Source organism: Streptomyces sp. NPDC005438 (genome assembly GCF_040606315.1).
Lineage (GTDB): Bacteria > Actinomycetota > Actinomycetes > Streptomycetales > Streptomycetaceae > Streptomyces.
Genome location: NZ_JBEXEP010000006.1, coordinates 288,358 through 456,643, shown reverse-complemented (window position 1 = coordinate 456,643; position 168,286 = coordinate 288,358). Strand labels below are relative to the sequence as shown.

Sequence of the window (168,286 nt, the reverse complement as noted above, 5' to 3'; positions counted from 1 at the left end):
CGAGCGGGGTGACCCGCCGCCGGTGGAGGAAGGGGTCCTGGCCGAGGGGCTGGTCCAGCCCTCGGAGCAGGACCCCGAGGTGGTGATCGCGTACCGGGCGGGCGCCCGCCGTAGGGCCCCGTCCCACCCTCAGACCCCAACGGTCCGCGTCGCGGCGGGCGTTGGGGAGGCCGTACCGGGTGCGGCGACGGTCGGGATCAGGGGTGCCCGTCGCGGGCGCGGGCGGTGCGGTGCCGCGCCCACCCGGGCGGATCACGGGCATCGGGCGGGCCCCTGTTGTCCGCGTACGGGCGGCGGATGGGAGACCTCGGCCAAGGGGCGCGTCCCGCCCCGTTCCCAGGTCGTGCCGGTTGAGCTACGTTGCGAATTCACTCGTCCGACCGTCCGTGGCAGAAGCGGGATGTCCAACGATGAGCCATGCCATTTCCCTACGCAGCGTGTCCAAGGTCTACGCCGGGAACATCACCGCTGTGGACCGGTTGTCGCTGGACGTCGACCCCGGAGAGTTCCTGGTGCTGCTCGGCCCCTCGGGCTGCGGCAAGTCCACCGTCCTGCGGATGATCGCCGGGCTGACGGGGCCCACCAGAGGAGACGTCTACCTCGACGGGCGGTGGGCCAACGACCTCTCCCCCAAAGAGCGGAAGTTGGCGATGGTCTTCCAGAACCACGCCCTCTACCCCCACATGACGACCCGGGAGAACATCGGCTTCCCGTTGCGGATGGAGTCGCCGCACCAGGACCCCGGGCCCCGGGTGGAGGAGGTGGCCCGCACCCTGGGCATCGGTGACCTGCTGGACCGGCACCCCTCGGAGCTGTCCGGGGGCGAGCGGCAGCGGGTGGCGATGGGCCGGGCGATGGTACGCCGCCCCTCCGCGTTCCTGCTGGACGAGCCGCTGTCCAGCCTGGACGCCAAGCTGCGCAACCGGTTGCGGGCGGAGATCGCCACCCTCACCCGTCAACTCGGCGTGACCACGGTCTACGTGACCCACGACCAGGCCGAGGCCATGTCGCTGGGGCACCGGGTGGCGGTGATGAGGGACGGCACCCTGATGCAGGTCGGCACCGCCCCGGAGGTCTACCGGCTTCCCCGCCACGTCTTCGTCGCGGCCTTCGTGGGCACCCCGCGCATCAACCTGCTGCGCGCCCGGATCGTGGCCCCGCTGGGCCAGCCGATGAGCGTGGACCTCGGGGGACAGCGGATCGAACTGGTCGAGCCGTTGAGCCCGGACCACCAGATGCTCCGCGTCCAGATGGGCTCGGAGGTCACCGTGGGACTGCGTTCGGAGGCCGTCCGTATCGCCTCCGAGTGGGAGCGCCGGCCCCACGAGGTGACCCTCCACGGGACGGTGGAACACGTGGAGTTCCAGGGGCACGAGTCCCTGGTGCACGTCGACGTCGGCGCCGCCCCGGCCCCGGTGGCGGGACTGGAGTCGGCCCGACGCCCGCCCCGGCGCCGACGCGAACAGGCCCGTCCGGTAATGCGGTTGCTCACCCAGGGGGAGCGACAGCCGGCGGAGCAGCCCCCCGAGCCCGGCTCCGACGACCCCACCATCGGGCCCACCGCACGGGTGGCCGGCCACCTGGTGCTGCGCGCCCCGGTGGAGGTCCAGCCCCGTGCCGGGGACCGGGTGCCGTTGCAGATCGACCTGGGGCAGATGTACGTCTTCGACGCCCAGGGGGAGCGGGTCTGCCCGGCGCCGTTGCGCGCCCCCGTACTGGGACCCAACTGACCGTCCTCGCCCGGCGCCGTCCCGCCGGCCGGTCGGTCCCGTCCGGCCCATGGGTGGCGACCCCGGTCGACGGGCCCACGGGTACGCCCGTGGCGCCCGCTCCGATCCCCGGCTCGCGTACCGCGAGGGCCCGCATCCGCGGGCCGGCGCCTCGGACCGCACCGTTCCACGGGGCCGCTCCCGGGGAGCCGGTACCGGACGGGCCGCCGTAGCGGTTCCTCGCCCCCTGGAAGCCGGCCAGTGGGGGTGCCCCCGGCCGTGGCGGCGGGTACAACTCCGCGCGGACCAGGGGGAGTTGCTCCAGCGGTACGCGGATGAGGGGGTACCCCGGCGAGGGCGCCGCCCCGCGCCCCGCCCCGCGTCCCGTCCGGCGGGCCGAGGCCGAGCGGTGAGCCCTCCTCGAAACGGGAGCTGGGGATGCCCGCGTGGGCCGGCCGCACCATGGCGGGGGAGTGGTCCACCTCGGAGACGTTCACGCCCGCGCGGTGACTCCAGCCGGGCCGCACCCCGCGTCCCGTCCGGCGGGCCGAGGCCGAGCGGTGAGCCCTCCTCGAAACGGGAGCCCGGGATGCCCGCGTGGGCCGGCCGCACCATGGCGGGGGAGTGGTCCACCCCGGAGACGTTCACGCCCGCGCGGTGACTCCAGCCGGGCCGCACCCCAGGTCGGCCAGCGGCGCCCCCGGGCCGGGCAGTCGCTCCGGGAAGGGCCCCCAGGGTCCGGTCCAGGAGCTTCCTCGGGTACCCGCCGAGAGCGGGCGGCCCAGTCCTCTGTCCTCCCCGTCCTCCCGGCCCTCGGAGGGGAGGCGCGGGTGGCGTCCGGGCTGTCCGGTTCGGTCGGGGTGGCACCGCGAGGGAGGGGGTGCCCGGCGAGGGGGCGAGTCGAGCCCCTCGTGGTGGTGGGGCGGGCCGGTGACCGACCGTACGACGGTGGTCTCGGGGCCTCGTCCCGGACCTGGGCGCGAAGCGGCGACATGCGGACCGACGGGCTGGCCGGACCCCTTCGAACCCCCCGAAACGGCACGGTCGGTCCCGAGATCGCCCCAGTGGTACGCCCCTGACACCACCGTCCTACAGTGGCCGGACTCCACCCACATCGGAGACGGTTGCCGTGGGTCAACACGTGACGGAACACCGTACGAGGAGAGCCGTGCACCACAACGACATGACCGACTGGGCGGACAAGGCGCCGGCGTGGGTCCGCCACGAGCGGATCTACGACGCGGCCTTCGCCCCGTTCACCCGCGCCGTTCTGGACCGCGCCGGCTTCGGCCCCGGCCTGAGGGTCCTGGACGTCGGCTGCGGTACCGGCACCCTGCTCCAGGCGTCGGTCACCGCCGGAGCCGAGACGGTGGGCGTCGACCTCTCGTCGGAGATGGCCGGGGCGGCCCGTCGCCGGGTGCCCTCCGCGACGGTACTCACCGCCGACGCCCAGAACGTCGACCTGGTCGCCGAGGCGGGCGGCGCCTTCGACCGGGTGGTCTCACGGTTCGGCGTGATGTTCTTCGCCGATCCGGTCGCCGCGTTCGCCAACATCCGTTCCGCGACGGCGGCCGGGGGCCGGCTGACCTTCGTGTGCTGGCGGGAGGGGGAGACCGAGACGTTCTGGCACGGTCTGCGGTCCCTCGCCGCCCGCCTGGACACCCCGCCCACCCAGCCCGCCGACGGCGAGCCCGGACCGATGGGCCTGGCGCGGGAGGAGCGGGTCCGACAGGTGCTGTCCGACGCCGGCTGGTCGCGGATCGCCGTCGAGCTGATCGAGGGGGTGGCCGACTACTCCGTCGACGGCGGCGACGGGGTGGAGGAGCGGTTGTCCGTGGCGCTGGCGGGCCGGGTCGGCCAGACCGTACGACGCGCACTCGAACCCGAACTCGGCGAGGCCGGCTGGCAGTCCGCCCTCGACGAGGCCCGGGCCGAGTTGCGCGCCCACCTCAGGGACGGCACGGTCGCCTTCCCCTCCCGCGCCTGGTTGGTGACCGCCGTACAGGGTGGGGGCACCACGGCGCCGGAGGAGGCGCGGGCCCGCTGACGGCCCTGGGCCTCGGCCACTGACGGCCCGCGCCCGAGGCGCCCCGGTGACCTCGCTCCGGCCCTTGCCCCGGGCGTACGGGCTGACCCGGCTCGTACGGGCGGTAGGCCCCGCCGGGTGGGTGGGCCTCGTGGGCCGCTGCTTCGGGCCGCCGCTGGGCCCGACTCCACACGCCGATCGCCTTGCCGCACCGCTCCTCGGGGGAACGTACGGGGGACCACGGCCAGCGCGGCCGGCATGACCCTCGCGGCGCTCGTCCCGGTGGCCACCCGCGCGAGGTCGTCAGGGGGTCGTCAGGGGCGCAGCGACGGCCGAACCTCCCGAGGGCGTCCGGGCGTCCGGGCGTCCGGCGGCTGGCCGGGCTCTGGCCCCTGTGTGCCGGCGACGGTACGGCGAAGTTCTTGCGGAACCAGCAAGAAACCGTGCTCAAATCGCATGGGCCTCCTACGGTGGCGTCATGACCCCAGGACACCCGCGCGCCGCGCACCCCGAGCACGACCACCACCACGCCACCGACGACCACGACCTGGCGGAGATCCTCGACCTGGACGCCGAGTTGCTCGCCGACCACACCGCCGACCTCGTCGACTGGCTGCCGCTGAGGACCGCACCGCGCGAGATCCTGGACCTGGGCAGCGGTACCGGGGCGGGCACCTTCGTCCTCCTCGGACGGTTCCCCGACGCCCACGTCACCGCTGTCGACTCCTCGGCCGGACACCTGCGGCTGCTACGCGAGAAGGCCCGCGCCCGGGGAGTGGAGGAGCGGGTGCGCACCGTACGGGCCGACCTGGACGCCGACGACTGGCCCGACCTGGGCGCGCCCGACCTGGTGTGGGCCTCGGCCTCGATGCACCACATGGCCCACCCCGACCGCGCCCTGGCGCGGGTCCGTGAACTGCTCGCCCCGCAGGGCCTGTTCGCCGTCGTCGAGCTGGACGGCTTCCCCCGCTTCCTGCCCGCTCACGCCCCCGAGGGGCGGCCCGGCCTGGAGGAGCGCTGTCACCAGGCGAGCGACGGCTACCACGCCGAGCACGTGCCGCACCGGGGCGCGGACTGGGGGCCGATGCTGTCGGCGGCCGGGTTCACCGTGGAGGACCGTCGTCACGTCACCGTGCGCATCGAGGGTGACCGGAGCGCGGCCGTCGGCCGCTACGCGTACGGCAGTCTGCGGCGTCTGCGGGACACCGCCGCACCGGCGCTGGGCGCGGAGGACCTGGAGGCCCTCGACGAGCTGCTGGACACCGACAGTCCGCGCGGCCTGCTGCGCCGGGACGACCTGGCGGTACGTACCGAGCGCACCGTCTGGGCCGCCCGCCGCCCCTGAGACCGGGGCCGCCGGGTGCCGCCGCCCCGAACCAGCGCTGTTCGGCGCGGAGTCGCGGCCGTGAAGGTGCGTGGGCCCGCTCCGGCCGGAGCCCCCTCATCCGGCCCGGCGTCTCGGCCTCCCGGCGGACCGTCGGGAGGCCGGGGCCCGTACGCGACCACCGTCAAGGGGCCGCCCGGACCGTCGCGTCCGGCACCGGGCGCTCGGGCCCGCGCCCCTACGCCTCCTGGCTTCGGTCCACGTACTCGAAGATGGTGCCGTCGGGGTGGCGGGCGACCAGGTTGCGGCCTATCGGGGTGGTCTTGGGGCCGGCGATGATCTCCGCCCCCACGGTGTGCAGGTCGACCAGGGCCTCCTCCACGTCCCGTACCGCCAGGGTGGCGGTGATCTTCCGCAACACCTCAAGCTGGGCGTCGGGGCCGCTCATCAGGAAGAACGGCCCCACGGCCGCCACCGAGACCGGGCCCTGGGAGAAGCGCACGGCCTCCGCCCCGGTCAGCTTCTCGTACACCGGGACGGCGGCGTCCAGGTCGTTCACGCACACGCGCAGGCTGGTTCCCAAGATCTCCATGCCCACACCGTAGTAGTTCCTCAGCCGTGCAGGGGACGGTAGACCCGCAACGCCTCGTGACTCTTCTCCAACAGCAACTCCCTTGGAGCGGGGGCGACTTCACCGTCGAAGGCGAGGTAGGTGCCCTCCGGAACGTCGTTGATCCGCAGACTGCGCAGCCGTGCCGCGCCGTGGAAGGGCGAGTGGTCGAACGCGGCGGTGAGCGCGGCGGCCACCAGCCGGGTCCGGGACCAGCGCCCCCCTCGGACGTACCGCACGTCCAGCAGGCCGTCCGCCAGGTCGTGCCGGCGTACCGGTGCCAGGCCCACGCCCCGGTAGGCGCCGTTGCCGGCGAACAGCATCCACAGCGGCCGGCGTTGGCCGCCCAGGCCGGCCTCCACCGGGCCGGCGGTACGCAGGACCTGTACGGCCGCCAGCACTCCGGCCGGCCAGGCCCCGATGCGGGGCGCCCAGTGTTCACGCAGCCGTACCAGCTCCGGGTACGAGCCCAGGCTGAAGGTGTTCACGAAGTGGCCCGGCTGGCCGTCGGGCCCGGGCAGGAAGCGCCCCAGGTCGACGGCGACCGCGTGCCCGGAAGCCACCGCGCGCCCGGTGTCCAGGGCCGACAGCAGCCCCAGGTCCTGGGCGAAGTGGTTGTAGGTGCCGCCGGGGAAGACCGCCAGGGGCAGTCCGTGCCGCATGGCGACCGTGGCCGCGCTGTTGACCGTGCCGTCACCGCCGTAGATGCCCAGCGCGCCCCGTTGCGCGGCGGCGCGGGTGGCGGCCTCCTCCAACTCCTTGGGCAGCTCGCCGGAACGGGGGTCGCAGACCACCACCTCGGCCTTCGGCAGCAGTTGCCGCAGCGCCTCCAACTGCCCGTCCAGCGGGGCCGGTTCACCCGTGGAGGTGCGCTGGCGGTGCCCGGAGTCGGTGTTGGCGACCAGCACCAGCCCCTCGCCCTCCGGCAGGGCCGGGGCGTCCACCACCGGGCGGGCCGGTGGCGGCAGCAGGTCCCGGGTGGGGGCGAGCCCCCGTACGGTGAAGGCCGCGCCGGCCCCGATGGCGGCGCCGGCCAGTACGTCGCCGGGGTAGTGCACCCCGGTGTAGACGCGGGAGAACGCCACCGAGGCGGCCACCGGCGCCAGGACGGCACCCCAGAACCGGGACTCCAGGGCCACCCCGGTCACGAAGGCCGCCGCCGAGGCGGAGTGGCCGGAGGGGAACGAGGTGGTGAGCGGCTGCCGGTGCAGGTGCCGTCGGGCCGGTACCCCGTCCAGCAGCGGACGCGCCCTGCGGGTGGACCGCTTGCCGAGGGTGTTCACCGTCGCCGAGGCCACCGCCAGGGAGGCCAGCCCCCGCGCGGCTCCGCGTCGGGCCGGGGGACCACCGGCCGCCGCCATGGCCGCCGCGACCACCAGCCACAGCCGCCCGTGGTCGGCGCTGCGGCTGAGCCGGGGCAACACCCGTTCCGCGCCCGGCCAGTGGTGGTGGGCGACCATGTCGAACATCCGCCGGTCCCAGCGGGCCCACCAGGAGGGGGAGCCCCGGCGGGGCTTGCCCTGGGCGAGCGTGCGTGCCGCGTTGGCCAGGGCGGTGGTGTCCACCAGCTGGGGGGCCTTGGCCCCGCGCCGCTTCCGGGCCCTCACCGCGCGACCCGCCACTGTCCTCGATCCGCTGTGAGCTGCTGTCGCCGCACGGCTGTTCCCCTCCCGACGTCGTCGAACGCGCCGCGTGCAGCCTACGCCCCCGTCGGTGAACGCCCCCTGGGACGTGGGCGTTCGAGGTGCCGGCCGGGCGGCGGCGGGGGTTAATGGTCAGCAGGGACGAAGGGAGCCGGGCCATGGAGGAACCGCGAACCCGGGGGGTGGACCCCCGGCGGCTGTCGGACGCCCAGCTGCTGCGGGAGCTGGAGACCATCCACCGCACGCGTCACGACACCCTGCTGTACGGCTCCAACGGGGCCCTGGCCGCCCACAACGGGCGGATGGCGCAGCTGGAGGGGGAGTACCTGCGCCGGCACCCCCGCCGTACGGTGTCCCCCGGCCGTACCCGGGCGGGCGCGCGGGCCCGTACGGGTTGAGGGTTTGACCCCCACGGCCAGGGGCACTCGGGCTGCGGCCGGACGAGCGGCCGGCCTCGTGGGGGAACCGGAGGGCTCCGGGCACGGTCCGTGGGACCACGTGCCCGGGGCCCTCTCCCCCGCGCGGGCTCAGCTGTCGGTGGCGATCCCGGGGGTGTCCGGTCGTGGGGAGGCCCGCGCCTGGTGCCGCCACGGCACACCGCCCCTCGCCTCGTCCCGCCGTACTGTGGTTGCCGCTCCCGCCGTGACCGATGCGCCGTGACCGATGCCGCGCTCGGACGCCGCGCTCGGCCGCCGTGTGGGATGCCGCGCGCACTCCACCCCGCCCGCCCCCGGGGCGGGCGCCGTGTGGGACGCGCTCACCGACCTCCAGACCCCCCACGGCACGCTCTAGGATCGGCAGCTCGCGCCCGCCGAACGGGGGCGGGGGGACGGGGACGAGGGGGGCCGATGCGGGACGCCGGTACGACGAGGGCGGTCAACGCGCTGACCCGACGCTGGCTGGACAGTCCCGTCGGGCCGGACCGGGGCGAGGGACTCTTCCTGGCCGTCGGGGTGTGGCCCCTGCTGGCGCTGCTCGCGGCCGGCGCCGAGGGGTCGGCGCGTACGGAGCTGGCGGGCGCCCTGGGGCTGGCCGAGCTGGGGGTGAGCCCCGAGCGGGCCGCCGCCCGAGCCGCCGAACTGGTGGAGGACTGGAGGCAACTGCCGGGCTGCGAGGCCGCGTTGGGGGTGTGGCTGGCACCCGGGGTGGAGGTCGAGCCCTCCTGGCGCGCCCGGCTGTCCCCCGGCGACTGCCAGTGGCTGACCGGAGACCGGGAACGCGACCGGAAGGCCCTGGACCGGTGGGCCTCGACCGGTACCGGGGGTGCCGTCGAACGGATGCCGGTCACCCCCGGACGGGACACCGCGCTGGTGCTGGCCAGCGCCCTGAGCGTACGGACCCGCTGGAGGGAGCCGTTCGCCCCGGGGTGGGAGCCCTGGACCCCGACCACCGGACCGTGGGCCGGACGTACGCTGGCCAGCCTGCACCGGATCAGCTCCGACCCGGACCAGGTGTCCCTGGCCCACACCGGGGAGGGGCCGCTGACCCTGGTCCGGGTGGAGGGCGACACCGGGGTGGACGTGCACCTGCTGCTGGGGCCCCGGGAGTGGAGCGCCCGTTCGGTGCTGTCCCACGGACTGGAGGCCCTCGCCGGGGACGGGCCGACCACCCCGGGTGGCGAACTCCCGGAGGGCGAGCCCGGGCCCGGGTTGTGGGTGGGGGAGGTCCCCGGCTGGGACGACGCTCCGCGCTCGGAGCTGACCACGGTGCCGTTCACCGTGACCGCCGACCTGGACCTGCTGGCGTCCCCGGACACCTTCGGCCTGGAGTCGGCGCGCGACCACACCAGCCGTCCGCTGCCGGGCATCAGCCGCTCGGTGCCCCTGGAGGTCGGTGCCGCCCGGCAGGCGGCCACCGCCTCCTTCTCCGCCGAGGGCTTCCACACCGCCGCCGTCACCGCGCTGGACGCGGTGGCGGCCGGGCTGCCCCCGGCGACCCACCGGCTGGTGTCGGCCCGTTGCGACCGGCCCTTCGGCTTCGCCGCCGTACACCGGGGCAGCGGACTGGTGCTGGCGGCCGGTTGGGTCGCGGAACCGGAGGAGTTCCAGGAGCCGCCCGAGCCGGACTGAGCCGGAAACCCGGTGCGCCTCGGAGCGCGCTTCGGCAGGCTGAGGCCATGGAGAACGAGACGCTGACCCCCGGTGACACGGTCACCGTACGGCTGGACAAGTCGCCCCGCCCGGACGTGTGTTACCCGGCCACGGTGCTGGCGGACGACGGGGACCGGGTCGTGGCGCGCGCCGACTGGGCCGGCCCCCCGGTGCGGGACATGGGCTTCGTACGGTTCGAGCGGGGTGACGTGTTCACCGAGCACTTCTGGCGCCGCAGGTGGTACGCGGTCAAGGAGGTGCGGGACTCTGGCGGTGCCCTGAAGGGCTGGTACTGCGACATGACCCGGCCCCTGCGGGTGGCCGGGGGCGAACTACGGGTCAGCGACCTGGAGTTGGACCTGTGGGTGTACCCGGACGACCGGCCGGCCCTCCGCCTGGACGAGGACGAGTTCCTGGACAGCGGGCTGCCCGAGGCCGACCCCGAGGCCGCCGCCCGGGCACGCGCCGCGCAGGACGAGCTGGCCGCCCTGGCCGCCGAGGGCCGGCTGACCACCCTGCTGCTCACCGGCGACTGACCCGGCCACCCGCCACGGTGTGCGCGCCCTCACCACGGGTGGAGGGGACCGGGACCGTACGTGTCCGCCCCCGGCGACCCCGGCCGGGCCTGTGACCTGGACGGACGGCGCTCGACTCGCGTCCGCACCCCGGTGGGTGGATGGTCGGAGGGGTGAGGGAAGTCGGCCCCCTCGGGGGCCGGGTCCTCGTCGCCAGGGGCGGCTCCCGAGAGGGGCCGACTCCGGCCCCGACCGCGCTGGTCGTGGTGACGGTGGGAACACAGCACCGGATGGGAGAGGGCGCACATGACCGTAAGCTCCCGTGCCCAGGGCGCACGGCACCCCCATGACGACGCCCCCGACACCGCCGACAGCTTCCGGCGGCTGGCCGCCATGCCGGAGGGCCCGGAACGGGACGCCCTCCGGCAGCAACTGGTGCGGGCCTGGATGCCGATGGCCCGGCGGCTGGCCCGACACTTCCGCAACCGGGGCGAGGCCCTGGAGGACCTGGAACAGGTCGCCGCCCTCGGACTGGTCAAGGCGGTGGCCCGCTACGACCCGGGACGGGGCTGCGCCTTCGAGAGCTTCGCCGTACCCACCATCGTCGGCGAGGTCAAACGCCACTTCCGGGACCACCTGTGGGGCCTGCACGTGCCTCGCCGCGTACAGGAACTGCGCAACCGGGTGCGCACCAGCATCCGACAGTTGGCGCTCGCCCCCGGGCAGCGCAGCCCCTCCGTCGCCCGGATCGCCGAGCACAGCGGGCTCAGCGAGGAGGACGTACTGGTCGGGATGGAGGCGCTGGAGAGCTTCAGCCCGCTGTCCCTGGACGCCGAACTGGCCGGAGCCGAGGACGGTTACAGCCTGGGCGACACTCTCGGCTCGGTCGAACCGGGCTTCGACCGGGTCGTCCACCGGGAGGCGGTCAAGCCCTGGCTGCGGCAACTGCCCGAACGGGAACAGCGCATCCTGTACCTGAGGTTCTTCTGCGACATGACCCAGAGCGGCATCGCCGAACAGCTGGGCATCTCCCAGATGCACGTCTCCCGGCTGATCAGCCGGGTGTGCGACCGCATCCAGCGGGAGGTGGAGGCCGAGCCGGCCCGAGGACGCGGAACCGTGGCCGCCTGAGTCCGCCCGAACCCTCCGCCGGCGGGCCCCCGCCCCCGCCACGCTCCGGGCCCGCGCGGCACCCTCGAAGCCGTCACCACCGGAGGCGCCCGTGCCGGAACCGAAACCCGGGTACGTACACGACCGAGTCGCCACCGCCGCCTGCGGCTACTGGCGCCGACGGGGGCTGACCACCGCACCCCACCAGGTGGTCTGCGCGGCCGGCGCCCCCGGGCTGCTGCTGGCCCTGCTCGCGGCGCCCGGCACCGGAGGCCGGGGCGACGGGCCCACCGGGTCGGTGCTGCTGCCCTGCCCCAGCGCGGCCTGGTACCACCCGCCGATCCGGCTGCTGGGGCGCCGCCCCGAACTGTGCCCGATCCCCGCCGACTTCGGAGGGGTACCGGACCCGGTGGCGCTGCGGCAGACCGTACGCCGCCAGCGACGGGCCGGGGACACCCCCACGGTGCTGCTGCTGTCGGTCGCCGACGACCCCACGGGCACCGCCGTACCCCCCGAGGCGCTGCGCGAGGTGTGCGAGGTCGCCGCCGACGAGGGGCTGCTGGTGGTCTCCGACGAGACCTGGCGCGACACCCGCCACGATCCGCGCGGCACGGTGATCGTCAGCCCCGCCGAGATCCTGCACGGCCACTCCGAGGCGGTGGTGCTCGTCGACCTGGGAGCCGCCCTGCTCTCCCCGCCCCGGCACGCGGCCGTGGCCCGCTTCCCCGACCACCCCCGGGGCCGGGAACTGGCCCGGCGGGTACGGGAGTTGCTGGAGCGGATGCAGTCGCTCCCCACCCCGGAGACCGGTGCCGCCTGCGCGGTGGCCCTGATCGAGACCACCCCGATGCTGGCCGAGCGGGAGCGGGGGGCCCGGCTGCACGGCGCCCTGGCCCGGGCGCTGCGGCAGACCCTGGTCGACGCCGGGGCGCTGTGCCGTCCGGCGCAGCTGGGCCGCCACCTGTACCCCGACTTCGAGCCGCTGCGGCACCGGCTGCGGGCCCGGCACGTCGAGGACGGCGACCAGCTGGCCGGGGCGCTGGCCCAACGGCTGCCGGCCGGAGACCGGTACGTCGCCGCCGGCGAACTGTTCGGGGAGGACCCGGCCCGACTGAGGGTGAGGCTGTCAACCTCCCTGCTGTGTTCCGGCGTCTTCCCCGGGGTGGCCGTCGACGGCGCGCCGGGGGCGGGGACGACCAGTTCGGCTCACTCCGGGGTGCGGGAGGACACGTCCGCCGATCCCATGGAATGGCCCGAGGTCGCCCAGGCGCTACACCTGGTGCGTTCGACCCTGACCGCACTCACGGGAGGGAACCCCAGCAGATGAGCGAACGGACCGAGCGGCGCCCCGAGCCCCCCGTACGTCCCGACGTGCCCGAGGCCGTCGGACTGCCGGCACCGCTGCCCCTGTACGAGCGGCGCCGCTGGCCCCGCGACTTCGCCGGCCGACTGACCGCCCCCCTGCCGGGCTTCCGCACCCTGGCCAAGGCCGCCCGGCCCGGGGTGATGCGCCCCGACGCCCCGGCCATGCGCGAGGTCGCCGACCTGCCGTTCTCCCCGGAGCCCCTGCCCGAGGTGGACGCGTCCACGGTGTCGGTCACCTGGGCGGGGCACGCGAGTTGGGTGCTGCGTATCGCGGGGCTGACCGTACTGGCCGACCCGGTGTGGTCCCGGAAGATCCTCGGCACCCCGGCCCGGCTCACACCGGTGGGCGTGGCCTGGGAGGACCTGCCCCCGATCGACGCGGTGATCATCTCCCACAACCACTACGACCACCTGGACGCCCCCACCCTGGCCCGACTGCCGCGGTCCACGCCCCTGCTGGTACCGGCCGGGCTCGGCCGCTGGTGCCGGCGCCGCCGCTTCACTCACGTCACCGAACTCGACTGGTGGGAGGCGGTGGAGCTGCCCGGCCCGGACGGGGCGCGGCTACGGCTGGACTTCGTGCCCTCGCACCACTGGTCCCGGCGCTCGCTCACCGACACCTGCCGCTCCCTGTGGGGCGGTTGGGTGCTCACCGACCAGCGGGGGCAGCGGATCTACTTCGCCGGGGACACCGGCTACGGCCACTGGTTCCGGCGCATCGGGGAGCGCTACCCGGGCATCGACCTGGCGCTGATGCCGATCGGCGCCTACGAACCCCAGTGGATGCTGCGCCCGGTGCACACCAACCCCGAGGAGGCCGTGCGCGCCTGCGACGACCTGGGCGCCCGGGCGATGGCCCCGATGCACTGGGCCACCTTCGTGCTGTCCGGTGAACCTCCGATGGAGCCGCTCCGTCGGGTACGTACCGCCTGGGCCGAGGCGGGCCGGGAGGCCGAGGACCTGTGGGACCTGCCGGTGGGGGGTTCACGGGTACTGGAGTGAGCCGAGGTGCCGTCTCCCCGCCGCCGGGGTGACCCGGCCGTGGGGGTGGCGCCCCCGTGCGCGCGGGGGCGCGGCCTCTCGTGGCGGGTGGGGCCGGTACGGCTCAGTGGCCGCCCCGCGCCCGGCGCCACAGCGTGGGCCCGGCACTGATCAGCAGGGTCAGCCCCACCGCCGCGGCCACCCCCTGCCATGGTTCGGGGAACAGCGATCCGCCCAGTACCCCGATGAGTTGGTAGGTCACCGTCCACGCCAGACAGGCCGGTACGGCACCCCGTAGGAAGCGGCCCATGGGCATCCGGGCCAGCAGGCAGGCCAGCATCACCGGGATACGGCCGGCCGGCAGCAGCCGGGACACCACCAGCACCGCCACCCCGTGCTCGTCCAGCCGCTGTCGGGCCGCCGACAGCCGGTCCGGGCTGGCCCGCTCGCGCAGCCGCTCCAGCCAGCGGGACCCGTTGCGCGAGCCCACCCCGCGCAGCCCCAGCCAGTAGAGGGTGACGTCACCCAGGAAGGCGGCCAGGGCGGCCACCCCGAACACCGCGAACAGCGACACCGTGGGCACGCTCTGGTGGAAGGCCACCGCCGCCGCCCCGCTGACCACCGCCCCGGTGGGCACCACCGGCAGCAGGGAGCCGAACACCACCAGCAGGAACAGCGAGGGGTAGCCGACCGCGTGCTGCGCGGACTCCGAGGGGAGCGTCAACCCGGCCGTTCCCAGGGCGGCCAGCGGTACCGGCCCGCTCATCCGACGCCGTCCAGCCGCGCGCTCTCCCCGTGCTCCAGCCGGCGTATCCCCACCGTGGGCGCGGCCTTGCCGGCCAGCCGCGCGAACTCGTCACCGGGCGCGTGGAACTCGTGGGGGCGCACCGCGTCCATCCCGATCGGCCAGAAGGTGCCGTAGTGCACCGGTACCGCCCACCGGGGCGCGAGCAGCGCCAGGGCCTTGGCGGCGCTACGCGGGTTGAGGTGCCCCGGCCCCAGGTACGGGCCCCAGCCGCCGACCGGCAGCAGCGCCACGTCCACCGGGCCGACCTCCTGGCCGATGGTGGGGTACAGGCCGGTGTCCCCGGCGAAGTAGGTGCGGGCGGCCCCGGTCACCACGTAGCCCAGGGCCGGGGACTGGGCCGGACCATAGGGCAGCCGCCGCCCGTCGTGGGCCGCCGGCACCGCCCGCACGTGCACCGGCCCCACCCGGAACTCGTCACCGGGCACCACCTCCCGTACCCGCAGCACCGTCGCCAGCCGGCGCAGCCCCGGCACCGCCGCCAGGGCGCCCCGGGGCACCGCCACCTCGGTACCCTCCGGCAGCATGGCCAGCGAGCCCAGGTGCAGGTGGTCGGCGTGCAGGTGGGAGACGAGCACCAGGTCCACCAGGGTGGCCGAGACCGGGGGCACCGGTCCGCGCCGCCGCCGCAGATGGGCCATCCTCCGCACCAGCAGGGGGTCGGTCAGCACGGTGACGCCCGAGTCGCGCACCGTGGCGGTCGCGTGTCCCCACCACGTGACCTCCACCGGCACCTGGCCGCTCCCTTCCTCGGCGTCCTGGACTCGTCGCCGTCCTCGCACCAGCTCGTACGGGGTCTCCCCGGTGACTTCCCGGCGTTCCCTCGGCGCCGCTCGGCGCCCTGAGCGAACCGTACGACGTCGGGGGACGAAAAGCAGTGGAGCCCCGGGCGTCCGATGCGGTGGGCTGCCGCCATGACACCCTTCCCCGAACAGTCCGCCGAACCCCACCGCGAGGGCGGCGCCCTGACCCCGACCGAGGTCGAACGCTTCGTCCAGGACGGCTACCTGCCGCTGCGCGGGGTGTTCTCCCCACAGGTCGCCGCCCGCTGCCGGGAGATCCTCTACGCCGAGGCCGGCTGCTCGCCCCAGGACCCGACCAGCTGGCAGGGCCCGGTCGTCCGACTCGGCGGCCACCACGAGCCACCGTTCCGGGAGGCCGCCTCGGCGCCCCGGCTGGAGGCGGCGTTCGACGACCTGGTCGGGCCGGGCCGCTGGCACCCCCTGGGCGGACTGGGTACCTTCCCCATCCGCTTCCCCCACCCCGAGGCCCCCGAGGACGACGGCTGGCACATCGACGCCGGCTTCGCCTCCGAGGACCCCTCGGGGCCGCCCCGGGTCAACCTGTGGTCCCGGGGGCGGGCCCTGTTGCTGCTGGTGCTGCTGACCGAGGTGGGGGAGCGGGACGCCCCGACCCGTGTCCGGGTGAGCAGCCATCTGCGGGTACCGCCCCGGCTGCGGCCGGCGGGCGCCGAGGGGCTGAGCTTCCTGGAGGTGATGGAGGGGCTCGGCCCGGAGGTCGAGGAGCTGCCGGAGGTGACGGCGACCGGGGCGCCCGGGGACGTCTTCCTCTGCCACCCGTTCCTGGTACACCGGGCGCAGCGTCACCGGGGGACGGCGCCCCGGGTGATCGCCCAGCCCCCGTTGGTGCCGCGTGAGGAGGGGCTGACGCTGGAGCGGGAGGACGGGGCGTACTCGCCGGTGGAGCGGGCGGTCCGGGCCGGGCTGGCCGGCTGACCAGGGGGCCGCGCGTGCCGGGTCACCGCACCTGGCCGTGTCGGTGCCGCCCGCCCCGGCCCTCACCGATGCCCCGGGCACGCCAAGCCCGGCCCCTCCGCTGCCCGGGGTTCCCACGGGACCGCACGGCGCGCCCGGGTCCACCCGGCTGTGCCACGCTGGAGGACATCCGGGGTGCTGGACCGAATCGGAGGCCGAGGAGTGCCGGTGAGAGGGCTCAGTTCGATGCCGTCGTGGCGGCGGATGGGCAGCGGGGTCTTCCGGGTACTGGTCGTCTGGTCCGTGGCGACCGCCACCATGCTGGTCCTGGCCGGGGCCCTGCCGGACTTCCAGCTCCAGTCCGACGACGGCGACAGCGTGACCCGTACCGCCGTGACCGCCGCCATCGGCGCCGGCGCCTTCGGTCTGCTGTCCGCGCTGGTGTGGCCCCTGCTGGTACGGGCGCTGCTGCTGGTCCCCGCCCTGGTGCTGGGGCTGCTGGTGTTCTTCCTCAACGGCACCCTGCTGTGGCTGGCCCTCGGACTGATCCCGGACAACCGGGGTGACGTCAACCCGGAGACCGCCGTGGTGGTCGCCGCCGTGATGTCCGCCGCCTCCTCCGCCACCAGCACCGCCCTGGCCGTACGGGACGACGACGCCTACCGCCGCCGGATGTCCCGGCTGGCCTACCGCCGACGGCGCCGCCAACCGGCCGCCCAGGCCGCCGGCCCGCTCACCCCGGGCACCGTCTTCCTCCAACTCGACGGCCTGGGCCACCCGGTGCTGCGGGAGGCGGTCTCCGGTGACGACCCGCTGATGCCCACGGTCGCCGCCATGCTGCGCCGCACCCACCTCCTCACCCACTGGACCACCGACTGGTCCAGCCAGACCGGGGCCAGCCAGCTGGGCATCCTGCACGGCGGCAACCACGACGTGCCGGCCTTCCGCTGGTACGAGAAGGAGCGGGGCGAGGTGATGGTCAGCAACCGCCCCACCAGCGCGGCCGAACTGGAACGCCGGGCGGTGCGCGCCGCCGGACACCCGGGCCTGCTCAGCGAGGACGGCGCCAGCCGGGGCAACCTGTTCAGCGGGGGAGCGGCCCAGTCCGCGCTGGTGCTGTCGGTGTCCGCCCGGCGCGGCCGACACAACCGGTCCCGCGCCGGGTACTTCGCCTACTTCTCCGACCCCGCCAACGCCACCCGTACCGCCGTCTCCTTCGTGGCCGAACTCCTACGGGAGGTGACGCAGTCGATCCGCTCCCGCGTCCGCCGGCAGTCCCCCCGGGTACCGCGCGGCGGGCTGTACCCCTTCATCCGGGCCTTCGCCACCGTGGTGGAACGTGACGTGGTGGTGGCCGCCGTACTGGGGGACATGCTCAGCGGACGGCGCGCGGTCTACGCCGACCTGGTCGCCTACGACGAGGTGGCCCACCACTCCGGCCCCCGCTCCCCGGACCTGGCGCAGGTGCTGCGCCGGCTGGACCGCTCGGTGGCCCTGATCGCCAAGGTGGCCCGGAGCGCCCCTCGCCCCTACCGGCTGGTGCTGCTGTCCGACCACGGGCAGAGCCAGGGCCACACCTTCGCGGACGCCTACGGGCTGCGCCTGGAGGACCTGGTACGGGCCGGCTGCGGACTGCCGGTGCCCCGCCGCGCTCGGCGTAGCCCCAGCGGGGCCGAGGCCCGGGAGGCGGCGCGGGCCGCGCTGCGCCGACCCGAGGGCCCGGTCGACGGGGACGAGGTCCATGTGCCGGACTCCCCGGCCGAGCCGGTGGTCCTCGCCTCCGGCAACCTGGGCCTGGTGTCCTTCCCCGACGTACCCGGCCGGATGTCGCGGGAGGAGATCGACCGCCGCCACCCCGCGCTGCTGCGCACCCTGGCCGACCACGGCGGGATCGGCTTCGTCCTGGTGTGGAGCGAGCGGCACGGCCACCTGGTGCTGGGCCGTGGGGGAGAACGACGCCTGGAGACCGGCGAGGTGGTGGGCGAGCGCGACCCGCTGGAGCCCTTCGGCCCGGGAGCCGCCGAGGCGGTGTACCGGGTCTCCCGCTTCCCCCACGTCGCCGACGTCATGGTCAACTCGGCCGTGGACGACCGGGGTGGGGTGCACGCCTTCGAGGAGCAGATCGGCTCCCACGGCGGGTTGGGCGGCGAGCAGAACCAGGCTTTCCTGCTCGCGCCCCGGTCCCTGTCCCCGGCGGTGGCCGAGGGGGAGCGACTGGTGGGAGCCGCCGCGGTGCACCGGGTGCTGAGCCGCTGGCTCAGCGAGGCGGACGCCGCCGACCCGGTCCCCCCGGGCCGGACGCCCACCACCCGTCAACGGGTCGGCTGAGCCTCAGCGTTCGTCCCGCAGCGGAGCGCCCACCTGGTGCAGGTGGGTCAGCGCCTCACGCCAGGAGGCGACCAGCCCGGTCTCGTGGTACGGGATGCCCAACCGCTCGCAGTGGGCCCGCACCAGGGGCTTGGCCCGACGCAGGTGCGGGCTGGGCATGTTGGGGAACAGGTGGTGCTCGATCTGGTGGTTCAGCCCGCCCAGGGCCAGGTCGGTGAACCAACCTCCGCTGACGTTGCGGGAGGTGAGCACCTGACGGCGCAGGAAGTCCGGGCGGTCGTCACCGGTCAGGGTGGGCATCCCCTTGTGGTTGGGGGCGAAGGCGCAGCCCAGGTAGACGCCGAACACCGCCTGGTGGATCGCCAGGAAGCCCAGCGCCAGCCCCCAGTCCAGCACCCAGAACAGGGCGACGAGGTAGCCCACGATGTGCGCGCCCAGCAGCAGCCCCTCCCACAGACGACGCTTGGTGGTGGGGGCCCAGAGCGCCCGCACGCTGGAGACGTGCAGGTTGAACCCCTCCAGGGTCAGCAGCGGGAAGAACAGCCACGCCTGGTGACGGCCGATGAACCGGGGCACCCCCTGGCTGGCCTTCGCCTGCCGCTGGGACCACACCAGGATCTCCGGGGACACGTCCGGGTCCAGTTCCTCGTGGTTGGGGTTGGCGTGGTGGCGGGTGTGCTTGTTCATCCACCAGCCGTAGGACATCCCGATGCCCAGGTTGCCGATCAGCCGGCCGGCCAGCTCGCTGACGCCGCGACCACGGAAGACCTGACGGTGCGCCACGTCGTGTGCGGCGAGGGCCAACTGCCCGAAGGCCAGGCCCATTCCGACCGCGAGCAGCAACTGCCAGGGGCTGTCACCCAGTACGAGGAAACCGGCCCAACCGGTGAGGAGGGTGCCTATCACCAGGGTGAGCCGCACCGCGTAGTAGCCCGGCCTGCGGCGCATCAGGCCCGCCTCCGCGACGGCGCGGGAGAGTGGGGCGAAGTCGCTGCCCGGACGGCGGGCGGGTGACGGTTCGGTGAGCGTTGTCGTCATGTGCAGAGTCTGACGATCTTCGTCGGCCCGGTACAGCCGCTCAACCCCTCCATGCAAGGGGGACTTGAATGCCCTGGTGGGGGTGTACCTAGCACCACCCCGGGCGTCTCGGTGGCGGGTTCGCCCCGGGGCGATGTCGGATATACGGGTACCGGCACGGACGTTCGACCACCCCGTAACACGGCTGGCGGGACCGCGCCGCCCGGTTCACCCTCGGAGTATGAGCGAGACGACCGACGCCGATCCCGGCCCCGGTGCCAGGGCCGAACCGGAGACCAGACCGCCCACCCCCAGCTCCCGTACCGGGGACGACTCCCGTGAGGGAGAGGAGGAAAGACCCGGGGACCACCGGATGACCCTGCGGATCTCCCGGGACGGGGGCCGCACCTGGAGCGGACCCCGGTACGTGGTCTCCACCGACCCGCCTCTGGAGTTCAGCCCGGGCAGCTTCCCGCCCTGTCGCTGCCCCCGTTGTACGACCCAGCGGACGCCCGACACCCCACCGACCGAGCCCTCGGCGGGGTGAGCGACCAGACCGAACAGGGCCGGGGGACCGGACGGCGTGAGAGGCCCACGCGCCCGGGTGCGGCAGCCGCACCGGGCGTGCCGCCGAGGCATGTCGGAAACCCGCTCTCGAACAGCTCGCGGGGGAGGGAGGGTGGGCCCGGTCCATCCAGCCGGGCCCACCCGAACCCCGGTCACCGACGGGCTGGAGTCCCGAGCCGCCCGTGGTGACCGGGGCGTTCAGTCGGGCGGCGTCCCCGCGTCGCCCAGCAGCCGCAGTCCGCCGCCCTCACGTACCGCGATCCTTCCGGTGGCCCGCATGACGGAGCCCTCGGGGCCCCAGGGGTCGGGCACCGCCGGTCCGGCACCGCCCCCGGGGTCGGTGGGCGCCGGTTCGACCAGTCCCTCACCGCCCACGTACAGCAGCCCCGCCACCCCCGGCGCGCAGGGGCGCAGCGCCCGGTCCAGCACCAGGGCGCGGGTGTTCCACAGCGGACGGCAGGGGGCCGGCCGGGCGCCGGTGGCCCGGTGCAGCACCGAGGGGGCGCCGGGCAGGTCCAGCAACCGGTGGACGGTCACCCCCGGGAACCGCCGGACGGCGCCCCGTTCGGCCTCCGGGCTCAACTCGCCCGCCACGCACAGCAGATGGGCCGGGGCCGGGCCGGTCCAGGGGCGGTTCAGCAGCCCGGTCAGCTCCCGTCCGTGCGCGCACCACACGGTGGGCGCCGGGTCCGGGAGCGGACGTTCGGTCAGCAGTACCCGCGCCGAGTGGCGCAGCGGCCAGGCGGCCCAGTGCTCCCACGCCAGGGGGGAGACCCAGACCCGGGAGCCGGTGTCCAGGCCCAGCAGCGCCCCCAGCCACCGGGCCCGCAGGTCCAGCAGCCGGTGGGAGTGGGCCACCACCCGCCCCCGTACCCGGTCCACCAGGGCGGGGTGACGGCAGGTCAGCGCCCGGGCCGGCGGGGTGTCCAGCAGGTCACCGCGTTCCACCTCGCCCCGGTCCAGGCGCTTGCCGTCGAGTTCGTCGTGGGGCACCCGCAGGGCCCGCTCGTACCACTCGCCCTCGGACACCCGCCCGGACAGCAGGGCGCCACCGGCCTTCCACACCGCGAGCTGGGTCAGCAGCCGGCCCGGACCGTGCGGCAGGTCCACCGCGACCGGCACCCCGGGCCGCACGCCCTCGGCGACCAGACGTCGGGCCAGCCGGTTGGCGGCCGAGTGCAGCGAGCGGTGGTCCAGGTCGCCGGGTTCGTCGCTCACCGCCGGGGTCGAGGGGCGCCTGCGCGCGGTCGCCTCCAGGGGGCCGATGGCGGTGGTGGCCGGTACCGGACGCCGTGCCTGTGCCAACTCCCGCCGCCACTCGGCGTGTTCGTCCGCCGCCAGGACGGCCAGCGTGCCCAGCCGCCGCTGCGCGGACCCCTCGGTGAGGGCGCCCAGCACCCCCACCAGCCGGTGCCACTGGGTACGCAGCGCCCGCTGGTCGTACCGGTCGGGGTCGCCGTCCAGCTCCAGCCGCGTCGGCCCCCGCGGCGTCTCGTACAGGGCGAGGGCCCGGTCGCCGACCGGACCTCGGCGCAGGTTGCGGGTGTGGGCCCGGGCGGGGCCGAACCGTACCGGCCGGGGCGGGGCCAGCGGGTGGGTCACCCAGGGCAGGGCGGCGGGCGGGGGCGCGCCCGGGTCCGGGCGCCGTGACCCGGCTCCCCGGACCGCCCGTGCCAGCCGCCGCACCAGGTCGGCGAGGGTGTGGTGCTCCCCGGCGTCCACCGTCACGGTCACGGTGTGGCTGGTGCGTACCGGGGTGGGTGGGCGAGGCACGCGGGAGGTCCCCTCCGGGCGCACGGTGACGCCGAGGGTGACCCGGTCGCGCTGCCGCTCTCGGGCGGTCATCAACGCCTGGGCGGCCAGCACCAGTTCGAGGGTGCCGACGCCCAACTCTCCGGCCCGGGCGCGGAGTCGGGCGGTCAGCGCGGCGGGCAGGGTGCCGGTCGTCCGCGACGGCGCCCGGGTGGGGGCCTGGGCCACCGGTGCGTCAGACCGGGTGCGCGTCCCCTCCTCGGCGGAGGCGTCCGCGACCAGGGGCGCGAAGGGGTTGGGTCCGGCCGGCCGCCCTCCGAGCAGGGCCGTGTAGTGCTCGGCGGTACGGTCGACCACCAGCTGCCGGCCGGGGGCGTCCACCAGTACGTGGTGGGCCCGCTGGAACCAGCACCAGCGCCGCTCGGCGAGCCGCAGCAGCGCGTGCTCGTACAGGTGCCCCTCTTCGGGGGCGAGTGGCCCCTCCAGGGCGGCGGCCATCCACTCCTCGGCCACCCGCTCCGGCCGCCGCTCCCCGCGCAGGTCCACCACCGGGAGCCGCGAGGAGGGGCTGGGCAGGGGGAGTTGGCGCACCCGGCCGTGCTCCTCCCACAGCCGTACCCGCAGGGCCTCGGCCTCCTGGAGGGTGCGTCGCAGCGCCCGACGGAACAGGGGTACCCGCAGGGGCCCGTCGATCACCGTACGGTCGGCCACCGCCCGCAGGGGACTGTCGACCGGCAGCCCGGGCCAGTGCCACAGGCCCCGTTGTGAGGCGCTGAGCGGCAGCCCCGGACGGGGCGCGGTCAGTGGCCCGGGCGAGGCGATCATGCATCCGCCCCCAGGACTCTCACCCACTTCTCCAGAGCGGGTTCCTCGGCCAGGTCGGCGAAGGACACCGGCTTCTCGTGCTGTCCGCGCCAGCGTTCCACCAGGGTCATCAGACGGATGGAGTCCAGGCCGTAGTCGACCAGGTTCTCGTCGTCGGGGATGTCGACGGGGTCCTCGCCCAGCACGTCGGCGACGTCCTCGCGGATCTGTTCTGCGGTGAGTGCCATGGTTCAGCTCCTCGGGAAGACACGGTCGGTGGTGGTGAGCGCGGCACAGCGGCCGGCCGCGTAGCGCAGGGCCATCCGGTGGTCCTCGGCCGAGAAGTCCGCGACTGCGTCGGCCACCAGGAACGCCCGGATGTCCCGCATCCAGGCGTCAGCGGCGGTCATCAGCACCCCGATGTGGGCGTACACCCCGCACAGCACCAGCTGGTCCCGGCCTTCCTCGGCCATCTGCTCGGCCAACGGGCTGCGGACGAAGGCGCTGTACTTCCACTTGGTGAGCACCCGGTCCCGCTCCTGTGGGGCGATCACCTCGGGGATGGCCCGGGCGGCGGGGTCGTCCGGCAGGCCCGGTCCCCAGAAGTCCATCTGGAGCCCGCGCTCCTCGGGGGTCTGCCCGCCGGGCTGGGCGGTGTAGTACACCGGGACGTCCAGCTCGTGGGCCCGTCGCCGCAACCGCCCCACGTGGTCGAGCAGTTGGGGAACGGGCTCGGCCTCGGTGTCGTAGGCCGACAGGAAGTAGTTCTGCAGGTCGTGGATCAGCAGCACCGCCCGAGCGGGGTCGACGGTCCACTCCACCTTTCCCGGGGGCAGGTCCTCCGGTCCGGGCAGGGGGTAGGGGCTGATCTTGGGCAGTGCCATGGGGGGTCTTTCTCCAGGGGTCAGTCGCGGGGTGCCCGCTCGTCCTCTCGGGTACGGGCGCGCAGGTCCTTCTTGGACACCTTGCCGATGCCGGTCTGGGGGAAGGCTTCCACGAACTCCACCCGGTCGGGCACCTTGTAGGCGGCCAGACCCCGTTGTCGTACGTGGCGTTTGATGTCCACCGGCCGGGGTGGGGTGACGCCCTGACGGGGGATCACATAGGCGCAGCTGCGTTCGCCCAGGTAGTCGTCGGGGACGGCCACCACGGACACGTCGAACACGGCGGGGTGGGTGAGGATGAGGTTCTCCACCTCCTCGGCGGCGATCTTCTCCCCGCCCCGGTTGATCTGGTCCTTGGCCCGGCCCTCCACCACCAGGTGGCCGGTCCCGGTGCGTCGCACGATGTCGCCGGTGCGGTAGAAGCCGTCCTCGGTGAAGGCCCGGGCGTTGTGCTCGGGCGCCCGCCAGTACCCCCGGATGGTGTACGGGCCCCGGGTGAGCAGGTGGCCGGGCGTACCGTCCGGCAGGTCGCGGTCCTGGTCGTCGACCACCCGGACCTCGTCGTCGGGGGAGATGGGGCGGCCCTGGGTGGTGTGGACGACCTCCTCCGGGTCGTCCAGCCGCGTGTAGTTGACCAGTCCCTCGGCCATCCCGAACACCTGCTGGAGCGCGCAGCCCAGGCTGGGCCGGACCCGGCGGGCCGCCGACTCGCTGAACTTGGCGCCGCCCACCAGCAGCAGCCGCAGGCTGCTCAGGTCGTGGCCGAGCTTCTCGGCGGCGTCCATCCACACCAGGGCCAGCGGGGGCACCAGCCCGGTGAGGGTGACCCGCTCGCTCTCGATCAGGGGGAAGGCCACGTCGGGGTTGGGCGCGGGGCACATCACCACCCGGGCCCCGGCGTACAGGGCCCCGAGGGTGCCGGGGGAGGACATCGGGAAGTTGTGGGGCGCGGGCAGCACGCACAGGTAGACGCTGTCGGCGTCCACCCCGCACAGTTCGTTGGACGCCCAGATCGAGTACAGGTAGTCGTCGTGGGTACGGGGGATCAGCTTGGGCACCCCGGTGCTTCCGCCGGACAGCTGGAGCAGCGCCAGGTCGCTCGGTTTCGGCTCGGGCAGGGGCCGGGGCCGGGTGGGCACCCGGGACAGGGGCTCGCAGCCCTCGGGCAGGTCACCCTCGTCCGCGTCGACCACCCACACGTTCCGCAGTGAGGGGGCCTGGTCGCGGATCTTGGTGGCCAGCCCCGGGTGGTCGAAGCCCTCGTGTTCGGCGGGGATGACGTAGCCGACGGCCTCGGCGAAGGAGCAGAAGTAGGAGATCTCGGTCTCCCGGTGCGCCGGCAGCGCGAGGACGGGTACCGCGCCCAGCCGGAACAGGGCGAACAGCACCTCGAAGAACTCGGCCTGGTTGGGGAGTTGGACCACCAGCCGGTCACCGGGGCGCACGCCGCGGGCCCACAGTCCGGCGGCCAGCCGGTCGGCCCTGCCGTCCAGTTCGGCGTAGGTCCAGCGCACCCCCCGGGTGGGGTCGACCACGGCCGGCCGGTCGGGGTGGGCGCGGGCACGCTCCCTCAGCACCTGGCCGAAGGTCTCCCCGCGCCACCAGCCGGCCTCCCGGTACCGCCGGGCGAAGTCCTCCGGCCAGGTCGGCGCGTCCGGTGTGGTCGGCCGGCTCATCGCTCGACCCCCACCGCGTGCAGGAAGGTACGGAACTTCGCCTCCGTCTCCTCCACCTCCGCCCTCGGCTGGGAGGCGTCCACGATGCCCGCCCCGGCGTACAGCCGCAGCGAGCGTTCGGCCACCTCCGCGCAGCGCAGGGTCACCACCCACTCGCCGTCGCCCTGGGCGTCGCCCCAGCCGACCATGCCGGTGAAGTACCCCCGGTCGAAGCCCTCGGTGTCGGTGATCACCTCACGAGCCAGGTCGGTGGGGGTGCCGCAGACGGCCGGGGTGGGGTGCAGCGCGGAGGCCAACTCCAGGGCGGACACCGAGGGTTGGTCCAGGGTGGCGGTGACGGTGGTGGACAGGTGCCACATGGTGGCGGTCCGGGTCAGGGTGGGCCGGCCCGGTACGTCGAGGGTGGAGCAGAAGCGGCCCAACGCCTCGCGTACCGCCTCCACCACCACCGCGTGTTCGTGCAGGTCCTTGTCCGAGTCCAGCAGGGCGGCGGCCCGGCGCACGTCCTCGGCCAGGTCACCGCTCCGTGGGGTGGAGCCGGCCAGGGGGTTGGCCACCACCCGGTTCCCCTCGCGGGAGACCAGCAGTTCGGGGCTGGCGCCCAGCAGGGTGCGCCGCTGGTCCACCGGCAGGGCGAAGGTGTAGCCGGTCGGGTCGCGCCGGGCCAGCCGTTGCAGCATCGCCGGGAGGTTCACCCGCTCCTCCGACTCCAGCTCCAGGGTGCGGGAGAGGACGACCTTGTCGAACTCCCGGGACCGCATCCGGGTCACCAGTTCGGCGACGTTCTTGGCGTACACCTCCTCCGAGGGGTGCGCGGTGATGTTCCACCGGTGTCGGGGCGCCGCCGAGGGCGGGAGGGATATCAGGGGGTCGGCCCGCAGCGGGGAGGCGGCGGAGACCACCTCGGGGACCACCAGGGCGTTGGGCGCGTTCTGGTCGAAGGGCACGGCCCCAATGACCAGGGGCGTGAGCGAACTGTCGGTGTGGACCGAGCGCAGTGTGTGGGCCACCCGCTCGGCCAACGGCGCGGGCCCGTGGGGCACATGGGTGCGCACCCCCCGGGTGAGGAGGGTGTGGCGGGGGGTGGCCAGGAACCGGGAGCCGGGGGTGTAGGCGTCCAGCAGAGCGGTGGCCGTTCCGACCGCGGGATGTGTCTGGTGCCCCTTGGTGGGGGGCGAGGCGACTTCGGGTGCCGTCGACGACACGATCGCTCCAATTCTCCGGTGGGTGAGGGCGTGGGGGCGGCTGCGCTCAGTTGAGGGTGGCGCCGCCGTCGACGTACAGCTCGTGCAGGGTGATGTGGCGCGCCCGGTCCGAGGCGAGGAACACGACCGCCTCGGCGATGTCCTGGGGTTGGGCGAGCCGGCCCAGCGGTATGCCGGTGCGCCAGTTCTCCGGGTCGCCCTCGACGACCCGTCGTTCGGCGTCGGAGTCGGTCCACAGCTGACGCTGCATCGGGGTGTCGGTGGAGCCGGGGGCGACAATGTTGCAGCGCACCCCGCTGCGGGCCAGTTCCAGGCCCAGACACTTGGTGAACATGGTGCTGGCCGCCTTGGAGGCGGCGTAGGCGGCCATGCCGGTACGGGGGACGCCGACGGCGTTGGAGCCGACGGTGATGACGCAGCCCCGGTTCCGTTCGGCCATCCGCGAGCCGAGCACCTGGCCGGTGTGGAAGACCCCGGTGGCGTTGACCGCGAAGGTCTCCTCCCAGTCCCGGGCGCTGAGCTTGGTGGCCGGGGCGGTACGGAGTATCCCGGCGACGTTGACCAGGATGTCGATCGGGCCGACCTCGCGTTCCACCCGGTCCACCACCGACTCCACCGCCGTGCGGTCGGTCACGTCGAGGGGGAAGGGGCGGATGTCCCCGTCCCGGTGCTCCTCGGCGACCTGGTGGAGCGGTTCGACCTGGCGGTCGGTGGCCGCCACGGTGGTGCCGACGTCGGCCAACGCCCGGGCGACGGAGGCGCCGATGCCCTGGGCCGCGCCGGTGACCAGCGCGGTGCGGCCGGCGAACTCGGCGCCGGGGCGCGGAGCGTGTGGGGACATCAGCAACCCTCCCGAATACTTAGGTAAGCCTAACTTAACAGCTTCCGTGGCTGGCCGCGACGGTGAGCCCCCTCGGGCGCCGGGCCCTGGACGGTCGTCAACTCGTGTACGGCGGTGGGGTGTTCAGCCCGGAGCGGAGAGGCCGTACACCGACTCACCCGCCACGAAGGTGCCCAACACCTCGATCTGGCCGATGCGCTCCGGGTCGACCCGACAGGGGTCCTCGGACAGCACCACCCAGTCCGCCCACTTGCCGGGCGTCAGGCTGCCGACCTCGTCCTCCCAGTGGCAGGCGTAGGCCGAGCCCAGGGTGTAGGCGCGCAGCGCGTCCTCCACCGACATCGCCTCGTCGGGGCCGATGGGCAGGCCGCTGGAACTGGCCCGACGCACCATCACCTCCACCGCCCGCAGCGGGGCGCCGACGGTGACCGGCCGGTCGGAGCTGCCGGCCAGGGGGACGCCGTGGTCCAGGAACGACTGGCCCCGGTAGAGCCACGGGGCGCGGCGGGGGCCCATCAGCGGGGCGTAGTCGTCGCCCAGGTACCACAGGAAACCGGGCTGGACGACCGCCCCCAGCCCCAGTTCCGCGAACCGGGGCAACTGGTCGGGCCGCACCAGGCCGGCGTGCTCCACCCGGTGCCGGGCTCCCGGCCGGGGGTGCCGGCGCTGGGCCTCGGCCACCGCGTCCAGGGCCAGGTCCACCGCGCGGTCCCCGATGGCGTGGATGGCCAGCTGCCAGCCCGCCAGGTGGCCGCGCACGATGGTGTCCGTCAACTCCTCGGGGTCCGCGTACAGTTCGCCGGCGTGCTCCAGGCCCTCGTACGGCTCGGTGAGGGCGGCGGTACGGGGCATCATCCCGCCGTCGGTGAAGATCTTCAGCGCCCCCAGCCGCAGCCGGTCGTCCCCGAAGCCGGTGCGCAGCCCCAGGTCCAGGCCCTCTCCGGGGCCGTCCTGCGGGTGGGCGCCGACCGGGTGCAGGGCGGCGGCGGCCACCATCAGCTGCACGCGCAGCGGGAGTTGGCCCGCCTCGCGCAGCGACTGGTAGGCCGCCAGCTCCACCGGGGAGTGGGTGACCAGCCCGCCCCCGATACCGGCCTCGGCGCAGGCCGTCACGCCCTCCGAGACGCACACCCCGGTGGAGCGTCGCAGGGCGCGGCCCAACTCGGCCTCGGAGTAGGGCATCCGCAGCTGGCGTACCGCCGCCATCCCGCCCTCCACCAGCACGCCGTCCTGGTGGACGGTGTCCTCCGGCAGCATCCGCAACACCGGGGTGCTCACCACGCAGGAGTGACCGGAGTCGTGGGTGAGGATCACCCGGCGACCCGGGGCGGCGGCGTCCAGCTCACCGGCCGTCAGGTGACGGCCCAGCGGACGTTGGTCGTAACCGGCCACGTCCACCCAGTCGTCCGGGCCGACCCGGTCGGCCGCCTCCCGCACCCCGTCCAGGATGGCCGGGACGGAGTCGCTGGGGGCGACCGAGGGCGTGCCGGACTTGAGCCCGGCCCACGCCAGGTGTACGTGGGCGTCCACGAACCCGGGGATCACCACCCGGCCGTCCAGGTCCCAGACCCGGCGAGCGGGCAGCTCGGCCACCCGCTCGTCCAGACCGAACACCCGGCCCCGCCACACTCCCAGCTGGGTGGCCCGTGGGTGCTCCCGGTCGAGGGTGAGCACACGGGCGTTGACCAGCTTGAGGTCGAGCATGGGGGGCCTTTCGACGTGGGGGAGCGGGGTCCGTCAGCCGATGGTGCCTGAGGGCTGGACCTCGTGGGTGTGGGCCAGCAGCGAGTCCAGGATCTCCCCGGACCGCATGGCCGTGTGGGACAGCAGGGTGGAGGTGATCCCGTGGGTGTGTTCGGTGCTGCCCTGTACGTAGATACCCGCGCTCACCTGGTCGAAGACGCGTACCCGGTGGTCCCGGCCGACCTGGAGGCTGTCCTCGTCGTCCCGCAGGCACAGCTTGTCGGCCTTGCCCAACAGCTCGCCCGGGTCCGGGAGTTGGTACCCGGTGGCGTACACCAGCAGGTCGACGTCCAGCGACTGGCGCTCACCGGTGGGCAGGTGCTCGACGGTCACCCGGAGCCCGTCCTCGGTGGGCGCCGTCTCCCGGAGGCGGGAGACGTTCATGAACCGCAGCCGCCGGGTGCCCTGCACCTGTTCCTGGTACTGGGCCCGGTACAGCGCGTCGATCAGTTCCAGGTCGACCGCCGAGTAGTTGGTCGACCGGTGGTAGTCCATCAGCGAGCGCTTGACCTCGGGGGGCGACTGGTAGAACACGTCCACCCCCTCCGGGTCGAACACCCGGTTGGCGAACGGCGAGTCGTCGGCAGGGGTGTAGCCGTACTTGGCGAACACCGCGCAGACCTCGGCGCTGGGGAACTTCCGGTGCAGGTACGCCACCGCCTCGGCCGCGCTCTGCCCCGCGCCCAGCACCATCACCCGTTCCGGGGCGCGGTCGGCCCACTCCTCGACCCGGGGCACCAGGTCGCGGTTGTGCCAGACCCGGTCCGAGACCTGCGCGCCGTTGGGTATGCGCGGGGTCATGCCGGTGGCCACGCAGAGGTTGCGGGTGCGGCGCACCAGCGAACCCCCGTCGGGGGTGGTGCTGGTGACGTCGAAGTACTCCACCCGGTCGCCCTCGAAGACCGGCTCCACGCCCACCACCTGGTGGCCGTAGTCCACCAGGTGCTCCAGTCGCGCGGCGGCCCACTCGAAGTAGTCGTGGAACTCGATGCGCAGCGGGAAGAGGGTCTTCTGGTTGAGGAAGTCGACCAGCCGGTCGCGCTCCTTCAGGTAACACAGGAAGCTGAACCCGCTGGTGGGGTCGCGCATGGTGACCAGGTCCTTGAGAAAGGAGACCTGCATGGTCGCGTCGTCGATCAGCATCCCGCGGTGCCAGCCGAAGCGTGGCTGCTTCTCCCAGAAGGCGGCCTTGAGCCGCCGGTCAGCGGTAGTGCGGCTGTTGTGCTCCTCGATCGCGATGGCGAGTGCCAGGTTGGAGGGTCCGAACCCGATCCCCAGCACGTCGTAGATGGTTTCCGTTTCGCGGCGGACTTGATTCACCGCAGCATCGCCTCCCTAGCCGGCGCAATCGTAGGTAAGGTTAGCCTTACTTTGCAATGCGGGGTGGCGCTCCTCACGGGACATCACCCCTGTGGCGAGGTCGAGTTGGGCAACCGACACCATGTCGGACAGTCGCCCGACCGACCTGGTGACACCGGCGAAGACGAGACGAGAGAGTGGAGAGCACACGATGCGGGTTGCCATGTTCGGCTACCAGACCTGGGGCCACCGCACGCTCAAGGCGCTGTTGGACTCCCGGCACGAGGTCGTTCTGGTGGTGACCCACCCCAAGAGCGAGCACGTCTACGAGAGGATCTGGGGCGACTCGGTGGCCGACCTCGCCGAGGAGCACGGGGTGCCGGTGCTGCTGCGCAACAGGCCCGACGACGAGGAACTGCTGGCCACGCTCAAGGAGGCCGCGCCGGACCTGATCGTCGCCAACAACTGGCGCACCTGGCTGCCCCCGGAGGTCTACGACCTGCCCCCGCACGGCACCCTCAACGTGCACGACTCCCTGCTGCCGGCGTACGCGGGCTTCTCCCCGATCATCTGGGCGCTGCTCAACGGCGAGTCCGAGGTGGGCGTCACCGCCCACAAGATGAACCCCGAACTGGACGCCGGTGACGTGCTGTTGCGCAGCGCGGTGACCGTCGGGCCCCGGGACACCGCCACCGACCTGTTCCACCGCACCGTGGACCTGATCGAGCCCCTGGTGACCGAGTCCCTGGAGCTGATCGACTCCGGCGAGGCGCGGTGGACCCCCCAGGACCGGTCCCGGGCCAGCTTCTTCCACAAGCGGTCCCTGGAGGACAGCCGGATCGACTTCACCTGGCCCGCCGAGGACCTGGACCGCCTGGTGCGCGCCCAGTCCGACCCGTACCCCAACGCCTACTGCTACCACGGCGACAAGCGGCTGCGGATCGTCCAGGCCCAGGTCTCCGAGGCCCACTACGGCGGCACCCCCGGGCGGATCTTCATCCCCGAGGGCGACGGCGTGGTGATCGTCGCCGGCCCCGAGGCCCGGCGCGGCCGGAGCCGGGGCCTGGTCATCCAGCGACTGCGCACCGAGGACGACCGGGAGCTGTCGGCCAAGGAGTACTTCCGCACCATGGGCGGCTACCTCACCAGCCACCCCGTCACGGGTCGGTGAGCGGCGGCACGTGAGTCTCTCGACGAGACCCCGACCCGACACCGAGGCCACCCGACGGCCGCGCGGCGCCCAGGCGTTGCTGCGCGGCGGAGGGCTCGCGGTGTTGGGCGGGGTCGTACTGCTGCTGGTGGTGCTGAGCACCTGGATCGGCACCAAGGACACCTCGCTGGCACAGGTGTGGTCCGCCCTGTGGGGCGACGACGGCTCCTACAGCACCGAGGTGATCCGGGAACTGAGGTTGCCGCGCACCATGGTCGGACTGATGGTCGGCGCCGGACTCGGCGCCGCCGGGGCGGTGATGCAGTCCCTGACCCGCAACCCCCTGGCCGACCCCGGCCTGCTGGGCGTCAACGCCGGCGCTTCGGCCGCCGTGGTCTTCGGCATGGGCGTGATCGGACTGAGCGGGTTCACCTCCGTGGTCTGGTTCTCCTTCCTCGGAGCGGCGGCCACCACGGTGCTGGTGTACCTGCTGGGCGCCTCCGGCCGGGGCGGGCCCACCCCGGTACGCCTCGCCCTGGCCGGGGCGGCGGTCAGCGCCAGCCTCACCGGGGTGATCGCCGGGCTCACCGTCTTCGACCTGGGCACCTACGACTACCTCCGGTTCTGGATGATCGGCTCACTGGCCGGCGGCAAGCCCGACCTGGTGCTGGACCTGCTGCCGTTCGTGGTCGTCGGCCTGTTCGTCGCCCTGCTGCTGGCCCGCCCGCTGAACTCCCTCGCCCTGGGCGACGACCTGGGGCGGGCCCTGGGAGCCAAGCTGGCCCGCACCCGGATCTGGGGCGTGGTCGCGGTGACCCTGCTGTGCGGCTCGGCGACCGCGGCGGCCGGCCCGATCGGCTTCGTCGGCCTGGTGGTGCCCCTGGTGGCCCGCTGGCTGACCGGCCCCGACATGCGCTGGGTGCTCCCGTACTCGATGCTGCTCGCCCCGGTGCTGCTGCTCAGCTCGGACATCCTGGGCCGAGTCGCCCTGTCCGAGGGGGAGTTGGAGGTGGGCGCGGTGACCGCGCTGCTGGGCGCCCCGGTGTTCATCGCCATGGTGCGGCGCCGTAAGGAGATCTCGCTGTGACCCCGACCGCCACCCCGGACACCTCAGCCGATCCGGGCACCGACGCGCGCCCTGGGCCCACGGTGGGCGCGGTACGCCCCGTCTCCCTCGGCTCGGGCCGGATCACCTTCCGGCTGCACGGCCGCACCCTGGTCGTCAGCCTGCTGGCCGTCCTGCTGTCCGTCCTGTTGCTGGGCGTCGGGCTGTGCATGGGCGCGTACACCGTCGCCCCGGGCGAGGTGGCCCGCGCCCTGTTCTTCGGCACCGGGGAACGGCTCGCGGTGCACTTCGTCAACCAGGAACGCCTGCCCCAGGCGCTGTTGGCGATCCTGGTGGGCTGCGCCCTGGGCATCAGCGGGGCCATCTTCCAGAGCATCTCCCGCAACCCGCTGGCCAGCCCGGACGTGATCGGCTTCAACTCCGGCGCGGCCACCGGGGCGATCATGGTGATCGTCACCGTCGGGGGCGGGGCCACCCAGGTCGCCCTGGGGGCCATCGGTGGGGGACTGGTGACCGCCCTGGTGGTGTTCCTGCTGGCCTCCAAGGGCGGACTGCACGGGGTACGTCTGGTGCTGATCGGGCTGGGCGTGACCGCGATGCTGGGCTCGGCCAACTCGTACCTGCTCACCCGCTCCGCCCTCAACGACGCCCAGAACGCCCACGTGTGGATGATCGGCACCCTCAACGGCCGCACCTGGGGCTCGGTCCAGGCCATGGCCGTCGCCCTGGTGGTGCTGCTGCCGCTGGCCGTCCTGCTGGGGCGTCAGCTGCGGATGCTGGAGCTGGGCGACGAACTCGCCAGCGGTCTGGGCGTCCCGGTCAACCGGTCCCGGATCGCGCTGACCCTGCTGGGCGTCGGCCTGTGCGGGGTGGCGGTGGCCAGCGCGGGCCCGGTGCCCTTCATCGCCCTGGCGGCCCCTCAGATCGCGGCGATGCTGACCCGCGCCCCCGGGGTGAGCGTGCTGTCCGCCGGCGCGGTCGGCGCCGCCCTGCTGTCCGCCGCCCACCTGATGTCGGGGCAGTTCTTCCTGGTCCTGGCCTGGGTGGGGGAACGGGTCGGGTGGCTGGCCCTGGTGGACGACACCCAGCGCAACAGCCAGCTGCCGGTGGGGGTCACCACGGCGGTGCTGGGCGGCGCCTACCTGGCCTGGGTGCTGTTCCGGCGGCGCAGCGGCCGGGCCTGAACCCCCTTCCGCCCGGCCGCCCTTGGGGTGGTGAGGGGGTGTCGGATGCGCCACGTTCGACGCCCCCGAGCTGGGCTTGTCCCCGACCGGTAGCTAAAGTTAGGCTTGCCTAACTACAAGGAGGACGTTGTGACCACCAACCCATTCGAGGACGACGAGGCCAGCTACCTGGTGCTCGCCAACGACGAGGGCCAGCACTCCCTTTGGCCCGCCTTCGCCGAGGTGCCGGCCGGCTGGACCGTGGTGCACCCCGAGGACTCCCGCCAGGCGTGCCTGGAGTACGTCGAGCGGAACTGGACCGACCTTCGCCCCAAGAGCCTCATAGAGAGCATGGCCTCCGACCCGTCATGAACCCATTCGCGTTCTCTCGTACCAAGCTGGCCCGACGCAGGTTCCTCGCCGGAGCGGGCGCGGTCGGCGGGGCGGCCCTCGTCGGCTCCTCGGTGCCCACCGGCAACAACCCCGTCTTCGCCCCTCCGCGCCCGGACATGATGACCGTGGCCCTGGGCACCCCGCTGGACCAGGTGCCCGGCGCCCGGGGCGTCACCCAGGCCGGCCACCACCACGCCACCGGCGCCTCGCGGACCACCCAGGCGGCCCAGGCCGCCCGCGCGGCGAAGGCCGCCAAGGACCTCAAGCCCTTCGTGGACCGGCTTCCCGTACCACCCGTACTCCGGGGCCGGGGCGGGGAGTTGACGGTCACCATGCGCCAGGCCCGGGTCCGGCTGCACCGCGACCTGCCGCACACCCGGCTGTGGACCTACGAGGGCGGCCACCTGGGCCCCACCATCGAGGCCCGGCGCGGCCGGAAGCTGCGTATCGCCTGGGAGAACGAACTGCGCGGTGACTTCCCGGTGGTCGCGGTACGGGTGCCCTTCGTCGCCCCCGAGGACCCCGACGACCCGCTGATGTGGGACCGGCCCGGCCGGGAGGGCGGCAGCCCCCGCAAGGACGTGGCCGCGCTGCCGCCCTGGGCGGTGGTGCACCTGCACGGCGCGGTCACCGGCGGGGGCAACGACGGCTGGGCGGAGAACGCGGTGCTGCCCGGGGCCGCCCAACTGGCGGAGTACCCCAACCAGCAGCGCGCCTGCGGCCTCTGGTACCACGACCACGCCATGCACATCACCCACCTCAACGTGGTGTCCGGGCTGGTCGCCGGCTCGTACTGGATACGCGACGAGGAGGAGGCCGCCCTCGGCCTGCCGTCCGGCGACCACGAGATCCCGCTGGTCTTCTTCGACCGCAACCTCGACCTGGACGGCGAGGGCGAGTTCAACGGCGACCTGCTCTACAAGGGCATCGTGGTCGCCGACGACCCCTACGAACTCACCCGCCCCTACACCGGGCCCTTCAACCTGGTGAACGGGGTGATCTGGCCGCACCTGGACGTGGACGCCCGCTGGTACCGCTTCCGCGCCCTGAACGCCTCCAACAACCGCCCGTACCTGCTGAAGATCCTCGACGAGGACGGCAAGTCCCTCCCGCCCGAGGCCTTCCTCCAGGTCGGCACGGACGCCGGACTGCTGCCCAAGCCGGCTCGGATCACCGACGGCATCTCCCTCACCCCCGGCGAACGGGCCGACCTGCTGGTCGACTTCTCCCGGGTGCGGGGACAGCGGCTGCGGCTGGTCAACGCCATGCCCGAGCCCGGGGCCCGACCGGACCTGATGCAGTTCCGGGTGGCCTCCCGCGCCGTGGGCGACGGCTTCACCCCGCCCAAGGTCGCCGCCCGTTCCTTCCGCCCCCTGACCGAGGAGAAGGTCAAGGGCACCAAGGAGCGGCTGGTGGTCGTCACCCCCATCTACCCCAAGGACGCCGAACTGTGGGAGATGGAGGAGGTCGAGGCACCCAAGGGCAAGCTGCCCATCGACGGCATCGTGCAGGTCGAGGACGCCAAGGGGAAGGTGCGCACCTTCAAGCGGGTCGCGGTCAACTTCCAGGACCCGGTGCGGTTCCAGGTGGCGGCCGGTGACACCGAGCGGTGGACCTTCCTCAGCCTGGAGAAGTCCGAGGGCGCCTACCCGCACCCGATGCACCTGCACTCGGTCGCCTTCCAGGGGCTCAGCCGCGACGTGTACGACACCAGCGGCTTCGAGGCCTTCGAACTCGACGGCGGCGGCTGGGGCATGGGCACCAAGAAGCCCATCAAGTTCAAGAAGAAGGGCAGCCTCACCCCCGCCGAGAAGGGCCCCAAGGACGTCATCAGCCTCTCGCCCAACGAGATGGTCACCGTGGCGGCCGAGTTCGACGGGCCGGCCGGTCGCTTCATGCACCACTGCCACATCTACGAGCACGAGGACATGATGATGATGCGTCCCTTCCTGGTGCAGCCCAAGGCCGTGCTGGACATCGCCGCCCAGCACGCCGGAGAGCACGGCGGCCACCACTGACCCGCCCGGCGTAGGCATCCGCCCGGGTGAACCCGCCCGGGCGGTGCCAGCCATGCGCCGAAACCGACGAGCCCCCATTCCGACCGGACCCCCGGGTCCGCCTCGCCAGGAGAGTTCCGCATGAGCATCCGCAGTCTGCCGCTCACCGAGGCGCAGCGTGGACTCTGGTCCGCACAGCGGGTCGACCCCGCCAACCCGGTCTACCTCACCGCGGAATACGTGGAGTTGACCGGCCCGCTGGACCCGGACGCCTTCTGTCGGGCACTGCGGCGGACCGTGGCGGAGACCGACGGGCTGTCGGCGCGGCTGGTGGCCGAGGGGGACTGGGCCCGGCAGGAGCTGGGCGCCGTACCCCCGGCCGAGCCGACCCGGCTGGACCTGCGCGGACGGCCCGAGCCCCGGCGGGCGGCCGAGGAGTGGATGCGTCAGGAACGGTCCCGCGCCGTGGAGTTGGAGGGCGGCCAGCTCTACCACCACGCCCTGCTGCGGGTGGGGGAGCGGGAGTGGCTGTGGTACCACCGCTGCCACCACATCCTGCTGGACGGCTACGGCTTCCTGCGCTTCGCCGAACGACTGGCGGAGAACTACCGCGCCCTGGAGGCGGGGGAGGAACCCGCCGCGCCGCGACTGGGTTCGGTGGGTGACGTGCTGGAGGCCGACCGGGAGTACGCCGACTCCGACCAGGAACGCGCCGACCTGGAGCACTGGCGCGCCCTGATGGCCGACCGGCCCCGGCCGGTGACCCTCAGCACCCGCCACGCCACCGGCACCGCCGACCACTTCCTGCGGCACCGTCAGCGGCTGGAAGGCGAAGTCGCCGCCCAACTCGGGGAGTTGGGGGCCGAGGTGAAAGCCACCTGGCCCGAGGTGGTGGCCGCGGCCTGGGCGGTCTACCTCACCCGGCTGACCGGCGCCCCCGAGGCGGTCATCGGACTGCCGTTGATGAACCGCCCCGGAAGTCTGGCCAGGGTGCCGGCCACCACCGTCAACGTACTGCCGCTGCGGGTGGCGGTGGACCACACCGAACCCCTGGGCACCCTGGTCCGCCAGGTGGTGCGGTCCCTGCGGTCCCAGCGCCGGCACCAGCGGTACCGGGGCGAGCGGCTGCGGCGGGAGCTGGGCCTGTTCGGCGAGGGCCGCCGGCTGTACGGGCCGCAGCTGAACATCAAGCCCTTCCCCACCGAACTGTCCTTCGGCTCCTGCCAGGGCCGCGCCCACTACCTGGCCGCCGGGGCGGTCGAGGACCTCACCGTCACCGTCAGCGGACTGGGCGGCGCGGAGGGCCTGGAGGTCCTCTTCGACGGCAACCCCGAACTGTACGAGCGAACGGAACTAGCCGACCACGCGGGGCGGTTCGCCGCCCTGTTGCGCCGACTGGGCCGACTCGGCGCCGCCGGCGCCGGCCTGCTGACCGGGCGCCTGGAGGTGGTCGACCCCACCGAGCGCGACCGCCTGCTGGACGGCTTCGGTCGTGCCGACGACGACCGCTGGGGCCCGACCCTGGACCTCACCGAGGGCTTCGCCACCCAGGTGCGCGCCACCCCCGAGGCGGTCGCGGTACGCCGACCGGGGCGCACCCTCAGCTACGCCGAACTCGACCGGAGGGTCGAGGAGTTGAACCGGGTGCTGGCCGCCCGGGGAGTGGGCCGGGGTGACCTGGTGGCGGTGGCCCTGCCCCGTACCGAGGCGCTGTTGGTGGCCCTGCTGGCCATCGCCCGCAGGGGCGCCGGCAGCGTGCCGCTGGACCCCGAGCACCCCGCCTCCCGCATCCGGGTGGTGCTGGAGGACAGCCGGCCCCGACTGCTGCTGACCGACGACCCCGAACGGTGGGAGACCGCCGCCCCCACCCTGGTGCTGGACCCCGAGGGCCGTACCGGCCGGTCGGCGCCGGAGGTCGGACCGGTCACGGTCACCGAGGCGGACGTCGCCTACCTGATCTTCACCTCCGGCTCCACCGGCCGCCCCAAGGGCGTCGTGGTGACCCGGGGCGCGCTGGCCAACCTGCTGGCCGCCACCCGGGACACCGTGCCCCTGACGCCGGAGGACCGCATGGTGGCGGTGACGACGGTGTCCTTCGACATCTCGGTCACCGAACTGTTCCTGCCCCTGCTGACCGGTGGCTCGGTGACCCTGGCCACCGCCGAGGAGGTACGCGACCCCTTCGCGCTCGGCCAGCTGATCGAGGCCACCGCGCCCACCGTGATGCAGGCGACCCCCTCGCTGTGGCGGCTGCTGGCCGACGCGCTGCCCGAGCGGCTGCGGGGGCTGCGGATGCTCAGCTGTGGCGAGGCGGTCACCCCCGACCTGGCGCGCCGGCTGGGCGAGTTGGGCGAGGGCTTCTACAACATGTACGGGCCCAGCGAGACCACCGTCTACTCCACCGGCGCCCGACTGGACGAGGGCGACTGGCCGGCCCCCCACGTGGGCGGGCCCCTGCGCCGTACCACCGCGCTGGTGCTGGACGCGGCCCTCACCCCCGCGCCCACCGGGGTGGTCGGAGAGCTGTACCTCGCCGGGGACGGGCTCGCCCACGGCTACCGGGGCCGCCCGGAGCTGACCGCCGAACGGTTCGTGGCCGACCCGTACGGTCCGGCCGGTTCGCGGATGTACCGCACCGGTGACCTGGCCCGCTGGCGCCCCGACGGCACCCTGGACATCCTCGGCCGCGCCGACTCCCAGGTGAAGATCCGGGGCCACCGGGTGGAGCCCGGCGAGGTGGAGAGCGCCCTGCTGCTCCACCCCCGGGTGAGGGAGGCGGCCGTGGTCGCCCAACCCCTGGCCGACGGCCAACTGACCCTGGTCGCCTACCACGTGAGCGACCTCGACCGGGACGCACTGCGCGACCACCTGGCCGACCACCTGGCGCCGCCACTGGTACCCGGCCACTACGTCGCCCTGGACCGGCTGCCCCGCACCCCCAACGACAAGGTCGACCGGGGGGCCCTGCCCGCCTGGACCCCCCGGCGGGAGGACGAGCAGGGCGACCCTGCCCCGGCCACCGAGACCGAGGCCCTGCTGTGCCGGCTGTTCGCCGACGCCCTCGGGGTGGACCGGGCGGAGGTGTCCCCGGGCGCGGACTTCTTCGCCCTGGGCGGCCACTCCCTGAGCGCCGCCCGGATGGTGACCGCGCTGCGTTCGGCCGCCCGGGTCGAGGTGCCGGTACGGGCCCTGTTCGACCACCCGACCGCCCGTCGGCTGGCGCCCCTGGTGGACGCCGCCCGCACCGCCCGGGAGCCGCTGACCGTCCAACCCCGCCCGGAACGGCCGCCGTTGTCCTTCGGGCAGCGCCGGCTGTGGTTCCTGTACCAGGCCGAGGGCCCCAGCGCCTCCTACAACGTGCCGCTGGCGGTGGAGCTGCGCGGACCGGTGGACCTCGACGCCCTCCAGGCGGCCGTCGAGGACCTGGTGGAGCGCCACGAGGTGCTGCGCACCGTCTTCCCCGCCGTGGAGGGCGAGCCCCACCAGCGGGTGCTGTCCACCGCCGAGGCCGGGGTGGAACTGCTCCGGGGCGAGGTGACCGGGGAGCAGCTGGACGCCACCGTACGGAGCGTGGCCGCCCGGCCCCTGGCCATCGACCGTGAGGTGCCCCTGCGGCCGGCCCTCCTCAGCGGCCCGGACCAGCGGCATGTCCTGCTGCTGGTGCTGCACCACATCGCCGGTGACGAGTGGTCCCTGCCCCATCTGCTGCGGGACCTGTCCACCGCCTACACCGCCCGGCGGGCCGGCCACGCCCCCGACTGGGCGCCGCTGCCGGCGCAGAACGTGGACTTCGCCCTCTGGCAGCGGCGGGTGGTCGCCGTCCACGAGGAGGAGCAGCTGGCGTACTGGCGTCAGCGGCTCGCCGGCGTACCCGAGCAGCTCCAGCTGCCCTGGGCCGCGCCCCGGCCCCGGCACCTGGGCGGTCCGGCCGCCGAACTGGACTTCGCGCTGCCAGCCGAACTCTACGAGGGCGTACGGCGGTTGGCCCTGGCCTCCCGCACCTCCACCTTCATGGTGCTGCACGCCGCCTTCGCCGCGACCCTGTCCCAGCTGGGCTGCGGCGAGGACATCGTGCTGGGCGCACCGGTCGCCGGCCGCGACGACGCCGCCCTCGGCGAGGCGGTGGGCTTCTTCATCAACACCCTGGTGCTGCGCGCCGACCTCAGCGGCGCCCCCGACTTCCACCAGCTGCTGGAGCGGGTACGGGAGGACGACCTGGCCGCGCTGGCCCACCAGGAGCTGCCCTTCGAGCGGATCGTGGAGGAACTCGCCCCTGCCCGGCTGCCCGGGGTGAGCCCGCTGTTCCAGGTGCTGTTCGCGGTACGGGAGGAGCTGCCCGAGGAGCCCCTGCTGCCCGGACAGCAGGGCCGGCCCCGGCTGGTGAACACCGGCCAGGCCAAGTTCGACCTGCAACTGACCGTCAGCGAGGACCCGGCCGCCGGCCGCGCCAGCGGTCAGCTGGAGTACCGCACCGAACTGTGGGACCCGGCCGACGTACGACGGCTCGCCGACACCTTCACCCGGGTCCTCGCCCAGGTGGTCCGCGACCCCGGCCGACCGGTACCCACCCTGGACACCGTGCCCACCCGGGAGCTGAGCCCCGGTGAGGGGATCGTCGAGGGCGAGGCCGAGCCGGTACCGGCCCGGGGGCTGGCCCACCTGTGCGCGGCGACCGCCCGCGCCCACCCCGAGCGCACCGCCCTGATCAGTGGCGAACACCGGCTCAGCTACCGCGAGTTGGACCAGCGCGCGGCCCGACTGGCCCGGCTGCTGTCCCAGCGGGGCGCCGGCCCCGACACCCTGGTCGGCGTCAGCCTGTCGCGCGGTCCCCTACTGCTGGTGGCCCTGCTGGCGGTGGCCCGTACCGGAGCCGCCTACCTGCCGGTCGACCCCGGCTTCCCCGCCGAGCGGGTCAGCCAACTGCTCACCGACGCCCGCCCCTCCCTGCTGCTGACCGAGGGCGAGGGCCCCGAGGGCTACCCGGACGAGCTGACCCTGCGGCTGGACGGGGACGCGGGCCAGCGGTGGGAGGAACTGGAGCCCCTGCCGCTGCCGGCCGAACGGCACGGCGACCACCTGGCGTACGTCATCTACACCTCCGGCTCCACCGGCCGCCCCAAGGGCGTGGCCGTGACCGAGGGCGCGGTCACCAACTTCCTGCTGTGCCTGGCCGGACGGCTGGACCAGCCCGTCGTCGGCCCCGACGACGGGCAGTGTGCTGTCGCGGTCGGCGACGGGCAGTGTGCTGTCGCGGTCGGCGACGGGCGGAGTGCTGTCGACTCCGGCGACGGGCGGGGTGCTGTCGCGGTCGGCGACGGGCGGAGTGCTGTCGACTCCGGCGACGGGCGGGGTGCTGTCGCGGTCGGCGACACACGGGGTGCCGCTGACCACGGCGACGGGGCGGACTCCGGGGAGCGGCTGCTGGCGGTCACCACCGTCGGCTTCGACATCGCCGTACTGGAACTGTTCCTGCCGCTGGTCACCGGCGGCACCGTGCTGCTGGCCGACCGCGAGCAGGTACGCGACCCGCTGGCCCTCGCCCGGCTGATCCGTACGGGCGAGCCCACCATGATGCAGGCCACCCCCTCGCTGTGGCGTGCCCTGGTGGAGGCGGACCCCGAGGTGGTCGCCGGGCTGCGGGTGCTCGCCGGTGGCGAGGCCCTGCCACCCGACCTGGGCGCCGAACTGGCCGCCCGGGCCGGCGAGGTGGTCAACCTCTACGGCCCGACCGAGACCACCATCTGGTCCACCCTCGGGGTGCTGGACGAGGAGGCGGCCGGCCACCCGCACGTGGGCCGGCCCCTGTGGAACACCCGCGCCCAGGTGCTGGGCCGGGGCCTGCGCCCGCTGCCCACCGGGGTGGTGGGGGAGCTGTACCTGTCCGGGGACGGGCTGGCGCGCGGCTACCGGGGCCGCCCGGAGTTGACCGCCGAACGGTTCGTGGCCGACCCGCACGGTCCGGCCGGTTCGCGGATGTACCGCACCGGTGACCTGGCCCGCTGGCGTGCCGACGGCACCCTGGAGATCGTCGGCCGCTCCGACCAGCAGCTGAAGATCCGCGGCCACCGGGTGGAGCCCGGCGAGGTGGAGGCCGTCCTGCGCACCGACCCGGAGGTACGGGACGCGGCCGTGGTGCCGTACACCAGCGCCGACCATCCCGCCCCCCGACTGGTGGCCTACCTGGTCGGCCCCACCACCGAGGACGAGGCCCGACGGGTACGCGACTCGGTCGCCCGCCGCCTGCCGGACTACCTGGTGCCCACCGGCTGGCTCCCGGTGGAGCGGCTGCCGCGCACCCCCAACGGCAAGCTGGACCGCAACGCCCTGCCGGCACCCGACTTCGCGCTGGACGGGGGCGGCGGCCGGCCGCCCCGGGGTGAACGCGAGATCCTGCTGGCCGCGCTGTTCGCCGAGGTCCTCGGGGTGGACCGGGTGGACGCCGACGCCGACTTCTTCGCCCTGGGCGGCCACTCCCTGCTGGCCGCCCGGCTGGTGGGCCGCGCCCACCGGGCGCTGGGCCCGGGGCTCACCGTACGGCGCCTGTTCGAGCATCCGACGGTGGCGGGACTCGCCGCCCTGACCGTCCCCCCGGAGCGGGCGCTCCCGCCCCTGACCGCCGGGGAACTGCCCGAGCGGCCACCGCTGTCCCCCGCGCAGGCCCGGCTGTGGTTCCTGGACCAGGCCGAGGACGGCGACTCCCTCGCCTACCACCTGCCGTTCACGCTCCGCCTCGACGGGCCGGTCGACCTGGACGCCCTGCGCCGGGCGGTGGCCGACCTGGTGGAGCGCCACCAGGTGCTGCGCACCGTCTTCCCCCAGGCCGACGGCCAGCCCTACCAGCGGGTGCTGCCCGCCGGCGGCCCGGTCGAGGTACGGGAGGTGGCCGACGGCGAGCCGGCACTCACCGAGGAACTGGACCGGCTGTGCGCCCAGCCCTTCGCCCTGGACCGGGAACCCCCCTTCCGGGTCACCGTGTGCGTCCAGGGCCGGCGGCACACCGTGCTGTTGCTGCTGCACCACATCGCCGGCGACGAGTGGTCGGTCGACCCGATGCTGACCGACCTGCACACCGCGTACGCCGCCCGACTGGCCGGGCGGGCACCTCACTTCGAGCCCCTGCCGGTCTCCTACGCCCACTACGCGACGTGGCAGCGCCGGCTGGTCGAACACCCCGCGCTCCAGGGGCAGTTGGACCACTGGCGGCAGGCGCTCGCCGGGGTGCCGTCCGAACTGCGGCTGCCCACCGACCGCCCCCGGCCGGCCCGGCCCAGCGGACGCGGCGCCCTGGTGCCGTTCGCCCTGGAGCCGCGGACCGCCGAGCGGCTGCGCGAGGTGGCCCGCGCCCACCGGGTGACCCCGTTCATGATCGCCCAGGCCGGGGTGGCCGCGCTGCTGCGCGCGGTCGGCGCCGGTGACGACATCCCGCTGGGGGTGCCCACCGCCGGCCGGGGCGACCGGGCCACCGAGGCGCTGGTCGGCTTCTTCGTCAACACCCTGGTGCTGCGCGCCGACCTGTCCGGCGACCCGGACTTCGTCCAGCTCCTGGAGCGGGTACGCGCCACCACCCTGGAGGGCTTCGACCACGCCGACGTGCCCTTCGAGCGGGTGGTGGAGGAGCTGAACCCGGAGCGTTCGGCCGCCAACCCGCTGTTCCAGGTGATGCTCACCTACCAGAGCCGTACCGAGGTGCCCTTCCACACCCCCGGGGTGGACGTCGACTTCGGGCTGCACCCGCAGCGGGTCGCCAAGTTCGACCTCATCTTCGGGTTCACCGACCACCAGGAGGACGGCCGGCTGACCGGCGCGGTCAACTACGACGCCGACCTGTTCGACCGCGCCACCGTGGAGACCCTCACCACCCGGCTGACCCGGCTGTTGGACGCCGCCCTGGCCGACCCCGGGCGCCGGCTGAGCCAGCTGCCGGTGCTGGACGAGGCCGAGCGGCACACCCTGCTCGCCGAGTGGAACCCCGACGGTGCCCACCCCGGCACCCCGGACGTGTGGGAACGGTTCGCCGCCCGGGTCGCCGACCGCCCTGACGCGGTCGCGGTCACCCACGAGGGCGTGACCACCAGCTACGCCGAACTGGCCGCCACCGCCGAACGGTTGGCCGCCGAACTGGTACGGCGTGGGGTGGGCCCCGAGGACCGGGTCGCCCTGCTGCTGGACCGCACCCCCCGGATGGTCGCCGCCATCCTGGCCGTGATCCGGGCCGGGGCCGCCTACGTCCCGGTGGACCCGGCCTACCCGGCCGAGCGCATCGCCCACACCCTGCGCGACTCCGCGCCCCGGCTGGTGCTCACCGAGTCCGGCGTCAGCCTTCCCGGTGGTGCCGGTGGCCCCGAGGCCACCGACGTGCTGCTGGTGGACGGCCCGCTGGCCGCCCCGGACGGGCCGGTGCGGCCTCGCGCGCCGATCCACCCCGACCACGCCGCCTACGTCATCTACACCTCCGGCTCCACCGGCCGCCCCAAGGGCGTGACCGTCAGCCGGCGCAACCTCGCCCGCCTCTTCGACGCCACCGCCGCGCGCTTCGCCTTCGGGCCCGAGGACACCTGGACCCTCTTCCACTCGTACGCCTTCGACTTCTCCGTCTGGGAGCTGTGGGGCGCCCTGCTGCACGGTGGCCGGCTGGTGCTGGTGCCCCGCGAGGTCACCCAGGACGCCCCCGCCTTCCTGGAGCTGCTGCGCCGGGAACGGGTCACGGTGCTCAACCAGACCCCCGCCGCCTGCTACCAGTTGACCGAGGCGCTGGGCGAGGAACCGGTACCCGACAGCGTGCGCTGGCTGGTCTTCGGGGGCGAGGCACTGGACCCGGCCCGGGTGGCCCGCTGGCTCACCGGCCCCACCCCGCCGCGCCTGCTCAACATGTACGGCATCACCGAGACCACCGTGCACGTCACCGAGTACGAGCTGACCCCCGCACGGGTCGAGCGGGCCCGCGCCCTGGCCGTCAGCCCCGTCGGGCGGGCCCTCGACGACCTGCGGCTGTACGTGCTGGACGACGCCCTGCGCCCGGTCCCGGCCGGGGTGGCCGGCGAACTGTACGTGGCCGGCGGCGGACTGGCCCGGGGCTACCTCGGCCAGCCCTCCCTCACCGCCACCCGGTTCGTCGCCAACCCCTTCGGCGCCCCCGGGGAGCGGATGTACCGCAGCGGCGACCTGGCGCGCTGGTCCACCGACGGCCAGCTCAGCTACCTCGGCCGGGCCGACACCCAGGTGTCCCTGCGCGGCTTCCGTATCGAGACCGCCGAGATCGAGGCGGTACTGCGCGAGCGGGCCGGCGTGCCGGACGTGGCCGTGCTGCTGCGGGACACCCCCGCCGGACCGGCCCTGGTCGCCCACACCGTCGGCGACCACCCGGCCGAGTCCCTCCGCCGGGCCTGCGCGGAGGTGCTGCCGGAACACATGGTGCCGCTCGTCTACGTCCCGGTGGAGCGGCTGCCCCTGACCGGCAACGGCAAGCTGGACCGCGCCGCCCTCCGGGCCCTGCCCCTGCCGACCGAGCAGACCGGGCCGCAGCGGGCACCGGCCACCGCACGCGAACGGCGACTGTGCCAGCTGTACGCCGAGGTGCTGGGGCGCCAGGAGGTCGGCGTCGACGAGGACTTCTTCGCCCTCGGCGGCCACTCCCTGCTGGTGACCCGCCTCGCCGGCCGGATACGCGCCGACCTCGGGGTCCGGGTGTCGGTCCGTACCCTCTTCGAGACCCGTACCGTCGCCCGGCTCGCCGCCCACCCGGACCTGGGCGCGCCGGAGTCCGGCACCACCGACGGTACGGAGCCGCCCGCGCTGACGGCCGCCACCGAGCGCCCCGACCCCCTGCCGGCCTCGCCCGCCCAGGCCCGCCTGTGGTTCCTGCACCGGCTCGCCGGCTCCGCCACCACCTACACCGTCCCGCTGCTGCTCCACCTCGGCCCGGCCACCCGGGTGGACACCGACGCCCTGCGCGGCGCGGTGCGCGCCCTGGTGGAGCGGCACGAGGTCCTGCGCACCGTCTACCCCGAGGACGGGGGTCGCCCGGTACAGCGGGTGCTGCCCGAGGTCACCCTGGACTGGGAGTGCCACACCGTTCGCGACCAGGCCGAACGGGACGCCACCGTACGGGAGTTGGCGGCCCGGGAGTTCGACCTGGAGCACCGGCCGCCGCTGCGCCCGTACCTGCTGACCACCACCGACGACGGTGAGCTGAGCCTGCTGCTGGTGCTGCACCACATCGCCCACGACGAGGGGGCCACCGGCCCGCTCACCCGGGAGCTGGCCGCCCTGTACCGGGCCCGCCGCGAGGGTGGCGCTGACCCGGCGCCGCCCACCCTCCAGTACGCCGACCACACCCTGTGGCAGCGGCGGATGCTGGCCGACCGCGAACCGGCCCTGCTGGAGCACTGGCGCGAGCGGCTCGCCGGCGCCCCCGCCGAGATCCCCCTGCCCCTGGACCGGCCCCGCCCGGCCGAGGTGGACAGCCGGGGCGACTCGGTGGAGTTCCCCCTGTCGGCCGCGCTGCACCGCCGCGCGACCCGGCTCGCCCAGGAGCGGGGCGGCACCCTGTTCATGGCGCTGCACGCCACCCTGGCCGCCTGGCTCACCACCCACGGAGCCGGCACCGACCTGCCGCTGGGCACCGTGCTGGCCGACCGCGAGGACCCGGCGCTCGCCCAGCTGCCCGGACTGGTCGCCGCCACCGTGGTGCTGCGTACCGACACCTCCGGCGACCCCAGCTTCCGCGAACTGCTGGACCGGGTGCGCCAGGTGGACCTGGACGCCCTGGACCACGGCCAACTGCCCTTCGAACGACTGGTGGAGGAGCTGAGCCCGGAGCGGTCACTGTCCCGGCACCCGCTGTTCCAGGTCGCCCTGGTGCACCAGAACGCCCCCGAGGAGACCCTCGACCTGGGCGACGTCCACGCCCGGGTGGAACTGCTGGAGACCCGGGGCGCCAAGTTCGACCTGACCTGGGCCGTGGTGGAGCGGCCGGACGGGCTGACCGGCGCGCTCAACTACCGCACCGCCCTGTTCGACCGGGCCACCGTGGAGGGCTTCGCCCACCGGCTCACCGCCCTGATGGAGTGGCTGTGCCAGCACCCGGACCGGCCGCTGAGCCAGGCCCCGGTCCTGGACGGGGCCGAACGGCGACGGGTGCTGGAGTGGAGCACCGGCGAGGCCCACCCGGTGGAGCCGACCACGCTGACCGAACTGGTACGCCGGCAGGCCGCCCACACCCCCGAGGCGGTGGCCCTGGTCGACGGCGAACACACCCACAGCTACGCCGAGTTCGACCAGCGGGCGGACCGTATCGCCCGGCAACTGGTCGCCCAGGGCGTCGGCCGGGGCCAGGTGGTGGCCGTCGGACTGCCCCGGAGCGCCGAACTGGTGCTGGCCGTCCACGCCGTGCAGCGGGCCGGTGCCGCCTACCTCCCGCTCGACCCCGAACTGCCCACCGCCCGGATACGGGCCCTGCTGGAGGACTCCGCCGCCGTGGCGGTGGTGACCACCGGCGACCTGGTCGAGCGGGTCAACCCCGACCACGACCGGCCCACCCTCGCGCTGGACCGGGAGCCGGCCGGCGAGGCGTCCCCCTGCGCCACCGCGCTGCCCGACCCCAGGCCCGAGGACCCCGCGTACCTGATCTTCACCTCCGGCTCCACCGGCCGGCCCAAGGGCGTACTGGTGGACCACGCGGCCGGGGTCGACCGGATGGGCTGGGCCCAGCGGACCTACCCCCTGGACCAGCGGGACCGGGTGCTGTTGAAGACCCCGTTCAGCTTCGACGTGTCCGTGTGGGAACTGTTCTGGCCCCTCCAGGTCGGCGCCACCCTCGTGGTGGCCGGCCCCGAGGACCACCGCGACCCGGAACGAGTGGCCGACCTGGTGCGCCGACACCAGGTCACCACCGCCTACTTCGTCCCCTCGATGCTGGCCGCCTTCGCCTCGGTCGCCGCCCCGGCCGACTGCCGTAGCCTGCGCCGGATCTTCTCCAGCGGCGAGCCCCTGCCGCCCGCCGTGGTGGCCGACACGCACCGGCTGGCCCCCGGTGCCGCGCTGCACAACCTGTACGGGCCGACCGAGGCGGCCGTCCACGTCACCCACTGGCACACCCGCCCCGAGGACGCCACCGCGCCCCGGGTGCCGATCGGCCACCCGGTCGGCAACAGCCAGACCCTGGTGCTGGACCCGTGGCTGCGGCCCACCCCGCCCGGAGTGGCCGGCGAACTCTACCTGGCCGGACCCCAGTTGGCCCTGGGCTACCTGGGCCGCAGCGCGCTGACCGCCGAACGGTTCGTCGCCCACCCCTTCGGCCCGCCCGGCAGCCGGCTGTACCGCACCGGTGACCTGGCCCGCTGGCGCCCCGACGGCGCCCTGGAACACCTCGGCCGGGCCGACGACCAGGTGAAGCTGCGCGGCCAGCGGGTCGAACCCGGCGAGGTACGGGCCGTACTCGACGCCCACCCCCAGGTCGCGCACAGCGCCGTGGTCGCCCGCACCGACGAGACCACCGGGGCCACCCAGCTGGTCGGCTACCTGGTGCCCTCGGTACCCGAACCCGACCTGACGGCCATCGAGGAGAGCCTGGGCGAGCAACTCCCCGCCCACCTGGTGCCCTCCGCCCTGGTGCCGCTGAGCGAACTGCCGATCACCGCCAACGGCAAGCTCGACCGGGCCGCCCTGCCCCGGCCCCCGGCCCGGGTCGACGACAGCGAGCCGGCCGCCCCGGTCACCGAGGACGAACAGCGCCTGGCCGAGGTCTTCGCCGGACTGCTCGGCCTGGAGACGGTCGGGGTGCGCGACAGCTTCTTCGCCCTGGGCGGGGACAGCATCCTGTCCATCCAACTGGTGTCCGCCGCACGGCGGTTGGGGCTGCGGTTCACCCCCCAGGACGTGTTCCGCCAGCGGACCGTGGCCGGGCTGCTCACGGTCGCCGAACGGGAGCCGGAGGCCGCCCCGGCCACCGCGTCCTCCGCCGCCCCCGCCGAGGGGGAGGCCTGGCCGGTCACCCCGCTCCAGCAGGGGCTGCTGTTCCTGTCCCAGTACGACGAGACCGCCCTGGACCTCTACCACGTACAGGTGGTCCTCCGGGTCGGCGGCACGCTCGACGTGGAGCGGCTGCGCGCGGCCCTCGCCGTCGTCCTGGAACGGCACGCCCCGCTGCGTACCGCCTTCACCGCCGACGAGGAGGGCCACTGGACCCAGCGCGCCCACCGGCCGGTGACCGTGGAGGTCGACGAGGTGGACCTGCGCCGCCGCCCCGCCCGTGAACGCCCCCGCCGGGCCCGCCGACGGATCGAGGACGAGCGCACCCGCCGCTTCGACCTGGCCACCCCGCCCCTGCTGCGCTGCGCGGTGATCCGGCTGGAGGAGGACAGCGCCGAACTGGTGCTCACCGGCCACCACCTGGTGCTGGACGGCTGGTCGATGCCGCTGCTGGTGCGCGAGCTGACCCACGCCTACGGCGAACGGGAGCTGCCCGCCGCGCCCCGCTACCCGGACTACCTCGGCTGGCTCGCCGCCCAGGACCGGCAGGCCGCCGAGGACGCCTGGAAGCGGGCCCTGGACGGGGTCGAGGAACCGACCCGACTGGTGCCCCGGGAGAGTCAGGGCGGCGAGGTGCCCGAGGAGCACAGCCTCACCCTGGACGCCGAACTCACCGCCGAACTGGCCGAGTTCGCCCGCCGCCACGAGCTGACCCTCAGCGCCCTGTTGCAGACCGCCTGGGGACTGGTGCTGTCCGTCCACACCGGCCGGCGGGACGTGGTGTTCGGCACCGTGGTCTCCGGCCGTCCGGCCGAGGTGCCGGACGTGCAGCGGATGGTCGGCCTGCTGGTGAACACCGTGCCGGTACGGGTGACCCTGCGGCCCGAGCGGACCCTGCTGGAACTGTCCCGGGAGGTCAGCGACCGGTTCACCGGACTGCTGCCCCACCAGCACCTGTCGCTGGCCGACATCCAGCGCGCGGCCGGCCAGGGCCCGCTGTTCGACACCCTGACCGCCCTGGAGAACTACCCCGCCGACGCGCCCGCCGAGCTGGGCCGGGTCGCCGGGCTGGAACTCGACCAGGTACGCGGCTGGGACGCCACCCACTACCCGCTGACCTTCGTGGCCCTGCCCGGTGAACGCCTCACCCTGCGGCTGAAGTACCAGCCGACCGCCCTGGAGGAGGACCAGGTACGCCGGCTCGCCGAGCGGGCCCGGCTCGCCCTGACCGCCCTGGTCCGGGAACCCGACACCCGGCTGTCCCGGTTCGACGCCCTGCTGGAGACCGAACGCACCGCCCTGGAGGGCTGGACCGCCGGGCCCCCGGCCGTCAGCCCCCGCACCTGGGCGGGGATGGTCGCCGACCGGCTCGCCGAGACCCCCGACGCGGTCGCCGTCAGCGCCCCCGAGGGGGACCTGAGCTACACCCGACTCGACCAGCTGGCCGGCGAGTTGGCCGGCCGGCTGCACGCCCAGGGCATCCGCCCCGGCTCCCTGGTCGCCGTCGTACTGCCCCGCTCGGTCGACATGGTCGTGGCCCAACTCGCCGTACAGCAGGCCGGGGCCGCCCATCTGCCCATCGACCCCGACTACCCCGAGCGGCGGATCGCCGACATGCTGGAGGACTCCGCGCCCACCCTGGTGCTCACCCACCAGCCGCTGGCCGAGCGCTTCCCCGGGGCGATGCTGGTCGACCAGCCGGACCCGACCCGGCCGGCGCCCCCGCGCCCCGACCCCAGGGTCAGCCCCGAGCACCCCGCGTACGTCATCTACACCTCCGGCTCCACCGGCCGGCCCAAGGGCGTGGTGATCCCACAACGCGGACTGGCCTCCCTGGCCCGCGCCCAGGCCGAACGGCTGGGCATCGACCGGGACGCCCGGGTGCTGCAACTGGCCTCGCCCTCCTTCGACGCCTCGGTGATGGAGACCCTGATGGCCCTGGCCACCGGGGCCACCCTGGTGGTGCCCGAACCGGGGCCGCTGGCCGGCGAGTTGCTGGGCGAGACCCTGCGCACCCGACGGGTCAGCCACTCCCTGATCCCCCCGACCGCGCTCACCGGCCTGGAGCCGGAGGGACTGGAGGACTTCGGCACCCTGATCGTCGGCGGCGAGGCCTGCACCGCGACCCTGGCCGGTACCTGGGGGCCGGGCCGGCGGATGGTCAACGCCTACGGCCCCACCGAGGCCACCGCCTGCGTCACCATGAGCGGCCCGCTCACCCGGGCGGTCACCCCGCCGATCGGCGACCCGCTGCACGGGGTGCGGCTGTACGTACTGGACGACCTGCTGCGCCCGGTGCCGCCCGGAGTGGTGGGAGAGCTGTACGTGGCCGGGATCGGGGTCGCCCAGGGGTACCTGCGACGGCCCACGCTGACCGCCGAACGGTTCCCGGCCGACCCCTTCGGCCCCGCCGGCTCGCGGATGTACCGCACCGGCGACCTGGTCTCCCACGGCCCCGACGGCCAGCTCCACTACCTCGGCCGTAGCGACGGCCAGGTCAAGATCCGGGGCTTCCGGGTCGAACTGGGCGAGGTGCGCGCCGCCCTCCAGAAGCAGCCGGCAGTACGGTCGGCCGCCGTGGTGGTCCGCACCGAACCGGGCGGCGGGCCCCGCCGACTGGTGGGCTACCTGGTGCCTGAACGGGACGCCACCGTGGACCGGGAGGCCACCCGCGCCGCCCTGGGCCGCGTCCTGCCCGACCACATGGTGCCCTCGGCCCTGGTCACCGTGGACGCGCTGCCGGTCACCCCCAACGGCAAGCTGGACGAGAAGGCGCTGCCGGCGCCGGACTTCACCGCCGCGATCGGACAGGACGCCTGCGAGGGCCCCGAGGAGAAGGCGCTCGCCGAGGCCTTCGCCGCCGTACTGGGCCTGCCCTCCGTCGGCGCCCAGGACAACTTCTTCGCCCTGGGCGGGGACAGCATCCTGTCCATCCAACTGGTCAGCCGCGCCCGGGCGTCGGGCCTGCGGATCAGCCCCCGCGAGGTGTTCGAGGAGGGCACCGTCCGTCGGCTGGCCGCCCTGGTCGCCGGCCGCGAGGACTCCGACCAGCGGGGCGAGGGCGACCGGCAGGCGTGGGGCACCGCACCGCTCACCCCGATCATGCGCTGGTTCGCCGGGCGGGGTGGCCCCCTCGGCAGGTTCAGCCAGTCCATGCTGCTGACCACCCCGGCCGAACTGACCGAGGAGGGACTGCGCCGACTGCTGGCCGCCCTGCTGGAACGGCACCCGGTGCTGGCCGCCCGCTTCGACCTGGCCGACGGCACCTTCGAGGTGCCCCACCAGACCCCGGACGCCCACCTGGAACGCGGCGACACCCCACCGACCGAGGAGCGACTCCCGGCACTCGTCGAGGAGTTGGCCGGCGTCCTGGACCCGGCCGAGGGCCGGCTGCTGGCCGCCCGCTGGTACCCGGGAGCCGGGGACCAGGGCCGACTGCTGCTGGTGGTGCACCACCTGGCGGTGGACGGCGTGTCCTGGCGCATCCTGGTCGAGGACCTCGCCGAGGGCTGGGAGCAGCTGTCCCAGGGCCGCCCGGTACGGCTGGCTCCGGTACCCACCTCCTTCCGCCACTGGGCGGCCGAACTGCCCGCCAGCGCCGCTACCCGGGAGGACGAACTCCCCCTGTGGCAGCGGGTGTTGGACGCGCCCGGCGGCCTGCCCCGGGCCCGTACCGGCGACCTGGGCACGGTCAGCCAGGCCCGCCACCGCACGGTGGTGCTGCCCGCCGAACAGACCGCGCGGCTGCTGACCGAGGCCGTCAGCCGGCACGACACCCCCATCCACCAGTTGCTGCTGGCCGCCCTCGGCGGAGCGGTGGGGGAGTGGGCCGGCCGGGAGGGCACCCCCTTCCTGGTGCACGTCGAAGGGCACGGCCGCGAGCAGCAGATCCAGCCCGGAGCCGACCTGTCCCGCACCGTCGGCTGGTTCACCAGCCTCTACCCGGTACGCCTGGAACCGCTCACCGACCCCGACCACGCCGTGGCCCACACCCGGCGGGCCCTGGAGGAGATCCCCGACAGCGGGGTGGGCTACGGGCTGCTGAGGGAACTCCACCCCAAGGCCCGCGACACCCTGGCCGAACTGCCGGCGCCGGGGCTGGCCTTCAACTACCTGGGCCGGTTCACCACCGCCAGCGGGCCCGACCGGCCCTGGAGCGCCGCCCCCGAGGCCGGCGTACTCGGTGGGGCCATCGACCCCGAACTGCCCATGGCCCACGCGGTGGAGATCAACGCCATCACCCGGGACACCCCCGAGGGCCCGGCCCTGCACACCCGGCTCACCTGGGCGCCGGCCGCCCTGGACGAGGCCGAGGTGGACCAGCTGGGCGAGTGCTGGCTGGCCGCCCTCACCCGGATCGCCGAGGGCGCCCCGGAGTCCGGCACGGACACGGACACGGACACGGTCACCGGCACGGAAACGGGCCGGACCGCCGAACCCGAGTCGGACCAGCGAGAACAGCGGCCACCGGCCGCGTCAGAACCCCAACCCCCGGCGGCGCGGTCCCTGTCACCGCTCAGCCCCGAACAGACGGCACTGCTCAAGGCGCGATGGAGGAACCGGTGAGTGTGGACGACGGCCTGGAAGACATCCTTCCGCTGGCGCCGCTGCAAGAGGGCCTGCTGTTCCACTCCGACTTCGACAGCGGCGCCCGGGACGTCTACACCATGCGGCTGGTCTTCCGGCTGCGCGGAGCCCTGGACGACACCGCCCTGCGCGGAGCCCTGGACGAGGTACTGCGCCGGCACCCCAACCTGCGCGCCGCCTTCCTCACCGAGGGACTGGACCAGGCGGTCCAGGTCATCCCCAGCACCTGGGAGGTGCCCTGGCGGATCGAGGACCTACGGGAACTGGAGCCCGGGGAGCGGGAGGAGGCCCGGGAACGGGCGCTCACCCGGGAGCGGGAACACCGCTTCGACCTGGCCGACCCCCCGCTGCTGCGCGGCACCCTGCTGCGGCTCGGTGACGAGGACCACCAACTGGTGCTGTCCGCCCACCACATCCTGCTGGACGGCTGGTCGATGCCGCTGCTCGGCAAGGAGCTGTTCACCCACTACGCCCGGCTGACCGGCTCCACCGAGGCCGCCGAACTCCCGCCGGTACGCCCCTACCGGGACTTCCTGGCCCACCTGGCCGCCCAGGACCGGGGCTCGGCCGAGGCCGCCTGGCGGGACGCCCTCGACGGGCTCACCGAACCGACCCTGCTCACCCCCGGCGGCAACACCTCGGTACCGGAGGCCCCCAGACAACTGGACCTGCGGCTGCCGCCCGCCGTCGCCGCCGGCCTGGCCACCCTGCCGGCCAGCCACCGGCTGACCACCGGCACCCTGTTCCAGACCGCCTGGGGGGTGACCCTGGCCCGGCTGACCGGTCGGCACGACGTGGTGTTCGGTACCACGGTCTCCGGCCGGCCCGCCGACCTGGACGGTGCCGAGGGCATGATCGGCCTGCTGATCAACACCCTGCCGGTGGCCGTCCACGCCCCGCCCGGACGGACCCTGTCCGAGACGGCGCGCGGGGTGCAGGCCGCACAGGCCGGGCTGCTGGACCACCAGCACCTGGGGCTGAACCGCGTCCAACAGCTGGTCGGGCTGGGGGAGTTGTTCGACACCCTGCTGGTGGTGGAGAACTTCGGCGTGGACAGCGAGGGGCTGGCCCAGGCGCAGTCCGCCGGCGGACTGACGGTGGAGTCGGTACGCGGGGAGGACGCCACCCACTACCCGGTGACCGTGGTGGTCCACCCCGGTCCCGAGCCCGCCATCGCCCTGCGGTACCGCCCCGACCTGGTGGACCGGGCCCGGGCGGAGTTCCTGGGCGCCGCCTTCACCCGCGTACTGGCCGCCCTCGCCGAGGAACCCGAAGGCCCGGTGGGCCGGGTGGAGTTGGTGTCCGCCCAGGACCGACGGAGGGTGCTGGAGGACGGCGCCCCCCTCCAGGAGGCCACCGAGCCCCGAGGGAGCATCGTCGCCCGCTTCGAGGAGACCGTACGCCGCGCCCCCGAGGCCCCGGCGGTCACCGACGGTACGGACACCCTCGACTACCGCGCGCTGGACGAGGAGGCCAACCGGCTGGCCCGGCTGCTGCGGGAGCACGGGGCCGGCCCGGGCACCCTGGTGGCCCTCGCCCTGCCGCCGTCGGTGGAGCAGGTGACCGCCGTGCTGGCGGTCCTCAAGACCGGCGCCGGCTACCTGCCGCTGCTCGCCGACGCCCCGCCCGAGCGCACCGGGCGTCAACTCGCCTCCGCCCGGCCGGTGGTGGGTCTGACCGTGGAGGCGGTACGCCCCGGTCTGCCCGAGGGCACCGACTGGCTCACCCTGGACTCCCCGGAGGTGACCGAGCGGCGGTCGACGCGGTCGGCGGAGCCCCTCGGGGTGGAGGTGGCGCCGCTGGAGACCGCGTACGTCATCTACACCTCCGGCTCCACCGGTGACCCCAAGGGCGTGGTGGTCAGCCACCACAACGTGCTGCGGCTGCTGGACGCCACCGACGAGGTGTTCGGCTTCGGCCCCGAGGACACCTGGACCCTCTTCCACTCGTACGCCTTCGACTTCTCCGTGTGGGAGGTCTTCGGCTCCCTGCTGTACGGCGGCCGGCTGGTGGTGGTCCCCCGGGAGACCGCCCGCTCCCCGGAGGAGTTCGCCGCGCTGCTGGACCGCGAGCGGGTCACCGTGCTCAACCAGACCCCCTCGGCCTTCTACCAGCTCGCCGACGCCCACCTGAACCGCCCCGAGCCGCCCCGACTCGCCCTGCGCACCGTGGTGTTCGGCGGCGAGGCGCTGGACCCGGCGCGGCTGGCCGACTGGCAGCGGCACCACGGGGCGGACGGCCCCGAGCTGGTGAACATGTACGGGATCACCGAGACCACCGTGCACGTCACCCAGCACGTGCTGGAGCCCGGACGGGAGGACCTCGGCCCCGAGGGCGCCGCCAGTCCGGTCGGCCGCCCCCTCGACGACCTGGCCGTCTACCTGCTGGACGGCGCCCTGCGCCCGGTGGCCCCGGGCGCGGTGGGGGAGCTGTACGTCGCCGGGCCCGGGCTGGCCCGGGGCTACCTGGGCCAGCCCGGCCTGACCGCCGGTCGCTTCGTCGCCAACCCCTTCGGCGAGCCCGGGGAGCGGATGTACCGCAGCGGTGACCTGGCCCGGTGGACCGAGGACGGCGACCTGGACTACCTCGGCCGGGCCGACCACCAGGTCCAGATCCGTGGCTACCGGGTCGAACCGGGCGAGGCCCGCGCCGCCCTGGCCGCCCTGGACCAGGTCCACGAGGCTGTCGTACTGGCCCGCCCCGCCCCGGACGGGGACACCCGGCTCGTCGGCTACTACACCGCCGCCTCCGCCACCGACCCGGACCGGCTGCGCGCCCAGCTGGAACGGCGCCTGCCGCACTACCTGCTGCCCGCCGCGCTGCTCCAGGTCGACCACTGGCCGCTGACCGGCAACGGCAAGCTCGACCAGCGGGCCCTGCCCGAGCCGGAGGAGCACACCGCCACCGGCGGACGCGCCCCCGAGGGCTGGCGCGAGGAGATCGTCGCCCAGCTGTACGCCGAGGTCCTCGGCCGGGACGAGGTCACCGCCGACAGCGACTTCTTCGCCCTGGGCGGGCACTCCCTGCTGGCCACCAAGCTGGCCTCCCGGGTACGTACCGCCCTGCGGGTGGGCCTGTCGGTACGGGACGTGTTCGAGGCGCCCACGGTGGCCGCCCTCGCCGAGCGGGCCCGTACCGCCGCCGTCGCCGAGACCCCGCTGACCGCGCGGGAGCGGCCCGAGCGGGTGCCGTTGTCCCCCGCGCAGCGCCGCCTGTGGTTCCTGCACCAGCTGCACGGGCCCAACGCGACCTACACCATCCCCTTCCTGGCCCGGCTCACCGGACCACTGGACGTCGCCGCCCTGCGGGCCGCCCTGGTGGACGTGCTGGACCGGCACGAGAGCCTGCGCACCGTCTTCCCCTCCGTCGACGGCACCCCGTACCAACGGGTGCTCCCCACCGCCGAGTTGGCCGACCCGCTGACCGTGCGGGAGCTGGGCGACGGCGCGGTGGACCGCGAGGTGGAGGCCCTGCTCGCCGAGACCTTCGACCTGGAGCGGGAGATCCCCCTGCGGGCCACCCTGCTGCGGCTGGAGGACCGCCAGCACGTGATCGCCCTGCTGGTGCACCACATCGCCGCCGACCAGTGGTCGGCCGGTCCGCTGCTGGGCGACCTGGCCACCGCCTACGACGCCCGCCGCCACGGCCGGGCGCCCGGCTGGGAGCCGTTGCCGGTGGGGTACGCGGACTACACCCTGTGGCAGCGCGACCTCCTCGGCCTCGATGTCGAGGCCGAGAAGGGCAGTCTCGATGTCGAGGCCGACGGGAGCAGCCTCGGTAACGAGGCCGCTGCCGACCGGGGCGGCCCGGGGACCACCGGTACCCCTCAGGACACCGTTCTGGCACGGCAGTTGGCGTACTGGCGCCAGCGGCTGGACCAGCTGCCCGAGGAGATCCGGCTCCCGGTGGACCGGCCCCGGCCGGCCCAGCCCAGCCACCGGGGCGGGTTCGTACGGTTCACCGTGCCCGACCGCACCCACCGCCGGCTGCGGGTCCTCGCCCGGGACGGCGCCAGCTCGATGTTCATGGTCGCCCACGCGGCCCTGGCCGCCCTGCTGTCCAAGGTGGGCGCCGGGCACGACGTGGTGATCGGCACCCCGGTCGCCGGCCGCCAGGACAGCGCCCTGGACGAGCTGGTCGGCTTCTTCGTCAACAACCTGGTGCTGCGCGCCGACACCTCCGGCGACCCCACGTTCCGGGAGCTGGTGGAACGCTGCCGGGAGACCGACCTGGACGCCTACGCCCACGCCGACGTGCCCTTCGAGGAGCTGGTGGAGGAGCTGAGCCCGCACCGTTCGCTGGCCCGGCACCCGCTGTTCCAGGTGATGCTGGCCTGGGAGACCCGGGACGCCGAACTGGTCGGCCTGCCGGGGCTGACCACCTCGCCGCTGCCGGCGACCGGGGAGGCGGCCAAGTTCGACCTGACCGTCACCCTCGCCGAGCGCCGGGACGAGGAGGGCGTCCAGGGGCAACTGGAGTACGCCCGCGACCTGTTCGACGCCGACACCGCCGAGGCCCTGGCCCGGCGGCTGGTCCGGCTGCTGGACGCCGTGGCCGAGGACCCGGACCTGCCGCTGGGCCGGCTGGAGCTGCTGGACGCCGAGGAGCGCCGGGCGCTGCTGGGCGACCCCGAGGACACCCGGGCCCTGCTGGCCGAGGGCGCGCGCACCTCGCTGCCCGGACTCTTCGCCCAGTGGGTCGCCGCCCGCCCCGAGGCACCGGCCCTGGCCGGTCCCCGCTGTGGCGGTGACCCGGAGGGCCGCGAACTGGTCGAGTTGAGCTACCGCGAACTGGACGGTGCCGCCAACGCGTTGGCCCACCGGCTGCGGGAGGCCGGCGTCGGCGCCGAGGACCGGGTGGCGGTGGTGCTGCCACGTACCGTCGAGGCGGTGGTGGCGCTGGTGGCCGTGCAGAAGCTGGGCGCGGTGTACCTGCCGGTCGACCCCGACTACCCGGCCGAACGGGTCGCCTACATGCTGGCCGACGCCGAACCCGCCCTGGCGCTCACCGCCCCGGGCGCCCCGGCCCCGGGCGAGGTGCCCCACCTGGCGCTCCCCGGCGACACCCTGGAGGCCCGCGCGGAGGACCCGGGCGGCTGGCTGGAACTGCGCCCCGCCTCGGCCGCGTACGTCATCTACACCTCCGGCTCCACCGGCCGCCCCAAGGGCGTGGTGGTCTCCCACGCCGGCGTGCCCGCCCTGGCCCGTACCGTGATCGACGGGTTCACCGCCGGCCCCGGCTCCCGGGTGCTCCAGTTCGCCTCGCTCAGCTTCGACACCTCGATCTGGGAGATCGTGATGGCGCTGCTGTCCGGCGCCGCGCTGGAGATGGTGCCCACCGAACGGCGGCTGGGCCCGCCCCTGGGCGAGTTCCTGGCCGAACGCAAGGTCACCCACCTCACCGTGCCCCCGGCGGTGCTGGCGGCGCTGCCGGTGGAGGCGGTCAGCGCCGACGCCACCCTGATCGTGGCCGGCGAGGCGGTGGCCCCCGAGCAGGTGCGGCACTGGGCCTCGCGGGCCCGGATGTTCAACTCCTACGGCCCGACCGAGACCACCGTGGACGCCACCCTGTGGCGCTGCGACCCGGAGGCCCTGCGCGGGCCGGTACCGGTCGGCCGTGCGGTCGCGGAGACCGTGGTGTACGTGCTGGACGACGCCCTGCGCCCGGTGCCGCCGGGAACCGTGGGAGAGCTGTACGTCGCCGGCTCCGGGCTGGCGCGCGGCTACCACCGCCGCCCCGGCCTGACCTCCGAACGCTTCCTCGCCAACCCCTACGGCCCGCCCGGTACGCGGATGTACCGCACCGGTGACCTGGCCCGCTGGCGGTCCGACGGGGAACTGGAGTACCTGGGCCGGGCTGACCACCAGGTCAAGCTGCGGGGCTTCCGTATCGAACTCGGCGAGGTCGAGACCGAGTTGAGCGCCCTGTCCGGGGTGCGCCAGGCCGCCGCCCTGCTCCGCGAGGACCGCCCCGGCCAGCAGCGGTTGGTCGGCTACCTGGTCGCCCGCGACGGCCAGCCGCTGGACCGTGCCGCGCTACGGGAGGAACTGGCCCGACGGCTCCCGGACTACCTGGTGCCCTCCGCCCTGGTCGTACTGGAGCGGATGCCGCTGACCCCCCACGGCAAGGTGGACCGTGCCGCCCTGCCCGAACCGGTCGTCGAGGCCGGGGAGCGGGCGCCGGCCGAGGGGCCGGCGGCCGAACTGGCCGCGCTGTTCGCCCAGGTGCTGGGCGTGCCCTCGCACGCCGTGGGAGGCGGGGACGACTTCTTCGCCCTGGGCGGGGACAGCATCTCCTCCATCCAACTGGTCTCCCGGGCCCGCGCGGCCGGGCTCCAGCTGACCGCCCGGCAGGTGTTCGAGCGCCGTACGCCGGAGGCGCTGGCCCAGGTCGCGGTACCGGCCGATGGTGAGCGGCCGGCGGCCACCCAGGTCGACGGGCCGGCCCCGCTGACCCCGATCATGCGCTGGCTGCGACGGCACCCCGCCCACTGGCGCCACTTCCACCAGTCCGTGCTGGTGACCACTCCGGCCGGGCTCACCGAGGAGGGGCTGCGTGGGGCGCTGGCCCAACTGCTGGACGCCCACCGGCTGTTGACGGCCCGGGTGGACCAGGACGGTACGCGTCTGACACCCGGCGAGGGCGGCGGACAGCCGCCACTGACCGTGGTGGACGCCTCCCACACCTCCCACGCCTCCGACGCCTCTGGTGGCTCGGACCGGGGTGAGGGGCTGGAGGACCTGGTGGCCCGGCACTCCCGGGCCGCCGTGGAGGAGCTGGACCCCGAGGCCGGCGCGGTGTTCCGGGCGGTGTGGCTGCACCGGGGCGAGGCCGCCGAGGGGCGGCTGCTGCTGGTGGCCCACCACCTGGTGGTGGACGGAGTGTCCTGGCGCGTCCTGCTGGGCGACCTGTCGCTGGCCAGCCGGGGCACCCCCCTGGAACCCGCCGGTACCCCCTTCTCCCACTGGGCGCGCGGACTGCTGGAGGGGGCCGAGCGCCGCGAGCCGGAGCGGGCCCACTGGGAGGCGGTACTGGCCGAGGGCGGTTCGCCGTTCGACGGGGCGGAGGCCGCCGCCGGCACCCCCACCGACCCGGCGGCCCCGGCGACCCTGCGTACCGAGCTGCCGCCCGAGCTGACCGAACCCCTGCTGACGCGGGTGGCGGCGGCCTTCCACACCGGGCCGGCCGAACTGCTGCTGGCCGCGCTGTCCCGGGCGCTCGCCCCCGAGGGGACCGGGCGGTCCGGGCTGCTGGTCGACCTGGAGTCGCACGGCCGGCACGAGGAGCAGGTGCCCGGCGCCGACCTGAGCCGTACCGTCGGTTGGTTCACCACCCAGTACCCGGTGCTGCTGCCCACCTTCGACGACCTCGGCCAGGGCGTACGGGACACCAAGGACGCCCTGCGCGCGGTGCCCGACCACGGCACCGGCTACGGCCTGCTGTACGACCAGGCCCCCAGCGGCGCCCGGCTGGGCTTCAACTACCTGGGCCGCTTCGGCACGGCCGAGGCCGACTCGGCCGCCTGGAACCCGGCGCCGGAGTCCTCCGCGCTGACCACCTGGGGCGTACCGGAACTGCTGGACGGCCACCTGCTGGAGGTCGGCGCCACCACCGTGGACGGCCCCGACGGGCCCCGGCTGACACTGCGGTGGACCCACGCCCCCGGGGCGCTGAGCCCCGAGCGGACGCGCCAGGTCGCCGAGCGGTTCACCGCCGCGGTGACCGAACTGGTCGAGCGCCACCGGGAACCGGGGTTCGCCGGGCACAGCCCGGGCGACTTCCCCCTGGTCCGGCTGACCGTGCCGGAGGTCGCCGCCCTGGAGCGGGACCGCCCGGCACTGGCGGACGTGTGGCCCCTCTCGCCGCTCCAGGAGGGGCTGGCCTTCCACGCCCTGAGCGGCCCCGACCAGCGGGACGTGTACGTGGTCCAGCTGGAGCTGGAACTCACCGGCGAGGTCGACCCGGCCCGGTTGCGGGCCGCCGCCCAGTCGGTGGTGGACCGCCACCCCAACCTGCGGGCCGGCTTCCGGCAGTTGGCCGGCGGCACGCTGGCCCAGTACGTCGTCGACCACGCCCCGGTGGAGTGGCACGAGCGGGACGCCTCGGACCCGGACGGTCCGGTCGACCTGGCCGAACTGGCCCGCGCGGACCGGGAACGCCGCTTCGACCTGGACCGCCCGCCCCTGCTGAGGTTCACCCTGGTCCGCACCGGACCGGAGGTCCACCGCCTGCTGTTCACCAGCCACCACCTGCTGTTGGACGGCTGGTCCGCCCCGCTGCTGCTGACCGACCTGTTCGCCGCGTACGCCGGCCGGCCGCTGCCCGAGCGGCGGCCGTTCGCCGACTACCTGCGCTGGCTGTCGGAGCGGGACCGGGACGCCGCGCTGGACTCCTGGCGACAGGCCCTGGACGGGGTGGGCGAGCCCACCCTGGTCGCCCCGCACGCCACGGACGTACCGCCCCAGGTGCCCGGCGAGGTGGACCTGACCCTGGACGACACCCTCACCGGGGCCCTGCGGGAGCGGGCCCGGGAGTGGGGGATCACCCTCAACTCCCTGGCCCAGACCGGCTGGGGACTGGTCCTGGGCCAGCTGACCGGACGGGACGAGGTGCTGTTCGGCTCCGCCGTCTCCGGCCGCCCGGCCGACCTGGACGGGGTGGAGTCCATGATCGGGCTGCTGGTCAACACCCTGCCGGTACGGGTCTCCGCCCGGCCGGGCCACACCCTGGCCGAGGTGGCCACCGCCACCCACCGCCGGCAGGTGGGTCTGCTGGACCACCAGTACCTCGGGCTGGCCGACATCCAGCAGGTCCTGGGGCTGCCCCAACTGCTGGACACCATGACGGTGTTCGAGAACTACCCCTTCGACGAGGAGGCCCTCGACGACAGCGAGCGGGCGGCCGGTTTCGGGGTACGCGGGGTCGGCGGACGCGACGCCACCCACTACCCGCTGACCCTGGCCCTCACCCTCCAGGGCGACCGGCTGCGGCTGAACCTCAAGCACCGCCATGACGTGTACGACGCCGAGGCGGCCCGGGCGGTACTGGACCGACTGGTCACCGCCCTGACCGCGCTGGCCCACCGCCCCGACACCCCCGCCGGACGGCTGGACACCGGCCCCGAGCGGCGTCCGTTGACCGGCGCCCCGACCCGCCCGTTGGGCGACGCCGGGGTGGCCGAGGCCTTCACCCGGGTCGCCCGCAGCCAGCCGGAGGCCGTCGCCGTCCGTGACCTGGCCACCGGCGCCACCCTGGACTACCGCCGACTCGCCGAGCGGGCCGCCCGGTTGGCCGACCGACTGCGGGAACGGGGCGTCGGCCCCGAGTCCGTGGTCGCGGTGGCCCTGCCCCGGTCCACCGACCTGGTGGTGGCCGAACTGGCCGTGGCCCACAGTGGCGCCGCCTACCTGCCGCTGCACCCCGACTGGCCGACGGCCCGGTGCCGCCAGGTGCTGCGGGACGCCGGCGCGGTCGCGCTCCTCGGCGACCCGGGGGACCGGGACCTCGCCGAGGACCTGCCGGTGCTCCCGGTCGAGACGGACGGGGAGGGCCCCGGAGGCGACCCCACCCCGGTGACCGGTGCCCACCTGGCCTACGTGATGTACACCTCCGGCTCCACCGGAGCCCCCAAGGGCGTCGCCGTCACCCAGGCCGACGTGGTCGCCCTCGCCTCCGACTCCCGTTTCGAGGGGCCGGCGCACCGGCGGGTGCTGCTGCACTCCCCGCACTCCTTCGACGCCACCACCTACGAGCTGTGGGTGCCCCTGCTGCGCGGGGGCGAGGTGCTGGTGGCCCCCGACACCGAACCGGACCCCGACCAGTGGCGGAAGCTGCTGGAGGAGGCCCGGCCCACCGCCGCCTGGTTCACCGCCGGGCTGTTCGCCCTGCTGGCGCAGGAACGGCCGGAGGCCTTCCGCCCGTTGAGCGAGGTGTGGACCGGCGGTGACGTGGTCTCCCCGGCCGCCGTGGCCCAGGTGCTGCGGGCCGCCCCCGGACTGCGGGTGGTCAACGGCTACGGCCCCACCGAGACCACCACCTTCGCCACCGCCGGGCCGGTGGACCCCGACCGCCCGGACCCGGACGGTCCGCTGCCCGTCGGCCGGCCCCTGGACGGGATGACCGCCCATGTGCTGGACGCGGCGCTGCGTCCGGTGGCCCCCGGGGTACCGGGAGAGCTGTACCTGTCCGGCCCCGGACTGGCCCGGGGCTACCTCGGCGACGGCCCCCTCACCGCGCGGCGCTTCGTGGCCGTACCCCAGGGTCCGGCCGGCGCCAGGATGTACCGCACCGGTGACCTGGTGCGGCAACTGCCCGACGGACGGCTGGAGTTCGTGGGCCGGGCCGACGAGCAGGTCAAGCTGCGCGGCTACCGGATCGAACCCGGCGAGGTGGAGGCCGCGCTGCTGGCCGAACCGGAGGTCGGCGCGGCCACCGTACTGGCCCGCCGCGACCTGCCCGGCGGACCCGCCCTGGTCGCCTACCTGGTGCCCGAACAGCCCCTGGACACCGAGGAGTTGGCCCGCCGCCTGGCCGACCGGCTGCCGGACTACCTGGTGCCCTCGGCCTGGGTGGAGCTGGACCGGCTGCCCCTGACCGCCAACGGCAAGGTGGACCGCGCCGCCCTGCCGGCACCCGAGTGGGTGACCGGACAGGAGCCCGCCGCCCTGGGCCAGCGCGAGGAACTGCTGTGCCGACTGTTCGGCGACGCGCTGGGCCTGGACCGGATCGGACCGGGCGACGACTTCTTCGCCCTGGGCGGCCACTCGCTGTCCGCGATGCGTCTGGTCGGCACCGTACGGGCCGCCCTGGAGGCGGAGTTGTCGGTGCGGCAGCTGTTCCAGACCCGTACCCCGGCCGCCACCGCCGCGCTGCTGCGCCCCGGCGACCGGCTGGCCGTACCGCTGCGCCCCTACCCCCGGCCGGAGCGGCTGCCGCTCTCCCCGGCCCAGCAGCGGCTGTGGTTCCTGGACCGGCTCCAGGAACGCCCCTCGGCGGCCTACAACGTGCCCATCGCCCTGTGGCTGGACGGCCGGGTGGACCGGGAGGCGCTCAGCGCCGCCCTGCGTGACCTGACCGAACGGCACGAGACGCTGCGCACCGTCTTCCCCGAGGAGGACGGCCAGGCCGTACAGCGGGTACGCGCCCCGCACGAGGTCGAGGTCCCGCTGTCGGTGACCACCCTGCCGCCCGAGGCGGTGGCGGACGCCCTGCGTCGGGAGGCCGGCCGGCCCTTCGACCTCGCCCGCGAGACACCGCTGCGCGCCGTCCTGGCCCGCTCCGAGGACGGACGGGACGCGCTGCTGCTGGTGCTGCACCACATCAGCGGCGACGAGTGGTCGGTACGTCCGCTGCTGGACGACCTGTCCACCGCCTACCGGGCCCGACTGGCCGGCGACCAGCCCGACTGGCGCCCCCTGCCGGTCGGTTACGTCGACTACACCCTCTGGCAGCGCGAGGTACTGGGCGCCGAGGAGCAGCCGGACAGCGAGGTCAGCCGGCAGATCGCCTACTGGCGCGACCGCCTCGCCGACACCCCCGACGAACTGCCCCTGCCGGTGGACCGGCCCCGGAGCCCGCAGGCCGGCCAGGACGGCGACGTGGTGGAGTTCCAGGTGCCCGAACGCGTCCGGGAGGGCCTGGACCGGCTCGCCCGGGAGACCGGGGCCACCCCCTTCATGGTCTCCCACGCCGCCCTGGCCACCCTGCTGCACCGTTGGGGCGGCGGCACCGACCTGCCGGTCGGCACCCTGATCGCCGGACGGGAGGAGGCCGCCCTCCACGACCTGGTGGGCTTCTTCGTCAACACTCTGGTGCTGCGCACCGACCTGTCCGGCGACCCCAGCCCCCGGGAGCTGGTGGACCGTGTCAAGACCGCCGACCTGGCCGACTTCGACCGCTCCCAGGTGCCCTTCGAACGGCTGGTGGACCTGCTGGGCGTGGAACGCTCGCTGTCCCGGCACCCCCTGTTCCAGGTGATGCTCAACCACCAGACGCTCAGCACCAGCGGGCCGCGCCTGGGGGAGCGGCGGACCGAACCGCTGGCGGTCCACACCCGTACCGCCAAGTTCGACCTGACCTTCACCCTGGTCAAGGCCCCCGGCCCGGACGGGGAGTTGACCGGCGGCATCACCTACCGCACCGACCTGTTCGACCCCGGGACGGTACGGGAGGTGGCCGACCAGTTCCTCCGGGTGCTGGAGGCCTTCGCCGACCGCCCCGGCCGCCCGGTGGGGGACCTGCCCCTGTACGGCCCCGAGGAGGAACGGCGGCTGCTGGAGGAGTGGGCCAGCCCCGAACCCCCGGTGGAGGCCCCCAGCCTGCCGGCTGCCTTCGCCGAGCAGGCCGCCCGTACCCCCGACGCCCCGGCGGTGCTCCACCCCGAGGGCACCCTCACCTACGCCAAACTGCTGGACGAGTCCGCCCGGCTGGCCACCGTACTGAGGCAACACGGCCTGCGCCCCGGTGAGTTGGTGGCCGTGGCCCTGCCCCGGTCGGCCGCCCTGGTGGTGGCCGCCCACGCGGTGCACCGGGCCGGCGGCGTCTACATGCCGCTCGACCTGGCGCACCCCACGGTCCGGCTGGCCGGAATGCTGGCCGACAACCCGCCCCGGCTGACGCTCACCGACCGGGCCTCCGCCGACCGGCTGCCGTCTGGCCCGGACGCCCCGACCGCCCTGGTGCTGGACGACCCGGCCATACGGGCGCGGACCGATCAGGCCGAGCCCTGCCCGCTGACCGACCCGCACCCGGCGTCGCCCGCCTACGTCCTGCACACCTCCGGTTCCACCGGCCGGCCCAAGGCGGTCGCGGTACCGCACGGGGCGCTGGGCAACCGACTGGCCTGGACCCAACGGCACTTCCCCCTCGGCCCGGGCGACCGGATGCTGTGCAAGGCGGCACCCGGCTTCGACGTGTCGGTGTGGGAGGTCTACGGCCCCCTGCTGCGCGGGGCGGCCGTGGTGGTGGCCCGCCCCGACGGGCACCGCGACCCGGCGTACCTGGCCGAACTCATCGCCCGGGAACGGGTGACGGCCGTCCACTTCGTCCCCTCCATGCTGGCGCTGTTCGCCGCCGAGCCGGCGGCGGCCCACTGCGAGGGCCTGCGCTGGGTGTTCGCCGGGGGCGAGGCCCTCAGCGACGCCCTGGTGCGGGACTGCGCGGAACGGATACCCGCCCCGGTCGTCAACCAGTACGGGCCCACCGAGGCCGCCGTCGACGTCACCGCCCGCACCGCCGTACCCGGCGAGGGCGACATGGTGTCGCTGGGCACCCCCGGGGCCGGCACCCGCGCCTACGTGCTGGACGAGCGACTGCGCCCGGTACCCCCCGGGCTGACCGGCGAGCTGTACCTGGCCGGTGCCCAACTGGCCCTCGGCTACCTCGGCGAGACCGGCCGCACCGCCGAACGCTTCCTGGCCGACCCGTACGGGCCGGCCGGCTCCCGGATGTACCGCACCGGCGACCTGGCCCGCTGGAACCGCCGGGGCGAGCTGGAGTTCGCCGGCCGCGCCGACGACCAGCTGAAGCTGCGCGGCGTACGGATCGAACCCGACGAGATCCGCGCCGCCCTGCTCACCCACCCCGGGGTACGGGACGCGGCCGTCGTCGCGCGCCAGCCGGAGGACGGCCCCGCCCTGCTGGTCGGCTACGTGACCGGCGACCGGGACCAGCCCGGACAGCCGGAGGAGAAGGAGCTGCTGCGGCACCTGACCGGACAGCTGCCCCCCGCGATGGTCCCGGCCGCCGTGGTGGTGATGGACCGGTTCCCGCTGACCGCTAACGGCAAGCTGGACCGCGCCGCACTGCCCGAGCCGCCGCGTGCCGAGGCCGGGGAGCAGCGCCCCGAGGGCGAGGCCCAGCAGGTGCTGGCCGACCTCTTCGCCGAACTGCTGGGCCTGCCCTCGGTCGGCGCCCATGACAGCTTCTTCACCCTCGGCGGGGACAGCATCACCTCCATCCAACTGGTCAGCGCCGCCCGGCGACAGGGCTGGGTGATCACCCCGCGCGAGGTGTTCGAGCAGCGCACCGTGGCCGCCCTCGCCGAGGTCGCCCGCCGCGCGGACGAGGCCGGCGGGGCCCACGACCCCGGCCACGGCGAGGTGCCGCTCACCCCGGTGATGCACGCCATGCGCGAGCGCGGCGGCGACCACCGCACCTACGGCCAGTCGATCCTGGTCACCACCCCGGCCGGCCTGGACGCGGCACGGCTGGAGCGGGCCCTGACCCGACTGGTCGCCCATCACCCCGTGTTGGCCGCCCGGGTCGACTGGGACGCCGAGGTGCTGCGGGTGCCCGAGGAGCCGCACCCCGGTGCGGGCTGGTTCCGCGCGGTGACCGTGGACGGCTCCCTGGAGGAAGAGATACGGACCCACTCGCGGCGGGCGGCCACCGAACTGGCCCCCGAACAGGGGCTGATGCTGCGGGCCGTCTGGTTCGACCAGGGCGGGGGCCGTACCGGCCGGCTGCTGTTGGTCGCCCACCACCTGGTGGTGGACGCCGTGTCCTGGCGGGTGCTGCTGCCGGACCTGGAGCAGCTGTGCCAGGACGACGACTCGGTGCCCCCGCCGCCGGTGGAGGTGTCCTTCCGCACCTGGGCGAAGGCCCTGCGGGAGGGCGCCGCCGACCGGCGTGAGGAACTGCCGTACTGGAGCGGCCAGGTCGGACAGCTCGAACTGCCCCTGGGCGTACGGGCCCTGGACCCCCGGGCGGACACCCCGGACACCGTCGCCGAACTGTCCACCTCGGTCACCGGCGACCTGGCCGAGGCGGTGCTCCAGGAGGTGCCGACGGCCTTCCACTGCGGCGAGCAGGAGGTGCTACTGACCGCCCTCACCCTGGCCCTCGCCCGGGCCCGGCACGGCCGGGCGGACTCCACGCTGGTGCTGCTGGAGGGCCACGGTCGGGACACCGGGCTGCTGGACCGGGAACCGTCCCGGACGGTGGGCTGGTTCACCAACCTCTACCCGGTGCGCCTCGGCCTGGACGGCGCCGACCCGCAGGCCGCCCTGACCGACCCCGAACTGGCCGGCCGGGTCCTGAAGAGGCTCAAGGAGGAACTGCGGGCGGTACCCGACCACGGTGTCGGCTACGGCCAACTCCGCTACCTCGACCCCGAGTCGGCGCCCACCCTGGCCGCCGGCGCCCGCCCCCAGATCGGCTTCAACTACCTGGGCCGCTTCGAGGTGGGGGAGCGCGCGGAGGACCAGACCGCCGAGCCGCGCCCCTGGACCCCCAGCCCCGAGTCCGCGCAGGTGTGGCGCGAGCCCAGCGCCCTGGAGGTGCACGTGGCGGTGGACCTCAACATCACCGCGCTACGCCGGCCCTCGGGCACCGAACTGGCCGTCACCTGGCACCACGCCACCGGCCCGGTCCCGGCCGAGTGGATCACCGAGCTGGACCAGTGGTGGCGTACCGCGCTGCGGACGCTGGTGGACAGCGCCCGGGGCGACGCCGCCGGCCACACCCCGTCCGATCTTGGCCTGCTGTCTTTGAGCCAGGACGAAATCGACGAGTTCGAAGATGAGTGGAGAATCTAAGTGACCAGCGCCCAACGCTCAGGACTGCAGGACATCCTCCCGCTGTCCCCCCTGCAGAAGGGGCTGTACTTCCTGTCGTCGTACGACGACAGCGCGTGGGACGTCTACAACGTGCAGCTCAGCTTCGAACTCGAAGGACCCCTGGACCAGGCCCGGCTGCACCGGGCCGGCGAGGCGCTGCTGCGCCGCCACCCCAACCTGATGGCGGCGTTCCGGCAGCGGAAGAACGGTGAACCGGTCACCCTGATTCCCCATCAGGTGCCCCTGCCGTGGACCGACATCGACCTGTCGGGACTGGAACCCGACGAGCGGGAACGCCGGTTGGAGCGGCTGACGGAGGCGGACCGTCGGGCCCGGTTCGACCTGGCCACCCCGCCCCTGGTCCGGTTCACCGCCCTGCGGCTCCAACCGGAGCGGTACCGGCTGCTGTTCACCCACCACCACCTGCTGCTGGACGGCTGGTCCACCGCCCGGGTGGTGCAGGAGCTGTTCGCCCTGTACCGGGCCGACGGCGGCGGCGACGGCGACGCGGAACTGCCCACCCCCCGCCCGTACCGCGACTACCTCGCCTGGACCGCCGAACGGGACCCCAAGGCCGACCAGCGGGTCTGGCAGGAGGCGCTGGCCGGACTGGACGGGCCCACCCTGGTCGCCCCCGAACTGGCCCAGTCCGCCCCGGCCGAACCGGGCACCCAGGACGTGGAGTTGGGCCCGGAGCTGGGCCGCGCCCTGCTGGACCGGGCCCGGGACCTGGACCTGACCGCCCCGGTGGTCGTACAGACCCTGTGGGCACTGGTGGTGGGCGCGCTGACCGGACGCGCCGACGTGGTGGTCGGCACCACCGTCAGCGGCCGGCCGCCCGAACTGGCCGGGGTGGAGTCCATGGTGGGCCTGTTCATCAACACCCTGCCGGTACGGGTGCGGAGCCGCCCCGAGCGGACCCTCACCGCCCTGCTGCGGGAGGTCGGCGCCGAACAGACGGCCCTGCTGGCCCACCACCACACCCCGCTGACCGAGGTGCAGAAGGCCGCCGGCCTCGGCGGGCCGCTGTTCGACACCCTGTGCGTGTTCGAGAACTACCTGGTCGAGGGCGCTGACAGCGCCGCCGGCGCCGACGAGCAACAGGCCGGTGAGCCCCAGGAGTTCGCCGGACTGCGGGTCGCCGCCATCAGCGGTCAGGACGCCACCCACTACCCCCTCACCCTGGTGGCCGCCCCCGCCGCCGACGGCGGGCTCAGCCTGCGGCTGCGCTACCGCGAGGACGCCTTCAGCCCTGAGCGGGCCCGGGTGCTCGCCCAGCGCACCCGCCGGGTGGTCGAGCAGTTCGTCGCCGACCCCGGGCGCCGGCTGGCCCGGCTGGACCCGCTCACCGAGGGCGAGCGCCGGCTGGTACGGCACACCTTCAACGCCGACCAGCGTCCCCTGGAACCGGACACCCTGCCCGGACTGTTCCAGCGGCGGGCTGCCCAGCACCCCGACCAACCGGCCGTGGTGGACGGACACCAGAGCCTCACCTACGCCGAACTCAACGCCCACGCCAACCGGTTGGCCCACCAGCTGATCGCCGCCGGGGTGGGCCCCGAGGACGTGGTGGGCGTCGCCCTGCACCGGGGCGCCCCGGTGTACGTGGCCCAACTGGCGGTGGCCAAGGCGGGGGGCGTCTTCGCCCCCCTCAACCCCGACTACCCGACCGACCGGCTGGCCGACCTGGTGGGTGACAGCCGGCCCCGGGTCCTGATCGGCCAGCGGGGCGTGGACCCCTCGCCCTGGGCACCCCACGTCCCGGTGCTGCCCGTCGAGGGGGCCTGGGCGCCGGGCGGGCCCGACCACGACCCCACCGACGCCGACCGCCGCGCACCCCTGCGCCTGCGGCACGGCGCGTACCTGATCTACACCTCCGGCTCCACCGGCCGGCCCAAGGGCGTCCTGGTGGAGCACCGGCCCCTGGTCGACCTGGTCGCCTGGGCCCACGACTGCTTCGGTACCGGCCCCGGTGACCGGGTCACCCAGTTCGCCTCACCCAGCTTCGACGTGACCTTCTGCGAGCTGGCCAACTCCCTGTTCGCCGGCGCCACCCTGGTGGTCGTCCCCGAGGAGCGCCGAGCCGGCCGGCCCCTGGCCGACTTCCTGGTCGAGGCCCGGATCACCCTGGGCGTGATCCCACCGACCGTGGTCGCCTCGCTGCCCCCGGACGCCCAACTGCCCCCCGAGCTGAGCCTGATCGTCGGGACCGAGGCACTGCCGGCCGAGGTCATCCGCTCCTGGGCCAGCCGCCACCGGCTGTTCAACGCCTACGGTCCGACCGAGGCGGTGGTGAACTCCGCCACCTGGCGGGTCCCCGCCGACTGGACGGGGGGACCGGTGCCCATCGGCCCCCCCGACGTCAACAAGCGCGCCTACGTACTGGACGACGCCCTGCGCCCGGTCGCCCCCGGCGTACTGGGGGAGCTGTACCTCGCCGGCGTGGGCCTGGCCCGGGGCTACCTGGGCCGCCCCGACCTGACCGCCGACCGCTTCGTCGCCAACCCCTTCGACGGGCCCGGCGAGCGGATGTACCGCACCGGTGACCTGTGCCGCTGGAACGAGCACGGTGAGCTGGAGTACGCCGGACGTACCGACCACCAGCTGAAGATCCGGGGGTTCCGGGTCGAGCCCGGAGAGGTCGAGGCCCAGCTCACCGCCCACCCGGCCATCCGCCAGGCCGTGGTCAGCGACCACGCCGACGCCCAGGGCACCCGCCGGCTGGTCGCCCACGTGGTGGCCGAGGGCGGCCCGGACCAGGCGCCCGACGCCGCCGAACTCGCCGCCCACCTGGCCGGGTCGCTGCCCGAACACATGGTGCCCGCCGCCTTCGTCACCCTGGACGCGCTGCCCCTGACCCGGGCCAACAAGATCGACCGCGCCGCCCTGCCCGCCCCCGACTTCCAGGCCGCCACCGGCTCCGGCCCCGCCCCGCGCACCGACGCCGAGGAGGAGGTGGCCGCGCTCTTCCGCGAGGTACTGCGGCTGCCGGAGGTCGGCGCCCACGACAGCTTCTTCGCCCTGGGCGGGGACAGCATCTCCTCCATCCAACTGGTCGGCGCGGCCCGGCGCCGGGGACTGCGGCTCACCCCGCGCGAGGTGTTCGAGCAGCGCACCGTGGAGCGGCTGGCCGCCGTCGCCCGGCCCGTGGAGGCCGCCCCGGCCGTCCAACGGGGCGAGGGCAGCGGCACCGTACCGCTGACCCCCATCCTGCGCTGGCTGGTGGAACGCGGCGGACCCCTGTCCGACTACCACCAGTCCACCGTGCTGCACACCCCGCCCGGCACCACCGAACAGACCCTGCTCGACGGGCTGGCGGCGGTACGTGACCACCACGACCTGCTGCGGGCCACCCTCACCGACCAGGCCCTGGAGGTTCCCCCGCCCGGCACCACCGGCCCGGCCACCCCGCTGACCCGGATCGAGGCGGTCACCACCCCCGAGGCCGACCTGGTACCCACCCTGCGCCGGCACGCCCGCGAGGCCGCCGACCGACTGGACCCCCGGGCCGGGGTGATGCTGCGCGCGGTGTGGCTGGACGCCGGCCCCGACCGGGGCGGACTGCTGGCCCTGCTGATCCACCACGCGGTGGTGGACGGCGTCTCCTGGCGGGTGCTGGGCGAGGACCTGGCCACCGCCTTCGAGGCCGCCCGCACCGGGCGCCGCCCCGAACTGCCGCCCGTGGGCACTCCGTTCCGCCTCTGGGCCGAGGGACTGCGGAAGGCCGCCGAGCGGCGCGCCGACGAGGCCGACCACTGGCTGTCCCTCGCCGACGCCACCCCGATCGCGCCCCCGCTGGACCCCGAGCGCGACACCCTGGGCAGCGCCCGTACGGTCTCGGTGCGGCTGGACCCCGAGGTGGCCGGCCCCCTGCTGACCGAACTGCCCGACCGCTACCACGCCGGGCCGGACGAGGTGCTGCTGACCGCACTGGCCATGGCCCTGGTCGCCTGGCGGGGCGCGGCTGACCCCGTACTGGTGGACCTGGAGGGCCACGGGCGGGTCGAGGACGCCGTACCCGGGGCCGAACTGTCCCGTACCGTCGGCTGGTTCACCAGCGTCCACCCGGTACGCCTGGATGTCGGCGACACCGCCCCCGACGTGGGGGACAGCCAGCGGGTCGGCACCGTACTCAAGCGGGTCAAGGAACAGCTACGGGCCGCGCCCGACCAGGGGATCGGCCACGGACTGCTGCGCCACCTGCACCCCGAGCTGGGGCCCCGCCTGGCCGAGGTGCCCCCGGCGGCCATCGGCTACAACTACCTGGGCCGCTTCGCCGGCACCGGCTCCGACCAGCACACCCCCGCCCCCTGGACCCCGGCGGTCGCCGGCTCCCTGGGCGGAGGCGCCGACGACCGGCTGCCGCTCTCCCACGCCCTGCAACTGAACGCCTCCGCCGTGGACGGCCCCGAAGGCCCGGTGCTCCAGGCCGCGTTCACCTTCCCCGAGCGGCTGTGGGACCGCCCCGAGGTCGAGCGGCTGGCCGAACTGTGGCTGGCCGCGCTGCGTACCCTCCACCGGCACCTGGACCAGTCGGCGGCCGGCGGGCACAGCCCCTCGGACTTCCCCCTGGTCACCGTCGACCAGCCGGTGATCGACGAGCTGGAGTCCGCCCACGGACCGCTGTCGGACCTGCTGCCGCTGTCCCCCCTCCAGCAGGGGTTGTACTTCCTGGCCAGCCTGGGCGCGGAATCCACCGGCGAACTCGACGTCTACACCACCCAGTTGACGCTGGAGATCAGCGGCCCGCTGGACGCCGAACGGATGCGGCGCGCCGCGGGCACCCTGCTGGAACGCCACCCCAACCTGCGGGCCGCCTTCCACGACCGGGGCGAGGACGAACCGCTCCAGGCCGTACCGGAGAGGGCGACCGTGCCCTGGCGGGTCGAGCACCTCGGTGACAGCCCCGAAGCGCGGGCCGAGGCGGAGGAACTGCTGCGCCGGGAACGCTCCCGACGCTTCGACCTGACCGCCCCGCCCCTGGTGCGCTTCACCCTGGTACGCCTCGGGGAGGAACGCCAACTGCTGGCGGTCACCTCCCACCACATCCTGCTCGACGGCTGGTCCGGCCCACTGCTGATCCAGGACCTGCTGGCCCTCTACCAGGGCACCCCCCAGCCGGCCCCCCGCCCCTACCGCGACTACCTGGTGTGGCTCGCCGACCGGGACCGGGCCGAGACCGAGGAACTGTGGCGGGCGGCCCTGGCCGACATCGAGGGGCCCACCCGACTGGTACCCGGGGCGGCCGACCTGCCCGCCGGGGTACCCGAACGGGTCCAGGTGCCGCTGGACGCGCGACTGGTCGAGCGGCTCTTCGACTTCGCCCGCGCCCGGCAGGTCACCGTCGGCTCCGTGCTCCAGACCGCCTGGGGCCTGCTGCTGGGATGGCTCACCGGACGGCAGGACGCCGTCTTCGGGATGACCGTCTCCGGCCGGCCCGCCGACCTGGAGGGCTCTGAGGGCATCATCGGCCTGTTCATCAACACCGTGCCCACCCGGGTCACCGCCCGCCCCGACCAGACCGGGGCCGAACTGGTGGCCCAGGTCTCCGCCCAGCAGGCCCGGCTGATGGACCACCAGTACGCCTCGCTGGCCGAACTCCAGCGGCTCGCCGGACACCGCGAACTCTTCGACACCCTGCTGCTGTTCGAGAACTTCCCGGTGGACGCCGAGACCCTGCGCCGCGCCGAGCGCGGAGCCGGACTGGACGTCACCGGGGCGGAGGGCCACGACGCCACCCACTACCCGCTGGTGCTGGTCGCCCTGCCCGGAGACCGCCAACTCGCCCTCGCCCTGGACCACCGTCCCGAACTGCTGGACGCCGATCGCGCCCGGACCATCGGCGCCCAACTCGTCACGGCGCTCGAAGAGTTGGTGGGCCGGCCCGAACGCGCCGTGGCCGAACTCGCCCCCACCACCGCCGAGCATCCGAGGCTGGACGGCCCCACCGCCGAGGTCACCCCGCTGACCCTCGCCGAACGGTTCGAGTGGCAGGCCAAGGCCACCCCCGAGGCGGTCGCCCTGGTCGTCACGGACACCACCGGGGAACCCGCCGAGTGGACCTACGACCGGCTGCTGCGCCGGGTGAGCACCCTCGCCGCCCGCCTCACCGAACGGGGAGCGGCCCCCGGCACCCTGGTGGGCGTCTGCCTGCCCCGTACCGCCGACCTGGTGGCCACCCTGCTGGCGGTCTCCGCCACCGGCGCCGGCTACGTACCGATCGACCCGGACTTCCCCGCCGAACGGATCGCCTACCTGCGCGAGGACGCCCGGCCGCTGCTGGTGGTCGAGGGCGACTCGCCCCTGCTGGCTCCCGGCGAGGAGACCGTCCCGGACCTGCCCGGCAGGGCACCGAACCCGCACGAGACCGCCTACGTCATCCACACCTCCGGCTCCACCGGCAACCCCAAGGGCGTGGTCGTCAGCCACCGCAACCTGGCCAACCTGCTGGACGACATGGCCGACCGGCTCACCTTCGGCCCCGGCCACCGGCTGCTGGCGGTCACCACGGTCAGCTTCGACATCGCCGCCCTGGAACTGTTCGTCCCCCTGGTCACCGGCGGCACCGTGCTGCTGGCCGACCGGGAACGGGTACGTGACCCGCGCCTGCTGAGCCGCTTCGCCCAGGACACCGGGGCCACCCACCTCCAGGCCACCCCCTCGCTCTGGCAGGGGCTGGTGGAGGCCACCCCCGAACTGCTGGACGGGCTGACCGTCCTCAGTGGCGGCGAGCCCCTGCCCGCCGACCTGGCCGCCCGACTGGCCGGGCGCGGGCGGGCGTTGCTCAACCTCTACGGGCCCACCGAGACCACCGTGTGGTCCACCGCCGCCCCCCTGGACGGCACCGGCGCCCCCCACGTCGGCCACGCCCTGCGCAACACCACCGTGCGGGTGCTGGACGCCTGGCTGCGGCCGGTACCGGTGGGCACCCCGGGAGAGCTGTACCTCGGCGGGACCGGAGTCGCCCGGGGCTACCTGGGCCGCCCCGGCCTCACCGCCGCCCGCTTCGTCGCCGACCCCCGAGGCACGGCGGGGGAGCGGATCTACCGCACCGGCGACCTCGCCCGGGTCGAGGCCGACGGCACCCTCACCGTGCTCGGCCGGGTGGACCACCAGCTCAAGGTACGCGGCTACCGGGTGGAGCCCGGCGAGATCGAGGCCCGGCTGCGCAGCCACCCCGAGGTGGGCGAGGCGGTGGTGGTCGGACTGCCCGACGCCACCGGGGCGACCCGACTGGTCGCCTACGTCACCGGACAGGCCGAGGACCCCCGCGGCTACCTGCGCGAGCGGCTCCCGGAACACCTGGTGCCCTCGGTGGTGGTGAACCTGCCGGCGATGCCGCTCACCCCCAACGGCAAGATCGACCGCTCCGCCCTGCCGGCCCCCGACAGCCAGCCGGACACCGGGTCCACCCGCGCCGCCCGGGACCCCCGGGAGGCGGTGCTGACCGAACAGTTCGCCCGGGTACTGGAGTTGCCCGCCGTCGGACCCGACCAGGACTTCTTCGCCCTGGGCGGACACTCCCTGCTGGCCATGCGACTGGCCAACCGACTGCGCTCCGCCCTGGGCTGCGAGGTGGCGCTGCGCGACGTGTTCGACCACCCCACCCCGGCGGCCCTGGCCCAGGCCGTACTGCCGCGCGAGGACGTACGGGCCCCCCTGGTGCCCCGGGAGCGGACCGAGGACGAGCGGCTGCCGCTGTCCTTCGCGCAGCGCCGGCTGTGGTTCCTGCACCGGCTGGAGGGGCCCAGCGCCACCTACAACCTGTTCTTCGCCCTGCGACTGACCGGCGAGCTGGACCTGCCCGCCCTCCGGGCCGCCCTCGGCGACCTGCTGGAGCGGCACGAGAGCCTGCGCACCGTCTTCCCGGACGTGGACGGGCTGCCCTACCAGCGGATCCTGGACACCGCCCGGGCCCGCGAGGAGGTGGACCTCGACCCCGAGGAGGTGCCCGAGGACCGGCTGGAGGCCGAACTCCACCGCCAGGCCACCACCGCCCTCGACATCGTGGACCGGATACCGCTGCGCGTCCGGCTGCTGCGGCTCCCCCAGGAGGGCCCCGGTGACGCGCCCCGACACGTACTGACCGTCACCCTGCACCACATCGCGGGCGACGAGTGGTCGATGCGGCCCCTGACCGAGGACCTGCGCACCGCCTACGCGGCCCGACGCCGGGGCGCGGCCCCCGACTGGACCCCGCCGCCGGTGAGTTACGCCGACTACTCGGTGTGGCAGCGCCAGGTGCTCGGCGAGGAGGACGACCCCGACAGCCTCCTCGCCCGGCAGGCCGACTACTGGCGCCGCACCCTGGCCGAGGCCCCCGAGGAACTGGCCCTCCCACTGGACCGGCCCCGGCCGGCCACCGAGGACCACCGGGGCGCCACCGTCACCTTCGCCCTGGACCCCGACACCCACGCCCGGCTGCGGGAGCTGACCGCCGAGACCGGCACCAGCGGCTTCATGGCCGCCCAGGCCGCCCTGGCGGTACTGCTGGCCGGCCACGGCGCCGGTACCGACCTGCCGATCGGCACCCCGGTCGCCGGCCGCTCCGACGCCGCCCTGGACGACCTGGTGGGCTTCTTCGTCAACACCCTGGTGCTGCGCACCGACCTGTCCGGCGACCCCACCTTCCGCCAACTCCTGGACCGCGTACGGCAGGTGGACCTGGCCGCCTTCGACCAGGCCGACCTGCCCTTCGAACGGCTGGTGGAACTGCTCGCCCCGGACCGTTCGCTGTCCCGGCACCCGCTGTTCCAGGTGATGCTGGTGTTCCAGAACGTCACCGACCGGGCGCTGACCCTGCCCGGCCTGGAGGTCACCCCGCTGGGCGCCGACCCCGGAGTGGCCAAGTTCGACCTGTCCTTCACCCTGGCCGAACTCCCCTCCGGGGGCGGCGTCAACGGGATGCTCACCTACCAGACCAGCCTGTTCGACCGGGACACCGCCCAGGCGCTGGCCGACCGCTACGTCCACCTGATCGGGGCCCTGGTCGCCTCCCCGGACGTGCCCTTCCACCGGGTGCCGGTGCTGCCCGAGGGCGAACCGGCCGACCGCGAACGCCAGGACGAGGGCCCGGCACGGGACCTGCCCCCCGAGCCGCTGCCGGTCCTGCTGGCCCGCGCCCACGCCCGTACCCCCGAGGCGCCGGCCGTGCTGGACGACCAACACCGCCTCAGCCACCGGGAGTTCGACCAGCGGGTGGGCCGGCTCGCCGGCTGGCTGCGCGCCCAGGGCGTCGGCCCGGAGAGCCGGGTCGCGGTGGCCCTTCCCCGTTCGGTGGACCTGGTGGTCGCCCTGCACGCGGTGCTGCGCTCCGGCGGCGCCTACGTACCGGTCGACCCCGGCTACCCGGCCGAGCGGATCGCCCACATGCTCACCGACAGCGCCCCCGAAGTGGTGCTCACCCACGGCGGGTTGGCGCGGGAGCTGCCCACCGGGGCGCCGGTGGTGGACCTGGACGCCCTCGGCGCCACCCTGGCCGGAACCGAACCGGTCGGGCCGCCCGAGGGGCTGCGCGGCGACCACACCGCGTACGTGCTGTACACCTCCGGCTCCACCGGCCGGCCCAAGGGCGTGGCGGTCACCCACCGGGCCCTGGTCAACCGGCTGCTGTGGATGGCCGACCGGTACCCGACCGACGCCGAGGACCGGGTGCTGCAGAAGACCCCGGCCAGCTTCGACGTGTCGGTGTGGGAGTTCTTCCTGCCCGCGCTGTGCGGCGCCCCCCTGGTGGTGCTGCCCGACGGCCAGCACCGCGACCCGGCGCAGGTGGCCGAGACCGTACGACGGCACCAGGTCACCACGCTGCACTTCGTCCCCTCCATGCTGGCCGCCTTCGCCGAGGAACCGGCCGCCCGGGAGTGCGTCAGCCTGCGCCGGATCTTCGCCAGCGGCGAGGCCCTGACCCCGGCCACCGCCCGCGCGGTCCACCGGGCGCTGCCCGGGGTGGAGCTGCACAACCTGTACGGGCCCACCGAGGCCACCGTGGACGTGACCGCCTGGGCGGTCACCGACCCGGACCGGGACGGCAGGGGCGTACCCATCGGCCAGCCCGTGTGGAACACCGGCGCCCGGGTGCTGGACCCCTGGTTGCGCCCCGTGCCGCACGGGGTGACCGGCGAGCTGTACCTGACCGGGGTCCAGCTGGCCCGGGGCTATCTGGGCCGCCCCGGGCTGACCGCCGAACGCTTCCTGGCCGACCCGTACGGACCGGCCGGCACCCGGATGTACCGCACCGGCGACCTGGTGCGCCGCCGCCCGGACGGGGCGCTGGTGTTCGTCGGCCGCGCCGACGGACAGGTCAAACTCCGGGGCCTGCGGGTGGAGTTGGGCGAGATCGAGGCCGAACTCGCCGCGCTGCCCCACATCGCCTCGGCCGCCGTGGTGCTCCGCGAGGACCAGCCCGGGCAGCGGCTGCTGACCGGCTACCTGGTGCCCTCGGCGGGGGAGACCCCCGACCTGGAGGAAGCCCGCGAACGGCTGGCGGGAGTGCTGCCCGAACACATGGTGCCCGGGGCACTGCTGACCGTGGACACCCTGCCGCTGACCCCCAGCGGCAAGCTGGACCGCTCCGCCCTGCCGGCGCCCGACCTGACCGCCCGCTCCACCCGGGTCGCCCCCCGGGGCGTACGCGAGGCGCTGCTGACCGAGCTGTACGCCGGGCTGCTGGGCCTGCCCGAAGTCGGCGCCGAGGACAGCTTCTTCGCCCTGGGCGGCGACAGCATCCTGTCCATCCAGCTGGTCGCCCGCGCCCGTCGGGCCGGGCTGGGGCTCACCGCCCGGGACGTGTTCGAACACCGCACCCCGGCCGCCCTCGCCCGGGTGGCCACCACCGAGACCGCCACGGCGGTCGACGTACCGGCCACCGGGCTGACCCCGCCGACGCCCATGATGCGCTGGGCCCTGGAGCGGGGCGCCGAACACGGCGCGCACCAGTACCAGCACCTGACCACCCCGGCGGACGCCACGGCCGAGACCCTGCGCGCGGCCGTGGCCGAACTGCTGGGCTGGCACCCCGCCCTGCGCGCGGTGCTGACCGGCGAGGGCGAGGACATCGCCCTGGAAGTGCCGGAGGAGGCCCACCAGCCGGTGGAGGAACTGCTGCGGGTGGTGGACCTGCGCCGGCTCGACGGCCCGGACCTGGCCGAGACGCTGGCCCGGCACGCCTCCGAGGCGGTGGCCGCCCTCGACCCCCGCGCCGGACGGATGGTGTCCGCCGTGTGGGGCGACCGGGGAGAGGGCCACACCGGCCGCCTGGTGCTGGTCGTGCACCACCTGGCGGTCGACGGGGTGTCCTGGCGGGTGCTGCTGGGCGACCTGGTCGCCGCGTACCAGGCCGCCGCCTCCGGCCGGCCGGCCGAGCGGCTCAGCGAACCCACCAGCCCGTTCCGCCAGTGGGCCCTGGGCCTGGAGGACGCCGCCGAGGCACCCGAGCGGCGTGCCGAGGTGGCGCACTGGCGTGACCGCGCGGCCCGGGTGCGCCCGCTGCTGGAGGAGCGGCCCGAACCGGACCCGACCTCGGACGAACCCTGGAGCGTGGACGTCCGGTTGAGCCCCCGGGTCACGGCCGACCTGCTCACCCCCGTACCCGCCTCGGTGCACGGTGCGATCCAGGACGTGCTGCTGGCGGCACTCACCCTGGCCGTCGCCCGATGGCGCGCGGGTCGGGGAGAGGACCCCACGGGTGGCGAGGTCGTGGCCGTCGAGGGCCACGGCCGGGAGGAGTCCCTGGTGCCGGGCGCGGACCTGTCCGACACCGTGGGCTGGTTCACCACCTGGTACCCGGTCCTGCTGGCCACCGGCCAGGCCGCCACCGACCGGGCCCTGGACGCCACCTCGGCCCGTGACCTGCTGCGGGCCGCCAAGGAGGAGAACCGCGCCTTCACCGACAGCGGTGTGGGCCACGGACTGCTGACCCGGCTGACCGGCGAGGTCCCCGAGCGCACCCCCGACCTGGTCTTCAACTACCTGGGCCGGCAGGCTGGTTCGGCCGCCGCACCGGCCGGCGACGGCAACACCGGGGACCAGAGCGCGACCTGGGCACCCGCACCGGAGGACCTGCCGCCGCTGCGCCCCGACGGACGGGCGGTGCCGTCACTGTTCCCGGTGGAGGTCAACGCCTCCACCGTGGACGGCCCGGAGGGCCCCACCCTGGTCGCCCGCTGGAGCGGCACCCCCGGGGCGCTGCCCGAGCCGGAGGCCCGCACCCTCAGCCGGCTGTGGACCCGGGCGCTGGAGGAACTGGCCGAACGGGCCGGCGGGGCCGGCCGGGATCTCGCACCGACCCACACCCCCTCGGACTTCCCGCTGGTGGAACTGGGGCAGCGGGAGGTCGACGAACTCCAGGAGCGCCTGCCCCAACTGGTCGACGTCTGGCCGCTGACCCCGCTCCAGGAGGGCCTGCACTTCCTCGCCGGCTTCGCCGACGACGGCCCCGACGTCTACGCCATGCAACTGGCCCTGCGGCTGTCGGGCGACCTGGACCCGACCGCCATGCGCGAGGCGGTCGCCGAACTGCTGGAACGCAACGCCAACCTGCGGACCGCCTTCGTCACCACCTCCACCAGCCCCTCGGCCGTGCAGGTCGTCCTGGGGGAGGTCGAGCCGGACTGGTCCGAGGTGGACCTGTCCACCGTTCCCGCCGGGGAACGGGAGGACCGGCTGCGGGAGCTGACCGAGCGGGAACGCTTCCGCCCCTTCGACCTCACCCGCCCGCCCCTGGTGCGGATGAGCCTGGTGCGCGTGGACGCGCGGCGGCAGATCCTGCTGGTGACCAACCACCACCTGGTGCTGGACGGTTGGTCCGTCCCGCTGCTGATGCAGGAGTTGTTCCAGCTGTACGCGGCCCGGGCCGACGCCTCGGCCCGGCCCGCCCCCCGGCGCCCCTTCCGGGACTACCTGAAGTGGCTGGACGCCCAGGACGAGCGGGCCGCCCAGGACGCCTGGGAGCGCGCCCTGTCCGGGGTCACCGAACCGACCCTGCTGGCACCGACCGACCCGGCCCGGGTGCCGGTGCTGTCCCGGAGGCGTACCGCCGCCCTGGACGCGCGACTCCTGGAGCGGTTGCGGGAGGTGGCCCGGCGTGCGGAGGTGACCCTCAACACGGTCACCCAGTTCGCCTGGGGACTGCTGCTGGCCCGCCACACCGGGCGCGACGACGTGGTGTTCGGGGTGACGGTCTCCGGCCGTCCGCCGGAGTTCGAGCAGGTCGAGAGCATGGTCGGACTGTTCATCAACACCCTGCCGGTACGGGTGCGGCCCGACGAACGGCTGAACGTGGTGGAGGCCCTGGCACGCCTCCAGCGGGAACAGGCCGAGCTGCTGCCGTACACCCACCTGGGGCTGTCGCGGATCCAGCGGATCGCCGGAGTCGGTGAACTCTTCGACACCCTCGTGGTGTTCGAGAACTACCCGGTGGACGCCGACGGACTGCGGGACGCCGAGCGTTCCGGGGCGCTGGAGGTCACCGGCGGGGACAGCGCCGACGCCACCCACTACCCGCTCACCCTCGCGGTGGAGCCGGCGGCCGGCCGGCTGACCCTGGAGTACCGCCCGGACCTGTTCACCGAGGAGCAGGCCGCCGACCTGCTGGGCCGACTGGAGTGGCTGCTGGGCCGGCTGGCCGAGGAGCCGGCGGCCCCGGTACGCGCACTGGAGGCCCTGCGGCCCGAGGAGCGGCACCGGGTGCTGGTGGACTGGAACGCCACCCACCAGCCGGACCCGCCCGGCACCCTGCCGGCACTGCTGGCCGAGCGGATCGCCGAGGACCCCACCGCGCCGGCCGTGGTCAGCGGTACGACCAGCCTCGACTTCGGGGAGCTGGGCCGGCGTTCGGCCCGGTTGGCCCACACCCTGATCGGGCGGGGCGTCGGCCCGGAGGACGTGGTGGCGCTGATGCTGCCGCGCACCGAGGAGTTCCTGGTCGCCCTGCTCGCCGTCCACCAGGCCGGTGCCGCCTACCTGCCCCTGGACCCGGACTACCCACCCGAGCGGGTCGCCTTCATGGTGGACGACGCCCGCCCCCGACTGCTGGTCACCACCGGTGCCCTACGGGAGCGGGTACCCACCGCCCAGGCGCTGGTGCTGGACGACCCCTCGGTGGGCGCCGAAATCGCCGGACAGCCGTCGGCCGCGCCCACCGACCGCGACCGGACGCGGCCCCTGCGGCCCGAACACCCGGCGTACGTCATCTACACCTCCGGCTCCACCGGCACCCCCAAGGGCGTGGTGATCCCCCAGCGCGGGGTGGTCAACCTCTTCCACAGCCACCGCAGGGCGCTGTACGAGCCGGTGGTCCAGCGCACCGGACGGCACCGGCTGAAGGTGGGCCACGCCTGGTCGTTCTCCTTCGACGCCTCCTGGCAGCCCCAGCTGTGGCTGTTCCACGGCCACTGCGTGCACGTGCTGTCCGAGGAGATCCAGCGGGACCCCCAGGCCCTGGAGGCGTACCTCAGGACCGAGGGCGTGGACTTCATCGAGGTCGCCCCCTCGGTGCTGGCCCAGCTGGAGCAGGTGGGCCTGACCCGGGACGGCGACTGCCCGTTGCCGCTGCTCGGGGTGGGCGGCGAGGCGGTGCCGGACGCCCAGTGGGAGCGGCTGCGGAAGCTGCCGCACACCGAGACCGTTAACCTCTACGGCCCGACCGAGGCCACCGTCGACTCCCTGCTGGCCCGGGTGCGTGACTCCGAACGCCAGGTGATCGGGCACCCGGTCGACAACGCCCGGGTCTACCTGCTGGACGACGGGCTGCGGCCGGTGCCGCCCGGGGTGGCGGGGGAGATGTACCTCGCCGGGGCCGGACTGGCCCGGGGCTACCTGGGCCGACCCGGGCTGACCGCCGAACGGTTCGTCGCCGACCCCTTCGCCGCCGACGGCGGACGGCTCTACCGCACCGGCGACCTGGCCCGCTGGACCCCCGACGGCGCGGTGGAGTTCCTCGGCCGGGTCGACGACCAGGTCAAGATCCGGGGCTTCCGGGTGGAGCTGGGCGAGATCGAGAAGGCGGTGTCCGAGCTGCCCGAGGTCGCCCGGGCGGCCGTGGTGGCCCGGGAGGACGGGGGCGTACGCCGGCTGGTGGCCTACGTCGTCCCCGGTCCGGGCGGCGCCCCGGAACCGGGCGAACTGCGGGCCCGGGTCGCCGAACGGCTGCCGGACCACCTGGTTCCGGCCGCCTTCGTCCTGTTGGACGAGTTGCCGATGACCGCCAACGCCAAGCTGGACAAGGGCCGGTTGCCCGCCCCGGACTTCCGGTCGGCGGTCGGCGGCCGGGAACCGGTCGGCCCCCGGGAGACCGCGCTGTGCCGGGCCATGGCGGAGGTGCTGGGCCTGCCCCGGTTCGGTGCGGACGACGACTTCTTCGCCCTGGGCGGGGACAGCATCGTCTCCATCCAGCTGGTCAGCCGTGTCCGGGCGGACGGCTGGGACCTCTCGCCACGGCAGGTGTTCCAACTGCGCACGCCGGCCGCCCTGGCGCCCCGTCTGGAGGGCGCCGAGCACCTGGTGGCGGAGGAGGAGTCCGAGGGCTGGGGCGAGGTGCCGGCCACCCCGATCCTGGAGTGGGTGCGCGAGGTCGGCGGCCCCCTCAACGAGTACTCCCAGTCCACCCTGCTCCAGGTGCCGGCCGCGCTGCGCTGGGAGCAACTGCTGCCGTCCGTACAGGCGTTGCTGGACCGCCACCAGTTGCTGCGTTCCCGGCTGGACCGGGGCGAGGGCGGCCCGTGGAACCTGGTGGTGCCCGAGCCGGGCACCGTACGGGCCGAGGAGCTGACCCGACGGGTGGAGGTGACCGACACCCCGGCGGGCCGACCGCTGGCCGAGGTGATGGGGCGCCACCTGATGGAGTCGGTGCGGGAACTGGACCCGGACGCCGGGCGGATGCTGCGGGTGGTGTGGTTCGACGCCGGACCCGACCGGCCCGGCCGGTTGCTGCTGCTGGCCCACCACCTGGTGGTGGACGGTGTCACCTGGCGGGTCCTGCACCCCGACCTGCGCCAGGCGTGGCAGGCCGTCGCCGAGGGCCGTGCCCCCGAGCTGCCGCCGGTACCGACCTCCTTCCGGGGCTGGGCCCGGGGACTGGTCGAGGCCGCCGGACAGCCCGAGCGGGAGGCGGAGTTGGACCACTGGCGCCGTACGCTCCAGCTGGCCGGCGCGCCACTGGCGGGCCAGCGCCTCGATCCGGCAAGGGACACCGTGGGCTCGCTGGACCACCTGCGGGTGGAGTTGCCGGCCGAGTACACCGAACCCCTGCTGACCACCGTGGTCGCCCGTACCGGCGCCACCGTGGACGCGCTGCTGCTGGGCGCCCTGTCCCGGGCCCTGGCCGACTGGCGGGCGGAACGGGGCGACGCCGAGGGCGCGCACACCGTGGTCGCCATGGAGGGGCACGGCCGCGAGCAGCAGGTGGTGCCCGGCGCCGACCTGTCCCGCACGGCGGGCTGGTTCACCTCGGTACGCCCGGTGGGCCTGGACGCCTCCGGGGTGCCCGAGGGGGCCGAGGGGCTGCCCGAACTGGTGCGCCGGGCCGAGCGGGAGCTGTCGGCGGTACCGGACGGGGGCATCGGCTACGGGATGCTGCGCTACCTCAACCCCCGTACCCGACCGGTCCTGGAGCGGGCCGGGGTGATGGAGACCCAGTTCAACTACCTGGGCCGGTACGCCGGTTCGGGGGTCACCGAACCGGGCGAGCACGCCGCCGAGGGTGCCGAGGGTGCCGAGGGTGCCGAGGGTGCCTCCGCCACCCCGGACGGCACCGACTGGGCCACCGCCCCGGAGGGCGCGGTCCTCGGCGGTGGCCGCGACCTGGACATGCCGGTCGGCTATCTGCTGGACGTCACCGCCTCGGCGGTGGACGGCCCGGACGGCCGACCCCGGCTGAACGCCGGCTGGGCGTGGCCCGGGCGCCTGCTGTCCCAGGAGGAGGTGCGGCAACTCGCCGAGGGCTGGGTGGAGGCCCTGGCGGCGCTGGTACGCCAGGTCACCCAGGAGGGCTGAGCCCGGTGGGGGCGCCGCCCGTCGGGGCGGTACCCCCACCCGTCGTGGCCCACCCGGGGGAGCGGCCTCCGATCAGGTGGCGGTCCGGCGAACCCGGCGTGACGCCCGCCCGTCGACCCGACGGGCGGACAGACTGCCGGAGGTCCGGTGACCTCACCCCCTCTGGAGGCTCCCATGCCCGACGCCGACAACGGCGCGTTCCCCGCGTTCTGCGCCCACACCCACCTGTTCCCCGGGTGCCGCTGCCGGGTCCGGGACCTGCCCGACCCCCAGGACTTCGCCTCCGACCCCAGCCCCGTGGGCCTGGGGCTGCGCTTCTCCGACGGTGTGGTCGCGGAGGCGGAGATCCTGGTGGCCGAGGCCGGGGACACCGTCCTGGCCGTACCGGAGTACACCACCGGCGCGGGCACCCAGCTGGGTGAACGCACCTGGTTCGTACGGGAGTTGCGGCCGGTCGGGGAGGAGGTGGAGCTGGTCCTGGGAGGCCGCTCGGACCCGTCCGGCGCCCGCTGAGGCGAGGTCGCTGCCCGGCCTGAGCCCCCGTCGGGCCCACGGCTCCACAGGGGGCGAGGCGCCGGCACGCGGAAGGCGGCGACCCGGTAGCCGGGCCGCCGCCTCCTTCCCGCGTACGGGTCTCCCCGCGTACGGGGAGTGGTGTGCGCCGGGCCCCACGACCGGCGCACACCACGTGTGTCACACCTTCTTGAGCATTCCCTCGATCTCGTCCAGGGCGCCGAGGGCGAAACGGTAGGTGCACATCGTGTAGTGCTTGATCGGGAAGGCCTTGTCCGCCTTCACCGCCGGGACGCCCTTCCACAGCTTGCTGTCCAGCAGGTCCTGGGTGGGCGGCGGGGGCTTCTCGTCGAACTGCACCGGGTAGATCAGGGCCGTGCAGTCGTCCAGCACCTCCAGCTGCTCGTAGCTCTTCTGCTGGAAGTCGGCGCTGCCGGCCTTGATGCCGGCGCCGATCTTCAGACCCAGGTCACGCATCACCGTCAGCAGCGGCCCGCCCAGCTGGAAGGTGCTCTTCTGCCCACCGCTGAGAATGGCCCACTTGCTGGTGGCGATCTGCTTGCGGTAGGTGGTCTTCAGCTCCTTGAGCCGGTCCTCGTACTTCTTCTTCTCCGCCTGGAGCCGGTCCTCACGGTTGACGGCCTTGGCCACCTTGGCGAGCTGCTCGTGCCACGCGGCGCCGCTGCGGCTCCAGTCGTAGTAGGCGACCGGGGCGATCTTGCGCAGGGCCTTGGTCTTCTCCCAGCTGAACTGATCGATGATCAGGTCGGGCTTGGCCGCGCCGACCGCCTGGGCGTTGGGCGTTCCGGGGGCACCGGTGGTCTTGACGCCCTTGAGCTTGTCGAAGATGTCCTCGGGCATCAGCAGCTTGTTGGCCGTGCCGTCGGGCATCCCGACCGGAACGAGGCCCAACTCCAGCAGCATGAAGGCGTCGTAGTTCCACGAGGCGATGACCCGCTCGGGGTTCTCGGGCACCTTGATGGTGCCCTTGTCCGTCTTGAGGCTGCGCTCCTTGTCGGAGTCCTTCGCCTCCCCCTTGTCATCGGACTCGCTCACGCCACAGGCGGACAGCGCCAACAGGGCCGCCGTTCCGGTGAGTCCTCCCAGGAATCGTCTCCGTCCCAAGGGGTCGGACATGCCACGTGAACGGGTCATGTTCACTCTCCTCCATCGTGCAGTTGTCTCGGTGCCCTGACGGACTCAGCCGCGGGCGAACAGGTAAGGCTTGCCTAACTTACAGGTTCCAAGCAAGATCTAGGGAGTCGACCGACACGAACAGCAGCGAGGAGTCCATCACGATGAGCGGGGCGTCGACCCACGAAGAGCGTTACCAAAGCCGCCGACCTGGGCAGCTACACGTGACGCGGGTACGGCGTGTGGACCGCGTCACACCCCGGATGGCCCGAATCACCTTCGGCAGCGAGGAGTTGACCGAGTTCCTCAGCAACGGAACCGACCAACACGTCGCCCTGTACTTCTACGAACCGGGAGTGGAGCTGCCCCGGCCCTTCACCACCGAGGCCGCCAAGCAGATCTACCCCCACGCCAAACCCAAACTGCGCCGCTACACCATCCGCTCCCACCGACCCGAACTCGGCGAGGTGGACATGGACTTCGTGCTGCACGGGGGCGACCAGCTCGCCTCCGGCTGGGCCGAGAAGGCGAAGGTGGGCGACGAGTCCATCTGGTTCGGCCCCTCACCGGCGTACCCGTTGGCCCACGACAGCGCCTGGACCGTCCTCGTCGGGGACGAGACCGCCCTCCCGGCCATCGCCGTGATGCTGGAACAGCTCCCCGAGGGCCACCCGGTACGGGTCCTCGTCGAGGTGGCCGACGCCGAGGAGGAACTGCCCCTGGCCACCCGCGCCGACGCCCAGGTGACCTGGCTGCACCGTCACCACCGCCCACACGGCGCCCTGTTGCTGGAACACGCCCCACGGCTCACCCTGCCGCCGGGGCGCGGCCGGGTGTGGGGGGCCGCCGAGCGTTCCGTGGTGCGCGAGCTGCGCCGGCACTTCGTACGGGACAAGGGGCTGGAGCGCTCCGACACCCACCTGACGGCCTACTGGACCCAGGGCGTGGCCCAGGACAGCGAGGACTGAACCGATGCCGACCGCCGCCCTCGACGGCATCGAGCTGCCCTACCAGGACACCGGCACCGGACCGCCGGTGGTCCTGGTCATGGGCACCGGCTCCACCGGCCGCGCCTGGCACCTGCACCAGGTGCCCGCCCTGGTGGACGCCGGCTACCGCGCCGTCACCTTCGACAACCGGGGCCTGCCGCCCAACGAGACGCCACCGGGCGGGGTGACCTTCGCCACCATGGCCGAGGACACCGCCCGGCTGATCGAACACCTCGACCTGGGCCCCTGCCGGATCGTCGGCCACTCCATGGGCGTCAACATCGTCGCCCAACTCCTGCTGACCAGGCCGGAGTTGGCCACCCAGGCGGTGCTGGTCGCCGGCCGGGCCAGGGTGGACCCGTTCGGCGCCGCCCTCAACCGCGCCGAGCGTGACCTGTACGACCAGCGCGTCCAACTCCCCGACAGCTACCGGGCGATGGTCACCGCCCTGCGCAACCTCGCGCCCGCCACCCTGCGGGACCCCGAGGCCGTGCGAAACTGGCTGGAGGTGTTCATGTACTCCCCACAGCCGACCGGTCCGGGCCCACGTGCCCAACTCGACCTGGACGACCACGAGGACCTCCGCCCCGCGTACGCCGCCATCACCACACCGGCGCTGTGCGTCGGGTTCGCGGACGACCTGGTCGTCCCACCCGGTGCCACCCGAGAACTCGCCGACACCCTGCCCGCCGCCCGCTACACCGAGATCAACGACTGCGGGCACTTCGGATACCTGGAACGCCCCACGGAGGTCAACGCGGCCATGCTCGACTTCTTCGACGGATGTGAGGCATGACGCGTCATCACACCACCGACTCCCCACCCGAGAAGAACCAGCCCGACCCCGCACCCTCCGAAGCGCCCACCACGCGTGACGGACTGCGGCTGCTGGCCTCCTGCCTGCGCGGGAACGCCGGCCGGATCGGCCTCGCCGTACTGGGCGGACTCTTCTACCAGGTCGCCCTGATCTCCCTGCCCAAGTGCATCGAGTGGGCCGTCGACCAGGGCATCGCCGACGAGGACTCCGGCAAGGTACTCAAGTGGGCCCTGGTGATCCTGTCGTTGAGCGTGGTCGCCATGGCCGGGGAGATGGTCCTCGGCTGGTTCTCCACCACCTCCGCCACCCTCCAGGGCAACCGCCTCTACATCGCCCTGGCCGACCGGGTCGCCGCCCTGGACTTCCGCTCCGTGAACCGCTTCGGCGAGGGCGACCTCGGAATGCGCGGCACCCGCGACGTGGACCTGGTGCGCTCCTGGCTGATGGGCTTCGGCTCCTTCGTCACCGGCGTGTTCGGCTTCGTGGTGATGATCGTGGCCATCGTGCTGCTCGACCCGCTGCTGGCCGTCGTCGGCCTGCTGTGCGTGCCCCCGCTGGTGTGGATCAACACCTACTGGTTCCCCAAGCGGTTCGGCAAGGTCAACACCGCGCTGTCCGCCGCCCACGGCAGCCGCGCCGACGCGGTCGAGGAACTGCTCTCTGCCAGCGCGGCGGTACGCGGACTGGGCGGCGAACCCGCCCTGGTGCGCCGTCACCACCGGCGCAGCGCCGACGTCACCGAACACACCCTCACCACCGCCCGGGTGTCGGCCAGTTGGGCCGCCCTGTCGCCCTTCGTCCCCGCCCTGGCCATCGGCATCGGCCTGTGCTTCGGCGGACTGGCCGTACTGCGCGGCACCATGCAGGTCGGCGGCATCGTCGCCTTCACCAGCTGGATGAGCATGTTGGTGCTGTGGGTCGGCGTGCTCACCCTGCGGCTGAGCCAGCTCAGCCAGGCCACCACCGCCGCCCGCCGGCTCCAGGAGGTGCTGCTGCCCACCCCCGACGAGCAGCCGCCGGGAGACCAACCACTGCCCGAGAACGGCGAGTTGGTCGCCGACGCGGTGACCGTACGTGCCGGGGACCGCACCGTGCTGGCCCCCACCAGCCTGGCCACCCGGCCCGGCCACATACTGGCCGTCACCGGCACCATGGCCAGCGGCAAGACCACCCTGCTCCGGGTGCTGGCAGGCCTCACCCCGCCCGACGGCGGCACCGTACGCTTCGCCGGCGTGCCCCTGGACCGGGCGGTGCCCGAGCAACTGCACCAGCGGGTGGCCTTCGTACCCCAGCGCCCGGTCACCCTCAGCGGCACCCTCGCCGACAACCTCCGCCTCGGCGCCGACTACGACGACGACCAACTGCGGGAGGCCTGCCGGCTGGCCGCCCTGGACGACTTCGTCGACTCGCTGCCCGACGGACTGGAGACCGAGGTCGGGGAGAAGGGCAACAGCCTCTCCGGCGGACAGCTCCAACGACTCGCGCTGGCCCGGGCGTTGCTGCGGCGACCGGCGGTGCTGCTGCTGGACGACGTGACCTCGGCCGTGGACGGCCAGACCGAGAGGACCATCGTGGAACGCCTCCGGCAGTGGTGCCAGGACAGCGCCATCGTCTGCGTCACCCACCGCCGACCCCTGCTGGAGGCCGCCGACCAGGTGCTCACCCTGGAGGGCGACCAGAGCCGGGACCGTACCGAGGAGAGGGTGAGCGCTCATGGCTGAACAGCCCGGACTGAGTGCCTCCCCGGACCAGAAGAGGGTGCTGCGGCGGGCCTGGCCCCACATGCGCCCCCACCGCCGGGGCATCATCGGCGCCCTGCTGCTCAGCGCGCTGGCCACCGCCACCACCGTGGCCGTACCGGCGCTGATCGGCGCGGCGGTGGACCAGCTGCTGGCCGAGAACCGCGCCGGACTGATGTGGGCGGTGGCCGGGGTCTGCGCGTTGGCGGTGCTGCGCCTGGTGGTCTTCCGCCAGTCGGAGATCCTGCTGACCACCGTCGGCGAGCGGGTGGTGCGGCACCTGCGTGACCTGGCGGTCCACCGCCTGTCCCGGGCGCCGCTGCGGTTCCTGGAGGCCCACCCCTCCGGCGACCTGTTGCGCCGTACCACGACCGAGATCGCCGACCTGGCCAACTTCGTACGCAGCCAGCTGCCGGAGGTCCTCACCGTCGGCGGGTACCTGCTGTTCACCACGGTGCTGCTGCTGGGGTACTCCCCGCTGCTGACCCTGGCGTTGCTGGTGGTGTTCGTACCGGCCGTGCTGTGGGTGCTGCGCACCTTCAAGCGGGCCGCCAACCCCGCGTTCGCCGCCGAGGCGGCCCGGGCCGGCGCGGTCGCCTCCACCTACCGCGAGCTGGTCACCTCCCGGGAGATGCTGCGCACCAGCGGCGGGCTGTCCTTCTGGCGTCAGCGGTTCCTGGCCGACAACGAACGGCGGTACCTGGCCGCCCGCCGTACCCAGAAGGCCCTGTTCCTGATCAGCCTCTCCCGGCTGGTGCAGGGCGCCACCACCGGCGTACTGCTGGTGTTCGGCGGCTGGTTGGCCTCGCGCGGCCACATCAGCGTGGGCACCGTGGTGGTGTTCGTGCTGGCCACCCGTCAACTCTTCGAGTCCGCCGCGCAGGCCTCCAACCTGGTCGGCCAGGCCCAGGTCTCCCTGGTCGGCCTGGCCCGACTGCTGGACCTGCTCCGGGTCACCGCCGAGGTGGGCGCCGACCCCGACGAGGTCCCCGCCCAGGACGGCGAGCGCCCGGAGCCCGAGGGCGAGCCGCGTACTTCCGAGCGCGGCACCCTGGAAGTGGTGGAGGTGGACTACTCCTACGTGGTGGGCAACGAGGTGCTGCACCATCTGTCGGTGACCGTCGAGCCGGGGGAGCGGATCGGCCTGGTCGGCCCCACCGGCGCCGGCAAGACCACCCTGGCGAAGCTGGTGTGCGGACTGTACGAGCCGGACGCCGGCTCCGTGCGGTACGACGGGGTGGACCTGCGGGAGCTGTCCCCGGCCGAACTGCGGCGCCGGATCGTCCTGGTGCCCCAGCGGGTCCACATGATCCACGGCACCCTGCTGGACAACCTGGCCCTGGTGCCCGGCGAGCCGGACCACGAGCGGGTGAGCGGGGCGGTGGAACGGCTGGGCCTCGGCGACTGGGTGGAGAGCCTGCCCGACGGCCTGCACACCCGGCTGGGCCGGGAGGAGGGGCAACTGTCGGCCGGGGAACTGCAGTTGATCGGTCTGGTACGGGCGGCCCTGGTGGACCCGGCGGTGCTGGTGCTGGACGAGGCCACCGCCGACATCGACCCGGAGACCGCCTGGCGACTGGAGACGGCCATCGACACCCTGCGCACCGACCGCACCCTGATCGTGATCGCCCACCGGGAGGCCACCATCGAGCGGCTGCCCAGGGTGGTGCGGCTGGACCACGGCTCGGTGCTGGCCACCAGCTGACCCGGGGCCGGCCCGCGTCGCCGACCGGGCCGGCCCGCTTCCCCGTGGCAGGGTGGCGGGGTAACCCCAGGTGCGGGTCGGACACCGGTGGCGGGACGCGTCCGGTGCCCCGGCGCGCGGAGAGGCAGGAGATCCCATGGCACCACAGCCGCTGTCGGAGTCGGAGCTGAACCAGGCCCTGGAGGGACTGCCGGGGTGGAGCGTCCAGGACGACCGGCTGACGCGGACCTACCACTTCCCCGGCCACCCACCGGCCGCCGCCATGGTGGCCCATGTGAGCGCCATCCAGGAGGAGTTGGGGCACCACGCCGACCAGACGCTCAGCTACAACACCCTGACCGTCTCGGTGAACACCCACAGCGTGGGCGGCCGGATCACCGCCCTGGACACCGGGCTGGCCGGACGGATCGAGGAGATCGCCCCGGGACACCGCGCCGAGTAGCCGGGGAGCGCGCACCAGGCACCACTGTGGCTCCACCGTTCGAAACCCTTCGAACGGTGGAGCCACAGCCATGGAAGGGGGTACGACGGAGGCCCGCCCGCCATCCCGCCGTACCCCCGGCCGAGGGGGTGGGCGCCGGTCGAGCCGACCCCCACCCGGCCCGGCGCGCCCGCCGGTCACGGCGGACGCCCGGACCTCCTCCACACCCGTGGGCCGCACCGGCGCGGAGGGGGACCTTCCTCACCACCGACCGCCCGGGGAACCGGGCGCCGGTGCCGAGGCGAGGGGAGGGCGCCCCGGGGGAGAGGGCCCCCGACAGCGGCAGCCGATCCGCTCCGGGGACGGGTCCGGGGCGCCCCGATCCGGGGCGTCAGCTCTTGGGCATCAGCACGGTGTCCACCAGGTACACGGTGGCGTTGGAGGTCTTCACGTCACCGCAGACGACCGAGGAGTTCCCGTTGACCTGGTAGCTGGTGCCCGAACCGGCCGTGGTGAGGCTGCTCTTGGCGAGCGTCGGGTACGAGCCCTTCTCCAGCTTCTTCGGGGTGAGCGGCTCGCCCACCACGTGGTAGGTGAGGACCTTCTTCAGGGCGGCCTTGTCCTTCATCAGCGCGTCCAGGTCCTTCTTCGGCACCTTGTCGAAGGCGTCGTTGGTCGGCGCGAACACGGTGATGTTCTCCGCGCTGTTGAGGGTGTCCACCAGGCCGGCCTTCTTCACCGCCCCGACCAGGGTGGACAGGGCCGGGTTGTTGCTGGCGGCGGTGGCCACCGGGTCCTCGGCCATCCCGTCGAAGCTGCCCTTGCCGTTCTTCGGTACGGAGGCGCAGCCGGGCCCGAAGGGCTTGTCGGCGGCCTTGTTCTGCTTCTGCCGGTCGGCCGAGGGCGAGCTGTCGCCCTTGCTCCCCGAGTCGTCGCCGTCGTCGGAGCAGGCGGTCAGCCCCAGGGGGAGCAGGACCACGGCGGCCAGGGCGGCGGCGCCGCGCAGTGCACGGTGGGTGTTCATGTCGTCTCCAGTGAAAGAGGGTGTGAACTCGCCGGAGGAACCGAGGAGTTCGGAGGGTTGGTGGACTCGGAACGCGAAAGCGGGGACGGCTAGGTCACGTCGACCACCACCGAATGCCTGCCGGTGGCACCGTCGGGCACGGTGCCCACCCGTCGGGCGGTCTGGGTGTCTCCCGACCGGTCGGTGGCCCGCACCTCCAGCCGGTGCGAGCCCCTGGTCGCCGGCCACTCCCACACCCACTGGCGCCAGGTGTCGACGCTGTCCTCCTCGGCGAGGTCCGCGCGGTGCCAGCGCCCCCCGTCGACCCGTACCTCGACCCGTTCCACGCCCCGGTGCTGCGCCCAGGCGACACCGGCCACCCGGACCGTGCCGGGACTCAACTCGGCCAGCGGCTTGGGGGTGTCGATACGGGACTGGGTCTTGACCGGTGCCCGACGACCCCAGCCCCGGCGTACCCAGTACACGTCGTAGGCGTCGAAGGTGGTCAGCTCCAGTTCCCGCAGCCACTTGCAGGCCGAGACGTAGCCGTACAGACCGGGGACCACCATCCGTACCGGGAAGCCGTGGGTGAACGGCAGCGGCCGGCCGTTCATCCCGACCGCGAGCATCGCGTCCCGGCCGTCCATGACCGTCTCCACCGGGGTGCCCAGGGTCATCCCGTCCTCGGAGCGGGCCACCAACTGGTCGGCCTCCCCGCCCCGGGACGGCGGTCGCACCCCCACCTGACGCAACAGGTCGGCCAGGGGCACCCCCAGCCAGCGGGCGTTGCCCACATAGGGGCCGCCGACCTGGTTGGAGACGCAGGTGAGGGTGATGTCCCGCTCGATCAGGTCCCGTCGCAGCAGGTCCTGGTAGGTGAGGGTGACCGGTTCGCGCACCCCGGTGCCGTGCAGGCGCAGCCGCCAGCCGTCGGGCTCGATCCGGGGCACCACCAGCGCGGTGTCCACCCGGTAGAAGTCCCGGCTCCGGGTGAGGAACCGGCTCACTCCCTCGACGCCCAGGTCCGCGCCCCGGGGGACGGGTGCCGCCCGGGAGGCCGGAGCGGGAAGCCGGATCGCCTCCCGGGCCCGTGCCGCCTCGGCCCCGCCGAGGCCCAGCAGCCGCCGGCCGGCCCAGAACCCGCCCACCGCCGCCGCTCCGGTGCCCCCGACGATCCACAGGAACCGCCGGCGGTCGGCCCGTTCGGCCCCGAGGCCGGGAGCGGTACGGCCCAGCCCGGGGGCCAGCCACCACAGGGTCAGGGCCCCGGCCACCGCGCCCGCCAGCGAGGGCAGCACGTCCGTGGCCTGGGCGGCGGGTCGTTCCCCGGCGGCCAGCGCGCCCACGGCGCCCAAAGCCAGCACCCCGAGGGAGGCGGCCGTACGGCGTCGCCGCGCCCACCAGCCCAGGGCCATAGCGAGGGCGGCGAGCACCACCACGATGCCCAGCTGGAGCACCAGCTTGTCCTGGGAGCCGAAGGTACGGACGGCGAAGTCCTTCACCGGGGCCGGCGTGCGGTCGATGACCGCCGCGCCCACCGCGTTCACCGGGCTGGCCTCGGCCCGGAACGCGGCACTCACCAACTCGGCGACCGCGAGGGCCACCGCCCCGGCGACCAGGCCCACGCTCGCCCGCAGCAGACCGTGCGCCAGACGTGCGCCCCGCCCGGCGGGGCTGTCGGTGTTCCTTCGCTGTGTCACGTACCGCATTCGGGCCGGGGGCCGGTGCGGATGGGTCTCTCAACCGAACGAGTGGAAATCCGTCGGTGAGCGCGGATCGGGTGCGTGGGTGACCCATCCACGGGCCCCACGGCTCCGAATGTTGCTCACAGGAGCCGCTGACCGACGACAGGAAGGGCCCGGATGAGCACCCCGAACCGTCAGCTCGCCGTGGTGGGGAGCGGGGTCGCCGGCCTGACGGCCGCCCACGTCCTCAGCAGGGCCGGCGAACGCCCGGACGTCACCCTCTTCGAGGCGGACGACCGGCTGGGCGGGCACGCGCACACCCACGAGGTCACCTCGACCGACGGCCGGACCCACCCGGTGGACTCCGGGTTCCTGGTGCACAACCGCCGCACCTACCCGTCACTGCTGCGGCTGTTCGACGAACTCGGCGTCACCACCCAGGAGTCGGAGATGAGCATGTCCGTCAGCTGTCAGGGCTGCGGACTGGAGTACGCCGGCGCCCGGGGCCTTCGGGGCCTGTTCCCCCGCCCCGACAACCTGCTGCGGGGCCGCTACCTGCGGATGCTCGCCGAGGTGCCACGCTTCCACCGCCGGGCCGCCCGTCTGCTGGCCGAACCCGGCCCCGCGACCCCCACCCTGGGGGAGTTCCTGCGCCGGGGACGGTTCTCCCCCTACTTCGTGGAGCACTTCGTCACCCCGCTGGTCTCGGCCGTGTGGTCCTGCGCTCCACGGGACGCCCCCCGCTACCCGGCCCGCTACCTCTTCCGGTTCCTGGACCACCACGGGATGCTCGGGGTCACCGGCTCGCCCCGCTGGCGGACCGTGACCGGGGGCTCGCGGGAGTACGTACGGCGGGTGGCCAAACAGCTGACATCGGTACGCACCGGCACGCCGGTGCGTACGGTGCGGCTGCTGGACGGGGCACCCCGGCACGGGGTGGAGCTGACCACCGACCAGGGCGCCGAACGGTTCGACGCGGTGGTCATCGCCACCCACCCCGACCAGGCACTGGCCCTGCGGCACGTGCCCACCGACGCCGAACGCGAGGTGCTGGGCGCCTTCCGCTACTCGCCCAACCCCACCGTGCTGCACACCGACCCCTCGCCCCTGCCCCGTTCGGCCGGCGCCCGCGCCTCCTGGAACGTGACCCTGCCCTCCTGTCGCGTCCCCACCGACCGGGTCCGGGTCAGCTACCACCTCAACCGGCTGCAACGCCTGGACACCCCCGAGCAGTGGGTGGTCTCTCTGAACGAGGGCGAACACCTCGACCCGGCGCGGGTGGTGGCCCGGATGACCTACCACCACCCCCTCTACACCCCCGAGTCGGTGGCCGCCCAGGAGCGGCTGCCGGAACTCAACGGCCCCCGCCTCGCCTACGCCGGCGCCTACCACGGATGGGGCTTCCACGAGGACGGCTGCCGCTCCGGTGTGGAGGCCGCCCGCGCCCTGGGGGTGCGGTGGTGAGCGTCCACACCCGGCGGAGACCGGGCCGGGCCCGGGCGGAGCGGCGGCAAACCACCCCCGCGCTGTACCCCTGCGTGGTCGCCCACACCCGCACCACGCCGGTGGCCCACTCCTTCCGCCAGCGCGGCTACCTGTGGCTGGTCGACCTCGACCAACTCCCCGCCCTCCCACGGTGGTTGGCGCCCCTGGCCCGCTTCGACCCGCGTGACCACCTCGGCGGTGACGCCCCCACCCTCCGCGCCGGACTGGACCGGCTGCTGGCCGAGCGGGGCGAGCCGGTGCCGGACGGGCCGGTGTGGATGCTGGCGCAGGCCCGGGTGTTCGGCCACGTCTTCAACCCCCTGACCGTCTACTGGTGCCACCGCGCCGACGGCGCACTGGCCTGTGTGGTGGCCGAGGTGCACAACACCTACGGGCAGCGACACAGCTACCTGCTCCACCCCGACGAACGGGGGCGGGCCGAGGCCGACAAGGAGTTCTACGTCTCGCCCTTCTACCCGGTCGCCGGTCGCTACCGGATGAGCCTGCCGCCCCCTGGGCGGCGGCTGTCGCTCACCGTGACCCTGCACCCGCCCGAGGGGGCACCGTTCGTCGCGACCGTACGCGGCCACCGGCGGGACGCCACGCTGGCCCACCTCCTCGCCCTCGCCGCGACCCGGCCGCTGTCCACCCTCGCGGTCTCCCTCGGCATCCGCCTGCACGGAATCCGGCTGTACCTGCGCGGGCTGCCGGTGGTGCCCCGGCCGCCCCACCGCCCCGAGGCACCCGACCACTCCGGCCCCGTCGACCCCCCGAACCCGACCGCGACCGTCCCCAGGAAAGGTGTGGAGTGAGCGAGTCAGCGACGATGCCCACGGTGGACGCGGAACGCTGGCCCGAGGTGGCCGCCGTCCCCCGCTGCTCCGCCCTGCGGGCCGAGGTCACCGCCCGGGTCGTACGCCGGACCCTGGACCGGCTGCCGATGTGGGTGCTGCTCCCCGACGGCTCCCGGCTGGGACGCGGCGGACCGGTGTGGGAGCTGCGGGACCCGGACGCCTTCCACCGCCGCCTCGGTCGGGACGGGCTGATCGGCTTCGGCGAGTCCTACATGGCCGGTGAGTGGGAGGCCGAGGACCTGGTGGGCGTGCTGGAGGTGTTCGCCGACCAGGTCACCGAACTGGTACCGCCCGCCCTGCGCCGACTGCGCCGGCTGTGGGCCCGCCGACCCCCGGCCACCCAGCGCAACAGCCGGGCCGGGTCGCGGCGGAACATCCACCGCCACTACGACCTGTCCAACGAACTGTTCGCCCTGTTCCTGGACGAGACCCTCAGCTACTCGGCTGCCCTCTTCCGGTCCCTGCCCGCCCGGCCGGAACTCCTGGCCGACGCCCAGCGACGCAAGGTCGACGCCCTGCTGGACCTGGCCGAAGTCGGCCCCGGCACCCGCCTGTTGGAGATCGGCACCGGCTGGGGGCAGCTCGCCCTCCAGGCCGCCCGACGCGGCGCCCGGGTCACCACGGTCACCCTGTCCGAGGAGCAGCGCGCCCTCGCCCGGCGCCGGCTGGCCGAGGCCGGGGTGGCCGACCGGGTCAGCGTGGAACTACGCGACTACCGCGACACCACCGGACGGTACGACGCCGTGGTCAGCGTCGAGATGATCGAGGCCGTCGGCGAGGACTACTGGCCCACCTACTTCCGCACCCTGGACCAGCGGCTGGAACCCGGAGGCCGGGTCGCCCTCCAGGCCATCACCATGCCGCACGACCGGCTGCGGGAGACCCGGGGCACCTTCACCTGGATCCAGAAGTACGTCTTCCCCGGCGGCCTGCTGCCCTCGACGACCGCGATCGAGGAGAACCTCGCCCGCCACACCGGCCTGCGGCTGACCGCGCAGACCGGCTACGGACCGCACTACGCCGAGACCCTCCGGCTGTGGCGCGAGCGGTTCGCCGCCCACGCCGACGAGGTGGCCGCCCTCGGCTTCGACCACACCTTCCGCAGGATGTGGAACCTCTACCTCGCCTACTCCGAGGCCGGGTTCCGCTCCCGGTACCTCGACGTACGCCAACTCCAGCTCACCAAGGAGGAGTTCACCCGGTGAAGCCGATCGCCCCCCGACTGGAACCCCTGTTGCGGCAACTCTTCGACGGGCCGCCGCCCTTCCGGCTCCGCGCCTGGGACGGCAGCCACACCGGCCCCCCGGACGGGGTCACCGTGGTGCTCCGTACCCCCCGGGCGCTGCGGCGACTGCTGTGGCAGCCCGGCGAGGTCGGCCTCGCCCAGGCCTACGCCAGCGGCGACCTCGACGTGGAGGGCGACGCGGGCACAGGCCTGCGCGAGGGACTGCGCACCCTGTGGCGGTCGGCCCGGGAGAGAGCGCTCACCCCACCGCGTATGGGCGTCACCGACCGGGCCCGGGCCGCCACCCTGCTGGTCCGCCTCGGCGCGGCCGGTCCCCGTCCCGCCGACCCCGGGGCGCCCCGGGCCAGGCAGCGCGGCCCGCTGCACAGCACCGACCGCGACCGGGCCGCCATCAGCCACCACTACGACCTGTCCAACGACTTCTACACACTGCTGCTGGACCCGACCATGGCGTACTCCTGCGCCTACTGGACCCGCCCACCCTCCGCCGACTACCAACTGGCCGACGCCCAGCGCGACAAACTCCGGCTGATCTGCCGCAAGTTGAGGCTGCGGGAGGGCGACCGGCTGCTGGACCTGGGGTGCGGCTGGGGCTCGCTCACCCTGTACGCCGCCGCCGAGTACGGGGCGCGGGTCACCGCCGTCACCCTCTCCGCCGAACAGGCCGCCCACGTCCGTGCCCGGGTGCGGGAGGAACGGCTTGAGGACCGGGTCGAGGTACGGCTGTGCCACTACCGCGAACTGGCCGACGGCGGCTTCGACGCGGTGGCCACCGTGGAGATGGGCGAGCACGTCGGCGAGGAGTACCCGCACTTCGCCCGTACCCTGCACGCCATGCTGCGCCCCCGGGGACGACTGCTGGTGCAGCAGATGTCCCGGGGCCCACACGCCGCGCCCGGAGGCGGCCCCTTCATCGAGACCTTCATCGCCCCCGACATGAGGATGCGACCCCTGGGCGCCACGGTGGCGCTGCTGGAGGACGCCGGCCTGGAGGTACGGGCCACCGAGTCCCTGCGCGAGGACTACGTCCACACCGTCCACGCCTGGCACCGCACCCTGGAGGAACGCTGGGACAAGGTGGTGTCCCTGGTCGGAGAGGAGACCGCCCGGGTGTGGCGGCTGTACCTGGTCGGCGGCGCCCTCGCCTTCGAACAGCGCAGGATGGGCGTCGACCAGATCCTCGCCCGGCGCCCCACCCCCGACGGCGACGACGGCCCGCCCCCACGCCCCGCCGACTGGTACGGAGACCACCGTGACTGACCTTCCCTGGGGCGCCCTCGCCCTCAGCCTGGGCGCCACCGCGCTGGCCGTGGCCGCCCTGATGCTCACCACCTTCGCCCTCGGCCAGCGCCGGGGCACCCACCGACTGGTCGACGTCGCCTGGGGCCTGGGCTTCACCACCACGGCCGTGGTCGCCTGCGCGGCCACCGTCGGCCACGGCGACCCGCTGCGCCGGACCCTGGTGGTGGTCCTCACCGCCGCCTGGGGGCTGCGGCTGGCCGCCCACATCGCCCGACGGGGCCGGGGCAAGGGCGAGGACCCCCGCTACGAGCGGATGCTGTCCAAGGCCCCCGGCGACCCCCGCTGGTACGCCCTGCGGATGGTGTACGGACTCCAGGGGCTGCTGGTGATGGTGGTGTCCCTGCCGCTCCAGCTCGCCGTCGTCCTGCCCCAACCCGTGGGCGTGCTCGACTGGTTGGGCGTGGCGCTGTGGGCCGTGGGGCTGGGCTTCGAGGCGGTCGGCGACCGCCAGCTGAGCGCCTTCAAGGCCGACCCCGCCCACAAGGGCCGCATCATGGATCAGGGCCTGTGGCGCTACACCCGCCACCCCAACTACTTCGGCGACTTCACCGTCTGGTGGGGCCTGTACCTGCTGGCCTGCGCCCAGCTCGGCTCCGCCGCCCTGGCCCTGGTCTCCCCGCTGGTGATGAGCGGGCTGCTGGTGTTCGGCAGCGGCAAGCGGCTGCTGGAGCGGCAGATGAGCCAGCGCCCCGGATACGCCGAGTACGCGGCCCGCACCAGCGGCTTCTTCCCGCTGCCGCCCAGGAAGACCGACACCAACAGCCCCTCGGGCGGGGTCAGTTGAGGCCCCGGGCCCGCTCGAAGCGGGCCCGCCCGGAGTCCAGGTCCACCAGTGGCTCGGGGTAGTCCAGGGCGGCCCGTTCCTTGCCGGGCAGCCGCCAGGGCCGGTGCACCGCCGACCCCTCCACCCCGGCCAGCTCCGGCACCCAGGCGCGGACGTAGGCGCCGTCGGGGTCGAACCTCCGCGCCTGGGTCAGCGGGTTGAGCACCCGGTTGGGGCGGGTGTCGGTACCGGTGCCGGCCACCCACTGCCAGTTCATCTGGTTGTTGGCCACGTCCCCGTCCACCAGCCAGTCCAGGAAGTGCCGGGCACCCACCCGCCAGTCCACGTACAGCGTCTTGGTCAGGAAGCTCGCCACCAGCATCCGCGCCCGGTTGTGTATCCACCCCTCGTGCAGCAACTGCCGCATCGCCGCGTCCACCAGGGGGAAACCGGTACGCCCCTGCCGCCAGGCCTCCACCTCCCCGGAGTCCAGCCGCCAACGGTCGCCCCGGGAGCGGTAGTCGGACCAGGAGCACTCCGGCCGCGCGGCCAGCACCTGGTGGTGGAAGTCCCGCCAGGCCAGCTGCCGTACGAACGCCTCCGGGCCGGCCCCCTCCCGCTGGCCGGCCGCCGTCGCCAGCTCCACCGGGGACAGCGCCCCGAAGTGCAGGTAGGGCGACAGCCGGGAGGTGCCGTCCCGGGCCAGGTCGTCCTGGAGCCGGTCGTAGTCGTCGACTCCCCCCTTCCGCCAGGCGTCCCACAGCTTCCGCCCGGCCCGTTCGCCCCCCTCGGCCAGCCCGGCCGAGACGCCGGACCGCTCGCGGGCGGGCGGCTTCGTACCCCGGACGGTGGGCACCGTCACGGACTTCGGCGCCGGCAGCGGGTCCCGGACGCGCACCGACCGCCACTTGCGCCAGTAGGGGGTGAAGACCGCGTAGTGGTCGCGCCCCTGCGGGGTGACCTCTCCGGGCGGTACCACGGTCTGCACCGACTCGTGCACCCGCAGGGCGCACCCCAGGGGCTCCAGCCGCTCGCGTAGCCGGCGCTCGCGCGCCAGCGCGTAGCCGCTGCCGCCGGCCGCGAGGTGCACCGAACCGGCGTCCACCGCCCGGACCACGTCCACCACCTCGTCCACCACCGGGCCCCGGCGCACCACCAGGCGGCCACCCCGTTCGCGCAGACCACGGTCCAGGTCGTGGAGGCAGTCGGCCAGGAACGCCCTGCGGTTGGCACAGGCGAACCCGGTCGACTCCAGATCCGTGTCCCGCACGAACAGCGGCACCACCTCCTCCGCCGCGTCCAGCGCCGCGACAAGCGGCGGATGGTCGGTCAACCTCAGGTCACTGGTGAACAGCACCACGGAGGTGGAAGTCACCCGCTCACGCTCCTCGCTCGTGTCTCGCTCATGCCTTCGGCAACTCCATCCGGGCCACCGGGTCGGAGGTGGGCCGCTGCGAACCCCCGGTGGGCTCGACCGTGATGCCCATCCCGGAAGCACCGCCCACCGGCCCCTCCATCAGTACCGCGCCGGAGTCGGTGTCACCCGGCATCAACCCGGCCGGGCGCATCGCGCCGCCGTCCTCGAACCACAGCTGGTAGACCTTGCCCCGGGGCGGTGCGCCCATCCCGGACGCCAGGAAGACCGCGCGGTCCTGCTTCCGGGAGACCACCACGGTGGCCCTGGCCCCGCCCGGCAGCCGGTGGCTGGGGGAGACCCTGGCGTCGTCCGCCGACAGCACCCGCGCCATCCGTTCCGAACGTTGCTCGGCCCGCTGACTCCGCTGCTCGGCCTCCCGCGCCCGGTCGTACTGCCACACCGCCACACCGCCCAGCCCGACGGCGCCGGCCACACAGGCGGCCAGCACCAGCCGGCTCACCCTCCAGGCCCGGGTCGACCGTGGGGGCACCGTACGGCTGGTCCGCTCCCGGGTGGTGTGCGGCGGCTCCTGGCGCACCGCACTGATCCCGCGCAGCACCCGCTCGCGCATCCCCTCCGGCGGGGTCACCGCCACCGCCAGGCCCAACCGCTCGGCGGTGGCGGTGAGTTCGGCCACCTCGCGGGCACAGGCGGCGCAGTCGGCCAGGTGCCGTTCGAACTCCTCACGCTCCGGCTCGGGCAACGCGTGGACGGCGTAGGCCCCGGTGAGGGTGTGCAGTTCGGCGTCGCCTCTCACACGCTCACCCCCAGGCAGTCCCGCAGCCTGATCAGACCGTCCCGCAACCGGGTCTTGACCGTGCCCAGGGGCAGCGCCAGCAGTTTGGCGACCTCCCGGTAGGTCAGCCCCTGGTAGTAGGCGAGGGTCACCGACTCGCGCTGCACCTCGGTGAGGGTACGCAGACAGCGCCGTACCTGCTCCCGCTCCAACCGGGCCTCGACCTGCTCGGTGACCTCGTCGAAGGCGGGGGTGCGCTCCAGCAGCGCCGCGCGGTTCTCCCGGTCGGTGGCCGCCTGTGCCGAGCGCACCCGGTCCACGGCCCGACGGTGCGCCATCGTCAGCACCCAGCCCATGGCACTGCCCCGCTCCGGCCGGAAGTGCGGCGCCCGGCGCCACACCTCCATCAGCACCTCCTGGGCGACCTCCTCGGACTGGGCCGGGTCGCGCAGCACGCTCCGCACCAGCCCCAGCACCGGGCCGGCCACCAGGTCGTACACCGGGCCGAAGGCCTCCTGGTCGCCCCGGGCCACCCGGAGCAGGAGTTCCGGCAGGTCGGGCCCGGAGCCGGGCGCCGACGTGAGGGGGACGGCCTCTCTCACGCGCCCTCACCCCCCAGGTCGTACGGGGGTGAGGGCGGCGGCTTGCTGGACATCGGTTCCTCCCGAAGCAGGGTTCACCTCTGCTTCGTAGCCGGGACCCTCCTGGATGGGTGTGGATCGCGGAGGGTGGTCAGGCTTCGCACCGTAGAGGGGGAAGCCCGCCGGGAGGGCCAACTGCCCGTGTGTCGCGGCGGGTTCAGCCGCGCCAGTTCATCTCGTCCGGGTCGGCGCCCAGCCGGCTGTCGGTGTTCAGGGCGTTGACCTCGGCGATCTCCTCGGCGGTGAGCTGGAAGTCGAACACGTCGATGTTCTCCCGGATGCGGGAGGGGGTGACCGACTTGGGGATCACCACGTTGCCGAGTTGCAGGTGCCAGCGCAGTACGACCTGGGCGGGGCTCTTGCCGTACTTCTCGCCCAGCTCCGCGAGCCCGGGCTCACGCAGCAGGTCCTTGCCCTGGCCCAGCGGGGACCAGGCCTCGGTGGCGATCTCGTGTTCCGCGTGGAAGGCCCGCAGTTCGGCCTGGGACAGGTGCGGGTGCAGCTCGACCTGGTTGAGCACCGGGGTGCGCCCGGTCTCCTCGATCAGCCGGGACAGGTGGTGGGGCTTGAAGTTGGACACCCCCACGGACTTCGCCCGGCCCGACTCCAGGATCTTCTGGAAGGCCCGCCAGGTCTCCACGTAGGAGTCCACCCCGGGCATCGGCCAGTGGATGAGGTACAGGTCGACGTAGTCCAGGCCCAGCCGCTCCAGGGAGGCGTCGAAAGCCCGCAGGGTGGAGTCGTACCCCTGGTCGGCGTTCCACAGCTTGGTGGTGACGAACAGTTCCTCGCGGGGGATGCCGGAGGAGGCCAGGGCGATGCCGGTGCCCTTCTCGTTCTCGTAGACGGCGGCGGTGTCGATGCTGCGGTATCCCGCCTCCAGCGCCTCGGCCACCGCCGGGGTCGCCTCGTCGTCCGGCACCTGCCAGACACCGAAGCCCAGTTGGGGGATCGTGCGGCCGTCGCGGAGGGTGAGGTGGGGAACGTCGCTCACGGTGGTCCTTTGCTCGGTCTGCGTGCGTGGTCACAAGGCGGCTGCTGCCGCTCCGTCGCACAACGGAGGCGTCCCCTCCGAAATTCCTGCCGCCGGCCGGGGACCGCTGGGGTGTGTCGTTCGGATCCTGGGAGATCAGGGAGCGCGTCCTGGTGTGGTGGGCCGTGGACACCGCAAGGCGGAGGAGGAGTCGATGCGGCGCATCGGCGGCAGCGGCCCACGGCGGCCCACGGCGACTCACCGCGACCCACCACGACAACGCGGCGAGGTGCGGCACGCTCGGTGACACCGCACGCGAGCCTCGCAGTGATCCGAACGGCACACCCTAACGGTGGTAGAGCGCCTCGATCTCCTGCGCGTACGCCTCCTCGATGGCCTTGCGCTTCAGCTTCAACGAGGGCGTGACCAGGCCGTCCTCCTCGGTGAAGCGGGCGGCCAGGATGCGGAAGGTACGGATCGACTCCGCCTGGGAGACGGTGGTGTTCGCGGCCACCACCGCGCGCCGGACCTCCAGCTCCAGGTCCGTGTCCCGCACCAGCTCGGTCGGGTCCAGTTCCGGCTTGCCGTGCACCGTCAGCCAGTGCGCCACCGCGTCCTCGTCCAGGGTCACCAGCGCCGAGACGTACGGGCGGTCGTTGCCGATCACCAGGCACTGGGCGACCAGCGGGTGGGTGCGTACCCGGTGTTCCAGGGGCGCGGGGGAGACGGTCTTGCCCCCGGAGGTGACCAGGACCTCCTTCTTCCGGCCGGTGAGAGTGAGGTAGCCGTCCTCGTCCAGGGCGCCCAGGTCACCGGTGGCCAGCCAGCCGTCCTGGAGGGCCTCCTTGGTGGCCCGGGAACTGTTGAGGTAGCCCTGGAAGACGATGGCGCCGCGTAGCCACACCTCCCCGTCCTCGGCGATCCGCACGCTCACCCCGGGGATGGGCTGACCCACGGTGCCGTAGCGGGGGCGCTCGGGCGGGTTGACGGTGGCCGCGGCGGTGGTCTCGGTCAGCCCGTACCCCTCGAAGACCCGTACGCCCACCCCGGCGAAGAACAGGCCCAGCCGCCGTTCCATGGCGGAGCCGCCGGAGACCGCGTAGCGGCAGCGTCCGCCGAGGGCGGCCCGCAGCTTGCCGTAGACCAGCTTGTCGCACACCTGGTGCCGCATCCGCAGGGCGGCGCTGGGGCCGTGGCCCTGCCCGAAGGACCTGGCCTCCAGCGCCTCGGCGTACTGCACGGCGACCTCGGCCGCCCGGTCGAACGCCGCCGCCCGGCCCTCGGTCTCGGCCCGGCGCCGGGCGGTGTCGTAGACCCGCTCGAAGATGTACGGCACGCCCAGGATGAACGTCGGGCGGAACGAGGCCAGGTCCGGCAGCAGCGCGGCGGCCGTGACGTTGGGCTGGTGCCCCATCCGTACCCGGCCCCGCACGCACACCACCTGGAGCATCCGCCCCAGCACGTGGGCCAGCGGCAGGAACAGCAGGGTGGAGGAGGGGTCCTCCTTGTAGGGGCGGAACAGCTGGTCACGGTAGCGGGCGATGATGTTGTCCACCTCGGCCGCGAAGTTACCGTGGGTGAGTACACAGCCCTTGGGCCGGCCGGTGGTGCCGGAGGTGTAGATCAGGGTGGCGGTGGAGTCCGGGGTCACGGCCATCCGGTGGCGGCGCACCACGTCGTCGTCGATCCGGGTCCCCGCGTCGGTCAGCTCCTTCTCCGCCCCGGCGTCCAGCTGCCACAGCCGGCGCAGTCGGGGCACCTGGTCGACCACCGAGCCGATCGTCATCGCGTGGTCCTCGTGCTCCACCAGGGCGGCGGTGACGTCGGCGTCCCGCAGGATCCAGGCGACCTGCTCGGCCGAGGCGGTCGGGTAGATCGGCACCGACTGCGCCCCGACGCTCCAGATCGCGAAGTCCAGCAGGGTCCACTCGTACCGGGTACGGGACATCAGCGCGATCCGGTCACCGAACCGCACACCCTGGGCGATGAGCCCCTTGGCGACGGCGAGCACCTCGTCGCGGAACTGGCCGGCGGTCACCTCCCGCCACTCACCCGAGGAGTCCTTGCGGTTCAACAGAACGTGGTCGGGGTCGGCGGTGGCGTTGTCGTACACGCAGTCCGCCAGCCCGCCCACCGGGGGCGCGGTGACCAGAGCGGGAACGGTGAACTCGCCCAATGCCTTAGCTCCTCACCTCGCCCTGTGCGGCGTCGTGACCGTATCGGATCCGGGGCCCGTGCGGGAGGTGGCGGACACCGGTTCACCTGGGCAAATACGGCCACTTCGGGTTTCGGTAAAGGACTCGTCGCAGTACGCCTTCGAATTCCGCACCCGATCTCCCTCTCCGCGACCGTGAGGTGAACGCTCCGTGGTCATCTCCCGTCTCCGCCGACCCGTCCGCCCCTACGGCCCCCGTGGCGTCGACGGGGTGCCGCACGGTCGCGATCCGGTCACGCCGGAGGGAGTACCGGAGGGCCGAACCCCTCTTCGCTTGTGGGGCCGTCCCTTCCGCGCCGTTCCCGGCGCTCCCGGTCGGATCAGCCGTCCAGGGCCACCCGTTCCGCGCCGGCGTAGACGTTCATGGAGGTGCCACGGAGGAAGGCCACCAGGGTCAGCCCGGCCTCCTCGGCCAGGTCCACCGCCAGGGAGGAGGGCGCCGACACCGCCGCGAGGGTGGGCACCGAGGCCATCACGGCCTTCTGCGCCAGCTCGAAGGAGGCCCGCCCGGACACCAGCAACACCGAGTCCCGCAAGGGGAGTTGGCCGTCCAACAGCGCCTGCCCCAGCAGCTTGTCCACCGCGTTGTGCCGCCCCACGTCCTCCCGGAGGTCCACCAACCGCCCCTCGGGCGTGAACAGCGCCGCCGCGTGCAGCCCCCCGGTCCGCTCGAACACCCGCTGCCGCTCCCGCAACCGGTCCGGCAGGGAGGACAACAGCGCGGGGCTGAGCCGGTAGGAGTCGGCCGGCGGGGGCAGCTCCCAGTGGGCGGTGGTGTGCACCGCCTCCAGGCTGGCCTTGCCGCACAGCCCGCAGGAGGAGCTGGTGTACACGTGGCGCCGCAGTTCCGGGCCCGGGACCGGCACGCCCTCGGCCAGCCGTACGTCCAGCACGTTGTAGGTGTTGGACCCGTCCTCCACGGCACCCGCGCAGTAGGCGATGCTCTGGATCTGCTTGGCCGAGGTCACCACCCCCTCGCTCAGCAGGAACCCGGCCGCCAACGGGAAGTCGTCCCCCGGGGTACGCATGGTCACCGCCAGCGGCTCGCCCATCACCCGGATCTCCAGCGGCTCCTCCACCACCAGGGTGTCCGGCCGGTGCCCGGCCACCCCGTCCCGTACCCGCAGCACCTGACGCCGTGCGGTGACCCTTCCCATGGCTGCCGTCCCCTCGCCTCGTCGTCTCGTGTGCGGGACCACCAGCCCCTGCACCGATTGTCCCTCGGCCCGGCCTCGCCGAACCCCTGGTGACGGCGGTGATCAGGGGCGGGGCGGGCGCCGGCCGCGTAGGGTGACCGCCTCGGAGGAACGGGCCACGGCCGAAGGAGGGGCGATGGAGGGGAACGAGCGGGACGCGCTGGCCGTCTTCGACCTGGACGGCACCCTCTGCGACACCCGGCACCGGCTCCACCTGATCGAGTCCACCCCCCGCGACTGGAACGCCTTCTTCCGTGCCGCGCCCCAGGACCCGCCGCTCGACGAGGGGGTACGGCTGGCGCGGCAGTGGGCCGAACGCTGCGAGCTGGGCTACGTCACCGGCAGGCCGGAGCGCTGCCGCGCGGACACCGAACGCTGGCTGGACCAACACGGCCTGCCCCAGGGCGAGTTGTGGATGCGGGGCGAACGGGACCGCCGCCCGGCCAAGGTCGCCAAGCTGGAACTGCTCACCCGCCTCGCCGCCCGACGCCGGGTCGCGGTGGTGGTCGACGACGACGCCCAGGTGTGCGCCGCCTACCGCCGCCGGGGCTTCGAGGTGGTACGGGCCGACTGGATGCCCTCCGCGCCGACGCTCCGCGAGGCCCAGCACCGGCGCGGTCGTACCTGAGGCCGACCGGTACGCCCGCCGAAACGATCACCCGAACCGGGCCCGGTGGTCCGTGGATTGCCCCGGTCACGGGCGCCCGGACCCCGGTCTGGGCGGGGCATAACCGTGGTGAGAGGCACCCCCAAACCTTGGTATGGTGGCGCGAGCGCAGGTGGCCCGGCCGCCTGGCACACCGGTCCGGGTGGCGGAATGGCAGACGCGCTAGCTTGAGGTGCTAGTGCCCTTTACAGGGCGTGGGGGTTCAAGTCCCCCCTCGGACACCAGCTGAGACCTCACTTCGTGTGGGGTCTTCCGCGTTTCGGGGCAGTGGCGCGAGCGATCACGTGGCCAGCGGCCCAGGATCCCCCGGGGCGGACCAGGGACGACGGGCCGTGCCCGTCGGCGGCGGGCCGCCGGGTCACCTCCTCCCCGGTATCCGTACGTGGGGGCGTCGTTCGCGGAGGTCACGGCGCCGCCGGCGGTCACCGTCATCAGGGTGATCAGAGCCGAGGTCCGGTCGTACGAGGGGACGCCCACCGTTGGGCACCCGCCCACGCCGCGACGTCCGCCCCGAACCGATGCGCCCGGAGCCGCTCGCGGCCAACCGAACGGTCCTGCCGCAACGGGCAGGGGCGTTCCTCTGTTGGTCGGCGCCGCTGGCGGTCACCCGTCCTCGGGCGGGATCACGAACCCCCGTGTCGGCCCTGAACCCGGTTTCTCCTTCGGGAACTTGGCGGCCAGAGAGGCCAGCGCGTCAGCGGTCACGTCACGGCGTGTGGCCGGGTCGGCAGTGTCGTACACGCGCCATGGCCCCGCCGTGTTCGCCGGGTCCTCCGGTGCGACCACGCCGGGGATACCCAACCGCTTGAGTACGGCCTCCACCTGTCGTGCGTCCTCGCCGTTCACTGTTCTCCCTTCCACTGGTCGCCATCGGGGTGGCTACCGCCACCGCCCGAGCAGTGCGAAGCGCACTTGCCCGGATTGATCGGACCGCAGCCCGCCGGGCTTCGGTGTGTGGGAGCAGTTCGCCGTCACCGACACCAGGGCCTTGGTCGGGCCCGTCCACAGTTCGCTGTCCACGGTGTGACCGGCCTGCTCGATGATGGCCACCGTACGCGTGAGCGCGTGTACGTCGTGCCGCTCGGCATCGGGGCGCTCGGGCCAGTGATGCACGAACCGGCCCAGGCGTGCGCACAGCTTCTCGTACAGGTTCGTATGCAAGATCAACGCGTGCCACCCCTCGTCCACCACGTTCGAGGGCGTGATCCTGACGGTCGGGAACCGCGCGGCGGCGTCCATGAACTTGAGCGCTTCCACCACGATCCGCTCGGCCGTAGCCTCGTCCATGCCGGGGTTGTTGTCGATGACGGTTGCGACGACACCCCCGAACGCGACGGGGCTGAGTAATGCGCGTACATCCTGCATGTGCGTTCCTCCTTGTGGTGACACTTCACAGCCCGCCCCGGTAGCTCGACTCGCCAGAGTTTCCGCTGCCGGGGTGGGACAGCCGGTGGTCCGTCACGGGGACAACGTACGCACCGGAGCCTTCTCGATCCGTTGCACGGAATCTGGAGAGACCAACCACTCAGCGCCTCCGGATTCGGGCCACAGAAACGCCGTCGGGCGCTTATGGCGGTGCTGCGGCAGGTCGGCGGGGTCATCCGTGACAAGGGCCCCGATGTCTCGGACCGTGACCATCAGTGGCCCTCCGGATGTCGCCGCAGGAAGACGTTGCAGTCCGACACCGTCGTCATGTCACCAACGACCCGCGCACGGTCTCGCGCGTTGGCCAACTCTGCGCACCCAGCGCAGCCCGGCACGGCTGTGGGTTCCAGGTTCACAGTCAGCGGAGGCTCCACCGGCCCACTCGGATACGTTCTCGGCTCGCTCATGCCGACACCCCTCCGAGCATGGACGCCGCGAACTCCCCAGCCCCTTCTGCCGATTTCGTCCTTCTCGCCATTCCGACTACCTCCCCGCGATCCGTGAGATTTGATGTTCCCCCGGATCTGGGTGGCTTCCTCACATTATTTGCGTTGTCGGGTAGACGATCACGCGCGGCAGTCTGCGGCCCACTGCCCGAGCAAGGATCTTACGTCCTCTCCGAACAACGCGTGATGCTCGTACATGCGGAAGACGTCGAGGTGTTCCGAGATGTCCCGAGCATCCTGGAAAACGATACGTCCAGTAAATGTCTCGACAGTTGCTAGCCGTTGGTCATAGACGGTGAAGGTGTTCAGAGGCCCACGGCCGACAACTGTGCCCGTAGGGATGACCCCGATACGCACGTTGGGCAGGTGAGAGACTGAGGCGAGCCGATCCATCTGGACGGCCATCGCCGCAGGCGGGACCACGGCCCACCTGACGGCTTGTTCTGTCAGCAGGAAGGTGAAGTGCTTCGTGCTGTCGTAGAGGACCGCTTGCCGTTCCAGCTTCCTTGCGACCGTCTTGGTTGTGTCCACTGGGGAGTTGCTGAGGCTGGCCCTGATGTATTCGGGTGTAGCCAGGAGTCCCGTCACCATGGCAGGCAGGAAGTAGCGGAGCGCCGATGCTTCGCCTTCGAGGCCGGCCAGCTCGGCTTGTCGCTTCTCCAACCCTCTTCGCCAAGATGCCCGCTTGCCCTGCCACTCCGTATTGGCGAGCCGCGCCAGGGCGGTAACTTCGGCCAGGATTTCCGGGGGCGCGTCGAGGGCTCCAAGAATCAACTCAACATCGACCAGGCCGGGGGTGACTCGTCCGGTCTCAATGTTGCTCAGCTTGGTCTGAGATATATTGCAGCGCTGAGCGAGCCAGACCTGTGTACGCCTGGCTCGCTTTCGCATACTGCGGAGTGTTTCTGCTAGGTCGGCCTTCGACTGGCCTAGCTGGTCAGGGTCAAGCGTCAAGGCCCTTCACGTACTCCTCGAAAGGTACTGCGTACTCCAGGGCGACCCGCTTCCACTCCCGATAAGGCCTTGGATCACCTTCGTACGCTTCGCGATTGATCTGGGTTCCGTCCGGACGGAAGTTCAGGTGAGCGATGCGGGAATCGTCGAACATCCACCAGTCTTGGCCTGAGAGCGGCAATCCGAAGTTGTCTCGCGTCACATCCAAGATGCGAATGTCTTCCCCGGCGGCAATGTTTCCGGGGATGCCCCAGGCGAATTGATACCGCTGGTAGTCGGTGAGCGGCTGACGCACGATCCGGACACGGCCGATGCGCTTGCCGGATTCGACGTATCCGCGCACTCGTTCGTGCCAGCGGGCATTGTGGCCGCTGGGCTTGTCATCACCGCGCAGGAAAAGGGCTACGTTCTCCTGCTCCTTGGGCATGGTGTACGTGGGCTGCGCCTCGAACCGCCATGCTTCGCGCTCGAAGGCGTCGAAGAACCGGCGCCAGTCGTCACCATCCAAGAGCACGGACAGCCTCCCTCAGAATGTGCTCGGGGATCTCCACCAGTCCCTCGCCCGAGGGCGGGGTGAACACGCCGGACACCTCGCCCTGGACGACGATCGAACCACTCTTGGTCCGGTAGACGTTGGGGCAATCGTCGTCGTCACAGTTGGGTCCGCCGACTTTGCCGGTAAGGCGGGTCAGTTCCTCACGCGCCATGGTTCCTCTCCTCGGGCGCAGGGGCCTTCCCTGCCTCCATGAGGACGGTAGGCCGGGCTCGCGCGCCAGGTCTATGACACTTTGCCGATATTCGCGTTGTCGGGTAGACGATCTTGGGAACCCCCGACCGGTCAGGTGCGAGCGAGGGTTGGCTACGTGACCAACCCATAACCAACAGCGGTCCGAAACAGCCTGAGACAGGGGGCACGCATGACCAGCCGAGTCCGTCAAGATGAGGCACTCTGAGGCATGTTTCCCCCGGGGCCTCTCGCGTTGCGGGCCCGGTGTGCCCGGCGTTCCCCCGTACCCCGTCCCACGGCGGTACGCGATGGCCGCCCATGGGACACGCAGCCCCCCGGCCTGGCCGCCCAACTCCACCGGCTGTGGCGGGGGTTGGGCCCCACCGGGCTTTTCGTGGAGCCGTCGGGGGAGCGGGGGGGTGGCCCGGTGTGGGGTTCTGTGCCCGAGCTGCCCGGTGGTGGGTGAAAGGGGGCGAAGGGGGGAGTGGGTGCCGTATGTGTCCTTCGCGCCCCCGGGGGGTACGTCGTTCCCTCTGGGGTACCCCGATTCGCGCGAGGAGCGTTCCACGTGACCACCACCGTGCCCGCCCTGTCCGCCAGGAGGGCCCACGCGCCCTTCGAGACCGTCGACCTCCAGCGGCGCGCGTTGCGCCCGGACGACGTGCGCGTGGACATCCGGTACGCCGGCATCTGCCACTCCGACATCCACCAGGTCCGCGACGAGTGGGGAGAGGGCCTCTTCCCGATGACGCCGGGGCACGAGATCGTCGGCACCGTGGTGGAGGTCGGCGGCAACGTCCGCGACCACGCGGTGGGTGACACCGTCGGCGTCGGCTGCTTCGTGGACTCCTGCCTGGAGTGCCAGGCCTGCCGGGAGGGCGAGGAGCAGTTCTGCGAGAAGGGCGTGGTGCAGACGTACGCCCAGGAGGACTACCACGGCGAGGTCACCTACGGGGGCTACAGCCGTCAGATCGTCGTCCGGGACCACTTCGCGGTGCCCATCCCCGAGGGTGTCGACCTCGCCGGGGTGACGCCCCTGCTGTGTGCGGGCATCACCACCTACGCCCCGTTGAAGCGGTACGACGTGGGCCCGGGGACCCGGGTCGGCGTCATCGGGATGGGCGGCCTGGGGCATGTCGCGGTCAAGATCGCGGCGGCCCTGGGTGCCGAGGTCAGTGTGCTCAGCCGTACCGACGCCAAGCGGAAGGACGGCCTGGCCTTCGGTGCCCGGCACTACCTCGCGACCGAGGACGAGTCGGTGTTCGACGACCTGAGGTGCTCCTTCGACCTGCTCCTCAACACCGTGGGGGACGGCATCCCGATGGACGACTTCCTGAGCACCCTGGGGCGGGGCGGGGTCATGGTCAACCTCGGCGCCCCCAGCGACCGGTTGGAGATCGCCGCGTTCTCGGTGCTGACCATGCGCCGTTCGGTGGCCGGGTCCATGGTGGGCGGGCTGGCGCAGACGCGGGAGATGCTGCGGTTCTGCGCCGAGCACGACATCACCGCGACCGTGGAGGTCATCGGGGCCGACCAGGTCGACGAGTACTACGACAGGGTGGTCGACGGATCGGTGCGCTACCGCGCGGTGATCGACGCCCACACCCTCGGCGAGCCCGCTTCCGGCGGCTGAGGCCCAGCCCCCGCCGCCGCATCGCCCGGACCTCCGACGGTGTGCGGCAACGGTCCAGCCCCGGGCGCCGGTTGAGGCGTCCGGGGGTGCCGTACCGGCCGCTGTACGGGGTGCCGTACCGGGCGCCCGTATCCGGAGGCGTGCCGTCGGGTGGCCCGGGGGCGGGGGCCCCGGGTGGCGTGCCCCGACGTGCGGGGGGTGGGTATCGGTGCTGCCATGGTCGGGGCCCGTGGTGTGCGCGTGGCCCACCGACCGGCGCCCCTCAAGGAGGCAGACATGGCCGCCCTGACCGTGTGGAAGTTCCCCAGCTCCGAGCAGGCCTCCCAGGTGGAGGACACCCTGCTCTCCCTACAGAAGCAGGGGTTGTTGCAGGTGCATGACGCGGCGGTGGTGAGCTGGCCCTCGGACCGCAAGCAGCCCAAGACCCGGCAGCTGCACAACCTGGCCGGCGCCGGCGCCCTGGCGGGCACCTTCTGGGGGATGCTGTTCGGGCTGATCTTCTTCGTACCGTTGCTCGGCGCGGCGATCGGAGCGGCGGCCGGAGCGCTGGGAGGCGCCCTGACGGACGTGGGCATCGACGACGACTTCATCCGGCAGGTGCGCTCCGAGGTTACCCCGGGCAGCTCGGCGCTGTTCCTGCTGACCTCGGAGGAGGTGGTGGACCGCATCCACCAGGAGCTGCCCGGTGGGAGCGCGAAGCTGATCCACAGCAACCTCTCCGAGGACGACGAGACCAGGCTGCGTGAGGTGTTCCAGGGCTGAGTCACGCGTTCCCTGGGAGTCCGCCCTGACCGGGCGGCACTCCGGCCGCGCCGTCACCCGCTGCCCCCGGGCCGGCGTCCTGGGCCCAACGGCCCTGGGACGCCGGCCCGTTGGCGTGGCCGGGGGTCATCGTGTGACGCGGTCGAGGAAGACGGCGAGGTTGCCGTGCATCCGGCCCACCTTCTCCTCCAGGGTCAGCGACTCCTCCACCCCGCCGCCGAGTTCGGCGCCCTTCCGGCCGCGCAGGTACAGCGAACAGTCAAGGTCCTCGCACACGTAGAGGCCGACCGAGTCGCCGCGCTGGCCGGCCTTGCCCGCCCTGGGGGCGACCATCAGGGACACGCCTCCGGTGTGCGAGGTCAGGCACAGCGAGCACATGCTGCGCCGTTTCCGCCAGGGGCCGGGGCCCGGGCGCCGTAGGGCCAGGCCCCTGGTACGGCCGTCGAGTACGGCGACCAGATAGGCGCGGTCGGGGGACTGGGGGTCGCGCCAGCCGAGGTAGTCCAGGTCCTCCCAGGGGCGGTCGGCCAGGTCGCGCGGGACCGTCAGCCGGCTGGCCTGTCCCTTGGTGAGGTTCACGAAGTTGCCGCGGATCTGCCGCTCGGTCAGTGGCTCCATGAAACCCCACGCTAATTTGCCTAATAGCTTTAGGCAAAACCATAATGGCCTCAGGCAGCGGATCGGAGAGGTCATGGCGTACGCGGGACTGACCACGGAGCGGCTCACCCGGGCCGGAGCCGAACTGGCCGACGAGGTCGGCTTCGACCAGGTGACCCTCTCGGCGTTGGCGAGACGGTTCGACGTCAAGGTGGCGAGCCTCTACGCCCACCTGCGGAACTCCCAGGACCTCAGGACCCGCATCGCGCTGCTGGCGCTGGAGGAGATGGCCGACCGGGCCGCCGACGCGGTGGCCGGACGAGCGGGCAAGGACGCGCTGACCGCCTTCGCCAACGTCTACCGCGACTACGCCCGTGAACACCCCGGCCGCTACGCCGCCGCCCAACTCCGGCTCGACACCGAGACGGCGGCGGCCAGCGCCGGAGTCCGTCACTCCCGTATGACCCGGGCCATCCTGCGCGGCTACGACCTCGCCGAACCGGACCAGACCCACGCCGTACGCCTGCTGGGCGGCGTCTTCCACGGCTACGTGAGCCTGGAGCTGGGCGGCGGGTTCGACCACAGCGAGCCCGACAGCCAGGAGAGCTGGAACCGGTCCCTGGACGCCCTCGACGCGCTGCTGCGCAACTGGCCCGGAGCGTGACCCCCCTCCATCGGGGCCGCCCCGACCTCGACCGCCCATCCACCTCCCCACCCGACAGGCTGAACCCCATGCGCCCCACCGGCCACCCGCTGATCACCACCCCCCTGACCGAGGAACTCCTGCGCGGCGCCCTGGAGTGGGAGCGCACCGGGCGGGGCCTGCGACCGCACCGGCTCCCCGCCTGGGTGCGGGCCCAGTGCGAGGACCCGCAGCTGGCCATGGCGGAGGCCCAACCCTCCGGCGTACGGCTGGTGTTCCGCAGCCGGGCCACCGTCGTCGAACTGGAGACCCTCCCGACCAAACGCGTCTACCCGGGGGTGCCCGCCCGCCCGGACGGGGTGTACGAACTGCTGGTGGACGGCGAGCCGGCCGGCCGGGGCAGTGTGCACGCCGGCGACACCCTCACCATCGACCTGGGCGCCGACCCCGCCGCACCTGAGTACCGCGCCGGCACTCCCGGGACCGTCCGCTTCACCGGTCTCCCCGACCGGCCGAAGGGCATCGAGGTCTGGCTGCCGCACAACGAGACCACCGAACTCGTCGCGCTGCGCACCGACGCCCCGGTGGAGCCGGCGCCCGAGTCGGGCCGCCCGGTGTGGCTGCACCACGGCAGCTCGATCAGCCACGGCTCCAACGCGGAGACCCCCACCACCACCTGGCCCGCGCTCGCCGCCCGCCAGGGCGGGGTGGAACTGGTCAACCTCGGGATGAGCGGCAGCGCCCTGCTGGACCCGTTCACCGCCCGTACGCTGCGGGACACCCCGGCCGACGTGATCAGCGTCAAGTTCGGCATCAACCTGGTCAACGCCGACCTGATGCGGCTGCGCGCCTTCACCCCGGCCGTACACGGGTTCCTGGACACCGTCCGCGAGGGCCACCCCGACGCCCCGCTGCTGGTGGTCTCGGCCCTGTGGTGCCCGATCCACGAGAGCACCCCCGGGCCGGCCGCCTGGGACGTGAGCGAACTCGACCAGGGGCGGGTGCGGTTCGTGGCCATGGGGGACCCGGCGGACGTGCCCGGCGGCCGGCTGACCCTGGAGGTCGTCCGGGAGGAGCTGGCCCGGATCGTCAGGCAACGCGCGGCCCGGGACCCGAACCTCCACTACCTCGACGGGCGTGACCTCTACGGCGAGGCCGACGCCGAGGAACTGCCGTTGCCCGACAACCTGCACCCGGACGCCGCCACCCACCGACGGGTCGGCGAGCGCTTCGCCCGGTGGATGTTCGCCGACGGTGGCCCCCTCGCCGTACGAGGCTGACCCGGGCCGAAGTACCCACCGGTGCGGGGCCATGGCCGGCGCCGGGCCTCAACCGAACGGGCGGACGCCGGTGCTGCCCTCGCTGGTGTAGAGGGCCATCGCCCCCAGCGCCGTACCGAGGCCGTCGCTGAGCACCAGCAGCCTCCCGGCGTAGGGGCGCACCTCGCCGTCGGCGCACAGGACCGGCAGGTCGGCGGCGAGGTCCTTGATCTCCGGGTGTTCCATCGCCCGTCGGAAACCGCGCCAGTGCGCCTCGCGGAGATGCTCGGGAACGACGAGGTCCAGGCTCTGCCCCAGGGCCGTCGCGGAGCCGTGGCCGAACAGCCGCTCCGCACCGGGACACCAGTGGACGATCGTCCCGTCACGGTCGGCGCCGATCACCGCGTGGAAGGCCATGGCCCCAGTGCACCACGCGCCGTCCCGCCCCGCGCCTCGACGTGGAGCCGCGACGCCCTGCCCGGGGTCAACGGGCGGCCGGTCGCCCCCTCCAACTCCCGCACCGGGAAGCGGGGTTGGCTACGTACAGTCGCTCATTGCCGCCATCTTCGCGACACACGGTCACTCTTTGTCCTGTCCCAGGAGAAAGTCGGCGCGATTTCCGCTCTACTTCTTCCGCGCTCCGTCGCCCACTGCTACGTTCCCCGCGAGATGCCCCACGGGACCGCGTCAGGGGCACTCGACGGGTCCACGGGATCCGCGGCCACGGAGGAGGGCGGCGTGCGACGTATGACGGCTCGGCCCTCCAACGCGCACCAGGCGCGTCTGCTGCGACTGCTGCGCGACGGCGGCCCCCACTCCCGGGCCCAACTGGGCGACCGGGTACGGCTGTCGCGCTCCAAACTCGGGGTGGAGGTCGACCGCCTGCTGGAGACCGGTCTGGTGGTGATGGACGGACTGGCCGCCTCCCGAGGAGGCCGCCGCTCGCACACCGTCCGGCTCTCGCCCCAACTCCGTTTCCTGGGCGTCGACATCGGAGCCACCTCGGTCGACGTGGCCGTCACCAACGCCGAGTTGGAGGTGCTGGGCCACCTCAACGAGCCGGTGGACGTACGCCAGGGGCCGGTCGCGGTCTTCGAACGGGTACTGGCCATGGTGGACGCCCTGCGGGACGGCGGCACCGCCCAGGGCTTCGACGGCGCCGGCATCGGCGTTCCCGGACCGGTGCGCTTCCCCGAGGGCGTACCGGTGGCCCCGCCGATCATGCCCGGCTGGGACGGCTTCCCGGTACGCGAGGCCCTCGGCCAGGAGCTGGGATGCCCGGTCCTGGTCGACAACGACGTGAACCTCATGGCCCTGGGCGAACAGCAGGCCGGCGTCGCCCGCTCCGCCCGCGACTTCCTGTGCGTGAAGATCGGTACCGGCATCGGCTGCGGGGTGGTCGTCGGGGGAGAGGTGCACCGGGGAGCCACCGGCAGCGCCGGCGACATCGGCCACATCCAGGTCGACCCACAGGGCCGGCGCTGCGCCTGCGGCAACCGTGGCTGCCTGGAGGCGCACTTCAGCGGTGCCGCACTGGCCCGGGACGCCTCGGCCGCCGCCCGGGAGGGACGGTCACCGGAACTGGCGGGGCGACTGGCCGCCTCGGGTGAACTGACCGCCGTCGACGTGGCCGCCGCCGCGGCGGCCGGTGACGAGTTCGCCCTCGACCTGATCCGCGAGGGCGGTGCCCGTACCGGACAGGTCATCGCCACGTTGGTCAGCTTCTTCAACCCCGGGCTGGTCGTCATCGGGGGCGGGGTCACCGGCCTCGGCCACACCCTGCTGGCCAGCCTCCGCACCCAGGTCTACCGCCGTTCGCTGCCCCTGGCGACCGGCAACCTCCCCATCGTGCTCGGCGAGTTGGGCCAGGTGGCCGGCGTCACCGGCGCGGCACGACTCATCAGCGACCACCTGTTCTCGGTGGACTGAGACGGCCGACCGGCCCCCGGTCCCCGCGCACCACGGCGCCGCCCATCCGGGCGGGCCGGCACCACCGCACGGCCGCACCACCGCCCGGACCCGGGCGCCCCTGTCCGTCGAGCCCGTACGGAGGGCCGTATGGCACCGCTGCTGACCATGTCCGGCATCGTCAAGTCCTTCCCCGGGGTACGGGCCCTGGACGGAGTGGACCTGGAGGTCCAACCCTGCGAGGTGCACTGCCTGTTGGGGCAGAACGGCGCCGGCAAGTCGACCCTGATCAAGGTCCTCTCCGGCGCCCACCAGCCCGACGCCGGCCGGATCGTCTGGGACGGCGAGGAGGTACGGCTGGACGGTCCGGCCGCCGCCACCCGGCTGGGCGTCGCCACCCTCTACCAGGAACTGGACCTGGTCGAGCACCTGTCGGTCCAGGAGAACGTCCACCTCGGCCACGAGGTCGCCCGCTACGGGTTCCTCCGCCCCCGGCGGGCGCACGACCAGACCGCCGAGCTGCTGCGGAGACTGGGCCACCCCGAGATCGACCCCCGTATGCCGGTGGGCCGACTGCCCGCCGCCGCACGGCAGATCGTGTCCATGGCACGCGCCCTGTCCCACCGCGTGCGGCTGCTGGTGATGGACGAGCCCTCGGCCGCGTTGGACCCCGACGAGGTGGACAACCTCTTCCGGGTGGTCGCCGATCTCACCGCCGAGGGCGTCGCCGTGGTCTACATCAGCCACCGGCTGGAGGAGATCCGCCGCATCGGTGACCGGGTCTCGGTGCTCAAGGACGGCCGGGTGGTGGCCGGCGGGTTGCCGGCCCAAACCACCGACACCGACCGGGTGGTGGCCCTGATGACCGGGCGGGCCGCCCGCGAGGTCTACCCCGAGCGCCCGCCCGGCCCGAGCGGGCGGGAGCCGGCCGAACCCGTACTGCGGGCCGAGGGGCTCAGCCGCAGGGGGGAGTTCGCGCCCCTGGACCTCCAGCTGTTCCCCGGGGAGATCGTGGGCCTGGCCGGACTGGTGGGCTCCGGCCGCTCGGAGATCCTGGAGACCCTCTACGGCGCCCGCCGCTCCACCACCGGCCGGGTACTGGTGAACGGACGGCCCCTGCGCCCCGGTTCGGTGGTCGCCGCCGTACGTGCCGGGATCGGGCTGGCCCCCGAGGAGCGCAAGGCCCAGGGCCTGCTGTCGCTGAAGTCGGTCACCCGCAACGTCACCGTCTCCGCACTGCCCCGGTTCTCCACCGGCGGCTGGCTGGACCGGGGAGCCGAACGCGCGGCGGCCCGGGAACGTACCCGCGAGCTGTCCCTGAGCCCCGACGACCCGGACCGCCCGGTGCGCACCCTGTCCGGGGGCAACCAGCAGAAGGTGGTGCTGGCCCGCTGGTTGCTGCGCGGCTGCCGGGTCCTGCTGCTGGACGAACCCACCCGGGGCGTCGACGTCGGCGCCCGCGCGGAGCTGTACGCCACGATCCGCGCGCTGGCGAACGAGGGGCTGGCCGTCCTGCTGGTCTCCAGCGAGCTGCCCGAGGTCCTCGGCCTGGCCGACCGGGTGCTGGTGCTGCGCGAGGGCCGGGTCGTCCACACCGCCCCGGCCCGGGAACTGGACGAACACCGGGTCCTGGACCTCGTCATGGAAGGAACCCCGACGTGCTGAGCCTCCCGACCAGCCCGGACGGCACCGGGAGGAAACTCCCCGTCCGTCCACCGCGACCCGCCGCCCTGGGCCGGGTCGACCTGCGCCACCTGTCCCTGCTGGCCGTACTGGCCGCGCTCACCGTGGTCGGAGCCCTCACCCGGCCCGACGAGTTCCTGTCCGTGGACAACCTCCAACTGGTCCTCACCCAGGCCTCGGTGATCGGTGTGGTCACCGTCGGGGTCACCTTCGTGATCATCGGCGGGGGCATCGACCTGTCGGTGGGCGCCATCGTGGCGCTCGCCTCGGTCTGGGCGACCACCCTGGCCACCCAGGACTTCGGGCTGACCGGCGTACTGTTCTGCGCGGTCGCGGTCGGCCTCGGCTGCGGGCTGGTCAACGGCGCGCTGATCGCCTACGGCCCGATGGTGCCCTTCATCGCCACCCTCGCCATGTTCGCCTCCGCCCGGGGGCTGGCCCTCCAGATCAGCGACGGCAAGACCCAGGTGGTCACCGTGCCCGAGGTGCTGGACCTGGGGGTGCCGGACTCCTACGTCCTGGGCGTACCCCCGCTGGTGTGGGTGTTCGCCACGGTCAGCGTGCTGGGCTGGCTGCTGCTGAACCGCACCACCTTCGGTCGCCGCACCGTGGCGGTCGGGGGCAGCCCCGAGGCGTCCCGGCTCGCCGGCATCGCGGTACGGCGGCAACGGCTGCTGCTGTACCTGCTGTCCGGGCTGTGCTGTGGCATCGCCGCGTTCATGCTGGTCGTCCTCACCGGCTCCGGCCAGAACACCAACGGCAACCTCTACGAGCTGGACGCCATCGCCGCCGCGATCATCGGCGGCACCCTGCTCAGCGGGGGACGCGGCACCATCACCGGCTCCGTGCTCGGGGTGCTGATCTTCACCACCATCACCAACCTGTTCGCCCTCAACAACCTCCAGAGCGACGTACAGCAGATCGCCAAGGGCGCGATCATCGTCGCCGCCGTACTGGTCCAGAAGGGTCGTACCACGTCATGACCGATGAAGCCCGCGCACTCGCCTCCCGCAGAAACCTCCTGTTCGGCACCGCCGCCGTCGGCGCCCTGCTGGCCACCGGATGCACCAGCAACGAGAACAACGACAAGGCCGACCAGGACCGACGGCCCGCCAACGCCGCCGACGACAAGACAGGCAAGAAGGTCACCATCGGCTTCGCCGGCCCGCAGGCCGACCACGGCTGGCTCAACGCCATCAACGAACAGGGCAGGAAACGGGCCGGGGAGTACGAGGACGTCACCCTGGTCAGCACCGAGGGCTCCAACGACACCGCCCAGCAGATCGGCCAGATCGAGACGCTGATCAACAAGAAGGTCGACGTACTGGTCATCCTCCCCGCCGACGGCAAGGCCCTCACCCGCGTGGGGCTGAAGGCCATGCGGGCCGGCATACCGGTGGTCAACCTGGACCGGGTGTTCAACTCCCCGCAGGCGTACCGCTGTTGGATCGGCGGCGACAACTACGGCATGGGCCTCAACGCCGGGATGTTCATCGGCGAACGTCTCAAGGACAAGAAGGACGCCAAGGTCGTCGAACTGGCCGGTCTGGACAACCTGGAACTGACCCGCGAACGCACCCGGGGCTTCGACGACGCGCTGAAGAACTACCCCCACGTCAAGAAGGTCGCCCGCCAGGCCGCCGAGTTCACCGTGGAGTCCGGGCAGAAGAAGATGTCCTCCCTGCTCCAGGCCGTACCCCGCTTCGACGCCCTGTGGAACCACGACGACGACCAGGGAGTCGGCGCCGAACGGGCCATCCGCCAGGCCGACCGGGACGAGTTCCTGATGGTCGGGGGCGCCGGCTCCCGGCACGCCATGGACACCATCAAGGCGGACAAGGGCGTCCTCAAGGCCACCGTGCTCTACCCGCCCACCATGGCGGCCTCCGCCATCGACCTGGCCCGCGCCCTCGGCCAGGGACGGGGCGTCAGCGGACTCGCCGAACTGGAGATCCCCGGCTCGCTCACCCTCTACTCGGCCGTGGTCACCAAGGAGAACGTCGGCGACTACCTCCCCCTCGGTTTCGACTGACCCCGCCTCCGCCAGGACGCGTCGTTCGGATCCGAGGAGGGGCGGTGCGCGCGTTCCGGTGCCGTGAGCCGTCGGCCGTCGGCCAGAGCGAGGTACGGCACCGGAGCACGCACCCCCCAGCGAACCGAAGGACACGCCCTGGAGCGCCCCCGCCCCGGCACACCACGGGAAAGGAACCCGATGCCGCAGGACACCAACCCGCCCACCCTCCGTGTGGGCATGGTGGGTTACGCCTTCATGGGCGCCGCCCACTCCCTGGCCTGGCGCACCGTCGGCCGGGTCTTCGACCCGCCACTGCGCCCGGAGCTGACCGCCCTGTGCGGACGCGACGCCGGAGCCGTACGCGCCGCCGCCGACCGGCTGGGCTGGGCGCACACCGAGACCGACTGGCGCGCCCTGGTCGAACGGGACGACATCGACCTGGTCGACGTGTGCACCCCCGGCGACAGTCACGCCCGGATCGCCGTGGCCGCCCTGGACGCCGGCAAACACGTACTGTGCGAGAAACCGCTGGCCAACTCGGTGGAGGAGGCCGAGGCGATGGTGGCCGCCGCCGAACGGGCCCGCCACCGGGGCCAACAGGCGATGGTCGGCTTCAACTACCGCCGCACCCCCGCCCTCGCCCTCGCCCGACGCCTGGTCGCCCAGGGCCGGCTGGGCACCCTCAGACAGCTGCGGATCGGCTACCTCCAGGACTGGCTGACCGACCCCGACCACCCCCTGACCTGGCGGCTGCGCCGGGAGGCGGCCGGCTCCGGCGCCCTGGGTGACCTCGGGGCGCACGCGGTGGACCTGGCCCAACACCTCAGCGGGCAACGGGTGGTGGGGGTCTCGGGCCGGACGCACACCTTCGTCACCGAACGCCCGCTGCCCGACGGTTCGGGAGCCACCGGGGCGGTCACCGTGGACGACGCGGCACAGTTCACCGCCCGACTGGAGGGCGGGGCACTGGCCTCGGTGGAGGTCAGCCGGGTCGCCGCCGGCCGCAAGAACGCGCTGACCGTCGAACTCTACGGCGACCGGGGGGCGTTGACCTTCGACCTGGAACGCCTCAACGAGCTGCGCTACCACGACCACACCCTCGACCCGGCCGAGGCCGGCTTCCGTCGCATCCAGGTCACCGAGCCCACCCACCCCTACCTGGAGGGCTGGTGGCCGCCCGGCCACGGGCTCGGCTACGAGCACACCTTCACCCACCAGGCCCGCGACCTGCTGGACCACCTCGCGAAGGGCAACCGGCCGAGCCCCTCCTTCGAGGACGGGCTCCAGGTGCAGCGGGTGCTGGCCGCCGTGGAGGAGAGCGCCGCGAGCAACAGCGTCCACACCCCCGTATAGGAGCCCGGAATGCCACGACCCTTCACCCTCTTCACCGGCCAGTGGGCCGACCTGCCGCTGGAGGAGGTCTGCCGGCTGGCCCGCGACTTCGGCTACGACGGACTCGAACTCGCCTGCTGGGGCGACCACTTCGAGGTCGACCGGGCGCTGTCCGAGCCGGACTACCTGGCGGGCCGGCACCGCCTGCTGGAACGCTACGGACTGCGCTGCTGGGCCCTGTCCAACCACCTGGTCGGCCAGGCGGTGTGCGACCACCCCATCGACGAGCGGCACCAGGCCATCGTCCCCGCGCGGATCTGGGGCGACGGCGAACCGGAGGGGGTACGCCGCCGGGCCGCCGCCGAGATGGCCGACACCGCCCGGGCCGCCGCCGCCTTCGGGGTGGACACCGTGGTGGGCTTCACCGGCTCCTCCATCTGGCACCTGGTCGCCATGTTCCCGCCGGTACCCCCGCACATGATCGAGCGCGGGTACGCCGACTTCGCGGAGCGCTGGAACCCCGTGCTGGACGTCTTCGACACCGAGGGGGTGCGCTTCGCCCACGAGGTGCACCCCGGAGAGATCGCCTACGACTACTGGACCACCCACCGCGCCCTGGAGGCCGTCGACCACCGGCCGGCCTTCGGGCTCAACTTCGACCCCAGCCACTTCGTCTGGCAGGACCTGGACCCGGTGGGCTTCCTCTACGACTTCCGGGACCGGATCTACCACGTGGACTGCAAGGAGGCCCGTCGCCGCCTGGACGGCCGCAACGGACGTCTGGGGTCCCACCTGCCCTGGGGCGACCCCCGTCGCGGCTGGGACTTCGTCTCCGCCGGCCACGGCGAGGTGGCCTGGGAGGACGTGTTCCGTATGCTCCGCTCCATCGACTACCGGGGGCCGATCTCCGTGGAGTGGGAGGACGCCGGCATGGACCGGCTCCAGGGCGCGCCGGAGGCGCTGCGCACCCTCAAGGCCTACGACTTCGCCCCGCCCACGGCCGCCTTCGACGCCGCTTTCGACGGTGCCTCCCGGGGCGCCTCCCGGGGTGCCTCCGCCCCCTCGACCACCGACCCGGCCTCGTAGGTCGGTGGGGGTTCCCCGTACCCGGGCGAGTACGGGGGACCGACCCCGGGGGCGGTGCCCCGCACCGTGACGTCCGGGCCGGAGACGAGCCGGCGGCGCCCGGGCCTCAGCCCCGGGCCGGCACCACGGTGGGGAGGCGCTCCTCGGGGTCGGGGAACACGTGGGCCCGCAACCCGAAGACCTCCCACAGCATGGCCGAGGTCATCACGGTCTCCGGGGCTCCCTCGGTGACCAGGCGGCCGTCCCGGAGCACCACCAGGTGGTCGCTGTACCGGGCCGCGAGCGACAGGTCGTGCAACACCATCACGATGGTGCGGTCGGTCTCCCGGCACATCCGCACCACCAGGTCCAGCACCTCCACCGCGTGGGCCATGTCCAGGTGGGTGGTCGGCTCGTCCAACAGCAGCACCTCGGTCTGCTGTGCCAACGCCATGGCCAGCCAGGCCCGTTGGCGTTGCCCGCCGGACAGCTCGTCCAGCGGTGTCTCGGCCAGTTCGGCCACCCCGGTGGCCTCCATCGCCTCGGAGGCGATCCGCTCGTCCTCCTCGCTCCAGCGGCGGTACCACGGCTGGTGCGGCTGCCTGCCGCGCGCCGCCAGGTCCGCTACCGTCATCCCCTCCGGGGCGACCGGGTTCTGCGGCAGCAGCGCCAGCCGGGTGGCCAACTCCCGGGGGCGCAGCGCCGCGAGGTCGCGCCCCTCCAGGGTGACCGTGCCCGAACCGGGGGTCAGCAGCCGGGACAGCACCCGCAACAGGGTGGACTTGCCGCACCCGTTGGCGCCGATGACGGTGGTGACCCGGGAGCGGGGCACCTCCAGGGTCAGGTCGGTGAGTACGGTGCGCCGTCCGTAGCCGGCGCTGATCTGGCGTGCCGCCAGGGGGCTGGTCTCAGACACTGGTTCTCCGCCGGTGTTGGATCAACAGGTACAACAGGAACGGCGCCCCGATCACGGCGGTGGGCACCCCCACCGGCAGCTCGGCCGGCAGCCGGGAGCCGACCAGGTCGGCCCCCAACACCAGCAGCGCGCCGATGAGTCCGCCGGCCACCGGGGGCGGGCCGGCGGTGCCGAAGGCCCGCATCGCCGCCTGGGGTGCGATGAAGGCGACGAACGACACCGGGCCGGCCACCGCGGTCGCCACGGACACCAGCACCACCGCGACCAGCAGCGCCAGTCCCTCGGTACGGGCCGGGGCGGTGCCCAACGCCGGGGCCAGGTCGCGCCCCATCCGCAGGGCGGCCAGGTCCCGAGCCAGCATCAGGCACAGCAGCAGCCCGCCCGCCATCACCGGGGCCATCATCAGCACCTCCGGCATCCGGGCGCCGTTGAGCGAGCCGCTGAGCCAGCGGGTGGCCGCCTGGGCCTCGGCCATCTCGGCCCGGGTGAGCAGCCAGGCCACCCCGGCCAGGGTGAGCGAGTTGACGCTCAGCCCCACCAGGATCAGCCGGAGTCCGTCGAAGCCGCCGCGCCAGGACAGGGCGAGGATGCAGGCCGTGGTCAGCAGCCCGCCCAACAGGGCGGCGGGCGCGACCAGTTCGGCGGGGGCGCGGTCGGCGACCGAGGAGGTGATCTCGGGCCGGGTGACCAGGACCACCGCGAAGAAGCTGGCCCCGGAGGTCACGCCCAGGATGTCCGGGCTGGCGATGGGGTTGCGGGTGATGGACTGGGTGAGCGCCCCCGCGCAGCCCAGCGCGAAGCCGATCAGCAGGGCGGCGAGGGTACGGGCCAGCCGCCGGTCGACGACCACCAGTCGCTCCACGGTGGTCCCGTCACCGCCGAGGGTGGCCCACACCCGGGATGTGGACAGGTCGAGGTCGCCGGTGAACAGGGCGATCCAGCAGCCCAGGAGGAGCAGCGCCAGTACCGCCACGGTGGCGTACAGGGCGCGGTGGGTGAGGCGCAGTCCGACCGGGCCCAGGCGTACGCCCCGGCGGGCGGTCACAGCGCCACCAGTCGACGGCGGCGGGTCAGGGCGAGGAGTACCGGGGCGCCCAGGGCCGCCATCACGATGCCGGCCTGGAGTTCGCCGGGCCGGGCGCTGACCCGGCCGAGGGTGTCGGCGAGCAGCAGCACCAGGGCGCCCACCAGCCCGGACATCGGCACCAGCCAGCGCTGGTCGTGCCGGGCCAACGCCCGCGCGGTGTGTGGGGCGACGAGGCCGAGGAAGGTGATGGGCCCGCACAGCGCGGTGGCGGGTCCGGCGAGCAGGGTGATGGCGGTGATCCCGACGATGCGGCTGCTGCGTACCCGGGTGCCCAGCGACTGGGCGACCTCGTCGCCCAGACCGAGGGAGTTGAGGGAGGAGGCGTTGAACAGGGCCAGTACGCAGCCCAGGGCGATCAGCGGGGTGACGTGGAGGGCCATCTGGTAGTCGCGGTCGGAGAGCGCGCCGACCTGCCAGAACCGCATCACGTCCAGGGTGCGCTGGTCCAGCAGGATCAGCGCGGTGGTAAGCGCGGTCAACAGCGCGCTGAGGGTGGCCCCGGTGATGGCCAGCATCACCAGTGCCCCGCTGCCCCGACTGCGCAGCCCCACCACCAGGATGGCCAGCGAGGTGGCGCCGGCGCCGAGCAGGGCGGCCAGCACCGTGGCGGCCGAGGAGGTCACCCCGAACCCGTAGCTGAGGGCGGCGACGGCGAAGGCGGCTCCGGCGTTGACGCCGAACAGGCCCGGGTCGGCGAGGGGGTTGCGAGTGTGACCCTGCATCAGGGCGCCGGCCATGCCCAGGGCGAGTCCGACCATCAGGCCCAGCAGGGTGCGGGGGAGTCGCTGGGAGGTGATGACGGTGGCCTGGTCGCTGTCCACGTGGGTGGTGAGGGCGGAGAGCACCTCGCCGAAGGGGATGGAGTTGCTGCCGAACGAGAGGCTGAGGAGGGCCGCGAGCCCGGTGCCGATCGCCAACAGCCCGGTGGCGGCGGACAGTCGAACCGCCCTCGAACTCAACTTGACGTGCATGTAGGTTAGCCTAACCTAAGCGTCGTCGCGGGTCCGTCGTACCTGCTGAGGGAGAGAACGAGATGAACAGACGCACCATACGAGCCGGGGTCGCCCTGGTGGCCACCGGGGCACTGCTGACCCTGGCCGCCTGTGGCGGGTCCGACGACGACGGGAGCGCCGGATCGGGTGGCGAGACCCACACCGTGACCGGCACCATGCGCGGCGACGTGAAGGACGTGCCCGTCAAGCCCAAGCGGGTGGTGGCCCTGTGGCGCACCGGAGCCGAACTCGTCGACCTCGGGGTGAAGCCGGTCGCCGCCCTGGAGGGCGAGTTCCTCAACACCGAACTGGCCGCCGCCAAGTTCGCGAAGGTGAAGAAGGTGCCCACGGTGGGTAACTTCGAGGGCGTCGACGTGGAGAAGGTCATCGACGCCAAGCCCGACCTGATCGTGGGCATGGACAACGGCGGACTCAGCATCGACTACAAGGAACTGTCCAAGGTCGCGCCCACGGTGATCTTCAAGATCGCCGAACCGCCGGACGTGTGGAAGAACTACCCCAAGCTCGCCAAGGTCGTCGGCCGCTCCACCGACTACCAGGACCGCAACGCCGACCTGGAGAAGTCCCTGCGCGCGGTCGCCAAGCGGCACGGGAACACCATCGGCAAGGCCCAGGCGGTGTCCGTCTCCACCTCCTCCGGGCCCACCTACGTGGACACCAGCAAGTCCCTGACCTGGCAGCGGATCGACGCGGCCGGCTTCGGCTACCTGGAGCGGTACGCCACCAAGCCCAAGCGGTACGCCGAGGAACTCTCCAGCGAGAACATCCCCAAGCTGTCCGGGGCCGACGCGATCTTCTACAACGTCGACATCCAGGGCAAGCCCGCCCCCGGCACCGACAAGCTGCTGAAGTCGGCCTCCTTCAAGCGGCTGCCGGCGGTCAAGGCGGGCAACCTGTTCCCGCTCACCTCGGGCACCATCTACACCTTCCAGGGCGCCCACAAGCAGGTCGACGACCTACGGGCGGCGGCCAAGAAGTACCAGCCGGTCAAGCGCGACTCCTGACCCAGGGGCACCGAGAGAGCGGGGAAGAGGACACATGGCGGGACGGCAGCACAGCGCCTGGCCCATCTACGTAAGGGAGTTGGAGGTACGCGAAGCCTTCGACGTCACCCCCCTGATGCGCAGGGTGGTGCTCACCGGCGACCAGCTCGGCGCCTTCGAGGCGAACGGCCACCAGGTCGAACCGTTCCGCACCGAGAACGCCGACGACCACGTCAAGCTGGTGATCCTCGACCCCGCCGACCCCGACATCGCGCCACCCGCCCAGGACGACGGCCACCTGGACTGGACGCCCGAGTCCCTGGGTCGGGCCCGGGACTACACCCCACGGCGGTACGACCCCGAGGCCCGGCGCCTGGAGCTGGACTTCGTACGGCACGACGGCGGCCTGGCCGCCGAGTGGGCCCAACGGGTGCGCCCCGGGGAACGGATCCACGTGGCCGGCCCCCGGGGAACGACCGTACTGCCGCCGGGAATCGACTGGTACTTCCTGGTCGGCGACGAGACGGCCCTGCCGGCCATCGCCCGCAGGATCGAGGAGCTGCCCGCCGGCACCCCGGTCACCGCGGTGGTGTCCGTCCCCACCGCCAGCGAGGAGCAGCGGTTCGACCACCAGACCGACCTGCACCTGACCTGGGTGCACCGGGACACCGCCGGCCCCGACGCCCTGATGGACGCGGTGACCTCGGCGCCCTGGCACCAGGGACAGGTGTACGCCTGGGCGGCCGGTGAGGCCGGGATGCTGCGCCCCCTGCGGCGCTGGTTCAAACAGGAGCGCCAGGTGGCCGCCGGCTACACCGACATCGCCGGCTACTGGCGCGCCGGCCAGTCCCAGAAGGAGATGGCCCAGGCCCTGCACCGGCTACGGCACTCCGCCTCCCTGGCGGTGCCCTACGCCCTGCGCGCCGCCTTCACCCTGGACCTGCCCGAACTGCTGGCCGAGGGGCACGACCGGGTCGACCGGCTCGCCGAGGGGGCCGGGGCCCAGCCCCGGGGAGTGGCCAAGGTGCTGCGGGTGCTGGCCCACGAGGGGTACGTCACCCTGGGCGCCGACGGCGCGGTGGCCCTCACCCCCCAGGGGTCGGTGCTGCTGGAGGAGCGGCCCCGGGCGATGCTGGACCACCGCAACGGTCACGCCCGGCTGGACGACGCCTGGCCGGGACTGGTCCACGCGGTGCGTACCGGGGAGTCCGGGTTCACCGCGGCGCGGGGGCACAGCTTCTGGGAGGAGCTGGCCGGGGACGACAGGTTGGGCCGCACCTTCGACCAGGGGCTGGCGAACTGGTCCGGCGACTGGGCGGCCGAGGTGGTCGCGGCACTGGACCTGGCCGACCGTCACCTGGTGGACGTCGGCGGGGGCACCGGCACCCTGCTGGCCGCCGCGCTGTCCGCCCACCCCACCGCACGCGGCACCCTGGTGGAGTTGCCGACCACCGCCGCGCGGGCCCGAGCGGCCCTGGACGAGGCCGGGTTGCTGGACCGGGCGACCCTCGCCGAACAGAGCTTCTTCGCGCCCCTGCCCAAGGACGGCGACCTGTACCTGCTGGCGCAGGTCCTGCACGACTGGCCGGACGCTGAGGTGGTGGCGATCCTGCGCGGGGTGGCCGAGGCGGCCGGGGACCGTCCGGTGTACCTGGTGGAGCGCCTGGCCAGCGCGTCGGACGACCACCACGACGTGGACTTCGACCTCCAGATGTACGCCGTCTTCGGCAGCGGGGAACGCGACCGGGACGAGTTCGCCGCGCTGGCCGCCCGGGCCGGCCTGGAACTGGTCGAGGCCCGGCCCCTGCGGGACACCCTGCACCTGGTCGAACTGCGGGCGGCCCGCTGACAGACCCCGGGTTGCCGGGTCTCCCGCGCCACGGACCCGGCAACCCGGCCCTCAGGTACGGCCGTTCGGCGCCCAGCCGGGGTCACGGCCGCTGAGGCCCACCGCCCGGTCCAGCAGCGAAGCGGTGTCCGGCACCGGCACCACCGGACCGAACATCCCCGACCGCCCCTCGGGGTCGGTGCTGGCGCCCAGCAGACCGTACGAGACCTGGAGCGCGGACTCGTCCGGCTCCCACCGCTGCCCGGTGGCCCGGGCCAGGTCCCAGCCGTGCACCAGCAGTTCGTTGACCGCCACCTGGCCGGCCACCTCGCCGGGCAGGGTGATCGCACCGGCCTGGGTCTCGCCCCGCCACGCCTCCGGGTCCCGCCAGGCGTCGGCCACCTCCCGCAGGGCGCGGGGGAGTTCGTCCCGCCACCGGGGGTCCAGGACGGGGGTGGCCCGCCCGGGATCGGTGGCGGTCCACTCGGTGTTCTCCTTGCGCGCCGCGTCCCGGAACGCCCGGGACAGGCCCAGCAGGTGGGCCAGCAGCGCGGCCACCGGGTAGTCCTCGCAGGGCGTGGGCGCGTCCAGCTGGTCGTCGCTCACCCCGGGCAGCAGCTGGGCCACCTGCCGGGCGAGGGGGTGCGGGTCCACCTGTGGGTTCATGACGTCTCGGCTCCTCGTCTCGCTCTCCGCGTCGGCGCACCCGCGCGGGTGCGTGTCAGTGGAGACGGGGCGGGAGGCCGGAAGTCATCGCGGTCACTTCAGCAGCCGCGACATCCGACGGTCCGCGAGGAGCCTGCCGCCGGTCTGGCAGGTCGGGCAGTACTGCATCGAGGAGTCGTGGAAGGACACCTCGCGGACGGTGTCCCCGCAGACCGGGCAGGGCTCCCCGGTACGCCCGTGCACCCGCATCCCGCCGCGCTTCTCCGACTTCAGCCGCCCGGCGCTCACCCCACGGGACCGTTCGACCGCCTCGCCGAGGGTGTCCCGCGTCGCCTGGTACAGCCGGTCCACCTGCTCCTCGTCCAGGTCGCCGGCCAGCTTGTACGGGGACATCCGGGCACGGTGCAGGATCTCGTCCGAGTAGGCGTTGCCGACGCCGGCCAGTGTCGACTGGTCGCGTAGCAGCCCCTTGATCCGGCGCCGTTCTCCCGTCACCAGTCGGGCCAGCGTCTCCCGGGTGAACTCCTCGTCGAGGGGATCGGGCCCCAACCGGGCGATCCCCGGCACCTGTTGGGGATCGGACACCACGTACACCGCCAGCCGCTTCTGGGTACCGGCCTCGGTCAGGTCGAAGCCCGCGCCCTCCGGTTCGGCCAGCCGCAGGCGCAGGGCCAGCGGGCCCCTGCCGGGCCGCTTGGGGTCGGCCGGCAGGCTGTCGTACCAGCGCAGCCAGCCGGCCCGGGCGAGATGTGTCACCAGGGACAGTTCGCCGCAGCGCACCTGGAGGAACTTGCCCCAGCGCCCGACCCCGTCCACCTCGCGCCCCTCCAGGGCGTCCACCGGCGGGTCGTAGGTCTTGAGCACGCTGATCGCCCAGGGCTGTACGCGCAGTACGCGCCGCCCCACCAGCCGGTCGGCCAGCAGCTGGCGCAGGGCCTCCACCTCGGGCAGCTCGGGCATGACCCCAGTGTGGCCCAGCGACCCGGGTCCCGCCGCTCGGCCGGCCTGGGCAGCACCGGGCAGCGCCGGGCAGTACCGCCTCCCTCAGCCCGCGCTGGCCGCCGGGGCGAGGTGCTGGTGGGCCCAGCGGGCGAAGGTGGTCACCGGAACCCCGAGCGCCTCGGCGAACTCGGGGCGGGCCGGCTGGACGACGGCGTTGGTCCAGCGGTGTCCGGCTCCCCAGCCGGGCATCCCCGCCGCGAGGGCCTCCTCCAGCGTCATCGAGGGCACCGGTACGGGCACGCCCCACACCTCGGACAGCACCTCGGTGATCTGCCGGGTGGTGAGCAGGTCGCCGGCCAGTTCGAGTTCCACCTGGTGGAAGCGGTCGGGGTCCGCCACCGCGTGGGCGACGGCGGCGCCGATGTCCTGGCAGGCCACCAGTGCCACGGTGGTGTCCGGCTGGAGCACCGTCAGCAGGCCGCCCTCCGGGCCGTGGGGCGCGAGTTGCGGCAGGTTCTCCATGAAGAACGCGGGCTTGACCACGGTCCAGCGGGCGAAGCCCGCCGCGCGTACCCGTTCCAGGATGGCCTGCTTGGTGTCGAAGTACGCGCTCATGTCCGCCCAGTGGCCCTCCGCCCAGCCCGGGGTCTCGGTGTGGCGGCCGACTCCGCTGGTGGAGGACTGGACGAACTGGCCCACTCCCGAGGCGCGTGCCGCCTCGATCAGATGGAAGGCCTGGGCGCGTTCGGCGGCGAAGTCGACGCTGGTCTCGGTCATCGGCGGCATCTGGACCGAGAACACCGCGCGGACGCCCGCGCACGCCGGGTCCAGCGAGGACCGGTCGGACAGGTCGCCGGTCACCAGCTCGGCGCCGAGCGCCTCGACCGCCCGCGCCCGGGGGGAGTGCGGGTCGCGCACCAGTGCCCGTACGGGGGTGGCCCGGGCCAGCAGCGCCCGGGCGACGGCTCCGCCCTGGCGTCCGGTGGCGCCGGTGACCAGTACGGGGGCGGTGTCTGGGGTCATGGTGAGGTCTCCTCGGGGCACGGACAGCAAAACGGCGGGGTCCGCCGTTTCTCGTTCGCTACGATATGGCGGGGCCCGCCGTTTAGCAACGAGGAGAGCATGTGACCGGTCAACGCTCCGACGCGCGCCGCAACCGTCAGCGCATCCTCGCCGTGGCGGAGGAGGAGGTCGCCCGACACGGCGCCGCCGCCTCCCTGGAACAGGTCGCCCGCACCGCCGGCGTCGGCTCCGCGACCGTGCGCCGGCACTTCCCCACCCGGCAGGCCCTCCTGGAAGCCGTCTTCCGGGAACGCGTCCAGTCCCTGTGCGGGCGGGCGCGGGAACTGGTCGACGCGGACGACGGTCGCGGCGCGCTGCTGGACTGGCTGGGGGACTTCCTGGAGTACGCGGTCTCCGCCCGGGGGCTCGCCGACGCCCTCACCTACGAGCCCCCCACCGAGACCCCGGCCGACCACTCCTGTGGCGCGACGCTGGAGGAGGCGGCGGCCCCCCTGCTCCGGCACGCCCAGCGCGACGGTGCCGTGAAGCCGGACGTGACCTTCCACGACCTGGTCACCCTGGTCGCCGGTATCGCCCTGGCCACCGAGCACCACGCCCGCCCCGCCGTCCAGGCCGACCGCCTCCTGGCTCTCGCCGTCGAGGGGCTCAGCCCGACGGGCCCAGAACCCCACCGGAGGTCCCGCTGAGGCGCGGGCGCCCGTGATCCCGTACGTACCCGACTGATCTACGGTGACCGGATGGTGCGCGTACGGGAGATGACGGAAGCGGACATCGAGGGGGTCTCCACGGTGCGGGTCCGGGGCTGGCGGGCGGCCTACGCCGGCATGGTGCCCGCGTCGTACCTGGAGGGCATGACCGTCGAGGAGGACGCCCGGTCCCGCCGCTCGTGGTTCCGGCGCTCGTCTGGCCGGGTGCTCAACCTGGTCGCGGTCAACGACCGCGCCGAGGTGGTCGGTTGGGGCTGCCTGGGGCCTGAGCGGGACGAGGCGTCCCCGGGGGTGGGCGAGGTCTACGCCCTCTACGTCCACCCCGACCTCACCGGACACGGCATCGGTACACAGCTGGTGCGGGCTCTGCACTCCCGGGCCGTCGAGCGGGGGTTCGACACCCTGACGCTGTGGGTGTTCGAGGACAACCTCCGGGCCCGACGCTTCTACGCCTCCCACGGCTACGTCGCGGACGGCGGCACCCGGCGCGACACCTTCGGCGCCTTCGTCAACGGGGTGGTCACCGAACTGCGGTACCGGCGTACCGGGGAGTGAGGGGTTCCCCTCCCCGGTGCGGACCTCGCGGTACGGGCGTCGGGGCCCCGGTGGGCTCAACGCGGCGACCGGGCGCGGGAGTCGGGGAGGTGGACGGGGCGGGATCCGGTGGCCGGAGTCGGGGTCCCGGGAGGGCACTCCGGCCGGGGGCGGTGGCTCCTCGGGGTGGCGGTAAGGCCTTCGGTCAGGCCTTCGGTCAGGCCTCGCCGACCGGGGAGGCGGTGGCTTCCGGGGGAGTGCCACCCGGTACCGGACCGCCGCCTTCGACGCCGCTTACGGCGCCACCCTCCAGGACCTCCTCCACGAGCCGGCTGACGGTCGCCAGCCCCTCGGGGGACAACTCCAGGGCGCGCAGGGCGAGTTTGCGCACCTCCAGGTTGTGGGCGACCCGGGCCAGTTCGATCTCGGCGTCGGCGCTGGCGGGCACGGTCTTGTCCAGCAGGTAGGAGGAGGGCACGCCGAAGAACCGGGCGAGCGCGGTGAGGAGTTCGGTGGAGGGGTTCTTCTTGGTGCCCTTGCGCAGGGCGGAGAGGTAGGCGCCGCCGACGCGTATGGAGGGGTCGGCCTGCTTGACGGCGGTGGCGACCTCCTCGTTGGTGTACGGCGGCCCCAACGGGCCCATGGGCCGGACGCTGTCGAAGAGTCTGTCCAGGTTCTCGGCCAGGGTCGGTCTCTCCTCGGGGTCTGGCACCGCTCCCACCTCCACCGTTCGGTTTTTCACGGGCGGCATCTTAACGACCCTTAAGGGGAGGAGCTGTTGACAGTGCACAGCTCTGCAAACCTAGACTTGCAATTCGCAGGTGCTCAACTGCCAGTTGACGCCAGGACGATCGGAACGAACGACGGGGTCCCCATGAACGCACCTTTCGCGGCCGATGTCGGGGCCTGTCAGTCGCCCGGCCCCGCCGTGCTGGCCTCCTACGGCTCCGAGGTGCAACTGGACGTGATCGAGATGGTGACCCAGGTGGTCGAGCCGGAGGACCTGTGCTCCATGCTCCACCAGGTGTTCGGCTCCCAGCCCTTCCGTGACGGCGAGTGTGACCCGTACTGATGGCGTCGACCCTGATCGTGGACCCGCTCGACCTGCCCGGCGCCCCACCGCTCCCCGCCCCCGAGACGGGTGCCCGGTGGCTGCCCCCGGGTCCGGTGCACACCGCCGTACGGGCCGGCCGGTGGTGGGACGCGATACGGATGGGACAGGGGCGCGCCCAGCAGGTGCTGGACTGGTTCCGTGAGCAGGCTCCCCGGGGGAGCGCCCTGCCCGGCCCGGTGATCGCCGAGGTGGCCGGCCCCCGCTCCCGCGTCTACTTCCTGGTCCCGCCCACCACCGCGCGGCGCTGGCGGGAACCGGAGACCAGGGCCCTGGGGCAGGGCTCGTACGTGGTGGTGCCCCCGCTGGACAGCCGCTCCCACTCGCTGCACTGGCTGGTGCCCCCGGTCCCCGAACGCCGGTTGACCCCGCCGGACCTGTTGCGGCAGGCGCTGCGGACCTGACCTGGACGGTGCCGGGCGGACAAGCCCCGGGCGCGCGGGGCGGGTTGGGAGCCTGGGCGGACCACGACTGATGACCACGAGGGCTGTTGACTCTCCGTGCGGGCGGGTATCGATCAGGTAACTCGCAGCAACGAAGGGGTTCAGATGGCGATCAAGGGCGTGGACGTCTCCTCGTACCAACCCGTCGACTACAGCACCAAGGGTCTGGACTTCGTGTTCATCAAGATCACCGAGGGCCGTTCCTACACCAACCCCAAGTGGGTCGACCAGCGACAGACGGCGCGGGACGCCGGACTGGTCACCGGCTTCTACCACTTCGCGCGTTCGGGAAGCGTCAGTGGTCAGGCCGACTACTTCCTCTCCAAGATCAACCTGGTGGCCGGGGACATCCTGGTGCTGGACTGGGAGGACACCGGCGTCAGCAACGCGGACAAGGACGCCTGGATCAAGTACGTCCAGGACAAGCGGCCCGACCACCGGGTGCTGCTCTACTGCAACCGGGAGTACTGGCTCAACCGCGACACCACCTCCTTCGCGGGGGACGGGCTGTGGATCGCCGACTACGCGGCCGACGCCGGCAAGCCCCGTATCAAGGCCAAGTGGCGGTTCCACCAGTACACCGACAGCCCCATCGACACCAACGTCGGGGACTTCGACTCCCGGGACGCCCTCAAGGAGTGGGCCAAGGGGTAGCCGACAGCCGGCACCGCGGGGCCCCGGGACACCGGTGGTCCCACGGTGCCGGGCCGGCACCCGAACGTTCCCGCTCGGCCTACTTAGGGCCCCTTTGCGCCTCCCATCAGGGGTGATGGCGGACAGTCATCGAGAGCAACCTCACAGACGCCCCCGCTCATGCGGATCAAGGCGAGCCGGCTAGCCTCAGCACTATGACGGTCCTGCCAGATGACCTCCCCCTCGCCGCCGACTTCCCCGACGCCACCCGAGAGCAGTGGCAGCGCCTCGTGGAAGGCGTCCTGCGGAAGACCGGCGCCAGTGAGGCCACCGGAGAAGAGGCGGAGGAAGCCCTCGCCACCGACCTGGGCGACGGCGTGCGGACCCGTCCCCTGTACACCGCGCAGGACGCCCCCCAGGAGCCCCTGGGCCACCCCGGCTTCGCCCCGTACACCCGGGGCGCCCGCGCCGAAGGGGCGGTCGCCTACGGCTGGGACGTACGCGGCCACCACCAGAACCCCGACCCCCGCCGCGCCAACGAGGCGATCCTCGCCGACCTGGAGAACGGCGTCACCTCGCTGTGGCTCACCCTCGGCGGTTCCGCCCTCCCCGTCGACGCCCTGCCCCAGGCCCTGGACGGCGTCTACCTCGACCTGGCCCCCGTGGTCCTGGACGCCGGCCCCGAGTTCGCCACCGCCGGGCCGGCCCTGCTGGAGCTGTACGCCCAGCGCGAGGTGCCCGCCGCGTCGGCCCAGGGCAACCTGGGCGCCGACCCCCTCGGCCTGGCCGCCCGTACCGGCGACCACCGGGCGCTGGACGAGCACTGGGAGGCGGCAGCCGGACTGGCCCGGCGCTGTACCGCCGACCACCCCAAGGTCCGGGCCCTGACCGTGGACGCCCTGCCCTACCACGAGGCCGGCGCCACCGCCGTCGAGGAACTGGGCTGCTCGACCGCCGCCGGTGTCGCCGCCCTGCGCGCCCTCACCGCACGGGACCTGAGCCCCCAACAGGCCGCCGGACAACTGGAGTTCCGCTACGCGGCCACCGCCGACCAGTTCCTCACCCTCGCCAAGCTCCGGGCCGCCCGCCGCCTGTGGGCCCGGGTGGCGGAGGTCTGCCAGGTCACCGGCGACTCCGCCGCCCAGCGGCAGCACGCGGTGACCTCCCCGGTGATGATGACCCGCCGCGACCCCTGGGTGAACATGCTGCGCACCACCGTGGCCACACTGGGCGCCGGAGTGGGCGGGGCCCAGGCCGTCACCGTGCTGCCCTTCGACTCCGCCCTCGGACTGCCGGACGCCTTCGCCCGCCGTATCGCCCGTAACACCTCCACCATCCTGATCGAGGAGTCCCACCTGGCCCGGGTGATCGACCCGGCCGGCGGCTCGTGGTACGTGGAGCGGCTCACCGACGAACTGGCACGGGCCGGTTGGGAACGCTTCCGGGAACTGGAGCGCGACGGCGGACTGGCCCGGGCCCTGGCCTCCGGGGAACTGGAGCGCCGACTGGCGGACAGCTGGCAGCGACGGCGGAAGGCCCTGGCCACCCGACGCGAACCCATCACCGGAGTCAGCGAGTTTCCCCTGCTCGACGAACGGGAACCGGACCGCGACCCGGCGCCCGCCCCACCGACCGGCGGCCTGCCCCGGGTACGCCGGGACGAGGAGTACGAAGCCCTCCGGGCCCGCTCGGACGCCCACCGGGCCGCCACCGGCCAGCGCCCCCGGGTCTTCCTCGCCGCCCTCGGCTCGCCGGCCCAGCACACCGCCCGGGTGGCCTTCGCCAGCAACCTCTTCCAGACCGGGGGAGTGGAGGCCGTGCACCAGCCCACCACCGTGGACGCCTCCGAGGTGGCCGAGGCCTTCGCCGCCTCCGGCGCCGCGCTGGCCTGCCTGTGCTCCAGCGACGAGGTCTACCAGGAGCAGGCCACCGAGGTGGCAGGGGAGTTGAAGCGCGCCGGGGCCGCCCGGGTCTACCTCGCCGGCCGGCCTGGGGAGCACCGGCAGGAGTGGCGGGAGGCCGGCGTGGACGAGTTCGTGCACCTGGGACGGGACGTGGTCGAGATCCTCGGTACCGCCCTGGACACCCTGCAGGTAGCGTGATGACGACCCCAGCACACCAGTCGGAGCCGCTCATGAGCATCCCGGACTTCACCGACGTCGAGCTGGGAGCCCCCACCCCTCCCGGACCCGAGGACGCCCCCCGGTGGGAGGCCGCGCTCCAGGGCGAGGTGGGCAAGAGCGCCGACGACCTGGTGTGGGAGACCCCCGAGGGCATCGGGGTGCGACCGCTGTACACCGGGAAGGACCTCGACGGCCTGGACTTCCTGGGCACCTACCCGGGCATCGCCCCCTACCTGCGCGGCCCGTACCCGACGATGTACGTCAACCAGCCCTGGACGGTGCGGCAGTACGCCGGCTTCTCCACCGCCGAGGAGTCCAACGCCTTCTACCGCCGCAACCTCGCGGCCGGCCAGAAGGGGCTGTCCGTCGCCTTCGACCTGCCCACCCACCGGGGATACGACAGCGACCACCCCCGGGTGACCGGCGACGTGGGCATGGCCGGGGTGGCCATCGACTCGATCTACGACATGCGGCAACTCTTCGACGGCATCCCGCTGGACCGGATGAGCGTGTCGATGACCATGAACGGCGCGGTGCTCCCCGTCCTCGCGCTGTACATCGTCGCCGCCGAGGAACAGGGCGTACCGCCCGAGAAGCTGGCCGGGACCATCCAGAACGACATCCTCAAGGAGTTCATGGTCCGCAACACCTACATCTACCCGCCCCAGCCCTCGATGCGGATCATCTCCGACATCTTCGCCTTCGCCTCCCAGAAGATGCCGCGCTACAACTCCATCTCCATCTCCGGCTACCACATCCAGGAGGCCGGAGCCACCGCCGACCTGGAGCTGGCCTACACCCTGGCCGACGGAGTGGAGTACCTGCGCGCCGGACTCAGCGCCGGCATGGACGTGGACGCCTTCGCCCCCCGGCTGTCGTTCTTCTGGGCGATCGGCATGAACTTCTTCATGGAGGTCGCCAAGCTGCGCGCGGCCCGGCTGCTGTGGGCCAAGCTGGTCCGGCAGTTCGACCCGAATAACCCCAAGTCCCTGTCGCTGCGCACCCATTCGCAGACCTCCGGCTGGTCGTTGACCGCGCAGGACGTGTTCAACAACGTCACCCGCACCTGCGTCGAGGCGATGGCCGCCACCCAGGGCCACACCCAGTCGCTGCACACCAACGCCCTGGACGAGGCGCTGGCCCTGCCCACCGACTTCTCCGCCCGCATCGCCCGCAACACCCAACTGCTGCTCCAACAGGAGTCCGGCACCTGCCGGGTGATCGACCCCTGGGGCGGCAGCGCCTACGTGGAACGCCTCACCCACGACCTGGCCCGCCGTACCTGGCAGCACATCGAGGAGGTGGAGGCCGCCGGGGGCATGGCCAAGGCCATCGACGCCGGCATCCCCAAGCTGCGGGTGGAGGAGGCCGCCGCCCGTACCCAGGCCCGCATCGACTCCGGGCGGCAGCCGGTGATCGGGGTCAACAAGTACCGGGTGGACTCCGACGAGCAGATCGACGTCCTCAAGGTCGACAACTCCTCGGTCCGCGCCCAGCAGGTCGAGAAGCTGCGCCGACTGCGCGAGGAACGGGACGAGGACACCTGCCGCCGCAGTCTGGAGGCGCTCACCAGGGCCGCCGAGAACGGCCCCGGCCCCGGGCTGGAGGGCAACCTGCTGGCCCTGGCGGTGGACGCGGCGCGGGCCAAGGCCACCGTGGGCGAGATCTCCGACGCCCTGGAGAAGGTCTACGGACGCCACTCCGGGCAGATCCGTACGATCTCCGGTGTGTACCGAGAAGAAGCCGGACCCTCCTCAGGAGTGGAACGTACCCGCGCGCTGGTGGAACGCTTCGAGGAGGCCGAGGGCCGCCGCCCCCGCATCCTGGTCGCCAAGATGGGCCAGGACGGCCACGACCGGGGCCAGAAGGTGATCGCCACCGCCTTCGCTGACCTGGGCTTCGACGTGGACGTGGGCCCGCTGTTCCAGACCCCCCGCGAGGTCGCCCTCCAGGCGGTCGAGGCCGACGCGCACATCGTGGGCGTCTCCTCCCTGGCCGCCGGCCACCTGACCCTGGTGCCCGCGCTGCGGGAGCAACTGGCCGAGGCCGGGCGGGAGGACATCACCATCGTGGTCGGCGGGGTCATCCCGCCGCAGGACGTGGAGGCGCTGCACAAGGCCGGGGCGTCGGCGGTGTTCCCCCCGGGCACGGTGATCCCGGACGCCGCCCACGAGTTGGTGCGCACCCTGGCCGCCGAGCTGGGCCACGAGCTGTAGGCCATGGCGCGCGAGATCGACATCGACAGCTACGCCAAGGGCGTACTGGAAGGATCCCGGGCCTCGGTGGCCCGCGCCATCACCCTGGTCGAGTCCCGCCGCGCGGACCACCGGGAGCTGGCGCAGCGGCTGCTGGTCGAACTGCTGCCGCACACCGGGCGGGCCCGGAGGATCGGCGTGAGCGGTGTCCCCGGGGTGGGCAAGTCCACCTTCATCGACGCCCTGGGCACCCTGCTGACCGAGCGGGGACACCGGGTCGCGGTGCTGGCCGTGGACCCCTCCTCCACCCGTACCGGCGGGTCGATCATGGGTGACAAGACCCGGATGTCCCGACTGGCCGTCGACCCCTCGGCGTTCGTCCGCCCCTCACCCAGCGCCGGAACCCTCGGCGGGGTGGCCCGGGCCACCCGGGAGTCGATGGTGGTGATGGAGGCCGCGGGTTACGACGTGGTGCTGGTGGAGACCGTCGGGGTGGGCCAGTCCGAGACGGCCGTCGCCGGCATGGTGGACTCCTTCCTGCTGCTGTCCCTGGCCCGCACCGGCGACCAGTTGCAGGGCATCAAGAAGGGCGTGCTGGAGCTGGCCGACCTGGTGGCCATCAACAAGGCCGACGGCCCACACGAACGGGACGCCCGGGCGGCGGCACGCGAACTGGCCGGCGCCCTGCGGCTGTTGAGGTCGCCGGACGAGGTGTGGAACCCCCCGGTGCTCACCTGTAGCGCGCGGGAGGGCACCGGACTGGACACCCTCTGGGAACGGTTGGAGCGGCACCGCGAGGTGCTGGACGGTGCCGGGCTGCTGGCGGCCAAACGGCGCCAGCAGCAGGTGGAGTGGACCTGGTCCATGGTCCGCGACCAGTTGCTGCACCAGTTGCACGCGCACCCCGAAGTCCGCCGCCTCACCCCCGAGTTGGAGCGCCGGGTACGGGACGGGGAGCTGACCGCCACCCTGGCCGCCGACCGCCTGCTGGCCGCCTTCCGCGAACCCCCGGCCGACTCCGCGCCGTGACCGACGGCGACCGAGCCCTGGACCGGGTCGCCAAGGTCGGCCCTTTCTTCGCCGTCCGCCACGACCCGGGGGACCCCGGGGCCGAGGGCTACACCCCGCTGGCCGAGGTCCACGCCCACCCCGAACACGCGCTGGCCCGACGGGTCGCGGCGGTGTCCGCCACCGTGGGGGCGCCCGAACCCCGGGTGGCCGCCTCGTTGGTGTTCCAGGGGTTGGCCGCCCGACTGTGGTCGGTGTCCCTGGGGGCGGCCGTACTGACCGGGCTACGGCTGGAGCTGGACCCCGGGCTGCTGTACTGGAACCCCGACCAGATGGCGCCCGACGACCTGTGGCTGCCCCGTCCCCGGGGTGGCCAACTGGGCCGGCCCGCCGAGGCGTTGGGACACCAGGTGGTGGACGGCCACCTGGAACCCCTGGTCAGGGCGACCCGTTCCACCTGCCGGATCGCCGAGGGACTGCTGTGGGGCAACGCCGCCTCCGCGCTGGCCGGCACCCTGCGGGTGCTCGACCCCTGGTGCGCCCGCCACGACGCCGGGGACGTCCGTCGACGGGCCGTCGGGCTCGTGGCGGAGCTGCTGGACCGGCCACCCCTGCGGGGCCTGGGGGAGTGGTCCGACCCGGGGCGGGACTTCCGACGGCACAGCTGCTGCCTGTACTACCGGGTACCGGGCGGTGGCCTGTGCGGGGACTGCGCGCTGGCCCCCCGCCGGTGAGGGCGGCGCCCCCTCCTCCCGGCCACCCCTCGAGCTGCGGGCGCCACCCGGGGTTACGTCCGGGCCCGTGCTACGTAAGCTGTCCCACATGACCAATGAGCCGGAGATGCGCGCCTCCGACACCGAGCGGGAACACGTCGCCGAGAGGCTGCGGGAAGCCGCGGCGGACGGCCGCCTGGACATGGACGAGTTCCAGGAACGGCTGGACCTCGCCTTCCAGGCCCGTACCCGGGGCGAGTTGGAGCCCCTGGTACGCGACCTTCCGGCCACCACCGGCTCGGCCGCCCCGGAGGCCCGCCCCGACGACCGCTGGGGTGCCCGGATCGGCGGCCGGCCCCACAACCGGTACCTGGTCGGCGTCCTCGGGGGCTTCTCCCGGCGCGGGATGTGGACCGTGGCGCGGAAGCTGACCGCGCTGACGGTGATGGGCGGCGGCGAAGTCGACCTGCGCCAGGCCGACTTCGAGGACCGCGAGGTGGTGATCCGCTGTGTCGCCGTGATGGGCGGGATCGGCGTGGTGGTACCGCCGGGGGTGGGGGTGGACGTACGCGGCATCGGCATCATGGGCGGCTTCGACCAGACCACCACCAAGCCCGCCGACCCCGGGGCGCCCACCGTGATCGTCACCGGCTTCGCCTTCTGGGGAGGGGTCGGGGTACGCCGGGCCAAGGCCAAGGAGATGGCCAAGCTGGAGGTGGAGCGCCCCCGCCTGGAGAAGGGTGGAAAGCACCTGGGCGAGGGCGGGAAACACCTGGGCGGCCACGGCGGTGGCTCCCACTGACCGGCGGCCGGGGCGTTGTCGGCGCCCTGTGGTGGGATGGGCGCCATGAACGTTCTGGCCTCCTCGGTACGTGACTCCTGGCACCGGATCGACGCGTGGACGCGTACCCACGCCCCCGCCTCCTTCGAGGCGCTCGCCCCACCGGCCGATCCCCGGCAGGTGGCGGAGGCACAGACCACCATGGGGGTGCGCTTCCCGCCCGAGCTGGTGGCCTCGCTGGAGTGCCACGACGGACTGCGCTGGTGGGTCAACATGTTCCCCGGCCAGCCCCCGTCCCGGGTGGCGGCGATGGTGGAGCACTGGCGGATGTGCGTGGAGATCAACGAGGACCTGGAAGGGGAGGAGCACCCCTTTGCCGGTGAGGAGCCCTGGTGGCATCCGCTGTGGATCCCCTGGGCGCAGGTCGACGGCGACGCCCAGATCATCGACATGCGCCCGGGACCGGAACAGGGCCGTCTGGGCATGGCGTACCACGACGAGGGCGGCGTCTTCCGCGACGCCTGGCCCCACCTGGCCGCCTATCTGGAGGACGTGGCCGACGTGCTGGAGCGCGGGGGCACCGTGGGCTGGATGAGCCCCTATCTGACGGCTGAGGGCGAGCTGTGGTGGGACAGCCGCCCCGAACCCAGACTGCGCGGCGTACCGCTCACCCCCGCCCCCACCTCCTACTGAGGCCCCGGTCCGAGAGCCCGAACCGGCGCCTGCGCCAGCTCGCCCCCGCCACGGCCGGTGGGGGACGCGAACCACAGGGGCAACCCCGGGTGAGCGGGATCGGTCAACGGCCCACCCGCGTACGGGCGTTACCGCGCCCCGGACGACTTCGGGCGACCTCGTACGCCCTCCGGGCGGAGCCTGTCGCCGAAGGTTCAGCTCCGAGGGCGCCGACCGAGCCGCGAGGGCGGGTCGGGCTCGATCCGCAGGGTGGTGATCACCGTGGCGAGCATGGAGTAGTGGCCGACCACCATGCAGAACTCGATGGCCGCCCGCTCGGTGATGTGCCGGCGCAGCGCCGCCCAGTGGGCGTCGTCCAGGTCGCCGTCCGCCACCAACTGGTCGGTGGCCCGCAGCAGGGCCCGTTCCCGCTCCGACCAGCCCTCGGCCTCCGGGCCCGCCACGATCCGGTCCACCTCCTCGGGGGTGATCCCGGCCCGCCGACCCAGCTTGCGGTGGTGCTCGAACTCGTAGGCGCAGCCCTTCTGATGGGCGACCCGCAGGATCAGCAGCTCGGTGATCCGGCGCGGGAGGATGCCCCCGGGCATCAGCTTGCCCGCGAAGTGCAGCCAGCCCCGGAACAGCGACCGGTGCCGCCCCAGGGTGAGGAACAGCGCGGGTGGGGCGGTACGCAGGGTGAGCCCGGCCCCCCGGGCGAACAGCCAGGTGGCCAGGCCCACTTCACGGCGGTCGCCGGGACGGATCCGGGCGCTCACGGCCGTGACCCGGGCTGCTCGGTGGTGAACGGGACCTGTTCCTCCCGGGCGGTACGCAGCGCCTCCTCGACCTGGAGGCGTCGGGCGAAGCGGTCCACCACCCGTTGGGCCACCGGCCTGGTGGTGGCGACCGGGCCGGCCCACCAGGGGGCGACGATCCGTCGGGAGCGCCAGGCGATGCCCCGCTCCAGGGCGTCGATGCCGACCGAGAGCGGCGTCAGCCGGGACAGCGAGCCGCCACCGGTCATCAGTGCCGCCGCGCGGGTGCCGAAGCCCCGGGTGGTCATGTCGGTGTCCAGCTCGGCGAAGTAGGCCACCCCCACCTTGGCGCCGCTGGGGGCCATCTCGACCCGCGCGGTGTTGCCCAGCGCCTCGACGGCGGCCTTGGAGGCGCTGTACCCGCCCATCAGCGGCAGGTGGACGGCGGCCCCGAGGGAGGAGACCAGCAGGGCGTAGCCCCGACGGTGGCTGACGTGGGGGCCGGCCGCCCGGAGGGTGTGGTAGGCGCCCAGCACGTTGACCCGGAGCATCCGCTCCAGGGTCTCGGGGTCGCCGCCCAGCAGGGGGAGCTGTTTGGCGATGCCGGCGTTGGCCACCACCACGTCCAACCCGCCCAGGGAGTCGGCCAGTTCGCCGACCACCCGTTCGCTGGCGTGGTGGTCGGAGACGTCCAGCTCCCGCCATTCGGCGTCCACCTCCCGGGCCACCTCGGCCAGGGCGTCCGGTTCCAGTCCGGCGAGCGCCAGCCGGGCGCCCCGGGCGTGCAGTCGACGGGCCAGCGCGGCCCCGATCCCGCGAGCCGCGCCGGTGATCAGCACGCGTCTGCCGGTCAGGGGCGGGGGAGTGGTGGTGAACATCTGCGCAAGATACCAACGGGTAATGCCACGGGGATAGAGCTGGATACGCGTGTGTATCGTCTCCGCCCGACTCCTCCCCGGGAGGTCAGCGCGCTCCCCGGGCCAACTGGACCAGCCGGTCCAGGATCACCCCTCCGTCGGCCCGCAGCCCGTTGTGCTCGTACTCGTTGGTGAGCCAGGTCCGCATGGTCGGGATCATGGCGGCGGTCTCCTCGGAGAACCCCCGCTCCACATAGGGGTCCTCGGCGTAGATCGCCGCCGCGCACGGCACCTCGCAACCGCGCAGCGCCCGCTCGTCGTACAGCCGGGGCCAGGGGTGTTCGGCCAGCAGCTCGGCCGCCTCGGCCAGTGGGGCCAGCTCGGGGTAGTCGGTGAGCATCCAGGGGAACAGGTGCTCCCCGGTGAGCAGGGTGGGGTCCTCCTCGAAGCTCCTCGGACGGGTGCGGTGCGCCGACCAGCGGGTGGCGTGCCCGTCCGCGTAACCCGCCTCGTGGACCAGTACGAACAGCGGGTTGCGGGAGCTGAAGGGCAACATCCCGGCCAGGTCGTGGGCGAAGGCCGGCGAGTCGGGGTCGCGCTCCAGCAGGTAGTGCAGGTGCTCCGCGCCGTCGCTGGCCCCGAGGGCGTTGCCGATCTGCCGGAACCTGCGGGCGGTCACCGCCTCCCCGTTCGGCAGTCGCACCCGTCCGGCCTCCAGCCGTTCCACCAGGGCCCGCACCCGGTCCCGGTCCCGCGGGTAGCGGCGGTAGTACCGCTCGTTGCGCTCCTCGATGATCCGCCAGGTGCGCTGGTAGACCTCGTCCGGGTGCCGGCCCACGGGCGGCACCCCACCGGTGACGAACGCCTCCCGCAGCCCCTCGGGCGCGGCCGACAGGTAGCGCAGCACACAGAACCCGCCGAAGGACTGGCCCAGTACGCTCCAGCGCTCCACCCCCAGCGCGGTACGGATCCACTCGGCGTCCGCCACGATCGAGTCGGCCCTGAAGTGCCGTAGATAGGCGGCCTGTTGGGCCGGCTCCCACCCGTCCAGGGTGCCCACCGGGGTGGAACGCCCGGTGCCCCGCTGGTCCAGCAGCAGTACCCGGTAGTCCTCCAGGGCCCGGCGCAGCCAGGCCGGCGAGGAGGGGGCGGAGGTGGGGCGGGGAGCCTCCTGTCCGGGGCCACCGTTGAGGAACACCAGGTAAGGGCGGTCCAGCCCGTCCGGCGCGGCGACCTCCCGGGCGAACACCGTGATCTGGTCGCCGTCCGGCCGCTGGTGGTCGAGGGGCACGCGGAACTCGCGCTCGACCAGCACGAGTCCGGGAACGCGAAGGGTGGTGGTCTCCATGGGCGGATCCTCCCAGCCGGTGCCGGCCACCGCACGCGCGTTTCCCCGAGGTGGGGCCGCTTGGCGCGGTCCCGGCGCACGGGCCTCGCGTCCCTCCCCGGGGGCCCAGGCCAGCGGTGGACGGTCCACGCCGGCTGGCGGACCGGGCGTGGTCGGCCGGGTGATCGTGGGGTGAGCGGACGTGGGACTGGGGCGCTCCCGGCCGGTCGGCCGGCGCACCCGCTGGCCCCGGCCGCCGTCGGTCCTCCCGGTTCGGGCGGTTCCCGTGGTGAACGGCGGCCGGGGTCACGAGGCTCAGGGTGCGATGCCCACCCCGTCGACACGGCTCCAGGCCCGTTCCCGCGCGGCACTCATCGCCGGCCAGCGGGTGCCGCCCGGGCGGGGCTCGACCCGGGAGGCGTAGGAACCCGGTACGAAGTCAGGGGCGTAGTGGCACCCGCTGTCGTACTTCTGGTCGAACGCGGGGCAGGAGCGGGCCAGCGAGCGGGGCGTGGGCCGGTGTCCGGTGCGGGTCCAACTCTCCAGTGCGGCCAGGGAGTTGGCGTACTCGGCGTCGCTCAGCGCGCTGTGTTCGGTCTCCGTGGTGAAGCTCTGCGCCAGCAGCCGTGAACGGTGCGCGCCCCGCACCGTCTCCCGGTACGCCGACTCGTGCTCCACGAAGGCCGTGGGGTCGTCGATGGCGTGCAGGGTCAGTACCGGTACCGGAATCCTCCCGGTCAGGTCGCTGTCGTAGGACAGGTCCCGCACGGCGGTGGGGTCCGGGGAGAACCGCTCCACACCCGCGTTGAGCGCCCTGTCGTCGTGGGAGCCGGAGTACCGCACCCCCCGGTTGCCGAACGGGTTGCGGCCTCCGAGCCGTTCGTGCACCAGGTCGCGGAAGGTGAAGGTGGCGAAGTTGAGGTGGGAGGCGAGGGACCGTTCCGGTACTCCGGTCACCGCCAGGATGTCGTCCAGGTTCCGCTGCTGGCCGGTGCTGCGCTCCTCCTCGGGGGAGGCGTACCCGGTGCACTCCTGGAGACGGTCGCGCAACTGGGCCGGGGTGAGCGTGGAGTCCTTCGGCAGCCCCTGCCACAGCGGGTAGGAGGGCTCCGAGGGGCGGGGGTGGTTGTGGCAGTAGTACTGGTAGACCGCGCGCAGGTCCACCCGGTAGTCGTAGCCCCGCGAGCCGCCGCCCAGCACCCCGCTGGTCAACAGCGCCCCGTCGTAGCCGCCGTGCCGGCCCCGGCTCTCCAGGAGCTTGGCGGCCACGTTCCCGCCCCAGGACTGGCCGTGCAGGAAGGTCTGGCGCGGACGGCCGAACTCCCGCGTGAACAACCGGCGGAGGTTCTCGGTGTCCTCGGCCGCCATCCGTGTGCCGTATCCCCCGCGCCGGTACGAGGAGCCCGCCCAGGCGTAGCCCTCACGCACCATCACCGACCAGCGGTCCAGGTCCTCGGCGGAGCGCTCCGGGTCCGACCCCTCGCCCAGGTCCGGGCCGCCGTGGGCGTGCACCACCAGGGAACCGCGCCACTGGTCGGGGACGGCCACGCTGTAGTGGGCGCCGGCCGGCCCCACGCCCCGGTAGCAGGTGGCCGTACTGGCGATCGCCTCGGGACACGGGGCCTCCTCGGGCCCGGAGGTCGCCGAGGTGGCGGCGGGCGCGGACAGCAGGGTGCCGGCCAGGAACACCGCGACCCCACCGCCCACCACCGCGCGCCGCCGGTGTGTTGACGCTCTTTCGGAAGTCCTGTCGGACGGCCTCTCGGGCACTGTCCCGGGACGGGGCCCGTCCTCGTTCCCCGTGGCCGTACCTGCTCTGCTCACCGGAGCCACCCTCTTTCGACGTCGGGTACCGCCGTGACCCGGCGCCGTATGTGACGCCGCCGCGCGGTGCGCTGATGCTAGGGAGGGCGCCCCGGGGAAACCCACGGCCGCGTCGATTGCGTTCATACTGTTCACGGGCGTGCCCGAAGTCGTACGGGCGGCCCGGGGGCCGCTTCCCACGGCCGGAAGTGCGCGCCGGGTGGCCGAGGACCAGTAGGGTGCGCCGGGTGAACGATGTATCCCTCCCCAATGCCTTCCGTCTGATCGTCACGGGCGGAGGAACCGGCGGCCACACCTACCCCGCCCTCACGGCAGTCCGCACCCTGCAGGCCCGGTTGGCCTCGCGCGGCGGCACCCTCGACGTGCTCTGGATCGGCACCCCGGACGGCCTGGAGGCCCGGGTCGCCCCCGCCGAGGGCATCGCCTTCACCACGGTCGCCACCGGCAAGATCCGGCGTTCTTCGAACCCGCTCAAGATGGCCTCGCCCGCCAACATCCGGGACATGGCCCGGGTACCACTCGGAGTGGCCCAGGCCCGCAAGGCCGTCGCCAACTTCCGCCCCGACGTGGTCCTCGCGACCGGCGGCTACGTCGCCGTCCCCGGCGGGCTGGCCGCGCGGATGTGCAAGGTCCCGCTGGTCCTGCACGAGCAGACGGTCCGACTGGGCCTGGCCAACCGCAAGTTGGCCAGTTCCGCCACCCGTATCGCGGTGTCCTCCGAGTCGACCCTCCCCCTCCTGCCCGAGGCGGTACGGGGCGCCGCCGTGGTCACCGGCAACCCGGTGCGCCCCGAGGTGCTGACCGGCCAGCCGGAGAAGGCGGTCACCGCACTGGGGCTGCACGGCTTCGACCGGCGCCTGCCCACCCTCTACGTCACCGGTGGCGCCCAGGGCTCCCAGCAGATCAACGACATGATCCGGGACGTACTGCCCTGGCTGCTGGAGCGCGCCAACGTGGTGCACCAGTGCGGCCCGGCGAACGTCGACACGCTGCGCGGCCACGCGGCGGGCCTGCGCCCGGACCTGGCCGGCCGCTACTACCTGACCCCCTTCGTCGGGCCGGAACTCCCCGACGTCCTGGCCCTCGCCGACATCGTGGTCTCCCGCAGCGGTGCCGGCACCCTCGCCGAGCTGACCGCCCTGGGCAAGCCCGCGGTGTTCGTGCCCCTGGCCTCCTCGGCCGGCAACGAACAGGCCCACAACGCACGGCACCTGGAAGAGGCCGGGGCGGCCGTCGCCCTCGTGGGCGACGTGACCTCGGACCGACTGCGGGACGCCCTCGGCCCCCTGCTGACCGACCCGGCCCGTCGCCACGCGATGTCCCAGTCGGCCCGTACGCACGGCCGCCCGGACGCGGCGGACCAGTTGGTGAACGTGATCCTCGGCGCGGCCAACAGCTGAGGTTCCCCCGCCCCGGGGCCGCACCGCCAACCGCCCCTCCAGGGCGGGCAGTTCGCCGCCCCGCCCCGGGGCGCCCACGCCCGGGGTGTCACCCGCTGCCGCTACGTCCCGGTTCTCGTTCGGTGATCCGGGGGCTCGGGTCGGGTTCGGTTGGTGTGGTGGGTTTGGTGGCGCGTCAACTGGCTTGCGGGGCCTGGCACTTGGCGCCCTGTGGAGGGCGGGGCCTGCACGGGTGGCCCCCGTACGGAGGGCCCGCGCTCGTGGAGCGGTCGGGCACGTACCCCGACCACTCGGCCCCGGAGTACGTCAGGCGCCGGTACGGCACCCCCCTCCGACCCGACCCCCCACGCGGGTGGCCGGGTTGGTGGTCGGAGCCCCCTGGTCGGAGCCCCTGGTCGCGGGCCCGGGGGGAGAGGCCCGCTGCGGTGCGCCACGGGAGGGGGTGCCCGCACTCGGGGCTGGCCCCGCCGAGGGGTAAGGCCACTTTTCGGCCACTCCACGCGGGGGCTCACCCCACGTGGAGTCTGAGGCCGGACCAGAGTGGTGACGGCGCGAACAGGTCACCTCCGACTCCCTGCGGGCGCCCCCACATGACAGGGCGCCGAACCCGTCGGCCGGCCCACGAGCCGGCCCGCCCTTCCCCCGGACACCCGCACCCGCCGTCACCCCTCCACGGAGGGGCCCCGACCGACCCGCCAGGGCTCCGGCCAGGAGCCACCCCGTCGGGGTGAACCCCCTCGCGACGCCCGGCCCCTGGTCGGAAGCCGGGCCCCACGGTGGGGCGAGGCCCGTACCCGTGCCGTAGCGCGTCCCAGGTCCGCTGGGTGCCCCTCTCCCCACAGAGGCGGGGGAGTTGGGGTGGTGCCGCCCGAGGGAGAGCCGGCAGTTCACAGGCAGGTCCCCTGGCGGCTCCCCGTCCGGTGTGGTGAGCGGCCGCCCGGGCCGCGACGAGGCGCCGGGGCCGGGTGGACGGGGCTTGTCAGCCGAGGCGTATGCTCCCTAGCATCTCGGGTGTTACAGCACTGGTGTCATACAGGAGGCAGGATGGACGCCGAGCCCCGGCCCCCGGGCACCGGCCCGCTCCAGGGCGTACGGGTGGTGGAGCTCGCCGGCATCGGCCCCGGCCCCTACGCCGCCATGGTGCTGGCCGACCTCGGGGCCGACGTGGTCCGGGTGGACCGCCCCGGTGGTCCGGCCCTCGGCATCGACCCGTCCTGTGACATCACCGGCCGCAACAAGCGCTCGCTGATCGCCGACCTCAAGACGCCGGAGGGCGTGGCCACCGTCCTGGACCTGGCCGAACGCGCCGACATCCTGCTGGAGGGGTACCGCCCCGGGGTCGCCGAACGGCTGGGAGTCGGCCCGGACCACTGCCGGGACCGCAACCCCCGGCTGGTGTACGGACGGATGACCGGCTGGGGTCAGGACGGTCCCTGGTCCCACACCGCCGGCCACGACATCGACTACGTCGCCGTCACCGGCACCCTGCACATGATCGGCCCCGCCGACGGCCCGCCCTCGGTGCCGGCCAACCTGCTGGGCGACTACGCGGGCGGCTCCCTGTACCTGGTGATCGGCGTACTGGCCGCGCTCCAGCACGCCCGCGTCAGCGGCGAGGGCCAGGTGGTCGACGCCGCCATCGTGGACGGGGTCAGCCACCTCGGCTCCATGATCCACGGAATGATGGCCGCCGGAGTCTGGCAGGACCGCCGGGAGGCCAACCTGCTCGACGGCGGCTGCCCCTTCTACGGCACCTACCGCACCAGGGACGACGGCTACGTCGCGGTCGGCCCCCTGGAGGAGCCGTTCTACCGGGAGTTCCTGGAACTGCTCGACCTCACCGACCGGGTGCCGCCCCGGGAGGACCCCCACGGCTGGGCCGCCCTGCGGGACGCGGTCGCCGCGCGCTTCCTCACCCGTACCCGCGAGGAGTGGAGCGCCCACTTCGAGGGCTCCGACGCCTGTGTGGCCCCCGTACTCTCGCTACGGGAGGCCCCCGAGCACCCCCACCTCGCCGCCCGCGCCACCTTCCAGCGGCACCACGGCATCACCCAGCCCGCCCCCGCGCCCCGCTTCTCGGCCACCCCCGGATCGGTGCGCCGCCCCCCGGCCCCGCCCGGCGCCCACGGCGAGGAGATCGCCCGTGACTGGGCGCTCCCTCCGCGTACCTGAACTCCCGGCCCCCCACTCCCAGCCCTCGGCGAATCCCGGACTGTGAACTCGGCGAACTCGGCGAACTCGGCGAACTCCGGCCGGCCCCCGGCCACGAAAGGCGACCAGCGTGCAGCGAGAGATCTTCGACGACGAACACCACGCCCTGCGCGAGACCGTGCGCGCCTTCCTCGCCAAGGAGGTCGAGCCGTACTACGAGCAGTGGGAGAAGGACGGCCAGGTCTCCCGCGAGGCCTGGTTGGCCGCCGGTCGACAGGGGCTGCTGGGCCCATCCGTACCCGAGGAGTACGGCGGCGGGGGAGCCGACGACTTCCGGCACTCCGTGGTCATCAACGAGGAGTTCGCCCGGGCCGGCTTCCCCGGCCTGGCGCTGAGCCTGCACAACGACATCATCGGCCCCTACCTCCACCTGCTGGGCACCGAGGAGCAGCGGCGACGCTGGCTGCCGGGCTTCTGCGACGGACGGCTGATCACCGCCCTCGCGCTGACCGAACCCGGCGCCGGCTCCGACCTCCAGGCGGTCCGCACCACCGCCGAGGACCGGGGGGACCACTGGTCGCTGAACGGCGCCAAGACCTTCATCTCCAACGGCATCCTGGCCGACCTGGTGGTGGTGCTCGCCAAGACCACCCCCGAGGGCGGTGCCCGGGGGCTGAGCCTGCTGGTGGTCGAACGCGGCATGGAGGGCTTCACCCGGGGCCGCAACCTGGACAAGATCGGCCAGAAGGCCCAGGACACCGCCGAACTGTTCTTCCAGGACGTGGTGGTCCCCAAGGAGAACCTGCTGGGCGAACTGAACGGGGCCTTCGTCCACGCGATGAACCTGCTCCCGCAGGAGCGGATGACCATCGCCGTCGGAGCGGCTGCCGCCGCCGAGGAGATACTGGAGACCACCAGGCGGTACGTCACCGAACGTGAGGCCTTCGGGCGGACGCTGTCCCGGCTCCAGCACGTCCGCTTCGAGATCGCCGAGATGGCCACCGAGTGCGCGGTCACCCGCGCCTTCGTCGACCGTTGCATCCTGGAGCACAACCGGGGAACCCTGGACGCGGCACACGCCTCGATGGCCAAGTGGTGGGCGACCGAGCTACAGAAGCGGGTCACCGACCGCTGCCTCCAACTCCACGGCGGCTACGGCTACATGAGCGAGTTCAAGGTCGCCCGCGCCTTCGTCGACGGTCGTATCCAGACCATCTACGGCGGCACCAGCGAGATCATGAAGGAGATCATCGGCCGTTCGCTGCTGGACTGAACGCCGAACCCGCCCCTGACACCGGCCCACACCAGGCGCACCGAAGAAAGGCCGCGAACGTGAGCACCGCGAGTAACGAAGCCTATGTGTACGACGCCATCCGCACTCCCCGAGGACGCGGCAAGGCGAACGGGTCCCTGCACGGCACCAAGCCCGTCGACCTCATCGTCGGACTGATCCACGAGATGCGCCGGCGACTGCCGGACCTGGACCCGGCGGCCGTGGACGACCTGGTCCTGGGCGTGGTCACCCCGATCGGCGACCAGGGGTCGGACATCGCCAAGGTCGCCGCGCTGGCCGCCGGGCTGCCCGAGACGGTCGCCGGCTTCCAGGAGAGCCGGTTCTGCGCCTCCGGCCTGGAGGCGGTCAACCTCGCCGCCGCCAAGGTCCGTTCCGGCTGGGAGGACCTGGTGCTGGCCGGCGGTGTGGAGTCGATGTCCCGGGTGCCGATGGGCAGCGACGGCGGGGCGTGGGCGATGGACCCCATGACCAGCTGGGACACCGGCTTCGTCCCCCAGGGCATCGGCGCCGACCTGATCGCCACCCTGGAGGGGCTCAGCCGCCGGGACGTGGACGAGTACGCCGCCCGCTCCCAGGAGCTGGCCGCCGCCGCCTGGAAGGACGGCCGCTTCGCCGACTCGGTGATCCCGGTACGGGACCGCAACGGCCTGGTGGTGCTCGACCACGACGAGCACATCCGCCCAGGCACCACCGCCGACACCCTCGCCGGCCTCAAGCCCTCCTTCGCCACCATCGGTGACCAGGGCGGATTCGACGCGGTGGCCCTGCAGAAGTACCACTGGGTCGAGCGCATCGACCACGTCCACCACGCCGGCAACTCCTCGGGCATCGTGGACGGTTCGGCGCTGGTCGCCGTCGGCAACGAGGAGGTCGGCAAGCGCTACGGGCTCCGCCCCCGGGCCCGCATCGTCTCCGCCGCCGTGTCCGGGGCCGACCCCACCATCATGCTCACCGGCCCCGCGCCCGCCTCCCGCAAGGCGCTCGACAAGGCCGGCCTCACCATCGGGGACATGGACCTGGTGGAGATCAACGAGGCGTTCGCCGCCGTGGTGCTGCGCTTCGTACGGGAGATCGGCGCCGACCTGGACAAGGTCAACGTCAACGGCGGCGCCATCGCCATGGGCCACCCCCTGGGCGCCACCGGGGCGATGCTGCTGGGCACCGTGATCGACGAACTGGAACGCCGGGACGGCCGGTACGGACTCATCACCCTCTGCGTCGGCGGCGGCATGGGCATCGCCACCGTGATCGAACGACTCTGAACGCCCCGACCGTCACCGACCCACACCACAACGGAGCAACAGACATGGCCCCCTCCACCATTCGCTGGGAAGCCGACGAGTCCGGCATCGTCACCCTCGTCCTCGACGACCCCGACCAGAGCGCCAACACCATGAACGAGGCGTTCACCGCCTCCCTCACCGCCGTCGCCGACCGCCTCGAGGACGAGGCCGACTCGGTGCGCGGGGTGATCGTCACCTCCGCCAAGAAGACCTTCTTCGCCGGTGGCGACCTCAAGCTGATGAGCAAGGCCGGGCCCGAGGACGCGCAGCGGATCTTCGACCTCAGCATGGGCATCAAGCGCGACCTGCGCCGTATCGAGACCCTGGGCAAGCCGGTGGTCGCCGCCATCAACGGCGCCGCCCTCGGCGGTGGCCTGGAGATCGCCCTCGCCTGCCACCACCGGATCGCCCTCAACACCCCCGACTCCCGCCTGGGCCAGCCCGAGTCCCAGCTCGGACTGCTGCCCGGAGGCGGCGGGGTGGTGCGCTCCGTACGTCTGCTGGGCATCACCGACGCGCTGCTGAAGGTCCTGCTGGAGGGGCGCAAGTACCGCCCCGAGCAGGCCCGCGAGGCGGGGCTGGTGCACCAGGTGGTGGACACCCCCGAGGAGATGGAGGCCGCCGCCCGGGCCTTCGTCGACGCCCACCCGGAGTCGGCCCAGCCCTGGGACGTCAAGGGCTACCGCATCCCCGGGGGCACCCCGGCCAACGCCTCCTTCGCCCGCAACCTGCCGGCCTTCCCCGCCAACCTGCGCAAGCAGACCGCCGGCGCCCCCTACCCGGCCCAGCGCAACATCCTGGCCGCCGCCGTGGAGGGCTCCCAGGTCGACTTCGAGACCGCCCAGGTGATCGAGGCCCGCTACTTCACCGAACTGGTCTGCGGCCAGATCTCCAAGAACATGATCCAGGCGTTCTTCTTCGACCTGAACGCGGTCAACTCCGGCGCCAGCCGGCCCCAGGGCGTCGAGCCCCGCAAGGCCGCGAAGGTCGCCGTGCTGGGCGCCGGGATGATGGGCGCCGGCATCGCCTACAGCTGCGCCCGGGCCGGTATCGAGGTGGTGCTGAAGGACGTCAGCGTCGAGGCCGCCGAGCGGGGCAAGGACTACTCGCGCCGACTCCTGGACAAGGCGATCAGCAGGGGTCGTTCCACCGAGGAGAAGAAGAACACGCTGTTGGAGCGGATCACCGCCACCGACGACCCGCAGGCGGTCGCCGGCTGTGACACGGTGATCGAGGCGGTCTTCGAGGACCCCCAACTCAAGCACCGCGTCTTCGGCGAGATCCAGGACCTGGTGGCCCCGGACGCACTGCTGTGCTCCAACACCTCGACCCTGCCGATCACCCTGCTCGCCGAAGGTGTCAGCCGGCCCAAGGACTTCATCGGCCTGCACTTCTTCTCCCCGGTCGACAAGATGCCCCTGGTGGAGATCATCAAGGGCGCGGAGACCGGCGACGAGGCGCTGGCCCAGGCCTTCGACCTGGTACGGCAGATCGACAAGACCCCGATCGTGGTCAACGACTCCCGGGGCTTCTTCACCTCCCGGGTGATCGGCCAGTTCATCACCGAGGGCATCGCCATGGTCGGTGAGGGCGTGGATCCGGCCACCGTGGAGGCCGCCGCTGCCCAGGCCGGTTACCCGGCCAAACTCCTGTCGCTGGTCGACGAGTTGACGCTCACCCTGCCCCGCAAGATCCGCGAGGAGACCCGCAAGGCGCTCGCCGAGGAGGGCACCGAACTGGCTCCGCACCCGGCGGACGCGGTGCTGGACCGGATGGTGGAGGAGTTCCAGCGCCCCGGCCGTAGCGGGGGCGCCGGCTTCTACGAGTACGAGGACGGCAGGCGCACCCGGCTGTGGCCGGGGCTCAGGGAGCACTTCACCCCCTCCGAACAGCCGGCGGACCTGGAGGAGTTGAAGGAACGCCTGCTGTTCATCGAGGCGCTGGACTCGGTGCGCTGCCTGGAGGAGAACGTCCTCACCTCGGTGCCGGACGCCAACATCGGCTCGATCTTCGGCATCGGGTTCCCGCCCTGGACCGGGGGCGTCATCCAGTACATCAACGGCTACCAGGGTGGCCCGGCCGGCTTCCTGGCCCGGGCCCGGGAGCTGGAGGAGCGGTACGGACCGCGCTTCGCCGCCCCCGCGCTGCTGGTGGAGAAGGCCGAGAGCGGCCAGCCGCTGAGCTGACCGGTGCCCTCCGGCGCCGCCCACCCGGTACGGCGGCGCCGGAGGCAACGCCCGGCCCGGGGCCCCGGCACCCGGGCCGCCGCCCGTTCGGTCGTCACCGGTCCGGGAGCCGCTCCAGGGCGTGCCCCGCCCCGTACGGGCCGCGTCACCTGCTGCCGGGTGGCCGGAACCCGTCGCTGAGAACCCTGGCCCCGACCCCCCACGAGGTGCCAAGATCCGCTCTGTGAACGGCGACTTCGACAAGTTGGTGGCCGAGGCCGCCGAGGTGCCCGTGGACGGCTGGGACTTCTCCTGGCTGGACGGACGGGCCACCGAGGAACGCCCCTCCTGGGGCTACTCCCGGCTGCTGGCCCGACGGCTGGAGCGGGCCCGGGTCGCGGTGGACCTACAGACCGGTGGGGGAGAGGTCCTCAACTCCGCGCCCCGGATGGCGCCGACGACCGTGGCCACCGAGTCCTGGCCGGACAACCTCGCCCGCGCCCGGGCGCTGCTGGGGCCCCGGGGCGTGACGGTGGTCGCCGAGTCGGGCCGGCCACCCCTGCCGTTCGCCACCGGCAGCTTCGACCTGGCGGTCAGCCGCCACCCGGTGGACACCCACTGGCGGGAACTGTCCCGGATACTGCGACCGGGCGGCCTCTACCTGTCCCAACAGGTGGGCCCGGCCAGCGTGTTCGAACTCGCCGAGTTCTTCCTCGGCCCGCTGCCCGCCTCCTCCTACCGGGCCCGGCACCCCGAGGACGCCCGCACCGCCGCCCGGGAGGTGGGGCTTGAGGTGCTGGACCTCCGGTGCGAGCGGCTGCGGATGGAGTTCGGCGACATCGGCGCGGTGGTCTACTTCCTGCGCAAGGTGGTCTGGATCGTGCCGGGCTTCGACGTACGCACCCACCGGGAGCGGCTGTTGCGGCTGCACCGGCTGATCGAGGAGCGCGGACCCTTCGTGGCGCACTCCAGCCGCTTCCTCATAGAGGCCCGCAAGACCGGCTGACCGGCCGGTTCACAGCACCCCCTCCGCCTCCAGCAGGGCCAGCGCGTCCCGGGCGCTGCCCCAGGAGACGGTGACCCCCGCGCCGCCGTGACCGTACTGGTGGAGGCAGAGGGCGCCGTCCGGGAGCCGCTCGCACTCCAGCCGTACCGAGGGGCGGGAGGGGCGCAGGCCCACCCGTTCGTCGAGGACCCTGGCCCCGGCGAGCCGGGGCTCCACCTCGACGCAGCGTTCCAGGATGCGCCGGCTGACCGCCGGGTCGGGGCCGGCGAACTCCTGGTCCTCCTCGGCCGTACCGCCCAGGACCAGTCCGTAGGGCTGGGGGAACATGTAGGTGGTGAGCGCGGACACCGGGTCGGCCGAGACGTACCAGCGGTCCAGCCCCGGGTTCTCCACCACCAGCAGTTGTCCGCGCACCGGCCGGACCGTCGGGTCGGGCACCAGCTCCCGGGCGCCCAGCCCGGAGCAGTTGACCACCACCGGCGCCCGCTGCCCGGCCTCCCGTAGGGAGTGCAGTGCGTGCCGTTCGAGGGTGCCGCCGGCGGCGGTGAGTCGTCCGGTGAGGTAGCCGAGGTAGTGCCCCATGTCCACCAGCGCGGTACGGGGCGGATCGCCGACCAGTTCGGTCCACCGGGCGGGCGGGGTGGTGCCGTCGTCCATGGTGCCGGGCATCAGCCGTACGCCGGTCTCCACGTACCGCTCCGACAGCCAGCTGAAGGTGCGGAAGGAACGGATCGACCAGTCCAGGGCCTGTTCCACGGGCTCGATGCGGTACGGCCACACCAGCCCACCGGCCACCGAGGACACCGGCACCCCGGACCGGGGCGCGGTCTCGGTCTCCCGCGCCCACACCCGTACCGGCACGCCCCGTTCGGCCAGCACCACGGCGGTGGTCAGTCCGATCACCCCGGCGCCCACCACGATCATCTCGTCCATGGGCGGATCGTAGCGGGCACCCGTGCGGGCCGGCCGGGGGTGGGCCGGGACTACAGCGGCTCGACGTCGGTGAGCTGACCGTCCATCCGCAGCCACCGGGTGGTGCCGATCCGCCGCAGGAACGACAGGTCGTGGCTGGCCACCAGCAGCGCTCCCCGGTAACTGTGCAGGGCGGACACCAACTGGTCCACGCTGGACATGTCCAGGTTGTTGGTCGGCTCGTCCAACATCAGCAACTGCGGGGCGGGTTCGGCCAGCATCACCGTCGCCAACGCGGCTCGGAAACGCTCACCGCCGGACAGGGTGCCCACCCGCTGCTCGGCCCTTCTGCCGGTGAACAGGAACCGGGCGAGCCGGGCCCGGATCTGGTTGTTGGTGGTCCCGGGAGCCGCCCGGGCCACGTTCTCCACCAGCGAGAGGTCCTCGTCCAGCAGGTCCAGCCGCTGCGGCAGGTAGCGCAGTGGTACGTGGACCTCCACCTCGCCGGACACCGGCTCCCACTGGCCGGCCACGGTACGCAGCAGGGTGGTCTTGCCCGCCCCGTTGCGGCCCACCAGGGCGATCCGTTCCGGCCCGTGGAAGTCCAGCCGCGCCCGGCCACCCCAGCGCAGTTCCACCTCGCGCAGGGTCAACACCCGCCGCCCCCGGGGGACTTCGGTGTGCGGTAGGTCGACCCGGATCTCGTCGTCGTCCCACACCGCCTCCTGGGCGGCGTCCAGGCGTTTGGCGGCCTCGGACAGCCTCTCCTCGTGCATCCCCCGGTGCTTGCCCGCCGAGACCTCCGCCTGGCGTTTGCGCGCACTCATGACGCCCTTGGGTTCCCGCTTGATGGCCTGCATCTTCCTCCCGTACCGCTCCCGGCGGGCCAGCTTCATCCGGGCCTCGGCCAGCTCCCGCTTCTGCCGTCGTACGTCCGCCTCGGCGGACCGCACCATGCGCTGGGCGGCCTCCTGCTCGGTGGCCACGGCGGCCTCGTAGGACTCCAGGTTGCCGCCGTACCACCGCACCCCGCCGTCCCTGAGGTCGGCGATCTGGTCGACCAGGGACAGCAGTTCACGGTCGTGGCTGACCACCACCAGGACGCCCTTCCACCCGCTGACGGCCTGGTAGAGGCGGTCCCGGGCGGCCAGGTCGAGGTTGTTGGTCGGCTCGTCGAGCAGCAGCACCGACGGACGGGCCAGCAGCAGGGCGGCCAGCCGCAGCAACACCGACTCACCGCCCGACAGCTCACCGATGACCCGGTCCAGGCCGATGTGCTCCAGGCCCAGGCCGTCGAGGGTGGCGCGGGCGCGTTCCTCCACGTCCCAGTCGTCACCGACCACGGTGAAGTGGCGTTCGTCCACGTCCCCGGACTCGATGGCGTGCAGCGCGGTACGGGTGTCCTCGATGCCCAGCACCTCGTCCACCCGGCGGGTCACGTCCAGGGTGAGGTTCTGCGGCAGGTAGCCCACCTCGCCCGAGACCCGGACGCTGCCCCCGCCCGGCGTCAGCTCACCGGCCAGCAGCTTCAACAGGGTGGACTTTCCCGTCCCGTTGAGCCCGATCAGACCGGTACGGCCCGGTCCCACGGTCAGGTCGAAGTCCTCGAACACCTCCGTGCCGTCCGGCCAGGCGAAGGTGAGGTGGTTACAGGTGAGAGAAGGGGCGGTGGTTGCCATGGGCGTCTCCTGACGGTGCGGTGGCCTACGGGGCGGGGCGGGACACCGTGGTGGGAGACGGGACCGGGGCCGGTCGTCGGGGGAACGCGCCGGAACGGCGCGAGCGAGCGGGCCCACTCAAGTCCGAGGTCACACCCGTGCCGGGGCGGGTACGGAAACCACCACCCGGGGCGCACGGTGCCTGGGGACCTCAGACGAGCAACGGCCTCTCCTGTTCGACGACGTCAGGACGGCTCAGACTGTACGTCCGGGCCCCGGGGGCGGCAACCGAATATCCCCGCGTGGCGCCCCGACTGGTGTCACCTCCCGGGGCGGCCCCGAGGGGGCTCCGCGCCGAAGAGGCGCCGGGCCGTGGCTACGGGTACGACGAGCGCGCGGTTCACTGGGCGGCGACCGTGCCGGTCGCGGCCCGCGACGAGTGGCCGTGACCCGTTCGGGGGCCGCTCTAGACCAGCCACTTCCCGTCTCGCATCAGGGTTCGTCCGGCCATCTCGGGAACGGTTCCCCATGCCTGTAGCACCTGCGGGGTGACCCGGAAGAAGACGTACGAGGGGTGGTCCTCGCGAGGGTCCCAACCGTCCTTGGCGGCGAAAGCGTCGCCCACCTCGACCGGTAGCTCCTCGCGGGTCAGCATGTGCGCGGTGCCGTGGACCAGGACCACGTCCCGGCTGTGGCCGAAACTGAGTCGGACCCGGCCCGAGGAGCACAGGTTGCGCCCCGTCGGGTTGGTGTCGCGGGTGGACAGCCACACCGCCTCGCCGTCCCACCAGAAGGCCAGCGGAACGAGGCAGGGCTCGCCGGTGGCGTCAGCCGTGGCGACCCACACGTCGTTGTCCCGTGCGAGCCGTGCGAGCGCCTCGCGCTTGCGCCGCTCCGAGCTACGGGGGCCACCGGGAGGAGAGTCAACTGCCGTCATGTGGGGAGGTTATGGCGTGCGACGCCCCGCCACATCGGGCGGCTGACCTACGTCGCACGGCTGAGGGCCCCCTCGCGCTGGGCGCGCTCGGACAACCCGACGCGGCGGCAGGCGTGCCAGACAGGACTTTCCCTACAGGCCCTACCTGCCTCAGGACGCCGCCGCCCCAGCCTCTACGGGGGAGCCCGGCCCGCCCGTAAGAGGGGCCGAGTCGGGGCAGTCCCCGGGGGCCACCTGGTTCCCGGAGGGGCGCTCACGCCGGCCCCGCAGGGCGTCAGCCGTAAGCGGGGCACCGCCACATCGCGCTGACCCGACATGGCCTAGCCTGCCGAGGATGAGCACGCTCCCCGGCCCCGAGGCGGCCACCCCGGTCTTCGTCTACGGCACCCTGCGCTTCCCCGACGTGCTGCGGAAACTGCTGGGCCGGGTACCGGAGTCGAGCCCGGCCGTCCTGCCGGGCTGGCGCCCCGCCGCGCTGGACGGCCGCCCCTACCCGGGGCTGGTCCCCGCCGAGGGCGAGGCGCGCGGACTGCTGCTGCGGGACCTCGGGCCGGGGGAGTACCGGACACTGGACGAGTACGAGGGCCCCGAGTACGAGCGCCGACTGCTGCCCCTGGAGGACGGCAGCCGGGCCTGGGCCTACGTCTGGACCGGCGACCTGGTGTTGGACCACGACTGGTGCCCGGACACCTTCGCCCGGCAGGGCCTGGCCACCTTCCTCGGCCGCTTCGCCTGAACGGCACCCCCGCGCGTACGGAGCCGGCTTCGTAGGGTCACCGCTCCGGGGTGGCTCCAGCGGCCTTGGGCGCCCCCGGGACACCTCGTACCGCTGGCGCGGCGCGGTGGGTTGGCGTGCGGGGAGTCCAGGCGGTCTCGGGACGTTCTGATGAGGGGCGGGCGACGCACATGTCACGCGCGCGTTCAGCCCTCCGCGTGGTCGCCGCCCCTGGCGGGCACCGCGCTCACTGATCTCCCACGATCCCCATGGCACACCCTGGTCGACCAGTTGGGGCATCGAGGCGTGGGACAGGTGCCTGAGGGCGGACGGCACCCGTACCCCGGTACGCCCTACCGGCCCGGTGACAGACCGGCGGGTTCGACTCCCCAGGGCCCCACACCACCCCGTACGGCGACCGGTTCGGAGGCCTCTGACCGATCCCCGCACCGTACGGCGCCCTCCGTAGCCGCGTGGCTCCGGGGCGGCCCGGCGGCACCCGCGCACGGACGGGTCCCGGGGCGGAAGGCGCGTGCTTTCCCGGGGGCGGGAGATCCGGGACCATCAAGCATGACCTCGGATGACTGGCACCACACCCGCGACGTGGACGGCTTCCTCACCCGCGCGGGGGACTTCCTGCGCTCCCGCCCCGCCCTGCACAACATGGTGCTGACGGACATCGAGAGGCTGCGGACACGCCGCCAGGACGCCGAACTCCGCGATGGGGCACCGCTCTTCGGGTGGCTGGAGTCAGCCGGTGAGGTCCAGGCCAGCTGGTGTCTCACCCCGGTCGGACGCCTGAGCCTGACACCCCTCGCGGTGGAGCGGGCCGACGCCCTCGCCGCCCACCTGGCGAGCCTCGGCGGCTCGCCCTTCCGGGTCATCGCGGACCACGACACCGCCGGCGCGTTCGCGGAGTCATGGCGGCGGCACACCGGCGCGACGTCGGAGCCCTTCTGGCGGACGCACCTCTACCGTCTCGGCACGCTCACCCCTCCCCAGCCGCACCCGGAGGGCCGGGGGCGTGCCACGGGAGGGCCGGACCGCGAACACCTGGTGCGCTGGTGTCGTGAGTTCTGTGTAGAGGTGGGGGAGCAGCACTCCATCGACCTGATCGACGCCGGTTCCTGGGACGACTCGCGTTTCGGCGACAGGCACTTCACGTTCTGGGAGACACCGGACGGCACCCCTGTCTCCATGGCGGCGGGGACCTCGGTCGTCGGTGGAGTGGTGCGGGTGGACCCCGTGTACACACCGGCCCCGCTGCGGGGGCGTGGCTACGCGGGTGCCGTGACGGTCGAGGCGAGCCGGGTGGCACTGGACGCGGGCGCGACGGACGTCGTCCTGTTCACGGACCCGGACAACCCCACCAGCAACGCCCTCTACCAGCGCCTGGGGTACGTCCACCTCACCGACTTCGCCGGGCACCGTTTCTCCTGAGCCGGCGGCCAGTTGGGACCGATACCGGTCACCCCCGCCTGGTCACGCCGGTCGGGGTACCCGAAGGCGGGCCGCCCTGGGCCGCTGCCCGGGAAGGCGACGGGTCGGGCCACGGCAACCACCCGACGCGGACGTGTCCCGCTGAGTCCGCTGACCCCGCCGGTCACCGCTGACCAACGGCTGACGGACGTGGAGTGCGGGTGGGTGCTCCTCCCGAGGGTCGGAGGGAAGGGCATCCACCCGCACTCGTGTCGTTGTCGTGCGTGGGGGTTACTCGCCCCGGAGGAGGCCGGCCCGGCGCAGGGCTTCGGCCATCTCGTTGTTGGCCGGGGGAGCGGACTGGCGCTGGCCGCCACGGCCCCCTCCGCCCTGCCGGGAGCCGCCCTGTCGCTGCCCGCCCTGACGGGGGCTGCCCTGGCGGGAGCCGCGCTGTCGTGGAGAGCCGCCGTCCCGACCGCGCCGGTCGCCGCCACCCTGCTTGCCCTGACCGGCCTGGCCGCCCTGGCCCTTCTGGGCGCCGACCTCGTCGTCCAGCCGCAGGGTCAGGGAGATCCGCTTGCGTGACTCGTCCACGTCCAGGACCTTCACCTTGACGATGTCGCCCGGCTTCACCACGTCGTGGGGGTCCTTGACGAAGTCCCGGGACATGGCGGAGACGTGGACCAGTCCGTCCTGGTGCACGCCGACGTCCACGAAGGCGCCGAAGGCGGCCACGTTGGTCACCACCCCCTCCAGCACCATGCCGGGGGTGAGGTCGGTGAGCTTCTCCACGCCCTCCTTGAAGCTGGCCGTCTTGAACGCCGGCCGGGGGTCGCGGCCCGGCTTCTCCAGTTCCCGGAGGATGTCGGTGACCGTGGGGAGGCCGAACTCCTCGCCGGCGAACTGATCCGGGCGCAGGGTGCGCAACACGGCGGTGTTGCCGATGAGTTGGGGCACCTCGGTGTCGGTGGCCCGCACGATGGACCGCACCAGGGGGTAGGACTCGGGGTGGACGCTGGAGGAGTCCAGGGGGTCCTCGCCGTCCCGGACGCGCAGGAAGCCCGCGCACTGCTCGAAGGCCTTCGGGCCCAGCCGGGAGACGTCCTTGAGCGCCCGACGACTGTGGAAGGGGCCGTTCTGGTCCCGGTGGGCCACGATGTTCTCCGCCAACCCGGAGCCGACGCCGGACACCCGGGCCAGCAGGGGGGCCGAGGCGGTGTTGACGTCCACTCCGACGCCGTTCACACAGTCCTCGACCACCGCGTCCAGCGAACGGGACAGCTTCACCTCGGACAGGTCGTGCTGGTACTGCCCGACCCCGATCGACCGGGGGTCGATCTTGACCAGCTCCGCCAACGGGTCCTGGAGCCTCCGGGCGATGGACACCGCGCCGCGCAGGGACACGTCCAGCTGGGGCAGTTCCTGGGAGGCGTAGGCGGAGGCGGAGTACACCGAGGCGCCCGCCTCGGAGACCATCACCTTGGTCAGCCCCAACTCGGGGCGCTGGGCGATGAGTTCGGTGGCCAGCTTGTCGGTCTCCCTGGAGGCGGTGCCGTTGCCGATGGCGATCAGCTCCACCTGGTGGGCGGCGGCCAGCCGGCCCAGGGTGTCCAGCGACTCCCGCCACTGGTTGCGGGGCACGTGCGGGTAGATGGTGGCGGTGTCCGCGACCTTGCCGGTGGCGTCCACCACCGCGACCTTCACCCCGGTACGGAAGCCCGGGTCCAGGCCCATGGTGGGCCGGGTGCCGGCCGGCGCGGCCAGCAGCAGGTCACGGAGGTTGCCGGCGAAGACCCGTACCGCCTCGTCCTCGGCCTCGGTACGCAGCCTCAGCCGAAGGTCGATGCCCAGGTGCACCAGCACCCGGGTGCGCCAGGCCCAACGCGCCGTCTCGGTCAGCCACTTGTCGGCCGGCCGACCCCGGTCGGCGATGCCGAACCGGGAGCGGATGGTCAGCTCGTACGAGGAGGGGCCGACCTCCTCGGTGGGGGGCTCGGGTTCCAGGGTGAGGTCGAGGACCTCCTCCTTCTCGCCCCGCAGCAGGGCCAGCACCCGGTGGGAGGGGAGCTGGGTGAACGGCTCGGCGAAGTCGAAGTAGTCGGCGAACTTGGCGCCGGCCTCCTCCTTGCCCTCCCGTACCTTGGAGGCCACCCGGCCGCGCTCCCACATCCGTTCGCGCAGCTCGCCGATGAGGTCGGCGTCCTCCCCGATACGTTCGGTGAGGATCGCCCGGGCCCCCTCCAGGGCAGCCCCGGCGTCGGCCACCCCCTTGTCCTGGTCGACGAAGGGCTCGGCGGCCGTGGTGGGTTCCACCGTGGGGTCGGACAGCAGGCTCTCGGCCAGGGGTTCCAGTCCGGCTTCCCGGGCGATCTGGGCCTTGGTGCGGCGCTTGGGCTTGAAGGGGAGGTAGACGTCCTCCAGGCGGGCCTTGGAGTCGGCCGCCAGGACCCGGGCCTCCACCTCGGCGTCAAGCTTGCCCTGGGAGCGGATGGACTCCAGCACGGCCGCCCGGCGCTCCTCCAACTCCCGCAGGTAGCGCAGCCGTTCCTCCAGGGCGCGCAGCTGGGCGTCGTCCAGCAGCTCGGTGGCCTCCTTGCGGTACCGCGCGATGAACGGCACCGTCGCGCCGCCGTCGAGCAGCTCCACGGCTGCCTTGACCTGCCTCTCGCGCACCCCCAGTTCCTCGGCGATCCTGCCTTCGATGGAGGTGTGTTGGCTGGACTGTGTCACTACCCGTTCCGCCTTCTCACTGCTGGTCCGTGGTCCGAACTCCCCTTCCGGGGGCCGGCAGCCTGCATTGTGGCAGCAAGCGACGACAGCGGCACGCGGCGCACCGTCGGCGCGGCGGTTCAGCCCCTGCCGAAGATCTCCGCCGGGAAGGCCCCGCCCTCCAGCAGGGTGGTGGTGAAGCCCTTGGCCAGTTCGGTCAGCCGGGCCACGCCCTCGGCGCCCAGGTGTTCGTAGGGGTGGCGGTCCAGCCGGTCGGTCTCCCGTTCCAGACCTGCCCGCAGTTCCTGCCCCGCCTCGGTCAACTCGCCCTGTTCGGTGAGCAGTTCACGCTCCCGCAGCCGTACGAGGGCGGCCTCCCAGTCGCGTTCGCTGTATCCCCGGGAGGCGCGCAGGAAGGTGGGCGTCATGCCCCGGCCGCTGGCGCTGTGGCTGGCCAGGGCTTCCAACGGGTCCAACTCGACGTGTTGCAGGGCCACCAGGTGGACGTCCCCACGGTGTTCGCGCAGCAGGGTGGCGGCGTGCCACAGGGCCAGGTGGGGGGCGGTGGGCACGGGCAGGTCGGCGTTGGCCGCGTACAGGGGTCGACCGGCACGGACGCAGCCCTCGGCGGCGCGGCCGGCGAGTTCGGCGGCCTCCCGCATCTCGG

109 protein-coding genes, 1 tRNA gene and 2 pseudogenes (1 of these 112 cut by a window edge) are annotated in these 168,286 nt (G+C 73.5%); 64 read left to right on the top strand and 48 right to left on the bottom strand.

The window, feature by feature from the left end:
* A partial coding sequence (locus tag ABZT14_RS16010; RefSeq protein ID WP_356302220.1) for a hypothetical protein occupies positions 1-262 on the bottom strand: 262 nt, incomplete at its 3' end.
* A 148-nt stretch (positions 263-410) separates the two neighbouring features.
* Here ABZT14_RS16010 and ABZT14_RS16005 point away from each other — a divergent pair.
* From ABZT14_RS16005 to ABZT14_RS15995, 3 genes are all read left to right on the top strand, one after another.
* Positions 411-1,730 carry an ABC transporter ATP-binding protein gene (locus tag ABZT14_RS16005; protein WP_356302217.1) on the top strand — a complete coding sequence of 440 codons (1,320 nt, stop codon included), beginning with the start codon at positions 411-413 and terminating at the stop codon, positions 1,728-1,730.
* Between the two features lie 1,147 nt (positions 1,731-2,877).
* Complete coding sequence (locus tag ABZT14_RS16000; protein WP_356302214.1) at positions 2,878-3,756, top strand: methyltransferase domain-containing protein; 879 nt, start codon at positions 2,878-2,880, stop codon at positions 3,754-3,756.
* Between the two features lie 457 nt (positions 3,757-4,213).
* Positions 4,214-5,080: a class I SAM-dependent methyltransferase gene (locus ABZT14_RS15995; protein WP_356302211.1), complete on the top strand. Its 867-nt coding sequence runs from the start codon at positions 4,214-4,216 to the stop codon at positions 5,078-5,080.
* 217 nt (positions 5,081-5,297) lie between these two features.
* Here the strand turns inward: ABZT14_RS15995 and ABZT14_RS15990 are convergent, their stop codons facing one another.
* Together ABZT14_RS15990 and ABZT14_RS15985 are read right to left on the bottom strand one after the other, a co-directional pair.
* Entirely contained in the window at positions 5,298-5,651 is a 354-nt protein-coding gene (locus ABZT14_RS15990; protein ID WP_356302208.1) for a VOC family protein, read from the bottom strand.
* Positions 5,652-5,671: 20 nt separating this feature from the next.
* Complete coding sequence (locus ABZT14_RS15985) at positions 5,672-7,138, bottom strand: phosphatase PAP2 family protein (RefSeq protein WP_356302284.1); 1,467 nt, start codon at positions 7,136-7,138, stop codon at positions 5,672-5,674.
* Between the two features lie 332 nt (positions 7,139-7,470).
* On the opposite strand from ABZT14_RS15985, the gene ABZT14_RS15980 reads away from it, so the two are divergent.
* The 6 genes from ABZT14_RS15980 (at position 7,471) to ABZT14_RS15955 (ending at position 13,394) form a co-directional block, all read left to right on the top strand.
* A complete protein-coding gene (locus ABZT14_RS15980) occupies positions 7,471-7,710 on the top strand; it encodes a DUF6158 family protein (protein ID WP_356302205.1) in 240 nt (79 codons plus the stop codon).
* 450 nt (positions 7,711-8,160) lie between these two features.
* Complete coding sequence (locus ABZT14_RS15975) at positions 8,161-9,381, top strand: serpin family protein (protein ID WP_356302202.1); 1,221 nt, start codon at positions 8,161-8,163, stop codon at positions 9,379-9,381.
* A gap of 47 nt (positions 9,382-9,428) precedes the next feature.
* Positions 9,429-9,938, top strand: a complete 510-nt coding sequence (locus ABZT14_RS15970; RefSeq protein WP_356302199.1) for a DUF402 domain-containing protein — start codon at positions 9,429-9,431, stop codon at positions 9,936-9,938.
* A gap of 285 nt (positions 9,939-10,223) precedes the next feature.
* Positions 10,224-11,048 (top strand): SigB/SigF/SigG family RNA polymerase sigma factor, encoded by an 825-nt coding sequence (locus ABZT14_RS15965; protein ID WP_356302196.1) that lies wholly within the window; start codon positions 10,224-10,226, stop codon positions 11,046-11,048.
* Positions 11,049-11,139: 91 nt separating this feature from the next.
* On the top strand, positions 11,140-12,354 hold the full coding sequence (locus ABZT14_RS15960) for an aminotransferase class I/II-fold pyridoxal phosphate-dependent enzyme (protein ID WP_356302193.1): 1,215 nt from the start codon (positions 11,140-11,142) through the stop codon (positions 12,352-12,354).
* Positions 12,351-13,394, top strand: coding sequence for an MBL fold metallo-hydrolase (locus ABZT14_RS15955; RefSeq protein ID WP_356302188.1), 1,044 nt, complete (start codon positions 12,351-12,353; stop codon positions 13,392-13,394). The genes ABZT14_RS15960 and ABZT14_RS15955 overlap by 4 nt, the downstream gene beginning before the upstream one ends.
* 103 nt (positions 13,395-13,497) lie before the next feature.
* On the opposite strand, the gene ABZT14_RS15950 is transcribed toward ABZT14_RS15955, so the two are convergent.
* The gene (locus ABZT14_RS15950) at positions 13,498-14,139 is read right to left on the bottom strand and encodes a VTT domain-containing protein (RefSeq protein ID WP_356302185.1); all 642 of its coding nucleotides are present in this window, start codon (positions 14,137-14,139) and stop codon (positions 13,498-13,500) included.
* Complete coding sequence (locus ABZT14_RS15945; RefSeq protein WP_356302182.1) at positions 14,136-14,912, bottom strand: MBL fold metallo-hydrolase; 777 nt, start codon at positions 14,910-14,912, stop codon at positions 14,136-14,138. Before ABZT14_RS15945 ends, ABZT14_RS15950 begins: the two co-directional genes overlap by 4 nt.
* Positions 14,913-15,092: 180 nt before the next feature.
* Between ABZT14_RS15945 and ABZT14_RS15940 the strand changes: the two genes are divergently transcribed.
* Entirely contained in the window at positions 15,093-15,914 is an 822-nt protein-coding gene (locus ABZT14_RS15940; RefSeq protein ID WP_356302179.1) for a phytanoyl-CoA dioxygenase family protein, read from the top strand.
* Positions 15,915-16,139: 225 nt separating this feature from the next.
* Positions 16,140-18,221, top strand: coding sequence for a phage holin family protein (locus ABZT14_RS15935; RefSeq protein WP_356302281.1), 2,082 nt, complete (start codon positions 16,140-16,142; stop codon positions 18,219-18,221).
* A 3-nt stretch (positions 18,222-18,224) separates the two neighbouring features.
* On the opposite strand, the gene ABZT14_RS15930 is transcribed toward ABZT14_RS15935, so the two are convergent.
* Positions 18,225-19,259 (bottom strand): acyl-CoA desaturase, encoded by a 1,035-nt coding sequence (locus ABZT14_RS15930; protein WP_356302176.1) that lies wholly within the window; start codon positions 19,257-19,259, stop codon positions 18,225-18,227.
* A 220-nt stretch (positions 19,260-19,479) separates the two neighbouring features.
* On the opposite strand from ABZT14_RS15930, the gene ABZT14_RS15925 reads away from it, so the two are divergent.
* Entirely contained in the window at positions 19,480-19,785 is a 306-nt protein-coding gene (locus ABZT14_RS15925; RefSeq protein ID WP_356302173.1) for a sialidase family protein, read from the top strand.
* Positions 19,786-20,003: 218 nt separating this feature from the next.
* Here ABZT14_RS15925 and ABZT14_RS15920 read toward each other — a convergent pair whose 3' ends face one another.
* The 8 genes from ABZT14_RS15920 to ABZT14_RS15885 form a co-directional block, all read right to left on the bottom strand.
* Complete coding sequence (locus ABZT14_RS15920) at positions 20,004-22,382, bottom strand: condensation domain-containing protein (RefSeq protein WP_356302170.1); 2,379 nt, start codon at positions 22,380-22,382, stop codon at positions 20,004-20,006.
* Positions 22,379-22,609, bottom strand: coding sequence for a phosphopantetheine-binding protein (locus ABZT14_RS15915; protein ID WP_356302167.1), 231 nt, complete (start codon positions 22,607-22,609; stop codon positions 22,379-22,381). The genes ABZT14_RS15920 and ABZT14_RS15915 overlap by 4 nt, the downstream gene beginning before the upstream one ends.
* A gap of 3 nt (positions 22,610-22,612) precedes the next feature.
* Positions 22,613-23,245 carry an isochorismatase family protein gene (locus ABZT14_RS15910; protein WP_356302164.1) on the bottom strand — a complete coding sequence of 211 codons (633 nt, stop codon included), beginning with the start codon at positions 23,243-23,245 and terminating at the stop codon, positions 22,613-22,615.
* A 20-nt stretch (positions 23,246-23,265) separates the two neighbouring features.
* The gene (locus tag ABZT14_RS15905) at positions 23,266-24,921 is read right to left on the bottom strand and encodes a (2,3-dihydroxybenzoyl)adenylate synthase (RefSeq protein WP_356302161.1); all 1,656 of its coding nucleotides are present in this window, start codon (positions 24,919-24,921) and stop codon (positions 23,266-23,268) included.
* Positions 24,918-26,126 (bottom strand): isochorismate synthase, encoded by a 1,209-nt coding sequence (locus ABZT14_RS15900; protein ID WP_356302158.1) that lies wholly within the window; start codon positions 26,124-26,126, stop codon positions 24,918-24,920. Before ABZT14_RS15900 ends, ABZT14_RS15905 begins: the two co-directional genes overlap by 4 nt.
* A 46-nt stretch (positions 26,127-26,172) precedes the next feature.
* Positions 26,173-26,967: a 2,3-dihydro-2,3-dihydroxybenzoate dehydrogenase gene (locus ABZT14_RS15895; protein WP_356302155.1), complete on the bottom strand. Its 795-nt coding sequence runs from the start codon at positions 26,965-26,967 to the stop codon at positions 26,173-26,175.
* 123 nt (positions 26,968-27,090) lie between these two features.
* Positions 27,091-28,671, bottom strand: coding sequence for an amidohydrolase (locus ABZT14_RS15890; protein ID WP_356302152.1), 1,581 nt, complete (start codon positions 28,669-28,671; stop codon positions 27,091-27,093).
* Between the two features lie 33 nt (positions 28,672-28,704).
* On the bottom strand, positions 28,705-30,030 hold the full coding sequence (locus tag ABZT14_RS15885; RefSeq protein WP_356302149.1) for a SidA/IucD/PvdA family monooxygenase: 1,326 nt from the start codon (positions 30,028-30,030) through the stop codon (positions 28,705-28,707).
* A gap of 190 nt (positions 30,031-30,220) precedes the next feature.
* Here ABZT14_RS15885 and ABZT14_RS15880 point away from each other — a divergent pair, with 190 nt between their 5' ends.
* The 9 genes from ABZT14_RS15880 to ABZT14_RS15840 all read left to right on the top strand — a co-directional run bounded on the left by ABZT14_RS15880 (position 30,221) and on the right by ABZT14_RS15840 (position 86,393).
* Entirely contained in the window at positions 30,221-31,180 is a 960-nt protein-coding gene (locus ABZT14_RS15880) for a methionyl-tRNA formyltransferase (protein WP_356302145.1), read from the top strand.
* A gap of 10 nt (positions 31,181-31,190) precedes the next feature.
* The gene (locus tag ABZT14_RS15875; RefSeq protein WP_356302143.1) at positions 31,191-32,246 is read left to right on the top strand and encodes an iron chelate uptake ABC transporter family permease subunit; all 1,056 of its coding nucleotides are present in this window, start codon (positions 31,191-31,193) and stop codon (positions 32,244-32,246) included.
* Positions 32,243-33,409: an iron chelate uptake ABC transporter family permease subunit gene (locus tag ABZT14_RS15870; RefSeq protein ID WP_356302140.1), complete on the top strand. Its 1,167-nt coding sequence runs from the start codon at positions 32,243-32,245 to the stop codon at positions 33,407-33,409. Before ABZT14_RS15875 ends, ABZT14_RS15870 begins: the two co-directional genes overlap by 4 nt.
* Before the next feature lie 129 nt (positions 33,410-33,538).
* Positions 33,539-33,760 carry an MbtH family protein gene (locus tag ABZT14_RS15865; RefSeq protein ID WP_356302137.1) on the top strand — a complete coding sequence of 74 codons (222 nt, stop codon included), beginning with the start codon at positions 33,539-33,541 and terminating at the stop codon, positions 33,758-33,760.
* Positions 33,757-35,799, top strand: coding sequence for a multicopper oxidase domain-containing protein (locus ABZT14_RS15860; protein WP_356302135.1), 2,043 nt, complete (start codon positions 33,757-33,759; stop codon positions 35,797-35,799). The genes ABZT14_RS15865 and ABZT14_RS15860 overlap by 4 nt, the downstream gene beginning before the upstream one ends.
* A gap of 120 nt (positions 35,800-35,919) precedes the next feature.
* Positions 35,920-53,313, top strand: a complete 17,394-nt coding sequence (locus ABZT14_RS15855; RefSeq protein ID WP_356302132.1) for an amino acid adenylation domain-containing protein — start codon at positions 35,920-35,922, stop codon at positions 53,311-53,313.
* Positions 53,310-68,870, top strand: coding sequence for an amino acid adenylation domain-containing protein (locus tag ABZT14_RS15850; protein ID WP_356302129.1), 15,561 nt, complete (start codon positions 53,310-53,312; stop codon positions 68,868-68,870). Before ABZT14_RS15855 ends, ABZT14_RS15850 begins: the two co-directional genes overlap by 4 nt.
* The gene (locus ABZT14_RS15845) at positions 68,871-85,880 is read left to right on the top strand and encodes an amino acid adenylation domain-containing protein (RefSeq protein ID WP_356302126.1); all 17,010 of its coding nucleotides are present in this window, start codon (positions 68,871-68,873) and stop codon (positions 85,878-85,880) included.
* Between the two features lie 174 nt (positions 85,881-86,054).
* Positions 86,055-86,393, top strand: a complete 339-nt coding sequence (locus ABZT14_RS15840) for a hypothetical protein (protein WP_356302123.1) — start codon at positions 86,055-86,057, stop codon at positions 86,391-86,393.
* Between the two features lie 180 nt (positions 86,394-86,573).
* Here ABZT14_RS15840 and ABZT14_RS15835 read toward each other — a convergent pair whose 3' ends face one another.
* Positions 86,574-87,548, bottom strand: coding sequence for an ABC transporter substrate-binding protein (locus ABZT14_RS15835; protein ID WP_356302120.1), 975 nt, complete (start codon positions 87,546-87,548; stop codon positions 86,574-86,576).
* A 143-nt stretch (positions 87,549-87,691) separates the two neighbouring features.
* Between ABZT14_RS15835 and ABZT14_RS15830 the strand changes: the two genes are divergently transcribed.
* The 5 genes from ABZT14_RS15830 (at position 87,692) to ABZT14_RS15810 (ending at position 93,219) form a co-directional block, all read left to right on the top strand.
* A complete protein-coding gene (locus ABZT14_RS15830; RefSeq protein ID WP_356302117.1) occupies positions 87,692-88,495 on the top strand; it encodes a siderophore-interacting protein in 804 nt (267 codons plus the stop codon).
* Between the two features lie 4 nt (positions 88,496-88,499).
* Complete coding sequence (locus ABZT14_RS15825; protein WP_356302114.1) at positions 88,500-89,312, top strand: alpha/beta hydrolase; 813 nt, start codon at positions 88,500-88,502, stop codon at positions 89,310-89,312.
* The gene (locus tag ABZT14_RS15820) at positions 89,309-91,054 is read left to right on the top strand and encodes an ABC transporter ATP-binding protein (protein WP_356302111.1); all 1,746 of its coding nucleotides are present in this window, start codon (positions 89,309-89,311) and stop codon (positions 91,052-91,054) included. The genes ABZT14_RS15825 and ABZT14_RS15820 overlap by 4 nt, the downstream gene beginning before the upstream one ends.
* Complete coding sequence (locus ABZT14_RS15815) at positions 91,047-92,777, top strand: ABC transporter ATP-binding protein (protein WP_356302108.1); 1,731 nt, start codon at positions 91,047-91,049, stop codon at positions 92,775-92,777. Before ABZT14_RS15820 ends, ABZT14_RS15815 begins: the two co-directional genes overlap by 8 nt.
* A gap of 136 nt (positions 92,778-92,913) precedes the next feature.
* The gene (locus ABZT14_RS15810; protein ID WP_356302105.1) at positions 92,914-93,219 is read left to right on the top strand and encodes a 4a-hydroxytetrahydrobiopterin dehydratase; all 306 of its coding nucleotides are present in this window, start codon (positions 92,914-92,916) and stop codon (positions 93,217-93,219) included.
* Positions 93,220-93,589: 370 nt separating this feature from the next.
* Here the strand turns inward: ABZT14_RS15810 and ABZT14_RS15805 are convergent, their stop codons facing one another.
* Complete coding sequence (locus ABZT14_RS15805) at positions 93,590-94,222, bottom strand: fasciclin domain-containing protein (protein WP_356302102.1); 633 nt, start codon at positions 94,220-94,222, stop codon at positions 93,590-93,592.
* An 89-nt stretch (positions 94,223-94,311) separates the two neighbouring features.
* Positions 94,312-95,910: a molybdopterin-dependent oxidoreductase gene (locus ABZT14_RS15800; RefSeq protein WP_356302099.1), complete on the bottom strand. Its 1,599-nt coding sequence runs from the start codon at positions 95,908-95,910 to the stop codon at positions 94,312-94,314.
* Positions 95,911-96,063: 153 nt separating this feature from the next.
* Between ABZT14_RS15800 and ABZT14_RS15795 the strand changes: the two genes are divergently transcribed.
* The 5 genes from ABZT14_RS15795 (at position 96,064) to ABZT14_RS15775 (ending at position 101,557) form a co-directional block, all read left to right on the top strand.
* Positions 96,064-97,350: an FAD-dependent oxidoreductase gene (locus ABZT14_RS15795; RefSeq protein ID WP_356302096.1), complete on the top strand. Its 1,287-nt coding sequence runs from the start codon at positions 96,064-96,066 to the stop codon at positions 97,348-97,350.
* A 62-nt stretch (positions 97,351-97,412) separates the two neighbouring features.
* Positions 97,413-98,183: a DUF1365 domain-containing protein gene (locus tag ABZT14_RS15790; protein ID WP_356302278.1), complete on the top strand. Its 771-nt coding sequence runs from the start codon at positions 97,413-97,415 to the stop codon at positions 98,181-98,183.
* Between the two features lie 14 nt (positions 98,184-98,197).
* Positions 98,198-99,430, top strand: a complete 1,233-nt coding sequence (locus tag ABZT14_RS15785) for a cyclopropane-fatty-acyl-phospholipid synthase family protein (protein WP_356302275.1) — start codon at positions 98,198-98,200, stop codon at positions 99,428-99,430.
* Complete coding sequence (locus ABZT14_RS15780) at positions 99,427-100,731, top strand: cyclopropane-fatty-acyl-phospholipid synthase family protein (RefSeq protein ID WP_356302093.1); 1,305 nt, start codon at positions 99,427-99,429, stop codon at positions 100,729-100,731. The genes ABZT14_RS15785 and ABZT14_RS15780 overlap by 4 nt, the downstream gene beginning before the upstream one ends.
* The gene (locus tag ABZT14_RS15775) at positions 100,724-101,557 is read left to right on the top strand and encodes a DUF1295 domain-containing protein (RefSeq protein WP_356302091.1); all 834 of its coding nucleotides are present in this window, start codon (positions 100,724-100,726) and stop codon (positions 101,555-101,557) included. The genes ABZT14_RS15780 and ABZT14_RS15775 overlap by 8 nt, the downstream gene beginning before the upstream one ends.
* Here the strand turns inward: ABZT14_RS15775 and ABZT14_RS15770 are convergent.
* From ABZT14_RS15770 to fdhD, 7 genes and pseudogenes are all read right to left on the bottom strand, one after another.
* Positions 101,550-102,911 (bottom strand): deoxyribodipyrimidine photo-lyase, encoded by a 1,362-nt coding sequence (locus ABZT14_RS15770; RefSeq protein WP_356302088.1) that lies wholly within the window; start codon positions 102,909-102,911, stop codon positions 101,550-101,552. The two genes, ABZT14_RS15775 and ABZT14_RS15770, sit on opposite strands and share 8 nt — an antisense overlap.
* A gap of 28 nt (positions 102,912-102,939) precedes the next feature.
* On the bottom strand, positions 102,940-103,710 hold the full coding sequence (locus ABZT14_RS15765) for an anti-sigma factor (protein WP_356302085.1): 771 nt from the start codon (positions 103,708-103,710) through the stop codon (positions 102,940-102,942).
* Positions 103,711-103,741: 31 nt separating this feature from the next.
* Positions 103,742-103,795: pseudogene (locus ABZT14_RS15760) on the bottom strand (hypothetical protein); the annotation flags it as partial.
* A pseudogene (gene sigK, locus ABZT14_RS15755) lies at positions 103,773-104,222 on the bottom strand (ECF RNA polymerase sigma factor SigK); the annotation flags it as partial. The pseudogenes ABZT14_RS15760 and sigK, both read right to left, overlap by 23 nt.
* A 265-nt stretch (positions 104,223-104,487) precedes the next feature.
* Positions 104,488-105,324, bottom strand: coding sequence for an aldo/keto reductase (locus ABZT14_RS15750; protein WP_356302082.1), 837 nt, complete (start codon positions 105,322-105,324; stop codon positions 104,488-104,490).
* Positions 105,325-105,649: 325 nt separating this feature from the next.
* Positions 105,650-107,479, bottom strand: a complete 1,830-nt coding sequence (locus ABZT14_RS15745; RefSeq protein WP_356302079.1) for an AMP-dependent synthetase/ligase — start codon at positions 107,477-107,479, stop codon at positions 105,650-105,652.
* Between the two features lie 359 nt (positions 107,480-107,838).
* Positions 107,839-108,675, bottom strand: a complete 837-nt coding sequence (gene fdhD / locus ABZT14_RS15740; protein WP_356302076.1) for a formate dehydrogenase accessory sulfurtransferase FdhD — start codon at positions 108,673-108,675, stop codon at positions 107,839-107,841.
* A 175-nt stretch (positions 108,676-108,850) separates the two neighbouring features.
* Here fdhD and ABZT14_RS15735 point away from each other — a divergent pair, with 175 nt between their 5' ends.
* Both ABZT14_RS15735 and ABZT14_RS15730 read left to right on the top strand, forming a co-directional pair.
* Positions 108,851-109,342 carry a hypothetical protein gene (locus tag ABZT14_RS15735; protein ID WP_356302073.1) on the top strand — a complete coding sequence of 164 codons (492 nt, stop codon included), beginning with the start codon at positions 108,851-108,853 and terminating at the stop codon, positions 109,340-109,342.
* Between the two features lie 175 nt (positions 109,343-109,517).
* A tRNA-Leu gene (locus ABZT14_RS15730) sits at positions 109,518-109,605 on the top strand.
* Between the two features lie 379 nt (positions 109,606-109,984).
* Here the strand turns inward: ABZT14_RS15730 and ABZT14_RS15725 are convergent.
* The 6 genes from ABZT14_RS15725 to ABZT14_RS15700 form a co-directional block, all read right to left on the bottom strand.
* Positions 109,985-110,227, bottom strand: coding sequence for a hypothetical protein (locus ABZT14_RS15725; protein WP_356302070.1), 243 nt, complete (start codon positions 110,225-110,227; stop codon positions 109,985-109,987).
* Positions 110,228-110,260: 33 nt separating this feature from the next.
* A complete protein-coding gene (locus ABZT14_RS15720; RefSeq protein ID WP_356302067.1) occupies positions 110,261-110,746 on the bottom strand; it encodes a hypothetical protein in 486 nt (161 codons plus the stop codon).
* 272 nt (positions 110,747-111,018) lie between these two features.
* Positions 111,019-111,213, bottom strand: a complete 195-nt coding sequence (locus ABZT14_RS15715; RefSeq protein ID WP_356302064.1) for a hypothetical protein — start codon at positions 111,211-111,213, stop codon at positions 111,019-111,021.
* A 159-nt stretch (positions 111,214-111,372) separates the two neighbouring features.
* Positions 111,373-112,206 (bottom strand): helix-turn-helix transcriptional regulator, encoded by an 834-nt coding sequence (locus tag ABZT14_RS15710; protein WP_356302061.1) that lies wholly within the window; start codon positions 112,204-112,206, stop codon positions 111,373-111,375.
* Positions 112,196-112,720 (bottom strand): DUF6879 family protein, encoded by a 525-nt coding sequence (locus ABZT14_RS15705; RefSeq protein ID WP_356302058.1) that lies wholly within the window; start codon positions 112,718-112,720, stop codon positions 112,196-112,198. The genes ABZT14_RS15710 and ABZT14_RS15705 overlap by 11 nt, the downstream gene beginning before the upstream one ends.
* The gene (locus ABZT14_RS15700; RefSeq protein ID WP_356302055.1) at positions 112,704-112,913 is read right to left on the bottom strand and encodes a hypothetical protein; all 210 of its coding nucleotides are present in this window, start codon (positions 112,911-112,913) and stop codon (positions 112,704-112,706) included. The genes ABZT14_RS15705 and ABZT14_RS15700 overlap by 17 nt, the downstream gene beginning before the upstream one ends.
* A 588-nt stretch (positions 112,914-113,501) precedes the next feature.
* Between ABZT14_RS15700 and ABZT14_RS15695 the strand changes: the two genes are divergently transcribed.
* Complete coding sequence (locus tag ABZT14_RS15695) at positions 113,502-114,566, top strand: NAD(P)-dependent alcohol dehydrogenase (RefSeq protein WP_356302052.1); 1,065 nt, start codon at positions 113,502-113,504, stop codon at positions 114,564-114,566.
* Positions 114,567-114,842: 276 nt separating this feature from the next.
* Complete coding sequence (locus ABZT14_RS15690) at positions 114,843-115,328, top strand: DUF1269 domain-containing protein (protein WP_356302049.1); 486 nt, start codon at positions 114,843-114,845, stop codon at positions 115,326-115,328.
* A gap of 126 nt (positions 115,329-115,454) precedes the next feature.
* Here ABZT14_RS15690 and ABZT14_RS15685 read toward each other — a convergent pair whose 3' ends face one another.
* On the bottom strand, positions 115,455-115,946 hold the full coding sequence (locus tag ABZT14_RS15685; protein ID WP_356302046.1) for an FBP domain-containing protein: 492 nt from the start codon (positions 115,944-115,946) through the stop codon (positions 115,455-115,457).
* A 73-nt stretch (positions 115,947-116,019) separates the two neighbouring features.
* On the opposite strand from ABZT14_RS15685, the gene ABZT14_RS15680 reads away from it, so the two are divergent.
* A complete protein-coding gene (locus ABZT14_RS15680) occupies positions 116,020-116,589 on the top strand; it encodes a WHG domain-containing protein (protein ID WP_356302043.1) in 570 nt (189 codons plus the stop codon).
* A 68-nt stretch (positions 116,590-116,657) separates the two neighbouring features.
* Positions 116,658-117,848 carry a GDSL-type esterase/lipase family protein gene (locus ABZT14_RS15675; RefSeq protein WP_356302041.1) on the top strand — a complete coding sequence of 397 codons (1,191 nt, stop codon included), beginning with the start codon at positions 116,658-116,660 and terminating at the stop codon, positions 117,846-117,848.
* Positions 117,849-117,896: 48 nt separating this feature from the next.
* Here the strand turns inward: ABZT14_RS15675 and ABZT14_RS15670 are convergent, their stop codons facing one another.
* Positions 117,897-118,244 (bottom strand): PAS domain S-box protein, encoded by a 348-nt coding sequence (locus tag ABZT14_RS15670; protein WP_356302038.1) that lies wholly within the window; start codon positions 118,242-118,244, stop codon positions 117,897-117,899.
* Positions 118,245-118,574: 330 nt separating this feature from the next.
* On the opposite strand from ABZT14_RS15670, the gene ABZT14_RS15665 reads away from it, so the two are divergent.
* The 6 genes from ABZT14_RS15665 (at position 118,575) to ABZT14_RS15640 (ending at position 125,850) form a co-directional block, all read left to right on the top strand.
* Positions 118,575-119,756: an ROK family transcriptional regulator gene (locus ABZT14_RS15665; RefSeq protein ID WP_356302272.1), complete on the top strand. Its 1,182-nt coding sequence runs from the start codon at positions 118,575-118,577 to the stop codon at positions 119,754-119,756.
* Positions 119,757-119,885: 129 nt separating this feature from the next.
* On the top strand, positions 119,886-121,400 hold the full coding sequence (locus tag ABZT14_RS15660) for a sugar ABC transporter ATP-binding protein (protein ID WP_356302036.1): 1,515 nt from the start codon (positions 119,886-119,888) through the stop codon (positions 121,398-121,400).
* A complete protein-coding gene (locus tag ABZT14_RS15655; RefSeq protein WP_356302270.1) occupies positions 121,397-122,401 on the top strand; it encodes an ABC transporter permease in 1,005 nt (334 codons plus the stop codon). Before ABZT14_RS15660 ends, ABZT14_RS15655 begins: the two co-directional genes overlap by 4 nt.
* Positions 122,398-123,450 (top strand): substrate-binding domain-containing protein, encoded by a 1,053-nt coding sequence (locus ABZT14_RS15650; RefSeq protein WP_356302032.1) that lies wholly within the window; start codon positions 122,398-122,400, stop codon positions 123,448-123,450. The genes ABZT14_RS15655 and ABZT14_RS15650 overlap by 4 nt, the downstream gene beginning before the upstream one ends.
* 180 nt (positions 123,451-123,630) lie before the next feature.
* Positions 123,631-124,785: a Gfo/Idh/MocA family oxidoreductase gene (locus ABZT14_RS15645; RefSeq protein ID WP_356302030.1), complete on the top strand. Its 1,155-nt coding sequence runs from the start codon at positions 123,631-123,633 to the stop codon at positions 124,783-124,785.
* 9 nt (positions 124,786-124,794) lie between these two features.
* Entirely contained in the window at positions 124,795-125,850 is a 1,056-nt protein-coding gene (locus ABZT14_RS15640) for a sugar phosphate isomerase/epimerase family protein (RefSeq protein ID WP_356302027.1), read from the top strand.
* A gap of 106 nt (positions 125,851-125,956) precedes the next feature.
* Here the strand turns inward: ABZT14_RS15640 and ABZT14_RS15635 are convergent, their stop codons facing one another.
* Genes ABZT14_RS15635 through ABZT14_RS15625 form a run of 3 tightly spaced genes read right to left on the bottom strand, consistent with a single transcriptional unit; the run spans position 125,957 to position 128,803 of the window.
* Positions 125,957-126,745 (bottom strand): ABC transporter ATP-binding protein, encoded by a 789-nt coding sequence (locus ABZT14_RS15635; RefSeq protein WP_356302024.1) that lies wholly within the window; start codon positions 126,743-126,745, stop codon positions 125,957-125,959.
* Positions 126,738-127,790, bottom strand: coding sequence for an iron ABC transporter permease (locus ABZT14_RS15630; protein ID WP_356302021.1), 1,053 nt, complete (start codon positions 127,788-127,790; stop codon positions 126,738-126,740). The genes ABZT14_RS15635 and ABZT14_RS15630 overlap by 8 nt, the downstream gene beginning before the upstream one ends.
* Positions 127,787-128,803 (bottom strand): iron ABC transporter permease, encoded by a 1,017-nt coding sequence (locus ABZT14_RS15625; RefSeq protein ID WP_356302018.1) that lies wholly within the window; start codon positions 128,801-128,803, stop codon positions 127,787-127,789. Before ABZT14_RS15625 ends, ABZT14_RS15630 begins: the two co-directional genes overlap by 4 nt.
* 62 nt (positions 128,804-128,865) lie before the next feature.
* On the opposite strand from ABZT14_RS15625, the gene ABZT14_RS15620 reads away from it, so the two are divergent.
* Together ABZT14_RS15620 and ABZT14_RS15615 are read left to right on the top strand one after the other, a co-directional pair.
* Complete coding sequence (locus tag ABZT14_RS15620) at positions 128,866-129,849, top strand: ABC transporter substrate-binding protein (RefSeq protein ID WP_356302015.1); 984 nt, start codon at positions 128,866-128,868, stop codon at positions 129,847-129,849.
* Positions 129,850-129,883: 34 nt separating this feature from the next.
* The gene (locus ABZT14_RS15615; RefSeq protein WP_356302012.1) at positions 129,884-131,677 is read left to right on the top strand and encodes a siderophore-interacting protein; all 1,794 of its coding nucleotides are present in this window, start codon (positions 129,884-129,886) and stop codon (positions 131,675-131,677) included.
* A gap of 51 nt (positions 131,678-131,728) precedes the next feature.
* Here the strand turns inward: ABZT14_RS15615 and ABZT14_RS15610 are convergent, their stop codons facing one another.
* The 3 genes from ABZT14_RS15610 to ABZT14_RS15600 form a co-directional block, all read right to left on the bottom strand.
* On the bottom strand, positions 131,729-132,322 hold the full coding sequence (locus tag ABZT14_RS15610) for a TIGR03086 family metal-binding protein (RefSeq protein ID WP_356302009.1): 594 nt from the start codon (positions 132,320-132,322) through the stop codon (positions 131,729-131,731).
* A gap of 93 nt (positions 132,323-132,415) precedes the next feature.
* Positions 132,416-133,282: a DNA-formamidopyrimidine glycosylase family protein gene (locus ABZT14_RS15605; protein ID WP_356302006.1), complete on the bottom strand. Its 867-nt coding sequence runs from the start codon at positions 133,280-133,282 to the stop codon at positions 132,416-132,418.
* A gap of 84 nt (positions 133,283-133,366) precedes the next feature.
* Positions 133,367-134,287: an NmrA family NAD(P)-binding protein gene (locus ABZT14_RS15600; RefSeq protein ID WP_356302003.1), complete on the bottom strand. Its 921-nt coding sequence runs from the start codon at positions 134,285-134,287 to the stop codon at positions 133,367-133,369.
* A gap of 101 nt (positions 134,288-134,388) precedes the next feature.
* On the opposite strand from ABZT14_RS15600, the gene ABZT14_RS15595 reads away from it, so the two are divergent.
* Positions 134,389-134,973 carry a TetR/AcrR family transcriptional regulator gene (locus ABZT14_RS15595; protein ID WP_356302001.1) on the top strand — a complete coding sequence of 195 codons (585 nt, stop codon included), beginning with the start codon at positions 134,389-134,391 and terminating at the stop codon, positions 134,971-134,973.
* 51 nt (positions 134,974-135,024) lie between these two features.
* Positions 135,025-135,549, top strand: coding sequence for a GNAT family N-acetyltransferase (locus tag ABZT14_RS15590; protein WP_356301998.1), 525 nt, complete (start codon positions 135,025-135,027; stop codon positions 135,547-135,549).
* 196 nt (positions 135,550-135,745) lie between these two features.
* Here the strand turns inward: ABZT14_RS15590 and ABZT14_RS15585 are convergent, their stop codons facing one another.
* Positions 135,746-136,240, bottom strand: a complete 495-nt coding sequence (locus ABZT14_RS15585; RefSeq protein ID WP_356301995.1) for an XRE family transcriptional regulator — start codon at positions 136,238-136,240, stop codon at positions 135,746-135,748.
* Positions 136,241-136,402: 162 nt separating this feature from the next.
* On the opposite strand from ABZT14_RS15585, the gene ABZT14_RS15580 reads away from it, so the two are divergent.
* The 9 genes from ABZT14_RS15580 (at position 136,403) to ABZT14_RS15540 (ending at position 145,228) form a co-directional block, all read left to right on the top strand.
* Positions 136,403-136,600 (top strand): hypothetical protein, encoded by a 198-nt coding sequence (locus ABZT14_RS15580; protein ID WP_356301992.1) that lies wholly within the window; start codon positions 136,403-136,405, stop codon positions 136,598-136,600.
* Positions 136,600-137,043, top strand: a complete 444-nt coding sequence (locus ABZT14_RS15575; RefSeq protein WP_356301989.1) for a hypothetical protein — start codon at positions 136,600-136,602, stop codon at positions 137,041-137,043. The genes ABZT14_RS15580 and ABZT14_RS15575 overlap by 1 nt, the downstream gene beginning before the upstream one ends.
* A 144-nt stretch (positions 137,044-137,187) precedes the next feature.
* Positions 137,188-137,736, top strand: a complete 549-nt coding sequence (locus ABZT14_RS15570) for a GH25 family lysozyme (RefSeq protein WP_356301986.1) — start codon at positions 137,188-137,190, stop codon at positions 137,734-137,736.
* Between the two features lie 194 nt (positions 137,737-137,930).
* Positions 137,931-139,817: a methylmalonyl-CoA mutase subunit beta gene (locus ABZT14_RS15565; RefSeq protein ID WP_356301983.1), complete on the top strand. Its 1,887-nt coding sequence runs from the start codon at positions 137,931-137,933 to the stop codon at positions 139,815-139,817.
* On the top strand, positions 139,817-142,054 hold the full coding sequence (scpA, locus tag ABZT14_RS15560; RefSeq protein ID WP_356301981.1) for a methylmalonyl-CoA mutase: 2,238 nt from the start codon (positions 139,817-139,819) through the stop codon (positions 142,052-142,054). Before ABZT14_RS15565 ends, scpA begins: the two co-directional genes overlap by 1 nt.
* A gap of 3 nt (positions 142,055-142,057) precedes the next feature.
* Positions 142,058-143,062, top strand: coding sequence for a methylmalonyl Co-A mutase-associated GTPase MeaB (gene meaB / locus ABZT14_RS15555; protein WP_356301978.1), 1,005 nt, complete (start codon positions 142,058-142,060; stop codon positions 143,060-143,062).
* Positions 143,059-143,775, top strand: a complete 717-nt coding sequence (locus tag ABZT14_RS15550) for a (2Fe-2S)-binding protein (RefSeq protein ID WP_356301975.1) — start codon at positions 143,059-143,061, stop codon at positions 143,773-143,775. The genes meaB and ABZT14_RS15550 overlap by 4 nt, the downstream gene beginning before the upstream one ends.
* A gap of 88 nt (positions 143,776-143,863) precedes the next feature.
* Entirely contained in the window at positions 143,864-144,556 is a 693-nt protein-coding gene (locus ABZT14_RS15545) for a DUF1707 domain-containing protein (protein WP_356301973.1), read from the top strand.
* A 45-nt stretch (positions 144,557-144,601) separates the two neighbouring features.
* Positions 144,602-145,228, top strand: a complete 627-nt coding sequence (locus ABZT14_RS15540) for an SMI1/KNR4 family protein (RefSeq protein ID WP_356301970.1) — start codon at positions 144,602-144,604, stop codon at positions 145,226-145,228.
* A gap of 194 nt (positions 145,229-145,422) precedes the next feature.
* On the opposite strand, the gene ABZT14_RS15535 is transcribed toward ABZT14_RS15540, so the two are convergent.
* The 4 genes from ABZT14_RS15535 to ABZT14_RS15520 form a co-directional block, all read right to left on the bottom strand.
* Positions 145,423-145,983, bottom strand: coding sequence for a carboxymuconolactone decarboxylase family protein (locus ABZT14_RS15535; protein WP_356301967.1), 561 nt, complete (start codon positions 145,981-145,983; stop codon positions 145,423-145,425).
* Positions 145,980-146,840, bottom strand: a complete 861-nt coding sequence (locus ABZT14_RS15530) for an SDR family NAD(P)-dependent oxidoreductase (RefSeq protein WP_356301964.1) — start codon at positions 146,838-146,840, stop codon at positions 145,980-145,982. The genes ABZT14_RS15535 and ABZT14_RS15530 overlap by 4 nt, the downstream gene beginning before the upstream one ends.
* 85 nt (positions 146,841-146,925) lie before the next feature.
* Complete coding sequence (locus ABZT14_RS15525) at positions 146,926-148,167, bottom strand: alpha/beta fold hydrolase (protein WP_356301961.1); 1,242 nt, start codon at positions 148,165-148,167, stop codon at positions 146,926-146,928.
* 294 nt (positions 148,168-148,461) lie between these two features.
* On the bottom strand, positions 148,462-149,817 hold the full coding sequence (locus tag ABZT14_RS15520) for a hypothetical protein (protein WP_356302267.1): 1,356 nt from the start codon (positions 149,815-149,817) through the stop codon (positions 148,462-148,464).
* Between the two features lie 380 nt (positions 149,818-150,197).
* Between ABZT14_RS15520 and ABZT14_RS15515 the strand changes: the two genes are divergently transcribed.
* The 6 genes from ABZT14_RS15515 (at position 150,198) to ABZT14_RS15490 (ending at position 159,269) form a co-directional block, all read left to right on the top strand.
* Entirely contained in the window at positions 150,198-151,370 is a 1,173-nt protein-coding gene (locus tag ABZT14_RS15515) for a UDP-N-acetylglucosamine--N-acetylmuramyl-(pentapeptide) pyrophosphoryl-undecaprenol N-acetylglucosamine transferase (protein WP_356301958.1), read from the top strand.
* A 1,044-nt stretch (positions 151,371-152,414) separates the two neighbouring features.
* Positions 152,415-153,542: a CaiB/BaiF CoA-transferase family protein gene (locus ABZT14_RS15510; protein ID WP_356301955.1), complete on the top strand. Its 1,128-nt coding sequence runs from the start codon at positions 152,415-152,417 to the stop codon at positions 153,540-153,542.
* A gap of 109 nt (positions 153,543-153,651) precedes the next feature.
* Entirely contained in the window at positions 153,652-154,794 is a 1,143-nt protein-coding gene (locus ABZT14_RS15505) for an acyl-CoA dehydrogenase family protein (protein ID WP_356301952.1), read from the top strand.
* Between the two features lie 59 nt (positions 154,795-154,853).
* Entirely contained in the window at positions 154,854-156,077 is a 1,224-nt protein-coding gene (locus ABZT14_RS15500) for an acetyl-CoA C-acetyltransferase (RefSeq protein ID WP_356301950.1), read from the top strand.
* Positions 156,078-156,121: 44 nt separating this feature from the next.
* Positions 156,122-158,284: a 3-hydroxyacyl-CoA dehydrogenase NAD-binding domain-containing protein gene (locus ABZT14_RS15495; protein ID WP_356301947.1), complete on the top strand. Its 2,163-nt coding sequence runs from the start codon at positions 156,122-156,124 to the stop codon at positions 158,282-158,284.
* A 223-nt stretch (positions 158,285-158,507) separates the two neighbouring features.
* Positions 158,508-159,269: a class I SAM-dependent methyltransferase gene (locus ABZT14_RS15490; protein ID WP_356301944.1), complete on the top strand. Its 762-nt coding sequence runs from the start codon at positions 158,508-158,510 to the stop codon at positions 159,267-159,269.
* Between the two features lie 9 nt (positions 159,270-159,278).
* On the opposite strand, the gene ABZT14_RS15485 is transcribed toward ABZT14_RS15490, so the two are convergent.
* From ABZT14_RS15485 to ABZT14_RS15475, 3 genes are all read right to left on the bottom strand, one after another.
* Positions 159,279-160,202 (bottom strand): FAD-dependent oxidoreductase, encoded by a 924-nt coding sequence (locus ABZT14_RS15485; RefSeq protein WP_356301941.1) that lies wholly within the window; start codon positions 160,200-160,202, stop codon positions 159,279-159,281.
* Positions 160,203-160,252: 50 nt separating this feature from the next.
* Complete coding sequence (locus ABZT14_RS15480) at positions 160,253-161,860, bottom strand: ABC-F family ATP-binding cassette domain-containing protein (RefSeq protein ID WP_356301939.1); 1,608 nt, start codon at positions 161,858-161,860, stop codon at positions 160,253-160,255.
* Between the two features lie 445 nt (positions 161,861-162,305).
* Positions 162,306-162,776, bottom strand: a complete 471-nt coding sequence (locus tag ABZT14_RS15475; RefSeq protein ID WP_356301936.1) for a pyridoxamine 5'-phosphate oxidase family protein — start codon at positions 162,774-162,776, stop codon at positions 162,306-162,308.
* A gap of 334 nt (positions 162,777-163,110) precedes the next feature.
* Here ABZT14_RS15475 and ABZT14_RS15470 point away from each other — a divergent pair, with 334 nt between their 5' ends.
* The gene (locus tag ABZT14_RS15470; RefSeq protein WP_356301933.1) at positions 163,111-163,512 is read left to right on the top strand and encodes a gamma-glutamylcyclotransferase family protein; all 402 of its coding nucleotides are present in this window, start codon (positions 163,111-163,113) and stop codon (positions 163,510-163,512) included.
* A 549-nt stretch (positions 163,513-164,061) separates the two neighbouring features.
* Positions 164,062-164,931, top strand: a complete 870-nt coding sequence (locus ABZT14_RS15465) for a GNAT family N-acetyltransferase (protein ID WP_356301930.1) — start codon at positions 164,062-164,064, stop codon at positions 164,929-164,931.
* Between the two features lie 270 nt (positions 164,932-165,201).
* Here the strand turns inward: ABZT14_RS15465 and ABZT14_RS15460 are convergent, their stop codons facing one another.
* Together ABZT14_RS15460 and ABZT14_RS15455 are read right to left on the bottom strand one after the other, a co-directional pair.
* Positions 165,202-167,640 carry a Tex family protein gene (locus tag ABZT14_RS15460; protein ID WP_356301927.1) on the bottom strand — a complete coding sequence of 813 codons (2,439 nt, stop codon included), beginning with the start codon at positions 167,638-167,640 and terminating at the stop codon, positions 165,202-165,204.
* A gap of 119 nt (positions 167,641-167,759) precedes the next feature.
* Positions 167,760-168,286: the 3' portion of a hypothetical protein gene (locus ABZT14_RS15455; protein WP_356301924.1), read on the bottom strand. Its footprint extends 340 nt past the window's final position; 527 of the gene's 867 nt are visible here — the last part of the coding sequence; the start codon falls outside the window, past its right edge — the gene reads right to left on this strand; it ends in the stop codon at positions 167,760-167,762.

Excerpts from the sequence above, each read along its gene's own strand:
- ABZT14_RS16005 (WP_356302217.1), top strand. The coding sequence starts at position 411 with ATGAGCCATGCCATTTCCCTACGCAGCGTGTCCAAGGTCTACGCCGGG.
- ABZT14_RS15995 (WP_356302211.1), top strand. The coding sequence starts at position 4,214 with ATGACCCCAGGACACCCGCGCGCCGCGCACCCCGAGCACGACCACCAC.
- ABZT14_RS15990 (WP_356302208.1), bottom strand. The coding sequence starts at position 5,651 with ATGGAGATCTTGGGAACCAGCCTGCGCGTGTGCGTGAACGACCTGGAC.
- ABZT14_RS15985 (WP_356302284.1), bottom strand. The coding sequence starts at position 7,138 with ATGTTCGACATGGTCGCCCACCACCACTGGCCGGGCGCGGAACGGGTG.
- ABZT14_RS15980 (WP_356302205.1), top strand. The coding sequence starts at position 7,471 with ATGGAGGAACCGCGAACCCGGGGGGTGGACCCCCGGCGGCTGTCGGAC.
- ABZT14_RS15975 (WP_356302202.1), top strand. The coding sequence starts at position 8,161 with ATGCGGGACGCCGGTACGACGAGGGCGGTCAACGCGCTGACCCGACGC.
- ABZT14_RS15970 (WP_356302199.1), top strand. The coding sequence starts at position 9,429 with ATGGAGAACGAGACGCTGACCCCCGGTGACACGGTCACCGTACGGCTG.
- ABZT14_RS15965 (WP_356302196.1), top strand. The coding sequence starts at position 10,224 with ATGACCGTAAGCTCCCGTGCCCAGGGCGCACGGCACCCCCATGACGAC.
- ABZT14_RS15955 (WP_356302188.1), top strand. The coding sequence starts at position 12,351 with ATGAGCGAACGGACCGAGCGGCGCCCCGAGCCCCCCGTACGTCCCGAC.
- ABZT14_RS15950 (WP_356302185.1), bottom strand. The coding sequence starts at position 14,139 with ATGAGCGGGCCGGTACCGCTGGCCGCCCTGGGAACGGCCGGGTTGACG.
- ABZT14_RS15940 (WP_356302179.1), top strand. The coding sequence starts at position 15,093 with ATGACACCCTTCCCCGAACAGTCCGCCGAACCCCACCGCGAGGGCGGC.
- ABZT14_RS15935 (WP_356302281.1), top strand. The coding sequence starts at position 16,140 with ATGCCGTCGTGGCGGCGGATGGGCAGCGGGGTCTTCCGGGTACTGGTC.
- ABZT14_RS15930 (WP_356302176.1), bottom strand. The coding sequence starts at position 19,259 with ATGACGACAACGCTCACCGAACCGTCACCCGCCCGCCGTCCGGGCAGC.
- ABZT14_RS15925 (WP_356302173.1), top strand. The coding sequence starts at position 19,480 with ATGAGCGAGACGACCGACGCCGATCCCGGCCCCGGTGCCAGGGCCGAA.
- ABZT14_RS15920 (WP_356302170.1), bottom strand. The coding sequence starts at position 22,382 with ATGATCGCCTCGCCCGGGCCACTGACCGCGCCCCGTCCGGGGCTGCCG.
- ABZT14_RS15915 (WP_356302167.1), bottom strand. The coding sequence starts at position 22,609 with ATGGCACTCACCGCAGAACAGATCCGCGAGGACGTCGCCGACGTGCTG.
- ABZT14_RS15910 (WP_356302164.1), bottom strand. The coding sequence starts at position 23,245 with ATGGCACTGCCCAAGATCAGCCCCTACCCCCTGCCCGGACCGGAGGAC.
- ABZT14_RS15905 (WP_356302161.1), bottom strand. The coding sequence starts at position 24,921 with ATGAGCCGGCCGACCACACCGGACGCGCCGACCTGGCCGGAGGACTTC.
- ABZT14_RS15895 (WP_356302155.1), bottom strand. The coding sequence starts at position 26,967 with ATGTCCCCACACGCTCCGCGCCCCGGCGCCGAGTTCGCCGGCCGCACC.
- ABZT14_RS15890 (WP_356302152.1), bottom strand. The coding sequence starts at position 28,671 with ATGCTCGACCTCAAGCTGGTCAACGCCCGTGTGCTCACCCTCGACCGG.
- ABZT14_RS15880 (WP_356302145.1), top strand. The coding sequence starts at position 30,221 with ATGCGGGTTGCCATGTTCGGCTACCAGACCTGGGGCCACCGCACGCTC.
- ABZT14_RS15860 (WP_356302135.1), top strand. The coding sequence starts at position 33,757 with ATGAACCCATTCGCGTTCTCTCGTACCAAGCTGGCCCGACGCAGGTTC.
- ABZT14_RS15855 (WP_356302132.1), top strand. The coding sequence starts at position 35,920 with ATGAGCATCCGCAGTCTGCCGCTCACCGAGGCGCAGCGTGGACTCTGG.
- ABZT14_RS15840 (WP_356302123.1), top strand. The coding sequence starts at position 86,055 with ATGCCCGACGCCGACAACGGCGCGTTCCCCGCGTTCTGCGCCCACACC.
- ABZT14_RS15835 (WP_356302120.1), bottom strand. The coding sequence starts at position 87,548 with ATGACCCGTTCACGTGGCATGTCCGACCCCTTGGGACGGAGACGATTC.
- ABZT14_RS15830 (WP_356302117.1), top strand. The coding sequence starts at position 87,692 with ATGAGCGGGGCGTCGACCCACGAAGAGCGTTACCAAAGCCGCCGACCT.
- ABZT14_RS15825 (WP_356302114.1), top strand. The coding sequence starts at position 88,500 with ATGCCGACCGCCGCCCTCGACGGCATCGAGCTGCCCTACCAGGACACC.
- ABZT14_RS15820 (WP_356302111.1), top strand. The coding sequence starts at position 89,309 with ATGACGCGTCATCACACCACCGACTCCCCACCCGAGAAGAACCAGCCC.
- ABZT14_RS15815 (WP_356302108.1), top strand. The coding sequence starts at position 91,047 with ATGGCTGAACAGCCCGGACTGAGTGCCTCCCCGGACCAGAAGAGGGTG.
- ABZT14_RS15810 (WP_356302105.1), top strand. The coding sequence starts at position 92,914 with ATGGCACCACAGCCGCTGTCGGAGTCGGAGCTGAACCAGGCCCTGGAG.
- ABZT14_RS15805 (WP_356302102.1), bottom strand. The coding sequence starts at position 94,222 with ATGAACACCCACCGTGCACTGCGCGGCGCCGCCGCCCTGGCCGCCGTG.
- ABZT14_RS15800 (WP_356302099.1), bottom strand. The coding sequence starts at position 95,910 with ATGCGGTACGTGACACAGCGAAGGAACACCGACAGCCCCGCCGGGCGG.
- ABZT14_RS15795 (WP_356302096.1), top strand. The coding sequence starts at position 96,064 with ATGAGCACCCCGAACCGTCAGCTCGCCGTGGTGGGGAGCGGGGTCGCC.
- ABZT14_RS15785 (WP_356302275.1), top strand. The coding sequence starts at position 98,198 with ATGCCCACGGTGGACGCGGAACGCTGGCCCGAGGTGGCCGCCGTCCCC.
- fdhD (WP_356302076.1), bottom strand. The coding sequence starts at position 108,675 with ATGGGAAGGGTCACCGCACGGCGTCAGGTGCTGCGGGTACGGGACGGG.
- ABZT14_RS15735 (WP_356302073.1), top strand. The coding sequence starts at position 108,851 with ATGGAGGGGAACGAGCGGGACGCGCTGGCCGTCTTCGACCTGGACGGC.
- ABZT14_RS15720 (WP_356302067.1), bottom strand. The coding sequence starts at position 110,746 with ATGCAGGATGTACGCGCATTACTCAGCCCCGTCGCGTTCGGGGGTGTC.
- ABZT14_RS15715 (WP_356302064.1), bottom strand. The coding sequence starts at position 111,213 with ATGAGCGAGCCGAGAACGTATCCGAGTGGGCCGGTGGAGCCTCCGCTG.
- ABZT14_RS15700 (WP_356302055.1), bottom strand. The coding sequence starts at position 112,913 with ATGGCGCGTGAGGAACTGACCCGCCTTACCGGCAAAGTCGGCGGACCC.
- ABZT14_RS15690 (WP_356302049.1), top strand. The coding sequence starts at position 114,843 with ATGGCCGCCCTGACCGTGTGGAAGTTCCCCAGCTCCGAGCAGGCCTCC.
- ABZT14_RS15685 (WP_356302046.1), bottom strand. The coding sequence starts at position 115,946 with ATGGAGCCACTGACCGAGCGGCAGATCCGCGGCAACTTCGTGAACCTC.
- ABZT14_RS15680 (WP_356302043.1), top strand. The coding sequence starts at position 116,020 with ATGGCGTACGCGGGACTGACCACGGAGCGGCTCACCCGGGCCGGAGCC.
- ABZT14_RS15675 (WP_356302041.1), top strand. The coding sequence starts at position 116,658 with ATGCGCCCCACCGGCCACCCGCTGATCACCACCCCCCTGACCGAGGAA.
- ABZT14_RS15670 (WP_356302038.1), bottom strand. The coding sequence starts at position 118,244 with ATGGCCTTCCACGCGGTGATCGGCGCCGACCGTGACGGGACGATCGTC.
- ABZT14_RS15665 (WP_356302272.1), top strand. The coding sequence starts at position 118,575 with ATGACGGCTCGGCCCTCCAACGCGCACCAGGCGCGTCTGCTGCGACTG.
- ABZT14_RS15660 (WP_356302036.1), top strand. The coding sequence starts at position 119,886 with ATGGCACCGCTGCTGACCATGTCCGGCATCGTCAAGTCCTTCCCCGGG.
- ABZT14_RS15650 (WP_356302032.1), top strand. The coding sequence starts at position 122,398 with ATGACCGATGAAGCCCGCGCACTCGCCTCCCGCAGAAACCTCCTGTTC.
- ABZT14_RS15645 (WP_356302030.1), top strand. The coding sequence starts at position 123,631 with ATGCCGCAGGACACCAACCCGCCCACCCTCCGTGTGGGCATGGTGGGT.
- ABZT14_RS15640 (WP_356302027.1), top strand. The coding sequence starts at position 124,795 with ATGCCACGACCCTTCACCCTCTTCACCGGCCAGTGGGCCGACCTGCCG.
- ABZT14_RS15625 (WP_356302018.1), bottom strand. The coding sequence starts at position 128,803 with ATGCACGTCAAGTTGAGTTCGAGGGCGGTTCGACTGTCCGCCGCCACC.
- ABZT14_RS15620 (WP_356302015.1), top strand. The coding sequence starts at position 128,866 with ATGAACAGACGCACCATACGAGCCGGGGTCGCCCTGGTGGCCACCGGG.
- ABZT14_RS15615 (WP_356302012.1), top strand. The coding sequence starts at position 129,884 with ATGGCGGGACGGCAGCACAGCGCCTGGCCCATCTACGTAAGGGAGTTG.
- ABZT14_RS15610 (WP_356302009.1), bottom strand. The coding sequence starts at position 132,322 with ATGAACCCACAGGTGGACCCGCACCCCCTCGCCCGGCAGGTGGCCCAG.
- ABZT14_RS15605 (WP_356302006.1), bottom strand. The coding sequence starts at position 133,282 with ATGCCCGAGCTGCCCGAGGTGGAGGCCCTGCGCCAGCTGCTGGCCGAC.
- ABZT14_RS15600 (WP_356302003.1), bottom strand. The coding sequence starts at position 134,287 with ATGACCCCAGACACCGCCCCCGTACTGGTCACCGGCGCCACCGGACGC.
- ABZT14_RS15590 (WP_356301998.1), top strand. The coding sequence starts at position 135,025 with ATGGTGCGCGTACGGGAGATGACGGAAGCGGACATCGAGGGGGTCTCC.
- ABZT14_RS15580 (WP_356301992.1), top strand. The coding sequence starts at position 136,403 with ATGAACGCACCTTTCGCGGCCGATGTCGGGGCCTGTCAGTCGCCCGGC.
- ABZT14_RS15575 (WP_356301989.1), top strand. The coding sequence starts at position 136,600 with ATGGCGTCGACCCTGATCGTGGACCCGCTCGACCTGCCCGGCGCCCCA.
- ABZT14_RS15570 (WP_356301986.1), top strand. The coding sequence starts at position 137,188 with ATGGCGATCAAGGGCGTGGACGTCTCCTCGTACCAACCCGTCGACTAC.
- ABZT14_RS15565 (WP_356301983.1), top strand. The coding sequence starts at position 137,931 with ATGACGGTCCTGCCAGATGACCTCCCCCTCGCCGCCGACTTCCCCGAC.
- scpA (WP_356301981.1), top strand. The coding sequence starts at position 139,817 with ATGACGACCCCAGCACACCAGTCGGAGCCGCTCATGAGCATCCCGGAC.
- meaB (WP_356301978.1), top strand. The coding sequence starts at position 142,058 with ATGGCGCGCGAGATCGACATCGACAGCTACGCCAAGGGCGTACTGGAA.
- ABZT14_RS15545 (WP_356301973.1), top strand. The coding sequence starts at position 143,864 with ATGACCAATGAGCCGGAGATGCGCGCCTCCGACACCGAGCGGGAACAC.
- ABZT14_RS15540 (WP_356301970.1), top strand. The coding sequence starts at position 144,602 with ATGAACGTTCTGGCCTCCTCGGTACGTGACTCCTGGCACCGGATCGAC.
- ABZT14_RS15530 (WP_356301964.1), bottom strand. The coding sequence starts at position 146,840 with ATGTTCACCACCACTCCCCCGCCCCTGACCGGCAGACGCGTGCTGATC.
- ABZT14_RS15525 (WP_356301961.1), bottom strand. The coding sequence starts at position 148,167 with ATGGAGACCACCACCCTTCGCGTTCCCGGACTCGTGCTGGTCGAGCGC.
- ABZT14_RS15510 (WP_356301955.1), top strand. The coding sequence starts at position 152,415 with ATGGACGCCGAGCCCCGGCCCCCGGGCACCGGCCCGCTCCAGGGCGTA.
- ABZT14_RS15495 (WP_356301947.1), top strand. The coding sequence starts at position 156,122 with ATGGCCCCCTCCACCATTCGCTGGGAAGCCGACGAGTCCGGCATCGTC.
- ABZT14_RS15485 (WP_356301941.1), bottom strand. The coding sequence starts at position 160,202 with ATGGACGAGATGATCGTGGTGGGCGCCGGGGTGATCGGACTGACCACC.
- ABZT14_RS15480 (WP_356301939.1), bottom strand. The coding sequence starts at position 161,860 with ATGGCAACCACCGCCCCTTCTCTCACCTGTAACCACCTCACCTTCGCC.
- ABZT14_RS15475 (WP_356301936.1), bottom strand. The coding sequence starts at position 162,776 with ATGACGGCAGTTGACTCTCCTCCCGGTGGCCCCCGTAGCTCGGAGCGG.
- ABZT14_RS15470 (WP_356301933.1), top strand. The coding sequence starts at position 163,111 with ATGAGCACGCTCCCCGGCCCCGAGGCGGCCACCCCGGTCTTCGTCTAC.
- ABZT14_RS15465 (WP_356301930.1), top strand. The coding sequence starts at position 164,062 with ATGACCTCGGATGACTGGCACCACACCCGCGACGTGGACGGCTTCCTC.